The sequence below is a fragment of the Pseudomonas sp. TMW22089 genome (assembly GCF_022496645.1).
Lineage (GTDB): Bacteria > Pseudomonadota > Gammaproteobacteria > Pseudomonadales > Pseudomonadaceae > Aquipseudomonas > Aquipseudomonas paraversuta.
In genome coordinates, this window is record NZ_SCFG01000005.1 from 1 (window position 1) to 225,569 (window position 225,569).

The 225,569-nt window shown below is 58.5% G+C and carries 208 protein-coding genes, 13 tRNA genes, 7 pseudogenes and 1 riboswitch; of the genes and pseudogenes, 142 read left to right on the plus strand and 86 right to left on the minus strand.

The genetic code is table 11. The features are described from left to right. Positions 1–323: 323 nt before the first annotated feature. From EQV90_RS06600 to EQV90_RS06620, 5 genes are all read left to right on the plus strand, one after another. Positions 324–1,085 carry a KilA-N domain-containing protein gene (locus EQV90_RS06600; protein WP_240877916.1) on the plus strand — a complete coding sequence of 254 codons (762 nt, stop codon included), beginning with the start codon at positions 324–326 and terminating at the stop codon, positions 1,083–1,085. Beyond that, complete coding sequence (locus EQV90_RS06605) at positions 1,082–1,372, plus strand: hypothetical protein (RefSeq protein WP_240877917.1); 291 nt, start codon at positions 1,082–1,084, stop codon at positions 1,370–1,372. Before EQV90_RS06600 ends, EQV90_RS06605 begins: the two co-directional genes overlap by 4 nt. Before the next feature lie 161 nt (positions 1,373–1,533). Then, the gene (locus EQV90_RS06610) at positions 1,534–1,950 is read left to right on the plus strand and encodes a hypothetical protein (RefSeq protein ID WP_200582802.1); all 417 of its coding nucleotides are present in this window, start codon (positions 1,534–1,536) and stop codon (positions 1,948–1,950) included. Between the two features lie 103 nt (positions 1,951–2,053). Beyond that, a complete protein-coding gene (locus EQV90_RS06615; RefSeq protein WP_120266173.1) occupies positions 2,054–3,109 on the plus strand; it encodes a hypothetical protein in 1,056 nt (351 codons plus the stop codon). Positions 3,110–3,270: 161 nt separating this feature from the next. After that, a complete protein-coding gene (locus EQV90_RS06620; RefSeq protein ID WP_162939322.1) occupies positions 3,271–3,435 on the plus strand; it encodes a hypothetical protein in 165 nt (54 codons plus the stop codon). A 261-nt stretch (positions 3,436–3,696) separates the two neighbouring features. On the opposite strand, the pseudogene EQV90_RS06625 reads toward EQV90_RS06620, so the two are convergent. Both EQV90_RS06625 and EQV90_RS06630 read right to left on the minus strand, forming a co-directional pair. Then, positions 3,697–4,605, minus strand: a pseudogene (locus EQV90_RS06625) (TIGR00730 family Rossman fold protein); the annotation flags it as partial. 222 nt (positions 4,606–4,827) lie between these two features. Then, complete coding sequence (locus EQV90_RS06630; RefSeq protein ID WP_003443021.1) at positions 4,828–5,238, minus strand: PA3611 family quorum-sensing-regulated virulence factor; 411 nt, start codon at positions 5,236–5,238, stop codon at positions 4,828–4,830. 229 nt (positions 5,239–5,467) lie between these two features. On the opposite strand from EQV90_RS06630, the gene EQV90_RS06635 reads away from it, so the two are divergent. From EQV90_RS06635 to EQV90_RS06645, 3 genes are all read left to right on the plus strand, one after another. Then, a complete protein-coding gene (locus tag EQV90_RS06635) occupies positions 5,468–6,220 on the plus strand; it encodes a tRNA-uridine aminocarboxypropyltransferase (RefSeq protein ID WP_029612271.1) in 753 nt (250 codons plus the stop codon). Positions 6,221–6,516: 296 nt separating this feature from the next. Further along, complete coding sequence (erdR, locus tag EQV90_RS06640; RefSeq protein ID WP_003443017.1) at positions 6,517–7,167, plus strand: response regulator transcription factor ErdR; 651 nt, start codon at positions 6,517–6,519, stop codon at positions 7,165–7,167. A 76-nt stretch (positions 7,168–7,243) separates the two neighbouring features. Then, positions 7,244–7,606, plus strand: coding sequence for a diacylglycerol kinase (locus EQV90_RS06645; RefSeq protein WP_003443016.1), 363 nt, complete (start codon positions 7,244–7,246; stop codon positions 7,604–7,606). Here EQV90_RS06645 and EQV90_RS06650 read toward each other — a convergent pair. Further along, a complete protein-coding gene (locus EQV90_RS06650; protein ID WP_003443015.1) occupies positions 7,603–8,529 on the minus strand; it encodes a LysR family transcriptional regulator in 927 nt (308 codons plus the stop codon). The genes EQV90_RS06645 and EQV90_RS06650 overlap by 4 nt on opposite strands. A gap of 117 nt (positions 8,530–8,646) precedes the next feature. Here EQV90_RS06650 and fpr point away from each other — a divergent pair, with 117 nt between their 5' ends. Further along, positions 8,647–9,426: a ferredoxin-NADP reductase gene (gene fpr, locus EQV90_RS06655; protein ID WP_003443014.1), complete on the plus strand. Its 780-nt coding sequence runs from the start codon at positions 8,647–8,649 to the stop codon at positions 9,424–9,426. Positions 9,427–9,485: 59 nt separating this feature from the next. Here fpr and tsaA read toward each other — a convergent pair whose 3' ends face one another. From tsaA to rimO, 5 genes are all read right to left on the minus strand, one after another. Further along, positions 9,486–10,181: a tRNA (N6-threonylcarbamoyladenosine(37)-N6)-methyltransferase TrmO gene (tsaA, locus tag EQV90_RS06660; RefSeq protein ID WP_003443013.1), complete on the minus strand. Its 696-nt coding sequence runs from the start codon at positions 10,179–10,181 to the stop codon at positions 9,486–9,488. Between the two features lie 126 nt (positions 10,182–10,307). Then, positions 10,308–10,769, minus strand: a complete 462-nt coding sequence (locus EQV90_RS06665) for a DUF1456 family protein (RefSeq protein WP_003443012.1) — start codon at positions 10,767–10,769, stop codon at positions 10,308–10,310. Positions 10,770–10,845: 76 nt separating this feature from the next. After that, positions 10,846–11,556, minus strand: coding sequence for an rRNA pseudouridine synthase (locus tag EQV90_RS06670; RefSeq protein ID WP_003443011.1), 711 nt, complete (start codon positions 11,554–11,556; stop codon positions 10,846–10,848). Positions 11,557–11,627: 71 nt separating this feature from the next. Beyond that, complete coding sequence (locus EQV90_RS06675) at positions 11,628–12,092, minus strand: GNAT family N-acetyltransferase (RefSeq protein WP_010655688.1); 465 nt, start codon at positions 12,090–12,092, stop codon at positions 11,628–11,630. Positions 12,093–12,190: 98 nt separating this feature from the next. Further along, positions 12,191–13,528: a 30S ribosomal protein S12 methylthiotransferase RimO gene (rimO, locus tag EQV90_RS06680; protein ID WP_003443009.1), complete on the minus strand. Its 1,338-nt coding sequence runs from the start codon at positions 13,526–13,528 to the stop codon at positions 12,191–12,193. Between the two features lie 291 nt (positions 13,529–13,819). On the opposite strand from rimO, the gene EQV90_RS06685 reads away from it, so the two are divergent. Further along, the gene (locus EQV90_RS06685) at positions 13,820–15,721 is read left to right on the plus strand and encodes a potassium transporter Kup (protein WP_003443008.1); all 1,902 of its coding nucleotides are present in this window, start codon (positions 13,820–13,822) and stop codon (positions 15,719–15,721) included. 87 nt (positions 15,722–15,808) lie between these two features. Here EQV90_RS06685 and EQV90_RS06690 read toward each other — a convergent pair whose 3' ends face one another. From EQV90_RS06690 to EQV90_RS06710, 5 genes are all read right to left on the minus strand, one after another. After that, positions 15,809–17,089 (minus strand): AcvB/VirJ family lysyl-phosphatidylglycerol hydrolase, encoded by a 1,281-nt coding sequence (locus EQV90_RS06690; RefSeq protein ID WP_240877918.1) that lies wholly within the window; start codon positions 17,087–17,089, stop codon positions 15,809–15,811. Next, complete coding sequence (mprF, locus tag EQV90_RS06695; RefSeq protein ID WP_240877919.1) at positions 17,089–19,731, minus strand: bifunctional lysylphosphatidylglycerol flippase/synthetase MprF; 2,643 nt, start codon at positions 19,729–19,731, stop codon at positions 17,089–17,091. Before mprF ends, EQV90_RS06690 begins: the two co-directional genes overlap by 1 nt. Before the next feature lie 260 nt (positions 19,732–19,991). After that, a tRNA-Met gene (locus EQV90_RS06700) sits at positions 19,992–20,068 on the minus strand. Between the two features lie 160 nt (positions 20,069–20,228). After that, positions 20,229–20,305, minus strand: a tRNA-Met gene (locus tag EQV90_RS06705). Positions 20,306–20,566: 261 nt separating this feature from the next. After that, positions 20,567–20,643, minus strand: a tRNA-Met gene (locus EQV90_RS06710). A 288-nt stretch (positions 20,644–20,931) separates the two neighbouring features. Here EQV90_RS06710 and dinB point away from each other — a divergent pair. Further along, on the plus strand, positions 20,932–21,993 hold the full coding sequence (dinB, locus tag EQV90_RS06715) for a DNA polymerase IV (protein WP_003443002.1): 1,062 nt from the start codon (positions 20,932–20,934) through the stop codon (positions 21,991–21,993). Here dinB and EQV90_RS06720 read toward each other — a convergent pair. The 4 genes from EQV90_RS06720 to EQV90_RS06735 all read right to left on the minus strand — a co-directional run bounded on the left by EQV90_RS06720 (position 21,990) and on the right by EQV90_RS06735 (position 26,719). After that, complete coding sequence (locus EQV90_RS06720; RefSeq protein ID WP_160626881.1) at positions 21,990–22,943, minus strand: hypothetical protein; 954 nt, start codon at positions 22,941–22,943, stop codon at positions 21,990–21,992. The genes dinB and EQV90_RS06720 overlap by 4 nt on opposite strands. 17 nt (positions 22,944–22,960) lie before the next feature. Then, complete coding sequence (locus EQV90_RS06725) at positions 22,961–24,676, minus strand: proline--tRNA ligase (protein ID WP_003442995.1); 1,716 nt, start codon at positions 24,674–24,676, stop codon at positions 22,961–22,963. Positions 24,677–24,778: 102 nt separating this feature from the next. Then, the gene (locus tag EQV90_RS06730; protein WP_160626883.1) at positions 24,779–26,323 is read right to left on the minus strand and encodes an AmpG family muropeptide MFS transporter; all 1,545 of its coding nucleotides are present in this window, start codon (positions 26,321–26,323) and stop codon (positions 24,779–24,781) included. A gap of 42 nt (positions 26,324–26,365) precedes the next feature. After that, positions 26,366–26,719, minus strand: coding sequence for an MGMT family protein (locus tag EQV90_RS06735; protein ID WP_003442993.1), 354 nt, complete (start codon positions 26,717–26,719; stop codon positions 26,366–26,368). A gap of 166 nt (positions 26,720–26,885) precedes the next feature. Between EQV90_RS06735 and EQV90_RS06740 the strand changes: the two genes are divergently transcribed. After that, positions 26,886–27,899, plus strand: a complete 1,014-nt coding sequence (locus tag EQV90_RS06740; protein WP_003442992.1) for a DUF481 domain-containing protein — start codon at positions 26,886–26,888, stop codon at positions 27,897–27,899. Between the two features lie 111 nt (positions 27,900–28,010). Here EQV90_RS06740 and EQV90_RS06745 read toward each other — a convergent pair whose 3' ends face one another. Continuing rightward, positions 28,011–28,769, minus strand: a complete 759-nt coding sequence (locus tag EQV90_RS06745) for an SDR family oxidoreductase (RefSeq protein WP_240877920.1) — start codon at positions 28,767–28,769, stop codon at positions 28,011–28,013. Positions 28,770–28,869: 100 nt separating this feature from the next. On the opposite strand from EQV90_RS06745, the gene EQV90_RS06750 reads away from it, so the two are divergent. The 4 genes from EQV90_RS06750 (at position 28,870) to groL (ending at position 32,369) form a co-directional block, all read left to right on the plus strand. After that, positions 28,870–29,595 (plus strand): HugZ family protein, encoded by a 726-nt coding sequence (locus EQV90_RS06750; RefSeq protein ID WP_240877921.1) that lies wholly within the window; start codon positions 28,870–28,872, stop codon positions 29,593–29,595. 71 nt (positions 29,596–29,666) lie between these two features. Further along, positions 29,667–30,140, plus strand: coding sequence for an FxsA family protein (locus tag EQV90_RS06755; RefSeq protein ID WP_003442984.1), 474 nt, complete (start codon positions 29,667–29,669; stop codon positions 30,138–30,140). 242 nt (positions 30,141–30,382) lie between these two features. Next, entirely contained in the window at positions 30,383–30,676 is a 294-nt protein-coding gene (locus tag EQV90_RS06760) for a co-chaperone GroES (protein ID WP_003442977.1), read from the plus strand. A gap of 49 nt (positions 30,677–30,725) precedes the next feature. Next, positions 30,726–32,369 carry a chaperonin GroEL gene (groL, locus tag EQV90_RS06765; RefSeq protein ID WP_003442974.1) on the plus strand — a complete coding sequence of 548 codons (1,644 nt, stop codon included), beginning with the start codon at positions 30,726–30,728 and terminating at the stop codon, positions 32,367–32,369. A gap of 123 nt (positions 32,370–32,492) precedes the next feature. On the opposite strand, the gene EQV90_RS06770 is transcribed toward groL, so the two are convergent. Then, positions 32,493–34,442, minus strand: coding sequence for an LTA synthase family protein (locus EQV90_RS06770; RefSeq protein ID WP_003442971.1), 1,950 nt, complete (start codon positions 34,440–34,442; stop codon positions 32,493–32,495). A gap of 203 nt (positions 34,443–34,645) precedes the next feature. Here EQV90_RS06770 and colR point away from each other — a divergent pair, with 203 nt between their 5' ends. The 5 genes from colR (at position 34,646) to EQV90_RS06795 (ending at position 38,427) form a co-directional block, all read left to right on the plus strand. Continuing rightward, complete coding sequence (gene colR, locus EQV90_RS06775; RefSeq protein WP_003442961.1) at positions 34,646–35,329, plus strand: two-component system response regulator ColR; 684 nt, start codon at positions 34,646–34,648, stop codon at positions 35,327–35,329. Further along, positions 35,319–36,599, plus strand: a complete 1,281-nt coding sequence (locus EQV90_RS06780; RefSeq protein ID WP_003442958.1) for a HAMP domain-containing sensor histidine kinase — start codon at positions 35,319–35,321, stop codon at positions 36,597–36,599. The genes colR and EQV90_RS06780 overlap by 11 nt, the downstream gene beginning before the upstream one ends. 200 nt (positions 36,600–36,799) lie before the next feature. Further along, positions 36,800–37,480 (plus strand): class I SAM-dependent methyltransferase, encoded by a 681-nt coding sequence (locus EQV90_RS06785; protein ID WP_003442955.1) that lies wholly within the window; start codon positions 36,800–36,802, stop codon positions 37,478–37,480. Positions 37,481–37,483: 3 nt separating this feature from the next. Then, a complete protein-coding gene (locus tag EQV90_RS06790) occupies positions 37,484–38,200 on the plus strand; it encodes a lipopolysaccharide kinase InaA family protein (protein ID WP_003442953.1) in 717 nt (238 codons plus the stop codon). Beyond that, complete coding sequence (locus EQV90_RS06795) at positions 38,200–38,427, plus strand: hypothetical protein (RefSeq protein WP_003442952.1); 228 nt, start codon at positions 38,200–38,202, stop codon at positions 38,425–38,427. The genes EQV90_RS06790 and EQV90_RS06795 overlap by 1 nt, the downstream gene beginning before the upstream one ends. A gap of 52 nt (positions 38,428–38,479) precedes the next feature. Here EQV90_RS06795 and EQV90_RS06800 read toward each other — a convergent pair whose 3' ends face one another. The 8 genes from EQV90_RS06800 to EQV90_RS06835 form a co-directional block, all read right to left on the minus strand. After that, positions 38,480–39,577 carry a DUF1513 domain-containing protein gene (locus tag EQV90_RS06800; RefSeq protein WP_161718197.1) on the minus strand — a complete coding sequence of 366 codons (1,098 nt, stop codon included), beginning with the start codon at positions 39,575–39,577 and terminating at the stop codon, positions 38,480–38,482. Between the two features lie 14 nt (positions 39,578–39,591). After that, a complete protein-coding gene (locus tag EQV90_RS06805; RefSeq protein WP_161718195.1) occupies positions 39,592–40,656 on the minus strand; it encodes an imelysin family protein in 1,065 nt (354 codons plus the stop codon). A gap of 26 nt (positions 40,657–40,682) precedes the next feature. Next, positions 40,683–42,098 (minus strand): di-heme oxidoredictase family protein, encoded by a 1,416-nt coding sequence (locus tag EQV90_RS06810; protein WP_240877922.1) that lies wholly within the window; start codon positions 42,096–42,098, stop codon positions 40,683–40,685. 302 nt (positions 42,099–42,400) lie between these two features. Continuing rightward, positions 42,401–43,747: an imelysin family protein gene (locus EQV90_RS06815; RefSeq protein WP_003442937.1), complete on the minus strand. Its 1,347-nt coding sequence runs from the start codon at positions 43,745–43,747 to the stop codon at positions 42,401–42,403. 145 nt (positions 43,748–43,892) lie between these two features. Beyond that, positions 43,893–45,959: an EAL domain-containing protein gene (locus tag EQV90_RS06820; RefSeq protein WP_240877923.1), complete on the minus strand. Its 2,067-nt coding sequence runs from the start codon at positions 45,957–45,959 to the stop codon at positions 43,893–43,895. A gap of 232 nt (positions 45,960–46,191) precedes the next feature. Continuing rightward, positions 46,192–46,788, minus strand: a complete 597-nt coding sequence (locus EQV90_RS06825; RefSeq protein ID WP_003442934.1) for a Fe-Mn family superoxide dismutase — start codon at positions 46,786–46,788, stop codon at positions 46,192–46,194. A 186-nt stretch (positions 46,789–46,974) separates the two neighbouring features. Beyond that, complete coding sequence (locus EQV90_RS06830) at positions 46,975–47,577, minus strand: LysE/ArgO family amino acid transporter (protein ID WP_003442932.1); 603 nt, start codon at positions 47,575–47,577, stop codon at positions 46,975–46,977. Positions 47,578–47,582: 5 nt separating this feature from the next. Further along, positions 47,583–47,984 carry an ACT domain-containing protein gene (locus EQV90_RS06835; protein WP_003442927.1) on the minus strand — a complete coding sequence of 134 codons (402 nt, stop codon included), beginning with the start codon at positions 47,982–47,984 and terminating at the stop codon, positions 47,583–47,585. Positions 47,985–48,083: 99 nt separating this feature from the next. On the opposite strand from EQV90_RS06835, the gene EQV90_RS06840 reads away from it, so the two are divergent. The 3 genes from EQV90_RS06840 to EQV90_RS06850 all read left to right on the plus strand — a co-directional run bounded on the left by EQV90_RS06840 (position 48,084) and on the right by EQV90_RS06850 (position 50,911). Beyond that, positions 48,084–48,977 (plus strand): LysR family transcriptional regulator ArgP, encoded by an 894-nt coding sequence (locus EQV90_RS06840; RefSeq protein ID WP_003442925.1) that lies wholly within the window; start codon positions 48,084–48,086, stop codon positions 48,975–48,977. 52 nt (positions 48,978–49,029) lie between these two features. Then, entirely contained in the window at positions 49,030–50,028 is a 999-nt protein-coding gene (locus EQV90_RS06845; protein ID WP_003442923.1) for an NAD(P)-dependent oxidoreductase, read from the plus strand. Positions 50,029–50,089: 61 nt separating this feature from the next. After that, entirely contained in the window at positions 50,090–50,911 is an 822-nt protein-coding gene (locus EQV90_RS06850) for a hypothetical protein (protein ID WP_003442921.1), read from the plus strand. 81 nt (positions 50,912–50,992) lie between these two features. On the opposite strand, the gene EQV90_RS06855 is transcribed toward EQV90_RS06850, so the two are convergent. Together EQV90_RS06855 and pobA are read right to left on the minus strand one after the other, a co-directional pair. Further along, positions 50,993–52,510 carry an MDR family MFS transporter gene (locus EQV90_RS06855; RefSeq protein WP_003442909.1) on the minus strand — a complete coding sequence of 506 codons (1,518 nt, stop codon included), beginning with the start codon at positions 52,508–52,510 and terminating at the stop codon, positions 50,993–50,995. Positions 52,511–52,570: 60 nt separating this feature from the next. Continuing rightward, positions 52,571–53,755 carry a 4-hydroxybenzoate 3-monooxygenase gene (gene pobA / locus EQV90_RS06860; protein ID WP_240877924.1) on the minus strand — a complete coding sequence of 395 codons (1,185 nt, stop codon included), beginning with the start codon at positions 53,753–53,755 and terminating at the stop codon, positions 52,571–52,573. 174 nt (positions 53,756–53,929) lie between these two features. On the opposite strand from pobA, the gene EQV90_RS06865 reads away from it, so the two are divergent. After that, a complete protein-coding gene (locus tag EQV90_RS06865) occupies positions 53,930–54,823 on the plus strand; it encodes a helix-turn-helix domain-containing protein (protein WP_010655740.1) in 894 nt (297 codons plus the stop codon). 324 nt (positions 54,824–55,147) lie between these two features. Here EQV90_RS06865 and EQV90_RS06870 read toward each other — a convergent pair whose 3' ends face one another. Next, on the minus strand, positions 55,148–56,047 hold the full coding sequence (locus EQV90_RS06870) for a LysR family transcriptional regulator (protein ID WP_003442894.1): 900 nt from the start codon (positions 56,045–56,047) through the stop codon (positions 55,148–55,150). Positions 56,048–56,160: 113 nt separating this feature from the next. On the opposite strand from EQV90_RS06870, the gene EQV90_RS06875 reads away from it, so the two are divergent. Together EQV90_RS06875 and EQV90_RS06880 are read left to right on the plus strand one after the other, a co-directional pair. Beyond that, positions 56,161–57,045 carry an MBL fold metallo-hydrolase gene (locus EQV90_RS06875; RefSeq protein WP_010655741.1) on the plus strand — a complete coding sequence of 295 codons (885 nt, stop codon included), beginning with the start codon at positions 56,161–56,163 and terminating at the stop codon, positions 57,043–57,045. 43 nt (positions 57,046–57,088) lie between these two features. Further along, the gene (locus EQV90_RS06880) at positions 57,089–57,703 is read left to right on the plus strand and encodes an NAD(P)-dependent oxidoreductase (protein ID WP_003442887.1); all 615 of its coding nucleotides are present in this window, start codon (positions 57,089–57,091) and stop codon (positions 57,701–57,703) included. A gap of 62 nt (positions 57,704–57,765) precedes the next feature. Here EQV90_RS06880 and EQV90_RS06885 read toward each other — a convergent pair whose 3' ends face one another. Continuing rightward, a complete protein-coding gene (locus tag EQV90_RS06885) occupies positions 57,766–58,650 on the minus strand; it encodes a LysR substrate-binding domain-containing protein (RefSeq protein WP_240877925.1) in 885 nt (294 codons plus the stop codon). 111 nt (positions 58,651–58,761) lie between these two features. Here EQV90_RS06885 and EQV90_RS06890 point away from each other — a divergent pair, with 111 nt between their 5' ends. Beyond that, a complete protein-coding gene (locus EQV90_RS06890) occupies positions 58,762–60,393 on the plus strand; it encodes a 5-guanidino-2-oxopentanoate decarboxylase (protein WP_240877926.1) in 1,632 nt (543 codons plus the stop codon). Here the strand turns inward: EQV90_RS06890 and EQV90_RS06895 are convergent. Continuing rightward, positions 60,388–61,317 (minus strand): AraC family transcriptional regulator, encoded by a 930-nt coding sequence (locus EQV90_RS06895; RefSeq protein ID WP_003442880.1) that lies wholly within the window; start codon positions 61,315–61,317, stop codon positions 60,388–60,390. The genes EQV90_RS06890 and EQV90_RS06895 overlap by 6 nt on opposite strands. 318 nt (positions 61,318–61,635) lie before the next feature. Here EQV90_RS06895 and EQV90_RS06900 point away from each other — a divergent pair, with 318 nt between their 5' ends. Continuing rightward, a complete protein-coding gene (locus tag EQV90_RS06900) occupies positions 61,636–61,950 on the plus strand; it encodes an antibiotic biosynthesis monooxygenase family protein (protein ID WP_003442878.1) in 315 nt (104 codons plus the stop codon). A 32-nt stretch (positions 61,951–61,982) separates the two neighbouring features. Next, positions 61,983–62,216, plus strand: coding sequence for a hypothetical protein (locus EQV90_RS06905; protein WP_003442877.1), 234 nt, complete (start codon positions 61,983–61,985; stop codon positions 62,214–62,216). Positions 62,217–62,219: 3 nt separating this feature from the next. Here the strand turns inward: EQV90_RS06905 and EQV90_RS06910 are convergent, their stop codons facing one another. Together EQV90_RS06910 and EQV90_RS06915 are read right to left on the minus strand one after the other, a co-directional pair. Then, positions 62,220–62,840: a flavin reductase family protein gene (locus tag EQV90_RS06910; RefSeq protein ID WP_003442875.1), complete on the minus strand. Its 621-nt coding sequence runs from the start codon at positions 62,838–62,840 to the stop codon at positions 62,220–62,222. Between the two features lie 222 nt (positions 62,841–63,062). Further along, positions 63,063–63,320 (minus strand): hypothetical protein, encoded by a 258-nt coding sequence (locus EQV90_RS06915; RefSeq protein ID WP_003442858.1) that lies wholly within the window; start codon positions 63,318–63,320, stop codon positions 63,063–63,065. 392 nt (positions 63,321–63,712) lie between these two features. On the opposite strand from EQV90_RS06915, the gene EQV90_RS06920 reads away from it, so the two are divergent. Then, complete coding sequence (locus EQV90_RS06920; protein ID WP_240877927.1) at positions 63,713–64,468, plus strand: hypothetical protein; 756 nt, start codon at positions 63,713–63,715, stop codon at positions 64,466–64,468. A gap of 70 nt (positions 64,469–64,538) precedes the next feature. Here the strand turns inward: EQV90_RS06920 and EQV90_RS06925 are convergent, their stop codons facing one another. From EQV90_RS06925 to EQV90_RS06940, 4 genes are all read right to left on the minus strand, one after another. Next, entirely contained in the window at positions 64,539–65,858 is a 1,320-nt protein-coding gene (locus tag EQV90_RS06925; RefSeq protein ID WP_240877928.1) for an MFS transporter, read from the minus strand. Between the two features lie 212 nt (positions 65,859–66,070). Continuing rightward, positions 66,071–67,405, minus strand: a complete 1,335-nt coding sequence (locus EQV90_RS06930) for a sigma-54 dependent transcriptional regulator (protein WP_010655744.1) — start codon at positions 67,403–67,405, stop codon at positions 66,071–66,073. A 3-nt stretch (positions 67,406–67,408) separates the two neighbouring features. Beyond that, positions 67,409–69,163, minus strand: a complete 1,755-nt coding sequence (locus tag EQV90_RS06935) for an ATP-binding protein (protein WP_240877929.1) — start codon at positions 69,161–69,163, stop codon at positions 67,409–67,411. Next, positions 69,154–69,903 (minus strand): 4'-phosphopantetheinyl transferase superfamily protein, encoded by a 750-nt coding sequence (locus EQV90_RS06940; RefSeq protein WP_160626903.1) that lies wholly within the window; start codon positions 69,901–69,903, stop codon positions 69,154–69,156. The genes EQV90_RS06935 and EQV90_RS06940 overlap by 10 nt, the downstream gene beginning before the upstream one ends. Before the next feature lie 135 nt (positions 69,904–70,038). Here EQV90_RS06940 and EQV90_RS06945 point away from each other — a divergent pair. From EQV90_RS06945 to EQV90_RS06955, 3 genes and pseudogenes are all read left to right on the plus strand, one after another. After that, positions 70,039–70,715 (plus strand): annotated as a pseudogene (locus EQV90_RS06945) (response regulator). Next, positions 70,712–72,058, plus strand: a complete 1,347-nt coding sequence (locus EQV90_RS06950; protein WP_003442847.1) for an ATP-binding protein — start codon at positions 70,712–70,714, stop codon at positions 72,056–72,058. The pseudogene EQV90_RS06945 and the gene EQV90_RS06950 overlap by 4 nt, the downstream one beginning before the upstream one ends. A gap of 310 nt (positions 72,059–72,368) precedes the next feature. Further along, positions 72,369–73,703 carry a dicarboxylate/amino acid:cation symporter gene (locus tag EQV90_RS06955; RefSeq protein ID WP_003442846.1) on the plus strand — a complete coding sequence of 445 codons (1,335 nt, stop codon included), beginning with the start codon at positions 72,369–72,371 and terminating at the stop codon, positions 73,701–73,703. Between the two features lie 49 nt (positions 73,704–73,752). On the opposite strand, the gene EQV90_RS06960 is transcribed toward EQV90_RS06955, so the two are convergent. Next, positions 73,753–74,247, minus strand: coding sequence for a SprT family zinc-dependent metalloprotease (locus tag EQV90_RS06960; protein WP_010655746.1), 495 nt, complete (start codon positions 74,245–74,247; stop codon positions 73,753–73,755). A 155-nt stretch (positions 74,248–74,402) separates the two neighbouring features. Next, complete coding sequence (locus tag EQV90_RS06965; protein ID WP_240877930.1) at positions 74,403–75,005, minus strand: Yip1 family protein; 603 nt, start codon at positions 75,003–75,005, stop codon at positions 74,403–74,405. A gap of 267 nt (positions 75,006–75,272) precedes the next feature. Between EQV90_RS06965 and ttcA the strand changes: the two genes are divergently transcribed. Then, a complete protein-coding gene (gene ttcA / locus EQV90_RS06970) occupies positions 75,273–76,097 on the plus strand; it encodes a tRNA 2-thiocytidine(32) synthetase TtcA (protein WP_003442843.1) in 825 nt (274 codons plus the stop codon). A gap of 24 nt (positions 76,098–76,121) precedes the next feature. Then, positions 76,122–76,793 (plus strand): DNA-3-methyladenine glycosylase I, encoded by a 672-nt coding sequence (locus tag EQV90_RS06975; protein ID WP_240877931.1) that lies wholly within the window; start codon positions 76,122–76,124, stop codon positions 76,791–76,793. 321 nt (positions 76,794–77,114) lie between these two features. Here EQV90_RS06975 and EQV90_RS06980 read toward each other — a convergent pair. From EQV90_RS06980 to arsC, 7 genes and pseudogenes are all read right to left on the minus strand, one after another. Then, positions 77,115–77,201: pseudogene (locus tag EQV90_RS06980) on the minus strand (DUF2069 domain-containing protein); the annotation flags it as partial. Between the two features lie 59 nt (positions 77,202–77,260). Next, positions 77,261–77,347: pseudogene (locus tag EQV90_RS06985) on the minus strand (DUF2069 domain-containing protein); the annotation flags it as partial. Positions 77,348–77,406: 59 nt separating this feature from the next. Beyond that, a pseudogene (locus tag EQV90_RS06990) lies at positions 77,407–77,524 on the minus strand (DUF2069 domain-containing protein); the annotation flags it as partial. 28 nt (positions 77,525–77,552) lie between these two features. Further along, positions 77,553–77,639 (minus strand): annotated as a pseudogene (locus EQV90_RS06995) (DUF2069 domain-containing protein); the annotation flags it as partial. A gap of 205 nt (positions 77,640–77,844) precedes the next feature. Continuing rightward, positions 77,845–78,258 (minus strand): DUF2069 domain-containing protein, encoded by a 414-nt coding sequence (locus EQV90_RS07000; protein WP_003442841.1) that lies wholly within the window; start codon positions 78,256–78,258, stop codon positions 77,845–77,847. Beyond that, complete coding sequence (wrbA, locus tag EQV90_RS07005) at positions 78,251–78,856, minus strand: NAD(P)H:quinone oxidoreductase (RefSeq protein WP_010655748.1); 606 nt, start codon at positions 78,854–78,856, stop codon at positions 78,251–78,253. The genes EQV90_RS07000 and wrbA overlap by 8 nt, the downstream gene beginning before the upstream one ends. Then, positions 78,853–79,206, minus strand: a complete 354-nt coding sequence (gene arsC, locus EQV90_RS07010) for an arsenate reductase (glutaredoxin) (protein ID WP_003442835.1) — start codon at positions 79,204–79,206, stop codon at positions 78,853–78,855. The genes wrbA and arsC overlap by 4 nt, the downstream gene beginning before the upstream one ends. Before the next feature lie 126 nt (positions 79,207–79,332). On the opposite strand from arsC, the gene EQV90_RS07015 reads away from it, so the two are divergent. Next, a complete protein-coding gene (locus tag EQV90_RS07015; RefSeq protein ID WP_003442832.1) occupies positions 79,333–79,797 on the plus strand; it encodes a TlpA disulfide reductase family protein in 465 nt (154 codons plus the stop codon). Between the two features lie 87 nt (positions 79,798–79,884). Here the strand turns inward: EQV90_RS07015 and EQV90_RS07020 are convergent, their stop codons facing one another. Genes EQV90_RS07020 through EQV90_RS07035 form a run of 4 tightly spaced genes read right to left on the minus strand, consistent with a single transcriptional unit; the run spans position 79,885 to position 84,573 of the window. Beyond that, on the minus strand, positions 79,885–80,289 hold the full coding sequence (locus EQV90_RS07020; protein WP_003442829.1) for an META domain-containing protein: 405 nt from the start codon (positions 80,287–80,289) through the stop codon (positions 79,885–79,887). Next, positions 80,286–80,723, minus strand: a complete 438-nt coding sequence (locus tag EQV90_RS07025) for a hypothetical protein (RefSeq protein ID WP_003442826.1) — start codon at positions 80,721–80,723, stop codon at positions 80,286–80,288. The genes EQV90_RS07020 and EQV90_RS07025 overlap by 4 nt, the downstream gene beginning before the upstream one ends. Before the next feature lie 50 nt (positions 80,724–80,773). After that, positions 80,774–81,763: a 2-hydroxyacid dehydrogenase gene (locus EQV90_RS07030; RefSeq protein WP_003442823.1), complete on the minus strand. Its 990-nt coding sequence runs from the start codon at positions 81,761–81,763 to the stop codon at positions 80,774–80,776. A gap of 44 nt (positions 81,764–81,807) precedes the next feature. After that, the gene (locus EQV90_RS07035) at positions 81,808–84,573 is read right to left on the minus strand and encodes a response regulator (protein WP_003442820.1); all 2,766 of its coding nucleotides are present in this window, start codon (positions 84,571–84,573) and stop codon (positions 81,808–81,810) included. A 200-nt stretch (positions 84,574–84,773) separates the two neighbouring features. On the opposite strand from EQV90_RS07035, the gene EQV90_RS07040 reads away from it, so the two are divergent. From EQV90_RS07040 to EQV90_RS07070, 7 genes and pseudogenes are all read left to right on the plus strand, one after another. Beyond that, positions 84,774–85,502, plus strand: a complete 729-nt coding sequence (locus EQV90_RS07040; protein ID WP_010655749.1) for a response regulator transcription factor — start codon at positions 84,774–84,776, stop codon at positions 85,500–85,502. Continuing rightward, positions 85,492–86,856 (plus strand): sensor histidine kinase, encoded by a 1,365-nt coding sequence (locus EQV90_RS07045; RefSeq protein WP_240877932.1) that lies wholly within the window; start codon positions 85,492–85,494, stop codon positions 86,854–86,856. Before EQV90_RS07040 ends, EQV90_RS07045 begins: the two co-directional genes overlap by 11 nt. Before the next feature lie 201 nt (positions 86,857–87,057). Beyond that, positions 87,058–87,960: a cysteine synthase CysM gene (cysM, locus tag EQV90_RS07050; RefSeq protein ID WP_029612294.1), complete on the plus strand. Its 903-nt coding sequence runs from the start codon at positions 87,058–87,060 to the stop codon at positions 87,958–87,960. Next, positions 87,960–89,312 carry a 23S rRNA (uracil(1939)-C(5))-methyltransferase RlmD gene (gene rlmD, locus EQV90_RS07055; protein ID WP_010655751.1) on the plus strand — a complete coding sequence of 451 codons (1,353 nt, stop codon included), beginning with the start codon at positions 87,960–87,962 and terminating at the stop codon, positions 89,310–89,312. Before cysM ends, rlmD begins: the two co-directional genes overlap by 1 nt. Positions 89,313–89,431: 119 nt before the next feature. Further along, positions 89,432–91,683 (plus strand): annotated as a pseudogene (gene relA, locus EQV90_RS07060) (GTP diphosphokinase). 95 nt (positions 91,684–91,778) lie between these two features. Further along, complete coding sequence (gene mazG / locus EQV90_RS07065) at positions 91,779–92,612, plus strand: nucleoside triphosphate pyrophosphohydrolase (protein WP_003442803.1); 834 nt, start codon at positions 91,779–91,781, stop codon at positions 92,610–92,612. Between the two features lie 22 nt (positions 92,613–92,634). Next, a complete protein-coding gene (locus EQV90_RS07070; RefSeq protein WP_003442800.1) occupies positions 92,635–93,180 on the plus strand; it encodes a DUF2058 domain-containing protein in 546 nt (181 codons plus the stop codon). A gap of 102 nt (positions 93,181–93,282) precedes the next feature. On the opposite strand, the gene EQV90_RS07075 is transcribed toward EQV90_RS07070, so the two are convergent. The 4 genes from EQV90_RS07075 to purM form a co-directional block, all read right to left on the minus strand. Next, positions 93,283–93,465: a hypothetical protein gene (locus EQV90_RS07075; RefSeq protein WP_240877933.1), complete on the minus strand. Its 183-nt coding sequence runs from the start codon at positions 93,463–93,465 to the stop codon at positions 93,283–93,285. Positions 93,466–93,790: 325 nt separating this feature from the next. Next, positions 93,791–94,504 carry a DUF3108 domain-containing protein gene (locus tag EQV90_RS07080; protein ID WP_003442792.1) on the minus strand — a complete coding sequence of 238 codons (714 nt, stop codon included), beginning with the start codon at positions 94,502–94,504 and terminating at the stop codon, positions 93,791–93,793. An 8-nt stretch (positions 94,505–94,512) separates the two neighbouring features. Then, positions 94,513–95,163, minus strand: coding sequence for a phosphoribosylglycinamide formyltransferase (purN, locus tag EQV90_RS07085; RefSeq protein WP_003442790.1), 651 nt, complete (start codon positions 95,161–95,163; stop codon positions 94,513–94,515). Beyond that, a complete protein-coding gene (purM, locus tag EQV90_RS07090) occupies positions 95,163–96,221 on the minus strand; it encodes a phosphoribosylformylglycinamidine cyclo-ligase (protein ID WP_003442788.1) in 1,059 nt (352 codons plus the stop codon). The genes purN and purM overlap by 1 nt, the downstream gene beginning before the upstream one ends. Before the next feature lie 378 nt (positions 96,222–96,599). Here purM and EQV90_RS07095 point away from each other — a divergent pair, with 378 nt between their 5' ends. The 5 genes from EQV90_RS07095 (at position 96,600) to EQV90_RS07115 (ending at position 101,189) form a co-directional block, all read left to right on the plus strand. Further along, a complete protein-coding gene (locus tag EQV90_RS07095) occupies positions 96,600–97,607 on the plus strand; it encodes a DUF2066 domain-containing protein (protein WP_160626915.1) in 1,008 nt (335 codons plus the stop codon). 33 nt (positions 97,608–97,640) lie between these two features. Further along, positions 97,641–98,714, plus strand: a complete 1,074-nt coding sequence (locus EQV90_RS07100) for an AI-2E family transporter (RefSeq protein ID WP_003442784.1) — start codon at positions 97,641–97,643, stop codon at positions 98,712–98,714. A 227-nt stretch (positions 98,715–98,941) separates the two neighbouring features. Continuing rightward, positions 98,942–99,646: a DnaA regulatory inactivator Hda gene (gene hda / locus EQV90_RS07105; protein ID WP_003442781.1), complete on the plus strand. Its 705-nt coding sequence runs from the start codon at positions 98,942–98,944 to the stop codon at positions 99,644–99,646. 235 nt (positions 99,647–99,881) lie between these two features. Further along, positions 99,882–100,505: an NlpC/P60 family protein gene (locus EQV90_RS07110; RefSeq protein WP_010655754.1), complete on the plus strand. Its 624-nt coding sequence runs from the start codon at positions 99,882–99,884 to the stop codon at positions 100,503–100,505. Between the two features lie 144 nt (positions 100,506–100,649). Continuing rightward, positions 100,650–101,189: a C40 family peptidase gene (locus tag EQV90_RS07115; protein WP_003442777.1), complete on the plus strand. Its 540-nt coding sequence runs from the start codon at positions 100,650–100,652 to the stop codon at positions 101,187–101,189. Between the two features lie 51 nt (positions 101,190–101,240). Here the strand turns inward: EQV90_RS07115 and EQV90_RS07120 are convergent, their stop codons facing one another. Further along, on the minus strand, positions 101,241–102,548 hold the full coding sequence (locus EQV90_RS07120; protein ID WP_240877934.1) for a sorbosone dehydrogenase family protein: 1,308 nt from the start codon (positions 102,546–102,548) through the stop codon (positions 101,241–101,243). A gap of 109 nt (positions 102,549–102,657) precedes the next feature. Beyond that, positions 102,658–102,901: riboswitch (cobalamin riboswitch) on the plus strand. A 79-nt stretch (positions 102,902–102,980) separates the two neighbouring features. Here EQV90_RS07120 and cobO point away from each other — a divergent pair. The 14 genes from cobO to EQV90_RS07185 all read left to right on the plus strand — a co-directional run bounded on the left by cobO (position 102,981) and on the right by EQV90_RS07185 (position 114,379). Next, positions 102,981–103,592 carry a cob(I)yrinic acid a,c-diamide adenosyltransferase gene (gene cobO, locus EQV90_RS07125; protein ID WP_003442773.1) on the plus strand — a complete coding sequence of 204 codons (612 nt, stop codon included), beginning with the start codon at positions 102,981–102,983 and terminating at the stop codon, positions 103,590–103,592. 10 nt (positions 103,593–103,602) lie between these two features. After that, complete coding sequence (locus EQV90_RS07130; RefSeq protein WP_010655756.1) at positions 103,603–104,916, plus strand: cobyrinate a,c-diamide synthase; 1,314 nt, start codon at positions 103,603–103,605, stop codon at positions 104,914–104,916. Then, the gene (gene bluB / locus EQV90_RS07135) at positions 104,913–105,563 is read left to right on the plus strand and encodes a 5,6-dimethylbenzimidazole synthase (RefSeq protein WP_127196167.1); all 651 of its coding nucleotides are present in this window, start codon (positions 104,913–104,915) and stop codon (positions 105,561–105,563) included. Before EQV90_RS07130 ends, bluB begins: the two co-directional genes overlap by 4 nt. Then, a complete protein-coding gene (gene cbiB, locus EQV90_RS07140; RefSeq protein ID WP_003442764.1) occupies positions 105,560–106,468 on the plus strand; it encodes an adenosylcobinamide-phosphate synthase CbiB in 909 nt (302 codons plus the stop codon). The genes bluB and cbiB overlap by 4 nt, the downstream gene beginning before the upstream one ends. Next, the gene (gene cobD, locus EQV90_RS07145) at positions 106,461–107,453 is read left to right on the plus strand and encodes a threonine-phosphate decarboxylase CobD (protein ID WP_010655757.1); all 993 of its coding nucleotides are present in this window, start codon (positions 106,461–106,463) and stop codon (positions 107,451–107,453) included. The genes cbiB and cobD overlap by 8 nt, the downstream gene beginning before the upstream one ends. Next, positions 107,450–108,901: a cobyric acid synthase gene (locus tag EQV90_RS07150; protein WP_240877935.1), complete on the plus strand. Its 1,452-nt coding sequence runs from the start codon at positions 107,450–107,452 to the stop codon at positions 108,899–108,901. Before cobD ends, EQV90_RS07150 begins: the two co-directional genes overlap by 4 nt. Positions 108,902–108,977: 76 nt before the next feature. Then, entirely contained in the window at positions 108,978–109,499 is a 522-nt protein-coding gene (gene cobU / locus EQV90_RS07155) for a bifunctional adenosylcobinamide kinase/adenosylcobinamide-phosphate guanylyltransferase (RefSeq protein ID WP_240877936.1), read from the plus strand. Beyond that, positions 109,496–110,551, plus strand: coding sequence for a nicotinate-nucleotide--dimethylbenzimidazole phosphoribosyltransferase (gene cobT / locus EQV90_RS07160; protein WP_010655758.1), 1,056 nt, complete (start codon positions 109,496–109,498; stop codon positions 110,549–110,551). The genes cobU and cobT overlap by 4 nt, the downstream gene beginning before the upstream one ends. Beyond that, a complete protein-coding gene (cobC, locus tag EQV90_RS07165) occupies positions 110,548–111,123 on the plus strand; it encodes an alpha-ribazole phosphatase family protein (RefSeq protein ID WP_240877937.1) in 576 nt (191 codons plus the stop codon). Before cobT ends, cobC begins: the two co-directional genes overlap by 4 nt. Before the next feature lie 2 nt (positions 111,124–111,125). Next, positions 111,126–111,863 (plus strand): adenosylcobinamide-GDP ribazoletransferase, encoded by a 738-nt coding sequence (locus EQV90_RS07170; RefSeq protein WP_240877938.1) that lies wholly within the window; start codon positions 111,126–111,128, stop codon positions 111,861–111,863. A gap of 115 nt (positions 111,864–111,978) precedes the next feature. Next, entirely contained in the window at positions 111,979–112,392 is a 414-nt protein-coding gene (locus EQV90_RS07175; protein ID WP_003442752.1) for a MarR family transcriptional regulator, read from the plus strand. A 61-nt stretch (positions 112,393–112,453) separates the two neighbouring features. Then, positions 112,454–113,653, plus strand: coding sequence for an MFS transporter (locus EQV90_RS07180; RefSeq protein WP_165878354.1), 1,200 nt, complete (start codon positions 112,454–112,456; stop codon positions 113,651–113,653). After that, the gene (locus EQV90_RS21680; protein ID WP_003442738.1) at positions 113,650–113,772 is read left to right on the plus strand and encodes a hypothetical protein; all 123 of its coding nucleotides are present in this window, start codon (positions 113,650–113,652) and stop codon (positions 113,770–113,772) included. The genes EQV90_RS07180 and EQV90_RS21680 overlap by 4 nt, the downstream gene beginning before the upstream one ends. Before the next feature lie 55 nt (positions 113,773–113,827). Then, positions 113,828–114,379: a glutathione peroxidase gene (locus tag EQV90_RS07185; RefSeq protein ID WP_010655761.1), complete on the plus strand. Its 552-nt coding sequence runs from the start codon at positions 113,828–113,830 to the stop codon at positions 114,377–114,379. 85 nt (positions 114,380–114,464) lie between these two features. Here the strand turns inward: EQV90_RS07185 and EQV90_RS07190 are convergent, their stop codons facing one another. The 3 genes from EQV90_RS07190 to EQV90_RS07200 form a co-directional block, all read right to left on the minus strand. Next, positions 114,465–115,733, minus strand: a complete 1,269-nt coding sequence (locus EQV90_RS07190) for an outer membrane protein transport protein (protein ID WP_240877939.1) — start codon at positions 115,731–115,733, stop codon at positions 114,465–114,467. Between the two features lie 146 nt (positions 115,734–115,879). Continuing rightward, a complete protein-coding gene (locus tag EQV90_RS07195) occupies positions 115,880–116,359 on the minus strand; it encodes a hypothetical protein (RefSeq protein ID WP_003442713.1) in 480 nt (159 codons plus the stop codon). Between the two features lie 266 nt (positions 116,360–116,625). Then, a complete protein-coding gene (locus EQV90_RS07200; RefSeq protein ID WP_003442709.1) occupies positions 116,626–116,850 on the minus strand; it encodes a hypothetical protein in 225 nt (74 codons plus the stop codon). A gap of 971 nt (positions 116,851–117,821) precedes the next feature. On the opposite strand from EQV90_RS07200, the gene EQV90_RS07205 reads away from it, so the two are divergent. Beyond that, entirely contained in the window at positions 117,822–118,145 is a 324-nt protein-coding gene (locus tag EQV90_RS07205) for a hypothetical protein (RefSeq protein WP_039735148.1), read from the plus strand. Between the two features lie 173 nt (positions 118,146–118,318). Continuing rightward, positions 118,319–119,683 carry a DNA recombination protein RmuC gene (gene rmuC, locus EQV90_RS07210; RefSeq protein WP_177412972.1) on the plus strand — a complete coding sequence of 455 codons (1,365 nt, stop codon included), beginning with the start codon at positions 118,319–118,321 and terminating at the stop codon, positions 119,681–119,683. A 98-nt stretch (positions 119,684–119,781) separates the two neighbouring features. Here the strand turns inward: rmuC and EQV90_RS07215 are convergent, their stop codons facing one another. After that, complete coding sequence (locus EQV90_RS07215; protein ID WP_003442704.1) at positions 119,782–123,252, minus strand: PAS domain-containing hybrid sensor histidine kinase/response regulator; 3,471 nt, start codon at positions 123,250–123,252, stop codon at positions 119,782–119,784. 238 nt (positions 123,253–123,490) lie between these two features. Here EQV90_RS07215 and EQV90_RS07220 point away from each other — a divergent pair, with 238 nt between their 5' ends. Both EQV90_RS07220 and EQV90_RS07225 read left to right on the plus strand, forming a co-directional pair. Beyond that, complete coding sequence (locus EQV90_RS07220; protein WP_010655765.1) at positions 123,491–124,642, plus strand: TDT family transporter; 1,152 nt, start codon at positions 123,491–123,493, stop codon at positions 124,640–124,642. 133 nt (positions 124,643–124,775) lie between these two features. Next, a complete protein-coding gene (locus tag EQV90_RS07225; RefSeq protein WP_240877960.1) occupies positions 124,776–126,650 on the plus strand; it encodes an MFS transporter in 1,875 nt (624 codons plus the stop codon). Positions 126,651–126,721: 71 nt separating this feature from the next. On the opposite strand, the gene sugE is transcribed toward EQV90_RS07225, so the two are convergent. The 3 genes from sugE to rdgC all read right to left on the minus strand — a co-directional run bounded on the left by sugE (position 126,722) and on the right by rdgC (position 129,113). Continuing rightward, positions 126,722–127,036 carry a quaternary ammonium compound efflux SMR transporter SugE gene (gene sugE / locus EQV90_RS07230; RefSeq protein WP_003442696.1) on the minus strand — a complete coding sequence of 105 codons (315 nt, stop codon included), beginning with the start codon at positions 127,034–127,036 and terminating at the stop codon, positions 126,722–126,724. A gap of 118 nt (positions 127,037–127,154) precedes the next feature. Next, positions 127,155–128,120, minus strand: coding sequence for a bile acid:sodium symporter family protein (locus EQV90_RS07235; protein WP_010655767.1), 966 nt, complete (start codon positions 128,118–128,120; stop codon positions 127,155–127,157). A 72-nt stretch (positions 128,121–128,192) separates the two neighbouring features. Further along, entirely contained in the window at positions 128,193–129,113 is a 921-nt protein-coding gene (gene rdgC / locus EQV90_RS07240; protein WP_003442690.1) for a recombination-associated protein RdgC, read from the minus strand. Between the two features lie 160 nt (positions 129,114–129,273). Here rdgC and EQV90_RS07245 point away from each other — a divergent pair. From EQV90_RS07245 to EQV90_RS07260, 4 genes are all read left to right on the plus strand, one after another. Then, positions 129,274–129,349: transfer RNA gene (locus EQV90_RS07245), tRNA-Val, on the plus strand. A 19-nt stretch (positions 129,350–129,368) separates the two neighbouring features. Continuing rightward, positions 129,369–129,445: transfer RNA gene (locus tag EQV90_RS07250), tRNA-Asp, on the plus strand. A 219-nt stretch (positions 129,446–129,664) separates the two neighbouring features. Next, positions 129,665–129,740: transfer RNA gene (locus tag EQV90_RS07255), tRNA-Val, on the plus strand. A gap of 19 nt (positions 129,741–129,759) precedes the next feature. Beyond that, positions 129,760–129,836, plus strand: a tRNA-Asp gene (locus EQV90_RS07260). A 196-nt stretch (positions 129,837–130,032) separates the two neighbouring features. Here EQV90_RS07260 and EQV90_RS07265 read toward each other — a convergent pair. From EQV90_RS07265 to EQV90_RS07300, 8 genes are all read right to left on the minus strand, one after another. After that, positions 130,033–132,471: a TonB-dependent siderophore receptor gene (locus EQV90_RS07265; protein WP_240877940.1), complete on the minus strand. Its 2,439-nt coding sequence runs from the start codon at positions 132,469–132,471 to the stop codon at positions 130,033–130,035. Between the two features lie 76 nt (positions 132,472–132,547). After that, positions 132,548–133,534 (minus strand): FecR domain-containing protein, encoded by a 987-nt coding sequence (locus EQV90_RS07270; protein ID WP_240877941.1) that lies wholly within the window; start codon positions 133,532–133,534, stop codon positions 132,548–132,550. Positions 133,535–133,541: 7 nt separating this feature from the next. After that, positions 133,542–134,060: a sigma-70 family RNA polymerase sigma factor gene (locus EQV90_RS07275; protein ID WP_003442682.1), complete on the minus strand. Its 519-nt coding sequence runs from the start codon at positions 134,058–134,060 to the stop codon at positions 133,542–133,544. Positions 134,061–134,204: 144 nt separating this feature from the next. Then, positions 134,205–134,939, minus strand: coding sequence for a phosphoadenylyl-sulfate reductase (locus EQV90_RS07280; RefSeq protein WP_003442671.1), 735 nt, complete (start codon positions 134,937–134,939; stop codon positions 134,205–134,207). 68 nt (positions 134,940–135,007) lie between these two features. Next, complete coding sequence (gene pabB / locus EQV90_RS07285) at positions 135,008–136,351, minus strand: aminodeoxychorismate synthase component I (protein WP_240877942.1); 1,344 nt, start codon at positions 136,349–136,351, stop codon at positions 135,008–135,010. A gap of 204 nt (positions 136,352–136,555) precedes the next feature. Then, positions 136,556–137,539 carry an alpha-L-glutamate ligase-like protein gene (locus tag EQV90_RS07290; protein WP_003442658.1) on the minus strand — a complete coding sequence of 328 codons (984 nt, stop codon included), beginning with the start codon at positions 137,537–137,539 and terminating at the stop codon, positions 136,556–136,558. Continuing rightward, positions 137,539–139,071, minus strand: coding sequence for an inactive transglutaminase family protein (locus tag EQV90_RS07295; RefSeq protein ID WP_003442656.1), 1,533 nt, complete (start codon positions 139,069–139,071; stop codon positions 137,539–137,541). Before EQV90_RS07295 ends, EQV90_RS07290 begins: the two co-directional genes overlap by 1 nt. Positions 139,072–139,076: 5 nt before the next feature. Further along, a complete protein-coding gene (locus EQV90_RS07300; RefSeq protein ID WP_003442655.1) occupies positions 139,077–139,613 on the minus strand; it encodes an ATP-dependent zinc protease in 537 nt (178 codons plus the stop codon). A 279-nt stretch (positions 139,614–139,892) separates the two neighbouring features. On the opposite strand from EQV90_RS07300, the gene EQV90_RS07305 reads away from it, so the two are divergent. From EQV90_RS07305 to prpF, 5 genes are all read left to right on the plus strand, one after another. Then, positions 139,893–140,615 carry a GntR family transcriptional regulator gene (locus EQV90_RS07305; protein WP_003442652.1) on the plus strand — a complete coding sequence of 241 codons (723 nt, stop codon included), beginning with the start codon at positions 139,893–139,895 and terminating at the stop codon, positions 140,613–140,615. Next, the gene (prpB, locus tag EQV90_RS07310) at positions 140,612–141,499 is read left to right on the plus strand and encodes a methylisocitrate lyase (protein WP_003442649.1); all 888 of its coding nucleotides are present in this window, start codon (positions 140,612–140,614) and stop codon (positions 141,497–141,499) included. The genes EQV90_RS07305 and prpB overlap by 4 nt, the downstream gene beginning before the upstream one ends. A gap of 101 nt (positions 141,500–141,600) precedes the next feature. After that, positions 141,601–142,728, plus strand: coding sequence for a 2-methylcitrate synthase (prpC, locus tag EQV90_RS07315; RefSeq protein WP_010655772.1), 1,128 nt, complete (start codon positions 141,601–141,603; stop codon positions 142,726–142,728). Positions 142,729–142,862: 134 nt separating this feature from the next. Beyond that, on the plus strand, positions 142,863–145,454 hold the full coding sequence (gene acnD / locus EQV90_RS07320) for a Fe/S-dependent 2-methylisocitrate dehydratase AcnD (protein WP_003442643.1): 2,592 nt from the start codon (positions 142,863–142,865) through the stop codon (positions 145,452–145,454). Positions 145,455–145,501: 47 nt separating this feature from the next. Then, entirely contained in the window at positions 145,502–146,692 is a 1,191-nt protein-coding gene (gene prpF, locus EQV90_RS07325) for a 2-methylaconitate cis-trans isomerase PrpF (protein WP_003442640.1), read from the plus strand. Positions 146,693–146,944: 252 nt separating this feature from the next. Here prpF and pyk read toward each other — a convergent pair whose 3' ends face one another. Continuing rightward, entirely contained in the window at positions 146,945–148,396 is a 1,452-nt protein-coding gene (gene pyk, locus EQV90_RS07330; RefSeq protein WP_003442637.1) for a pyruvate kinase, read from the minus strand. Positions 148,397–148,549: 153 nt separating this feature from the next. Between pyk and EQV90_RS07335 the strand changes: the two genes are divergently transcribed. The 3 genes from EQV90_RS07335 to sbcB all read left to right on the plus strand — a co-directional run bounded on the left by EQV90_RS07335 (position 148,550) and on the right by sbcB (position 150,973). Next, on the plus strand, positions 148,550–148,930 hold the full coding sequence (locus EQV90_RS07335) for a hypothetical protein (RefSeq protein WP_003442634.1): 381 nt from the start codon (positions 148,550–148,552) through the stop codon (positions 148,928–148,930). A gap of 176 nt (positions 148,931–149,106) precedes the next feature. After that, positions 149,107–149,466: a PilZ domain-containing protein gene (locus EQV90_RS07340; protein ID WP_003442630.1), complete on the plus strand. Its 360-nt coding sequence runs from the start codon at positions 149,107–149,109 to the stop codon at positions 149,464–149,466. A gap of 61 nt (positions 149,467–149,527) precedes the next feature. Then, the gene (gene sbcB, locus EQV90_RS07345) at positions 149,528–150,973 is read left to right on the plus strand and encodes an exodeoxyribonuclease I (RefSeq protein ID WP_003442627.1); all 1,446 of its coding nucleotides are present in this window, start codon (positions 149,528–149,530) and stop codon (positions 150,971–150,973) included. Positions 150,974–151,053: 80 nt separating this feature from the next. Here sbcB and mvaT read toward each other — a convergent pair whose 3' ends face one another. Beyond that, complete coding sequence (gene mvaT / locus EQV90_RS07350; RefSeq protein WP_003442624.1) at positions 151,054–151,431, minus strand: histone-like nucleoid-structuring protein MvaT; 378 nt, start codon at positions 151,429–151,431, stop codon at positions 151,054–151,056. Positions 151,432–151,779: 348 nt separating this feature from the next. On the opposite strand from mvaT, the gene purU reads away from it, so the two are divergent. Then, entirely contained in the window at positions 151,780–152,628 is an 849-nt protein-coding gene (gene purU / locus EQV90_RS07355) for a formyltetrahydrofolate deformylase (RefSeq protein ID WP_003442621.1), read from the plus strand. Between the two features lie 115 nt (positions 152,629–152,743). Next, entirely contained in the window at positions 152,744–152,941 is a 198-nt protein-coding gene (locus tag EQV90_RS07360; protein WP_003442618.1) for a hypothetical protein, read from the plus strand. Between the two features lie 7 nt (positions 152,942–152,948). Here EQV90_RS07360 and EQV90_RS07365 read toward each other — a convergent pair whose 3' ends face one another. The 3 genes from EQV90_RS07365 to EQV90_RS07375 all read right to left on the minus strand — a co-directional run bounded on the left by EQV90_RS07365 (position 152,949) and on the right by EQV90_RS07375 (position 156,841). Continuing rightward, positions 152,949–153,716, minus strand: coding sequence for a polysaccharide deacetylase family protein (locus EQV90_RS07365; RefSeq protein ID WP_240877943.1), 768 nt, complete (start codon positions 153,714–153,716; stop codon positions 152,949–152,951). Beyond that, a complete protein-coding gene (locus EQV90_RS07370) occupies positions 153,709–154,821 on the minus strand; it encodes a glycosyltransferase family 1 protein (protein WP_010655776.1) in 1,113 nt (370 codons plus the stop codon). The genes EQV90_RS07365 and EQV90_RS07370 overlap by 8 nt, the downstream gene beginning before the upstream one ends. A gap of 130 nt (positions 154,822–154,951) precedes the next feature. Further along, the gene (locus EQV90_RS07375; RefSeq protein ID WP_240877944.1) at positions 154,952–156,841 is read right to left on the minus strand and encodes a methyl-accepting chemotaxis protein; all 1,890 of its coding nucleotides are present in this window, start codon (positions 156,839–156,841) and stop codon (positions 154,952–154,954) included. 196 nt (positions 156,842–157,037) lie between these two features. Between EQV90_RS07375 and EQV90_RS07380 the strand changes: the two genes are divergently transcribed. Next, positions 157,038–158,510 (plus strand): helicase HerA-like domain-containing protein, encoded by a 1,473-nt coding sequence (locus EQV90_RS07380; protein ID WP_003442606.1) that lies wholly within the window; start codon positions 157,038–157,040, stop codon positions 158,508–158,510. A gap of 96 nt (positions 158,511–158,606) precedes the next feature. Here EQV90_RS07380 and EQV90_RS07385 read toward each other — a convergent pair whose 3' ends face one another. Next, positions 158,607–159,065: a DciA family protein gene (locus EQV90_RS07385; protein WP_003442603.1), complete on the minus strand. Its 459-nt coding sequence runs from the start codon at positions 159,063–159,065 to the stop codon at positions 158,607–158,609. Positions 159,066–159,373: 308 nt separating this feature from the next. On the opposite strand from EQV90_RS07385, the gene secA reads away from it, so the two are divergent. The 4 genes from secA to EQV90_RS07405 all read left to right on the plus strand — a co-directional run bounded on the left by secA (position 159,374) and on the right by EQV90_RS07405 (position 165,084). After that, the gene (gene secA / locus EQV90_RS07390) at positions 159,374–162,127 is read left to right on the plus strand and encodes a preprotein translocase subunit SecA (RefSeq protein WP_240877945.1); all 2,754 of its coding nucleotides are present in this window, start codon (positions 159,374–159,376) and stop codon (positions 162,125–162,127) included. 116 nt (positions 162,128–162,243) lie between these two features. Then, entirely contained in the window at positions 162,244–163,461 is a 1,218-nt protein-coding gene (gene argJ / locus EQV90_RS07395; RefSeq protein WP_240877946.1) for a bifunctional glutamate N-acetyltransferase/amino-acid acetyltransferase ArgJ, read from the plus strand. Positions 163,462–163,510: 49 nt separating this feature from the next. Then, a complete protein-coding gene (locus EQV90_RS07400; RefSeq protein WP_003442582.1) occupies positions 163,511–164,143 on the plus strand; it encodes a glutathione S-transferase in 633 nt (210 codons plus the stop codon). Further along, the gene (locus EQV90_RS07405; protein WP_160626938.1) at positions 164,140–165,084 is read left to right on the plus strand and encodes a Nudix family hydrolase; all 945 of its coding nucleotides are present in this window, start codon (positions 164,140–164,142) and stop codon (positions 165,082–165,084) included. The genes EQV90_RS07400 and EQV90_RS07405 overlap by 4 nt, the downstream gene beginning before the upstream one ends. A 115-nt stretch (positions 165,085–165,199) precedes the next feature. Here the strand turns inward: EQV90_RS07405 and EQV90_RS07410 are convergent, their stop codons facing one another. Beyond that, positions 165,200–165,955 (minus strand): hypothetical protein, encoded by a 756-nt coding sequence (locus EQV90_RS07410; RefSeq protein WP_178092365.1) that lies wholly within the window; start codon positions 165,953–165,955, stop codon positions 165,200–165,202. A gap of 307 nt (positions 165,956–166,262) precedes the next feature. On the opposite strand from EQV90_RS07410, the gene EQV90_RS07415 reads away from it, so the two are divergent. The 12 genes from EQV90_RS07415 to EQV90_RS07470 all read left to right on the plus strand — a co-directional run bounded on the left by EQV90_RS07415 (position 166,263) and on the right by EQV90_RS07470 (position 172,331). Beyond that, a tRNA-Glu gene (locus EQV90_RS07415) sits at positions 166,263–166,338 on the plus strand. Positions 166,339–166,340: 2 nt separating this feature from the next. Further along, a tRNA-Gly gene (locus EQV90_RS07420) sits at positions 166,341–166,416 on the plus strand. A gap of 103 nt (positions 166,417–166,519) precedes the next feature. Further along, positions 166,520–166,595, plus strand: a tRNA-Glu gene (locus tag EQV90_RS07425). Positions 166,596–166,600: 5 nt separating this feature from the next. Beyond that, positions 166,601–166,676 (plus strand) — tRNA-Gly (locus EQV90_RS07430). Between the two features lie 173 nt (positions 166,677–166,849). Next, positions 166,850–166,925, plus strand: a tRNA-Glu gene (locus tag EQV90_RS07435). A 5-nt stretch (positions 166,926–166,930) separates the two neighbouring features. Further along, a tRNA-Gly gene (locus EQV90_RS07440) sits at positions 166,931–167,006 on the plus strand. Between the two features lie 188 nt (positions 167,007–167,194). Beyond that, a complete protein-coding gene (locus tag EQV90_RS07445; RefSeq protein ID WP_240877947.1) occupies positions 167,195–168,121 on the plus strand; it encodes a fatty acid desaturase in 927 nt (308 codons plus the stop codon). Between the two features lie 18 nt (positions 168,122–168,139). Further along, complete coding sequence (locus tag EQV90_RS07450) at positions 168,140–168,931, plus strand: PhnD/SsuA/transferrin family substrate-binding protein (protein WP_161718151.1); 792 nt, start codon at positions 168,140–168,142, stop codon at positions 168,929–168,931. Between the two features lie 124 nt (positions 168,932–169,055). Next, a complete protein-coding gene (locus tag EQV90_RS07455; RefSeq protein WP_003442573.1) occupies positions 169,056–169,604 on the plus strand; it encodes a sigma-70 family RNA polymerase sigma factor in 549 nt (182 codons plus the stop codon). Then, positions 169,601–170,623, plus strand: coding sequence for an ABC transporter substrate-binding protein (locus EQV90_RS07460; protein WP_003442572.1), 1,023 nt, complete (start codon positions 169,601–169,603; stop codon positions 170,621–170,623). The genes EQV90_RS07455 and EQV90_RS07460 overlap by 4 nt, the downstream gene beginning before the upstream one ends. A gap of 26 nt (positions 170,624–170,649) precedes the next feature. Continuing rightward, entirely contained in the window at positions 170,650–171,501 is an 852-nt protein-coding gene (locus EQV90_RS07465; protein WP_003442571.1) for a proline/glycine betaine ABC transporter permease, read from the plus strand. After that, positions 171,498–172,331, plus strand: coding sequence for a glycine betaine/L-proline ABC transporter ATP-binding protein (locus tag EQV90_RS07470; RefSeq protein ID WP_240877948.1), 834 nt, complete (start codon positions 171,498–171,500; stop codon positions 172,329–172,331). Before EQV90_RS07465 ends, EQV90_RS07470 begins: the two co-directional genes overlap by 4 nt. Here EQV90_RS07470 and EQV90_RS07475 read toward each other — a convergent pair. Then, on the minus strand, positions 172,324–172,950 hold the full coding sequence (locus tag EQV90_RS07475; protein WP_240877949.1) for an alanyl-tRNA editing protein: 627 nt from the start codon (positions 172,948–172,950) through the stop codon (positions 172,324–172,326). The two genes, EQV90_RS07470 and EQV90_RS07475, sit on opposite strands and share 8 nt — an antisense overlap. Positions 172,951–173,037: 87 nt before the next feature. Between EQV90_RS07475 and EQV90_RS07480 the strand changes: the two genes are divergently transcribed. Beyond that, complete coding sequence (locus tag EQV90_RS07480) at positions 173,038–173,964, plus strand: LysR family transcriptional regulator (RefSeq protein WP_003442568.1); 927 nt, start codon at positions 173,038–173,040, stop codon at positions 173,962–173,964. A 90-nt stretch (positions 173,965–174,054) separates the two neighbouring features. Here the strand turns inward: EQV90_RS07480 and EQV90_RS07485 are convergent, their stop codons facing one another. Together EQV90_RS07485 and EQV90_RS07490 are read right to left on the minus strand one after the other, a co-directional pair. Further along, positions 174,055–174,471: a PA2817 family protein gene (locus tag EQV90_RS07485; RefSeq protein ID WP_003442567.1), complete on the minus strand. Its 417-nt coding sequence runs from the start codon at positions 174,469–174,471 to the stop codon at positions 174,055–174,057. Between the two features lie 62 nt (positions 174,472–174,533). Next, positions 174,534–176,981: an acyl-CoA dehydrogenase gene (locus EQV90_RS07490; RefSeq protein WP_240877950.1), complete on the minus strand. Its 2,448-nt coding sequence runs from the start codon at positions 176,979–176,981 to the stop codon at positions 174,534–174,536. A 149-nt stretch (positions 176,982–177,130) separates the two neighbouring features. Here EQV90_RS07490 and EQV90_RS07495 point away from each other — a divergent pair, with 149 nt between their 5' ends. The 3 genes from EQV90_RS07495 to EQV90_RS07505 all read left to right on the plus strand — a co-directional run bounded on the left by EQV90_RS07495 (position 177,131) and on the right by EQV90_RS07505 (position 179,609). Continuing rightward, positions 177,131–177,754 carry a glutathione S-transferase gene (locus EQV90_RS07495; RefSeq protein ID WP_127196188.1) on the plus strand — a complete coding sequence of 208 codons (624 nt, stop codon included), beginning with the start codon at positions 177,131–177,133 and terminating at the stop codon, positions 177,752–177,754. 146 nt (positions 177,755–177,900) lie between these two features. Then, positions 177,901–178,833, plus strand: a complete 933-nt coding sequence (locus EQV90_RS07500; RefSeq protein ID WP_003442562.1) for an ABC transporter ATP-binding protein — start codon at positions 177,901–177,903, stop codon at positions 178,831–178,833. Beyond that, a complete protein-coding gene (locus EQV90_RS07505; protein WP_003442560.1) occupies positions 178,830–179,609 on the plus strand; it encodes an ABC transporter permease in 780 nt (259 codons plus the stop codon). The genes EQV90_RS07500 and EQV90_RS07505 overlap by 4 nt, the downstream gene beginning before the upstream one ends. 217 nt (positions 179,610–179,826) lie before the next feature. Here EQV90_RS07505 and EQV90_RS07510 read toward each other — a convergent pair whose 3' ends face one another. Then, positions 179,827–180,342: a DUF2062 domain-containing protein gene (locus EQV90_RS07510; RefSeq protein WP_003442559.1), complete on the minus strand. Its 516-nt coding sequence runs from the start codon at positions 180,340–180,342 to the stop codon at positions 179,827–179,829. A 133-nt stretch (positions 180,343–180,475) separates the two neighbouring features. Here EQV90_RS07510 and EQV90_RS07515 point away from each other — a divergent pair, with 133 nt between their 5' ends. The 9 genes from EQV90_RS07515 (at position 180,476) to EQV90_RS07555 (ending at position 187,971) form a co-directional block, all read left to right on the plus strand. Further along, complete coding sequence (locus EQV90_RS07515) at positions 180,476–182,692, plus strand: DNA internalization-related competence protein ComEC/Rec2 (protein WP_240877951.1); 2,217 nt, start codon at positions 180,476–180,478, stop codon at positions 182,690–182,692. 118 nt (positions 182,693–182,810) lie between these two features. Beyond that, entirely contained in the window at positions 182,811–183,446 is a 636-nt protein-coding gene (locus EQV90_RS07520; RefSeq protein ID WP_003442555.1) for a MotA/TolQ/ExbB proton channel family protein, read from the plus strand. Beyond that, the gene (locus EQV90_RS07525; protein ID WP_003442553.1) at positions 183,443–183,871 is read left to right on the plus strand and encodes a biopolymer transporter ExbD; all 429 of its coding nucleotides are present in this window, start codon (positions 183,443–183,445) and stop codon (positions 183,869–183,871) included. The genes EQV90_RS07520 and EQV90_RS07525 overlap by 4 nt, the downstream gene beginning before the upstream one ends. Continuing rightward, positions 183,871–184,881 (plus strand): tetraacyldisaccharide 4'-kinase, encoded by a 1,011-nt coding sequence (lpxK, locus tag EQV90_RS07530; protein WP_003442551.1) that lies wholly within the window; start codon positions 183,871–183,873, stop codon positions 184,879–184,881. Before EQV90_RS07525 ends, lpxK begins: the two co-directional genes overlap by 1 nt. Before the next feature lie 26 nt (positions 184,882–184,907). Next, positions 184,908–185,093: a Trm112 family protein gene (locus EQV90_RS07535; RefSeq protein WP_003442540.1), complete on the plus strand. Its 186-nt coding sequence runs from the start codon at positions 184,908–184,910 to the stop codon at positions 185,091–185,093. Further along, positions 185,090–185,854 (plus strand): 3-deoxy-manno-octulosonate cytidylyltransferase, encoded by a 765-nt coding sequence (gene kdsB / locus EQV90_RS07540; RefSeq protein WP_003442538.1) that lies wholly within the window; start codon positions 185,090–185,092, stop codon positions 185,852–185,854. The genes EQV90_RS07535 and kdsB overlap by 4 nt, the downstream gene beginning before the upstream one ends. Next, positions 185,854–186,318: a low molecular weight protein-tyrosine-phosphatase gene (locus EQV90_RS07545; protein WP_003442536.1), complete on the plus strand. Its 465-nt coding sequence runs from the start codon at positions 185,854–185,856 to the stop codon at positions 186,316–186,318. The genes kdsB and EQV90_RS07545 overlap by 1 nt, the downstream gene beginning before the upstream one ends. After that, a complete protein-coding gene (gene murB, locus EQV90_RS07550) occupies positions 186,315–187,334 on the plus strand; it encodes a UDP-N-acetylmuramate dehydrogenase (protein WP_003442534.1) in 1,020 nt (339 codons plus the stop codon). Before EQV90_RS07545 ends, murB begins: the two co-directional genes overlap by 4 nt. Positions 187,335–187,359: 25 nt before the next feature. Continuing rightward, positions 187,360–187,971: a hypothetical protein gene (locus EQV90_RS07555; RefSeq protein ID WP_240877952.1), complete on the plus strand. Its 612-nt coding sequence runs from the start codon at positions 187,360–187,362 to the stop codon at positions 187,969–187,971. Between the two features lie 117 nt (positions 187,972–188,088). Here the strand turns inward: EQV90_RS07555 and rne are convergent, their stop codons facing one another. Continuing rightward, complete coding sequence (rne, locus tag EQV90_RS07560; RefSeq protein WP_240877953.1) at positions 188,089–191,307, minus strand: ribonuclease E; 3,219 nt, start codon at positions 191,305–191,307, stop codon at positions 188,089–188,091. Positions 191,308–192,014: 707 nt separating this feature from the next. Between rne and rluC the strand changes: the two genes are divergently transcribed. Genes rluC through EQV90_RS07575 form a run of 3 tightly spaced genes read left to right on the plus strand, consistent with a single transcriptional unit; the run spans position 192,015 to position 194,633 of the window. Further along, on the plus strand, positions 192,015–192,974 hold the full coding sequence (gene rluC, locus EQV90_RS07565; RefSeq protein WP_003442528.1) for a 23S rRNA pseudouridine(955/2504/2580) synthase RluC: 960 nt from the start codon (positions 192,015–192,017) through the stop codon (positions 192,972–192,974). Further along, positions 192,964–193,626, plus strand: a complete 663-nt coding sequence (locus EQV90_RS07570) for an HAD-IA family hydrolase (protein WP_003442527.1) — start codon at positions 192,964–192,966, stop codon at positions 193,624–193,626. The genes rluC and EQV90_RS07570 overlap by 11 nt, the downstream gene beginning before the upstream one ends. Positions 193,627–193,646: 20 nt before the next feature. Next, positions 193,647–194,633, plus strand: coding sequence for a S49 family peptidase (locus EQV90_RS07575; RefSeq protein ID WP_003442525.1), 987 nt, complete (start codon positions 193,647–193,649; stop codon positions 194,631–194,633). Between the two features lie 48 nt (positions 194,634–194,681). Here the strand turns inward: EQV90_RS07575 and EQV90_RS07580 are convergent, their stop codons facing one another. Beyond that, a complete protein-coding gene (locus EQV90_RS07580; RefSeq protein ID WP_240877954.1) occupies positions 194,682–195,260 on the minus strand; it encodes a Maf family nucleotide pyrophosphatase in 579 nt (192 codons plus the stop codon). A 105-nt stretch (positions 195,261–195,365) separates the two neighbouring features. Between EQV90_RS07580 and EQV90_RS07585 the strand changes: the two genes are divergently transcribed. From EQV90_RS07585 to EQV90_RS07705, 25 genes are all read left to right on the plus strand, one after another. Continuing rightward, a complete protein-coding gene (locus EQV90_RS07585; RefSeq protein ID WP_003442521.1) occupies positions 195,366–195,893 on the plus strand; it encodes a YceD family protein in 528 nt (175 codons plus the stop codon). 13 nt (positions 195,894–195,906) lie between these two features. Continuing rightward, complete coding sequence (gene rpmF, locus EQV90_RS07590) at positions 195,907–196,089, plus strand: 50S ribosomal protein L32 (RefSeq protein ID WP_003442519.1); 183 nt, start codon at positions 195,907–195,909, stop codon at positions 196,087–196,089. Between the two features lie 4 nt (positions 196,090–196,093). Then, positions 196,094–197,104, plus strand: a complete 1,011-nt coding sequence (plsX, locus tag EQV90_RS07595) for a phosphate acyltransferase PlsX (RefSeq protein WP_127196192.1) — start codon at positions 196,094–196,096, stop codon at positions 197,102–197,104. Positions 197,105–197,230: 126 nt separating this feature from the next. Beyond that, a complete protein-coding gene (gene fabD, locus EQV90_RS07600) occupies positions 197,231–198,169 on the plus strand; it encodes an ACP S-malonyltransferase (RefSeq protein WP_029612305.1) in 939 nt (312 codons plus the stop codon). Positions 198,170–198,185: 16 nt separating this feature from the next. Then, positions 198,186–198,929: a 3-oxoacyl-ACP reductase FabG gene (gene fabG / locus EQV90_RS07605; protein ID WP_010655790.1), complete on the plus strand. Its 744-nt coding sequence runs from the start codon at positions 198,186–198,188 to the stop codon at positions 198,927–198,929. 191 nt (positions 198,930–199,120) lie between these two features. Beyond that, positions 199,121–199,357, plus strand: a complete 237-nt coding sequence (gene acpP / locus EQV90_RS07610; protein ID WP_003442511.1) for an acyl carrier protein — start codon at positions 199,121–199,123, stop codon at positions 199,355–199,357. A 111-nt stretch (positions 199,358–199,468) separates the two neighbouring features. Next, positions 199,469–200,713, plus strand: a complete 1,245-nt coding sequence (gene fabF, locus EQV90_RS07615) for a beta-ketoacyl-ACP synthase II (protein ID WP_010655791.1) — start codon at positions 199,469–199,471, stop codon at positions 200,711–200,713. Then, a complete protein-coding gene (gene pabC, locus EQV90_RS07620) occupies positions 200,713–201,531 on the plus strand; it encodes an aminodeoxychorismate lyase (RefSeq protein ID WP_010655792.1) in 819 nt (272 codons plus the stop codon). Before fabF ends, pabC begins: the two co-directional genes overlap by 1 nt. A gap of 3 nt (positions 201,532–201,534) precedes the next feature. After that, entirely contained in the window at positions 201,535–202,620 is a 1,086-nt protein-coding gene (gene mltG, locus EQV90_RS07625) for an endolytic transglycosylase MltG (RefSeq protein ID WP_240877955.1), read from the plus strand. Positions 202,621–202,642: 22 nt separating this feature from the next. Then, positions 202,643–203,275: a dTMP kinase gene (gene tmk, locus EQV90_RS07630; RefSeq protein ID WP_003442480.1), complete on the plus strand. Its 633-nt coding sequence runs from the start codon at positions 202,643–202,645 to the stop codon at positions 203,273–203,275. After that, positions 203,268–204,254: a DNA polymerase III subunit delta' gene (locus EQV90_RS07635; RefSeq protein ID WP_003442478.1), complete on the plus strand. Its 987-nt coding sequence runs from the start codon at positions 203,268–203,270 to the stop codon at positions 204,252–204,254. Before tmk ends, EQV90_RS07635 begins: the two co-directional genes overlap by 8 nt. A gap of 32 nt (positions 204,255–204,286) precedes the next feature. Further along, positions 204,287–205,072: a TatD family hydrolase gene (locus tag EQV90_RS07640; RefSeq protein ID WP_003442476.1), complete on the plus strand. Its 786-nt coding sequence runs from the start codon at positions 204,287–204,289 to the stop codon at positions 205,070–205,072. Positions 205,073–205,428: 356 nt separating this feature from the next. Beyond that, entirely contained in the window at positions 205,429–206,070 is a 642-nt protein-coding gene (locus EQV90_RS07645; RefSeq protein ID WP_003442473.1) for a TetR/AcrR family transcriptional regulator, read from the plus strand. Between the two features lie 95 nt (positions 206,071–206,165). Continuing rightward, positions 206,166–207,134 (plus strand): radical SAM protein, encoded by a 969-nt coding sequence (locus EQV90_RS07650; RefSeq protein ID WP_060781734.1) that lies wholly within the window; start codon positions 206,166–206,168, stop codon positions 207,132–207,134. Between the two features lie 297 nt (positions 207,135–207,431). Beyond that, on the plus strand, positions 207,432–208,250 hold the full coding sequence (locus EQV90_RS07655; RefSeq protein ID WP_161718127.1) for an SDR family oxidoreductase: 819 nt from the start codon (positions 207,432–207,434) through the stop codon (positions 208,248–208,250). Between the two features lie 60 nt (positions 208,251–208,310). Beyond that, positions 208,311–209,315: a substrate-binding domain-containing protein gene (locus EQV90_RS07660; protein ID WP_010655797.1), complete on the plus strand. Its 1,005-nt coding sequence runs from the start codon at positions 208,311–208,313 to the stop codon at positions 209,313–209,315. A 12-nt stretch (positions 209,316–209,327) separates the two neighbouring features. After that, complete coding sequence (araG, locus tag EQV90_RS07665) at positions 209,328–210,860, plus strand: L-arabinose ABC transporter ATP-binding protein AraG (RefSeq protein ID WP_003442459.1); 1,533 nt, start codon at positions 209,328–209,330, stop codon at positions 210,858–210,860. A 25-nt stretch (positions 210,861–210,885) separates the two neighbouring features. Continuing rightward, positions 210,886–211,854 carry an L-arabinose ABC transporter permease AraH gene (araH, locus tag EQV90_RS07670; protein WP_127196200.1) on the plus strand — a complete coding sequence of 323 codons (969 nt, stop codon included), beginning with the start codon at positions 210,886–210,888 and terminating at the stop codon, positions 211,852–211,854. 113 nt (positions 211,855–211,967) lie between these two features. Then, positions 211,968–212,573 carry a DUF4823 domain-containing protein gene (locus EQV90_RS07675; protein WP_240877956.1) on the plus strand — a complete coding sequence of 202 codons (606 nt, stop codon included), beginning with the start codon at positions 211,968–211,970 and terminating at the stop codon, positions 212,571–212,573. 15 nt (positions 212,574–212,588) lie between these two features. After that, complete coding sequence (locus tag EQV90_RS07680; protein ID WP_240877957.1) at positions 212,589–213,155, plus strand: DUF1285 domain-containing protein; 567 nt, start codon at positions 212,589–212,591, stop codon at positions 213,153–213,155. 244 nt (positions 213,156–213,399) lie between these two features. Continuing rightward, positions 213,400–214,389 (plus strand): 2-dehydro-3-deoxygalactonokinase, encoded by a 990-nt coding sequence (locus EQV90_RS07685; RefSeq protein WP_160626962.1) that lies wholly within the window; start codon positions 213,400–213,402, stop codon positions 214,387–214,389. Position 214,390: 1 nt separating this feature from the next. Then, on the plus strand, positions 214,391–215,020 hold the full coding sequence (locus tag EQV90_RS07690; protein ID WP_003442445.1) for a 2-dehydro-3-deoxy-6-phosphogalactonate aldolase: 630 nt from the start codon (positions 214,391–214,393) through the stop codon (positions 215,018–215,020). A gap of 38 nt (positions 215,021–215,058) precedes the next feature. After that, a complete protein-coding gene (dgoD, locus tag EQV90_RS07695; RefSeq protein ID WP_003442443.1) occupies positions 215,059–216,207 on the plus strand; it encodes a galactonate dehydratase in 1,149 nt (382 codons plus the stop codon). 108 nt (positions 216,208–216,315) lie between these two features. Next, complete coding sequence (locus EQV90_RS07700; RefSeq protein WP_003442438.1) at positions 216,316–217,626, plus strand: MFS transporter; 1,311 nt, start codon at positions 216,316–216,318, stop codon at positions 217,624–217,626. 97 nt (positions 217,627–217,723) lie between these two features. Next, positions 217,724–218,515: an IclR family transcriptional regulator gene (locus EQV90_RS07705; RefSeq protein WP_003442435.1), complete on the plus strand. Its 792-nt coding sequence runs from the start codon at positions 217,724–217,726 to the stop codon at positions 218,513–218,515. 70 nt (positions 218,516–218,585) lie between these two features. On the opposite strand, the gene calA is transcribed toward EQV90_RS07705, so the two are convergent. Continuing rightward, positions 218,586–219,638 (minus strand): vanillin reductase, encoded by a 1,053-nt coding sequence (gene calA / locus EQV90_RS07710; protein WP_003442432.1) that lies wholly within the window; start codon positions 219,636–219,638, stop codon positions 218,586–218,588. Between the two features lie 179 nt (positions 219,639–219,817). Between calA and EQV90_RS07715 the strand changes: the two genes are divergently transcribed. Then, on the plus strand, positions 219,818–220,711 hold the full coding sequence (locus EQV90_RS07715; protein WP_003442430.1) for an AraC family transcriptional regulator: 894 nt from the start codon (positions 219,818–219,820) through the stop codon (positions 220,709–220,711). A gap of 756 nt (positions 220,712–221,467) precedes the next feature. Here the strand turns inward: EQV90_RS07715 and EQV90_RS07720 are convergent. After that, complete coding sequence (locus tag EQV90_RS07720; protein ID WP_003442427.1) at positions 221,468–223,132, minus strand: electron transfer flavoprotein-ubiquinone oxidoreductase; 1,665 nt, start codon at positions 223,130–223,132, stop codon at positions 221,468–221,470. A gap of 617 nt (positions 223,133–223,749) precedes the next feature. Between EQV90_RS07720 and EQV90_RS07725 the strand changes: the two genes are divergently transcribed. Continuing rightward, a complete protein-coding gene (locus tag EQV90_RS07725; RefSeq protein WP_060781735.1) occupies positions 223,750–224,499 on the plus strand; it encodes an electron transfer flavoprotein subunit beta/FixA family protein in 750 nt (249 codons plus the stop codon). Positions 224,500–224,501: 2 nt separating this feature from the next. Next, positions 224,502–225,431 carry an FAD-binding protein gene (locus EQV90_RS07730; protein ID WP_003446494.1) on the plus strand — a complete coding sequence of 310 codons (930 nt, stop codon included), beginning with the start codon at positions 224,502–224,504 and terminating at the stop codon, positions 225,429–225,431. The last annotated feature ends 138 nt before the right edge of the window (positions 225,432–225,569 follow it).

Genomic DNA, 225,569 nt, shown 5'->3' on the forward strand with positions numbered 1-225,569 from the left:
TTCGAGCATTACAACGAGCAGCATCCGCACAGTGCTTTGAAATATAGGTCGCCGAGAGAGTTTAGGCGTTTGGCAGCAGCATCAATTTAACGGGGAGTTGGTGTCCGGTTTGGTAGGGGCAAGTCCAATGTTCAAAGAGTTACCTTAAGGTTGATCGTCAAGACCTTGGGTCTACCACTGGTCACACACACACACCCGTCGCTGGGCCAACAATCACGAAAGACTTTCTGTTTGCTCTCTGTGCCATCGGTGGACCCTTGTCGGGGACTTTCGGCTGCCCGTGGGAGCGAACTCAGAGAGCAAACAAAAAGGATGCGACAACTATGTTTACCAACAACCAAACCGACTTGCTACCCATTGTCATCGAGGGTCAAACCTTCATCGCAAACACGGAGGGGATGTGGAGCCTCAATGAGATCCATCAAACCTTGGGTCTGCCTGAGGCAAAACGTCCGGGCCAATGGAACAACGAGATTCGAACTGCGCTCGACCAAGGTGGAAATTTCCATCTTGCTTATGGTGGCGCCAATCCGGGGACGTGGGCTACAGAAGCTGGGACCATCGCCTACGCAATGTGGGTCTCGCCAGCCTTTTATCTTATGGTAGTCAACGCTTTCCTCGCCATGCGTAACAGTGCCGTCCGTGAACTGCGCCAGAAAGATGCTCTCTTGGACGCCAACATGCCCAAGGCATCGACCCTCGATATGAAAGCCCGTGGTGCGGGGCTGACATGGACCGAGGCGTGTCGGGTCGCTGGCATTCAGCAGCCTCGACTTGCTCTTGAGTTTCTCGCTAAGGGTCCGATGTTTGTCCACGTCTGTGATGACTTCGGTGGCCGTACTGGTCAGATTCGACCGAAGCAGCAAGGATTCTCATCTGGCGCCTTTGTGGCGGCCTCATCGAATTTCGGTAACCGTGAAGGCTGGCGGGTCAAGCCGAGTGGCCTCGATTGGCTGCGTGGGAAAACTGAGATCATCAACGGCGGCGTAGCTGAAGCCAAGGCCGCTCTGGTTAAAGCCAAGAAAGCGGCTCAAGCCTCCCGTGTGGATCGCTGGGGCCGTGCGGTTAAGGGAGTGACCCTGTGAGCTTCCTTGACCAGCTCAACGCATTCTTTGTGTCCCCAGCAAGTCGGACCAAACTGATCACGCTGCGCGCCATCTGGCGTGATCGGTACATCCGCGAACAGGTCACCTCCCGCAATCAGCATGGGGTGGATTACGAGAAACTTATGGGGCATCTGAAGGCTACCAGTCCTGCCTTGGTCGCAGTTGTTGAGTCAATCACCACCCAAACCAGCATGAGCCTCGATGCAGTCATGCGCGCCCCTGTGAGCATCCCACTGACCCGCCAACCGATCACCATCCCGCTTTAAATCACATCGCCGTCCGCCATCGGCAAACAACCCCACCTTTTAAATCCAGAAAACATCGACAAGCCTCGAAGGCCGCCGGGTGACGTACTCCTTCGTCTCTGGTCCCTGTGCGCCTATAACGGCAAGGCTTGATCAATGTTTCCGAATAGGAGACACACCCCATGCAACTGAATATCCAAAACGTAACCCCTGAAACTGCTGAAGTACAAGGTCAGACCGTGACCCGTGCTTTTGCTGAAGGTGTGATGCTGTCTGGTCTGATTGCCGGTGCAGGCAAGAACGATGCAAAGCAGGGCGCCATTATTGAGCAGTACCTAAACGCTGGTCTCGATACTTCGGCTTTTCCTGAAGCGACCTCCAAGGTCCTCAGGGCTCGTGCAGCCGCTGAACGTCATCGTCAAGAGCAGATTGCAGAGTCGCAACGTCACGCTGAGCGCTTTGCCTCCTACAGCATGCCAAGTGAGCTTGAGGTCGCCCGCCGCCGTGCTAAGCGCGAAGCCCTTGAAGCCAAGATGCGTGCCCAAGGCGCTGCCATCCGTGCTGCCAACGGTCGGTCAACTTGGTCCTCGTGGGATTGAGTCCACACCAGCTCGCTGATCCATACCTTCTTGCCTGTCGGGCGCTGGCACTTGCTGGTGTCTCGCTGACCTCATTCCGATAAATTTCAGGAGATACTTACTCATGACTACTCGCATACAGAACGCTTTTAAATCCACTGACCACCGTGAAGGCACTGACCGTCACATCACCCCGACTGCCTACGAGGCTGCCGTATGGGGTAATGGTGGCAGCCTTCAGTTCAACACTCTGGCTTCTACCTCAGCCCCGTTGAGCGATTCCAGTGTGGCCGCTGAGGGCATTACGGACACCCTTCAGGAATACTTCAATGGTGGCGAATGGCACGCCGCTGCAATGGATGCTATCCCCTGTGAGTTCCGCCCGAAAGGCACCGAGCCGACCCCTGTGCAATTGGTCAACATGGTCAATCGCAACATCGAATTCGATCCTCGCCGCTCTATCTATGACACCTCGACAATCACCAAGGGCGAGGCAGTTGCCGGTGACGTGATTTTTACGGAGCCAACCGATACTGCTGCGTTCTTTTCGCACCGTATGACCTTGATGGACGCTCACCTGATTGCAGGCTTCACGAGCAACTCTATTGGTCAAATGATGGACAAGGCCATGCAGGACTTCGAAAAGGCTTGCGGCTCCACCATCGTGGACATCCTCATTAAATCCCCGAGCGTTGAAGCCAAGGAGGTCACAATCACCAGTACCGGCCCCCGTGATCGTTCTGAGGATTGGATTGACCAACTGACCTTGAGCATTAACCACTCGGTTGGCAACTCCCTGAGTGACTTTGTGCTGCTCATGCACATGACCGAACAGGCGATTCTTGAGCGCGCAGCTCAGCGGGCAGGCGTAGCCGAGATTGAGGACCTCTTGGGCTGCCGTACTCAGTTCTACTCAGGCAGTAACCGTGGCGTCTTCATGCTCCCTAAAGGATTCGCCTCCCTGTCGTTTCGTGAGGGCAATGACGGTGAAGTGTGGTCGATCCTCGCCAGCCGTAACGCTTCTGTACAGGGCTGGGACATTGAGATCACAGGTATTGCTGACGTGATGGCTCAAGCCAAGGTCAAGCTGAAGCTGGCAAACCCAGCGGATCCTACCGAGAAACTTCAGGTTGAGACCGTAGCGTTCCCGTTGATTACCCGTGTGGTCGTCAAGCCGTAACATCCGCTGTATCCATGAGGTCCGTAATGGGCCTCGTGGGTTGATCTGAGCGTCTATCTAAATGGTGGACCTTCAGATGAACCCATGTGGAATGCGTTGCTATGCAAAATGTGCAGGGCAATGCCCCACATTCTTTATCAGACTTCACGTAGGAGCCCGCTATGGCCGCCAAGAAACAATGGTTGGCCGTCCTCAAGGCTATCGCTATGTCGAAAGCCACATGGAAGCTGTTCGGCATCGTAGCGGTTCTTTATGGCTGCGCTCATGGCGAGCTAATCGCTGGACTGGTCGGAGAGGTCATAGCGGATGTGTCTGGAGCCCTTTAAGGATCTGACAGAAATTTCTTAGTGACCACCTGTAACTACTAACCTGCGCGCTTACCCCCTTAGGCCCCCGCACGCTCGCTCAGGCGCACGATAGGGACCCCTGCGGGCAGGCGATAAGGACCCCAGCGTTGGGACAAATGTGCGCCAAAGCTGTTACAAAACGGGGTCCTATGGTGCTACGCTATTGGCTCCTAACGTGCCTCATCAGGTCGGTGTAAGGATCGTATCCTTCGCCTCTGGCAGTAACCCTGGATAGTCCAGCGTGTAGTGCAGACCCCGAGATTCCTTACGTTCCATGGCAGACCTGATCATCAGTTCCGCTACTTGAGCAAGGTTCCTCAACTCAATCAGGTCTCTGCTTACGCGATAGTTGCTGTAGAACTGATTGATCTCGGCCACGGCCTCCTCGGCTGTATGGACCAGGCGCATCAACTTCAAATCATTGGGCAGAATGTACTGGTGGGCCTCCAGTTGATTGCGAATGAAGTCCAGGGCGCTTTGCCAGAATGTTCCACCGGGCATATCCAGTAACACCACGGGTACCAGGGGTGTTTTGCCGGTTTGCATCAATGTCAGTACTTCCAACACTTCATCCAGGGTGCCAAAGCCGCCCGGGCACATGACCAGCGCATCTGCTTCTTTTATGAAAAACAGCTTGCGGGTAAAGAAGAAGTGAAATGCCAGCAGGTTGGCCGTGCCGTTGATGGTGGGGTTGGCCCGTTGCTCAAACGGCAGGGTGATATTGAAGCCCAGGCTGTGTTCCAGCCCTGCGCCTTCATGGGCCGCCGCCATGATGCCGGCACCGCCTCCGGTAATCACCATGAAATCTGACTTTGCCAGGGTTGCGCCCACCTGGCGGGCCAGTGCATACAGCGGGTGCTCAACGGGTGTGCGAGCCGAGCCGAAGACTGTCACTTTACGCTGGCCCTTGAACTGCTCCAGCACGCGGAAGGTTTTTTCGAGTTCGCGAATGGCTTGCAGGGTGATCTTGGCATTCCAGCGATCAAAGTCGTCGTGGGCCATGCGCAATATGGTCAGGATCATCTCGCGATAAAGCGGGCGATTCGGACTATTTGACGCAATCTGCTGCAATTGTTCATCGACCTGTCGCGCAAGGTCCAGGCCCTGGCTTTCGAGAAGCGCGAGTGGCTCATTGGGTTGATCAGGCATGTACTTCTCCTTGTGTACAACATCCAGGATGGCGCCGCAAACGGGGCTGGTGCGCAGACACTTAGTGTCCAGCTGATGGCTTGATCATGGTCTTGCCGCATCCTGACTGGCAATAGCTAATTGCCTGATGTGCATGAAGAATGGTCGCTGCAGTGCAAGGGGGAGGAGGCAGGGATCACACGCCGTATGGAGTTACGGCGTGTTGACGCAATGAAGAGAAAATCAGTTTTTCCGCTGGCAATTGTCAGCGCCGATGTCCTGGACCAAGACCGACTTGCCGGTTTTATATTCCGTGATAGCGAAGCGCATTGTGGCGCCCTTGGCCATCAGTTTGCGGAAGTTCGGGTTGCTGCACACGCTGCGGCCCAGTTGTGGCACTGCGGCTTCCGGGGCGGAACGCATTTGTGCAGCCAGGGTCGGGCTGGCTTCCAGATTATTGATCAATACCGTGCCATCGACGGTAAAACCTTTATCCAGAAGGTCGGCATTGATTGCGCGCGGCTTTCCTTCATTACTTTTTTCAGCCACCTGCTGCAGGTTTTTATTCAGATTGAATTCTGCAAGAGAGGCCGCTTGTGCGCCCAATGGCAGTGCAAGCAATAGAGCTACGGCTGGAATAATGGTGCGCAACATGAATCTCTCCTGATTGACGTGACGCAGGGTTTGACCCGTCATAGATCTGTGCGTTCAGTGGCGCAGGAGTATAAGGCCAGCATGAGCTGACAGGAAATGCCAAAGGTCATGGGGGCGAGTGCCGGCGCTCTGCCTCTGTTAGACTTCGCGCCTTTCTATTGTTTATCTGCTTGTGCGCCACTCATGGCGAATAAGCGGTTGGCGCCTTAAGTAAAAAACCATGACCCAGATGACCTTTTCCCCTAATGCAGTGGCCCGTTTACGAGACGAGCGTGAAGAGGAGAGCACCAAACCCTATTTGTCGCGGGGGTCACGGGCACCGCGTTGCCATACCTGTCGCGTGATAGAAAGCCATTGCCTGTGCAGTTGGCGGCCCAGGGTTAACGCGCGCTCGGGTGTGTGCCTGATCATGACCAAAAAGGAAGTGTTCAAGCCCAGCAATACAGGCTGGCTGATCGCTGATGTGGTGAGTGACAACTTCGCCTTTATCTGGTCGCGAACCGAGACCGATGAGGCGTTGCTCGCTTTGTTGTCTGATCCGCAGTGGCAACCCTATCTGGTATTCCCCGGAGAATATGTCGAGCCAGGACGTGTGACCCACACGGTGGATATCGACAGCAGCAAGCGCCCGCTGTTTATCTTGCTCGACGCTACCTGGACTGAAGCGCGCAAGATATTTCGCAAGAGTCCGTACTTCGATGCCTTGCCTATTTTAAGCCTGCTGCCGGAGAAACTCTCACGCTACCGTTTGCGCAGATCCACCCGCAGTGAGCACCTGTGTACCGCCGAAGTGGCCAGTTTGTGCCTCGATCTTGCGGGCGATAGCGACGCATCCACGGCGCTGGACGCGTATTTCGATGTCTTCAGCCAGCATTATCTGGATGCCCGGAATCAACTGCCGATGAATGAGTCCAGCGCGGCGCATCTGGAACTGGGTACTTTTTGTAAAAGACCTTCCCAGGAATCGGTCTCAATAGACTAAAGAAGTAGCGCTACAATTTTCGCGCAAATGCAGTTGAGTGCCCGAGAGGGTGAGGATGATAGCGTCGTGATGGCTTCAGTTTGGATCTGGACCTCAAGTTTTCAACTTGACCACCCCAGTCGTGCTGGGCATGCTTGGCGCCGATTCGGCTGCAACTGCTGCTAAAGCGCCCATATTTTCCGACGTTTAGCGTAAATCGCGCCCTTTGATGCACAGTATTTGCGCTGTTGCTCGAATTGCCTTAGCGAGTACTGGAATACATCAGGGCTCGCCTGAAAAACAGGATCATTTAAAAAATGGCCACATACGAAATCCTGATAGCCGACGACCATCCACTGTTTCGCAGTGCCTTGCATCAAGCCGTGACTATGGGGCTGGGTTCTGATGTTCGTCTGGTTGAAGTCGCCAGTATTGCCGAGCTTGAAACACAGCTGGCAGTAAAGGCCGATTGGGATCTGGTACTGCTCGACTTGAACATGCCCGGCGCCTATGGTTTTTCCGGGCTGGTATTGCTGCGTGGCCAGTACCCGCAAATTCCGGTGGTGATGGTTTCAGCCCAGGAGGAAGCCTCGATCATGGTGCGCTCCCGTGAGTTTGGAGCCAGTGGCTTTATCCCCAAGTCCAGCTCGCTGGAAGACATTCAGAAGTCGGTACGGGCTGTGCTGGATGGCGATGTGTGCTGGCCGCCCCAGGCGTTTGAGGATGTACAGGTGTCAGCCGAGGCCAAGGCTGCGAGTGAGGGCCTTGCCAGTCTCACGCCCCAGCAGTTCCGGGTGCTGACCATGGTCTGCGAGGGTCTGCTGAACAAGCAGATCGCCTATGAGCTGAGTGTTTCCGAAGCGACCATCAAGGCGCACGTAACCGCCATTTTCCGTAAACTGGGGGTTCGTACCCGGACCCAGGCCGCGTTACTCTTGCAGCAACTTGAATCAATTTCGAGCCATTAAACTTGCCGCTCTTCACGTTTTTTTGACAAAGCGTGAACTAGCGTTCCCCTCTCATTTTTTACGCAGTTGCCTCTCTATGTCGCCTTTTAAAGGTAAAACCGGATTTAAACGGATTTTGAATGCCGGCGGCTACTCGCTGGACGGTTTGCGCGCGGCCTTTACCGGTGAAGCCGCTTTTCGCCAGTTGGTACTGCTCAATGTCGTGTTGATCCCGCTGAGCTTCTTTCTGAATGTCAGCCGGGTAGAGCGCGCCTTGTTGATCGCGGTATGCCTGCTGGCACTGATCGTTGAATTGCTGAACTCGGCGATCGAAGCGGCCATCGACCGCATCTCGCTCGATCTGCACCCGCTGTCCAAAAACGCCAAGGACATGGGCAGCGCCGCCCAGTTTGTGGTGCTGACCATGATTGCCGTGGTGTGGGCAGTGATTCTGCTTTAAGCGATTGTCGGCAATACGATCTCGTCGCTGCGCTGCACCCCCGCGGTGAAAGCGCGGCACAGTTCCAGAAATTCGCGCATGGCCGAGGTCTGATACTTCTTCTTGTGCCAGATAAAGAAGAACTGCCGGGCCAGATCCAGGTCGGGGGTCTCTACAGCGACCAGACTGCCGCGTCGAAAGGCGTCACGTAATGCCAGGCGAGAGATGCAGCCTATCCCCAGGCCTGACTCCACGGCGCGTTTGATTGCTTCGGTATGTTCCAGTTCGAGACGGATATTGAGCGTGCTTTGGTGATGGCGCATCGCCTGATCAAATGTCAGACGGGTGCCGGAGCCTTGTTCGCGCAGAATCCAGGCTTCATGGGCCAGCTCTTGCAGGGAGGCATGGCCGCGCGCAGCCAGTGGATGTTGTGGGGCGCAAAACACCACCAGTTCATCTTCAACCCAACTCTGGACTTCGATGTCGGGGTGGCTGCAATCGCCTTCAATCAGACCCAGATCAATTTCATAATGCGCAACTTGCTGCACGATATGCGCAGTGTTTTGCACAATCAGTTTCACCTGGCTTTCCGGGTGAGCCTGCATGAAGCTGCCGATCAGCAAGGTGGCCAGGTAATTGCCAATGGTCAGGGTCGCGCCCACGGTCAATGAACCAAAGCCGGACTTGCCGTTGAGCAGGTCTTCGATTTCCTTGGCCTGATCCAGCAGGGCGACTGCCTGTGGCAGCAGTTGGCGGCCCAGCGCGTTGAGGCTTAAGCGTTTGCCTGCGCGATCGAACAACTGGCAGCTGGTCTGGCGCTCGAGTTCGGTGATTGAAGTACTGGCAGCAGATTGAGATAGGGCCAACAAGCCGGCAGCGCGAGACACGCTCTCCTGCTGGGCGACGGCAACGAATACCTGGAGTTGTCTGAGAGTAAATCGCATATCGATATAACCGATAACCCTTATCTTAATAATTCAGTTAACAGATATTGTCGTCGCCATTAGAATGTTATGCAATCGCGCCCATAGTCAGCGCTGGCGAATTTAGGAGCCCCGTACATGAGCAACATGAACCACGAACGTGTCCTCAGTGTTCATCACTGGAACGACACCCTGTTCAGCTTCAAGTGCACCCGTGACCCGGGCCTGCGCTTTGAGAACGGTCAGTTCGTGATGATCGGCCTGCAACAGCCCAATGGCCGTCCGCTTATGCGTGCCTATTCGATTGCCAGCCCGAACTGGGAAGAGCATCTGGAGTTCTTCAGCATCAAGGTGCCGGATGGCCCGCTGACTTCCCAGTTGCAGCACTTGAAGGAAGGCGACGAGATCATCATCAGCAAAAAACCGACAGGCACCCTGGTGCTTGACGATTTGAAGCCGGGCAAGCATTTGTATCTGCTGAGCACCGGTACGGGCCTGGCGCCATTCATGAGCGTCATCCAGGATCCGGAAACCTACGAGCGTTTCGAAAAAGTGATCCTGTGCCACGGTGTCCGTTACGTCAACGAAGTTGCTTATCGCGAGTTCATCACCGAGCACTTGCCACAGAACGAGTTCTTCGGCGAAGCGCTGCGTGACAAGTTGATCTACTACCCGACCGTGACCCGTGAGCCATTCGAAAACGAAGGCCGCCTGACCGATCTGATGCGCAGCGGCAAGCTGTTCAGCGATATTGGTTTGCCACCGATCAACCCGCAGGACGACCGCGCCATGTTGTGCGGCAGCCCGAGCATGCTTGATGAAACCAGCGAAGTGCTCAACAGCTTCGGGCTGAAAGTTTCGCCGCGTATGCGCGAGCCGGGTGACTACCTGATCGAGCGCGCCTTCGTCGAGAAGTAAGCGTCGCCGATTGAAAAATGTGGGAGCTGGTTTGCCAGACTCCCACATTTTGTTTGCGGCTACTGCTTCGGGATCACTTCCAGCACACGTATCACATCCGGCTGCGGGTAATGCCAGCGTACGTCCAGATCCCAAAAGCGGGCACCGTATTCGCGCTCTGGAGCAGGAATCTGGTAGGCCGGGCGTGGGTCCTGGGCCAGGCATTGCTCAATCAGCTCCACCAGCGGCTCTTGCAGGCGCAGGGCCTGGCTGTGTGCCTGTTGCAGGGCAGAGTCAGTCCAGTGCACGGGAATCAGCACCGGCGCGGCGCTGGCCATGCTGTTGCTGGCACTATCGATGATATCGGCGTAGGGCACGTACGGTTTGATGTCGAGAATCGGCGTCCCGTCCAGCAAGTCAATTCCCGAGATAAACAGCCGACCGGCTTCAACCCTGTCCAGCTTCACCACGGACTGGCCTATGCCATTGGGGCGATGGGTGGCGCGGGTGGCAAACACCCCCAGCGACTTGTTGCCCCCCAGGCGCGGCGGACGCACCTTGAGCCGGGGTTTGTCTTCCAGTGCCTGATGGAACACAAACAGCAGCCAGACATGGCTGACCTGCTCCAGGCCCTGCACGGCATCGCCTTGATCGAAGGGCGCGACCAGCTCCAGCACGCCACGGGCGGCCGGGGCCAGTTGCGGCTGGCGCGGAATGGCGAATTTCTCTTTGAAGCAAGAGCGCACAAAACCGATCGGGGAGACGCTGTAGGTCAAAAGTCATGCCTCTGTAGGAGCGAGCTTGCTCGCGATCGCATCACTGCGGTTATCCAGAACAATCGGGTTGTCTGCATTGCAGGCAAGCCAGTTCCTACAGGATTTATGGCGCCTGAAGGCCGAGTATCAGCCGCGAATGCGCAGGGTCAGACCCTTGAGGAAGTTGCGCAGCAACTGGTCGCCACAGGTGCGGTAGTTGGTGTGGCCGAATTTACGGAACAGGGCGCTCAGCTCGGGCTTGGAGACTGGAAACTCCGAAGCCTTGAGGATGGCGTGCATGTCGTCTTCCTTGAGTTCAAAAGCGACGCGCAGTTTTTTCAGGATCACGTTGTTGGTCACCGGCACTTCAATCTTGACCGCTGGACGGCTGTCATCCTTGCCGCGCTTGAAAATCACCAGACCATCAAGGAAGTGCGCCATCACTTCGTCAGGGCAGCGCACAAAACCTTCTTCTTCGTCTTTTTTCAGGTAGGTCAGGACGTCTTCTTTAGTGACGTCCAGGCCACCCAGTTTGATGATTTCCACGACCTTGTTGTCGCTGATGTCGAGCATGTAGCGCACGCTGCGCAGTACGTCGTTATGAATCATTTGGTCAATCCTGATATTCAGCAGTGAGCACCGCAGGCGTTGCTGCGGTGTCGAAATGTTCGGGGCGGTGCGCTATTTAGAACTTTTCTTTGGTCGTCATGTAGCGCCATTGGCCTGTAGGCAGCTTGCCCATCGAGACCCCGCCAATGCGAATCCGGCGCATGGAAATGACGGTAAGGCCTACAGCCTGACAGAACAGTGCAATAACGCCCGGCTGAGGGTTTTTCATTGCAAAGCGTAGGCGGTTTTCACTCTGCCAGCTGGCTTTAACCGCAGGCAGCTCGCGACCTTTGTAGGTCATGCCGTGATTGAGCCGGTTCAAACCGTGGGGAGCCATCTCGCCAGAGACTTCGACCACGTATTCCTGCTCGATTTTGTTGGCGTCGGCGGTCAGCTTGCGGACGATTTTCCAGTCCTGGGTAAACACCAGCAGGCCGCTGGCGTTGGCCTGGAGTTCGTTGCCAACGCTCAGGCGCAGAAAGTGGCCCTTGAGCGGACGCTTGCCGTAGCGGTGCTCTTCGCTCAGTGACTCGGGGCCGATCAGGGCCATGGCGCTGTCAGTATCAAGGCCTGGCGGAGCGTTCAGCAAAATGGTCACAGGCTCGGGGGCCGTGGCCTTGGCTTGCGGGTCCAGCTCGACTTTTTGGTTGTCGACCTTGAATTGCGGCTCGTCGATGACTTCGCCATCTACCGTGACCCAGCCACCTTCAATGAACAGTTCGGCCTCACGGCGGGAGCAGCCGACGAGTTCGATGAGGCGTTTGGAGAGACGTATCGGTTCAGACATGACAGGGGCCGTAAAGGAATTGGGCGGCTATTGTACCCGCCTGGCGCCGGTTAAGCCCGGCAACATTTGCCTTATGCGCGTGTTGGGCGCTTATACCGCAGGTGCAGTAGCGGATAAGGCTGGCCCATGCCGTCTTTTTCGCTGCGTCCGACCACCTCAAAGCCCTGCTTGAGGTAAAAGCCGATGGCTTGCGGGTTTTGCTGATTGACGTCCAGTGCCTGTGCATTCAGTTCGTCGATGGCGAATTTGAGCAGGCACTTGCCAATGCCCTGGCCCCGGAAGTGCGGGTGGATGAAGAGCATTTCAACCTTGCCCGCAGCTACTCCGGCAAAACCGCTGATGCGTTTGCTGACAGGATCCTTGCAGCAGATCAGCATCACGGCGTCCAGATACTGGTCTTTGACCAGTTGGCGCAGTTGTTGAATATAACTGTCGGGCAAAAAGTCATGGGTGGCGCGAACCGAGGCTTCCCACACGTCGGTCAATTCTTCGAAGTCCGTAAGGCGGGGTGTATGGATAGCCCATTTCTGTTGCATCGTGCATGTCTCCTGACGATGGAAGCGACAGGTTTACGATAGCCGTAAAAAAAGCCCTGACGCCAGGGCGGCAGGGCTTTTTGAGACGCGGTCGCTGTTTAGATGACTTCAGCCCACAAGTCATACTCGTCAGCATCGGTCACACGGCACATGATCTTGTCGCCGGGCTTGATGTCTTTTTCGGTGGCGATAAATACGTTGCCGTCGATTTCCGGAGCGTCGAAGAAGCAACGGCCAACAGCGCCTTGCTCGTCTACTTCGTCAATCAGGACTTCGATTTCCTTGCCGATTTTCATCTGCAGGCGGGCCGCGCTGATGGCCTGCTGGTGGGCCATGAAGCGGTCCCAGCGGTCCTGCTTGATGTCATCCGGCACGATGGCCGCGTCCAGCAAATTGGCCGGAGCACCTTCCACAGGGGAGTACTGGAAGCAGCCTACGCGATCCAGTTGTGCTTCTGTCAGCCAGTCGAGCAGGTACTGGAAGTCCTCTTCGGTCTCGCCCGGGAAGCCGACAATGAAGGTCGAGCGGATGATCAGGTCCGGGCAGATGACGCGCCAGTTCTTGATGCGGGCCAGGGTCTTGTCTTCAAATGCCGGGCGCTTCATGGCCTTGAGCACTTTCGGGCTGGCGTGCTGGAACGGGATGTCCAGGTACGGCAGGATCTTGCCGGCGGCCATCAGCGGAATCAGCTCGTCAACGTGCGGGTACGGGTAAACGTAGTGCAGGCGTACCCAGACACCCAGCGAGCTCAGCGCTTCGCAGAGTTCGGTCATGCGGGTCTTGACCGGCGCGCCGTTCCAGAAACCGGTACGGTATTTCACGTCTACGCCATAGGCGCTGGTGTCCTGGGAAATCACCAGCAGCTCTTTGACGCCGGCCTTGACCAGGCGCTGGGCTTCGTCGAGGACGTCGCCTACCGGGCGGCTGACCAGTTTGCCGCGCATCGACGGGATGATGCAGAAGCTGCAGCTGTGGTTGCAGCCTTCGGATATCTTCAGGTACGCGTAGTGCCGCGGCGTCAGTTTGACACCTTGAGGCGGCACCAGGTCGATCAGCGGGTTGTGGTTCAGGTTGGGCGGCACGGCGTCGTGCACGGCGTTGACCACTTGCTCGTACTGCTGCGGGCCGGTGACGGCCAGCACGCTCGGGTGAACATTGCGGATGGCGCTTTCTTCCACGCCCATGCAGCCGGTCACGATAACCTTGCCGTTTTCCTTGATGGCTTCACCAATCACTTCCAGTGATTCAGCCTTGGCGCTGTCGATGAAACCGCAGGTGTTGACCACCACGACATCGGCGTCCTGGTAGGTAGAGACGACATCGTAGCCTTCCATACGCAGCTGCGTGAGGATGCGTTCGGAGTCGACCAGGGCTTTGGGGCAACCCAGGGAGACGAAGCCGACCTTGGGGGCGGCTGGCGTGGTAACGGTGGACATGGCGAACCTCGGTATGTAGTGACGTTACATGCCCGTAAAGGCTGCACGACGAACGGGCGCTTGATGCGCCTCTGATCAAAAAAAGTGCGCAATTTTAGCTATGGTCAACGCAGTTGACCAGCGTTATACAGGGATTTACGACGAGTGCTGCGCTATGCTGCGCGCCGTTGCGAAAATAGGGTTTTTAAACAGCGCGATTTCGTCAATGTGAGTCGGAAAATCAGCGCATGCTGCTGATCAAAAGTGGCGCAAACCATTAAGAAGCACGGTCCGTGATCGTAGGAGTGGTTGATGGGGCAGGTAAGTAGTCAGGCTGCAGAAGACGGTCACGCAAAGGTAAAGCCCATCGGGATGCTGGTTGCTGCAGTTGGCGTGGTGTACGGCGATATCGGCACCAGTCCGCTGTACACCCTTAAAGAGGTGTTTTCGGGCGGCTACGGAGTACAGGTCAGCCACGATGGCGTGTTCGGCATTTTGGCGTTGATCCTGTGGTCGCTGATCTGGGTCGTGTCGATCAAGTACGTTCTGTTTATCCTGCGGGCCGACAACGAGGGCGAGGGCGGGATCATGGCCCTTACCGCGTTGGCGCGACGGGCTGCTGCGCCTTATCCCAGGCTGCGCTCGGTGCTGGTCATTCTGGGCTTGATCGGGGCTTCGCTGTTTTACGGCGACAGCATGATCACTCCGGCGATCTCGGTACTGTCTGCCGTCGAAGGGCTTGAGCTGGCGTTCACCGGGCTGGAGCGCTGGGTGGTGCCCCTGTCCCTGGTCATCCTGATTGCGCTGTTTTTGATCCAGCGCCGGGGTACCGCCATGCTGGGCAAGCTGTTTGGCCCGATCATGGTGCTGTGGTTTGTGGTGCTGGGCGGACTCGGGATACACGGTATCTTGCAGCATCCTGAAGTGTTGAACGCGCTGAACCCGGTATGGGGTGTACGTTTCTTTGTCTCTCACCCGGGCATGGGCGTTGCCATTCTGGGCGCCGTGGTGCTGGCTTTGACGGGGGCCGAAGCGCTGTATGCCGACATGGGGCACTTCGGGCGCAAGCCGATTGCCCGGGCCTGGTTCATTCTGGTATTGCCGGCGCTGGTGCTGAACTACTTCGGCCAGGGGGCTTTGTTGCTGGAAAACCCGGAGGCGGCCCGCAACCCTTTCTATCTGTTGGCACCCAGCTGGGCACTGATCCCGCTGGTGGGCCTGGCTACGCTGGCGACCGTGATTGCATCCCAGGCCGTGATTTCCGGTGCGTTCTCCTTGACCCATCAGGCCATTCAGCTGGGTTATGTACCGCGTATGCATATCCAGCACACCTCCAGTGCCGAGCAGGGGCAGATTTATATCGGAGCAGTGAACTGGTCCTTGATGGTCGGGGTTATTTTGCTGGTGCTGGGCTTTGAGTCCTCCGGCGCTCTGGCTTCGGCCTATGGTGTGGCCGTGACCGGGACCATGCTGATCACCAGTATTCTGGTATCGGCGGTGATGCTGCTGCTGTGGAAGTGGCCGCCAGTTCTGGCGGTCCCGGTGTTGATCGGCTTTCTCCTGGTGGACGGCCTGTTCTTTGCCGCCAACGTGCCGAAAATTGTCCAGGGCGGTGCATTCCCGGTACTGGCGGGGATTGTGCTGTTCATCCTGATGACCACCTGGCGGCGCGGTAAACAGCTATTGGTCGACCGTCTTGATGAAAGCGCGTTGCCGCTACCGCTGTTCATCAGCAGCATTCGGGTGCAGCCGCCGCATCGGGTACAGGGTACGGCCGTGTTTCTGACCGCCCGGCCAGATGCCGTGCCCCACGCGCTGCTGCACAACCTGTTGCACAATCAGGTGCTGCATGAGCAGGTGGTGTTGCTGACCGTGGTCAACGAAGATTCGCCGCGGGTACCTGCCCAGAGGCGTTTCGAGGTGGACTCCTATGGCGACGGCTTCTTCCGGGTGATCCTGCACTTCGGCTTTATGGATGAGCCGGATGTGCCTGAGGCGTTGAAACTGTGCCATCTCGACGAGCTGGATTTCAGTCCGATGCGCACCACCTACTTCCTGAGCCGGGAAACGGTGATTGCCTCCAAGATTGTGGGCATGGCGCGTTGGCGCGAGACGCTGTTTGCCTTCATGCTGAAGAACGCCAACGGCAACCTGCGATTCTTCAGGCTGCCCGTCAACCGGGTAATTGAGCTGGGAACCCAGGTCGAGATGTAGCCCTGTCGAGATGACCAAAAAAAGCCCCGGTTCGTGAGAACCGGGGCTTTTTTGTTGCTGACTGCTGCAGGGTTGCGGGGGGGGGGATTACGGTGCGGTTGCCTGATGCTTCTTGATGACGTCTACCAGGCGCTGGGCCAGAGCCGGGTAGTTCTCGTCAAAGTGATGGCCCCCTGGCAGCTTCATGCTTTCACCGACGGCGGTCTTGGCAGTGCAGCCGCTTTCATCGACTTCTTCCGCGCCATAAATGCACACCACTTTGGCGGCAGGCAGCCTGGACATCTCTTCGCCGGTATCGGCTTCAGCGCCGGCTTTGCCAAGCCAGCCGTCGACGTGGATTTCAAAGCTGCCGCTACGGGCAAAAGCCAGCAGGATGATGGCATCAACGCGCTTTTGCTCGGCTTCAGGCAGGCGGTTGAAGGTGGCAGGCAACACGTCGGCACCAAATGAATAGCCGACCAGTACAAAGCGCTGGGTACCCCACTTTTGCCGGTAGTGCTGCATCAGCTCGGTCAGATCGGTAGCGCTTTGCTCCGGGGTCTTGTGCTGCCAGTAGTAGCGCAGCATGTCGATGCCGACCACCGGGTAGCCGATCTTCGCCATCTCGCCGGCCACGTCGCGATCCAGGTCGCGCCAGCCGCCGTCACCGGACAGGAACAGGGTCACGGTGCTGTTTTGCTGGCCGGCCGGTACTTCGACCACAGGCATGTTCAGCCCGCCGTTTTCATCCCCCACCAGTATTTTGCGCAGCTCATTGCTGAGTACTTGGGGGTAGTGAATGTCGTAGTCGCTGATGCTGGTCTGAGCATTCGGCTGATCGCGTACGAAGGCGGCGCTCGGGTCGTCAGGGTTGTCGTTCCAGGCCACCAGCCAATTGCCGTGTGCCGCCGACTTGGGCAAGGGCAGGGTGCAGCCGGGTTGTTCGAGCATGAAACCGACTGACACGGCTTGTGCCTTGTCATCGGTTTGCCCGGCCAGCCAGCGCCAGGCCAGGGTTGCGCCAGGACCTATGCCACTGACCAGCGTGGCAGGGCCGTCAAGCTGTTGCAGTGCGTTCTGCAGGGCCTGTTGCTGCAGGGTGCAATCTTCCTTGGGCAGGATCACCTGCACCAGTTGTGCTTTGCCGCCACGGCTCAAGGCCATCAGCTGGGTGTCGCTCAGTGCTTCTTCGACCGGAGTGGCTATTACGATCCGGGCCCTGGCTTTCTGGCCGGGTATCACTTTGGTCAGGGTTGAGCCGTCGGTTTGGCTCAGGTGTTTTATCGTCGGTTCCGGGGCAGGACGATTCCAGAACCAGTAGCCGCCTGCTGCAAGCGCGACCAGAACTATCAAGGTAAGCAATAAAAACCGCCAGGAACGATGTTTCATTAACGTTTCACCAATCCAGTCAAGCCGCCTGCAATCAGGGCGGCGGTATCAGCCAGTGCCACCAGCGGATCAAGTCCTGCGGGCACGGCCATATAACGAGGTTCCCAGTCAGGCTGGAATTTGTCTTTAAAGCGACGCAAACCCTGGAAGTTGTACAGGTGTTCGCCGCGCTGGAACAACATCGACCCCAGACGCTGGGTCAAAGGCGCTCCGCGACGCGGTTGCAGACCGGACAGGGGTACCATTCCCAGGCTGAAACGTGCGTATCCATGCTTTTTATAATGTTGAATCAGGCCGACCATCATGAATTCCATGGTCAGTTTTGGGGCCTCCGGGTGGGCGCGCATCAGGTCGAGGCTCGACAGTTCATGACTGTGGGTCTCAAGCAGGTTGGCGAAAGCCACCGGTTTGCCTTCAAAGCGGATAATGGCCACGCGAAAGTGCTTGATGTACTCGGTGCTGAATCTTCCGAGGGAAAAGCCTTTTTCGCGCACGTTCTTGCCCGTCAGCCAGGCATCGGAAATCACCTTGAGCTCATCCATCGGCGCCTCTCCCGGCTCATGGATTTCCAGTGACAGGCCATCACGTGTGCCGCGATTCCAGGTGTAGCGCAGGTCTTTCATCTCTTTGCCTTTGGCTTCGAGATCAAAACGGTGCAAGTCGACCCGGGCTTCTTCGCCGAGTTTGATCGCGGTCAGGCCAATGTCCATATAGAACGGCAGGTTCTCGGCGCGCACTTGATAAAACACCGGCCGGGCGTGGTAGATATCGCACAGGTCACGGAACTGCCAGATCAGCTCGGCCCGGGGCTGGTTAGGCCCGATGGGGTCATACAGCGCTACCAGGCTGCGGCCTCGGCGGGCGTACATCAGGAAGGCGTTGTCGTCCGGATGGAACAGCAGGGCCTTGTCGCCGGTCAGGGCCAGGCCGCCATCGGGCTGGTCGGAGGCCAGGAGGATTTTCTCGGCCCTTTCCAGCTCCCCGGCGTCCGGCAAGTGGATTACCGGGCGCGCGGTGCGCAGCAGGCAGGTCAGCGAAACAATCACCAGCAGCACTGCCGCGCCCATCAGTGAGCGCAGGCCCCGCGGGGCGTCAGAATCAAGGGTGAACTGCCACCATAGCTGATGGCTATAAGGAACGTCTTGATAGGCGAACAGCAGCAGCCAGATAGAGGCACCCAGGACGCAAATGCTGGCCACCAGATACAGTGGCGAAAAGGGTAGTTCGGTCAGGCGGCTCGGGCGGTAGAACGAGCGGCGAAACAGTCCCAGCAGGCTGGCGGTGAGAACCAGAATGGAGGCTTCCTCCCAGTCAAAGCCTTTGAGCAGGGAAAGCACGGCGCCCACCAGCAGCAAAATGGTGGTCAGCATCCAGGCTGCCGACAAGCGCCGGCGCAGGCCCTGGGCCAGTAGCAGGCACAGAACCCCGATCAGGCTGGCGCCGAAGTGCGAGGCGTCAATCAGGCGATGGGGGATCAGGAAGCCGATGTGTTCCAGGCGGGTGTCGATCTCGGGAGTGGCGCCCGAGAACAGCAAAACCACCCCGGACATAAACACAAGCACAGCCAGGACCGGTGCCGCGAGGCCTGAGGCCACCCGCAGGCTTTGGCGGGTATGAATCAGTCGTTGGGCTTCGTTGATCAGCAGCATCAGGCATGCGACCAGCAGCGGCATGATCACATAGATCATGCGATACAGCAGCAGGGCCGCAGCCAGAGGTGCGGCACCCAGCTGGTTGGCAAAGGCGGCAAGCAGGATGGCTTCAAAGACCCCGACGCCGCCCGGCACATGGCTGAGTACGCCGGCAGCCAGCGCCAGCAGATAAACCAGCAGGAATGGACCAAAAGGCGGTGCTTCAGGCAGCAATAAATACAGGACTGTGGCCGCAGCGGCGACATCCAGTGCCGTAATGACCAGCTGCAACAGGGTCAGGCGCGGGCTTGGCAGACGCAGCGTGCGGCGTCCGGCCTTTACCAGCAGGTTGTCGGGGATCGGCTGCTCGGGCAGGCGACGTCGATAAATACCCAGCGCCAACAAGCCGAATAACGCCAGAACCGCAAAAGCGATCGCCCCCAATAGATAGGCGGGAATATGCAAGGCGGCGGAGGCCGCAGGCAGGTTGCTCAGGGTTGCCAGCGCCGCGAGGGGCGGTAGTGCGCAGCCCAGGGACAGGCTGGCAAACAGCGTCATATGGGCGACTTCGGAGGCGCCAACACCATGTCGTGCATACAGGCGATAACGCACAGAGCCGCCGGACAACAGTGACAGGCCGATGGCGTTGCCAATGGCAAAGGCGGTAAAGCCCCCTAGGGCCAGGGTTTTGGGGGGTAGCTTGACCCCTGCATAACGACTGGCGGACCACTCGTAGCCGAGCAAAATCACGAATCCTACGGCCGTCGCAGCCAGGGCGCCGAGGAGGGCGGGCTTGGGGACTTCCAGAATTGAGTCTTGCAGGGCATATAGATCAAGCTCGCTGAGCAGATGCCGGCACGCGATCAGCGCAATCGCAAACAACAGTAAAGTGAGTGCAAGGCCAATGGGTTGACGGTATTTGCTCAACAAATCCAGCCAGCGCAAACGGGTCGCGGCAATCGGGTGGGCTGCTGTAACGGCTTCTTTAAGTTCTGGCGAGTTATCGGGCATCAATCACCTCGTGGATCGTGCGCGACAGGATGGGGGCATAAACTCAAGTTACCAATCCTTTTGGCTAAAGTTTTTCAAAATATTGCCAGTTGTTTGTCTGAGGTTCAGGTTTGGCGTTTGAAAAAAAGGTAATTGCCGGCCCACAGCATAGTCGAACGGATTTTCAGAAATATGATGTTTATTTTTCGCTGGTCGTCTATTGCAGACTTTTCGAGCACGCACAAAAAAGGCCACTCTTTCGAGTAGCCTTTTTTGATATTTGGTTGCGGGAGCCGGATTTGAACCGACGACCTTCGGGTTATGAGCCCGACGAGCTACCAGACTGCTCCATCCCGCGTCTGTGGGGTGGATTCTACAGCGAATCGCCGGGCTGTCAACCCCTGAATCTCGTAAGCGATTGAAATGTCCGGATTTAATCCTGCTCCTCCGGTCGGGGAGGGGGAGCAAAAACACCCGGGCACAAAAAAGGCCACTCTTTCGAGCAGCCTTTTTATGTTTGGTTGCGGGAGCCGGATTTGAACCGACGACCTTCGGGTTATGAGCCCGACGAGCTACCAGACTGCTCCATCCCGCGTCTGTGGAGCGCACTCTACAGTGATGCGGTGGGGAGTCAACCTTTAATGCGAAAATGCACTAAATAAGATCAATGCAGCTGGTTTTCAGGCGACGGCCTGATCCTGGTCGGCTCGATCCTGCAGGAGAGCTCTCCGGTCTTCAAGATTGTTCCGCTGTGCAAGGGGAGAGGTTGTCGCGAGCAGATCGCTCTTTGTGCGGCGGGTCATAAAACAGGCGCGCACAAAAAAGGCCACTCTTTCGAGTAGCCTTCTTTGATGTTTGGTTGCGGGAGCCGGATTTGAACCGACGACCTTCGGGTTATGAGCCCGACGAGCTACCAGACTGCTCCATCCCGCGTCTGTGGGGTGGATTCTACAGCGATACGCTGGGCTGTCAAACCTTAATTTAGAAAAAAGTGTTCTGGTTCAATCGCTTAGATAAAAGTGCGGGTTATAAAAACGGCTACAGGGCAGGTAGCGTATGGGGTCCAGCTCTATTAGAGGGTGTAATTCGATTAGAAAAACAAATTCATGAGCGGTATTTTCCACGCCTGTCGGGGAGAATCCACACTACTGGTGCTATATACAGTTCCCGGTGACATACTGACCTTCTGTATTGCCTACCCTATAAAGAACACCGCCCTACATGACTCAGCGCAAAATCATCCATGTCGACTGTGACTGTTTCTACGCCGCTATTGAAATGCGTGATGATCCGAGTCTGGCGAACAAGCCCATGGCAGTCGGCGGCTCGGCTGACCATCGTGGGGTTATTTCTACCTGTAACTATGAAGCGCGGGCTTTTGGCGTGCGTTCGGCGATGGCGTCCAGACATGCACTGAAATTGTGTCCGGATCTGGTCATCGTCAATGGCAGGATGGATGCCTATAAAGAAGCCTCCAGAGAGATACACGGCATCCTGCGTGATTACACCGAGCTGATTGAGCCGCTGTCGCTGGATGAGGCCTATCTGGATGTGTCTGACAGTCCGCATTTTGCCGGCAGCGCTACGCGTATCGCCCAGGATATCCGGCGCCGTGTGTCCAACCAGTTGCACATCACCGTGTCTGCCGGTGTGGCGCCCAATAAATTCCTGGCCAAGATCGCCAGTGACTGGAAGAAACCCAACGGACTATTCGTGATCACTCCGGATCAGGTCGAGGATTTTGTCTCGGCGTTGCCGGTCAATAAGCTGCATGGGGTGGGCAAAGTCACGGCCGACAAGCTTGGACGGCTGGGGATTGAAACCTGCCTGCAATTGCGGGACTGGAACAAGCTGGCGCTGGTGCGTGAATTCGGTAGTTTCGGTGAGCGATTGTGGGGCTTGGCACGCGGGATAGATGAGCGTCTGGTGCAGAGCGACAGCCGACGTCAGTCGGTCAGTGTTGAAAATACCTACGATACGGATTTGCCTGATCTGGCCAGCTGTCTAAGCAAACTCCCCGAGCTGCTCGCGACCCTTAATGGACGCATTGCCCGCATCGACAGCAGTTATCGTCCCGGCAAGCCGTTCGTTAAAGTGAAATTTCACGATTTCACCCAGACCACACTGGAGCAGTCCGGTGCGGGGCTTGATCTTGAGAGTTACCAGGATTTATTGAGTCAGGCATTTGCACGCGGTTCCAAGCCCGTTCGATTGCTCGGGCTTGGTGTGCGTTTGCAGGACTTGAACAACGGGTTTGAACAGCTGGAGCTGTTCAGGCGTTAGCTGATCCCGGGATCAGCTACCAGCCGACCGGCATTTTTGGTCAAGGATTGAAGGAATTCACGTTGTAACTCGGGATCGTTACGGGTGAGTTCGATCAGGCTTTGTTCCAGTTCGCTGGCTTCTTCTTCCAGACCCAGTTCCGACAGGCGCTTGACCCGATGCACCCATTGGTTGACGTCGTCACCCTCAAGGTCGTCGTAGATCAAGTTGTGCGCTTCCAGCAGCTTTCCGCGCAGGCCACTGCTGATCGACAGGGTCGAGTCCGAGTGGGTCTCGTCCTGGGCATCCTCAACCATGATGGTCAATTTGCCGATGTGATTCAGGTCCTGCTCGGCAAAAGGGCTGTCCAGCAGGTTGAGGCGCAACACGCCATTGCGGTCGGTGGTGAGTTCGTGGGTCTGTTTGCCGGCTTTTACCACCACCGGACGCTCAGCCCATGGCAGGCTCGAATATTCCAGGCGCTTGTCGCGCTGATTATCCTCGATCCCTGCCAGGTTCTGCTCGGCGCGACCGTGGGACTGTACGTTCATCGCCGGGTTCACGCCGGCGAAACCGTAGTTGATCCAGTCTTTGGTCACGCTGTCAGGCAGTTGCCCAAACATGAACACGTTCAGCACATTGGCGCCCACCCCGGCGACAATCGCCACCGCACCCAGTGGCACTTCATAGATCTCGCGCCAGGGCTGATAGGGCGTGTAGCGGTCGTAATGACGGGTGACATCGAACTCAGTGACTTCAAAAGTCTTTTGTTCGTTGATGCGCACACGGCGTTGCGGCAGCTCCAGCACCGAAGGTGAACCGACATCAATCTGCAGGCTGTGGGCCAGTAGTTTGCGCTCGATGCGCTCCTCGTGTTCGCTGCGTTGCGACATGTGATTGGCACAGCCGCTCAGCAGCAGGGCGCCGCACATGGCGGCGCCCCCGAGGGTCAGGGTGTTTCGATTGAACATGACGTCTCTATCTGGAGTCAGCGGCTGATGCGCGCCTGAAGGAATGCAAGGACATCGGCAACGGGCAGGGCTTGCGCTTCTGCTTCGGTACGGCTCTTGTATTCCAGGTTGCCTTCGGCCAGGCCACGGTCACTGACGACGATCCGGTGCGGAATACCGATCAGTTCCATGTCGGCGAACTTGATGCCAGGGCTGGTTTTCTTGTCGCGGTCGTCCAGCAGAACTTCAAAACCGGCGGCCGTGAGTTGGGCGTAAAGGTTGTCAGTCGCTTCGCGAACGGCTTCGGTTTCATAGCGCAGTGGTACCAGTGCCACCTGGAAAGGTGCCAGGGCATCGCTCCAGATAATGCCGCGCTCGTCGTTGTTCTGCTCGATGGCAGCAGCGACCACACGGGAAACCCCAATGCCGTAGCAGCCCATTGCCAATGTCACGGGCTTGCCGTTCTCGCCCAGTACCTGGCACTTCATCGCTTCGCTGTACTTGGTGCCCAGCTGGAAGATGTGACCGACTTCGATACCGCGTTTGATTTCCAGCGTGCCTTTGCCGTCCGGGCTCGGGTCGCCAGCCACCACGTTGCGCAGGTCGGCAACGGTAGGTACAGGCAGATCGCGCTCCCAGTTCACGCCGAAGTAGTGCTTGTCATCGATGTTGGCACCGACGCCGAAGTCGCTCATCAGCTCGACCGAACGATCAATGATGCATGGCAGTGGCAGGTTCAACGGGCCCAGGGAGCCTGCGCCTGCGCCAATGGCGTCACGCAATTCTGCGTCCGAAGCCATGGTCAGCGGGCTGGCCACCAGCGGATGGTTACCGGCCTTGATTTCGTTCAGCTCGTGATCGCCGCGAATGACCAGTGCGATCAGTTTGCCTTCTTCGGCAGCGTGAACGATCAGGGTCTTGACGGTTTTCTCGATCGCCAGGTTGTAGCCTTCAACCAGTTGAGCAATGGTCTTGGCGTCAGGCGTGTCGACCAGGCGCAGTTCTTCGGTGGCTGCCGCGCGCGAGGTTTCAGTCGGGATGGCTTCGGCTTTTTCAATGTTGGCCGCGTAGTCCGAAGCATTGCTGAACACGATGTCATCTTCGCCAGACTCGGCCAGCACGTGGAATTCGTGGGAGCCGGCACCGCCGATGGAGCCGTTGTCAGCCTCGACCGGGCGGAAGTTCAGGCCCAGACGGGTGAATACATTGCAGTAGGCCTGGTGCATGCGGTCATAGGTGACCTGCAGCGAAGCGTTGTCGGCATGGAACGAGTAGGCGTCCTTCATGATGAATTCGCGGCCGCGCATCAAACCGAAGCGCGGACGGATTTCGTCACGGAACTTGGTCTGGATCTGGTACAGGTTGATCGGCAACTGTTTATAGCTGTTCAGCTCGTTGCGGCACAGATCGGTGATGACTTCTTCGTGGGTCGGGCCCACGCAGAATTCGCGGCCGTGGCGATCCTTGAGGCGCAGCAACTCGGGACCGTACTCTTCCCAGCGGCCGGATTCCTGCCACAACTCAGCCGGTTGAATGCTCGGCATCAGCACTTCGAGAGCGCCGGCTGCGTTCATTTCTTCGCGAACAATGGCTTCGGCCTTGCGCATGATCCGCAGGCCCATGGGCAGCCAGGTGTACAGGCCGGAAGCAAGTTTGCGAATCATGCCGGCGCGCAGCATCAGCTGATGGCTGATAACGACCGCGTCGGAAGGCGTTTCTTTCTGTGTGGCGAGCAAATATTGACTGGTGCGCATGGTTAGTCGTTGCCGTGCTGATGACTAGAAATGACTGGGCATTGTACGGCCGAGATGGGTTGGCGTACAGGGCGGACGGGGGAGCTGGAATCCCCCGGGCTGTTACGGGACTTTTTCGAGATTTACCGGGGGGTTGAGGCGTGCCCGGCGGCTTTCCTGATACCAGTGCAGACTGATCAGCAGCAGGGTGGGGACCCCCATGACGGCAGTGATGATGAAGAAGTTGTGATAACCGAACTTTTCCACCAGGACCCCTGAATAACCGCCCATCAGACGCGGTAGCAGCAGCATGATTGAGCTGAGCAGGGCGTATTGGGTGGCGGAAAACTTGAGGTTGGTCAGGCTCGACAGGTACGCCACGAATGCCGAAGTCGCCAGGCCGGAGCTGAAGTTGTCCAGTGAAATGGTGACAACCAGCATCTGCAGGTTGGGGCCCATGTCGGCCAGCAGCATAAACAGCAGGTTGGTGCCTGCCGAAGCCGCACCGCCAATCAGCAGGATCGGCAAGATGCCGAACCGCACGATCAGCAAGCCGCCCATGCCGGCGCCAACCAGGGTCATGATCAGGCCGAAAATCTTGCTCACGCCTGCGATCTGATCCTTGGTGAACCCTTGGTCGATGTAGAAAACGTTGGCCATGACCCCCATGACGGTGTCCGACATGCGATAGGTGGCGATCAGCCCAAGCAGCAGAAAGGCTTGCCAGCGATACCGCAGGATAAAGTCGTTGACCGGTGTCAGCACCGGCGCGAGTCCGCGCCGGCCTATGGACGACAGGCAGAGCACAGTGAGCAGGGTGTAGAGGATGGCACGCAGGAAAGCCCGGTCTTCGAGTACCAGGTTGATCGGGCTCACGCCTTCAAACAATACCCCGGCAAAGTCGGTGTTATAGAGCTGGGTGAACATCGCCGGAACCGAGACCAGGAGCACGATCAGGACAAAAACCGACGCCAGCTGGTGACCAAAGCTATAACGTCCTGCCTGCAGCTGGGTGCGTAGTGGTACCGGTGGTTCGCGCATGAAAAAGGTGGTCAGCAGCGCCGGAACCATCAGCAGGCCGAAGAGCACATAGGTGCCGGTCCAGGCGGAGTGCTTATAGTTGAAGCCCGTTGAACCGAAACCTTCGGCAAAAAACAGGGCGCCAGCAGTGGCCAGCAAGGCCGCCACCCGGTAACCGGACATGTAGCTGGCTGCCAGCGCGGCCTGACGGCTGTCGTCGGCAATTTCCAGGCGGTAGGCGTCCACGGCAATGTCTTGGGTGGCAGACGCGAACGACACGACAACAGCAATGGCAATCAGCCAGGAAAGATGTTTTTGCGGGTCGCAAAAGCCCATGCCGATCAGGCCGAGGATCACCAGGGTCTGGGACAACACCAGCCATGAGCGGCGTCGGCCAAGTTTTCCGAGGAGCGGCAGGCGCCATTGATCGAGCAGCGGCGACCACACCCATTTAAAGGCGTATGCCAGACCGATCAGGCTTGCATAGCCAATAGTTTCCCGAGCCACACCGGCTTCGCGCAACCAGACAGAAAGCGTTGAAAACACCAGCATGTACGGTAAACCGGCGGCAAAACCGAGCAGCAACAGTACAAGGGTTGAGGGGCTGGAATAGGCAGCTAGCGCTTCGCGCCAGGTTTTACGGGGCATGGACTCGAGTCTGCCTCTGATTGCGGAATCAAAGGGCGCACTCTAACCGTAGTGCTCTATCGGGCGCCAGCCATGGCGTTGTAAATCCACCCGACTATTCACAATCATCAGGCCTTCGCTGCGCAAACGCGCCCGCTGCTCATCACCTGAGGGGCTACCTGCTGGCAAACTGATGCGCCCCCCGGCGGCCAGTACCCGGTGCCAGGGCAGGCGGGAACCTTCGGGCAGCTGGCTGAGCGTGCGCCCCACCCAGCGTGCCGCCCGGCCCAGGCCCGCCAGTTCGGCGAGCTGGCCATAGGTCACCACATAACCCGGGGGAACCTGCATGAGTGTCGAATACAACGCCGTACGGCGGATTTCGGCGGGGGATGGCTGGTGGCTGGTGGCTGTACTCATAGGTGAACCGGATTCAGTGACAGGACCTTAAAAAATAAAGCAGATGCTTTGTTCATCGATCCCGGGAAATGAACTACAGGGGATACATCCGGTCTTTCTTTGCCTGGGGTGTGTCCATCAGGATAATGCCGGCACTTTTTCGCAAATCTGAGTTTCGCATCTGCTTATGTTGTCCAGAACCCTGTTATGCCTTGCTGTCTTGAATGTGTCTACGCCTTTGCTTGCCGATACAGTGTGGTTGAAAAATGGTGACCGCCTGAGCGGCAAGATCAAAGTGTTTGATGGTGGCAAGTTGCTCATTCAGACCGAATACGCAGGGACTATTCCCGTTGACTGGAAGCAAGTCAAAACCCTGGAAAGCGATCAGGAATTGCTGGTCAAGCAGGATGCTTATGTTGGCGAGAAGGCCAAGTCGCTAACGGCGGCAGGGGACGGCAAGGTCACCCTGGCCAACGGAGAAGCTCCGAAAACGGTAGAACTGTCCAGCATCGAGCAGATCATCAAGCCCAAGCCAGTGATTGAAGATCTGGTCTGGAAGGGTAACGTCGATGTCGCGCTGGACTACAAGCGTGCCGAGAAAAAGACCGACGACTACGACATCGACTTCAAGACCACTGCCCGCCATGGGGCCTGGCGTCACCATGCCGAAGGTGAGTACAACCGCGAGTTCCAGAACGACGTGGTGACCACCGATAACTGGAGCGCCGAATATGCCCTTGACCATTTCATTGACGAAAAATGGTACTGGCAAGGCCGGCTGACCTACAAAAGAGACAAAGTGGAAGACATTTCCCGCCAGCGCACTGTGGGTACTGGCCCGGGCTACCAGTTCTGGGATGACGAGCTGGGGTCTTTCTCCCTGGGTTCACTGTTGAACCGCACTGACTATGAATACTCCGACGGTCAAAAGGACAACTTCTACTCATTGGCCATGAAGTGGGACTACAACCGCTTTCTGTTGGGCAAAACGGTTTCGCTCTTCACCAACGGAGAGTTGGGCAAGCCTCTGGAAGGCGCTTCGGATTACAGCCTGGATGCCGAAATCGGCCTGCGTTACAAAGTCACCGAGTGGGCTTCGTTAAACCTCAAGGCTGAAAAAGATCTGATCGGTAGCGGTGGGGGCAATGACAATACGCTCAACAAAACCCGCTACAGCGCGGGTTTTGGCGTGACCTGGTGATTGTCTGAGCGCTGGGCCAGGCAGTGGGCGCCGGCTTGCCGGCGATACGGATAACCCGCTTGCTCTAATGCCTGAGCGAGCAAGCGGGCCTCCTGCAGCAGGCGGAGCAAGTTAGATGCGCAGACCGCCATCGAGCTCCAGAATCCGCCCGCTGTAATAGTCGTTCTCAAAGATGTAGGCCGCCGAATGGGCGATTTCTTCGACTTTGCCCATGCGCTTGAGGGGAATGCCGGCAGTCATTTTTTCCAGGGCTTCGGGTTTCATGCCCAGGGTCATTTCGGTTTCGATGAAGCCGGGGGCAATTCCGGCAACGCGAATGCCGTACCGCGCCAGTTCCTTGGCCCAGGTGACTGTCGCAGCCGCTACCCCGGCCTTGGCCGCAGAGTAGTTGGTTTGCCCGACGTTACCTGCGCGCGAGATCGACGAGATATTGATGATCACGCCCTGCTGGTTCAGCTCGATCATTTTTGCCGCCACCTCACGGGTGCACAGGAAAACCCCGGTCAGGTTGACGTCGATTACCGCCTGCCATTGCGCCAGACTCATCTTGGTCATGACGCCGTCCTTGACCTTCAGCAACAGGCCGTCGCGCAAGATCCCGGCGTTATTGATCAGGCCGTTGATCGCACCAAAGTCTTCTGCAATCTGGGTAACGGTCCGGGTAACCTGCTCTTCGTCCGCGACATTGCACAGGTAGGCCCGGGCCTCGACGCCCTGAGCCTGGCAAGCTGCCACGGCCAGTTCGAGTTTTTCCGGGTTCAGGTCAACCAGCGCCAGTCTGGCGCCCTTGGCCGCCAGATACTCGGCCATGGCACGACCAAGTCCTTGGCAACCGCCAGTGATAATGATTACTTTGTCTTTCAGTTGCATAACAGCCCTCGGCAGCAAATCAGAGTGAGTCCTCGCAGGCCTTTGAAATGCGCCCTGAACTCGTCCGTTTTCGGCGGATTTTTTATTAAGGAGTCACAAGTTGAGCGTTCAAGCTGCCAAGCATGCCCGAGAATTACTGCTCAAGGAATACCGTGGCGCCTTGTCCACCCTCTCCAAAGCCATGCCGGGATTTCCCTTCGGGTCAGTGGTGCCTTACTGCCTGGACGAACAGGGCCGGCCGCTGATCCTGATCAGCCGGATTGCCCAGCACACCCACAACTTGCGCAAGGATCCCAAGTGCTCGCTGATGGTGGGCGAGCGGGGCGCTGAAGACGTTCAGGCGGTCGGTCGACTGACCTGTTTGGCCGAAGCCGAGCAATTGACCGGGGCCGAGGCCATTGAAGCCGCCGCCGAGCGTTACTACCGCTACTTCCCCGAGTCGCGCAGCTATGACACCGCTCACGCTTTCGACTTTTGGGTGTTGAACCCGGTACGCCACCGTTATATCGGCGGTTTTGGCGCCATTCACTGGCTCGACCAGGTGACTTTGCCCAACCCCTTTGCCGGAGCCGCCGAGCAACGGATGATTGAGCATATGAACAGTGACCATGCCAGTGCCATTGCGCATTACGTCGAACTGGCAGGGCTGCCCCGCACCGAACCGGCGCAGATGGTCGGTATCGACAGCGAAGGCATGCACTTGCGTATTGGTGACGGCCTTTACTGGCTGGGCTTTGCAGAAACCTGCAATACTTCGACACAAGTACGCGAAGCCTTGGTTTTTCTGGCCCGCGCGCAGGAGTGGCCGAAAAAACAGACGGCATAGCCTTGAATTCAGGAAGGCGCGCCGTCATCTAAGCTGGGTTGGAAGATATTCTTCCGGAGAGGAATCATTCGATGCGCGCTTTTCTATTGCTCTTTCTGTTGTTTCCAGTGCTAGAGCTGTACGTCTTTTTCAAGGTCAGCACCGCTATAGGGTTTTTCCCGGCGTTGTTGCTGATCATTGCCGGCTCCATGCTGGGTGTTCTGGTGGTACGCGTTGCAGGTTTGGCCACAGCCCTGAGGGCCCGTGAAAGCCTGAGTCGTGGCGAGTTGCCGGCCCAGCAAATGCTGGAAGGCCTGATGCTGGCTCTGGGTGGCGGCCTGATGGTGCTCCCGGGCTTCATCAGTGACATCGCGGGTCTGTTGCTGCTGTTCCCGCCGGTGCGTCGTTTTCTGGTTAACCGTCTGCGCAAGCGTGCAGAGGAACAGGCCATCCGTCAGCGTGCATTTGCCGATGAATTTGCAGCGCAGAGCCGACCCGGTACACACCAGCCCCTGGGCCGTGAGCCGAACGTGATTGAAGGCGAGTTCGAACATCGCGACAAGTAAGGTTTTGACGTTTTCCACACGGCACCCTGGGTGCCGTGTTTGTTTTCAGGGATTACACAGGGCTAAAAATTTCATTGGCGTGCCCTTGTAATCAGTTGATACGCCCTTATGTAACGGACACCGCAGGGTTTTGCTGGCAACAGCAGGCACCTTTGAGCGAATCGCACCCGGCATTTCCGGACTTGCAAACCCCGCCGGTTTTAACATCGGCCGATGAACACCACAATTAGGAGAGATCGACAATGAAGCTTCGTCCTCTGCATGACCGCGTCGTAATCCGTCGCAGCGAAGAAGAAAAGAAAACCGCTGGCGGTATCGTTCTGCCGGGTTCAGCTGCCGAAAAAGCCAACAGCGGTGAAATCATTGCCGTGGGTACTGGTCGCGTTCTGGACAACGGTGAAGTACGTGCGCTGGCTGTGAAAGTGGGTGACAAGGTTGTGTTCGGCCCTTACTCCGGCAGCAACACTGTAAAAGTCGACGGCGAAGACCTGCTGGTTATGGCTGAGAACGAGATTCTCGCTGTAATCGAAGGCTGATCTCCCGCTCCTTTTCCCGTTACTACAAAGTATTTAAGGAAGAACGAACATGGCTGCTAAAGAAGTTAAATTTGGTGATTCCGCCCGCAAAAAAATGCTCGCCGGTGTAAACGTCCTGGCTGACGCAGTAAAAGCGACCCTGGGTCCTAAAGGCCGTAACGTGATCATCGAGAAGAGCTTCGGCGCTCCGACCATCACCAAGGACGGCGTTTCTGTTGCCAAAGAAATCGAACTCAAAGACCGTTTCGAAAACATGGGCGCGCAGCTGGTTAAAGACGTTGCTTCCCGTGCTAACGATGACGCAGGCGACGGTACTACCACTGCAACCGTTCTGGCTCAGTCGATCGTCAACGAAGGCCTGAAAGCCGTCGCTGCCGGCATGAACCCGATGGACCTGAAACGCGGCATCGACAAGGCGACCATCGCCATTGTCAAAGAGCTGAAAACCCTGGCCAAGCCATGCGCTGACAGCAAGGCAATCGCTCAGGTAGGTACCATCTCTGCCAACTCCGACAGCTCCATCGGCGACATCATTGCCGAAGCCATGGAAAAAGTCGGTAAAGAAGGCGTGATCACTGTTGAAGAAGGCTCGGGCCTGGAAAACGAACTGTCTGTAGTCGAAGGCATGCAGTTTGACCGTGGCTACCTGTCCCCGTACTTCGTCAACAAACCAGAAACCATGACTGCCGAGCTCGACGGTCCGCTGATCCTTCTGGTCGACAAAAAAATCTCCAACATCCGTGAACTGCTGCCAGTTCTGGAAGCTGTTGCCAAAGCCGGCCGTCCGCTGCTGATCGTTTCCGAAGACGTTGAAGGCGAAGCCCTGGCGACTCTGGTTGTGAACAACATGCGCGGTATCGTTAAAGTCGTTGCTGTTAAAGCACCTGGCTTTGGTGACCGTCGCAAGGCAATGCTGCAGGACATCGCTGTTCTGACTGGCGGTACCGTTATCTCCGAAGAGATCGGTCTGAGCCTGGAAAGCGCTACCCTGGAACACCTGGGTAATGCCAAGCGCGTAACCGTAACCAAAGAAAACACCACCGTTATCGACGGTGCTGGCGTTGAAGCAGACATCCAGGCTCGCGTGACTCAGATCCGTGCCCAGGTAGCTGACACTTCGTCCGACTACGACCGTGAAAAACTGCAAGAGCGTCTGGCCAAGCTGTCCGGCGGCGTTGCAGTGATCAAGGTTGGCGCTGGTTCCGAAGTAGAAATGAAAGAGAAGAAAGCCCGCGTTGAAGACGCCCTGCACGCTACCCGTGCAGCCGTTGAAGAAGGCGTGGTACCTGGCGGTGGCGTGGCACTGGTTCGCGCTCTGCAAGCAATCGCTGACCTGAAAGGCGACAACGCTGATCAGAACGTAGGTATCGCTCTGCTGCGTCGTGCTGTTGAAGCACCTCTGCGCCAGATCGTTGCCAACTCCGGCGACGAGCCAAGCGTAGTTGTCGACAAAGTGAAGCAGGGTTCGGGTAACTACGGTTACAACGCAGCCACTGGCGAATACGGCGACATGATCGAAATGGGTATCCTTGACCCGGCCAAAGTGACTCGTTCGGCTCTGCAGGCAGCTTCTTCGATTGCCAGCCTGATGATCACCACCGAGGCGATGATCGCTGAGATCCAGGACGACAAGGCAGCTGGCGGCGGTATGCCAGACATGGGCGGCATGGGTGGTATGGGCGGCATGATGTAAGCCGGCTTTACCCCGAAACGCAAAAGCCCCGCCTGAGTAATCAGGCGGGGCTTTTTTGTGTCTGAAGAAACAGTTGAACCTTGCAGGAGCGAGCCTTAAAAGCTCGCTCCTGCAGGGAAATGGTTACTTCTGCGAGATCTGCAGCGGTGCTGCGAACACCGGTTTCCAGCTCAGCAACTGCTGCTTGTAGCCGTAGCTGGCGACCTGGTAGTAGGTGATCGCACGCTCAATCAACGGATCGGTGGCCGGTACCCGGGATTCAATACTGGCAGTCAGTGCTTCGTCGTGACGGCGCAGGCCCTGGCGCGGGCTGAGAATCGCCAGGTCCTTGCCGTCGAACAAGCCCAGATGCTGGTAATTACCCACTACCACGCGGGGTGGCAGAGGGTTTTCCTGCAGCAGGTTGCGGCCAAAGAAGGTCGACTGATAGTCCATGTTCAGCAAGCCGAGCAAGGTCGGAGCCAGGTCGATCTGGCTGGCCAGTTGTGCGCTCTCGCGGGCTTCTATGAATTTTGGCCCATAGATAAACAGCGGGATCTGGTAGTTGGTAATGGGCAAGTCTTCCTTGCCGGCGCTGCCTGCCGTGTGGTCAGCCACGAAAATGAAGATCGTGTTGTCGAACCACGGCTTTTGGCGGGCATCCTTGAGGAACTGGCCGATGGCGTAGTCGGTGTATTTCACCGCACCGTCGCGACCGTTACCCGACTTGATGTCGATACGGCCTTCTGGATAGGTATAAGGACGATGGTTGGAGGTGGTCATCAACTGCAGTAAAAACGGCTTTTGCCGGGCGTAATCGGCATCGGCCAGCTTCAGGGTTTCGCGGTACAGGTCTTCGTCAGCCATGCCCCACGCATTTTTGAAGTGGATATCGGCTTCATTGACGCTGCTTTGGTCAACCACGCGGTAACCGTTGCCGCTGAAAAATGCGTTCATGTTGTCGAAATACCCGCGGCCGCCATAGACGAACACGCTGTCATAGCCCACGGCATTGAGTTGCTGGCCAAGGCTGGCAAAGCCGCTTTCACGACCGATACGCTTGACGATGGAGCGGCCCGGGGTAGGAGGAATGGCCAGGGTAATGGCTTCCAGGCCCCGATCGGTACGGGTACCGGTGGCATAGAAGTTATTGAAGTACAGGCTCTCTTTGCGCAACTGATCCAGGTTCGGGGTCAGGTTGCGGCCGTCACCATTGCTGCCCAGGTACTTGGCGCTCAGGCTTTCGATGGTCACCAGCACAATGTTTGGCTGGCGCGCAGTCCCCGGGTTGTCGATGTTGCGCCGGATATCCAGCGGGTCCTTGCCGACAAATGTGGCATTGGGTTCCGTGAGCTCGGTGCGCAGCTGTCTGGCGACCACGTCGGCAGGCAGGCTGGCGTAGAACTGCTGGTAGTCCAGTTCGTTGTTACGGAATGCGGCGAAGAACTGGTACGGGCCGTTGCTCGCCAGTTCGTGCTGATAGGCGTTGCCGCCCTGGCCGCGCGGGCCGTCCTGATCAAGCAACTGCAGGCTCAAGCCTGCCACCAGCAGCAAACCGGCGAAGGTTGCCAGGCGAGCGCGAAAGGTGGGCAGCGGGGCATTCATGGCGGCATTGAACGGTTTGCGCAAGGCAACACTCAGAACAATGGCCGCGACGCCGATGGCACTGAGCAGCAGGCCGATCGGATACGACTCCAGCACGTTATTCAGCACTTCATCGGAGTAAACCAGGTAATCCACGGCGATAAAGTTAAAGCGCACACCGAACTCGTCCCAGAACAGGAATTCGGCCACTGCGGTGAACAGCATGGCGAACAGGCTCACGGTCAGCAGGCCTTGCAGGAACCAGCGATGACCACGACGGCGCCACAGGGCGGGCGGGCACAGCAACAAATACAGACCCAGCGGCAAGGCGGCGTAGGTCAAAAATCCCAGATCGTAGAGCAGGCCAATGCCAAACACCGGCAACCAGCTATTACCAGCCTCGCCCAAATGGGTGAACAGCAAGACGCCTCGGGTGATTAAAAAGGTCGCCAGCCAACAGCCTGTCAACAGAAGCAGATAGCGCATTGGCGCGGTGGACAGCAGACGCATTAGTGTTTTTCCTTAAACCCGTTGGGGGCGTGAGTGTGCGGGCGCCACTGTATTGGCTTTGTGAACCGTGAGTAAAAAAAATGTCAGATTTGGGCGTTCTTCAACTAAATAGAGTGATGGTCTTGCAGCGCTGGCTCTCGGTCGTGCTAAGACTTAAGCTGCGCGGGCCAAGACGGTCGTAACTGCGTACGGAGAAAGTGCCCATGAGAGTTCTACTGGTTGAAGACAACCGCGATATCCTTGCCAATCTGGCGGACTACCTGGGGCTTAAGGGCTATACCGTTGACTGCGCGCAGGACGGTTTGTCAGGTCTGCATCTGGCGGCCACCGAGCATTACGACCTTATCGTGCTCGACATCATGTTGCCCGGGATCGACGGTTACACCTTGTGCAAGCGCTTGCGTGAAGATGCGCGACGCGATACTCCGGTGATCATGCTCACCGCCCGCGACCAGCTCGACGACCGCCTGCAGGGCTTCAAGTCCGGCGCCGATGACTACCTGCTCAAACCCTTTGCCTTGTCGGAACTGGCGGCACGCATTGAAGCAGTATTGCGCCGGGCTCAGGGGGGCGGGCGACGCGAGCTGCAAGTGGGCGATCTGAAATACGACCTCGATACCCTTGAAGTAACCCGCGAAGGGCGCCTGCTCAAGCTCAACCCGGTGGGGCTCAAGTTGCTGGCCGTATTAATGCAGAAAAGCCCCCACGTGTTGCGCCGTGAAGTGCTGGAAGAGGCCTTGTGGGGCGATGACTGCCCTGACAGCGACAGCCTGCGCAGCCATGTGCACCAGTTGCGTCAGGTGATCGACAAGCCGTTCGACAAGCCGTTATTGCAAACCGTACATGGTGTCGGCTACCGCCTCGCCGAGAGTCGTGATGGAGTTTAAGCAAAGCCTTGCCCAGCGGATCATCATTGCCTTCGCACTCATGAGTGCGCTGGTGGCAGGTACATTCGCCCTGGGCATTGTTGCCACCGTTCACCTGGTCGAAGAAAAACTCATTTCAGCGGGCCTGGGCGGCGACCTGCAACGCCTGTTGTTGATGGACAATATTGCCGACTGGAACCATCGACCGGAGCCTGACCAGCTGTTTTATTACAGTGGCGGGCGCGGCGATTTCGCTTTGCCCAAAGACCTGCGCCATCTTGATCCGGGTTTTCATGAAGTGTTTCGCGACCAGCTGTCGTACCACGCCATGGTCGAAGTGGTTGACGGTCGGCGCTATGTATTGCTGCAGGACCAAAGTGATTTCGAAGAACGTGAGCGCGTGTTGTTTGCCGTGGTCGTGGTCGGTTTTGTACTGGCATTGGCCCTGGCGGTCTTTTTAGGCTGGATTCTGGCCCGCAGGGTCATGGCCCCCGTGGTGCGCCTGGCGCGCCAGGTGCGTCATCGTGATCAGTTGCTGGGCCTGGCTCCGCCTTTGGCGCCGGACTATGCGGCCGATGAAGTGGGCGAGTTGGCGGTGGCGTTCGACGCTACCCTGGGGCGCCTGCGCGACACCCTGACCCGTGAGCGGCTGTTCACCAGCGATGTCAGCCATGAGTTGCGTACCCCGCTGATGGTACTGGCCAGTTCGTGCGAGCTTTTGCTGGAAAATCCGGCGCTGGACCCGCGCAGCCGCTCGCAAGTCGAGCGAATCTCGCGCGCCTGTGAAGAAATGCGCGAGCTGGTACAGACCTTCCTGATGCTGGCCAGGGCTCAGCACGAAGATGCCAGCATGTCGCCGAAAGTGACCCTCACTACCGTGGCCGAAGGCCTGATCAGTTTGTGGCGCGGCCCCATTGAAGCCAAGGGCCTGACCCTGATCTACGATCCGGGGCAGCCACTGGATACCCGTTATAACGCGACCTTCCTGCACGCCGTCATGGGCAACTTGCTACGAAATGCCCTGCATTACACCGACACCGGTTTCATCCGGTTGAGTCTCGAGCCCACCGGATTTGTGGTGGAAGACAGCGGTGTGGGGATTCCCGAAGAAAAACGCCAGGCCATGTTCCAGCCTTTTGTAAGGGGCAGCGAAAAACGCGGGGAAGGGCTGGGGTTGGGGCTGTCGCTGGTGCAACGGATCTGTGACAGCCAGGGCTGGCGGGTAACGCTGACCACCATGGAGCCCAACGGGTGCCGCTTTCACGTTGAATTGAACCCGGTTGATGTCTGATATGTCCTGCCATGGCCAGCGTCCTGCTGGCCATTCCCCTTTCAGGGTTTAGTTTTTGAAGTGGCCCAGAGCCATTATTGGTGGTCTGTAAAACCCTGTAACGTCTGATCGGGCCAAGGCACGAAATTTTCACCCGGTGATGACCTGATGCATACGTTCTCCTGATTAAGGTAGCGCTTACACGCTTCAGGAGAGCCGTCATGAGCTCCACAATCAAACTCAAGTTTTCTGAAAAGTACGATCAAAAGCACGCCGCCGAGTACCTGGAAAAACATCAGGACGGGCTCGCCCGACGGCTTTCGCACAAGCGTGATGAGCAGTTGGCGCGCAAGGCCCTGGCATTGGCCGGCGAGCCGGGCCTGGTACTGGATCTTCCTTGTGGCGCAGGGCGTTTCTGGCCGTTGCTGGCCGAAAAGACCAACCGCGAAATCATTGGTGCGGATTACTCTGCATCCATGCTGGAAGTGGCATCGAAGGCACAGCCTGCGCAAGTGGTCAAACGGGTACGGCGTTTGCAGACATCTGCATTTGATATCGATCTGCCAGATAACGCGGTCGACAGTATTTTCAGCATGCGCCTGCTGCACCACATTGGTGATGCAAGTCACCGGATGGCTCTGTTACGGGAGTTTCACCGTGTCAGCCGGGACAGTGTGATCATTTCGCTGTGGGTCGATGGCAATTTCAAAGCCTGGAAACGCAACCGCCTGCAACGTCAGCGTGAAGCCGATGGCGGGTCGGACGGGTATCAGAATCGTTTTGTGTTACCGGCGGTGACTGTTGAAGCCGAGTTTAAAAAAGCCGGGTTCGTTGTTCAGAATCATTTGGATTTTATCCCGCTGTATGCGATGTGGCGGGTTTACATATTACGCAAGAGGTAACCCATGGCCGTTGAATTTGTATCTCCACCCCAAGCTGCAACTGAAGACCGCTTCGAGTACTACTGGCAGCAGCAAGGCGAGTGGGTCGAGGAGCCGAATCAGCGTCGCGGCGGTGAGAGTGGTGTGCAGCGAATTCGCGATGCCGGTGGACGATTGCTTTATGCCAAACGCCAGGTCGGTCATACCTACCGTAGCTGGCGTTACCCGCTGGGCCGGCCGACGGTATTGCGTGAGCGTGATGCACTGCTGGCCATGCAGGGTTTGGCGGTGGGGGTACCCGAGTTGGTGTACTGCGGGGCAAAACAGGGTGCAGACCGTCAATGGCGCGCACTGCTGGTGACCGCAGCCCTTGACGGCTTTATCGAAATTGACAACTGGTACGCCGCCGGTGGGCGTGAACGCCATGGTGAAGCGATCCATGAGCGGGTGCTGGAAGCCATTGCCCATACCCTGGCGCGCATGCATCTGGGACGTTGGCAGCATGGTTGCCTGTACCCCAAGCACGTCTTCGTACGGGTCACCGCAGACGGTGAAAGTGCCGTGGTCGACATCGCCCTGCTGGACCTTGAAAAAAGCCGGCAACGCCTGACTCCGCACAAAGCTGCCTCCCACGATCTCAAGCAACTGCGTCGCCACTCGTCGTGGAATGCCGCCGACTGGAACAAATTGATCTACTTTTACGAGAAGGTGTTTGGCAGCGCCATCAAAGGTTTACGGTGATGAAGAGAGAAATAGCACGAGGTTTGTTTCTACTGGTCGCTCTGGCCATTGCTTCTGTGGCGCTGGCCGCCTGGGAGCAGCCCAAGCCCCAGGTATTCAGCGGTGCAGTCAGCGGGGCCAGTTGCCCGCTACCGCGAGTTGCGAAAGTGGCGAGCGTAGCGACGCCAGATCACGACCTGTTGCTGTTCATGTTTGGCATGGCCCAGGGCATGAAATCCCAGGGCTGAAGCCGCAGGCTGTGCCAGGGGCCCCGGGACCTTGAGTCATGGGGCTCTGGATTTACATCACATGCAAATGGTTGTCCCACAGCCCTGATGGCAAATCCAGCGGTTTGGCTGTCAGCTCACTCTGGCGGCAGTCATAGAAACGGCAACGACCCTGACCGGATGTAACCACAAAGCCATCCTCTACCGCAGCCACCCCGGCGCAATCGGGTAACGGCGCATCGAGGCGCAAGTCACCGCTGTCCAGATCCCAGACAAAGAACCGGTTGCCCCGCGGAGCGGTCAATGCAACCAGCCGCAACCCGCTGTGTACCGCCACACTGGCCGTGTAATGGCCCATGGCACGCAGTTGCTGCTCTGCCACCGGGAAGGGTTCGAAGGGCTGACCAGGACGCTTGATCGCCAGCAATTCGGACAATGTGTGGGCCTCGCCCATGAATTGCTGACACGCAACGATGGTGCCGTCAGTTGCAATTGCAAGATGGCGCACGCTGTTCATCTGCTGGCTCAAGGTCTCTTTGCTCAGCAACGTCCCGTCGCGCTGCATCAGGACCAGGCTGGGCTCCATCGCATTCAGATTCATCTCGATCCGGCTTTCGGCCTCGGTACGAATCCCGCCGTTGGCCACCACCAGCGTCTCGCCGTCGGGCATCCACGACACCTGATGCGGGCCAACGCCGTGGGTCGGGATTTCGCCACTGTGAACCAAGCGCCCGTCTGCAAAGCGATAAACCCCCAGCAAGCCACGTCCCGGGTCGGTGGTGTCATTTTCAGTGGTGTAGAGCCATTCGCCGTCTTTATGGATCACCGCATGGCCGTAAAAATGTCGATCGGGCAGCGATGTCAGGGTTTGTAGCAACTGCCCGTCTGCAAGGTTGATCAGGTAGCTCTCGGTGCCGGGGCGCCGCGCGACAAACAGCGCAATGGGCAGCGAAGGGTGATTGATGATGTCATGGCAGCGCTGGCCGACCCGGGTGCTGAACACCTGAGTGCCGTCCAGCCGATAGCCGACGGCAAAGTGATTGCCGTCCACATCGTCACGGGCACTCAACAGCAGCGGGCTCTGGCCTTTTTGTTTAAACAGTGACCAGCCGCCCAACGTGACGGCGCTCAGTAGTAAACCACCGAGCTTGAGAGCTTGCCTGCGCATCATCGACCCCTCTTTCATCAGTCGCCGTCGTTGGCGTTAAAGCCCAGCTGAATGCCCAGGGCCTTGGCCAGTTCGCCTTCGTGCAGGCGGTGAACCACGTTCAGGCTGTCGTAGATGGCGTCCAGCTGGGCGCGACCTGCGTCGTCAGCCAGCAATTCATTGAGCGAACGCTGGTTGTCATTGAACAGCTTGAGCGAAGCGGCATAGGCAGCGTCGATCTTGTCAGCCAACGGCTTTTGCTCAGCAGGCAACAAGCCACGCAAGCCTTGGTTGTCGACCCCGACCCAGACGGTCTGGGCGGCAGCGAGGCTGGCAGCCAGGCTTTGCAGCGATGACTGGCTGCGCCATGCGTCGGCCTGGAATGGCTGGGCGATGCCCTTGCTCTGGCGGCCCATCGGGGTGCCGAGCTTTTTCTTCAGGGTATCGAGTGCCGTGACCTGTACCCGCAACAGATCAGCAATGGCCTCGTGGGAGTCGGCATAGCGCTGGTTAGGGAACTTGGTCATTTGCGCGAGCATGCCGTCGGTGCTGTTCCAACTGGCCAGAATCTCTTCGGCCAGTTGTTTCTGGCGTTCGCCAATGGCACTCAACAACGGGCAGTAACGGGCTTTTTGTGCAGCATCAGCCAGGTCGATATTGCTGTCGAACAGAATGTATTCGTAGGCTGACAGGCCTTGCACCACAACGCTGGACTTGGCCAGGGCATCGGCATCGATCTGGGGCTGGGCTACCACCAGTTGCTCAACCTGACGTCCGACCAGGTTTTTCTTGTCCGGCCAGAACTGGACCTGCCACGAGCGATTACCTTCGGCCAGCGGACCGATCAGCAAGGGTTGCAGCTCGGCCCAGGCTTTTTGCGCGTGCAAGAAGTCAGCCCTGGCGGTTTCCAGTGTTTCTTTGCCCTGGCAGAAGGCCAGGGCACTGACGGCCAGTTGGCGGTCGGCATCGACCCAGCGGCTGTAGGTCGGCAAAATCACCTGTTTGGCAATCGCCGCCGAGGTGACGGCTTGCGGGTCTTGTGGCGAGCATGCGGCCAGAGCGATCGCGGCAAGGCTGGTGAACAAAAGCTTGGGTCGAAACATGTCGGGGTCCCCGATCTTGTAAGGCGTTAAAGAGAGTTCAGGAACGCCAGCAACGCTGCGCGCTGCCCGGCATCGAATTGCAGCACCTGCTGTCTGGCCGGTTCGGCCTCACCACCGTGCCAGAGCACGGCTTCGAGCAGGTTGCGTGCACGTCCATCGTGCAAAAACCGGGTGTGTCCACTGACTGTTCGGGTCAGACCTATACCCCACAGTGGCGCGGTGCGCCAGTCGCGCCCGGAGGCGGCGAACTCTGTGCGGTTGTCGGCCAGACCGTCGCCCATATCGTGGAGCAACAGGTCGCTGTAAGGGTGAATCACCTGGTTGGCCAGTTCGGGTTCAGCGGCGTTGGCCGAGGTGGTGAACGTCGGCGTATGGCACGACGCACAGCCTGCCTGGTAAAACAGGTTTTTGCCGGCCAGCACCTGGGGCGAGCCGACATCCCGTCGTGCAGGCACGGCGAGGTTGCGGGTATAGAACTCGACGAGCCGCAGAATGTTGTCACTGACCTCTGGCTCGCCATCCGGGCCATTGCCGTTGGGGGCTTGAAGACAGTCAGTTTGGGCCGGGGTGCAGTCATCAACGGGTCTCAGGGACGTGGTGAGCCCCATATCACCAGAAAAGGCGTGAACGTTTTGTTGATTGAGGTTCGGTTGACCGGCTTTCCAGCCAAAGCGCCCCAGAACAGTCTTTTGTTGCGCATCATCCCAGACCCGGTTCGGACGTCCGGCAACCCCGTCACCTGTGTTGGCATTGGCCAGAATCGCCTCTTCGGGGATGGCCTCAAGCAAACCCAGGCCAATCATCGGCGGTGCAACGCGTGCCGAGAAACGGGTGTCCGGGTGCATCGGGCCATAACCGAGCTGGGTGATTCTCAGTGTCGGTTTTTGCAGCTCGACTGCCGTGCCGTCCTTGAAATGTACCAGCACCGGCTGGTATTCGACCCGCACCTTGCCTTCGGGGGCAACGCCGGGCACGGCCATGTCCTGCAACTGAGCGCCATAAACCGGTTCCGGCACTACGCCGGTCTGCTCGATCAACCTGGCATAGGCGGGTTGATCGGGAATCGACAGGCGTACCAGCATGGACACCGAGTTGACGGCGTCCGGCGCAGGAGGGTGGCCGCGACCGTCCTTGATATGGCAGTTCTGACAGGCATTGGTATTGAACAGCGGGCCCAGGCCGTCACGGGCGGTGGTGGTGGAGGGGGCTATGACCCAGGGGCTGCGAAAGAAACTGTTGCCGACACTGAAATCCAGACGCCGGCTTGGCGAAAGGTTGGCGGAGGGCATGGAGAACGCATTTCGATCGGCTTTACCCACTGTCGTATCCCCGCCGGAGCGGGATTCACCGGGCTCGGGTTGGGTAAAACGCGGGGCATCATCACAGCCGCCAAGGCCCAGGGCCAATAGCAGCAGAGACAGGCGAAGAGGCAGCGAAGGCATCAAGCGTCCAGATCAGCGAGCAAAATCGAGGGCGCAAAGTTTATCAGGGAAGGTGAATTGAAATAAGAGGGATTAGCATTTGGTTTGATCAGGGGCAGGTTTTCGTTCCTGTGCACGGAGGGAATTGCTCCACCTTGCAAGCTGGTCCGACCCGGCACTGCAGGAGCGAGCTTCCCGGGAATGTCGCGTTCACTCGCCCATCAACATGGGCTCGATAAAAAGCTCGCTTGTGCAGAGGTCGGTGGCGTCGAATAAAAAAGGCGGCCCGAAGGCCGCCTCATCATTCACTCAAACCCTGCGGATCAAAACTCGTGGTCGGCAGTGTCGGGGTTCAGATCGTTGATGCCCAGCTTGCCGGCTGCCTGCTCGATGGCCGCGGTCTGTTTGACCAGGGCGGCGATGGCGTCACGTACAACCTGATTGCCCGCCTCATTACCCGCGGCGATCAGTTGGTCGTAGTGCTCGCCCTTGTTGGCAAGATCAACCATGACCTGGATCTTGGCTTCGGTGTCTGCCAGATCGGATTTCAGCGTGGCGTCTGTGGCCGGGTCAACCGCCACAACCAGCGACGACAGGCTCGGGCCGGTCATTTTAGTGCCGTCAGTACGCAGGTACTCACCCAGGTACACGTTACGAATGCCTTTGGCATCGTAGAAGTGCGAGTTGTGGGTGTTGTCGCTGAAGCAGTCTTGCTCGTCTTCCGGAGAGTTGGCTTCCAGCGACACTTTCATGCGTTCGCCTGCCAGTTCACCCAACGACAGGCTGCCCATGCCGAACAGCATTTTGCGCAGGCCGTTCTGCGGGGTATCAGCTTGCAGTGTGGCGCGGTAGTTGTCGGTTACATCCGGTGCCCAGTTGCCGACCATTTCGTCCAGGTCGTTGACCAGCAGTTGGGTAACCGCTTTGAGGTACGCGCGACGACGGTCATTGTGGCCCCCGGTGGCGCCTTCGCCTTCAAGGTAGTCGGACGCCGGACGGTTGCCCGCGCCAGGGCCGGTACCGTTGAGGTCCTGGCCCCAGAGCAGGAATTCGATTGCATGGTAGCCGGTCGCCACGTTGGCTTCGGAGCCGCCCAGTTCGTTCAGGCTGGCGAGGGTCTCGGGGGTGATTTCGGTCACGTCGACCTTGTCTTCGCCGACCTGGATCTGGGTGTTGGCAATAATGTTGGCGTTGGCACCCGGGTTGCCCAGTGCACCAGCGTAGCTGGTGTCAACGTAGTCGATCAGGCCTTCGTCCAGTGGCCAGGCATTAACCTGACCTTCCCAGTCATCAATGATGGTGTTGCCGAAACGGAATACTTCGCTTTGCAGGTAAGGTACGCGCGCCTCAACCCAGGCCGCGCGGGCGGCTTTGAGGGTGTCATCGTTGGGCTTGGCGAGGAAGGCGTCGATAGCCGTTTGCAGTTTTTTCGCACCCGACTCGGCATCGCTGAATACTGCGTGAACCATGTCGGCGTAATGCGCGACAACGGCTTTGGCGGCAGCTTCATCAATTTTCACCGCGCTGACATCGGTCGCTGGCGTTGCGGTGCTGGTGGCTGCTGCCGGCGTAGGGGCCGCCGCAGTTTTTTCCTTGTCCTTGTCGCCACAACCGGCGAGTGAGATAGCAATGGCCAGCAGACTGGCGGTAGCCAGGGGCATACGAATCATGGCGAAAATCCTGCTTCGAGAGGTGGGACAAGCGTGCGGCTGCACGCAAAACTGCGACATGATGCGAAAGATATGCATTTTGTGTAAAGGGTTAGCGTTGTAAATATTTCTTATTTACCTTCAGGCAACCCCGATTCAGGGGCAATCACGAAACACCGGGTTGCAGCTTCAGTAGCCGATTACGCCGGGCCTGCTTCAGGTAAGCGCTCAACTCCCGTGCTCCCAGGGGTTTGCTGTACAGATAGCCCTGGCCTTCGTGACACCCTTCCTTGATCACATAGGCTTCCTGTTCGGCGGTTTCGACGCCTTCGGCTATTACCTGCATGCCCAGGCTTTTGCCGAGCTGAATAATGGCCCGCACGATGGTCGCATCGTCGTCATCGTCAATCAGGTCCTGCACAAAACTTTTATCGATCTTGATTTTGTCCAGCGGCAGTCGCTTGAGGTAGCTCAGGGATGAGTAGCCGGTGCCAAAGTCATCAATCGCGATCAAGGCGCCGGAGCGACGCAGGCTCAGCAGGTGCTGGGCGGCAGTGCCGATGTCTTCCATGAGGCTGGTTTCTGTGACCTCCAGCTCAAGGCTGCGGGGCGCCAGGTGGTAGTTGTGAAACAGCTCGTTGACCATCCGTGGCAGTTCGGCGTGATGCAGTTGCACGGTCGAAAGGTTGACTGCCATGCGCAGCTCGCTGAAGCCCTGATCATGCCATTCGCGCAGTTGGCGGCAGGACTGGTGCAGTACCCACTCACCGATGGCAATGATGCTGCCGTTTTTTTCGGCCAGCGGAATAAACAGATCCGCAGGGACCAGGCCGTGCTCGGGGTGCTGCCATCGCAGCAACGCTTCGACCCCGACCACCCGATGGTCGCTGTAACGGATCTGCGGCTGATAGACCAGGTGCAACTGGTTATTGAGCAGTGCTTCGCGCAAGTCTTTTTCCAGCTGGCGCAGACGCCGCATCTCGCGGTCGACGCTGGCGATATAAAACTGATAACGGCCGCGCGACCGGCTTTTGGCCAGGGTCATGGTCTGCTCGGCTTTTTGCAGCAGTTGCTCAGATGTGTCGCCATCTTCGGGAAACAAGGTGATGCCAATGGTGGCGCGTAATCGGATGTTGTGCTGGTCCAGACTGAAAGGGGTTTCGAGATCATCAATGATCTTCTGGGCCAGCTCGGCGGCCTCGTAGGGCTGCTCGATATGGGCCTGGACCAGCGCGAACTGGTCGCCGCCCAGGCGTGCCAGAGTGCCCTGGCATGCGCTGTGGGCACGAATCCGGTCAGTCAGGGCTTGTAACAGCCGGTCACCGGTCTGATAGCCAAACTGTTCGTTGATGCCTTTGAAATCGTCCAGCCCCACACACAGCACCGCGACACGACGTTGCGAGCGGCCAGCCTCCACCAGGGTTTTGCCCAGTTGGGCCTGCAGTTGCTGTCGATTTGGTAAACCGGTCAAAAAGTCATACCGGGCCATGCGCAACAAGGAGTTTTCCGCTTCGCGGCGCAAATCGGTATTGCGCTCAATTGAGCTCAGCAGCTGATTGGCGGTGTTGACCCACATCCCCAGTTCATTGTTCTCATGCCCCTTGAGTGGGGGCATCCAGTGCTCGCCGGGGCGATCGGGGTTGATACTGGTCAAGTGGCGGAGGATTTTTGACAAGGGTTTGGTCAGTAGCCAGTGATACACCAGGTACAGCACCAGCCCCAACAGCAGCGCGCGCAGCACGCCGGAGATCAGAATGATCACGGCGTTGGTTAAGAAATCTTTGCCAAAAGGGGCGGTATCGAGGGTTATGTTCAGGTCGCCGTAATACTCGCGGTCCGGTTCACGGCCCGTCAGCGCAATGCTGTCGGTGTGTTGCCGGCCCAAAATAAGGTCGGTCAGCCAACGGCTTGAGGACGTGTGCAAGGGCCGTGACTTTTGCGCAAGGCTGGCTTCATCGGGGTGACCAATGGACGCCTGACGCACGGCATCATCCTGAAACAGGCCTTCGATGACCTGCATCGCCATATCGCGGTCCAGGCTATACAGCGCCTGAGTCGAGGGGTCGCGAAACATGCCGAGGATACGCCCCGCATCATTGTTGACGGCCTGCCGTGTTTCGTAGGCGTAGAACACAATTTGCCCGCAACCAAGCACTGCTCCAACGCCCAGTGCCGACAGCAACACGATCTGCAGCAACTTGAACGACAAGCTGTTTTTGAGTTCCGGCTTCAAAGCGCTATTCCTTGTTTCTGCCACTAATGCTTTTGGCCAGGTGCCTGAGTGCCGCTGCAGATATCCACGGCAGCTAATGTGTCGGTCTGCGGCTTCTTTAACTTGAGGGGCTGAATGAAAAATATCGGGTGTCTTGATACGGCTGGCCCGAAACCGGGCAGGGGCGGGGCAGACACTTTCAGGCAGACAAAAAAAACCCGGCATGCCGGGTTTTTTTTACCTGGAGTCAGGCTTAAGCAGTAAAGGTTTTGCCTTCGAACTGCTCAGCAACGAACTTCCAGTTAACGAGGTTCCAGAACGCTTCAACATACTTCGGACGCACGTTGCGGTAGTCGATGTAGTAAGCGTGTTCCCAAACGTCGCAGGTCAGCAGCGGGGTGTCGCCGCTGGTCAGCGGGTTGCCGGCGCCAATGGTGCTGGCCAGGGCCAGGGAACCGTCAGCTTTCTTCACCAGCCAGCCCCAGCCGGAGCCGAAGGTGCCGATGGAAGTCTTGCTGAACTCTTCCTTGAACTTGTCGAACGAACCGAAGGCTGCGTTGATGGCATCAGCCAGCGCGCCAGTAGGTGCGCCGCCGCCGTTTGGCGTCATGCAGTTCCAGTAAAAAGTGTGGTTCCAGACCTGAGCGGCGTTGTTGAAGATACCGCCCGAAGAGGTTTTAACGATCTCTTCCAGGGTTTTGCCTTCGAACTCGGTGCCTGGCACCAGGTTGTTCAGGTTCACGACGTAGGTGTTGTGGTGCTTGTCGTGGTGAAACTCCAGGGTTTCTTTGGAGATGTGCGGCTGCAGGGCATCGTGTGCGTAGGGCAGCGGCGGCAATTCGAAAGCCATGATGATTCTCCTAATCAGGTCAGTTGCGATGAGCGCAAGGCCGATCACGGGCGGCCAAACACGCGCCGATGAGTTTTTACTCTTCGCGGCGCAGGGGCTGGATCATAGCACCGGGGGTGCGGCAAAACCACGCAACAACTGTGTGGAATAGAGGTTCCAAAGATTTTGCAAACGCTCTGGCCCGCATCAGCCGGCACTTATTAATTGATACGCCACGCTGAACATCATCACCGCCACCAGCAGGTCCAGCCAGCGCCAGGTTGCCGGGCGTGCCAGCCACGGGGCCAACCAGGCGGCACCCAGGGCCAGGGCGGAAAACCACAGCAGCGAGGCACTGGCGGCACCTGCGACATAAGCGCCGGGTTCAGTTTGCTGGGCGCCCAGGGAGCCGATCAGCAACACGGTGTCCAGATACACATGGGGGTTGAGCAGGGTAACCGCCAGGGCACTGAGCATCACCGCGCGTAATGAACGCACCTTATGGTTTTCACCTTGCCCAAGGCTTTGTTTCGAACAGGCCCGGCGCAGGGCCAGGGTGCCGTACCACAGCAGGAAGGCTGCGCCGCCCCAGCGGGCGATGGCCAGCAACAAAGGGTTTTGCGCCAGCACTGTGGCCAGGCCAAACACACCGGCAGCCACCAGCAGGGCGTCACATACCACGCACAGGGCCGCCACCGGCAGGTGATGTTCCCGGCGCAGGCTTTGCGCCAGCACAAAGGCATTCTGGGTACCAATGGCCATGATCAAACCCAGGGCCACCAGCAAGCCGTTCACATAACTTTGCCACATCGTTCTTACTCCGCGCTGGCTGCCAATTGACTCAGTACTGTCATGGCGCGATCTGCATCGCTGCGGCCGACAAACAGATGGTCGTGGTAATAACCGGCAATCACGTTGCAACTGATTCCGGCCTGGCCCAGGGCAGTGGCGAAGGCTGCTGTCAGGCCGACTGCCTGCAGCGCCGAGTGCACATTGAGGGTGATCCAGGCGGCGATGTAGTCATAGGCAAGCCCGGCCTGTTCGGCCTGTTGGCGCTCGACAATCAGTGTCAGGCCTTCTTGTTCACGAAAGCTGCCGATCACCTCGCAACTGTCCGGGATGCGGTGGTCGGGCAGGGTGCAAAACACGTAGTCACCCTGGTTGAGGTGCGGGCTCATGCTGCGCAACAGAGTTGCCAGGGCGGTTTCGCCGGCCATGGAGTAAGTCCTTGAAGAGTGAAAAGTGATGCTGGCTATTCTCGGGGCTGAAGCTGTATAAGAAAAACCAATATTGCTGATCGCTCATTAGGAAAACTGATGTTCGACTATAAATTACTCTCTGCCCTTGCCGCAGTCGTAGAGCAGGCTGGTTTTGAACGGGCGGCCCAGGTCCTGGGCCTTTCGCAATCGGCCATCTCCCAGCGGATCAAGCTGCTGGAGGCACGCATCGGCCAGCCGGTGCTGATTCGCGCCACACCGCCGAGCCCGACCGAGATTGGTCGGCGTTTGCTCAACCACGTCCAGCAAGTGCGTCTGCTTGAGCGTGACTTGCAGAGTGCGGTCCCGGCCCTGGACGATGAAGGCCTGCCCGAACGGCTGCGCATTGCCTTGAACGCCGACAGTCTGGCCACCTGGTGGGCCGTGGCGGTGGGGGACTTTTGTGCCGACCAGCACCTGTTGCTGGACCTGGTGGTTGAAGATCAAACCGTGGGCCTCAAACGGATGCGGGCCGGTGAAGTGGCCGCCTGCCTGTGCGCCAGTGAGCGTCCGGTGGCCGGGGCCCGTAGCGTATTGCTGGGCGCCATGCGCTACCGCGCACTGGCCAGCCCGGCGTTCATTGCCCGGCATTTTCCCGAGGGGGTGAGTGCCGGGTTGTTGCCAAAAACCCCCGCGCTGGTATTCGGCCCGGATGACTTTTTGCAACATCGCTACCTGGCATCCCTTGGGGTCGACGGCGGCTTCGAGCACCATTTGTGTCCGTCCTCCGAAGGTTTTATTCGCCTCACCGAAGCCGGCCTGGGCTGGGGGCTGGTACCTGAATTGCAGGTGCGCGAGCAGCTTGCAAGCGGGGCTTTGGTGGAGCTTTTGGCAGATAAACCGATCGACGTGCCACTGTACTGGCATCATTGGCGCAACGGTGGGCAACTGCTGGGGCAACTGACCGAGCATTTAACGCGTTCGGCACCCCGCTGGTTAGTGCCTTTGGCCTGACAACCAGCGTTTAAACAGCAGGCAACAAGAATTACAGCATTTGGAGTGATTGATGAAGATTCTGGTCACCGGCGCGAGCGGCTTTATTGGCGGACGCTTTGCGCGTTCTGCCCTGGAGCAGGGCTTTGACGTACGGGTCAGCGGGCGACGGGCCGAAGGTGTTGAACACCTGGTGCGGCGCGGGGCTGAATTTATCCCGGGTGATTTGACCGATGGCTTGCTGGTGCGCGATTTGTGTGTCGATGTCGATGCCGTGGTGCATTGCGCCGGTCACGTGGGCGCCTGGGGTCGTTATCAGGACTTCCACCGCGACAACGTGCTGGTCACCGAGAATGTGGTGGAAGCCTGTCTGAAGCAGAGAGTACGGCGCCTGGTGCATTTGTCTTCGGCATCGCTGTACTTCGATGGCCGCTCCCATACCGATTTGACTGAAGAACAGTTGCCCCGGCGTTTCCGGCATCCCTGTGCCGCGACCAAAAACCTGGCGGAACAAAAAGTCTTCGGTGCCCAGGAGTTCGGCCTTGAGGTGATTGCCCTGCGTCCGCGATTCGTCACCGGGGCGGGGGACATGAGCCTGTTCCCGCGCCTGCTCAAGCTGCAACGCAAAGGTCGGCTGGCCATCGTCGGCAATGGCCTGAACAAGGTCGATTTCACCAGCATCCAGAATCTCAACGAAGCCTTGATGAGCAGCCTGCTGACCACGGGTTCGGCCCTGGGCAAGGCCTACAACATCAGTAATGGCGCACCCATTCCGCTGTGGGATGTGATCAATTACGTGATGCGCCAGATGAACGTGCCGCAAGTTACCCGCTACCGAGGCTATGGTCTGGCCTACAGCCAGGGAGCGCTCAACGAGGCCGCCTGCAAACTGTGGCCGGGTCAGCCTGAGCCGACCCTGTCGCGCCTGGGCGTGCAGATCATGGACAAGGATTTTACTCTCGACATCAGCCGCGCCCGGCACTATCTGGACTACGACCCTAAAGTCAGTCTGTGGGCGGCGCTTGACGAGTTTTGCGGCTGGTGGAAAGCCCAGGAATCGCCTTACCGTTAACCCTCTGGTGTCCGAAGCTTGTACCTTGACCCCATTTTCAGGATTCAAAAAAGGTTTAGCCATGCGTAATGATGCCCGCGACGACTTTCACGATGTACCGCTCCTGCGCGCCACGGCGGCTGATCAGGACCCGCTGGAGCCGGCTGGCGGTGCCCGTGAACGCACCACGGTGTACTCGCGCAACACGCCGGTGATCAAGGTCAAGGGGCCGAGTACCGGACCTTTGTGGGTGCTTGTCGGTGCATTGATGCTGGCGGTTGCGGGGCTGGGGTGGTGGAGCTTTCAGCAGATTTCGCTGATGGAGCAGCAACTGGTGGCGACCCAGGAAAGCTTTGCCCGTATCAGCGAGGATGCGGCGGGACGCTTGCAGGCCATATCGGGCAAGGTGGTGGCCAGCGAGTCGAACATCAATAACGGCAGCGAAGCCCTGAAGTTGCAGATCAAGCAGATTGAAGAGCAGCTGCAGGAGCAGAGCACGCGCCAGCAAGGCATGGTGGCGGGGCAGCAGGGCGAACTGGACAACCGTTTTGAGCAGATCAATGCTGCGATGTTGCTGCAGGTAACGGCCCAGAAAGAAAGCCAGACCAGACTCGAAGCCGATATCAAAAGCCTGGGCAGTGAACTGACCACACTCAAAGCCAGCGTCGCGCAACAAGCGGTGGACGTGGCGGCCCTGAAAAAACAGGGCAACCCGGGTGCAGCGGTAGAGCGTCTGGAGCAGGACTTGATGGTGCTCAAAAGTGAACTGGAGAACCGCCCGGCACCCGCCCAGGGCACCAATACCGCTGAGTTTGACGCCTTCCGTGGCCAGGTGACGCGCAACATCAACACCCTGCAAAGCCAGATTCAAAACTTGCAGAAGCAGATCAGCGCCCGGCCTTGATGGGGTGCAACCCCTCTAGCCGCGAGCTTGCTGGCGATGGCATCGGTGCAGTGTTCAAGACTGCACCGATGGCCCAATAATTTACTGCGCCTTGTCTTCGCGCCCGCGCAGTACCTGATTGGGCATGGCTATCGCCGCGCTCAACCCCAGCAGCGAGATTGCCGCACTGATCAGTAACAGGTGACGGAAGGTTTGCAGCAATTCTGCGCGAAGGCTCGCCAGTGCAGGGCCTTGCACTGTATTCAGGCTGTCGAGCAACAGGTTGCCCGAGCTGCCTTCAACCAGCATCCCTGTGCCGCCGGCAGGGGCCAGCAAGGAACCGTGCAGCAGCGCCAGCAACAAGGCCGACATCAACGCCACACCCACTGCGCCGCCCAGTGAGCGGAACAGATTGGTGGTGCTGGTGGCCACGCCAATGTCGTGCTGCTGTACCGAGTTTTGAGCACCCACCAGCGAGGTCGGAAACTGCAGCCCGGCGGCAATCCCGGCGAACAACATAAAGACGCCGCTCAATACCTCCGAACCTGGCGGGCTGAATGCCATGCCGGAAATGGCCAGGGGCATCAGCACCGCGCCCGCCAGAATCATCGGTTTGTAATAGCCGGTAACCGAGGTCATGCGTCCCGCAAAGTAAGCGCCCATCGGCAGGCCCATGGCCAGTGGCAACAGGTGCATGGCGGCGCTGTCAGCGCCCGCGCCGGTGATGCTCTGATAACGCAGCGGCATCAGCACGATCAGCGAAATTGCCTGAAAACTGGTGAAGAAAATCGTGCACCAGCACAGCACCGCGTTGCGGTTGGCAAACAGGTGCATTGGCAGCAACGGCTCCAGGGTGCGGCGCTCATGCCGTACGAACAGACCAAGGGCGATCAGCGCAGCCAGCAGCAGCCCCAGCACCTGAGTATCCCGCCAGCTATGGCCCTGACCGATAAAGGTGATGCTCAGCAGCAATGACGTGAGCCCGACAATCATCAATACCGTACCCAGGTAATCAATGATCGGTTTGCGTTGCGGCACGGGCAGCCCGACCAGTGTGCGGTACGAGATCCACCACGCTGCCAGGCCCAGGGGCAAATTGATCAAAAATACCCAGCGCCATGACAGGTATTGGGTCATATAGCCGCCCAGAACCGGCCCGGCAACGCTGGCAATGGCGTACATGCCGCTGAAATAGCCCTGATAACGCCCGCGCTCGCGGGGTGGCACGATGTCGCCAATGATTGCCTGGCTTACCGAAATCATCCCGCCCGCGCCGATCCCCTGAATGATGCGCGCCAGCACCAGTTGCTCCATGTTCTGCGCCAGCCCGCAAAACAGCGAGGCCAGGGTGAACAGGCCCATGCCGAACAGCATCAGGCGTCGGCGCCCGTACAGGTCGCCGAGTTTGCCGTAGATGGGAACGGCCACGGTCATGGCCACCATGTAGCCCGAAATCACCCAGGCCAGCTGGCTGACGTCCTTGAACTGGGCGGAGATGGCAGGAATGGAGACGGCTACGATGGTCTGGTCCAGCGCGCCGAGGAAAATCGCCAGCATCAGGGCAACCAGAATGCTGCGTATGGCGGGTCTGGATTGGGGGGGCTGATTCAGATTGGTCACTACAACACCTGTGCGCGGCATGCCTGTGGTGGAATGCCGCCCAGTCTACTCGATAGCTTGCTATTCGATAGCCTCGTAAGGAAGGCCCACGTAATTTTCTGCAATGGTCGTGCGCCCTGCCACAGAGTCGACGAAATATGCCAGCTCACTGTCGGTAATCCGCTGGCTAAAGCTGTCGCTGTCAGGGAAACGGTGCAGCATCGAGGTCATCCACCACGAAAAGCGTTCGGCCTTCCACACTCGCCGCAGGCACACCTCGGAGTAGCGCTCCAGCAAATCGGTGCGACCTTGTGTGTATACCTTGAGCAGAATATTGAACAGGGTGCTGACATCACTGGCGGCCAGGTTCAAGCCTTTGGCCCCGGTGGGCGGCACGATGTGTGCGGCGTCCCCCACCAGAAACATCCGCCCGTACTGCATGGGCTCGACCACGAAGCTGCGTAGCGGCGCGATGCTTTTCTCGATTGATGGCCCGGTCACCAGACGTTCGGCCAGGGGCTGCGGCAGGCGGGCCTTGAGTTCGTCCCAGAAGCGCTGGTCGGACCAGTCCTCGACCTGCTCATCGGCCGGCACTTGCAGGTAATAACGGCTACGGGTTGCCGAGCGCTGACTGCACAGGGCAAAACCGCGCTCATGTTTGGCGTAAACCAGTTCGTCGTTGACGGGCGGGGTATCTGAAAGCACCCCGAGCCAGCCGAAGGGGTAAACGCGCTCGAAGATTTTCAGTACGTCGCCGGGAATCGACTGGCGCGCCACTCCGTGAAAGCCATCGCAGCCGGCAATGTAGTCGCAATCCAGGCGCCAGCTTTCGCCGTCTTTCTCAAAGGTCAGGTAGGGCGCATCGGTTTTCATGTCGTGGGGCTGGACGTTGCTGGCGCTGTACAGGGTTTGCGCGCCTGCTTGCGTACGTGCAGCCATCAGGTCGCGGGTCACTTCGGTCTGGCCGTAGACCATCACCGTTTTTCCGCCGGTCAGACCCTTGAGATCGATATGGACCTGGCGGCCATCCAGTGCCAGTTCAAAACCGTCGTGCACCAGGCCTTTAGCGTCCATGCGCTGGCTGACTCCGGCCTGTCGCAGCAGGTCGACCATACCTTGCTCAAGCACCCCGGCGCGGATTCGCCCCAGGACGTAATCGGCAGTCTGGCGTTCGATAATGATGTTATCGATGCCCGCTCCATGCAGCAGTTGACCGAGCAACAGGCCTGAAGGGCCGGCACCGATAATGGCGACTTGAGTTCTCATCGTGGTGGTCTCTCGCAAGCCCCGGCCGTTAAGGGCGAGGTGGTTCTTATTAGTTTGTGCTTGTATTTTTCGCTTGCGAAGCGGGCAATAGAAGGTGATAACCACGTCATTACCGGTACTTTTCGCTAATCGGTGCGGTTATCGGCCCTTGACCCATCTTTAGACACTGGCGCTATGAATCTTTCCTCTTATCCGTCGATCCCGGTCTTCAAGCTTTATGGTGAGCAGCAGGACTGGCTCAGTCCCGACCTGCTGCACTGCGAAACCATTTCGTTGCGCAGCCGCGTCCACGACTGGGAGATTCGCCCCCATCGGCATGCAGATCTGTGCCAGTTGCTGTACGTGCACAAGGGGCGGGCGCAGGTTGAAATCGAAGGCCAGCAGCATGTGCTGGAGCAATCTGCGATTCAGGTAATCCCGCCGTTATGCGTCCACGGTTTTCAGTTTTCCCCTGACGTTGACGGCTATGTCCTGACGCTGGCCGCGCCGTTGGTGGCGCAGTTGCAAGCCCAGCTGGGCGGTTCGCTGAGTGCTTTGCAAAGGGCGGCCAGTTACCCGGCGGGCAAGGATCGGCATTACCTGAATAATCTGTTCAGCGTGCTGCAAAGCGAATATGCGGGCGCCCGGCCGGCCCGGGACATGCTCCTGCAATCGCTCATCAGCGTGCTGTTGGTGTGGGTCACGCGCCAAGTCATCGCACGGCGTGAAGCGCGGCAATTGCCACAACGTGGCCGGGAGTATTTGAGCCTGTTCAATCAACGGGTCGAGATCCTGTTTCGCCAACAACCCGCCGTGGAGCAGTTAGCGCATCAGGTAGGCATTTCGGTGGCGCATCTAAACAGCATCTGCCGTGAACTGGCGGGGCAGTCAGCGTTGCAGATCATTCATCAGCGCCTGTTGCTGGAGGCCAAACGGCATTTGATCTACACACCGATGACCATCAGCGAAGTGGCCGATAGCCTGGGTTTTGCCGACCCGGCGTATTTTGCGCGTTTTTTCCGGCGCCTGACCGGGACTTCGCCCAGCGCGTTTCGTACAGACCGGACTGACAACAGCAGTCCGGTCTGACTCCGGGGCATCCTTACCTCAGAGCGCTAAACGCAGAATTACAGTGCCCGCCATTGCAACTGACGGTATATCCGACTGCTTGCCGGGTTTGTTCGGCGCGGTAGCAAGCGCCAGCAAAGATGACAGCGGCAGCAAAAATGAGAAACAAGGTCATGCATCTGGTTTTTGTTTTAGTGGTCATGGCATTCATCTCCTAGACGTCACACCATTGAGGCTAGTTCAGACCTAAGGACTTGCCATGCTAGTTGTACGAGTGGAGTTGCAGCGCTTCATCCTCCAAATGGACTATTCGCAAGATTATGTGGCCGCGCTCTAGATGTTTTTTCAGGCATCCCACGCCGGTTTTTCGGTAAAGCGCCCGGCGAGAAAGTCGAGCATGCTGCGCAACGTGGCGGGCATGTGCTTGCGCGAGGCATACACCGCGTAAATGTTCATCACCCGGGGTTCGGCATCTGGCAGCAGACGGACCAGTGTGCCCTGGCGCACATGTATCCCGGCCTGATAGGTGGGCAGCAATGAAACTCCGGCCCCTGCCAGTGTGGCGCTCAACAGGGTGCTGGCTTCATTGGCGCTGATGTTGCCTTGCACCGGCACCGCTATTTCTTCGCCGCGCCGGGTGAAATGCCACAGGCTTTTGCCGTAGTAGGAGTGGGTCAGGCAGTTGTGCCGGCTGAGGTCATCGACCTGTTGCGGTGCCGGGTGCTCGCGCAGATAGGCCGGTGCTGCGCATAACACCGAACGACAGACCGTCAGCTTGCGGGCAATCAGGTTCGGGTCCAGGTCATTGCTGGTGCGAATTGCCAGATCAATCCGTTCATCCACCAGATTCACTGTGCGGTCGAGCATTTGCAGATCGACGCTGACCTGCGGGTTGAGCCGCACATAGTCAGCAACGGCAGCGGCCAGTTGGGCCTGGCCGAATGAGGTACTGACGCTGATCCGCAGCAAACCCCGCGGCGCATCACCGGGAACACTGACTGTGGCCTGCAGGTCATCTGCCAGTTCCAGTAGTTGCCGGCAGCGGGGCAGCGTTTCGAAACCGGCGGCGGTCAGGCTCAGTTTGCGGGTGGTGCGGTGCATCAAGCGGGCGCCCACCCACTCTTCGAGTTCAGCCAGGTACCGCGACACCACAGGCCGCGACAGGTCCAGATGATCGGCCGCCGCTGACTGGCTGCCAAGGTCGACGACGGTGGTGAACACCCGCATTGCAGTAAGACGATCCATGATTTGCCCGATATCCGAAACAGACTATGTTCAAGCATCGCATTTTTAGTTGGCTGGGTTGCTACTAAGCTCTGTCCATCACCTGCATCGTCCCACGACTCTGGATACCTCCCATGCCTGGATTTTCCACCCTGCGCCGTTTCATTCTCGGTGCTGCCGTACTGGGCTTTGCTGCCCACGCGGCAGCGGCCCCGGCCCCCTTGACCCTGGACGTCTACAACCCCGGTGCTGCGGCCATTTTCCCGGTGTCCTCAGTGCTGGTCAGCGGTGAAAAAGACGCGATTCTGATTGATGCCCAGTTTGCCGCCGCCCAGGCCCGGCAAGTGGTCGACAAGATCCGCGCCAGCGGCAAACACTTGACCACCATCTACATCAGCCATGGCGACCCGGATTACTACTTCGGCCTGGAAACCCTGACCCGGGCCTTCCCGGACGCCAAAGTGCTGGCCTCGGGGCCGACCGTCGAGCACATCAATAAAACCAAGGACGCCAAGCTGGCGTACTGGGGACCGCAGATGGGCCAGGATGTACCGGGCCGGTTGATCGTGCCGCAGGTGTTGAAGGGCAACACCCTGGAGCTTGAAGGGCGTGAGCTGGACATCGTAGGTCTGGGCGGCAGACAGCCGGATCGCACCTTCGTCTGGATTCCCTCGCTCAAGGCGGTGGTCGGCGGCGTGGTAGTGGCCGATAACCTGCACGTGTGGATGGCCGATACCCAGACCCCGCAGTCCCACCGGCAGTGGCTGGCCACTCTCAAACGTATCGACAGCCTGCAACCGCAAGTGGTCGTGCCCGGCCATTACCTGGGGCAGAACGACCGCTCCCTGAACGCCGTACATTTCACCCGCGACTACATCAAGGCCTTTGACGAAGAAGCCCTCAAGGCCCGCAATTCGGGAGAACTGATCGCCGCGATGAAAAAACGCTACCCGGATCTGGGCGAAGAATCTTCGCTGGAACTGAGCGCCAAAGTAGCCAAAGACGAAGTGCAGTGGTGAGGCAGGATTTACCTGCCACCCATCAATCCAGCTGGAGAATGTCATGAGCAAGATTGCAATTATCGGCGCTACCGGTCGTGCGGGTAGTCAATTGTTGGAAGAAGCCCTGCGTCGCGGTCACAGCGTTACGGCCATTGCCCGCCATGCTTCGAAAATCGGCGCCCGTGACGCAGTTGTGACCAAGGATGTGGACATCAACGACGCAGCCGCGCTGCAAGAGGCGGTGGCAGGCAACGATGTGGTGTTGAGTGCTGCGCACTTCTCGACCCTGCCGGCTGCGGCCATCATCGACCCGGTAAAAAAAGCCGGTGTCAGGCGCCTGCTGTTTGTCGGTGGTGCGGGTTCGCTGTTGCTGCCCGACAATACCAAGGTCATCGAAAGCCCGGGTTTCCCTGCCGAGTACAAGCCGGAAGCCACAGCCGGAGGCGTTTATCTGGATACCCTGCGCGCCGAGAAGGACCTGGACTGGACCTTTATTTCCCCGTCTGCCGAGTTTGTAGAAGGCCCGCGCACCGGTAAATTCCGTTTGGGCAAAGATCATTTGCTGGTCAGTGCCGAAGGCAAAAGCTGGATCACCTTCGCCGACTTCGCCATCGCCATGCTCGATGAAGTGGAGCACCCCAAGCATTCGCGTCAGCGGTTTACGGTCGGTTACTGATTACCGGCTGTGACAGGGGCGAGCAGGTCTGGTGACAGTATTGACGCGAGGCGAGCTCGCCCCTACGGCGTTGTTGTTGCCTGCTTGACCAGCCATTCCATTAATTCGCGCAGCGGCGCCGAAGCTTCTGCGCGCGGCGAGCAGACAAGCTGATACACCGCTCCGGTGCGTACTTTCAAATCAAATGGCAGGGCCAGGCGGCCACTCTTCAGGTCGTCGCCGATCAGTGACCAGTCACCGATCGCGACACCGTTGCCCTGGGCTGCCACCGTCATGGCCAGGTCCAGGGTGTCGAAGTACTGACTTTTGCAGATGCTCGCGACATCGCCTCCGGCAGCATTCAGCCAGTTGCTCCAGTCCCGTTGATCGCGGCTGGGGTGCAGTAGCGTGTGGTGCTTAAGGTCGTCCAGGCTATTGATGGCTTCGCTGCCCTCCAGCAACTGCGGGGCGCATACGGGGGTCAGTTGCTCTTCCAGCAGGTGTTGGCCCAGGCGCTTTGGTCCCGGGGTGGCGCTGTAAATCACCGCGGCATCGAAGCTCTCACGGCGAAAATCCACCCCGTGCTCCATGCTGCTGGTCAGTTCTACCGGCACGTCCGGGCGCAGCTTTTGCCATTCCATCAATTTGGGCAACAGCCAGCGCAACATGCAGGTCGGAGCTTTTATCTGCAGCGGGGTACGGCGCACGCTGGCCTGCTCGACCGCTTCACCGATCAGATCGAAGGCCTGCTCGATCCTCGGGTACAGCGCCTGGCCTTGCTCGGTCAGGCTCAAGCCCCGTGCCTGGCGGTGGAACAGGGCATAGCCCAGGTGATCTTCAAGCCCGGCAATCTGCCGGCTCACGGCACCCTGGGAGATATGCAACTGCTCTCCGGCCCGGGTGAAGTTGCAGCATTGGGCAGTGATTAAAAAAGTATGCAGCGCAGGGAGTGGCGGAAGGCGTTTCATCAGGAGTCAGCCATGAGCACAGGACATGGCTAGTATGAGCAGGTTTGCGTTGTGCGCGCCACACTCGCCCGCTTCAATGGTTCATTTAGAACAACAAGAGGGGCAGGACAGATGGCGACGTGCGGCGAAGTATTGGTCAAGTTGCTGGAGGCCTACGGGGTTGAGCAGGTATTCGGCATTCCCGGCGTGCATACCGTTGAGTTGTATCGCGGGCTGGCGGGCTCGTCGATCAATCACGTGACTCCGCGTCACGAACAGGGTGCCGGCTTCATGGCTGATGGCTATGCCCGTACCAGTGGCAAACCCGGGGTGTGCTTCATCATTACCGGCCCGGGCATGACCAATATCACCACGGCAATGGGCCAGGCCTATGGCGATTCGATTCCGATGCTGGTGATCTCCAGTGTACAGTCGCGCAGTCAGTTGGGCGGTGGCCGCGGCAAGCTGCACGAGTTGCCGAACCAGAGTGCGATGGTGGCTGGAGTGGCGGCGTTTTCCCACACCCTGATGTCGGCGGCTGAACTGCCGGCCGTACTGGCCCGCGCTTTTGCCGTGTTCCAGGCGGGACGTCCACGGCCGGTACACATCGAAATTCCGCTGGATGTGCTGGTGGAAAATGCTGATGCGCTGCTTGCCAGCCAACCGGTCAGCATTGCTCGTGCTGGCGCGGCGCCCGCTGCTATCGAACAGATGGGCCAGCGTCTGGCCCAGGCCAAACGGCCATTGATTCTGGCCGGTGGCGGTGCAATTGACGCGGCCCCGGCGCTGCAACAACTGGCCGAACGGCTGGGTGCGCCCGTGGCCTTGACCATCAACGCCAAGGGCATGCTGCCTACCGCCCATCCGCTGCTGATCGGCTCCACCCAGTCCCTGGTGGCCACCCGCGCTTTGGTCGCCGAAGCGGACGTAGTCCTGGCCATTGGCACCGAGCTGGCCGAAACCGATTACGACATCACCTTTGCCGGTGGCTTTGACATTCCCGGGGTCTTGCTGCGGATCGATATCGACCCGGATCAGACGGTTCGCAACTATGCACCCGCGCTGGCCCTGGTAGCAGACGCCAGAGTGGCGGCTGAAGCCTTGCTGGCTGAACTTGGCGCCTTGCCGGCACGCAGTGCCGAATGGGGCGCGGCGCGGGTCAGCCGCTTGCAGGCGCAACTGGCAAGTGACTGGGATGCGCCGACCCGGGCGCAAACGCACTTTTTGCAGACCCTGTTCGATGTATTGCCGGATGCAGTATGTGTCGGCGACTCGACCCAGCCGGTATACACCGGCAACCTGACCTTCAATCCCGATCAGCCGCGGCGCTGGTTCAACTCTTCCACCGGCTACGGCACCCTGGGGTATGCCTTGCCGGCGGCCGTTGGTGCCTGGCTGGGGCGTCGTAGTGGCGGCCAGGCGGGTGGTCCGGTGCTATGCCTGATCGGCGATGGCGGCTTGCAATTTACCCTGTCCGAACTGGCCAGCGCGGTTGAAGCTCGTACGCCGATTATCCTGTTGCTGTGGAACAACCAGGGTTACGGCGAAATCAAGAAGTACATGCTCAATCGTGCCATCGAGCCGGTGGGCGTCGATATCTACACTCCGGACTTTATCGGTGTGGCTAAAGCCATGGGCTGTGCCGCACTGGCGGTGGAGGGCGAAGGGCAGCTGCGCGCAGCGCTGGCCAGTGCCGCCGACCGTCAGGGGCCGACCCTGATCGAAATCGACGAGCTGCACTGGCAACAATCCCTGGCGCTATAGGCTCATTCGCAGGCGCGCCAGATCCCGTACCGGTGGCGCACCAAACAGGCGGCTGTACTCGCGGCTGAATTGCGAAGGGCTTTCGTAGCCCACACGGTAGCCGGCGGCCGATGCATCCAGCCCCTCGCTGAGCATCAACCGCCGCGCTTCGTTGAGGCGCAGCTGTTTTTGGTACTGCAACGGGCTCATGGCTGTCATCGCCTTGAAGCGGTGGTGCAAGGTCGACACGCTGAGATTGGCCTCCCGGGCCAGGCTGTCGATGCGCAGCGGCTGTTCGAAGTTACCGTTGAGCCAGGAAATCGCCCGGCTAACACGATGCGTCTGACTGTTCTCGCTGGCTATTTCATACAGCCGGTAGCCCTGCGGGCTGCGCAACAGGCGGTACAAAATCTCGCGGCGGATCAAGGGCGCAAGCATGGCGATATCTTTCGGCGTGTCGAGCAGGCGGGTCAGGCGCAGCAAGGCGTCGAGCATCGGCTGGTCGATGGGTTCGACATACAGGCCCCGCCCCGCAGGCCGTGACGGTACGCCCATGGGCCCGGCGTCGCTGATCAAGGTGGTGATGTCTACCGGATCAATATCCAGGCGCAGGGCCAGTACCGGCTGTTCGGGATCACTCTCCAGAACCCGGCCGCTGATGGGCATCGACACCGAAACCACCAGGTAATTGAGCGGATCGTAGGCAAAGTACTCATCGGCTAACCGCACCTCCTTGCGGCCCTGGGCCATGATGCACAGGGCCGGTTTGGGGTGGCTGGGGGAAAAGTCACTGGGCCGGCTGTAGCGCGAAACGAACAGCGCCTCGACGGGAGTAGTGAACGTGCCGTCTTCACGGGCGTGACGGTGGATCAGGTCAGCCAGTTCCACCCGCTGCTTTTCTAGCGCGGGGTCGAGCGCGGGGCGCGGCGGTTCCAGCAGTGACATGGGAGCATCCTCGTTAAAGCGGCAGAGTGGGCACAGCTTAAATTTGTGCAAGGCGCAGGGGTAGTCGATTCCTGTCGAAGGCTTGCCTGATTCTGTCGCTGTCCGGGGTTGGCTGTCCGGCGAGGCCGTGGCAGAGGTCGATGATTGCTTGAAAGCATAGCGCCCAGTCAGTCTGGTGAGTACCTGGGCAGAGGAGGGGGACGTGGGAGGTTTTGCAGAATTGTGCAAGCCAGGGGCAGGAATCGACTAACGGCCAGGAGCGCCGGGCTATAAGCTTTGAACCTCTCACCCATGCCACTTTCTTTTGTGGAGGCCACCATGCCCCAGTCCAGTGCCGTCAGTCATATGACCTTGGTCCGCGCTCGCGTAGGGTGCTCGGCCCAAGTGCAGACCTGCCTCAACCAACTGCTCGAGCCCACCCGTAAAGCCGCCGGTTGTATGCACTTTGCCTTGCAGCATTGCGACACCGACCCGCTGTTGTGGCACGTCGTGGGCCATTGGCAGGATGAACCCTCGATGCAAGCCTACTTCAACTCCCCGGTGATGGAGGTTTACAGCGTGCTGGTGCACCAACAGGTGGTTGAAAGCATCGATTTTAAAACCTTCAGCGATGCAGGCGGGTTGAACAGGTAGAATGCCGGTTTTTTGTGGCCGGAGTTTTCAGCATGGCGCGTAAAGAGTTTGCACATTTTGAAGCGGTATCAGCGGTTGTTCCGGTAGAACCCGGTACTTACCATGCGGCGATTGCAGTCAAAGCCTTGTACGAAGGCGGCGCGCCGCGCTTTCACAAAGTGTTGATCGATCAGACTTTTAAAACAGCGACCGAAGCCGATGCGGCCGCCGCTCAAAAGCTTGAAGACCTGCAGGGCGTTACTGAAGACGCCGAACTGGTCTGGTAACGACTAGCGGGGGCGGTGCATTTTGAACAGCGCCTCAGGCCCCAGCTGGAAGTAATCCGCCGGGCCGCCGCCGCGCAAAATAGGTTCAGCGGCGGCAGTGTCGTAAATCCCGTCTTTAAGCAGATGCCTGGCGATATGTACCGCCACCACTTCCCCCAGAATCAGCCAGCTTGGCACCAGTTCCTGGTCTGCCCTTTGCAGCTGAATGATCTGCGTCACCTTGCACTCGAACGACACCGGGGTTTCGGCCACCCGGGGCACGCTTACTACCCGTGAGGCCACGGTCGTCAGCCCGGCCAATTCGAATTCATTAATCTCTGGCGCGACCATCGCACAGCTCTGGTTCATCGCCTCGGCCAAAGGCCGGGTAGCCAGGTTCCAGACGAACTCGCCGGTTTGCTCGATGTTATTGAGGCTGTCTTTGCGGCCCACACTGCAAAACCCGATGATTGGCGGGATGTAGTTGAACGCATTGAAAAAGCTGTAGGGCGCAAGGTTCAGCCGGCCCTGGGCATCCTGCGACGAAATCCAGCCGATCGGCCGCGGCCCGACGATGGCGTTGAATGGATCATGGGGTAAACCGTGGCCCTTGGCGGGCTCATAGAAATGGATGTCGTCATGCATGGCAGGAGTCCGCAAACGGCTGGGATAGAGGGGCTATATAGTGCAAGCCATTTTGTTGAATGACAAAACAAGATTGGCTTTTTGAGATTTTGGGCGTGATTGAGCCCCCCTCCTACCTGCAGCAGCAAGCTCGCGCCTACAGGTAGAAGGCCATTGCCTTTTACCTTGCTCCAGAAACGACTAAGCCCGGCCGAAGCCGGGCTGGAGTGGCAACTTCAGGTGTTAGCTGAAGCGGGCGCCGTGGGTACGATCATAGCCATCGGCGGCGAAGGTGGCCGACTGGGTGCGGCTGTAACCGTCTTCGGCAAAGGTGGCAGAACCGGTGCGGTCATAACCGTCGGCAGCGACTGCGGCAGAACCTGTGCGGCTGTAGCCATCTTCAGCAAAGGTTGCTGATTGGGTGCGATCAAATCCGTCGCCTGCAAAAGCGTTGAAGGCCAGGACTGAGAGGGCGGCGGCGAGGATAAATTTGGTTTTCATGGTCGTGCTCCTTGTTGCGGACTCTTGTGAAGAGCGGGATGTTTCGTTGCTATGGGTTTAAGACTACGCCGATTAAATTGATTAAAAAGCGCAAAAATTAGCACTAAGTGATCAGTTTATTCGATGTATTGGCGCGCTCAATCATGTGATCTGCAGGCTGTTCAGCTTGTTGGCCGAGGGCGCTGCGAATCATCCATGAACTGATGTTTCGCTGAGATTGATAGTGGGCTATCAGTATTAACTGACTATTAATCTTGAAAAAAACTGCACCCGCGGACGGACTTTTCATTTTCGCGTTACCTATTTTTCACCGGGCGGGCAGCAGTCTTCAGCGGGCAAAAAAGCCGACAACTGCAACGGCTTTGCACCCTGCCACCTGGAGCCTTTACCCGATGAATAAACTTCCCCAAATCACCCTTGCGTTCTGGGTGATGAAAATCTGCGCCACGACCCTGGGAGAAACCGCCGGCGATTTGCTGTCCATGACCCTCAATGTGGGTTATGCCGTCAGCTCGATGATCCTTATCAGCGTGTTCGTTCTGACCTTGCTGACTCAGTTGTTCTCGAAAACCTACAACCCGGTGCTGTACTGGTTGGTGATTCTGTCCACCAGTACGGCCGGCACCACCATGTCGGACTTTATGGACCGCACATTGGGCCTGGGTTACGCCGCGGGCTCATTGATTCTGGTATCGATACTGGTGGCGATTTTTGCGCTGTGGAAATGGAGCGGCGAGTCACTCAACGTCAGCAAGGTGCAGACCCCGCGCGGCGAGATGTTCTATTGGATGGCGATTCTGTTTTCCAACACCCTGGGTACCGCCCTGGGCGATTACCTGGCGGATGATTCGGGGCTGGGTTTTGCGGGAGGTGCCTTGTTCATCGGGGCAACCATTGCCGTTGTGGTGCTGGCACGTTACTTGAGCAACATCTCGTCGGTGGTGTTGTTCTGGGTGGCGTTCGTGCTGACGCGACCCTTTGGCGCGACCCTGGGCGACTTCCTGACCAAGCCCCATGACAAGGGTGGACTGGATTTCGGCACTGTCGGCTCGTCGCTGGTACTGGCAGGGATACTGGTGGCGATGATCGCCGGCGCCGCCTATGTCAAAAACAAACAAACCCGGCCTGCGGTGGCCGGGTTGTCTTAAACGATGAACTTGCAGGAGCGAGCTTGTCTGGCGCTCTGTTAAAAGCTCGCTCCTGCAGAGCCCGGGACGTTTAGTCGGTCTCGATCCGCGAATGTTTGCGGGTGTCTTTCATCGTGATGTACACCAGCAGCGAACAGGCGATACACGCCGTCACGTACCAGTAATAGCCGGTTTCCATACCTGCACTTTTGAACCACAGGGCGATGTATTCAGCAGTGCCGCCGAAGATCGATACCGTCAGTGCGTAAGGCAGGCCTACACCCAGAGCGCGGATTTCGGTCGGGAACAGTTCGGCTTTCACCACGGCGTTGATCGAGGTGTAACCGCTGACAATGATCAGCGCCGCCATGATCAGGAAAAACGCACCCCACCAGGTGGTGATGGTATGCAGTGTGGTCAGGATCGGCACGGTGAACAGGGTACCCAGTACACCGAAGGCGATGAGGATCGGACGTCGTCCAACCTTGTCGGACAGCCCGCCCACCAGGGGCTGGATGCACATGAAGAGGAACAGCGTGGCGGCCGAAATGGTGGTGGAGTCGGAGATGCTCATCCCGACCGTGTTCACCAGGTATTTCTGCATATAGGTGGTGTAGGTATAGAACGCCAGTGTGCCGCCCATGGTCAGGCCGACTACGGTCATCAACTCTTTTGGATGACGCATCAGCGTGCGCATGGCGCTTTCTTTAGGCTCGGCTTTGACCTTCTTGAAGGACTCGGTCTCTTCCATTCCGCGACGCAGATACAGGGCAACCACTGCACACAGGGCACCGATCACGAACGGAATCCGCCAGCCCCAGCTATACAGCTGCTCTTCGGTCAGGGTCTGTTGCAGCACGATCAACACGCCCAGCGCGATGAGCTGGCCCGAGATCAGGGTGACGTACTGGAAGCTGGAGAAGAAACCGCGACGTTCTTTAGTCGCCATTTCGCTGAGATAGGTCGCCGAGGTACCGTACTCGCCACCCACCGACAAGCCTTGCAGCAAGCGAGCGAAGACCAGCAGGACCGGCGCCCATACGCCGATGGTTTCGTAACCTGGGGACAGGGCAATCAGCAGCGAGCCGAAGCACATCAGCAGTACCGAAGCCATGAGCGCGGCTTTACGGCCTTTGCGGTCAGCGTACAGGCCCATCAGCCAGCCGCCGATCGGGCGCATCAAAAAGCCGACGGCGAAGATCGCGGCAGTATTGAGTAATTGGGCAGTGGTGTCGCCTTTCGGGAAAAAGGCTTTGGCGAAGTACAGCGAGAACGCGGCATAAACATACCAGTCGTACCATTCGACCATGTTGCCGACGGAACCGCTGAAAATGGATTTGATGCGGCTGGAGGTGGTTTTTTCTTTCGGGGTTGCAGCAGACCCGGCAGACAGGGAGCTTGAGTTATCCATTAAATGGATCCTTCTTTTATTTGTTTTTTTATAGCGCGTCAAAACGCGAGCTTGCAGGGCTATAGCAGGAGTTGTGCCAAGGCTTGAACCCCGGGTTTATAAGGGGGAACGATAGGAAATGAGCGGGTATCCGCCGGGCGGGATGTTTGGATGAGCGGAAATCCGCCTATATGGCGCGCAAACTGTTCGCGGCCGCTCTGAAGAGCTCGGGCCTACAGAGGTTGTGTGAATGCCTCACGTACCAGTCCATGACGCTGCATTTTTTCATTCAGGGTGCGGCGCGGCAGTTGCAGCTCGTTGAGCACGGCCTTGATATCGCCTTTGTGCCGGCTAAGGGCGGCCCGCAGGCATTGCGCTTCAAAGGCTTCCTGTTGCGCCACGAGGGACTGGCCAGGATTGAGGTCTTCAAACTGGGGTTCGCTCAGGCCCAGGACGTCACGTTCTGCAACGTTGGCCAGTTCGCGTACGTTGCCGGGCCAGTCGTGGCTCAGCAGACGCGATAGCTGCGGCCCGCTGAGTGGCCGCGCGCTACGGCCCAGACGCTCGGCCGCGGTGTGGGAAAAGTACTGATACAACAACGGAATGTCTTCACGGCGTTCGCGCAGAGGTGCCAGGCGCAGTTCGGCCACCGTCAGGCGATAGGCCAGGTCTTCGCGAAAGCGTCCGGCGCGGGCTTCTTCGAGCAAGTCGGGTTTGGTTGCGGCGATCACCCGCAAATCTACCGCGATGCTCTGGTTCGAGCCCAGGCGCTCGAGTTTTTGCTCCTGCAGCACCCTCAGTAATTTGGCTTGCTGGGCCAGTGGCATGCTTTCGATTTCATCCAGAAACAAGGTGCCTCCATCGGCATATTCCAGTTTGCCTATGCGCTTGCCCTGGGCGCCGGTGAACGCGCCGCTTTCGTGACCGAACAATTCGGCTTCAAACAATTGTTCGGGGATCGCCGCGCAATTGAGCGCGACAAAAGGTTTGTCGGCCCGCGGGCCAAAGTCATGCAGGCTGCGGGCGACCAGTTCTTTGCCGCTGCCGGTTTCGCCGCGAATCAGCACATTGACCGGCAGCGGCGCCAGTTCCATCACCTGGCGGCGCAAGGTCTGCAAGCTGCGGGACATGCCGAGCAGGCGCCCGTCGATCTGCTGGCGCAGGTCTGCCTGTTCGTGCAAACGACGGTTCTCCAGTACCAGCCGGCGCTTTTCCAGCGCGCGCCGAAGGCTGCTCAGTAGCGCTTCGGGGCTAAAAGGCTTCTCCAGAAAGTCGTAAGCGCCATCGCGCATGGCTTCGACCGCCATCGGGACATCGCCATGGCCCGTCAGAAGAATGACCGGCAGATCCGGGTCCAGCTGCTGTAAGCGGTTCAGCAGGGCCAGGCCCCCCATCCCCGGCATGCGCACATCACTGACAATCACACCGGCGAAATGTGCGGGTAACTGGCTCAGGCAATCTTCAGCGCAACTGAACAACTGCACGTCAAAACCGCTGAGGCTCAGCCATTGCTCAACGGCATTGCGAATACTGGCCTCGTCATCGACCACGATAACCGAATTGAGCATGTTTCAAGATTCCTGTGCGATGGGCAACGTCAGCGTGAAGAGCGCGCCGTCAACCTGATTGCAGGCTGTCAGACGTCCACCGATTTCATGAACAATGGCGTAAGACACCGCCAGCCCCAAGCCTAAACCTTCACCCACGGGTTTGGTGGTGAAGAAAGGGTCGAACACTTTACCCAAGTGCTCCTCGGCGATTCCGCCACCGCTGTCGCTGACGCTCAATTTCCAGAGTTGCTGATCGGCTTCGATGCGGATTTGCAATTGCTTGCGCGGTTTGTCCGCCATGGCATCCAGCGCGTTGTGCAACAGGTTGATCAACACCTGTTCCAGGCGAATGGCATCGCCCCGTACCCATGCCGGGCGTACCAGTTCAACCTGCAGGTCTATCTCTTCTTCCTTCAGTCGTGGTTCGAGCAATTGCAGGGATTGATCCACAACGCTGGCCAGATCCAGTCGTTCGCGCAAGCCGCTCGGGCTTTGCCGGGCGTAGGTTTTGAGGTGGCCCGTGAGGGCCGCCATGCGCGTCAACATCTGCTCCAGTGGTACCAGGGCTTTATAGGCATCGTCGACCCGGCCGTGATCGAGCAACAGGCGCAAGGTTGCCAGTTGCATGCGCTGAGCCGTTAACGGTTGATTGATTTCATGGGCCAGCGCTGCCGACATTTGCCCCAGCGCCGCGAGCTTGGCCGATTGCACCAGGCCATCTTGAGCGGTACGCAGATCCCGGGTGCGGGCTTCTACCAGTTGCTCCAGTTCTTCACGATTACGCTGGCGCAAACGGCCCAGTCGCCAGCGCTGGATCAGAAACAATCCTGAAAAGACCAGCGTCAGCCACAGGCCGATCGCCGCCAATGCGGCATTGCGGCTGTCTTCGGCTGCGACCACGGGGTGGCGTAACAGATGCAAGGTCCAGCCTTCAGCCGTTAGCGGTAAAGATTCCCACAAATAATCTGCCGCTCCAGTGGGGGCGTCGACCCGGGTCAGAAAGCTGTTTTCGGCAAAGCTGCGCAAAGTATGGGTTTTGAGCAAGGTCAGAGGTTGGTTGTGATACTGGCGAGTGAGGGTGATTTCGCTGCGGTCACTGTCACTCAACGGCCGTAAAAGGCGGTAACGCCAGCCTGGCTGGTTGGCGATAAATACGATGCCCCGCGCATCGCTGACCAGCAGTATGTCGTTGCCATGATTCCATTCCCGCTCCAGCTGCGGAAACTCCAGTTTAACCACCATTGCCCCTGAAAATTGCCCCTGGGCATCGAGTACCGCGCTGGACAAAAAATACCCCGGAATGCCGCTGGTCACGCCCACTGCATAAAAACGCCCGGAGCCCTGGCTGCGGGTCTGGCTGAAGTAAGGCCGAAAGCCATAGTTATGGCCTACATAACTGTTGGAGGTGTTCCAGTTGCTGGCAGCTACCGCCAGCCCGGTTCTGTCCAGCAGCTCCAGGGTTGAGGACTGTGCCGCGCCATTGATGCGCTCAAGTTTTTGATTGAGTGACGCCTGGACCTCAGGGGTGATGGGAGCACTCAGGGCGGCGACCAGTTCAGAGTCCAGCGCCAGCACTGCGGGCAAAGCCCGATAACGCTCAATCAGGGTGTGCAGTGAGTTGGCATACAAACTCAGTTGCTCGGGACCACGGCGGGCACTTTCTTCCAGTGCATGCTGCTCGGCCTGGCGCACGGCCCAGCCGCCGGCAATCACTGCGCCGGCCAGAATCAACAGGCAATACAGCGCCAGTCGCAGGGCTCGGGAGGTTAGCGGCATGCGGGGAAGTCGCTTGCAGCGCTGATCGCTACCACGCTCAGCAATTGCCCGTGATACAGCGCAAATTGCGCGTCCAGCTCCTGGCCCTGCTGCCATTCAGGCGACAGGTCAGTGAGCAGGCGCAGGCGGACATGGCCTTCGCGGGACCAGCTCAGCACCTGCGCATGCTCAAAGTAAAAGCGTTTTTTCACCAGCGGGAAGAGGGCCTTGAACAGGCTTTCCTTGACGGAAAAGGTCAGCGTCACCAGCAGCGCAATGTCTTGGGCTGCACCGGCGGCCATGGCCCGCAGTTCATCGGGGGTGAGGATTTCCTTGGCCAGGCGTTCGGCCCGCTCGGTACTGAGCATGTTTTCGAGGTCCATGCCCAGCCCTTGCCACTGGCTTTTAAGGCCGACGATGGCCGCAGCGGTGCCATTGCTGTGGGTGATTGCCCCGCTGATGTGGGCGGGCCACACGGGCGCGCGATCTTCACCAATGGCCGGGATGGCCCGGGTGCCGTCCAGTTGCAGCATGGCGGCGCGAGCGCAGACCCGGCCGGCGAGAAATTCGGTTTGGCGTTTGGCCACAGAGCGTTGAATACTTGCAGGCATCTCAATGGCACTGCTCGCAAAATCGTCAGCCGTGAGCCGGGCAGGGGTGAAACCGGTGCTGAACCATACGCTGCCCGGCAACGCTTGGGGCAAGGGCCATTCGTCACGCAGCGGGGTGCAACAGGCAGGCAGTGCGGGGAGTCGATTCATGGCGGGCATTTTGCAGGCTGGCGGCCATGCTGTGCAATTGTTCAGAGTATGTTCAGGGCACACGACATACTGTGTGTGGCTAAGCTATATAGGACGCACGTCCTTCAAGACGCGGTTTTTGCCTGGGAGAGCGCAATGAAATTGCTGGTGGTTGAAGATGAGGCGTTATTGCGCCATCACTTGCAAACCCGTCTGACCGAAAATGGCCATGTGGTCGAGTCGGTGGCCAATGCCGAAGAGGCGTTGTACCAGACCGGGCAGTTCAATCATGATTTGGCGATGATTGATCTGGGATTGCCGGGTTTGGGCGGTCTCGAGCTGATTCGCGAACTGCGCAAGCGCGGCAAGACGTTCCCGATCCTGATCCTCACGGCTCGTGGCAACTGGCAGGACAAGTCGAAGGGCTGGCAGCAGGGGCCGACGATTATGTGGTCAAGCCGTTCCAGTTCGAAGAACTGGAAGCACGTCTGAATGCATTGCTGCGTCGTTCCAGTGGTTTCACCCATTCAACCATTGTCGCTGGCGAACTGGTGCTGGACATCAATCGCAAGCAGGCAGTACTTGAGGGCGAACCCCTGGCGCTGACCGCCTATGAATACCGGATACTTGAATACCTGATGCGCCATCACCAGCAGGTGGTGGCCAAGGACCGACTGATGGAACAGCTGTACCCGGATGACGAGGAACGTGATCCGAATGTGATCGAGGTGCTGGTCGGGCGCCTGCGACGCAAGCTTGAGGGGGCAAACGGCTTTAAGCCAATCGATACGGTACGCGGTTTGGGGTACCTGTTTACTGAGCGCTGTCGTTGATCCGTTCGCTGCGCGTTCGATTGATGCTGGCGGCCACACTGTTGGCCGTGCTCTTTATGCTTGCGCTGTTACCGGCGATGCAGGGGGCGTTCAGCCTGGCGCTCAAGGATGCGATCGAGCAACGCTTGGCATCCGATGTGAGTACGCTGATCTCGGCGGCCAGGGTTGAAAGAAATCATTTGAAAATGCCGGCATTGCTGCCGGACGAAGAGCTGAATCTGCCTGACAGCCGGATGCTCGGCTATATCTATGACCGCGAGGGGCGTCAGGTCTGGCGCTCGCGGGCGACTCAAGAAGAATCCATCAACTACAAACCGCGCTACGACGGGCGCGGTAACGAGTTTGCGAGTATTCGTGAAGACAATGGCGAAGAGTTCTTTGTCTACGATGTCGAGGTCAAACTGCTGGGCGGCAAAAGTGCAGCGTTCAGCTTTGTCGCCCTGCAACCAATGCGAGAGTACAACCTGACCCTCGAGGGGCTGCGTGAAAACCTCTATCTGGGGTTCGGTGCGGCCCTGGGTGTACTGCTGGCTTTGCTGTGGATCGGTTTGACTTGGGGGTTACGTGCCTTGCGACGTTTGAGCCAGGAGCTGGACCAGATTGAATCCGGTGAGCGCGAAAGCCTCAGCGAACAGCATCCTCGTGAGTTGCTGCGTTTGACCGGCTCATTGAACCGTCTGCTGCAAAGTGAGCGCGAGCAACGTACGCGTTATCGTGATTCCCTCGACGATCTGGCCCACAGCTTGAAAACCCCGTTGGCGGTGCTGCAAGGCGTCAGTGAAAGCATGGCCCAGCGTCCGCAAGATCGTGAACAGGCCTGGGTGCTGCAAAGTCAGATTGAACGCATGAATCAGCAAATCAGCTATCAGTTGCAGCGCGCCAGCTTGCGCAAGAGCGGTCTGGTACGCCACCAGGTGGAGCTGATTCCGGTGGTTGAAAGCCTGTGTAACACGCTGGACAAGGTCTACCGCGACAAACGGGTCAAGGTCAGTTGTGACATACCGCCATTGAGTCATGTGCCCATTGAACAAAATGCGTTGCTGGAGTTATTGGGCAACCTGCTGGAAAACGCCTATCGACTGTGTCTTGGACAAGTGCGCATCAGCTTGCATCGCAATGCTTATGGGGTTGAAGTCTGCGTGGAAGACGATGGTCCCGGCGTACCGGCTGATCAGCGCGCTCGGATCTTGCGCCGCGGCGAACGTCTGGATCGCCAGCACCCGGGGCAGGGTATCGGGCTGGCAGTGGTCAAGGACATCATTGAAAGTTATGACGCCAAACTCACCCTGGATGACTCATCCCTGGGCGGGGCGGCATTTCGAATTCATTTCCCGGCTTTGTAATCCCCAGCAGGGGGCGGTCTGTTTAAGGCGGATATCCGCCATCTGCGCCGCCACACCCCTTCGAAAAGGCGGAAACCCGCCAACTATTGTCCGACAAGATCCCTGCGCTATTTCCCTCCAGGCGAGTCGCCTGCGCTATTGCGAGGCTTTTGTTCAATGTGGCCCGCGCCTTGCAAAGTGTGTTGTGAGAGGTCTGCCGCTAGAGCAGCTCAACACAACAAATCCCTCCAAGTACAGGAGGGTTCGCGCTTTGGGTATCACCGGTCTCAGATGGAATGACGACTGAGTGATGCACTTGAGGAACTTTGCAATGACGACTCGTCAGCCACTGTACAAATCCCTGTATTTGCAAGTGATCGTAGCGATTGCTATCGGTATTTTGCTGGGCCATTACTACCCGGAAACCGGGGTTGCACTCAAACCCCTGGGTGATGGCTTTATCAAACTGATCAAGATGGTAATCGCGCCCATTATTTTCTGTACGGTGGTGAGCGGTATCGCCGGCATGCAAAGCATGAAGTCGGTCGGCAAGACCGGTGGTTATGCGTTGCTCTACTTTGAAGTAGTGTCGACCATCGCCCTGCTGATCGGGCTGGTTGTGGTGAACGTGGTTCAACCGGGCGCGGGCATGCACATTGATGTGGCCACCCTGGACGCCTCCAAAGTAGCGGCCTACGTGACTGCCGGTGCGGACCAGAGCATCGTTGGTTTCATCCTTAACGTGATCCCTTCGACCATCGTCGGCGCGTTTGCCAATGGCGACATCCTGCAAGTGCTGATGTTCTCGGTGATCTTCGGTTTCGCCCTGCATCGACTGGGTGCTTACGGCAAGCCGGTGCTGGACTTTATCGATCGCTTCGCCCACGTGATGTTCAACATCATCAACATGATCATGAAGCTGGCGCCACTGGGTGCGCTGGGTGCCATGGCGTTCACCATCGGTGCCTACGGTGTGGGTTCGCTGGTGCAACTGGGTCAGTTGATGATCTGCTTCTACATCACTTGCGTGTTGTTCGTACTGGTCGTACTGGGCGGCATCGCTCGCGCTCACGGCTTCAGCATCCTCAAGCTGATTCGCTACATCCGTGAAGAGCTGCTGATCGTTCTGGGCACCTCCTCGTCGGAATCGGCCCTGCCACGCATGCTGGTGAAGATGGAGCGTCTGGGGGCGAAGAAGTCGGTAGTGGGTCTGGTCATTCCGACCGGCTACTCGTTCAACCTCGATGGCACTTCGATCTACCTGACCATGGCTGCCGTGTTCATTGCGCAAGCGACTGACACCCACATGGACATCACTCACCAGATCACTCTGCTGCTGGTGCTGCTGCTGTCGTCCAAAGGTGCTGCAGGCGTGACCGGCAGTGGCTTTATCGTACTGGCCGCGACCTTGTCGGCTGTAGGCCACTTGCCGGTTGCCGGTCTGGCGCTGATTCTGGGTATCGACCGTTTCATGTCCGAAGCCCGTGCCCTGACCAACCTGATTGGTAACGCTGTCGCCACGCTGGTGGTTGCCAAGTGGGTCAAGGAACTGGACGAAGACAAGCTGCAGGTGGAGCTCAGCTCCGGTGGCAGCCCGTTGAATGACATGCGTCCTGTGGACGACCTGGGCGTAGCTGAAGGCGCGGCCCCGGTGCTGTCGAAGTAAGCTCAGGCGGATAAAAAACCCATCTTCGGATGGGTTTTTTTATGCCTGTTCATTCGACGCGGGTTTCACCACTGAACACCAGCGTGTTGCGGCAGCGCCGGCACAGGTAGCCACGACCTTGCTTGACCAGGCCGTGGCGCTGGGCGGAAAACGCAAAATCGCTGTCCGGGCAAGGACAGCGGTAGATATAGCGCGTGGCGCTGCGGCGTTTGATGGCGTAGGTGTGGCAGCGGTTGGGCGGCAGTTCATAGACCCCGCGCATGATCAACTGCCACTCTTCGCCATGGGGCGTGATGCGGTCGCCAAACAATTGGTGGGCAATCAGGTGAGCGACCTCGTGAGCGACTGTTTGCTTGATGAAGTCTTCACTGTTTTCGCGGTACAGCTGTGGATTGAAACGCAGCAGGTTTTCGTGCAAATGCGCGACACCGGCCTTTTGCCCACGTAGCTTGAGGCTGACCACGGGGCGTTTGAAAGGGCGTTTGAAAAATTTTTCGGCCTGTTGAAAACAGTCTTCGACGCGGGTATTGAGCAACTCGGGCATGCGGTTCGGTTCTCCAGAGCTGGCGATTATGCCGCAAGCGGCAGGAGTTCCGAAGCTGATCACGCCCAATGGTCATACAACCATTCTGTACCTGCAGGAGCGAGCGTGCTCGCGAGGTTTTTCAACCCCAACCCTCGCGCCTGCAGGGTTTGCGCTCAGTTGGTATAGACCGGACCTACCCCCAGGCCCCAGATGATCACGGTAAACGCCATGATCGCGACCAGCACCACCAGGCCGACTGCCAGCACTGAACTGGAAAACAAAAACCCTTCGTCCGGGTCGATGTTCATAAAGGTCGGCAGGCCGACATAAAGCAGGTACACGGTGTAACAAATGGCCGCGGTGCCGACCATCATGCCCAGCCACATGTGCGGATACAGAGCGGCCAGTCCCCCGATAAACAGGGGCGTAGCGGTGTAAGTGGCGAAGGCGATGCAACGGGCCATGCTTGGTTGCGCATCATAAGTACGCGCCATCCAGTGAATAAAGGCCCCCATCACGCCTACGCCCGCCAGCATCGCGATATAGGACATCAGGGTCATCCACAAGGCGCTGTCGATGGTCAGCATCACTGCTGCCCGGCTGCCGATGGACCAGCCGACCTGTGTGGTGCCGATAAACGCCGAAATGGCCGGTATGGCAGCCAAAATCAGGGTGTGGGTGAAGTACATGTGGCCGATGCTTTCCTCTGCATCGCCACGGATTTCGCGCCACTCTTGATCGGGATGGGTGAAAAGCCCCACTACGTGATGGATCATGGCTATCGCTCCTGTAAAAAACGCATCGCCCCAGAGGGACACGTGCCGGTCGCGCAGCCAGATGGTGGGTTCAGATACATGGGCATGCGGCCTTAGTCGCAGTATAGGGAAACTGATGCCCAATGAACCCGGGCCCTTAGAGCATATTGCGCTGTCAGGCGCCGGCTTATTGCGTTGCTGTCTTTAACCTTTGCAGGGGCTTCGTACAGCGGGTTTTTTTAAGTAAAATCCCCGGTTTTTGGTCTTAACTCGCGGATTTGAAGCGCTATGGGCACTCTTTCGGTCTCTCAAAATAAACTCCAGAAACGCTTGCGCCGACTGACCGGTGAGGCTGTGGCCGACTTCAACATGATTGAGCACGGCGACAAGGTGATGGTCTGCCTGTCGGGTGGAAAAGACAGCTACACGCTGCTGGATGTGCTGCTGCACCTGCAAAAGGTCGCGCCCATCCAGTTCGAAATCGTCGCCGTGAACATGGACCAGAAACAGCCGGGCTTTCCCGAGGACGTGTTGCCGGCCTATCTGAAGTCGTTGGGTGTGGAATATCACATCGTTGAAAAAGACACCTACTCGCTGGTCAAGGAACTGATTCCTGAAGGCAAAACCACCTGCTCGCTGTGCTCGCGCTTGCGGCGCGGCACGCTGTACACCTTTGCCGATGAGATAGGTGCGACCAAGATGGCCCTGGGGCATCATCGCGATGACATCGTTGAAACCTTCTTCCTCAACATGTTCTTCAATGGCAACCTCAAGGCGATGCCGCCCAAGCTGCGCTCCGATGACGGTCGCAACGTGGTCATCCGGCCGTTGGCCTACTGTAACGAGAAAGACATCCAGGCCTACTCCGATTGGCAGCAGTTCCCGATTATTCCGTGCAATTTGTGCGGCTCCCAGGAGAACCTGCAGCGTCAGGTGGTTAAAGACATGCTGGTGGAATGGGAGCGCAAGACGCCGGGCCGCACCGAGAGTATCTTTCGCAGCCTGCAAAACGTGATGCCGTCGCAACTGGCGGACCGTAACCTGTACGACTTCAAGAGCCTGAAGATTGACCAAAACGCCGCACCGCGGTTCGTCAATCTGCTCAATCTGTAAGTCTGATAGCCAAGAGGAGAGGGCATGCGCGACTACAAATGGCTGCATGAATATTGTTTGAATCGCTTTGGTTCGTCAGCCGCCCTGGAAGCCGAGTTGCCCGTCCCCAAAACTGCTGAGCAGTTGCGCCGGATCAGTGACGATCGCTACCTGTCGACCCTGGCCTTGCGGGTGTTTCGCGCGGGCCTCAAGCACAGTGTGGTGGATGCCAAGTGGCCGGTATTTGAACAGGTTTTTTTCGGTTTCGACCCTGAAAAAGTGGTGCTGATGGGGGCCGAGCATCTGGAGCGTCTGATGCAGGATGCACGGATCATCCGTCACCTGGGCAAGCTCAAAAGCGTGCCGCGCAACGCGCAGATGGTGCTCGACATTGCCCAGGAACACGGCAGTTTCGGCGCCTTTATTGCCGACTGGCCGGTGACCGATATTGTTGGACTGTGGAAATACCTGGCCAAGCACGGGCACCAGTTGGGCGGGCTGTCGGCGCCGCGCTTTTTACGCATGGTCGGCAAGGACACTTTTGTGCCGAGCTATGACGTGGTGGCGGCGCTGAATGCGCAGCAACTGGTGGACAAGGCACCGACCAGCTTGCGCGACCTGGCGATAGTGCAGAACGCTTTCAATCAATGGCATGCCGAAAGCGGCCGGCCCATGTGTCAGTTGTCACAGATGCTGGCGTTCACGGTTAATCACTGACATTAGGGCGTTTTTATCGCTGGCAAGCCAGCTCCCACAGAGTATGCATATAACTTATGGGAGCTGGCTTGCCAGCGATGAACTCAAGCGCCTTCACCCGCCAGTCGGCGGTCCAGTTGATAGCGCTAGCGCACATGCCGCATGCCGCATGGCGCTGCCAAACACTGCCACGCTGGCAAGCGCCTTCACCCGCCAGTCGGCGCTCAAGTTGATAGCGCCAGCGTACATGCTGCATGGCGCTGCCAATCGCTGCCACGCTGGCAAACCAGCTCCCACAGAGAGTGCATTTGTCTTGTGGGAGCTGGCTTGCCAGCGATGGATTCAAGCGCCTTCACCCGCCAGCCGGCGGTCCAGTTGATAGCGCCAGCGTACATGCTGCATGGCGCTGCCAAACACTGCCACGCTGGCAAATCAGCTCCCACAGAGAGTGTATTTAACTTGTGGGAGCTGGCTTGCCAGCGATGGATTCAAGCACCTTCACCCGCCAGCCGGCGGTCCAGTTGATAGCGCCAGCGCACATGCAGCATGGCGCTGCCAAACGCTGCCACGCTGGCAAGTCAGCTCCCACAGAGAGTGTATTTAACTTGTGGGCGCTGGCTTGCCAGCGATGGATTCAAGCGCCTTCGCCCGCCAGCCGGCGGTCCAGTTGATAGTGCCAGCGCACATGCAGCATGGCGCTGCCAAACGCTGCCACGCTGGCAAACCAGCTCCCACAGAGAGTGCATTTGTCTTGTGGGAGCTGGCTTGCCAGCGATGGAATCAAGCGCCTTCACCCGCCGGCCGGCGGTCCAGTTGATAGCGCCAGCGTACATACAGCATGGCACTGCAAAACACTGCCACGCTGGCGAGTCAGCTCCCACAAAGCGTGCATTTAGCTTGTGGGAGCTGGCTTGCCAGCGATGGATTCAAGCGCCTTCACCCGCCAGCCGGCGGTCCAGTTGATAGTGCCAGCGCACATGCCGCATGGCGCTGCCAAACACTGCCACGCTGGTAAGCCAGCTCCCACAGAGAGTGCATTTAGCTTGTGGGAGCTGGCTTGCCAGCGATGGATTCAAGCGCCTTCACCCGCCAGCCGGCGGTCCAGTTGATAGCGCCAGCGCACATACAGCATGGCACTGCAAAACACTGCCACGCTGGCTGCGATTTCCAGCAAACCGAACACCTGCCGGTTCGGGTCGAATGCGGCCAGTGCACCTTTGATCAAGTACAGGTTGACCACATAGCAGGTGAACGAGTGCCCGCGTGCGCTGCCCATCAGCATGCCCGGCACCAGAAACATCAGCGGCACCAGTTCGATCAGCAAGATCACCCAGGGGCGCGCGCCATGCAGGTTGGCGAACCCCAGGTAATAGACGCAGAGCAGGCCGACCAGCCCGAAGAAGCTCACCAGGCTCAGTACCCGCATCAGCTTTACCCGGGGTGCCAGCCACTCGATGGAGGGCAACACTTTTGGCTTTTTAGCCACGGGTGTTCTCCAGTCTCAGGGCGGTGGTCGCCAGGCGCTGCCCCAGTGCCCGGCACAGGGCTACTTCGTGCTCGTCCAGCTTGCGCTTGCCATCGGCTCCGGCATGGTGGCTGGGACCGTAGGGAGTGCCGCCGCCCGTGGTATTGAGCAGCGATGTCTCACTGTAAGGCAGGCCGGTGATCAGCATGCCGTGATGCAGCAAGGGCATCATCATCGACAGCAGGGTGGTTTCCTGGCCGCCGTGCAGGCTGGCGGTGGAGGTGAACACGCCGGCAGGCTTGCCGACCAGGGCACCGGTCAGCCACAGGTTGCTGGTGCCATCCAGAAAGTACTTGAGCGGGGCGGCCATGTTGCCGAAACGGGTCGGGCTGCCGAGCGCCAGACCGGCGCAGTTTTTCAGGTCGTCAAGGCTGGCATACAGCGCGCCCTCGGCCGGAATGTCCGCAGCCACGGCTTCGCATTCGCTGGAGACGGCCGGCACGGTGCGCAACCGCGCTTCAAGGCCGCCCTGCTCGATGCCCCTGGCGATTTGCCGGGCCATTTCATTGGTCGAGCCATTGCGGCTGTAATACAGCACCAGAATGTAGGGTGTGCTCACGGCAGGATCTCCAGGACTTTTTCAGGCGGACGGCCAATGACCGCTTTATCACCTGCCACCAGAATCGGACGTTCGATCAATTTAGGGTGTGCGGCCATCGCGGCGATCAAATCCTCGTCACTGAGGCCGGCATCGCCCAGGTTGAGGGTTTTGTATTCCTCTTCGCCGGTGCGCAGCAACTGGCGCGGGCTGATGTCGAGTTTGCCCAGCAGGCTGTGCAATTGCGCAGCGTCCAGAGGGGTATCGAGGTAGCGCACCACGGTAGGGGTGAGGCCGCGGGCTTCAAGGATTTCCAGCGCACCGCGGGATTTCGAGCAGCGCGGATTGTGATAAAGCGTCAGATCGGTCATGTGCGGGTCGCATCTTGCGTAAGGTGGCGGCTATTCTACCCGTCTGGCGAGCGTGTCTGAACCGCATGCGGTGATTGGCCGCCGTACAAAGATTTTTTGACTGTATTTACCCACAAGGATCAACACATGTTTAAGCGGCTTTTGGCGGTAGTTACCGTCGCCACCACGTTACTGCTGAGCGGTTGCGGTATTGATTACGGGGTCGATCAACATGGACAGAAGGTCGCATCCGAGCGTCTGGACAAGCAATGGAAGGTCATTAATTACTGGGCCGAGTGGTGTGGCCCGTGCCGCATTGAAATCCCGGAACTCAATGAGCTGGAGAAGCAGTTGCAGGGGCAGTCGGTGGGCGTGTTCGGGGTGAACTACGATGGCTTGCAGGGCAAGGAGCTGAGCGATGCCAGTTCTGCGATGGGCATCACCTTCACCGTGCTGGCGCAAGATCCGGCCGAGCATTTTGATCTGCCGCGCAGCGAAGCATTGCCGGTGACCTACATCATTGATGAGAAGGGCAAGGTCATGGCGCAGATGATGGGCGAGCAGACCGCCGCCGGGGTATTGGCCAAGATCAAGGAACTACGCGGTAATTAAGCCCGCTGCCCTGTAGAAGCGAGCGTGTTCGTGATCTTTTAATCTTCAAAGATCACGAACCGGCCCGCTGCTGCAGTGGCGCGGCAATCAGCCTTCTTCAGGCCACAGCCGCAACGGCTTGCCTTCGGCAGGCCAGAAACGCACCTGTTCGATCGGGGAGATGTCCCAGCGCTGTACGGTTTGCAGGGCTTCGAAGAATCGTTGCTCCTGCTCCATCAACGCCGGAGCACAGGCTTTGCGGGTGCTGCCGACGCCACCAAAGGTCAGTTTGTCGCCGTCCAGGGTGTAGGGCGCAAACCAATGATTACAACCACCGTTGCCATAGGCCCGGCCGCCTTCATCGAAGGTCACGGTCAGATGGCTGTAATCCATCAGTGGCCGCTCGCCAATCCATTCCACGACGTAGGCACGGTTGTGCTGCAATTGCACCGGATCGCCTGCGCAGCCTGCCAGGCTTGCGCCCAGCAATGCCAACAGGGTCAGGTGTTTCATAGCGCGGCCTTTTGGCATTGCGGGCACTGGTGCTTGCTGCCTTCAGTGCTCCAGCCCAGCTCGGCAATGCGCAGGCTGGCGGCAGGTTTCTGCGCTTTGGTACCGAGCTTGGCGTCTACCGCGAACTCGAACTTCAGTTCTTTGCCACAGGCATCGCAATTGACTTGCCATTGATGAATCGCCAACTCACCGAAAACCGGTCCTTTGGTGACGGCAACCCACTGGCCGCGCGGGTTGATCAGGTGGCGCACTTTGTCGACGGTCAGGCGCATGGACAAGTCCTTGCTGCCTTTGAGCGTCACGATCAGTACGTCACCGGTCTGGATCGAGCCACCGTTGCCGGTGACTTGATACAGGCCTGGCGCCAGGGCGCGGCATTCAATCAGGGTGTGCTGCGGGTTAAGCAGGCTGTAGCGAAAATCGTGTTCGACCATGGGTCCTCCAAATAGGCCGCTATGCTAGCACGCAGCCGAGGTCTGGCCTTTCAACCTTCGATCAGGTTTTGTGGCGTGCCGTTGCTCCAGGCCGCAATGTTGTCCAGTGTGGTGCCGGCAATCGCGCTGAGTGCCTCGCGGGTGAGAAAGGCCTGGTGCGCAGTAATGATCACGTTGGGGAAGGTCAGCAGCCGCGCCAGCACGTCATCCTGCAACGGTAAATCGGAGCGGTCCTCAAAGAACAGCTGGGCTTCCTCCTCGTACACATCCAGTCCCAGGTAGCCCAACTGACCACTTTTCAGCGCCTCGATCAGTGCCGGTGTGTTGACCAGTGCACCGCGCCCGGTATTGATCAGCATGGCGCCATGTTTGAGGGTCGCCAGCGACTGGCTGTTGATCAGGTGCTTGTTATCCGCAGTCAGCGGGCAGTGCAGGCTGATGATATGCGAGCCTGCCAGCAGCTCGGGCAAGCTTACATACTGCGCACCCAGTGCCAGCAGTTGTGCATTTGGATACGGGTCAAAGCACAGCAGCTTGCAGCCGAAGCCGGCCATGATTTTGCCGAAGGTCGCGCCGATCTGGCCGGTTCCGACCACGCCCACGGTCTTGCCGACCAGGTCAAAGCCGGTCAGCCCGTGCAGGGTGAAGTCGCCTTCGCGGGTTCGGTTGTAGGCGCGGTGCAGGCGGCGGTTAAGCGCCAGGATCAGGGCCACGGCATGTTCGGCCACAGCATGGGGCGAGTAGGCGGGAACCCGCACAACGCTCAAACCCAGGCGCTTGGCGGCGGCAAGATCGACATGGTTGTAGCCGGCCGAGCGCAGGGCGATCAGGCGGGTTCCGCCAGCGGCCAGTTGCTCCAGTACCGGGGCACTCAAATCGTCGTTGATAAACGGGCAGACCACCTCGTAATCATGGGCAATGGCCGCGGTATCGAGGCTCAGGCGCGCCGGTTGAAAGTGCAGTTCAAGACCCTCGGGTTGCGCGGCGGCAGTAAAACTGTCGCGGTCGTAGGTCTGGCTGCTGAACAGGATCGTGCGCATGAGATCTTCCTTGGGGTGTGTGGGGTGGTGACGGTCTTGCCTGGTTACGCGGTACTGCGTGCCTCTTTGGCCAGGCGGATAATGGCCTCGTCCAGTTCGTTGAGGGCGGCGTAGGCGTGAGGGCTTTCTTGCTTGAGCAGGGTTTCGCTGCGCTGGCAGGCGGCACGCAATTGCGGTACCCCGCAGTAACGTGTTGCACCGTGCAGACGGTGTACGCGTTCGATCAGTGCATTGTTGTCCTGGTCCTTGCGCGCCAACAGGATCGCTTCACGATCTGCCTCCAGCGAGGCCAGGAGCATGGCTAGCATGTCGATAGCCAGATCGGCTTTGCCAGCGGCCAGTCGCAGGCCTTCTTCGTGATCAAGAATCGGTAGTTTGGCGTTGGGGCGGGCAGGCTCGTAGCCGCTGTCCTGGACTTGATTGCGCAACGCCAGCCCGGTCCACTTCAGCACCACTTGCGCCAACTGCCGTTCGCTGATGGGTTTGGTCAGGTAGTCGTCCATGCCGCTCTGCAGCAGGGCGCGTTTTTCGTTGGCCATGGCGTGGGCCGTCAGCGCGACAATGGGCAGCGGCGCATTGTGCTGCCCGGTTTCCCACTGGCGCACCACTTCGGTGGTTTCCCGCCCGTCCATGCCGGGCATCTGGACGTCCATCAGCACCAGGTCGAAGGCTTCATTCTTGACCGCTTCAATGGCGGCATAGCCGCTGTCCACGGCCGTTACCTTGGACCCCATGTCTTCCAGAAGGGTTTGCACCAGCAACAGGTTGGCCGGGTTGTCATCGACGCACAAAATCCGCGGTGCACGGCTGGCCAGCAGTTCGCCGGGCTCGGTGCGGGCCTGTCGCGGGTTGATCAGGTCGGCCAGGGTGCGCCGCAGTTTTCGGGTGCAGGCAGGTTTGGATTGCAACTGGCTGTGGGGATTGGGCACCGCCGTATTGAACAGGACCTGCTCGGTGGTCGGGCACAGCACCAGGACTTTGCAGCCCATATGTTCGAGGTCCCAAATATGCTGGTTGAGGCGCTCGGGCGGCATGTCTTTGGCCGTGACCCCAAGGACCGCCAGATCAATGGCCTGAGGCGTCTGATGGGCACCGGTCACGCAATTGGTGAGCTTCTCCAGGGTGGTAAACGGCGTGACTTCAAGTCCGCAGTCTTCCAGTTGATGCTGCAATGCCTGGCGTGCCAGATCGTGTTTCTCCAGCAAGGCTACGCGACGGCCCGGCAGCGGGGCGGCGGGCAAATCTTCAGCATCGTCCCGGGCTTTGGGCAGCTTGACGCTGATCCAGAACACCGAGCCTTCGCCGGGGGTGCTCTCAACGCCAATTTCGCCGCCCATCTGTTCCACCAGACGCTTGGAAATGACCAGTCCCAGGCCAGTACCGCCGGGTTGGCGTGACAGGGAATTGTCGGCCTGGCTAAAGGCCTGGAACAGTGCCCGTACATCCTGGCTGGTCAGGCCGATACCTGTGTCTTGCACGCTGATGCGCAACTGCACGCAGCCGTCGGCATTATTGTCATCTTCATCTTCGAGCATGGCCCGCACCGCAATCGTGCCCTCGCGGGTGAACTTGATGGCGTTGTTGACCAGGTTGGTGAGGATTTGCTTGAGCCGTAACGGATCGCCAATCAGCGACAGGGGTGTGTCACGGTAGACCAGACTGACCAGCTCCAGGCTTTTTTCGTGGGCTGACGGGGCAAGGATGGTCAAGGTGTCCTGTAACAGGTCGCGCAGGTTGAACGGGGTACTGTCCAGTACCAGCTTGCCGGCTTCGATTTTCGAGAAGTCCAGAATCTCGTTGATGATGCCCAGCAGGCTGTCGGCAGATTTCTCTATGGTGCTCAGGTAATCGTACTGGCGGGGTGTCAGCTCGCTTTTTTGCAGCAAGTGGGTGAAGCCCAGGATGCCATTGAGCGGGGTGCGGATTTCGTGGCTCATGTTGGCCAGAAATTCGGACTTGATGCGGCTGGCCTCAAGCGCTTCCTTGCGGGCCAGATCGAGCTCCAGGTTCTGGATCTCGATGGTTTCGAGGTTTTGACGCACGTCCTCGGTGGCTTGGTCGACGCTGTGTTGCAGTTCTTCCTGGGCATTTTGCAGGGTTTCGGCCATGCGGTTGATGCCGGAGGCCAGTTCGTCCAGCTCGTGGCTGCCCAGGGGTGGCAAGCGGGTTTGCAACTTGCCGTCCTTGAGCTGGGACACGGCATGTTTGATCCGGTCCAGGGGAGCATTGATCGTGCGACTCAAACGCAATGCCAGCAGCGTGGTAAACACCAGTCCGCTGACAATCAGCATCAAGCTGGCAAACAGGCTGCGGTAGCCGCGCAGCAGCATGTTGTTATGGGACAGTTCAAGCTCGACCCAGCCCAGCAGGCGATGGGCTTCGTTAGGTATTACATCGCCCGCCAGGTTGCGATGACGACCAAATACGGGCAACAGATAGCGTGTGGCATCGTTGTCGGAGCGCTGCTGTAGTTGGGTGCCGTAACCCAGTGGCGGCTGGTTGATCATGGTGGGGCCGGCATGCACCAGAGGCTCGTGGTTGGCATCAAGGAATGCCACGGACCTTACATCTTGTTGTTCCAGGGCTTCGTTGGCGATGCGGGTCAGCAGGGCAATGTCATTGCGGCCCATTGCGGGGGCAGCCAGGGGGGCGAGCTGTTCGGCGATCATTTCGCCGCGTTGCAACAGTTGCGCTTGCAGCTCTGACTGCTGCAACCACGTGAAGTAGCCACCCAGTACCATCGCCATCAGCGTGACGGGCAATAACGTGAGCAACAACACACGACCTTTGATACCCAGGTTCTTAAGCACGCAACTCTCCAGCCCTACATTCTTATAAGTGTTTCCTGAGCGTCCGGCGCAGGCCAGGTGCCAGTGTAGCCATTTGAAGCATGGCAAATCCGTGAAAATTTGTCGTCAAGGCCTGGATCAGGCTTTGTAGACCCTGTGCCGGTTGCTCGTGGTGGCCCAATATTGAATAATCGATGATTGAGAATTACTTGCAGACGCTAATGAATCCCGTAGCTGTTAGCCCGTCCCGCCTGTTGGCGATAGAAGACGACCCTGTTCTGGGCGCCTACCTGCATGAGCAGTTGCTGCGCTGCGGGTTTGAGGTCGTTTGGTGTCAAAACGGTCAGGAGGGGCTGGCACGTGCCCGGCAAGAACCGTTTGACGTGGTGCTGATGGATATCCTGCTGCCGGGCATGAATGGCCTGCAGGTGCTCACGCAATTGCGCCAGACCCATGCACTGCCAGTGATTCTGATGTCTGCCCTGGGGGCCGAGGCGGATCGTATCAGCGGCTTTCAGCTGGGAGCCGATGACTACTTGCCCAAACCGTTCAGCATGGCCGAATTGCGGGTGCGGATTCAGGCCATCCTGCGCCGGGTCGCGCTGGATCGCATGCCGCGCCAGGCACCGGTGGCGGATGGGGCCCCGGGCGAGTGCGAGCTGTTTGTCGATGAAGAAACTGCCGATGTGCGCTATGGCCAGCAATGGGCCGGCCTGACCCGCAGTGAATACCGTTTGCTCGACACGCTGCAGCGCAATCCTGATGAAGTACTGAGCAAGGCATTCCTCTATCAACAGGTGCTGCAGCGCGGCTATGCGGCCCACGACCGCAGCCTGGACATGCATATCAGCCAGATCCGGCGAAAACTCAAAACCATCGGCTACCACACACGGGAAGTGCGTACGGTGTGGGGCAAGGGGTACGTCTTGAGTGCCAGCGATGCGCTGTAAGGTGCCCGGCAAGCATTCGGTGTTCTGGAAACTGGCGTGTTTGCTGGTGGCTTTTTGTTTGTTGATGATCTGGCTCAGTTGGTCCTGGGGCCGCTACATGGACAAGCGCACCGGCTATTTAACCGAGCTGGCACAGAGCACCCTGGTGCGCTATGCGGGGGAGGCCGAACGCGCCTGGGAGACCGGCCAGCAAGCGGGTGTCGACCAGTGGTTGCAGAAGATGGGGCGCAAGGAGCCGGGCTGGATCGGTGTGGTGGGGCAGGACCTGCAAGCACTCAGCAGTTATCCGTTGAGCGAGACCGAAAGTCAGCGAATGACCTTTCTGCGCGGTCTGGACTGGCCCATCAGCCACGTCAGAACGGCCCGGCCGTGGATCAAGGTGCCGTTCCCCAAGGATACTTCTGCGGGGTACCTGATTATTGAACTGCCCCAGCGCTTTATGCCGGGCCATTCGCAACTGATCTGGCGCATTCTCACCAACGGTGTGATTCCGGGCATGTTCACGTTGCTGCTATGTGTGGGGCTGTACCGCTTACTGATCGTGCCGCTGAACCATTTGCGCGAGCAGGCCAGCGCCTGGCGGGCCGATCAGCTGGGTACAAGGCTGTCGAGCCAGACCACCAGCCGTCAGGACGAGCTGGGGGACCTGGGGCGGGCATTCGATCAAATGTCCGAGCGCCTGCAAAGTACCGTCAACCAGCAGCAACAACTGCTGCGCGATTTGTCCCATGAGTTGCGAACGCCTTTGAGTCGGCTGCGGGTGGCCTGTGACAGCGAGCAGGACCTTGAGGCCCTGCGCGAACGTCTGGGCCGTGAAGTTGACGGCATGCAGCGGCTGGTCGAAGACACCCTGCAACTAGCCTGGCTGGATGCCGAACGCGGGCCGTTGCCGGTGGAAGACATTCAGATCCAGGCGCTGTGGGAGATGCTCACTGAAAATGCCGGCTTTGAAAGTGGCTGGCCGCAATCGCGTTTGCCCTGCTTTGTTGAAGCTGATTGTTGGGTGCGAGGGCATTTGAACAGCCTGGCCCAGGCCCTGGAGAACATCCTGCGTAATGCCATTCGTCACTCTCCGGCCGAAGGTACTGTCAGTCTGAACGGGCAGCGCGAGGGCGAGATGTGGCATTTGTGGCTCGATGATCAGGGCGGCGGGGTGGCGCCTGAAGAGCTGGAACGGATCTTCGCCCCCTTTACCCGGCTCGATGGTTCACGCCCGGGTGATGGTGGCTTTGGTCTGGGCCTGAGCATTGCGCGCAATGCGCTGCGGCTGCAGGGCGGCAGTTTGTGGGCGGAAAATGTCGGGCCGGGCTTGCGGGTGCATATCCGGTTACCGGCCAGTCCCGGGCAGCCCTGATTACTTGTGGGGGCTTGCCGGCGCTGGGTTTTTTTCACCCCGGGTTGTTCACCTCACAGGCAAGCCGTCTGCCACCGGGTTTGCAGTGTTTGCCCGGGAGGCTTATAGCCTTTCGCCATAAGCACCGTACTTTGCGTGATATGGGCTGTGGGCGTTTGTCGGTATGATGTGCGGCCCCGCGGTCTGGATTGCGAATACGCCATGATATTGCAGTACCCAACTATCGCCGATTGCGTCGGCAACACCCCGCTGGTGCGCTTGCAGCGCCTGGCGGGAGACACCACCAATACCTTGTTGCTCAAGCTCGAAGGGAATAACCCTGCGGGTTCGGTCAAGGATCGCCCGGCTCTGTCGATGATCAGCCGCGCCGAAAACCGCGGCCAGATCCAGGCCGGCGATACCTTGATTGAAGCCACCTCGGGCAATACCGGGATTGCGCTGGCCATGGCTGCCGCGATCAAGGGCTACAAGATGATCCTGATCATGCCCGACAATTCCAGTGCCGAGCGCAAGGCCGCCATGACCGCCTATGGCGCCGAGCTGATTCTGGTCAGCCAGGAAGAGGGCATGGAAGGGGCCCGCGACCTGGCCGACAAGATGCAGGCCGAAGGCCGTGGCAAGGTGCTCGATCAGTTCGCCAACGGTGATAACCCCGAGGCGCATTACACCAGCACCGGCCCGGAAATCTGGCGCCAGACCCAGGGTACGATCACCCACTTCATCAGTTCGATGGGTACCACCGGCACCATCATGGGCGTTTCGCGCTATCTCAAAGAGCAAAACCCGAACGTGCAGATCGTCGGTTTGCAGCCGATGGAGGGCGCCGCCATTCCGGGCATCCGTCGTTGGCCACATGAGTATCTGCCCAAGATTTATCAGGCCGACCGGGTTGACCGGATCGTCGACATGGCCCAGCGCGAAGCCGAAGACGTGACGCGTCGCCTGGCCCGGGAAGAAGGCATTTTCTGCGGTGTGTCTTCAGGCGGGGCAGTGGCAGCGATGCTGCGCTTGTCCCAGGAAGTCGAAAATGCGGTGATGGTCGCGATCATTTGCGACCGGGGCGATCGTTATCTGTCGACCGGCATTTACGATGAGCCGAACTGATGGCTAAGCAAGAAAGAGGGCTGCGCTTCCAGCCAGCTGGCGGTACCAAGGCTGCGCAAGTGCCTGTGGGCAAAAAACAGCGTTTGAACATCGAGCGTCTGGCCAACGATGGCCGTGGCATAGCCTTTGTAGAAGGGCGTACCTGGTTTGTCTCGGGCGCCCTGGCCGCAGAGGAAGTAGAAGCACGGGTTCTGGGGGCGCACGGTAAAGTCGTCGAAGCGCGTACCGAGCGCGTGTTCAAGGCCAGCGACGTACGGCGCGTGGCCCCTTGTGCCCATGCAGGTAAATGCGGTGGTTGCAGCCTGCAACACTTGCCCCATGAAGAGCAGCTTGCACTTAAACAGCGCATGCTCGCCGAGCAACTGTCCCGCGTGGCCGGTGTCGAACCTCAGGAGTGGGCGCCGCCGCTGACCGGCCCCGAGTTCGGCTATCGCCGCCGGGCACGCATTGCCGTGCGCTGGGATGCGCGGGCCAAGCACCTGGAGGTCGGTTTCCGCGCTGCCGGCAGTCAGGACATCGTGGCCATCGATCACTGTTTGGTGTTGGTACAGGCATTGCAACCTATCATGGCCGGGTTGCCTGCCATGTTGCGTCAACTGAGCAATCCCAAGGCCTTGGGGCATGTCGAACTGTTCAGCGGTTCGGCGATTGCCGTGTTGCTGCGTCATATGGCACCGCTTAACGATGCCGACATGCAGGTTTTACAAGCATTTTGCCGTACCCATGACGCCCAGCTGTGGCTGCATGGCGACGCCGGGCCACAGCCGGTCGATGTGAACCAGAACCTGGGCTACCGTTTGCAGACGTGGAATCTGGAGTTGGCCTATCGCCCGGGCGATTTTGTTCAGGTCAATGCCGGCGTCAACGAAGCGATGGTGTCTCAAGCATTAGCGTGGCTTGCTCCGCAAGCTGATGAACGGGTTCTTGACTTGTTCTGTGGGCTGGGTAACTTCGCATTACCGCTGGCGAGCCAGGTGCGCGAGGTGGTGGCTGTCGAAGGTGTTGCGACCATGGTCGAACGCGCCGCGCAAAACGCGGTCAGTAACAAGCTGAATAATGCAGCGTTTTTCCAGGCGGACTTGTCGCAGCCGCTGGACGACGCAGCCTGGGCCAAAGAGGGCTTTGCCGCCGTACTGCTCGACCCGCCGCGTGACGGGGCTTATGAAGTGGTGCGCAAACTGGCGGGGCTGGGTGCCAAACGTTTGGTGTATGTGTCGTGCAACCCGGCAACGCTGGCGCGCGACACCCTTGAGTTGATGAAGCAGGGTTATCGGTTAAAACGTGCCGCAATCCTCGATATGTTCCCGCAAACAGCGCATGTCGAGGCGATGGCGTTATTTGAAGCAGACTAGGACGTCTGTCTATTTCAACCGGCCCGCAACCCCGTGCTGCTGAGCCCTGCAGCGCGTGGTTGGTATTAGGGGCGGTGATTTTGACACATTGAATCTGTGTCGTAGGGAAGGTAAGCAAGATGGTACAGGTCAGAGCACACCAGCCGATCAACACCGACGGCAGTCTCAACCTCGAGGCATGGCTTGATCACGCGGTGAGTGTCGATGCGGCGCTGGACCGTGAAGCCTTGAAGGAAGCGTGCGAGTTTGCGCGTGAGGCGGAACAGCAGGCCAATGCGGCTAAAAACCTGTGGGCCGAAGGCATGTCGAGCTTTCGCACCGGTTTGGAAATCGCCGAGATTCTCGCTGATCTCAAGCTGGATCAAGACTCTCTGGTGGCAGCGATTCTTTACCGCTGTGTTCGCGAAGGGCAGGTGCAGTTGCCTGCCGTCAGTCAGCGCTTTGGTCCGGTGGTGGCCAAACTGATTGATGGCGTGCTGCGCATGGCGGCCATCAGCGCCAGTCTCAGTCCCCGTCAGTCCATGGTGCTGGGCACCCAGGGCCAGGTCGAAAACCTGCGTAAGATGCTGGTCGCCATGGTCGATGACGTGCGTGTGGCACTGATCAAGCTGGCCGAGCGCACCTGCGCCATTCGTGCGATCAAGAATGCGCCGGATGAAAAGCGTAACCGGGTTGCCCGCGAAGTGTTCGATATTTACGCGCCGCTGGCACACCGTCTGGGTATCGGCCATATCAAGTGGGAACTGGAGGACTTGTCCTTCCGCTACCTCGAGCCTGAACAGTACAAACAGATTGCCACTTTGCTGCATGAGCGCCGGCTTGATCGCGAGCGCTTTATCAGTGACGTGATGAACCAGTTGCGCACTGAACTGGTGGCCACCGGGGTTGACGCCGATATCAGCGGCCGGGCCAAACATATCTATTCCATCTGGCGCAAAATGCAGCGCAAGGGCCTGGCCTTCAGCCAGATCTATGACGTGCGTGCGGTCCGGGTTCTGGTCCCGGAGATGCGCGACTGCTATACCGCGCTGGGTATCGTCCACACGTTGTGGCGACACATTCCCAAAGAGTTCGACGATTACATCGCCAACCCCAAGGAAAACGGCTACCGCTCGCTGCACACTGCGGTGATCGGGCCTGAAGGCAAGGTGCTGGAAGTGCAGATCCGCACCCACGCCATGCACGAAGAAGCGGAGCTGGGGGTTTGCGCACACTGGCGTTACAAGGGCACCGACGTAAAAGCCGGGTCCAACCAGTACGAAGAGAAAATCTCGTGGTTGCGCCAGGTGCTGGAATGGCACGAAGAGCTGGGAGACATTGGCGGCCTTGCCGAGCAGCTGCGGGTCGATATCGAGCCGGACCGGGTTTATATCTTCACCCCTGACGGTCATGCGATCGACTTGCCCAAAGGCTCCACACCGCTGGACTTCGCTTATCGGGTGCATACCGAGATCGGCCACAACTGCCGTGGCGCCAAGATCAACGGGCGCATCGTGCCGCTCAACTACACCCTGCAAACGGGTGAGCAAGTCGAGATCATCACCAGCAAGCACGGCACGCCGAGCCGCGACTGGCTGAACCCGAACCTGGGCTACATCACCACGTCCCGGGCGCGGGCCAAGATCGTTCACTGGTACAAGTTGCAGGCCCGCGACCAGAACGTTGCCGCCGGTAAAACCTTGCTCGAGCGCGAGCTGAGCCGTTTGGGCTTGCCGGGTGTGGACTACGAGAAGCTCGCTGACAAAGCCAACATGCGAACCGCCGAGGACATGTACGCGGCCCTCGGTGCCGGCGATCTGCGGTTGGCGCAACTGATCAACCTGGCGCAACAGCTGGTGGAGCCGGAGCGCGGCAACGAGCAGATGGAGCTCATTCCCCGCAAGGCCACCGGCTACAAGCCGGGCAAGCGTGGAGATATCCAGATCGAGGGCGTGGGCAACCTGCTGACCCAAATGGCCGGATGCTGCCAGCCACTGCCGGGCGATGCGATTGTCGGCTACATCACCCAGGGTCGTGGTGTGAGCATCACCGTCAGGACTGCGCCTCGGTGCTGCAACTGGGCAGTCGTGAGCCAGAGCGGATCATTCAGGTCAATTGGGGGCCGATCCCGGTCTCGACCTATCCGGTCGATATCGAGATCCGTGCCTACGACCGTTCGGGATTGTTGCGTGACGTGTCCCAGGTGCTGCTCAATGAGCGGATCAACGTGCTGGCGGTCAATACCCGCTCGAACAAGGAGAACAACACGGCGTTGATGTCCTTGACCATCGAGATCCCGGGGCTGGATGCATTGGGGCGTTTGCTGGGGCGGATTTCGCAGCTGCCGAACATCATCGAAACCCGCCGCATAGGGCGCAGCGAGCCACGCTAGCGGCGAGCTTTGAGCAGCAAGCAGCAAGTTAAAGCCGGGCGCGGTCTGTCTTGGTTTTCTCTTGCAGCTTGCCGCTAAAAAACTGAAGGATCCTGATGCATACCTTGGACGATTTGCTGTTTTTGATGACCCGACTGCGGGATCCGCAGTACGGCTGCCCGTGGGATATCAAGCAAACCTACGCCACGATCGTGCCCTATACCCTCGAAGAAGCCTACGAAGTGGCTGATGCCATTGAGCGCAGCGACTTCGAGCATTTACAGGGCGAACTGGGCGATCTGCTGTTTCAGGTGGTGTATTACAGCCAGCTGGCCCGCGAAGAAGGGCGGTTTGAATTCGCCGGGGTGATCGACAGCATTACCCGCAAGCTGATTCGTCGTCATCCCCATGTATTCCCGACTGGCGATCTGTATGCGCCGCTGGATGTGCCGCGCCTGAGCGAAGAGCAGGTCAAGGTGCGCTGGGATGAGATCAAGGCCCAGGAGCGAGCAGAAAAGTCTGCGGCACCCGAGCAGTTGTCGTTGCTCGATGACGTGCCTGTGGCCTTGCCGGCCTTGTCCCGGGCCGCCAAGTTACAAAAGCGCGCGGCTCAGGTCGGGTTTGACTGGCCTGCTGCTTTGCCGGTACTGGACAAGGTTCGTGAAGAGCTGGACGAAGTGCTGGAGGCCATGGCGGATAACGATTCGGTGGCGATCCATGATGAGATTGGAGACCTGCTGTTTTCAGTGGTAAACCTCGCCCGGCACCTTAAAGTTGATCCCGAAACAGCCTTGCGCGGTGCCAATGCTAAATTTGACCGACGTTTCCGGTTTATTGAGCAGGCATTGCGCGATACCCTGCGTCCCATTGAAGATTGCACCCTTGAAGACCTGGACGCCCTGTGGGGCGAAGCCAAGCGTCAGGAAAAGAATTTACCCAGCTGCGGCTGAGTTTGCCTAAGTGAGTAAGTAGATGAGCATTTCCCTACGCGACCAGTTGCTCAAAGCCGGACTGGTCAACGAGAAGCAGGCCAAACAGGCCGGCAAAGAAAAGCAAAAGCAGCAACGCCTGGTACACAAAGGCCAGATTGAGCAGGACGATACTCAGCAGCGTCTGGCTGCCGAAGCCAAGGCCGAAAAGGTCAAGCGCGACCAGGAGCTCAATCGTCAGCAACAGGAAAAGGTCGAGCAAAAGGCCCGCGCGGCGCAGATCAAGCAACTGATCGAAGTATCGCGTCTGCCCAAGCTGACCACCGAGGACTATTACAACTTCGTTGACGACAAGAAGGTCAAGCGCCTGTCGGTCAACACCTTGATGCGCAACAAGCTGGCCAATGGTTCGCTGGCAATTGTGCAGCACCAGGGTGGTTACGAAGTTATTCCCCGTGAGGCCGCACTGAAGATCCAGGAGCGCGACCCGCGCCGTATTGTCCAGCTCAACATCCTGGTGGAGTCGAAGACGCCGGAAGAAGACGATCCGTACGCGGCTTATCAGATTCCGGACGACCTGATGTGGTAACCCTGCAGGAGCGAGCTCGCTCCTGCAGGTGTTGATTGCCCCGGATACGACAAACCCCGCTTCGGCGGGGTTTGTGTTTTTCAAGTCTGTGGTTTTAGTGACTCATGCCTGATGTTTCTGCGCTTCCAGCTTTTCCAGCTCAGCCTTGTAGCTTTGAGCGTCGCTTTCGCGGTGGAACATACCAACCAGTACGTCTTCCTGATGCACGTCCCACAGGTGAACACCGTGGGCCACAAGCTGGTGGAACATACGTGAATCGTCGCGTTCAGTTACTTTGATAGTCATCTGCTTGCTCCAAATTCTGATGGGGATCTGCGGCAAGGCGTCGCAGGTCTTCTTTATAGAATTTGTTAGCTTCCTAAGTAAATAGCCAATTGTCATGCTGTCATGTTGTTAAAAACGTCATATCGCTGCAGCCCTTTAACTACGGGGTGTTTACGAAATGATCCAATAGTTTTATGACAAATGTTTCATGTTTGAAGGCTTTCTGATGGCAGGAGAGGCCGCTCCTGCGGGGATAGCGCTTTGCGCTCAGATATGAGGTTCAGAAACGAAAAAACCTCGCCGAAGCGAGGTTTTGTCTTACAGCTTGCAGCTCAGGGCTTGCCGCTTAGTTGCCCTTGACTGTTTTGCCATTCACCGTGCCGTCCAGCAGCATGATGTTGTATTCCTTGCCGTCTTTTTCGACCTGACGCAGTTTTACCAGCAGACCATCCCAGTTCTTGGCGAACCACATTTCAGTGATGCGCTTGTTCTGGGACGGGTCGCGAACACGTTCGACCTTGATCGCGTCTACCTTGCCGGCTTTGGTCTCGACCACTTCCGGGCCGATGACGCGGAAGTCATAGGTATCCACATCGTTGCCATCGACCACCTGATAGCTCATCGACTTTTTGCCCGCAGCCACATCGCGCTGCAGGGCCAGTTGGTAGGTGGACTTGTCGAGCATGCCGGTCAGCAACTTCACGTTTACCGGCTCTTTATTGTCGGTGCCGGTGACGGTCATGTCGGACCAGTCGAAATTGAGATCGATGTTCTTGGCCTTGCCCAGACCGCCACGTTCGAAGTGGTAGGTCAGCGGAACCGGCTTGTCTTTTTCCAGCTTGAGGGTGCTTTCTTCGTTCAGGCTGGCCACCAGCATCGAGGCCTTGAAGTTCAAGGTCCAGTTGCCGTCGCTGTTTTTAGTCAGGCTACGCTCGGCAGAACCGCTCATCGGCAACTGTTTCCAGTCTGCGGTGTAGCTGGCGTTGAAAGGCTGAAGATCGGCCGCCTGCACTGCTGGAATAGTCAGCAGGCTGAGGGCGAGGAGCAGGGCACGACGCATAATGTCTCCTAGGTTCGTATCAAGTGGCCGCTGGCCGCAAGTAATTGACCGTCTAATAATGCGCCTTGCTCGTCAAGTGCCAAACGACCTTCGGCAAACCAGCGCACTGCAAGCGGATAAATCCGGTGTTCCTGGGTATGAACCCGTTGCGCCAGACTGTGTGGCGAGTCGTCGGACTTTACCGGCACTACTGCCTGTACGACCAGAGGCCCGCCATCGAGTTCCTCGGTTACAAAGTGCACGCTGCAGCCGTGCTCGCGATCACCCGCCTCCAGCGCGCGCTGATGGGTATGCAAGCCTTTGTATTTGGGCAGCAACGAGGGGTGGATATTGAGCAGGCGACCCTGATAGTGGCGTACGAAGTCTGCGCTGAGAATGCGCATGAATCCGGCCAGAACCACCAGTTGCGGTTTGAAAGTGTCAATGACTTCGATCAGTGCAGCATCGAAGGCCTCGCGGCCCTCGAATGCTTTGTGATCCAGTACGCAGGTATCGATACCTGCGTCTTTGGCGCGTTGCAGGCCGTAGGCATCTGCGCGGTTGGAAATCACCGCGCGAATTTTAGCCGGGCTGTCCTTGATGTCATTGCTGTCGATCAAGGCCTGCAAGTTGCTGCCGGTGCCGGAAAGCAGCACCACTACATCACAGGTGTCAGGCATTAGTGCGCCTTGAGGTTTTGCAGCTCAACTTGTGGCGCGCCTTCGGCGGCCGTTTCGATATGGCCGATCACCCATGGCTGCTCGCCAGCTTCACGCAGTACGTTCAGGGCGGTCTCTACGTCGGCCTGGGCTACGCAGATTACCATGCCTACGCCGCAGTTCAGCACGCGATGCATTTCGGTTTCGGCCACGTTGCCTTTTTCCTGCAACCAGTCGAATACCGCCGGGCGCTGCCAGCTGGCAACATCAACTACCGCCTGAGCGCCTTTTGGCAGAACGCGCGGGATGTTGTCGAGCAGGCCGCCACCGGTGATGTGGGCCATGGCTTTGACAACGCCGGTGTCTTTGATCAGCTTGAGCAGCGGCTTGACGTAGATGCGGGTCGGAGCCATCAGCAGATCGGTCAGCGGCTTGCCGTCGAGCTGGATGTTTTCGATGTCGGCACCGGACACTTCGATGATCTTGCGGATCAGCGAGTAACCGTTGGAGTGCGGGCCCGAAGATGGCAGGGCGAGCAGGGCATCACCGGCAGCAACCCGGGAACCGTCGATGATTTCGGACTTCTCTACAACGCCAACGCAGAAACCGGCCAGGTCGTAGTCTTCGCCTTCGTACATGCCCGGCATTTCAGCGGTTTCGCCGCCTACCAGCGAGCAGCCGGACAGTTCACAGCCAGCGCCGATACCGGTAACCACTTGGGTCGCGGTTTCTACGTTGAGCTTGCCGGTGGCGTAGTAATCGAGGAAGAACAGTGGCTCTGCGCCGCACACGATCAGGTCGTTAACGCACATTGCAACCAGGTCGATGCCGATGCTGTCGTGTTTGTTCAGGTTCAGTGCCAGGCGCAGCTTGGTACCTACACCGTCGGTGCCGGAAACCAGAACAGGCTGCTTGTAGCCAGCCGGAATTTCGCAGAGGGCGCCAAAACCGCCGAGGCCGCCCATCACTTCCGGGCGTGCAGTGCGCTTGGCCACGCTCTTGATGCGTTCGACCAATGCTTCACCGGCGTCGATGTCTACACCGGCGTCTTTGTAGCTCAGGGATGGTTGCTTGCTCATAATCCAGGCCTTTAGGGGGGATTCGGGGGTATCGACCGAGTTCAGAGGGCTGGCTTGCACGTGCTCAGGTATTGAACGGAGCATTTACATGGCGCCCGGCTGTTGCCGGTCTGCGAAGGCGCGCGATTTTATCAGGCTTGAAGGGCAGCGGCCATCCTCGGGCCGACAGGCAGGGTTATATCTGTCGAAAAAAACCTTTTTTAGTCGTATTAGGGTCTGTGCCCGGGCCTGTATAAGGTATAGATGTCTGGTTTCTATTTGTTATACCGAATGAAAACTGCTGGGTTGGGGTGAATGATTCGGCTGCGGCCCTGTCTGAAGCCTTGTCGAGTGTTTTTATACGGCTTTTATAGTGTCTTTTGCCGTCGGGAATTTTTCATGCGCTTTCATCAATTTTTAGCTGTGGGCTGTTTGTCATTTTTTAGCCTGGCCAGTCACGCCGAAATTCTGACCGGTCTGTATCAAGTTCGGGAACCGGTCTCCAGTCAAACGCCAGAAGAACGTACCCAAGCCACGCAAAAAGCCCTGGAAACCCTGGTTTTGCGCCTCACGGGCGATGCCAAGGCTGTACAGAACCCGGCGCTGGAAGCGATTCGCAAAGACCCGCAGCAAATCATCAGCCAATACGGTTATGACGCGGGCCCGCCCGAAAGCCTGCAAGTTGACTTCGATCCTGTGAGCACTGACCGGGCTCTGCGCCAGGCCGGATTGTCGCTGTGGGGCACCAACCGTCCGGCGCTGCTCGGCTGGTGGTTGAATGATTCGGTTGACGGATCGAGCCTGGTCGGTGATGGCCAGTCGGCTGCCGGACCTTTGCGGCTCGCGGCGCAACACCGCGGTCTGCCGCTGCGCCTGCCGTTGGCGGACTTGAGTGAGCAACTGGTCGGAACTGCGGAAAATCTCGAGGGCAGTAACCCGGCCCCCTTGAAGGATGCTTCCGAGCGTTACGGCGCAGATGCGTTGCTGGCCGTGCATGCCCGTGAGGATGACGGCAAGTGGAGCGCCAAGTGGCGTCTATGGGTTGGCGATCAGCAAGAACAAGGCACTGCTGAAGCGTCCGATCAGGCCGCTCTGGCTGATGCGGTGATGCTGGCCGTGAGTCAGCGGCTGGCCCCGCGCTATGCAGTCAAGCCCGGTATTTCCACTGAGCAGTTGCTGCAGGTGCAGGGCATGACGCTGGAGCGTTACGCGCAGTTGGGGCGTTTGCTCGAGCCGTTTGGTGGTCAGCTCAAAAGCGTCGAGGGTGACCGCATTGTTTATCAGGTCAACGGTAGTGCCGAACAGTTGCGCTCACAGCTGGGCCTGGCCCAGTTGCATGAAGTGACTGCTGATCAGGCGCAGGGCGCAACTGATGCGCCGGGCGTGCAGTTACGGTTTCGCTGGTAGGTTTTTTTCTTCTATATAAAGGATGGGTAGTTCATGGCAGATTCGCGGCGTTGGGTATGGTGGGGCGTAGCGTTTGCAGCGGCCTTGTTCGTGTATTTTTTGCATCCAATACTCACGCCGTTTCTGGTCGCGATCGTTCTGGCCTACATGTTCGACCCTGTGGTTGATCGTCTTGAAAAGTACGGTTTTTCAAGAACCTGGGGCGTCGTCACGGTTTTCGCGCTGTTCACCGTCATTTTCATGACTCTGCTCCTGGTGTTGGTGCCGTTGCTGGCCAAGCAGTTGCTGAAACTCTATCAATTGGCACCTCTGGTGCTGGATTGGCTGCAGCACACGGCCATGCCCTGGGTACAGGCCAAGTTCGGGTTGAGTGACGGTTTCTGGCAGTTTGACAAGATCAAGGCGGCGATCACCGAGCACGTGGGGCAGGCCGGCGACATCGTCGGGGTGGTGTTGTCCAAGGCGACCGCTTCAAGTCTGGCGCTGGTAGGCTTTCTGGCGAATCTGGTGCTGATTCCGGTGGTGGCGTTTTACCTGTTGCGGGACTGGAACATCTTGCTGGAAAAAATCCGCAATTTGCTGCCGCGTGACAGTGAAGAGCGGATTGTGTCCCTGGCCAAAGAATGTCACGACGTACTCGGTGCGTTTGTTCGCGGTCAGTTGCTGGTGATGCTGGCGCTGGGGGTTATCTACTCGGCCGGGCTGATGCTGGTCGGGCTTGAGCTGGGGCTGTTGATTGGACTGATGGCAGGTCTGGCGGCCATCGTGCCCTACATGGGCTTTATCATCGGGATCGGCGCGGCGTTGACCGCAGGCCTGTTCCAGTTCGGCGGTGACCTGTACCCGATGCTCGGCATCGTGGCGGTGTTCATGGTCGGGCAGGCGCTGGAAGGCATGGTGCTCACGCCATTGCTGGTGGGAGACCGGATCGGCCTGCACCCGGTAGCGGTGATCTTTGCCATTCTGGCCGGTGGCGAGCTGTTCGGTTTTACCGGGGTGTTGCTGGCGCTGCCGGTGGCGGCCGTGATCATGGTGCTGGTGCGCCATGTGCAGGATGCATACAAGGACTCCCAGGTATACAAAGGCGATGAGGACCCTCAGCTGTAACGGTGTGAGGGTTTGACGAAGGCCGGTTCATTCTGCAATGAACCGGCCTTTTTTCTTCCCCCGTGATTTTGCCTATCCATGAGATAAAGCTCATTCAATCCAAGACCTTAACGCAAACCTTTGATTTTGTTCGTGGTCTGTTACATTGTGCGCCCGGCTACACGGGTATAAACTTTGCAAACTTTACACAGAGGCCACTAACGGTTCGTTTGAACTGTTCAGTCAGCATGAAACCGATTCAGCTGCCCCTAGGTGTGCGTCTGCGTGATGACGCTACCTTCATAAACTACTATCCAGGCGCCAATGCCGCTGCACTAGGCTATGTCGAGCGTCTGTGCGAAGCCGACGCCGGCTGGACAGAAAGCCTGATCTATCTTTGGGGCAAGCAGGGCGTAGGTCGTACGCACTTGCTACAGGCTGCATGCCTGCGCTTTGAACAGATGGGGGAGCCGGCAGTCTATCTGCCGCTGGCCGAGTTGCAGGACCGCGGGATTGAAATCCTGGATAACCTTGAACAGTACGAGCTGGTCTGCCTGGACGACCTGCAGGCGGTGGCCGGGCGTGCTGATTGGGAAGAAGCGCTGTTTCACCTGTTCAATCGTCTGCGCGACAGCGGGCGCCGCCTGTTGATTGCAGCTTCGGCATCGCCCCGTGAGTTGCCGATCAAGCTGGCCGACCTCAAGTCACGCCTGACCATGGCTCTGGTTTTCCAGATGCGCCCCCTGTCCGATGAAGACAAATTGCGCGCCTTGCAATTGCGTGCATCCCGTCGCGGCCTGCACCTGACCGACGAGGTGGGGCATTTTATCCTCACCCGCGGTACCCGCAGCATGAGCGCGCTGTTTGATCTGCTGGAGCGGCTTGATCAGGCGTCCCTGCAAGCGCAGCGCAAGCTGACCATCCCCTTCCTGAAAGAAACCCTCGGCTGGTAACTCGCCCTCGTTCGTCCACGCCTTGTCATGTGTGCCTGCGGGGCTGCTGACAATATCCAGGCGTCAGAAAACCTGCGTGGCAGAGGGCTGCGCGCACAAAATCGATTGTCAGGGGTGTAAAGCCTTAGATGTCATGACAAAACGCTCAGGTCACATTTAGATCGATTGAATTTGCAAATGAGGATCATAGAAGGCATAGTCGCGGCTACTTTTCTTTCAAGCCACGGTCGTGCCCATGCTAAAGCGCTTCGCACCCCTCGTGCCCCTCGCACTCGTTACCCTGTTGTTCGGCTGCGCTGCACACACACCAGTGTCACAGCAAGTTGTGCAACAACAGGTTCAAAAGCCATCAGCGTCCCAGGCTTCCGCTGTTTATCAGGAAGAACTGGCGACTGAAAAAGAACTGGCCCAATTTTCCGCCAACAGCAAGCCTTATGAACTGCCAGCCCTGGCTGACAGCATTCTTGAGCGTGGCATGTCCTTGATCGGTACCCGTTACCGTTTTGGCGGCACCTCTGAGGCAGGCTTTGATTGCAGCGGGTTCATCGGCTACCTGTTCAAAGAAGAAGCGGGCATGCAACTGCCCCGTTCAACCCGGGAAATGATCAACGTAAAAGCACCGTTGGTCGCGCGAAACAACCTCAAGCCGGGTGACTTGCTGTTCTTCAGCACCAATGGTCGCGGCCGTGTCAGCCATGCCGGGATTTACCTGGGCGATGACCAGTTTATTCACTCCAGCAGCCGCCGTAGCGGTGGTGTGCGGATCGACAGCCTGGGCGATACCTACTGGAACAAGACCTTTATGGAAGCCAAGCGTGCATTGGCGATGGCGCCTACAAACGTTGTAGCGCGCAAGTAAAGTTAAAGTCTTACTTGAAGTTTGGCCTCTAAGGTCTAGAATTCAGTCGCATAGTTAATTCCTGAAGCCGCGAAGGTGCCCCCTGTCGCGGTTTCGGGTTTCGCGGCCCCAGTAGCCGTATCCAGAATCAGGAACATTCTGTTTATGTCGACCATGGCCCGCGTTGCCCTTCTGACTCTAGCAGCACTGCTCAGTGCCTGCGCCAGCCACCCCCCGCCAGCCCCCGTGGTGCAAAAGCAGGTGGTTTTTTCCAACTCCCCTGAAGACGCTTCGCCGATTGCTGCGGATGTGCTGTTCCGTGCCCTGGGGCTGGTCGGTACGCCTTATCGCTGGGGCGGTAATACCCCGGATTCCGGTTTTGATTGCAGTGGTTTGATCAAGTACGTCTACAACGATGCCGCAGGTATTTCCTTGCCCCGTACCACTCGCGAGATGATCGTGATGCGGGTGCAGAGTGTTGGCAAAGACAAGCTGCAAACCGGTGACTTGCTGTTTTTCGCTACCAGTGGTGGTTCCCGGGTCAGTCATGCCGGGATTTATGTCGGTGAGGGCCGCTTCGTGCATGCGCCTGCAACAGGTGGCACGGTCAAGCTGGACAGCCTGAACAAGGCCTACTGGCAGAAAGCCTATCTGGAGGCCAAGCGTGTACTGCCGACCGAGCAGCATCTGGCCCACAACCCGTAAGCCAAAGCCGAACCATTAGGAGCGAGCCCTTGAGCGGCTCGCTCCTGCAGTTTATTTCCCGGACACCCGCCAGATCTTGTTGCCAACATCATCGGCAACCAGCAGATCCCCCTGTTTATCAATCACTACCCCTACCGGGCGGCCCATGGCTTTCTCATCGGCATTGAGAAAACCGGTCAGTACGTCCACCGGCATGCCGGCAGGTTTGCCTTCAGTGAACGGCACGAAAATCACTTTATAGCCACTGTGGGGTTTGCGGTTCCAGGAGCCGTGCTGGCCAATAAATGCGCCCTCGGTCAAGTTGGGCAGCTTGCTGTTTGTCGCAAAACTGAGCCCCAGGGATGCCGTATGCGGGCCCACGGCATAGTCCGGCGCGATGGCTTTGGCCACCAGCTCCGGGTTTTGTGGATTAACCCGTGTATCCACGTGTTGCCCGTAGTAGCTGAAAGGCCAGCCATAGAAGCCGCCATCCTGTACCGAGGTGATGTAGTCAGGCACCAGATCGCTGCCGATTTCGTCGCGTTCGTTAACCGCAGTCCAGAGTTTTCCTGATTTTGGCTCCCAGTCCATGCCGTTGGGGTTGCGCAGGCCCGAAGCGAAAATACGGTGGCTGCCGGTAGCCGGGTCCACTTCCCAGATCGCTGCGCGGCCTTGCTCTTTGTCCAGGCCGTTTTCGCCCACGTTGCTGTTGGAACCCACGCTGACATAGAGTTTTTTGCCATCCGGGCTGGCGATGACGTTTTTGGTCCAGTGGTGGTTCAACGGGCCACCGGGCAGGTCGACGACCTTGGTCGGCGGGGCGCTGATGGATTGCTCGCCGGCCTGATAGGGGAAGCGCAGCAGTTTGTCGGCGTCTGCGACATACAGATCATTGCCCACCAGGGTCATGCCGAACGGGGAGTTGAGCTTGTCGATAAAAACCGTGCGGGTTTCTGCCACGCCGTCATGGTTGCTGTCGCGCAGCAGCGTGATCCTGTTGGCGCTGGGGACTGCGGCCCCGGCCCGGCCCATGACTTTCTCCATCACCCAGCCGCGGATACCCTTGCTGTCATCCGGCTTGGGCGGTGCATTGGTTTCTGCCACCAGCACATCACCATTGGGTAGCACGTAGAGCCAGCGGGGGTGGTCAAGACCTTCGGCGAAGGCTGCCACTTTCAGTCCCTGGGCGGCAGTCGGCGTAGTGCCCTCGGGCCAGCCTATGGCCGGTGCGATGTTGACTGTCGGAATCAGCGTCTTGTTCGGTTCCGGCAGCTTGGGTGATGGGCCGGTGCCATCCACCACTTGCAGGGTCGAACTCTCGCCACAGGCGGCCAACCCTGCTGCAAGTACGATGACAATGGCGTGCTGGCGCTTGAGCATGAAGATCTCCATCAGTTCTTGGGCTTGTCAGTCATAGAGGAGCGTAGCTGCTCAAAGGTTCAAGTCGTTGCTGCCGGCTTTAATTGACGCTCCACCCCCAACCCTCTAACCTTCGCGGCTTGTTTCAGGTGCTCTGTGGCCAAAGGTCGACAGGGTGAAACAGGGAAGCCGGTGAGGGCGTGTTTGATCCACACAACCGCTTTGATCCCGGCGCTGCCCCCGCAACGGTAAATGAGTAAAGGCTGCGCTCGATGTCACTGTGTTTTTGCACGGGAAGACGCGTGGTCAGGGTTGCTCCGTCTGGAGTATCCCGCTTGTGAGCCCGGAGACCGGCCTGATCCATCCAACACCTCGCGGCGGGCGATGGTGTGCTTTTTGTTGCAATGTCCCCCGCCTCCCGTTTGCATGATTGAGCCCCAACGGAGAGCTGCCATGAACGAATCCCCCGAACGCGACGAACGTCACCAGGCGCGCATGCTGCGCAAAAAAGCCGTAATGGATGAGCGCATTGCCAGCGCCCCTAACGAGTGCGGGCTGCTGCTGGTACTGACCGGCAACGGTAAAGGCAAAAGCAGTTCGGCCTTTGGCATGCTGGCACGGGCCATGGGCCACGGCATGCAGTGCGGTGTGGTGCAATTCATCAAGGGTCGCAACAGCACCGGCGAAGAGATTTTCTTCCGCCGTTTCCCGGAACAGGTGCGTTACCACGTGATGGGTGAAGGCTTTACCTGGGAAACCCAGGATCGCCAGCGTGATATCGCCGCGGCCGAGGCTGCGTGGGAAGTATCCCGCGAGATGCTGCGCGACCCCTCCATCGGTCTGGTGGTGCTGGATGAACTGAATATTGCGCTCAAGCACGGCTATCTCGACCTCGAGCAAGTGTTGAGCGACCTGCAAGCCCGTCCGCCGATGCAGCATGTATTGGTCACCGGACGCGGCGCTAAACCTGAACTGATAGACCTGGCCGATACCGTGACCGAAATGGGTGTGATCAAACATGCCTTCCAGTCCGGGATCAAAGCCCAGAAAGGCATCGAATTGTGAGTGTTCAAGCATGAGAGAGTCGCGTCATTGCCCGGCGGTATTGATCGCCGCACCGGCCTCGGGCCAGGGCAAGACCACCGTCACCGCCGCCCTGGCCCGATTGCATCGCAATCAAGGGCGCAAGGTGCGGGTATTCAAGTGTGGCCCGGATTTTCTCGATCCCATGATCCTCGAGCGCGCCAGCGGGGCGCCGGTGTATCAGGTGGATTTGTGGATGGTGGGCGCCGATGAAAGCCGCCGCCTGTTGTGGGAAGCCGCAGGTGAAGCGGACCTGATTCTGATTGAAGGGGTGATGGGCTTGTTCGACGGCACGCCGTCCAGCGCTGATCTGGCGCGTCATTTTGGCGTGCCGGTGTTGGGCGTGATTGATGGCACTGCCATGGCCCAGACCTTTGGTGCGCTGGCGTTGGGCCTGGCGCGGTATCAGCCGGACTTGCCGTTTGCCGGGGTGCTGGCCAACCGCGTCGGTACCGTGCGCCATGCGCAGTTGCTGGAGGGAAGCCTGACTGAAGGTCTGCGCTGGTATGGCGCGCTGTCCCGTGAAACCGCAATCGAACTGCCAAGCCGTCACCTGGGCCTGGTCCAGGCCAGCGAGTTGAATGATCTGGATGCACGCCTTGATGCGGCAGCCGCAGCCCTGGCCAGCACCTGTGAGGTAGCGCTGCCACCGGCGGTGGAGTTCGCTGCACCGCAGTTGGTACCTGCCGAGCCATTATTGGCCGGAGTGCGTATTGCCGTGGCCCGGGATGAAGCCTTCGCCTTCACCTATGGCGCGAGCCTGGCGCTGTTGCGGGACATGGGCGCCGAATTGCTGTTCTTCTCGCCGATTCACGATGCCCGCTTGCCCGAGGCTGACAGTCTGTATTTGCCGGGCGGTTATCCTGAACTGCATCACCTTGAGCTGTCGCGTAATACGCCGATGCTGCAGGCCATTCGCGCGCACCATGCTGCGGGCAAACCCTTGCTTGCGGAATGCGGTGGCATGCTCTATCTGCTGGATGCCCTGACCGACGTCGACGGCCAGCGTGCCGAGCTGGTGGGGCTGCTGGCCGGTGAAGCGACCATGCAAAAGCGCCTGGCGGCACTGGCGTTGCAGGCGGTCGAGATGCCCGAAGGGCTGCTGCGCGGTCACACCTACCATCACTCGTTGACCACTACTGAGCTTGAGCCCATTGCCCGGGGCCTGAGCCCCAATGGCGGGCGTGGTGCTGAAGCGGTGTATCGTGACGGGCGGATGACAGCGTCTTATGTGCACTTTTACTTTCCGTCCAATCCCCAGGCCATTGCTGCGTTGTTCGCGCCCTGTGCCGTGAAGGTGTCATGAGCGACAACGCATTCAGTCCTGACGAGCGAGCCGCTGTCTATCGCGCCATCGCCGAACGCCGCGACATGCGGCACTTCAGCGGTGGCACGGTGGCTCCTCAACTGTTATCACGGCTGCTTGAAGCCGCGCATCAGGCGCCCAGCGTGGGCCTGATGCAGCCGTGGCGGTTCATCCGCATCAGCGATCGCCAGTTGCGCAGCAAGGTGCAAGCCCTGGTGGAAGAAGAGCGGGTACGCACTGCTGAAGCGTTGGGTGAGCGCTCCGATGAGTTCATGACCCTCAAAGTAGAGGGGATCAACGATTGCGCCGAAGTATTGGTGGCCGCGTTGATGGATGACCGTGAGAAGCACATTTTCGGTCGCCGGACCTTGCCGGAGATGGACATGGCATCCTTGTCCTGTGCTATCCAGAACCTGTGGCTGGCCGCCCGGGTCGAGGGCTTGGGCATGGGCTGGGTGTCGCTCTTCGAACCCCGGGCGCTGGCCGAGCTGCTGGGTTTGCCTGCGGGCGCCAAGCCGTTGGCTGTACTGTGCCTGGGCCCGGTCGAGAGCTTTTATCCAGCACCTATGCTGATACTCGAAGGATGGGCCAAAGCGCGTCCCTTGAGTGAACTGGTCTATGAGAATTATTGGGGAGTGAGCCCATGAGTGTGGCGTTGCTGTGCGTCGCCGGAGTGGCACTGGACGCGCTGTTCGGTGAGCCCAAGCGCAGGCATCCACTGGTTGCGTTTGGCCGGATGGCTGAGCGTATCGAACAACGTTTCAATTCCGGTGGCCGGGGCTGGCGCAGCCATGGCGTGACAGCCTGGGTGCTGGCGGTTGTGCCATTTACGATCCTGGCCACAGCCTTGTCGTGGCTGCCTTACATCGGCTGGCTGGTGGACATTCTGGCGCTGTATTGCGCGCTGGGCATGCGCAGTCTGGGCGAGCACGTGCAGCCGGTGGCACAAGCCCTGCGCAGCAATGATCTGGACGAAGCCCGTACCCGGGTCGGCTACCTGGTCAGTCGCCAGACCAGCGAACTGGATGCGACTGAAGTGGCCCGCGCCGCCACTGAATCGGTACTGGAGAACGGCAGCGATGCAGTGTTCGCCGCCTTGTTCTGGTTTGCCGTGGCCGGTGCGCCGGGTGTAGTGCTCTATCGTTTGAGTAATACCCTGGATGCCATGTGGGGCTATCGCAACGAACGCTTCGAGCGTTTTGGCTGGGCGGCTGCGCGGATCGATGATGTGCTGAACTACATTCCTGCGCGTCTGGTTGCCTTGACCTACGCCGTACTGGGTAAAACCCGACTGGCCCTTAAGTGCTGGCGCAAACAGGCGCCGCAATGGGACAGCCCTAATGCGGGGCCGGTGATGGCGGCGGGCGCAGGTGCCCTGGAGGTCGAGTTGGGCGGCCCGGCGATTTACCACGGTGAACTGCACGAGCGCGGGCAATTGGGCGAAGGTGCGCCGGCGGATGCCGATTCGATCAATCGCGGCTGGCAGTTGGTGCAACGCGGGGTGTGGTTGTGGTTATTGATCCTGTGCGTGGGGAGTGAATTCTATGCTTGAGCACGGCGGACGTTTACGCCAGGCAGTCCTGCACTACGGCATTGCCGAGGCCGACTGGCTGGACCTGTCCAGTGGCCTGGCGCCCTGGCCATTCGCAATTCCCGAGATTGATCAGCGTGCCTGGGCGCGCTTGCCGGAAACCGACGACGGGCTTGAGCATGCGGCCTGTGCCTATTACGGCGCACCCAATGTGTTGCCGGTGCCGGGTTCGCAGTGCGCCATTCAGTTACTGCCGCGCCTGCGTCGGGGGGGCAAGGTCGGAGTGCTGTCGCCCTGTTATGCCGAGCACGCTGAGGCATGGCGGCGCAGCGGGCACATCGTGCGCGAAATCATGGAACAGGAAGTCGATTTCTACCTCGATACCCTGGATGTACTGGTGGTGGTTAACCCCAATAACCCCACAGGCTTGAGCCTGTCCGCCGAGCGCCTGCTGGAATGGCACGCCAGGCTGGCCCAGCGCGGAGGCTGGCTGGTGGTGGACGAGGCCTTTATGGACAACACGCCGGATTTGAGTCTGTCGGCCCAGAGCTGGCGTACCGGACTGATTGTGTTGCGCTCCTTCGGCAAGTTCTTTGGCCTGGCCGGCATACGCCTGGGCTTTGTTCTGGCGGAACTCAAATTGCTCAAATTGCTGGCCGAACAAGTCGGGCCATGGGCCGTCAGCGGGCCGACCCGGATTGTCGGTCAGGCCTGCCTGCTAGACACCGCAGCCCAGGCGCTGCAGCGCGAGCGCAGCGTACTGGCCAGCGGGCGTCTGGCGCGATTGCTTGGCGTACATGATTTGCCGCCCCAGGGCGGATGCGCGCTGTTTCAGTGGCTGATTACGCCCCATGCCGACCGTCTTTACGAATTCATGGCCCAGCGCGGCATTTTGCTGCGTCTGTTTGCCCATAACAGCAGCGTACGTTTCGGTCTGCCGGCCACCGAGGCTGACTGGTTGCGGCTGGAGCAGACGTTGCTGGCCTACACCAAGGAAGTTGCATGAGTACTTTGATGGTGCAGGGCACCACCTCCGATGCCGGTAAAAGTACCCTGGTCACGGCCTTGTGCCGCTGGCTGACCCGTGAGGGTGTGCGTGTGGTGCCGTTCAAGCCGCAGAACATGGCACTCAACAGTGCCGTAACCGCTGAGGGCGGCGAGATCGGCCGGGCTCAGGCAGTTCAGGCGCAGGCGGCCGGCCTGGCGCCGCACACGGATATGAATCCGGTGCTGCTCAAGCCCAACAGTGACACCGGCGCGCAAGTGATTATCCATGGTCGTGCGGTGACCAGCATGAACGCGGTGGCCTACCACGACTACAAGGCCATTGCCATGCAGGCGGTGCTGGCCTCGCATCGACGTTTGAGTGCCGAGTACCCGGTGGTGATGGTCGAGGGCGCGGGTTCGCCTGCCGAGATCAACCTGCGTGCCGGTGACATCGCCAACATGGGCTTTGCCGAAGCCGTGGATTGCCCGGTGATCCTGATCGCCGATATCAACCGCGGCGGGGTGTTCGCGCATCTGGTCGGCACTCTGGAGTTGCTCAGCGAAACCGAGCAGGCACGGGTCAAGGGCTTCATCATCAACCGTTTTCGTGGCGACATTGCCTTGCTCCAGCCCGGTCTTGACTGGCTCGAGCAGCGCACGGGCAAGCCGGTGATCGGGGTCTTGCCCTATGTGATGGATTTGCACCTCGAGGCCGAAGACGGCATTGATCAGCGTCAGACCGACAAGGCGGATCAAGTGCTCAGGGTGGTAGTGCCGGTGCTGCCGCGTATCAGTAACCACACCGACTTCGACCCGCTGCGTTTACACCCGCAGGTGGACTTGCAGTTTGTCGGGCCGGGCCAGCCCATCCCGGCTGCAGACTTGATCATTCTGCCGGGCTCCAAGAGCGTGCGCAGCGATCTGGCCTATTTGCGGGCCAATGGCTGGGACACTGCCATCAACCGTCACTTGCGCTATGGCGGCAAGTTGCTGGGGATTTGCGGCGGTTTACAGATGCTCGGCGAGCAGGTTCACGACCCGTTGGGCCTGGAAGGTACTGCGGGTTCAAGCGCGGGGCTGGGGTTGCTGACATTCAGCACCGAGCTCGCCGCCGAGAAGCAGCTGCGCAATGTGCGCGGGCATCTGGCTCTGGAAAACGCTGAAGTCTGTGGTTACGAAATCCATGCGGGGGTGACTACCGGCGTGGCGCTGGAGCGGCCGGCGGTGCAACTGGAAGATGGCCGCTGTGACGGCGCGCAAAGCGCCGACGGGCAAATTTTCGGCACCTATTTGCATGGCTTGTTCGAGTCGCCTGCGGCCTGCAGTGCCTTGCTGCGCTGGGCCGGCTTGCAGGACGTGCAATCGGTGGATTACCACGCCCTGCGTGAGCGGGATATCGAACGCCTGGCGGACCTGGTGCAAAACCATCTGGATACCGGGCTGCTTCGTCTGTTATGCGGGCTCTGATATCCCTGCGGGGGCCCGGCTTGCCTGCGTTAGCGTCAGTGGCCAGAGCGCCTTCTTCTGCTAGAGGTTCCAAAACATGCTGCAACTGATTCTGGGCGGAGCCCGCTCGGGGAAAAGTCGCCTGGCCGAGAAGCTCGCGGCCGGGTCCGGTCTGGCCGTCACCTATATTGCCACCAGCCAGCCGCTGGACGGTGAGATGAACGAGCGCGTGCGTCACCATCGTGAGCGCCGCCCCGGGCATTGGGCGCTGGTTGAAGAGCCGGTAGAGCTGGCCCGGGTACTGCGCTACAACGCCCGGGCAGATTCTTTTCTGCTGGTGGATTGCCTGACGCTATGGCTGACCAACCTGTTGCTGCTTGAAGATCCACAGCGCCTGAGCGCCGAGCGTGATGCGCTGCTGGAGTGCCTGGCTGAACTGCCGGGTGAAATCGTGTTAGTCAGCAACGAAACCGGAATGGGTGTCGTACCGCTGGGCGAATTGACTCGCCGCTATGTCGATGAAGCCGGTTGGTTGCATCAAGCCTTGGCCGAGCGCTGTCAGCGAGTAGTGCTGACGGTGGCGGGCCTGCCCCTGACGTTGAAAGGAACTGCACTATGAATACCCCGTGGTGGCTGACCCCGTGCAAGCCGGTTGATCATGCAATGTCGACGGCAGCGGCCGAGCGTCAGCAGCAATTGACCAAGCCGGCAGGTTCTTTGGGCCAGCTGGAAGCTTTGGCAGTGCAGCTGGCCGGGTTGCAGGGGCGGTTGAAACCCCGTGCCGATCAAATATGGGTTGCGATTTTTGCAGGTGATCACGGCGTGGTGGCGGAGGGTGTATCGGCCTATCCGCAAGCGGTCACCGGGCAAATGCTGCACAACTTTGTCAGCGGCGGCGCGGCAATCAGCGTGCTGGCTCGTCAGTTGGGCGCGCAACTGGATGTGGTGGATCTGGGCACTGTTACCCCGATGCTCAATCTGGCGGGGGTCCGGCATTTGCAGCTGGGGGCCGGCACGGCCAACTTTGCCACGGGCGCGGCGATGACCGACAGTCAGGGCTTGAAAGCTCTGCAGGCGGGTCGTGACAGCGTATTGCGTGCACTGGCAGCGGGCAGTGAGTTGTTTATCGGCGGTGAAATGGGTATCGGCAATACGGCGTCGGCCAGTGCCGTGGCCTGTGCGCTGCTCGATTGCCCGGCTGCGCATTTGACCGGGCCGGGTACCGGTCTGGATGCGGCGGGTGTGAGCCATAAAGCCCGGGTGATCGATCAGGCGCTGGCGTTTCACGACGGGCTGCTGGATGACCCGTTGCAGACTCTGTTTCGCTTGGGCGGCTTTGAAATTGCAGCCTTGGCCGGGGCCTATGTGGCGTGTGCGCAAGAAGGCCTGGTGGCGCTGGTTGATGGATTTATTTGTACGGTTGCGGCCATGGTCGCCGTACGCTTGAATCCCGAATGCCGAGAGTGGCTGATCTTCGCCCATCGCGGCGCCGAGCAGGGGCATCGCCATGTGCTGGAAAGCCTGCAGGCACAACCGTTGCTCGACCTCGGCTTGCGCCTGGGCGAGGGCAGCGGTGCTGCGCTGGCGGTCCCCTTGGTGCGTCTTGCCTGCGACCTGCACGGGCAGATGGCGACCTTTGCCGAGGCCTCCGTGGCGGACCGCCCGGCATGAGTGTGCAGCTGGATCTGTTGCGCCATGGTGAAACCGAACTGGGCGGCGGTCTGCGTGGCAGTCTCGATGACGCGCTGACGGCCCTGGGCTGGGAGCAGATGCGGGAGGCGGTCAAAGGCCGCGGGCCGTGGGATCGTATTGTCAGCTCGCCATTGCAGCGTTGTGCCTTGTTCGCGCAGGAATTGAGCCAGCAGCTGGCGTTACCGGTGTCTTTCGACAAGGACCTGCAGGAGCTGCATTTTGGTGCATGGGAGGGCTGTAGTCCTGCCGCGCTAATGGAGACCGATGCCGAGGCGCTGGGCTTGTTCTGGACAGACCCCTACGGCTTTACTCCGCCGCAAGGCGAGCCAGTGCTGGCGTTCTCGGCGCGGGTGCTGTCAGCGGTCAGCCGTTTGCAGCAACAGTTTGCCGGCGAGCGGGTGCTGGTGGTGTGCCACGGCGGGGTGATGAAACTGCTGCTGGCCCGGGCCCGGGGTCTGCCCCGTGAGCATTTGTTGCAGGTGCAGGTGGTCAATGGTGCGCTGTTCGGCCTGCGTGTCACAGCGAGCGGCGTATTGAGCGAAGAGGGTTGAGCATGCTGCCATTCTGGATCGCCCTGCAGTTTTTAAGCAGTTTGCCGATTCGCCTGCCCGGCATGCCTGCGCCGCAGGAGCTGGGGCGTTCGCTGCTGTTCTATCCGCTGGTGGGTTTGTTGTTCGGCCTGTTGCTGTGGGGGCTCAATGGCTTGCTGGCCGGTGCACCGTTGATGCTGCACGGGGCCTTGCTGCTGACGGCGTGGGTGCTGCTCAGCGGCGGGCTGCACCTGGACGGTCTGGCTGACAGTGCAGATGCCTGGCTGGGCGGTTTTGGTGATCGCGAGCGCACCCTGAGTATCATGAAAGACCCGCGCAGCGGACCGATTGCCGTGGTCACCCTGGTGTTGCTGTTATTGCTCAAGTTTTGCGCGCTGCTGGCACTGATAGAGCAACAACAGACGGCGGTCTTGCTGATTGTGCCGTTGATCGGCCGCAGCGCTTTGCTGGGAGTGTTCCTTACCACGCCCTATGTTCGTGCCGGTGGCCTGGGGCAGGCGCTGGCTGAACACTTGCCACGCAAGGCGGGATGGCAGGTGCTGGGGCTCAGTGCTGTGGCGTGTGTGGTGATAGCCGGTTATGCAGGGTTGTACGCGCTGGTGCTGGCTGCGCTTGGGTTTGTTTGGCTGCGCAAGGTGATGCTGCGTCGTTTGGCCGGCACCACGGGTGATACCGCCGGCGCCTTGCTTGAATTGCTTGAGGTTCTGCTGTTGGTGGGGCTGGCGCTTATTCAAGTGTGACCCTGCTATGCGTCAGCCTGGATATCCTGAGAAGCCGTGTCGCTGGCAAACCGGCTCCCTCAAGGTTGTGTTTATAAATCTTGATTCTGTTTAATTGCGGGTATATACATACAAAATGTTACCGACCCAGTGTTTATGCACCAATCTGCGTCGCGCTTCCCGCGGCATCAGCAGGCATTACGACGGCGCTCTTGATGGCTTCGGGATCAACGTTGCCCAGTATTCCTTGTTGTGCAATCTCAAGCGTCTCGATCAGCCGAGTATTTCCACTCTGGCCGAAGCCATGGGGCTGGATCGCAGTACCTTGGGCCGTAATTTGCGGGTGCTCGAAGCTGCAGGCCTGGTGAAGCTGGCCGAGGGCGAAGACCATCGCAATCGACTGGTGTGCCTGACCAAGGCCGGTGAAGAGCGGCTCGAGGCTGCCCTGCCTGCCTGGGAGGCTGCACAACAGCGTCTGATTGACCGTTTGGGTGAAGACCGGCGTGAACAACTGTTGCAGCTGCTGGATGAGTTGGCGGGCGCGGACTGAGCGCCTGTTTCACGAATAAAAATGGGTATATACCCGCATTAGGAGAATAATAATGACATCGGTGTGGCGTACCAGCGGCTGGGTGCTTTTGGGCAGTGCATTGATTCTGGCGCTGTCCCTGGGGGTAAGGCATGGTTTCGGGCTGTTTCTGCCGCCCATGAGTGCGCAGTTTGGCTGGGGCCGTGAGGTTTTTGCGTTTGCCATCGCCCTGCAAAACCTGATCTGGGGCCTGGCACAACCGTTCACCGGTGCTCTGGCTGACCGTTTCGGTGCAGCCAGGGTGGTGATCATTGGGGGCATTTTGTATGCCGCCGGTTTGATTCTGATGGGCATGTCGGACTCATTGATGACCTTGTCACTGAGTGCGGGGTTGTTGATCGGTATCGGTCTGTCCGGTACTTCTTTTTCGGTGATTCTGGGGGTGGTGGGGCGCGCCTTGCCCCCGGAAAAACGCAGCATGGGCATGGGGATTGCCAGTGCGGCGGGGTCGTTCGGTCAGTTCGCCATGCTGCCAGGCACCCTGGGTTTGATCGGCTGGCTCGGCTGGTCGTCGGCTTTGCTGGTTCTGGGCTTGCTGGTGGCGCTGATCGTGCCCCTGGTGAGCATGCTCAAGGATCGCCCGCTGCCGAGTCTGGGTGGCGAGCAAACCCTCAAGGAAGCCCTGGGTGAGGCCTGCTCGCACTCCGGCTTCTGGTTGTTGTCCTTCGGTTTTTTTGTCTGCGGGTTTCAGGTGGTGTTTATCGGCATCCACCTGCCGGCCTATCTGGTAGATCAGCATCTGCCAGCGACCGTTGGTACGACTGTGCTGGCGCTGATTGGGCTGTTCAATATTTTCGGCACCTACACGGCGGGCTGGCTCGGCGGACGCATGTCCAAGCCGCGTTTGCTGACCGCCCTGTATCTGGCGCGAGCGGTAGTGATTGTGCTGTTTTTGTGGGCACCGGTGACGCAATTCAGTGCCTATCTGTTTGGTATGACCATGGGTTTCTTGTGGCTGTCGACGGTGCCGTTGACCAATGGCACGGTCGCCACTCTGTTTGGTGTGCGTAACCTGTCAATGCTGGGAGGCATCGTGTTCCTGTTCCATCAGTTGGGCGCGTTCCTTGGCGGCTGGCTGGGCGGTGTGGTCTATGATCGAACCGGTAGTTACGATCTGATCTGGCAGGTCTCGATATTCTTGAGTCTATTGGCTGCAGCCTTGAACTGGCCGGTGCGTGAGCGTCCTGTTGCCCGTTTGCAGGCGCAGGGGAGTATGGCGTGAGCTCGATGTGGTTGTGGGTCGCGGGCCTGGGCGGCGGTTCATTGCTGCTGGCTCTGGCGTGGTGGGGCTGGCATCAAGGCGGGCTGGCGCTGATGCAGTTGGGCATGGGTGCTTGCTAGTATGTTGTCGGGGCGAGTAAGTTCAGGGTCTGCCTCTATTTAAAGGACTTTCATAATGCTCAAGCGCTGGATTGCGATGCCCGTACTGTTATTGGCGTGCGCCGGTTCGGTATGGGCGACAGATTGCCCACCGTTACTGGAGGGCTCGTTGCCCAAGTTGCGGGCCAAGGAGTCTATCGATCTGTGCCAGCGTTTTGCCGGTAAACCGCTGTTGATCGTCAATACCGCGAGCTTCTGTGGCTTTGCTCCACAGTTCAAAGGGCTTGAGGCGTTGAATCAGCGCTTTAAGGGGCAAGGGCTGGAGTTGATCGGGGTGCCGTCCGATGACTTTAAACAAGAAGCCAAGAGTGGCGAGGAAACAGCCAAGGTCTGCTACGTTAATTACGGCGTCACGTTCACCATGATTGATCCGCAACATGTACGTGGCCCTGACGCCGCACACGTGTTTAAAGTGCTGGCTGAACAGAGCAGTGCTCCGAAGTGGAATTTCTATAAGTACGTTGTTGATCGCAAAGGTAACGTAGTTGCCAACTTTTCGAGTCTGACCAAACCCGACAGTCCCGAGTTGATTGACGCGATAGAAAAAGCCATTGCTTCAAAACCCTGACTTCCGTTCATTAAAAATCCCCGCCTCGGTAACGAGAGCGGGGATTTTTTAATTCAGTTGGCGAGGGGTCAAGTCTCGCGCTGAATTAGAACTTGTAGGTTGCACCTACACCAAACCCGTTTGCACTGTTGTGGTAAGAGGATTTGTAGTTGCCTTTGGCTGGCAGGTTGACGCTAACCGACTCTTCCTTGAGGTAGGAATAAGCGGCATCAATAGTCAGATCATCAGTTGGGCTCCAGCCGACGCCAAAGCTGATTGCTTTACGGTCGCCAGTCGGGATGCGAACCGAACGGTCAGTATTGTTGGTAGGTGACTGATCAACTGACAAGCCGGTACGCACTGTCCATTGCTTGTTGATCTTATAGGCAGCACCAATGGCCGAAGCCCAGGTGTCATGCCAGTTCTGATCTTCTTTAATGGTACCGATCGGGCCGACACTGCCGCCTAGCGCAGGTGGAACACCATTGTTTTCAACGGTGATGTCTTTCAGGCGGCTCCAGCGAGTCCAGGTACTACCTGCATAGATGGTCCACTGGTCATTCAGCTCATGGGTAACCGAGAAGTCAACAGATTCGGGCGTAGTGATATCCAGGCCGGCATCGTATTTAGTGCCATTGAAAGGCCCGAAACCTATGCCCGAGATTTTGGTGTTTCCATCCAGGCTGTATTTGACTTTAGAGTGATAAGTCAGACCCAGGCGAGTCCTGTCAGTGGCCTGAACCAGGATGCCGGCGTTGAAACCAAGTGCAGTATCGTCACCCTTGATTTTAACTTCACCGTCGCTGGCGGGGCCGCGTGGACCAGGCGTAGCGGAAGTCAGGGTGCCGTCAATGCGGTTGATGGTAGGACCAAAACCGATCGAAACTACATCGTTGAAGGCGTAGCTGACAGTAGGCTGGAAGGTAATAACCTGAACCTTGCTCTCTTTACCAGCATAGCGACCGGCAAAGCTGCTTTCGTAGTCAGTGACCAGGCCGAAAGGAGCATACAGGCCTACACCAAATGCCCAGTGCTCATCAATTGGCTTCACGTAGAAGCCCATTGGCACGGCAGTGAAAGGAACCATGTCGCCTTTGTTGGTGCCGCCTGGAGCGCCGCCACTTGCGTGCTTGATATCGGTGCTTGCGTCGATTGCAGCAACACCACCGGTAACTTGTTCGCGCTTGATGCGGGACATGCCTGCCGGGTTGCCGAAAACGGTGCTCGCATCTTCAGCAGAAGACGAACGCCCTGCGAAGCCGGTCCCCATACCGCTAATGCTTTGTTCGTTGAGGGCGAAGCCACTTGCGAAAATATGGCTGGAAGCCAAAGTGACGGCGAGGCCAAGTGTGGTCTTGAGCATTACTTTTTTCATTATTAGAACTCCTTTTGATCACCGGACGAAAACTACCAACATTTTTGTTTAAGCGCTATAGGCTAAATCGCAGAAGTTAGCGTTGTTTTGTAGGACAATCCGACCGGTTTCCGATCATTTAAATATTATTGTAGGTGGGTGAAATCTCAGGCGACATGGCCAAGAGGAGAAACAAAGTTGTTCCATGCGTGAGTGAAATCACGCAAACGTCCTTGTGGTTCAAAGGCTTGGCGCCAAACTCTGGCCATACCGAGCAGGTCATCTGCAGCGGGTATGGTTAGTTGCTGCTGTTCTATCAGCAACCACGCTATGGCCGTTGCGTAACGTAAATTAACCGTGAGTTCCAAATGCGGGCTGCACAAGAATGCATGCTGACTGGCCAGTCCGCGAACCAGGCTCGCCAGTTCGGGGTCTTGCGCCAGGTACTGATCCCACAAGGCGGCGTGACGGGGTTCGCGAATGCAGTACAGGCCATGGCCGCGCCGATCATGCAGGGCTGAGCCCAAACTTGACTGGCTGGCTGCAATACCCAGCAACAATGCTTCTGCATCCGGGTTGTTCTGGCCCAGATACATCAGCGTTGGCCGAATTACATAAAGGCTCAACTCCCTGGCAGCGATACCCATATCGTCCTCGACGCCTAAAAATGGCCGGCGGTCCCAAGAGCTTGGCAGCAGTGGGTCGTAAGGGATCGCCGGAAGCGGATTATGCCGCTTGAGTTGAAGTGTAGTCTCATATCTTTGTTCTAATGTTCTGTTTTTAAAACATTTATAGCTTCGAGTTGTTAGCTATATATCCGCAAGTAATTAAACGATGCCGGATATTTCTTAAATTTTTAGCAACAAAAAGCCCTGCGGATCAGGCAGGGCTTGTTGGGTTACCGCTTATCAGATCAGGCAATAAGTGCCTGACGAGTACGCTCGATCACAGCTTGCAGAGGTGCTGCGCTGGAATATTGATCGGGGTACAGGCGTTCGCTGTGACGAGCGATGCCGTGTTCGTTGACCAGGGTGAAGCTGAAGCATCCTTTGCGAGCGGCCATAATCAGGCAGTTCATTGGAGCAAAGGCGTTGGTTAGGGTGCGAATGGCATCCTGAGTATGGATTTGAGTAGACATAGTTATTAGGTGTTCCTACAAATGACACGGATTAGAACCGTGCAACGTTAAAACGTTCCAGTGACGTCGAGCCATCTTTGGCTGGACGAAGAACCTGACTGGAACAAAGCCGCCAGTTGGAGCGCATTAAGTATGTGGCGCTTGGGCTGGCAGGTAGGTACTTAGGAGGGCAGGCAATCACAACAGGAGCTAAGGTTCCGTGCTCCGGGTGAAGATCCTGATCAATTTGCAGGTTGGTTCGGTCAGAGTAAGAGCTTCGCGATACCCTTTGCTTTTCAAAGGCAGTATCGTCGCAAGATTTACCTGGAAACCATCGAGGGGGTCGATCCCGTTTTATCAGCGTGTCTTCAATTTATTGAAGAGTGCTTGAGGGATTTGTTCGGCCCGAATTGACTTTCAGCTTGGTACTAACGCTGCGGATACTAACGGGTTGAAAAATTAAACGCAAGTGTGCTAGCGAAAAATACCTGATAAAGCCCTTGGGTATGGGCTTGTCGCGGCTGCCGATGGGCGCTTTTAGCCCATTTTTACCGGTGCGCCAGCCCGGTCCGGCAAGCAATGGCCGCTTGAACCTGCGTTGGAGGCTGCTCATTAGCAGTGCGCAGACCTACAGGTTCTGCCCTGCATTTGTCCTGTTTACTGGGGTGAGTGTGAACTTGTGCACATTTAAGGTGCTGCGTACAAAATGCCGGCAGGGGCTGGATTTACCCCGCTCATAGCCTGTTCGCCAAATTTAAGTCAATGAAAAACATCGTTTTTTTTAATTGGTGAAAAAATCGTCAGTTTGACCTGAGGCCCCGTAGGGTGGGCGTTTGCGGCGGTTAAATGCAGGTTGTCCACTGACTTATCCACAGGATCTGTGGATTGTCCCGTGGGCTTGCTCTAGATCGCGGGTGTAGTACTTTTTCGACTTTACCCAAACGAAAAAAGGAGTAGAGTTGCGCGCCTTCTGTTCTGCCCTACAGTGTCATATGAAGTTTCGCACAGCTACTTCCTCCGTTACCCGTCCTGCTACTCCAGCAGAAGCCCCAAAACGCTTTTCTCTGCGGGTGGCAATCTGGTTACTGGATAATCCTCGATTGGGCGCTAACCCCAGCGTCAAGCACGTTGCCGGGCATTTGCTGAAACAACCCGCACGACAAGGCGTAGTACTGGCCCAGAGTCGTCTGGGGCAATTGATGTGCCGTGATTGCGGGAGTGCCCGGGATCAACGAATCGGTCATGAACTCTTGCGCCAGGCAGCCCGTGCCGGTGACCGCGCCGCACAACAGGAACTGAGCAAAACCGAAGACTGAGCTGTCTTCAGGCCTGTTGCTTGGTTAACCTTGCTCTTTTATCTCGTGCGGAGGGGGCTATGGCCCTGGACTTGAGCAGCATTTTGCTGGGCCTAGCGTTGGCAGGTGTGCCGCTGCTGGCAGTTTTATGGCAGGTGCAGCGTCGCGCCAGTAGCCTTGATGCAGAGCTGGCGATGTTCAGCGAGCGCCTGAGTACGGCGCAGTTGGCCCAGGAAGGCCTGAGCGCCCAACTGGATGCCAGTCGCGATGAAATCAGTGATCTGGGCCAGGCCAATGCGGCCAAGCAGGCAGAGCTCGCGGCATTGCGGCGAGAGGTCGAGTTGTTGCAGCTGGAGCGTGACAATACCCGCGATGCAGCCCATGCCTGGAGCCTGGAGCGCAGCCAGAAAGAAACCGAGTTAAGGCGTCTGGACGCGCATGGGGCCGCCCTGGCCGCTGAACTGCGGGAGCAGCAAGACAGCCATCAACAACGATTGAACGATCTGCAAGGCTCCCGTGATGAGTTGCGGGCTCAATTTGCGGAACTGGCCGGCAAGATTTTCGATGAGCGCGAGCAGCGTTTCGCCGACACCAGCAGTGAACGCCTGGGGCAGTTGCTCGACCCCCTCAAAGAGCGCATCCAGTCGTTTGAAAAGCGGGTCGAAGAAAGCTATCAGCAAGAAGCCCGGGAACGATTTTCCTTGGGTAAAGAGCTGGAGCGTCTGCAGCAGCTCAACCTGCGCCTGAGTGATGAAGCCACCAACCTGACCCGGGCCCTGAAAGGTCAGAAAACCCAGGGCAACTGGGGGGAGCTGATTCTGGAACGGGTGCTTGAACATGCCGGGCTTGAGAAAGGCCGCGAGTACCAGACCCAGGTCAGCCTCAAGGGACCGGACGGCGAGCGTTTTCAGCCCGATGTCCTGATCATGCTGCCGGGTGACAAGCAGGTGGTGGTCGACTCCAAGGTCAGCCTCACGGCGTATCAGCAATATGTAGGGGCAGATGACGAGGTCATCGGCCAGGCGGCACTCAAACAGCATGTACTGTCGTTGCGCAATCATGTGAAGGGGCTGGCCGGTAAGGACTACAAGCGACTCGAGGGGCTGCACAGTCTGGACTTCGTGTTGCTGTTTGTACCGATCGAAGCGGCCTTTTCCGCCGCGTTGCAAGCCGAGCCCAATCTGTTTCAGGAAGCATTCGATCGCAATATCGTGATTGTCAGCCCGACCACCTTGCTCGCGACCTTGCGGGTCATTGACAGCCTGTGGAAGCAGGAGCGGCAAAGTCAGAACGCGCGGGAAATTGCCGAGCGGGCAGGCTGGCTATATGACAAATTCGTGCTGTTTATTCAGGATCTGGATGAGGTCGGCAATCGACTGCAGCAACTGGATAAAGCCTATGCCGCCGCGCGTAACAAGCTGACAGAAGGTCGGGGCAACCTCGTCAGTCGCAGCGAACAGCTCAAACTGCTGGGCGCAAGGGCCAGTAAAAGCCTGCCGGCAGACCTGCTGGAACGGGCGATGACCGATGTGGATGGCGTGGCGCACCCGGCTGAGTGAGCGGGGATGGTATCTCTGTAGTCGCTGCCTGGGCCCCGTTGCAAAACCCAAGGCCCTTCGGTCCTTTCGGCAGCGACTACAGATTTAATACGGCGTGATCACAGCGGCACATGCCGACTCAGCAGGGCCCGCAATACTGCGGGTTTTACCGGCTTGGGCAGATACTCCAGACCTGCGGCATGCACTTCGGCAATCATCTCCGGGCGTCCATCAGCGCTGATCACCACTCCAGGCACTGGCTCCCCCAGCTGGGCCCGCAGCCAGCGCATCAGGTCGGTTCCCACTTCGCCGTCATCCAGATGGTAATCAACCAGCACCAGCTGTGGACGTACGCCCTCATTGAGCAGGGCCGCGCATTCGTCACGATTGCGTGCGGTCCAGACCCGGCAGCCCCAGCGTGTCAGCAAGCTCTGCATGCCGATCAGAATGCTGTCTTCGTTATCGATGCACAGCACTTGGGCGCCATTGACCGGCTGACCATTTTGCTCCGCAGCCACGGGCTGTGGCGCAGCCTGGGTCCTGGCCAGCGGCACCCTGACACTGAACACGCTGCCTTTTCCCTGCCATGAACGCACTTGCAAACTGTGCCCCAGCACGTGGCACAAGCCGTCGGCAATCGCCAGGCCCAGGCCCAGGCCTTTTTCGGCGCGGGTCTGGTGGCTGTCCAGGCGTTTGAACTCTTCAAAAATGACTTGCAGCTTGTCGGCAGGAATACCCGGTCCGCGATCCCACACTTCAAGGCACAGCTCTCCCCCGCGGCGGCGTACGCCCAGCAACACCGGACCTTTGGCGTAGCGGAAGGCATTGGTCAGGAAGTTCTGCAAGATGCGCCGCAGCAGCTTGATATCGCTACTGACGCGCAAACGACTGCTGCGAACCCTGAAACTCAGGCCTTGTTCCTGCGCTTGGGCGGTGAATTCATTGCCCAGGGTCTCAAACAGGTCATTCAGTGCAAAAGGCTTGATGTCCGGAGTTATTTTTCCGTTTTCCAGGCGCGAAATATCCAGCAGGTCACTGATCAGGTCTTCGGCGGAACGCAAGGAACTGTCCAGATGCTGCACCAGTTTCTGCGCTTCCGGACTCAGCCCTTCATCCTGGTGGGACAGCGCGGAGGAGAACAGGCGTGCCGCATTCATGGGCTGCATCAGGTCATGGCTGACGGCTGCCAGAAAACGGGTCTTGGACTGGTTGGCCGCTTCGGCCACGCCTTTGGCGTCGGTCAGCTCCTGATTAAGCTGCGACAACTCATGGGTGCGCTCGGCCACCCGTTGCTCAAGACCTTCGTTGGCCTCGGTCAGCGCCTGCTCGGCTTCGCGGAACGCCGTAATGTCGGTGAAGCTCATGACAAAACCGCCGCCCGGCATGGGGTTGCCAATCAGTTCGATCACCCGGCCATTGGGGAACAGACGTTCGGATGTATGTGCCCGGCCTTGACGCATCCAGTGCAGGCGGCGGGCCACATGCACTTCGGCTTCACCGGGGCCGCACAGGCCGCGCTCAGCATTGTGGCGAATGATGTCGGCAATCGGCCGTCCTACGCTGATCAGCCCGTCCGGATAGTTGAACAATTCCAGATAGCGACGATTCCAGGCCACCAGCTTGAGCGACTGGTCGACCACGCTAATCCCCTGGGTGATGTTTTCAATGGCGCCCTGCAGTAATGCGCGGTTGAACTGCAGCACTTCCGATGCTTCGTCGGCAATGCGTACCACGTCTTCGAGCTGCATCTCCCGACCTTCAATGGCCGCTTTGACCACCGCCCGGGTAGAAGAGGCGCCGAGTACCCCGGCCAGCAGGCGCTCGGTGTGGGCGATCCATTCGCCATTGGCATTCTGGTTCGGATTAAAGCCTTTGCCCTGGCGATAGGCGAAACGGATGAAGCTCTGGTGGGCACGTTCCTCGCCGACAAAACGCGCCGCGAGGGCCAGCAAGTCGTTGATCTGCACCGCGAGCATGGAGCGTCCGCTAGGGTGACTGCTCAGCTCCTGGCCGATAAAGCGTCCGGCTTGCCAGTGCTCCGAAACCCGGGTGCGCGACAGCACCGAAACCCAGGCAAACAGAGTGAAGTTACCGGCCAGCGACAACACCACGCCTTGGGTCAATGGTGTGATCGACAGCCCCAGCGGGTTGCTGTGCAGCCAGGTCAGACCCGGGAAAAGGCTCAAAGGCCAGCCGGCACTGTGGGCGATGAGCGGCAGCACCAGGGTGTAGAACCAAATGAAGGTACCGGTGGCAAGGCCGGCAAATACGCCCCGGCGGTTGGCTTGCTTCCAGTACAGGGCGCCGAGCATGGCAGGGGCCAACTGGGTGACTGCGGCGAAGGCAATCTGGCCGATGGTGGCCAGGCTCGCCGTGGAGCCCAGCAGGCGGTAACTCACATACGCCAGCAGCAAGATCACCACAATCGTTACGCGGCGTACCGAAAGCATCCAGTGGCGGAACACCTCGAACGGGCGCTCGGCGTTTTTGTGGCGCAGCAGCCAGGGCAGCAGCATGTCGTTGGAGACCATGGTCGACAGTGCCACGCTGGCGACGATCACCATGCCGGTGGCCGCCGATGCGCCGCCAATAAATGCCAGCAATGCCAGTGCCGGGTGAGCCTGGGCCAGTGGCAGGCTGATCACGAACGAATCCGGCAGCACCGAGCTGGGCAGCAGCATTTGTCCGGCCAGTGCAATCGGCACCACGAACAGGCCGGCCAGAATCAAATAGGCCGGAAACACCCATTTGGCCAGTTGCAGGTCCTGCGGCTCGATATTCTCGACCACGGTTACGTGAAACTGTCGGGGCAGGCAGATGATTGCCATCATTGCCACGCCGGTTTGTACCACCATCGACGGCCAGTTGATGGTTTCCTTCCAGTACTGCTCAAGGCGCGGTGCAAGCATGGCCTGGTTGAAAAGATCGTCGAAACCGTCATACAGGCCGTAGGTCACAAAGGCACCTACGGCAAGAAAGGCGAACAGTTTGACCAGCGACTCGAAGGCAATCGCCAGCACCATGCCGCGGTGGTGTTCGGTGGCATCGAGGTTGCGCGTGCCGAATACGATAGTGAACAGCGCCAGAATCAGGGTCACAATCAGGGCCGTGTCCTGGGCGCGGGTCCCCGTGGCGTCTGCTCCGGCACCGATCAGCAGATTCACGCCGAGCACAATGCCCTTGAGCTGCAGGGCGATGTAGGGCAGCACGCCCACCAGACAGATCAGTGCCACCACAATCGCCAGAGATTGGGACTTCCCGTAGCGCGCGGCAATAAAGTCGGCAATCGAGGTGATGTTCTCCTGCTTGCTGATCAGCACCATCTTTTGCAGGACCCAGGGCGCGCACACCAGCAGCAGCACCGGCCCCAGGTAAATCGGCAAAAAGGCCCAAAGCTGCTCGGCGGCCTGGCCGACGGCGCCGAAGAATGTCCAGCTGGTGCAGTACACCGCCAGCGACAAGCTATACACCCACGCGCGGACCCGCGGCGGCAGCGGTTTGCTGCGCCGGTCACCATAAAAGGCAATGGCAAACATAATGGCCATATAGGCCAGGGCGACGGCGGCAATGAGCCCGCTGGACAGCGACATGGTGACTCCTGGAGGTGTAAGGCCACAGCAATCCGGCTGTGGCGGGCTAGTCTCGCATGATGTTTATGCGCCGTCAGTGTCGACCATGGTCTGATCGCGGCCAAGGGTCGCAGGGTTTGCAGCGGGATGCAGTGACGAATATCTGCAAAATAGATAAGTGTTAGAGAAATTACCCGTTATATAGATATTCGATTTGGTTCTACTCTAATTTCACCTCATGAGAGGAAAGGAGGAACCCATGACTTGCCCAAACAAAGCCCAGCCCGGATTTCGGCCATTCAGCCAGTTGCAGCACCCCCGTGAAGTGATTCGCCAGTTCACCCCGAACTGGTTTGCAGCCACCATGGGGACGGGGGTTCTGGCGTTGGCGTTGGCCCAGTTGCCGGTGCATATCCCCGGCATGCATGTCTTTGCCGAAGGGTTGTGGCTGTTCAATATCGGTTTGTTCATTCTGTTCAGCGTGCTCTATGGCGCGCGCTGGGTGCTGTACTTCGACGAAGCGCGGCGGATTTTCGGGCACTCCACCGTGTCGATGTTTTTCGGCACCATTCCCATGGGGCTGGCGACCATCATCAATGGTTTTCTGGTGTTTGGAGTCCCGCGTTGGGGCAGCGACATGGTGCAGGTGGCCGAGTTTTTGTGGTGGATAGATGTAGCCATGGCCCTGGGTTTCGGGGTGATCATCCCGTACCTGATGTTCACCCGGCAGGACCACAGCATTGATCAAATGACCGCGGTCTGGTTGCTGCCAGTGGTGGCGGCGGAGGTAGCCGCGGCCAGCGGCGGGCTGTTGGCACCGCATTTGAGCGACACTCTCGCGCAGTTTCATGTGTTGATTACCAGCTATGTACTGTGGGCGTTCTCGGTACCGGTGGCGTTCAGCATTCTGACTATTCTGATTTTGCGCATGGCACTGCATAAACTGCCCCACGAAAGCATGGCCGCTTCAAGCTGGCTGGCTTTGGGGCCGATCGGCACTGGCGCCCTGGGTTTGCTGCTGCTGGGTAGCGATGCTCCGGCGATTTTCGCGGCCAATGGCCTGGGCCGGGTCGGTGAAATTGTCGAGGGCCTGGGCCTTATCTCTGGCGTGATCCTGTGGGGCGTGGGCTTGTGGTGGATTGTGATGGCTTTGATGATCACGGTGCGCTACTTCCGGGCGGGTATCCCGTTCAATCTTGGCTGGTGGGGCTTTACCTTCCCGCTGGGCGTGTACTCATTGGCCACTTTGCGTCTGGGCAGCGTTCTGCATCTGGCATTTTTTGATATTGCCGGCTGCGTGCTGGTGGTGATGCTGGTGCTGATGTGGTTGATCGTTGGTACGCGAACCGTGAAGGGTGCCTACCGTGGCGAGTTGTTTGTGTCGCCCTGCATCGCCGGGTTGAAGAAGTAGATACGGCGCTCAGGTTCTGTGCGAAATGGCAGAACAGGCTGATTTAGTACAGAACCTGAGCAAGCTTGTGCCCTGAGTGATACAACGGCCCTCCAATGAGAAAGCCGTTCGGCGCAACGTGAGTACATGGATGATGAGTCACCCCTCGCAGTTCAGTTTGCTGAGGAAGCGCCGCTTCCTGCCCTTCTTCGTGACCCAGTCCCTGGGCGCACTCAATGACAACCTGTTTAAACAGTCGCTGATTCTGGCCATCCTTTACAAATTGAACATCGAAGGTGATCGCGGGATCTGGATCAACCTGTGTGCGCTGCTCTTTATAGTGCCGTTCTTTTTGTTTTCGGCACTGGCCGGGCAGTTTGGCGAAAAGTACCCGAAGGATCGTTTGATCCGTCTGATTAAACTGGGCGAGATTGCGATCATGGTTGTGGGTGCCATCGGCTTTGCCTTCGATCACCTGGCGTTGATGCTGGTGGCGCTGTTCGCGATGGGGACCCACTCGGCACTGTTTGGGCCGGTGAAGTATTCGATACTGCCGCAGACCTTGCATGAAGACGAGTTGGTGGGCGGCAATGGCCTGGTCGAGATGGGCACTTTTCTGTCGATTCTGGCCGGCACCATTGGTGCCGGGATCATGCTCTCATCCAGCAACTACACGGCGATTGTGTCCGTGGTGATAGTGTCGGTCGCAGTGCTCGGCTATCTGGCCAGTCGCGCAATTCCGCGGGCGGCGGCGGACACCCCGGACCTGAAGTTGAACTGGAATATCTTCAGCGAGTCCTGGGCCACCTTACGGATGGGGTTGAACCAGACGCCTGCGGTGTCGCGTTCTGTAGTCGGAAACTCATGGTTCTGGTTTGTCGGCGCGATTTACCTGACGCAGATCCCGGCCTACGCCAAAGAGTGGCTGTATGGCGATGAAACCGTGGTCACCCTGATTCTTACGGTGTTTTCGGTGGGGATTGCGCTGGGCTCGATGCTCTGTGAAAAGCTCTCGGGACATAAGGTCGAGATTGGCCTGGTGCCCTTTGGCTCGTTTGGTCTGACCCTGTTTGGCTTGTTGCTGTGGTGGCATTCGGGGCACATGCCACAAAACATTCAAGCCAATGACTGGCTGGGCGTGCTGGGCTTCAGTCAGGCCTGGTGGGTACTGTTGGATATTCTCGGCCTAGGCGTGTTCGGCGGCTTCTACATTGTGCCGCTGTATGCGCTGATTCAGTCGCGCACGGCCGAAAACGAGCGGGCCCGGGTGATTGCGGCCAACAACATCCTCAATGCGCTATTCATGGTGGTGTCGGCAATTGTCACCATCCTGCTGCTGAGCGTGGCCAGGCTGACGATTCCCGAGCTGTTCCTCGTGGTCTCGTTGATGAATATCGCGGTCAACACTTATATCTTCAAAATCGTCCCTGAATTCAGCATGCGTTTCATGATCTGGCTGCTCGGCCATTCCATGTACCGGGTGGAGCACAAGAATCTGCAGCTGATTCCGGATGAAGGCGCCGCGTTGCTGGTGTGTAACCACGTTTCGTTTGTCGATGCGCTCTTGATTGGTGGTGCTGTACGTCGGCCGATTCGCTTTGTGATGTATTACAAAATCTACAACTTGCCGGTACTCAACTTTATCTTTCGCACTGCGGGCACGATTCTGATTGCCGGGCGGGCTGAAGATGAAGCGATTTATGAGAAAGCCTTCAGCCGCATTGCCAGATATCTGGAAGATGGCGAATTAGTGTGCATCTTTCCCGAGGGCAAGTTGACCACCGATGGCGAGATTGGTGAGTTCAAGGCCGGGGTGACGCGGATTCTGGAGCACACGCCGGTGCCGGTGATTCCGCTGGCGCTGCAGGGGTTGTGGGGCAGCTTCTTCAGCCGGGATCCGCACAAGGGTTTTTTCCATCGACTCTGGTCGCGGGTGACATTGGTTGCAGGTGCACCGATACCGGCCAGTGAGGCCAGTCAAAAGCTGTTGCGCGAAAGGGTCTGTGAGCTGCGGGCGCAGAAGAGGTAGATAGTGCTGGCGGGGCGGGAAGCGGTTTGCCGGCGATGGCGTCGATGCCATCGCCGGCAAATTGTGCCGGATCAAGTGCTTATTTTGAGACCGACCAGGCCGGCAATGATCAGCGCAACACTGGCCAGTCGGAACAGCGCCATGGATTCGCCAAACAGGATGATCCCGGCGATCACGGTACCGACTGCACCTACCCCGGTCCATATGGCGTAGGCAGTGCCCAGCGGCAGGTCTTTCATGGCCAGCCCGAGCAAGCCGAGGCTGATAATCATGGCGCCGACCGTCAGGGCCGTCGGCAGCGGGCGACTGAAGCCGTCGGTGTATTTGAGGCCTACGGCCCAGCCAACTTCAAACAGGCCGGCGAAAAACAGAATAATCCAGGGCATTGCAATCTCCATCAACGGATGGGGCCGTCCCCAGAAAAATCACTCGATGAGTCGCGAGGTCGTCCTCGCAGTGCGCAGTATATTGCACATGATTGATCTGATAGACAACCCCGAAGCGTTAGTTGGTAACAGTTTTTTCTGCCGCGAGGCGGTCTTCTTTCTCGCTCATGCGTCGGAAGTACGTCGAAAGCAGTGCCCCTGAGATGTTGTGCCAAACGCTGAACAGCGCACTGGGTACCGCCGCCAGAGGCGAAAAGTGCGCGCTGGCCAGGGCGGCTCCCAGGCCGGAGTTCTGCATGCCGACTTCCAGAGCCAGGGATTTACGCTGGGCCAGGGGCAGTTTGAACAGGCGGCCGGTAAAGTAGCCAAGCAAATAGCCGAAGCTGTTGTGCAGTATGACCACGGCCATGATCAGCAAACCGGACTTGGCGATCTGGGCCTGACTGGCCGCCACCACGGCCGCCACGATAATCACGATGCTGATCACCGAAACCAGCGGTAGTACGTCCACCGCGAAGCGTACGCGGGCGCCAAGCAGTCGCTGGGCCACAACCCCCAGTACGATCGGCAGCAAAACCACCTGCAGAATCGACCAGAACAGTTCCATGAACGAAACCGGAAGCCATGCCGAAGCCAGCAACCAGATCAGCGCCGGCGTCAGTAGCGGAGCGAGCAGGGTGGTGACGGCAGCAATGGCAACAGACAGGGCCAGGTCGCCCCGGGCCAGCCAGGTCATGACATTGGACGAGGTGCCGCTCGGGCAGCAGCCGACGAGAATCACGCCAACGGCAATTTCGGGCGGCAGGTGGAAAACCTGGCACAGCAACCACGCCACACCGGGCATGATCACGAAATGAGCAACCACGCCCAGTGCCACGCGCCACGGGTGGCGGGCAACTTCGGCGAAGTCTTCGAGTTTGAGGGTCAGGCCCATGCCGAACATCACCAGGCCCAGCAGCGGCACGATGAAGCCTTTAAGGCCGACAAACCAGGCGGGTTCAAGAAACGCCAGTACGGCGAATATCAGTACCCAATAAGCAAAGGTATTACCGACAAAGCGGCTTAAAGCAGCAAGTGCGCGCATGGTGTTCCTTTATTGTGATTATGGGATATCCCCTGCAGTAGCACGCTCGCTCCAGCAGGGGATATGGGTGAGTCAGATTCCCTGGGGAATCTCTTCGCCACCCAGTGCTTCAAACAGCTGCGGCAAGAACTCGCCGAATGTCAGCATCATCAGGGTGAAACTGGCGTCCTGCTGGCCCAGGTCGTCGTCACCGCCGTCCTGTTCAGCCTGGTCTTGCAGCAGGTCTTCAAACTTGAGGCGTTTGACCACCAGTTTGTCGTCCAGTACGAATGACAGCTTGTCCTGCCAGGCCAGTGACAGTTGAGTCACGACTTTTCCGGTGCTCAGATGCAGCTGGATTTCGTCGCTGGTCAGGTCCTGACGTTTGCAGCGAATGATGCCGCCGTCTTCGTGGGTATCGCGCAACTCGCATTCATCAAGGACAAAGAAGTTGTCGGCAGCTTTTTGGGTTTTGACCCATTCGGTCATGACCGCGCTTGGAGCCATTTTCACCGCCAGCGGGCGAACCGGTAATGAACCGATGACTTCCCGCAGGGTGGAGAGCAAGTCTTCGGCACGTTTAGGGCTCGAAGCATTAACCAGGATCAGGCCCTGTTTAGGGGCAATGGCAGCAAAGGTTGCCGAGCGACGAATAAAGGCGCGGGGCAAGAAGGCCTGGATGATTTCATCCTTGAGCTGATCGCGCTCCTTCTTATAGACCTTGCGCATTTGTTCGGCTTCGATCTCTTCGACCTTGTCCTTTAATGCATCACGAACAACGCTGCCCGGCAGGATGCGTTCTTCTTTACGGGCCGCGATCAGCAGGAAGTCCTGGCTGACGTGAACCAGCGGTGCGTCCTCACCTTTACCGAAAGGGGCAACGAAACCGTAGGTGGCTAATTCCTGGCTTGAACACGAGCGGGCCGGTTTGGTGGCCAGTGCAGTTTCCAGCACCTGCGCATCAAAAGGCAGATCTTGGGTCAGGCGATAGATAAGCAGGTTTTTGAACCACATGGGGTGAATCACTCCTATATACAAAGCAGGCATTATTCGCTTCATGGAGCCATAGGCCAACCCTGCGCTAACCCTTTGGCAGGCTTAGAAAAATTATTTTAAAAAGTGCTTGCCAGACTATAGGTCGCTCCGTAGAATGCGCGCCACACCGAGAGTGAAAGGGTGATTAGCTCAGCTGGGAGAGCATCTGCCTTACAAGCAGAGGGTCGGCGGTTCGATCCCGTCATCACCCACCATTCGCTCACAGTGTTACGCGCAGCGGTAGTTCAGTCGGTTAGAATACCGGCCTGTCACGCCGGGGGTCGCGGGTTCGAGTCCCGTCCGCTGCGCCATATTTTTACCACAAGCCCCTTGAACGCTTGTGGTTGGGGAAAGCCCGCTGAATGCGGGTTTTTTCTTGAAAGTCTTCGGTTCTGCAGTTCGCTGCCGGATCAAAGTGCAGGACGCAGGAAACGGAAGTTTTTACCGGGTTTTGAAAAAAACTTGAATAAAAACAACCACTTACACGAAAAGTGTGAGAGAATGCGCCCCGCAACGAGAGTGAAGTGAAAGGGTGATTAGCTCAGCTGGGAGAGCATCTGCCTTACAAGCAGAGGGTCGGCGGTTCGATCCCGTCATCACCCACCATTCGCTTTCAGTGTTACGCGCAGCGGTAGTTCAGTCGGTTAGAATACCGGCCTGTCACGCCGGGGGTCGCGGGTTCGAGTCCCGTCCGCTGCGCCATATTAGAGTCACAAGCCCCTTGAACGCTTGTGACACGCGAAAAAGCCTGCCTTGTGCAGGCTTTTTTGTGCGCCCGGGTTTTGTAGATCCTGTAGGAGCGAGCTTGCTCGCGAGCATTTCAACGCAGCAACGAAGAGCTCGCGAGCAAGCTCGCTCCTACAGGGGGTTTATTGCAAAAAATTCAGTTCAGCCTGTTTTAGAAATCCCAGCGGGTACTGACCATCACATTGCGCGGGTCACCGTAGTACGACGAGTTATAGAAACCGATGTTGGTGTAGTACGACTTGTCGAACAGGTTGTTCAGGTTGACGCTGGCCGAGAGGTTTTTCGTAAACTGGTAGCGAGCCATCAGGTCAACCAGCCAGTACGGATCCTGTGAAAACTTCTCCTCGACCCCGCCTTTATTCCAGTTGGTCAGCATTTGCCAGCCCGTACCCTGCCAGCGAACCCCGCCACCCAGGGTCAGTTTGTCGAGGTCGCCGGTCAGCTTGTAGCTGGTGTACAGATTGATTTGATCCTCGGGCTCCCAGGTCGATACCTTTTTACCGCTCTGATCACGGCTGATCTTGTGCGTATAACCCGCCTGCAACTGCCAGCCGGGCATGAGCTCGCCAGAAATTTCCGCTTCGTAGCCTCTGGTTTTGGCTTTGATGCCTTTATAGGCGTATTCAATGTCCGGATTGGTCGGATGGGCGTTGTAGGCAGTGTCTGCTTCAGGCCGGTTGTCCTGATGGACCTCGAAGTAGGCCAGACTTGAATTGAGGCGACCATCAAAGAACTCGCCCTTCAAACCCAGTTCATAGTTGGTGCCTTCATCGGGCTCAAGCATCTTGTTGTCGCGATCGCGGTAATACGACTGCGGCAAAAAGATTTCGGTATAGCTGGCATAGGCAGAAATATTTTCGTTGAGGTCGTAAATCACCCCGGCGTAGGGCAGTACCTTGCCGGTGTCTTTTGCATGGCTGGTGCCCGTCAGGGTGTAATCGGCCACCCGTGTACCGAGCATTAGCGTCAGATCATCGGTGAGGCTCAAGCGTGCGGTCATGTAAGTGCCGGTCTGGCGCGTTGTTTCATCGTTGTAGGAGGTTACGTTGCCCCAGTCCGGTTCCAGGCTGTCGCCATCCCAGTTGTAGTAGTCATAGGCGTTGTCGACCATTTTGGCGTTGGTGTAGTCCTTGCCGGTCCAGTGCGATTTAGCTACCGAGCCGCCGACCACCAATTGATGTTCGCGCCCCAGCAAGCTGAATGGACCGCTGGCAAACAGGTCGCCACTGTCGCTGACGTATTCGCCGGTGTACTTGCGGGCCAGCATTGGCGCCAGTCCGGTGCTTGCGTCCGGGTCCAGCAATGCGCCGAGCGGTGCGTTGTAGCCGTTGACCTGGTGGTTGTACTGGCCTTTGACTACCCAGCCGTTATCAAAGCTGTGCTCCAGGGTCGAAAAAACCGTGCGTGTGTATTGCTCCCAACTGCTCCATTTGGCGCCGTTGTTGAACGAACGAGGGGTGCTGATGCGCTCGCCGGCGGAGTTGAACAGCGAGGCACTGCCCGACCAGCTGGAGCCTTTTGGATGGTTGTTCTGATAATCGGCGCCGAGAGTCAGCAGGGTGTCCGGGGTCAGGTCCACTTCCAAAATGCCGTAGTAAACCTCGCTGTCGCGCTGGTAGTGGTCCATGAACGAGTGCTTGTCCTGATAGGCCGCAACGGCCCGGCCACGCACATTGCCGCTTTCGGTCAGCGGGCCGCTGACGTCGATCTCGGAACGGTAGTTGTCCCAGGACCCTGCGCCCACATCCACGTGGGCCTTGAACTCGCTTGTCGGTTTTTTGCGCACCATATTGATGGTGCCGCCGGGGCCGCCTGCGCCGGTGAGCAACCCGGTTGCACCCTTGAGAACTTCGACCCGGTCGTAAATTGCCGTGTCGGTAAGGGTGTGCCCGGCAGAGTACTGCGGGTCTTGCAGGATCGGGATGCCGTCGTACTGAAAGTTCTTGATCGCAAAACCGCGGGAATAGTAGCTGGTGCGGTCACTGTCATAGGTCGCAACGGTGATGCCGGGGGTGTGGCGCATCACGTCATCGATCGAGTTGAGACCGAAATCGTCCATCGCCTGGCGTGTTACCACAGAGATCGACTGTGGGGTTTCGCGCGGTGTCAGCACCATGCGCGTAGCAGTCGCAATGCTGCCGGGGGTGTAGGAGCCCGAACCTTCAGTGATGGTGCCCAATTGGTTGGCGCTGACTTGGGTGGCGCCCAGTTCCAGGCTGCCGCCCGCCGCAGGCAGTGCCTCGAGCATGTAGCCATTGGCACTTTTTACTGCGGTATAGCCACTGCCACGCAACAAGGCTTCGAATCCGGAAGGCTCGTTGTAGGTGCCGTGCAGGCCGGGAGTCGTCAGCCCCTCAAGGTTGGCGGGCTGAAAAATAATCGCTACCCCGGCCTGTTGTGCAAAACGGTTCAGGGCACTGCTCAGCGGGCCGGATGGAATGTCATAGGTCTGTATCGATGCCGACTGCGCCTGGGCGACGGTGCTGCACAGCACGCCAGTCGCCGAAGCGACAATCAAGTGAATGGCCAGGGCCAGCGGGGTGCAGGCCCGCGGGCTAAAACGCCCGCGAGGGTGGGAGGAAGTCAGCATGGAGAGCGCAGTCCTTTAGGGTTCTATGTATCTACCTTGACGGCTGGCTAGAAAAAAGCGGAACTAATGCGAATAATTATTCTTTAGATTGTTGCGCCTGGCTGATCACCACCAGCCACGGGGTATAGGTTTTTATCGTCAGCGGCAGGGTTTCAGCGATCAATTGCAGCGCCCGATCGGTGTTATCCAGCGGCAATACAGCCGATACGCGCAAATTGGCCAGGGCCTGACGGTCAAACTGGATATGGCCGCGCCGATGTCGGGAAATTTCATCGAGCACCCGGGTCAGGGGCTGGTTATCCACCACCAGTTGGTGATCTCGCCATGCCTGATCAATGCTGGCGGGGTCGAGCGTACCGGACAGTTCGACCGAGTCGCGGCGGATCAGCGCCCGGGAGCCAGTGTCGACCTCCAGGGTCTGTCGTTCGTCAGCGCTCTGTGCGGCGACGCGCGACTGCAGCATGCTCAAAACAGTGGTGTCGTGCAGATGTTTGACCACGAAGCGGGTGCCCAGCGCGCGCATGCTGCCCTCGTCGGTCTGCACAATAAAGGGCCGGGCGCTGTCGTGAGCAACCTCCACCAGGACTTCGCCTAGCAGTACCTCGATACGCCGTTCCTGGCCGTTGAAGTGCACATTCACTGCACTGGTACCGCTAAGAGTGAGCGTTGAGTTGTCGGCCAGACGCAGGGTTTTCCAGTCATTGGGGCCGGTCCTGATGTCGGCCATCCATTGCTTTGGATACTGGCTTTGCAATAGCAGTGCGCCGGGCAGGCCCAGGCAGCCGGCAATCAGTAATGTGCGTAATACCCGCTTGCCTCGGGCTGCAGGTTTGCGCCCGCCAAAGGCGGCAGTGAGTGCGGCCTTGGCCGGGGCGGATTGCCCACGCAACGCTTGCAGGCGGCTGATCACCTCTTGCATGCGCAGGGCGGCGGCTGCGTGTTGCGCACTTTGTTGTTTCCAGCACTCGAACTGCAGGCGCAGCGCATCGTTGGCGGCCTCTTCATGCAGTTGAAGAATCCACTCGGCGGCTTGCTCGTCAATGGTCGGGTGGGGCTCGGGCATGGCTTTATCAGGTATCCAGGCTATGGCTGCAGTGCAGCAAGGCCTGGATCAGGTACTTGCGCACCGTGCGATCAGACAGTGCCAGTTGCCGGGCGATCTCGCTCTGTTTCAGGCCATCGAGGTAGTACAGGACAAAGGCCTGGCGAACCTTGTCCTGCATGCCTTCCAGAATGAACGCGATGTGTTCGAGAGCTTCCAGTGTGGTGAGGATCTGCTCGGGGGATTGAAAGCCTTCAAGGGCTTGTGCGGTAAGCGCAAGTTCTTGCAGATAGGCGTTTTCGATTTGTTTGCGGCGCACCTGATCAATGATCAGGCGTCGTGCCGTGGTGCTCAAAAACGCCCGGGGCTCACGCAGGGTGGCTACCGACTCGCGGGCGTTGAGGATTCGGGTAAAGGTGTCTTGTGCCAGGTCTGCGGCATTCTGGGCGCAGCCGAGTTTTCTGCGCAGCCAGCCAAACAGCCAGCCGTGATGCTCGCTGTACAGATTGGAAATCGCGGCCTGGAACGCGGGTTCACCCGTTGACATAGGTCGTGGCTCAGACGTTATTGAGAATTATTACTAATTCTGAATGCAAGTCCGGGGTAAACGCAACTGAGAATGAATGCAGGAGCAAGCTTGTTTGCAGGCGCGAGCTGTTCAAGAGCTCGCACCTACAGGGGGAGGGGGGGATCAGTTTTTGGCGATCAGGTTGCCGGCATGCAGGCCGCACTCTTTTTGCGTGGCTTCTTCCCACCACCAGCGACCTTCGCGCTCGTGCTGATTTGGCAGCACCGGGCGGGTGCAGGGTTCGCAGCCGATGCTGATAAAACCGCGTTCGTGCAGGCTGTTGTACGGCAACTCCAGCATGCGGATGTAGCCCCAGACTTCCTCGCTGGTCATTTGTGCCAGCGGGTTGAATTTGTACAACGCACGTTCGGGGGTGGAGAACGCACCATCAATTTCCAGTGCTGCCACCTGGCTGCGGGTGCCCGGGCTCTGATCGCGACGCTGGCCGGTGGCCCAGGCCTTTACGGTCGACAGTTTGCGGCGTAGCGGCTCGATTTTGCGCACGCCACAGCACTCGCCGTGGCCGTCCTTATAGAAGCTGAACAGGCCTTTTTCTTTAACGAACGGCTCAAGTTTGCTTTGATCCGGCGAAATCAGCTCGATCTGGATCTGGTAGTGCTCGCGCACCTGCTCGATAAACCTGTAGGTCTCGGGGTGCAGCCGGCCGGTGTCGAGGCTGAAGACTTTGACGTTCTTGTTCAGCTTCCAGGCCATGTCCACCAGCACCACATCTTCGGCGCCGCTGAAGGAAATCCAGAGCTCGTCGCCAAAATGTTCAAAGGCGAGTTTGAGAATGTCCTGGGGGGACTTGCTGGCGTATGTCGCGGCGAGTTCGGCGACGTTGAACGTATGGCTCATCAGGCGGCTTCCTACAGTGAATGGCGCTTGGCGCTCTCTAGTGCGGCGATGTTAGCAAAAACCGCGGGCTACAGGGTTTGCAGCGTATCGAGCAGCACTTTGACCTTGGTGATCGATTCCTGGTATTCGTCCTGCCAGTGCGAGTCGGCGACGATACCGCCGCCGCCCCAGCAGCTCACTTGCCCGTCCTTGATCAGCAGGCTGCGAATCGCAATGGAACTGTCCATCTCGCCGCGTACGTCCAGATACATGAGCGAACCGCAGTAAATGCTGCGTCTTGTCGGTTCCAGCTGATCAATGATTTGCATCGCGCGGATTTTCGGGGCGCCGGTAATCGAGCCGCCAGGGAAGCTGTCGCCGATCAGGTCGAGGGCGTCTTTGCCTTCAGCCAGTTGCCCGGTCACGCTGCTCACCAGGTGGTGAACATTGGGATAGCTTTCGAGGCTAAACAGCTGCGGGACGCTGACCGAGCCAGTACGGCAGGTACGCCCCAGGTCATTGCGCAGCAAATCGACAATCATCAGGTTTTCAGCGCGGTCCTTGGGGCTGGCCAGCAGTTCGGCGGCGTTCGCCGCATCTTCGCTGCTGTCTTTGCCCCGCGGGCGGGTGCCTTTGATCGGGCGGGTTTCCACTTGATTGTTGCTGACCCGCACAAAGCGCTCCGGTGACAGGCTCAAAATCGCGTTGCTGTCCGTCAGGCGCATAAATCCTGAAAAGGGTGTCGGGCAGGCGGCCCGCAGTGCGCAATAGGCGGTCCAGCTATCGCCCTGGCAAGGGGCGCTGAAGCGCTGGGTGTAGTTGACCTGGTAGCAGTCGCCGGCCTGGATGTAGCGCTGAATCTGCTCCAGTGCCTGCTCATACTGGCTGGCGCTGATATCCGGCTGCATGGGCCGCTTGAGCGAGAACCCCGGGTTCGCCGCCGGCGCCGGCTGGCTGAACAGCGCAATCAGGCGTTCGCGTTCGCCGCCAGCCAGGCGCGGGTGAAACACCAGTTGGCTGGTGAGTTGCTGGTGATCGCTGATCAATGCCCAGGCGTACAGGCCCAGTTGCGCGTCGGGCAATTGCAGGTCATCCCGTGACCGGGCAGGGAGCTGCTCAAGCCGACGGCCGAAGTCGTAGCTCAGGTAGCCGATCAGGCCGCCGGCAAACGGCAGTTCATAGTTGGCCGGAAGGCTGGCGTTGCCGAGCTGGTTCAGGTTTTCCCGCAGGCGCTGTAAAAATTCGCGCCCCGACTCGCTTGGCCCCACAGTCAGCTCTTGCAGTGGCCAGGCGCTCAGCAGGTCATAACGGCCGCGCTCGGCTGCAGGGCGGCCGCTGTCGAGCAGTACGGCACCGGGCGCATGGCGTATCGCCGCAAAATACTCGGCGGGATTGGCGTGGTAGGGCAGGGGGTGTACAGAGCAGGTCAACATGCGAAGCCAATCAGCCATCGGAGCGGGGTGGCGATTGTAATCCTGTGCAGTGCAGCAACCAAGCCTTGAGAGAGCGGTGGCAAGAGTCTGTGGGAGCCGGCTTGCCAGCGATGCCTGTAATGCGGTTGTCTGTCGGGCCGCATTGAGGCCATCGCCGGCAAGCCGGCTCCCGCCGGGCTTGTCAGCGTCTTGTGGGGGCCGGCTTTATTCGGCGGAGTGAATATGCCCGAACAATTCCTGGGCAAAGCGCATGCGCTCTTCCGGGGTTTCCTTGATGCCTTTGGCGGCCAGCTCTTCGAGGTGTGCTTCTACTGCGTGGGTACGCAGCGTCAGGCCACAGTCGTTGGCAATCTGGATATTCAGGCCCGGGCGGGCATTGAGCTCCAGAATCAGCGGGCCTTTTTCCTGGTCGAGCACCATGTCGACCCCGATATAGCCCAGCCCGCACAACTCATAGCAGCCGGCAGCCAGCTTCATGAAGCCGTCCCAGTTGGGCAGTTGCACGCCGTCCACCGCATTGGTGGTGTCGGGGTGTTTGCTGATGATGTTGTTCAGCCAGGTGCCCCGCAGGGTCAGGCCGGTCGCCAGATCGACACCGACCCCGATCGCGCCCTGGTGCAGGTTGGCCTTGCCCCCCGATTGTCGGGTTGGCAGGCGCAACATGGCCATCACCGGGTAGCCCATCAAGACAATGATGCGAATATCCGGCACGCCTTCGTAGCTGATGCTTTTGAATATCTGGTCCGGGATCACCCGGTACTCGATCAGTGCCCGGTCGCGGTGGCCGCCCAGCGAGTAAAGGCCGGTCAGAATGCTCGAAACCTGATGCTCGATTTCTTCGTGGCTGATGATCTTGCCCGAGACCGTGCGAAAACGGTCTTCGAAACGGTCGGCTATCACCAGAATGCCGTCGCCGCCCGCACCCTGGGCGGGCTTGATCACAAAGTCGTTACGGCCACCGATGATCTCGTCGAGTTTTTCGATTTCTTTTTCGGTGGAAATCACGCCATACATTTCCGGTACGTGAATGCCGGCTGCAATGGCGCGTTCCTTGGTGATGATCTTGTCATCCACAATCGGATACAGGCTGCGCTTGTTGTACTTGAGTACATAGTCCGCGTTGCGCCGATTGATGCCCATGATGCCTCGGGCTTCCAGGGCCTTCCAGGTTTTCCAGAAGCCAAACATCAGGAGTCAGCCTTCAGGAAGGCCTTGAAACGCACCAGTTCGGTCAGGCGGTAGCCGCGATAGCGACCCATGGCCAGCATGAAGCCCACCAGAATCAGCAGCACTGCCGGGAAGGTGAAGATGAAGTACACCAGCTCCGGAATGCTCATGATCAGGTACGCCAGCGTAGCGGCGAACAGGGTTCCGACTGCGACTTTCATCGCATGGCCGCCGCCACGTTCTTCCCAGGTAATCGACAGGCGCTCGATGGTCATGGTCAGAATCACCATCGGGAACAGTGCCACCGACAGTCCGCGTTCCAGGCCCAGTTTGTGACTGAACAGACTGATGGCAGCGATCAGTATCACCACGAAGGTCAGTACCACGGACAGTCGCGGCAGCATTTGCAGCTTCAGGTGCTCCAGATAGGAGCGCAACATTAATCCGAGTGCCGTTATCACCGTAAACAGGATGATGCCGAACTCCAGCTGGGTTTCGCGGAACGCCAGGGCTATCAGTACCGGGGTGAAGGTACCCAGGGTTTGCAGGCCGATCAGGTTGCGCAGTACCAGAATCACCAGCACGCCAATCGGGATCATCACCATGATCATGAAGGTTTGCTGGGTTTGCAGTGGCAAGCCGTACAGCGAGTACTCAAGGAAGTTGGCGTCGGTGTTCTCGTCCGTCAGCTTGGCCAGGCGAATGGCGTTCATTTCGCTGTTGTTCAGGCTGAAGGTCACGTTGGGCTTCTTGCCGCCATCGACGGTGACCATTGGCTCATCGCCGATCCACCACAGCAGGCGATCGGAGGGCAGGCCCTGCTCACCGGTTTCCGGGTTGAAATACAGCCAGTCGTTACCGTTGAAGCTGCGCAGCCACAGTTCAGGGTTCTGTGGTTGATCGGCCACAAGGCGGATGGTGTGGACTTTTTCCATCGGCACGTGGGCAATCGACAACAGCAGCTCGATGACCTGGGCTTTGTGCGGGGTGGAGGGGTCACCCGCCAGCAGCAGTTTCACGTTGTCATCGTTAGGGTTGTTCACCCGTTTGATGGTTTCGCTGATAAAGGTTTCGACGTCGGCAGAGTGCTGGCGAATGGGCGCCAGCAGTGCTTCGGCGGCGATTTTTTCCGGGCCTTCAACGGCAATGCTGTCACGGAAGACCGGGCCTTTGAGCTTGGTCTTGTCACCCGAATAGCGCTTGGTCAGCACCAGGCGGTAATAAAGGGTCTGCTTGCCGCTGACCCGGCGTGCGGACCAGGTGACCTTGCGGTTGCCATCCACCCGGTTGACGCTGACACCGTAGTTATTGGAGATAAAGCTCTCGTTCAGGCTGACGTAGTCGCGGTTGAGCGGCGGTACGAACATCTGGATCTTGACCGGGTCTTTAGAGCTGGCGACGAACTCGACTTTGGCATCGATGTTCCACAGGTCGTCGGTCGCGTCTTCGGTCACAGGAATGCCGAGAGCAAAAATCTGATAGGCAGTAATCGAAATGCCCAGCACCACGAGGACGGTGATCAGGATTTTCAGGTGAAGGGTAAGCGCGCGCATTTCAATTACTCTGCGGTTTGAGCGTTAGCGACGCAGGCAGGTTTGCCAGCAGCGTATTTAAGACTTGGGTCGACCAGCGCATCAAAGCGCTTGAGTGCTTCGGAGCCGATCAGCAGCGGGTATTGGAACGCACTTCTATCAGTCAAGTTCACTTCGATTGTGCGTAAAGCTTTGCCCATGCAGATTTCCAGGGCAATGACCGGGCGCGAGGTGTAGTTCTTGTCGGACTGGGGATCATAGTCACCGGAGCGGCGTTTGATCTTGCTGACCCGGGCCAGCGGGCGTTCGATGGGGTGCGAGTGGGCGTCATCGATGGCCAGATAAAAGCGGACCCAGCTCTCTCCATCGCGTTTGAAACGCTTTATGTCGCGTGCGCTGAGGGATGCGGTTTTGGCTCCGGTATCGAGTTTGGCGGCTACTTGCAGATCGATGCCGGCCAGTTCGGCATATTCATTGAGGCCGTACACGGTTTTCTCGGCACCAAGGCTCAAGCCCGGTACGCACAGCAGACAAAGAAGGGTGTAGAGGGGGAAAAATTTCATAAATCGGGGCACGTCTCTTGCAATCTTCAGTTCAAGGCACTGGCAGTACAGAGCAAGTTTCCTCGTGCGGCTGCCCGTGGACGGGGCAGGGCGGATGCGGCCGGCATTCTAACATGAAGGTTTTATGGCGCCAGCGTTGCGGCGCTTTTATGGGGGGGAACTGGCTGTCGATTAAACTAAGGTCGTATCGGGATATTGTCGACAATACCTATTTATACTTTGACTATTTGGCGTTGAATCGCTAGTTTTGGCGTCATTGATTTGAAAGGTGTCGACAATATGCTGCAAGCACTAGAGCCCGCCGCTATCGCCCAGGACGATTCTGAAACCCTGTCGGAGAACGTGTTTCGGCGTATTCAGGCGGCTATTGTCAAAGGTGAAATCGCCCCCGGCAGCAAGATCTCCGAGCCCGAACTGGCCCGCACCTACGGCATCAGCCGTGGGCCATTGCGTGAAGCCATTCACCGTCTCGAAGGTCAGCGCCTGCTGGTGCGCATCCCCCATGTCGGGGCCCGGGTGGTGTCGCTGAATCACGCCGAACTGATCGAACTCTACGAAATTCGCGAGTCCCTCGAAGGTATGGCCTGCCGCCTGGCCGCCGAGCGCATGAGTGATGAAGACATCGCCGAGTTGCGTCGGGTGCTCGAAACCCATGAGCGCGATGAGGCGTTCCAGGCGGGTGTCGGTTACTACCAGCAGGAAGGCGACTTCGATTTTCATTACAAGATCATTCAAGGCAGCGGTAATCGCACCCTGACCCAGATGCTGTGCGGCGAGCTGTACCAGCTGGTGCGTATGTACCGCATCCAGTTTTCCACCACCCCCAATCGCCCGCACCAGGCATTCGCCGAGCACCACCGGATTCTTGATGCCATTGCCGATCGCGACGGCGAACTGGCCGAGTTATTGATGCGCCGGCATATCGGCGCGTCGAAACGCAATATTGCGCGTCACTACCAAGACAGCGCCCAGCAGACAGCCACTCCACGAGGTGAGTCATGAGCAATAAAAACAGTCCAGGCCAGCGTTTCCGTGACGCAGTCGCCAGTGAACATCCGCTGCAGGTTGTGGGTGCGATCAACGCCAACCATGCACTGCTGGCCAAGCGTGCCGGCTTCAAGGCAATTTATCTGTCGGGTGGCGGTGTTGCAGCGGGATCTTTGGGGGTGCCGGACCTGGGCATTACCGGCCTGGACGATGTGCTGACCGACGTCCGTCGCATTACCGACGTCTGCGACCTGCCGCTGCTGGTGGACGTGGATACCGGCTTTGGCTCCTCGTTCTTCAACGTGTCGCGCACCGTCAAGTCGATGATCAAGTTTGGCGCGGCGGCGATTCATATCGAAGACCAGGTCGGTGCCAAGCGTTGCGGTCATCGCCCGAACAAGGAAATCGTCTCGCTGCAAGAGATGGTCGACCGCATCAAAGCAGCAGTTGACGCCCGTACCGATGACAGCTTCGTGATCATGGCACGCACCGATGCGCTGGCGGTCGAGGGCCTGGAGTCGGCGCTGGAACGTGCAGCAGCCTGTGTTGAAGCCGGTGCCGACATGGTCTTCCCGGAAGCCATTACCGAACTCGAGATGTACAAACTGTTCGCCAATCGGGTGAAGGCGCCGATTCTGGCCAACATCACCGAGTTTGGCTCGACACCGCTGTACACCACCGAGCAACTGGCCGGTGCCGATGTATCGCTGGTGCTGTACCCGCTCTCGGCTTTCCGGGCGATGAACAAGGCTGCTGAAAACGTCTACGGCGCCATCCGCCGTGACGGCACCCAGCAGAACGTGATCGACACCATGCAAACCCGCATGGAACTGTACGACGCCATCAACTACCACAGCTTCGAGCAAAAGCTCGACGCCGTGTTTGCCGCCAAGAAGTAACACAATTCCATGATCCTGCAGGAGCGAGCTTGCTCCTGCAGGGATAGGTATAGAACCCTGTAGTTGCCGAATCCCTAACAAATTCAAGATTGGAGAGCGCAATGGCCGAAGCAAAAGTATTGAGTGGCGCCGGATTACGCGGCCAGGTGGCCGGGCAAACAGCCTTGTCGACCGTTGGCCAGGAAGGCGCAGGTCTCACTTATCGTGGTTATGACGTCCGTGAGCTGGCCGCCGAAGCCCGCTTTGAAGAAGTAGCCTATCTGCTGCTGTACGGTGAACTGCCGAACAAAACCGAGCTGGCGGCCTATATGGCCAAACTCAAAACCCTGCGTGATTTGCCGCAGGCCCTCAAGGAAGTGCTGGAGCGCATCCCCGCCGACGCCCATCCGATGGATGTGATGCGTACCGGCTGCTCGTTCCTGGGCAACCTTGAGCCCGAGCTGGATTTTACCCGTGAGCGCGATGTAACCGATCGCCTGCTGGCCGCTTTCCCGGCAATCATGTGCTACTGGTATCGCTTCAGCCATGACGGTCTGCGCATCAATTGCGTGACCGATGAAGAGTCCATTGGCGGGCACTTCCTGCACCTGCTGCACGACAAGAAGCCGAGCGAACTGCACGTCAAAGTGATGAACGTGTCGCTGATTCTGTATGCCGAGCACGAATTCAACGCCTCGACATTCACCGCCCGGGTCTGTGCTTCGACCCTGTCCGACCTGTACTCGTGCGTCACGGCCGCCATCGGCACGTTGCGCGGGCCACTGCACGGTGGCGCCAACGAAGCGGCAATGGAAATGATCGAGCGTTTCGGCTCGGCAGAAGAGGCGGTCAAGGGAACCCTCGAGATGCTGGCGCGCAAAGACAAGATCATGGGCTTTGGCCACGCGATCTATAAAGACAGCGATCCGCGTAACGAAGTGATCAAGGGCTGGTCGAAAAAACTCGCTGACGAAGTGGGTGACACCACGTTGTTCCCGGTTTCCGAAGCCATCGACCAAACCATGTGGGAGCAAAAGAAGCTGTTCCCCAACGCCGACTTCTACCATGCCTCGGCGTATCACTTCATGGGCATTCCAACCAAGCTGTTCACCCCGATCTTTGTCTGCTCACGCCTGACCGGCTGGGCTGCGCACGTGTTCGAACAGCGCGCCAACAACCGCATCATCCGCCCGAGTGCCGAGTACATCGGCGTCGAACAGCGCAAGTTCGTGCCAATCGAGCGCCGCTGACCAGCAGGCGGCTTGAACCTGTCCACCCTGCAGGAGCGAGCTTGCCCGTGAGCTCTTTGAAAAGCTCGCGAGCAAGCCCGCTTCTGCAGGAGGGGTGAGCCGCCTCAGACCTAACCGTGATCGAGTCCCACGCCATGAATACTGAATTTCGCAAAACACTACCGGGCACCCGGCTGGATTATTTCGACACCCGCGCGGCAGTCGATGCGATCAAACCCGGTGCTTATGACACCCTGCCATACACCTCCCGGGTACTGGCCGAAAACCTGGTGCGTCGCTGTGATCCTGCGACCCTGAACGCCTCATTGAGCCAGTTGATTGAACGCAAACGCGATCTCGACTTTCCGTGGTTCCCGGCGCGAGTGGTGTGCCACGACATTCTCGGGCAGACCGCGCTGGTCGACCTCGCCGGTTTGCGCGACGCCATTGCCCTGCAAGGGGGCGACCCGGCGCAAGTGAACCCGGTGGTCCCGACCCAGCTGATTGTCGATCACTCGTTGGCGGTTGAGCGTGACGGCACCGATCCCGAGGCGTTTGAAAAGAACCGCGCCATCGAGGATCGCCGTAACGAAGACCGGTTCCACTTTATTGAGTGGACCAAAAAAGCCTTCAAAAACGTCGATGTGATCCCGCCAGGCAACGGCATCATGCACCAGATCAACCTGGAGAAAATGTCTCCGGTGATTCAGGTGCGTGACGGTGTGGCATTCCCCGATACCTGCGTCGGCACCGACAGCCACACCCCCCACGTTGATTCGCTGGGCGTCATTGCCATTGGCGTCGGCGGTCTTGAAGCCGAGAGCGTGATGCTCGGTCGTGCCTCCTGGATGCGCCTGCCGGAAATCGTCGGCGTCGAGCTGACCGGCAAGCTGCAGCCGGGCATTACCGCTACCGATATGGTGCTGGCGCTGACCGAGTATCTGCGCAAGCAAAAAGTCGTCGGTGCCTGGCTGGAGTTCTTCGGCGAAGGTGCTGCGGCGCTGACCCTGGGGGACCGCGCCACCATCTCCAACATGGCCCCGGAATACGGCGCCACGGCTGCGATGTTCTACATCGACCAACAAACCATCGACTACCTCAAGCTGACCGGTCGTGAAGACCAGCAAGTGCAGTTGGTCGAAAACTACGCCAGGCTCACCGGGCTGTGGGGCGACAGTCTCAAGCATGCTGAGTATGAGCGTGGCTTGAGCTTTGACCTGTCCAGTGTCGTGCGCAACATGGCCGGCCCGAGCAACCCCCACGCCCGCGTCGCCACCAGCGACCTCGCGGCCAAGGGCATTGCCGGTCAGTGGGACGACGTGCCGGGGCAAATGCCTGACGGCGCGGTAATTATTGCGGCCATCACCAGCTGCACCAACACGAGCAACCCGCGTAACGTGATTGCGGCAGGCCTGATCGCCCGCAACGCCAACAAACTGGGGCTGACCCGCAAGCCTTGGGTCAAGTCGTCGTTGGCACCGGGTTCGAAAACCGTCGCGCTGTATCTGGACGAAGCCGGTCTGACCGATGAACTTGAGCAACTGGGCTTCGGTGTGGTCGCTTTTGCCTGTACCACCTGCAATGGCATGTCCGGTGCGCTGGATCCGCAAGTGCAGCAGGAGATCATCGATCGCGATCTCTACGCGACGGCCGTGCTCTCGGGTAACCGCAACTTTGACGGGCGGATTCACCCGTACGCCAAGCAGGCATTTCTGGCTTCGCCGCCTTTGGTAGTGGCCTATGCAATTGCCGGGACCATCCGTTTCGATATCGAAAAAGATGTGTTGGGCCTGGATGCCAGCGGCAACGAAGTGCGTCTGAAAGATATCTGGCCAAGCGACGAAGAAATCGACGCCGTGGTCAAGCGTTCGGTCAAGCCGGAGCAGTTCCGCCAGGTTTATATTCCGATGTTCGCCATTCACGAAGACACCGGCCCGAAAGTCGAGCCGCTCTACGACTGGCGCCCGCAAAGCACTTACATTCGTCGTCCGCCGTATTGGGAAGGGGCACTGGCCGGTGCACGTCCGCTCAAGGGCATGCGCCCGCTGGCAGTGCTGCCGGACAACATCACCACCGATCACCTGTCGCCGTCCAACGCGATCATGCTCGACAGTGCCGCAGGTGAGTATCTGGCGAAAATGGGCCTGCCGGAAGTCGACTTCAACTCCTATGCAACCCACCGTGGCGACCACCTGACCGCGCAACGTGCCACCTTTGCCAACCCCAAACTGTTCAACGAAATGGTGATCGAGGACGGCAAGGTCAAGCAGGGCTCATTGACCCGTCTTGAGCCTGAAGGCCAGGTGATGCGCATGTGGGAAGCGATTGAAACCTACATGGATCGCAAGCAGCCGTTGATCATCATTGCCGGCGCCGACTACGGTCAGGGCTCGTCCCGTGACTGGGCGGCCAAGGGCGTGCGTCTGGCCGGGGTCGAAGCCATTGCGGCAGAGGGCTTTGAGCGAATTCACCGTACCAACCTGGTCGGCATGGGCGTGTTGCCGCTGGAGTTCATGCCGGGCACCAATCGTAAAACCCTGCAGATTGACGGCAGCGAGACTTACGACGTGATCGGCGAGCGCACCCCGCGTGCCACGCTGACCCTGGTGATTACCCGCAACAACGGCGAGCGCGTCGAGGTGCCGGTGATGTGCCGTCTGGACACCGCTGAAGAAGTCTCGATCTACGAAGCGGGCGGCGTGTTGCAGCGCTTTGCCCAGGACTTCCTGGAATCGGCCACGGCTTAATAGCAGTGCCGGGGCCTGGTGCCCCGGCCCTAACAGGAATCAGTTTTATGGCCTATGCAGCGCAAATCAAAATCCCTGCGACTTATATGCGCGGCGGTACCAGTAAAGGGGTGTTTTTCAGTCTGCTTGACTTGCCCGCCGTGGCCCAGGTTCCGGGCGCGGCCCGTGATGCCCTGTTGTTGCGGGTAATCGGCAGCCCGGACCCGTACGAAAAGCAAATTGACGGCATGGGCGCGGCGACCTCCAGTACCAGCAAAACCGTGATCGTCAGCCAAAGCCTGCAAGCCGATCATGATGTCGACTATCTGTTTGGCCAGGTGTCGATCGACAAGCCGTTCGTGGACTGGAGCGGCAACTGCGGCAACCTGTCGGCGGCCGTCGGTTCGTTTGCCATCAGCAGCGGCCTGGTGGATGCGGCCCGTATCCCGCAAAACGGCACGGCCGTGGTGCGTATCTGGCAAGCCAATATTGGCAAAACCATTATTGCCCATGTACCGATCACCGATGGCGCAGTCCAGGAAACCGGTGATTTTGAGCTCGACGGGGTGACCTTTCCTGCCGCCGAGGTGCAGCTGGAGTTCATTAATCCGGCGGCTGACGAGGAGGGTGCAGGGGGTTCGATGTTCCCTACCGGCAACCTGGTTGACGACCTTGAAGTACCAGGGCTCGGCACCTTGAAAGTCACCATGATCAACGCCGGTATCCCGACCATTTTCGTCAATGCCCAAGCCATCGGTTACACCGGTGCCGAGCTGCAAAACGACATCAACGGCGATCCGAAAGCCCTGGCCATGTTCGAAACCATTCGTGCCCATGGTGCGTTGCGCATGGGCCTGATTGAAAGGCTCGAAGATGCGGCCAAGCGTCAGCACACGCCCAAGGTGGCCTTTGTTGCCGGGCCGACCGATTACCTGTCATCCAGCGGCAAGCCGGTGCCTGCACAGAGTGTGGACTTGCTGGTGCGGGCATTGTCGATGGGCAAGTTGCACCACGCGATGATGGGGACGGCGGCGGTGGCGATTGGCACTGCGGCAGCGATTCCGGGCACCCTGGTCAACCTTGCCGCGGGCGGCGAGTTGCGCAGCGCCGTGCGTTTTGGTCATCCCTCGGGCACCTTGCGGGTGGGCGCGCAGGCGCAGCAGGTTGATGGCGAATGGACAGTTACCAAAGCCATCATGAGCCGCAGCGCGCGGGTTTTGATGGAAGGTTGGGTGCGGGTACCGGGCGATGCCTTTTAACCCTGATTGCTGAACCCGACGCATAAAAAAGCCCCGCATCGCTGCGCAATGCTGTTCGCCTAAACGACTGCTATCTCAACTGTAGGAGCGAGCTTGCCTCGCGATGGTCTCGAAATGCCGTGTTTAATCTGTAAACACGGCGTTTCGTTAACAATCATCGCGAGACAAGCTCGCTCCTACAACGGCAGGGTTTAGTTCTGTGAACAGCTTTGCGCATCGTTGCGGGGCTTTTTAGTTCAAGTCCTGTGGGACTTAAACCATTTTGTCGCCGACATGCAGAATCTTCATGCCGTTGGTGCCACCGATGGTGTGGTAGCTGTCGCCCTTGGTCAGGATGACCCAGTCGCCATTTTCTACGACGCCACGCTTGAGCAGTTCGTCGATGGCAGCCTGGCTGACTTGTTCTGGCGGCAGCGATGCCGGGTCGAACGGCACGGTGTAAACGCCACGGAACATGGCAGCACGGGCCTGGGTTTCACGGTGCGGGGAGAACGCGTAGATCGGCACCGAAGAACGGATGCGCGACATGATCAACGGCGTGTAACCACTTTCGGTCAGCGCGATGATCGCTTTGACGCCAGGGAAATGGTTGGCGGTGTACATGGCCGCCAGCGCAATGCTCTGGTCGCAGCTTTCGAAAACCTTGCCGATACGGTGGCTGGAGGTTTTGCTGGTCGGATGCTTTTCAGCGCCGACACAGATCCGCGCCATGGCCTGTACCGCTTCCAGCGGGTAAGCGCCGGCAGCACTTTCAGCCGAGAGCATCACGGCGTCGGTGTAGTCGAGAACGGCGTTGGCAACGTCGGACACTTCGGCGCGAGTCGGCATCGGGTTCTGGATCATCGACTCCATCATCTGGGTCGCAACGATCACCGCTTTATTGTGGCGGCGTGCATGCAGAATGATTTTCTTCTGAATGCCCACCAGCTCGGCATCGCCGATTTCCACGCCCAGGTCGCCACGGGCAACCATTACTGCGTCACTGGCCTTGATCAGCCCGTCGAGGGTTTCGTCATCCGCTACGGCTTCAGCGCGTTCAATCTTCGCGACCAGCCAGGCAGTACCGCCGGCTTCGTCACGCAGTTGACGGGCGTATTCCATGTCGGCGGCGTCCCGCGGGAACGACACGGCCAGGTAGTCGACTTGCATTTCGGCAGCCAGCTTGATGTCAGCCTTGTCTTTTTCAGTCAGGGCCGGCGCGGTCAGACCACCGCCGCGACGGTTGATGCCCTTGTGGTCAGACAGTGGGCCGCCGATCAGCACGGTGCAGTGCAGGGCGTCATCGGTGGCGGTGTCTACACGCATTACGACACGGCCGTCATCGAGCAGCAGCTCGTCGCCGACGCCGCAGTCCTTGACCAGATCCGGGTAGTCGATGCCGACTACTTGCTGGGTGCCTTCGGTCAACGGATGGCTGGTGGAGAAGGTGAATTGATCACCGACCTTCAGCTCGATCTTCTTGTTGGCGAATTTGGCGATACGAATTTTCGGGCCTTGCAGGTCACCCAAGAGGGCAACGAAACGGCCATGTTTGGCAGCGATTTCACGCACCAGCTTGGCACGAGCCTTATGCTCATCCGGGGTTCCGTGGGAAAAGTTCAGACGGGCGACGTCCAGGCCAGCGAGGATCAGCTGTTCCAGCATCTCCGGTGAATTGCTGGCAGGGCCAAGTGTGGCAACGATTTTAGTTCGACGAACGGACATGCAAAGACTCCTGAGTTCAAGCGCAGCCAAAGGCTACTATGGTCTTTGGCTGTAGTCATTGTTCCTCTGCACTACTTTCGACTTAAGTTGTGGTGCCGCAGCTTGAAGAATTTTCCCGTGGGGTCGATACAGTGTTAAGAACAGGAGATCCCCATGCGTTTTTTGCTCATTCTATTGATGGCCGGCAGTGTCGTCGGTTGTACCCGCTGGTCGATGAATCATCACCTGAACAGTGCCTACCGTGCCTATGACCGGGGTAATTGCGAAGCGGTGATGCTGGAGTTGTCCGAGGTGGATCGCGAGAGCCGCAGTCGCCCGTATATCTGGCCGCAGACTGCAATGTTGCGCGGACTATGCCTGGAACGAACCAAGTTCTATCTGGACGCTGCCCAGACCTATCAATACATCATCAATGAGTTCCCGAAGAGCGAGTATGCCTATCGCGCCAAGGCGAGGATCGAGACGTTGAGAATTCTTAAATTCATTCCGGGGCCCGGTGCAGGGGCGACTCCGGCACTGCCTGCTACCATTTGATGAAGTATCAACTGGCTGGTGGCTATATGATATCGCTGTGCTGCTGTTAGAGTATTCCGGGCTTTTTATGGATTAATGAAGGTATCGATGTCTGCTGGTTGGCCTTAGAGCGAGCTGCGGAACATTTCAGGCAGTAGCGCGGTCATGCTTAATGGCCTTTCAAAGTGATATTCGCCATGGTTATAGATCGCCGTATCCAGCGTCATCAACTGACAGGCTTCCTGGGCGTGCTCAACCGGTTTACAGGCAAACCTATCGGGTATCTGGGCAATGTGTCCGAGGGTGGGCTGATGCTGATCAGCCAGTTGCCGCTGCTGGTGGGGGCTGATTTTGAACTCAGGCTGCAAGTGCCAGGGCCTGACGGGGAGCTGCAGCTGGTGGATCTGACGGCACGATGCCTGTGGTGCATTGAAGACGTCAGCCCACAGTGCTACGACTCCGGTTTTATGCTGTATCAGCCTCCTGCGCAATACCTCGTGCTGATCGACAGCTTGCGCGAGTATTTCAGTTTCCTGCCGTTACAGGCCTCGGCTTAGGTCTGGCCTTGCACCGGTTTGAGCGCCTAGACTGACGGGGTCTACAGCTCAGGAACACCCCGTGACCTCTATTTTTTGGTACGACTATGAAACCACCGGCATCAACCCGCGCTGCGATCGGGCTGTGCAGGTTGCCGGTATCCGCACCGATGTCGACCTCAATGAGATTGATCAGCCGCTCAATCTGTATTGCCAGCCCAGTGACGATATTCTTCCTCACCCCATGGCTTGCCTGATCACCGGTATTACCCCCGGGCGCCTGGAAGACAAAGGTCTGGGGGAGGCCGAGTTCATGACCCGCACCCACGCGCAACTGGCATTGCCCGGCACTTGTGGCGCAGGCTACAACTCCTTGCGTTTCGATGACGAAGTCACGCGCTACAGCCTGTACCGCAATTTCTTCGATCCTTATGCCCGCGAGTGGCAGGGCGGCAACAGTCGCTGGGATTTGATTGATGTAGTGCGAACCGCGTATGCCCTGCGTCCGGAAGGAATTGTCTGGCCTGAAGACGAAGGGCGAGTGACCCTCAAGCTCGAGCGTTTGACGGCTGCCAACGGGATTGATCATGGCCAGGCCCATGATGCCTTGTCCGATGTGAGGGCCACCATCGCGTTGGCGCGGCTGATTCGTGACAAGCAACCCAAGTTGTATGAGTGGTTATTCAAGCTGCGCACGAAACAGCGGGTGCTTGATCAAGTTCGGTTATTGCAACCCATGCTGCATATTTCGGGGCGCTTCTCTGCGGCCAGGCATTATGCGGGGGTGGTATTGCCGCTGGCCTGGCATCCGAAAAACCGTAATGCACTGATTGTGTACGATCTGCATTTTGATCCTCAGCCATTACTGGACATGGATGCAGAGTCCTTGCGCCAGATGCTCTATACCCGGCGCGAAGACTTGGCTGAAGGCCAGCAGCCGGTTGCGCTGAAGCTGATACATGTTAACCGTTGTCCGGTGGTGGCCCCCTTGAATGTAGTGCGGGCCCAGGATCAACAGCGTTTGCAACTGGACATGGCGCTTTATCAAGCGCGTGCGGCGACGCTTATTGAGGCTCAGCAAGTTTGGCAGGACAAGTTATCGGCTATTTATGCCAGCGAAGATTTCGTCCCCGCTGCCGATCCCGAGCAACAGTTGTATGACGGTTTTCTCGGTGAGCGTGATCGTCGATTGTGTGAGCAAGTCAGGCTCAGTGATCCGGAGCAATTAGCAGGTACTACTTGGCCTTTTGATGACGAGCGTTTACCTGAATTATTGTTTCGCTACCGTGCGCGAAACTTCCCCCATACCTTGAGCGCGGAAGAACTTGAGCGTTGGCAATTGTTCTGTCGGCAGCGCTTGACCGACCCGGCCATGGGCGCGCCCCTGACCCTGGATGATTTCACCCGCGCAGCGCTGGAGTTGTCACGCAGTGCCAAGCCCGCCCAACTGAAGCTGTTGAGTGAATGGCAGCGCTATGCGCAAGGTCTTGGCCGCCGTCTGGGGATGAACTCGCAGGCGCAGGACTGACACTAAAAGGCAGGCAATAAAAAACGCCAGCAAGCTGGCGTTTTTTATTAGCGGTGCATAACGCAGCGCGAAGGGGGCACTTAGTCCAGCAGAGTTGCCCAGCCTTCAACTACGTCGCCGCCCCACTTGGCTTTCCACTCTTTCAGGGTCTTGTGGTTGCCACCTTTGGTTTCAATCACTTCACCGTTATGCGGGTTTTTGTATTGTTTAACCTTGCGGGCACGTTTGGTGCCGGTGGTTTTAACAACACCGCGTGGTGCTTTGCTTACTTTGGCTTCCGGATCCAGAAGGGCGATAATATCGCGCAGCGATTTTTGGTATTCGCCCATCAGCGTGCGCAGTTTGCCTTCGAATTCCAGCTCGGTTTGAAGTTTGTCGTCTTCCGACAGGTTTTTCAGGCGAGCTTGCAGTTCTTTGATCGCTTCTTCAGTTGCACGGTATTCGTTGATCAGGGACATGAGGATAACCTTATGTTGGAAAGGGTTTACAGGGAGACAGTGATGCAATAATAGTCAGACAGTTACTGCAAGTAAATATGCAAGGCTCGATTAATTTTAAAATTTAATTATTAACATTTTCCCATTCCTATATCAGCGCTATTAAATAAGCCGTTGTCAGGTGAATGTTAAGAAAGATTAATAAATGTCCTGGTTCACCAATAAAAACCCTGAAGGCCCCGCTCCCGAAGGCGTAGCAGGTGGGTGATGCGACCCTGGGGCGCACGCAATAAGCCTCAAGGAAGACTGTAGTTTTGCTGCGCACTCGCTAGAATGGCGGCCTTAGTAAAGTTTTGGAGTTTTTCCCTGATGCGCACTTTTCGGTTGGTGATCGCCTGCCCCGACGGCGTTGGTATTGTTGCCAAGGTCAGTAATTTCCTGGCCTCACACAATGGCTGGATCACTGAAGCGAGCCACCACTCGGATGATCAAAGCGGCTGGTTCTTTATGCGTCACGAGATTCGTGCCGACTCCCTGCCATTTGGACTTGACGCTTTTCGCGAGGCGTTTGCCCCGATCGCCGAAGAGTTTTCGATGGAGTGGCGCATTACCGATACCGCACAAAAAAAACGCGTGGTCTTGATGGCCAGCCGCGAATCCCACTGTCTGGCAGATTTGTTGCACCGCTGGCACAGCGATGAACTGGACTGTGATATCTCGTGCGTGATTTCCAACCACAATGATTTGCGCAGCATGGTCGAGTGGCACGGCATTCCTTTTTACCATGTGCCGGTTGACCCGAAAGACAAAGAGCCGGCCTTCGCCGAGGTCTCGCGTCTGGTTAAGCATCATGCTGCCGAGGTCGTGGTTCTGGCGCGCTACATGCAAATTCTGCCGCCGGATCTGTGTCGCGAATATGCCGGCCAGGTCATCAACATTCACCACAGCTTCCTGCCGTCATTTGTCGGGGCCAAGCCTTATCACCAGGCTTCGATGCGCGGTGTAAAGTTGATTGGTGCAACCTGCCACTATGTGACCGAAGAACTGGACGCCGGTCCCATCATAGAGCAGGACGTCGTACGCGTCAGCCATAGCGACAGTATTGAAGACATGGTGCGTTTCGGTCGTGATGTCGAGAAGATGGTGCTGGCCCGTGGCCTGCGCTATCACCTCGAAGACCGTGTACTGGTGCACGGCAATAAAACCGTAGTGTTCTGATGCCGCAATCGATTACAGGGGCCGGCTGACCGGCTCCTGTATCGCCGCCTTCGTTGCTCTGCAGCGACTACAGCCAGGGTTAGTGCAACATAAAATCTTTCAAAGGATTTGTGTCATGACCGATCCGTTCGATAAAGCCACCTCCACGGCACCGGCAACCCTGGGTGAGGGCTGTCTAAGCCGTTACGACCCGCAAGCGTTAAGCCCGCAGGACGGCACAGAGTTTTCAGATGCCCGGGCCTTGTGGCTGGCGTTACACCCGCAACTTCCCGACGATCAACCCCCGGATACGCTCTCACCGGCTGCTGACTGAGATGAACTCATGCTGGCGACGAGCCTGTGGGCGCACTTAAAGAGTCGAGCCATGCGCTTTTGGTGACGGGCCTGCGGCCGCTGCCGATCAGACGCTTGAGGGTTTCAAGCCAGTAATCGCGGGAGAATCCATGGCGCATATCCACAGGATGCAGGCCCAGTCGTATCAAGGGCGCATTTTGCCACTGGCGTTCACGCAGATCGCACACCACTTTTGACACCCCTCGACGCCATGCACTGCCAGCACTCCAGACCAGCCCCGGCGCATCAATGGCTGAAAAATCGGGCAGACGATAAAGGTGCTGTTGATCGCTGGTATAACTCAAGGGCAGTTGGCGCAAGGCCAGGCGTGTGCCTTCGCTCATCAACCACGCCGGGGCAACAAAGCCGCGGACTGGCCATTGATAGCGCTCAAATACTTCAAGCCCACGCTCCAGCCGGCTCAGTGCCTGGGTTTCGGACAACTTGTAGAACTCCCCCTCCCAGGTATACACCCGGCGCATGAACCAATCGCGCGGGGTGCGCGGTGCAGGCATGTCATCGGCATGGAAGTAACCATGCAGTACCAGTTCGTCGCCCCTGGCCACGCGGCTGTCGAGCATGTTGCGCAATTGGTCGGCACCGGCCAAAGAGCCGCCATGGTGAAAGTCCGGAACCACCAGCCAGGTGATCGGGATTGCGCCCATGGCATCGACAGCTTCGACAAACGGTTGATAATCGGCCCAGGTTTGCGGGGCGACATCGTGCAGCACCAGCGCCACCACCGGATCAGACATGGACAGGTACCGCCTGATGGGTGCCGGTCAATGCGTGATAATGAACCAGCAGGTCCTGCACCACGCGATCCCAGGAGTAATGCAGTTCGGCCCGTTGGCGGGCCTGCCGGCCAAGTTGCGCCGGATTGTTGGCGAACAGCTCACGGACGGCGTTGGCCATCGCCTCAGGGTTGTTCGGTTGGCACAGCAGACCCACCTCATCGTGCACGATTTCCCTGAAGGCCCCGGCGTCAACGGCCACCACCGGAATGCCGCTGGCCATGGCCTCGAGAATGACCAGGCCAAAGGTTTCCTGGTCTCCGGCATGTACCAGAGCATCGGCACTGGCCATGAGGCGGGCCAGTTGAGCGGGGGGGCAGAAGTCGTCAATGACTGTCACGTTATCCGGCACCAGGGATGGCATCTGTGAGCCCACCAGCAGCAGGTGCCAGTTCTGGCCCAAGTCGCGCATGCAGTCGAGCAGAACCGGGAGATTTTTTTCCTTGGCGCCGCGCCCGGCAAAAATCAGCAAATGGGCGTCAGGACTTATCTGCAGCTCTGCACGCAGATCGGGGTCGCGGTGCTGAGGATTGAATGTCTGCAAGTCGACGCCCAGGGGTTGCACGAACACATTGTCGACCCCCAGGCCGATCAGTTTGTTGGCCATGACCTGGCTCGGGGCCAGGACCCGGTCGAAATGCCGGTACAGCCGGCTGACATAGGCTTCTACATTGGGTGTCAGCCAGTTGCCCATGCGGTTGCGCACCAGCAGCGGCAGATCCGAGTGATAAAAGCCAATGACCGGTACGTCCAGCTGCCGCCGGGCATCGAGTGCGGCCCAGGCGGTGAGGTAGGGGTCGCCGACTTCGATCAGGTCCGGTTGCAGGTCTTGCAAAATGTTGCACCAGGGCGCCAGGCGGATCGGGAACCGAAAACCGTTGCCAAATGGCAGGGCCGGGGAGGGGACCTGGTATATGCCGTCGTGCACTGTCCGGTTGCTGCCCGGCACCAGCAGGCTGTGACGGGTGCCCGGCAAACGGCTCAGGCGTCGGTGCTTGGCGTCCAGATAAGTGCGCACGCCGCCACTGGCGGGCGCATAGAACATGGTGATGTCAGCAATATGCACGGCCTTGAGCCCTTTAAATGTCTATCGTCCATGGGGTTGACCTTAATGGATGATAGATGTTCGCAGGAATTGAGCCGGGTAAAAAACGCGTAACCGCCAAGTGTGGGGTTACGCGTTGAGTGCAGGGCGATCAGATGCGGAAACTGCCCACCAGTTGCTTGAGGCGTGCGGCCTGTTGCTCAAGGTCCGTACAGGCTCGCAGGGTGGATTGCAGGTTCTCGACGCCCTCCTGGTTCAGGGTGTTGATCTCGGTGATGTCCATATTGATCGACTCAACCACCGAGGTTTGCTCTTCCGTGGCGGTAGCGACCGACTGGTTCATGCCGTCAATTTCGCCAATGCGCTCGGTGACGCTGACCAGACGTTCGCCTGCACGGTTGGCGATTTCCACACTGTCCTGACTGTGGCGCTGACTTTCCTCCATGGTGCTCACCGATGCGCGCGCGCTGACTTGCAGCTCCTCGATCATGGTTTGTACTTGCTGCGCCGACTCCTGGGTGCGGTGCGCCAGGTTGCGCACCTCGTCAGCGACCACGGCAAAGCCGCGTCCGGCTTCACCGGCACGGGCGGCTTCAATCGCGGCATTGAGCGCCAACAGGTTGGTTTGCCGGGAAATGCTGGTAATCACTTCAAGGATCTGGCCGATGTTCACTGTCTTGTCATTCAGTGATTCGATGTGGCTACTGGAGGTGCCCAGCATTTGCGACAGTTGCTGCATCGAACCGATGCTGCGCTCGACCACTTGCTGACCTTCTTCTGCCAGGCCGCGGGCGTCGCTGGCTTGATGCGAGGCCAGGGCAGCGTTGCGGGCGATTTCCTGGGCAGCTGCGCCCAGCTCGTTGATCGCTGCTGCAACACTGTTAGTGCGGCTTGCCTGTTCGTCAGAGTTGAGCATCGATGAGTTGGAAGCACTGACCACCCGCAGGGCGACTTCGTTTACCTGTTCGGTAGCCGATGATACTTCGCTCATGGAGGTATGAATGCGCTCGACAAAGCGGTTGAAAGCGCTGCCCAGGGTGCCGAACTCGTCGTTGGATTCAACCACCAGGCGCCGGGTCAAATCACCTTCACCTTCAGCGATGTCTTGCATCGCGCGGGTCATCACATGCAAAGGTTGCAACAACAGGCGAATCAACAGGCCGAGCAGGGCGATGATCGAGACCAGGGCAATGCTGGTGGCAATGATCGCTGATGTGCGAAATGTGCTGAGCATTGCGAAGGCATGTTCTTTATCTATAGACAGCCCGACATACCAGTTGACCGAACCCAGCCCTTTGACCGGGCTAAAGGTCACGATCCGTGTTTTGCCATTGGCCTCGGTTTCGCTGATAACCGGACTGATCGATGGTGTGTTTTGCGGGTAAATATCCTTCAGGTTCTTCGACACCAGATCCTTGTCCGGGTGAACCAGGATTTTGCCGTCGGCACTCACCAGGAAGGCAAAGCCCATGCCATCGAAATCCAGGGTGTTGATACTGTCAGCGATGGTTTTCAGGGTCAGGTCCGAGCCGACCACGCCCAGGGTTTGCCCGGCCTTTTTCACCGCGGTACCGATGGAGATAATCATCTGCCCGGTTACAGCATCTATATAAGGTTCGGTCAGGCTTGCGCTGCTGCTGTTGAGCGCGTCCTTGTACCAGGGCCGCGTGCGGGCGTCGAAGCCCTCGGGCATCTTGCTGTTGGGGCGAATGGTAAAGTCGCCCTGGCTGTCGCCAAAGTAGACTGCCATAAAGGTGCTGCCCAGGGCTTTTTGTTCCAGCAGGCTGGCCACTTGCGCTGGGTCTGAAGCAATGGCTATGGATTCTGCAAGATTTTCCGTGAGCAGAATCCGCCCTCCCATCCAGGTTTGAATGTTATTGGCTGTTATGTTGCCCATCTCGTGCAGATAGTTATCCAGATCATTGCGAATGGCATTGCGTTGCAGGTAATCGTTGTACAGCGTAAATAGCGAGAAGGCGGCTATTACGATCAGGGACGCGGCAAGCAGGATTTTATGGCTGAAACGCAGGTTTTTATTCATGGCTTGAAGGGTCCGCTAAGGTCTAAAAGTTTGAGGCCTACTCTGTGGAAACATGCCCATGCGACAAATCACTGTCAGAACCTGAATGGGCTCTATATTTGTCAGTACTGTTTCCTACGCTAAATCCGGTTTTATCTGATCTAGCATTAAGGATGTATCGACTCGCGATCGCGAAAGATTAATCAAAGGTGGAAAAATGCCGGACTTATCTGCTCTTGTTCTTGGTGCTGACCTTGCGGGTCAGCCCGTGGCCCAGTCTTTGCGCCTGGCAAACCGTCATGGCCTGGTGGCGGGCGCCACGGGGACAGGTAAAACCGTGACCCTTCAGCGCCTGGCTGAACAGTTCAGCGATGCTGGCGTGGCTGTATTTGCCGCTGACATCAAGGGCGATCTTTGTGGGCTGGGTGCGGCCGGCAACCCTCAGGGCAAAATTGCCGAGCGGATTGCCGGCATGCCATGGCTCGATTATCAGCCGAAGGCGTATCCGGTTACGTTGTGGGACATACAAGGCAAGACCGGTCATCCATTACGCACAACATTGAGTGAAATGGGACCGCTGCTACTGGGCAGTCTGCTGGAGTTGACGGACAGCCAGCAGTCGGCCCTGTATGCCGCGTTCAAAGTGGCAGATCGCGAGGGTTTGCTGCTGCTTGATCTAAAAGACCTGAAAGCCTTGCTTAATCATCTGCGCGACAACCCCCAGGTGCTGGGCGATGACGCGGCTTTGATGACCACCGGTTCCAGCCAGGCCCTGCTGCGGCGCCTGGCAACACTTGAACAGCAGGGCGCCGAGGCCTTGTTCGGCGAGCCGGCGCTGCAACTGGAAGACATTCTGCAGCCGACCAGTGACGGTCGCGGCCGGATTCACCTGCTCGATGCCAGTCGCCTGGTGCATGAAGCGCCCAAGGTTTACGCCACGTTCCTGTTGTGGCTGTTGGCGGAGCTTTTTGAACAGTTGCCGGAGCGCGGGGATGCCGACAAGCCTTTGCTGGCGCTGTTTTTCGATGAGGCCCATTTGCTGTTTGCCGGGACGCCCAAAGCATTGCAGGACCGCCTTGAGCAAGTGGTACGTCTGATTCGTTCCAAAGGTGTTGGTGTGTACTTTGTAACGCAATCGCCAGCGGACTTGCCGGACACTGTGCTCGCGCAACTGGGTTTGCGGATTCAGCATGGACTGCGGGCTTTTACCTCTAAAGAGCAGAGATCGTTACGGGCTGTAGCCGACGGATTTCGGCCTAACCCGGCTTTCGATGCGCTGGCGGTGCTGACCGAGTTGGGCACCGGCGAAGCGTTGGTGGGCATGCTTGAAGAAAAAGGCACGCCGGCCATGGTTCAGCGAGTATTGATTGCACCGCCGCAATCGCGGATCGGCCCGCTGACCGAGGCTGAGCGGGCGGCCTTGATTGTCGGTTCGCCGTTGCAAGGGCGCTATGACAAACCGATTGACCGGGAGTCGGCCTACGAAGTGTTGCTGGCCCGCAAGGGCGTAGCACCGCAGGAGCAAGTCAAGCCACAGGAACCGGGTCTTCTGGATCAGGCCGGGGACTTCCTGGGCTCAACGGCTGGCAAAGCATTGCAATCCATGGCGCGTCAGGCGGCGGGCCAGATGGGGCGGCAGTTGGTTCGCGGGTTGCTGGGCTCATTGCTGGGTGGCAGCAAACGCAAGTAGTGGCTGGCGTCGGCTGGGAAGGGTTGCGCAGCAGCCCGACTCAGCTGATGGGCCGGGCATTTTCATCGCTGGCAAGCCAGCTCCCGCACGTATCGGTTACTGAGGCTTGGGCTTGGCGTGACTGGCCAGCCGCTCAAGGGCGGCGCGCAGGGCCGGGTCGCTGATACCATCGGCCGTTGCCTGGATGGTCTGGGCGGCATTGACCGAAAGGTCGAGCGTATGTCCGGCAACTTTGGCCTGCACCGTCGGTGGCTGCACTTTAAACAGGATCCGGGTCAGGCTGGCGAACTCGTCAAATGCCTGCAACTGGCGCTGCAGGCGCTTTTGCTGATAACGCAGGCGAGTGGCCCAGTGGCCATCGGTCACAATCAGCAACAGGCTGCCTTCACGCCATGAAGCGACGTGGCAATGTTCGCGGGCGGCCGGCTGGAGCTGGCTTTCAAGAAGGCGTTGCAAGTGTGCCAGACGTTTGGCGTGGCCAAAAATGGCCTTCAGGGGCTTGGCCTCGCGGAGCAGAACGGAGGGTGCCCGTGCTGGGTGTGGGCGAAATGCCATGTTCAGACACCTGAGGAAACAGAGCCGCAATCTTAGCAGAAACCGCCTGTTTCACTCGATATGATCCTGATTTCAAAAACTTTATTTGTGGAATCAATGAGTAACTTCTGCTCTCCATGGGTTGAAGTTCAGCAAAAAGCCCTTATTTTAGTGAGGCCCCGTCACAACGCTGCACCAGTATCGTGGAATAACGCCACTTTCCTCACCGACGTTTCCGGGTAGAATGCTCGCTCGCATGCGGCCATCAGGGCTGCTCGGGCGACTCTCGGGGCCGCCCTCCATCCCTATGTGTGGAAGATCCTGCCGATATGTTTGCGCCTTTGTTAAAGAAACTTTTTGGAAGCAAGAACGAGCGCGAAGTCAAACGCATGCTCAAGACAGTACAGGTCGTCAATTCCTTCGAAGAGCAGATGGTTGCCCTGACCGATGAGCAATTGCGCGCCAAGACCGAAGAGTTCAAGGCCCGCATAGCCAAAGGTGAGACCCTCGACCAGTTGTTGCCAGAAGCCTTTGCGGTGTGCCGCGAAGCGGGTAAGCGGGTCATGGGCATGCGCCACTTTGATGTCCAGCTGATCGGCGGCATGACCTTGCACGAAGGCATGATCGCAGAAATGCGCACCGGTGAAGGCAAGACCCTTGTAGCAACCCTGGGTGTTTATCTCAACGCATTGTCGGACAAGGGCGTACACGTTGTAACCGTGAACGACTACCTGGCTCGTCGAGATGCCAACTGGATGCGTCCGCTCTATGAATTCCTGGGCCTGACGGTCGGTGTTGTCACGCCGTTCCAGCCGCCTCAGGAAAAGCGTGAAGCCTATGCTGCCGACATCACTTACGGCACCAACAACGAATTCGGTTTCGATTACCTGCGCGACAACATGGCTTTCAGCATGGAAGAGAAATTCCAGCGCGAGCTCAATTTTGCCGTAATCGACGAAGTCGACTCGATCCTGATCGACGAAGCCCGTACTCCGCTGATCATCTCCGGCCAGGCCGAAGACAGCTCCAAGCTGTACACCGAAATCAACAAGCTGATCCCGCGCCTTGAGTTGCATGTCGAGGAAGTCGAGGGCGAAGTGACCAAAGCCGGTCATTTCACTATCGATGAAAAGACCCGTCAGGTTGAGTTGAACGAAGCCGGTCACCAGTTCGTTGAAGACATGCTGACCCAGATCGGTCTGCTGGCAGAGGGCGAGAGCCTGTACTCCGCACACAATCTGGGCCTGCTGACCCACGTCTATGCCGCATTGCGCGCCCACAAGCTGTTCAACCGCAACGTTGAATACATTGTTGAAGACGGTCAGGTATTGCTGGTCGACGAACACACCGGCCGTACCATGCCGGGCCGTCGTCTGTCCGAAGGCTTGCACCAGGCTATCGAGGCCAAAGAGGGCCTGAACATTCAGGCTGAAAGCCAGACCCTGGCATCGACCACCTTCCAGAACTACTTCCGTCTGTACAACAAGCTGTCCGGCATGACCGGTACGGCTGATACCGAAGCGTTCGAATTCCACCAGATCTACGGTCTGTCGGTGATGGTCATTCCGCCGAACAAGCCCCTGGCACGTAAAGACTTCAACGACCTGGTGTTCCTCACCGCTGACGAGAAGTACGCGGCGATTGTGGCTGACATCAAGGACTGCATGGCCAAGGGCCGTCCGGTGCTGGTAGGTACGGCCACCATCGAAACCTCCGAGCACATGTCCAACCTGTTGAAGCAGGAAGGTATCGAGCACAAGGTTCTGAACGCCAAGTTCCACGAAAAAGAAGCTGAAATCATTGCCCAGGCCGGTAGTCCTGGGGCACTGACCATCGCTACCAACATGGCCGGTCGTGGTACTGACATCCTGTTGGGCGGCAACTGGGAAGTGGAAGTGGCTTCCCTTGAGAACCCGACTCCGGAGCAGATCGCACAGATCAAGGCCGACTGGCAAAAACGTCACCAGCAAGTGCTGGAATCGGGCGGCCTGCATGTGATCGCTTCCGAGCGTCATGAGTCGCGCCGTATCGACAACCAATTGCGCGGTCGTGCCGGTCGTCAGGGTGATGCGGGTTCCAGCCGTTTCTACCTGTCCCTTGAAGACAGCCTGATGCGCATCTTCGCCTCTGACCGGGTGAAGAACTTCATGAAGGCCCTGGGCATGCAGTCCGGCGAAGCGATTGAGCACCGTATGGTGACCAACGCGATCGAAAAGGCGCAGCGCAAGGTTGAGGGCCGCAACTTCGACATCCGCAAGCAATTGCTGGAGTTCGATGACGTCAACAACGAACAGCGTAAAGTGATTTATCACATGCGTAACACGTTGCTTGCTGCGGACAATATCGGTGAAACCATCGCCGACTTCCGCAAGGACGTTCTTGAAAGCACTGTCAGCGCGCATATTCCACCGCAGTCGTTGCCGGAGCAGTGGGACGTCAAAGGTCTGGAGTCGGCTATCGAAACCGGTTTCGGGGTGAAGCTGCCGATCCAGCAATGGCTCGATGAAGACGACCACCTGTACGAAGAAACCCTGCGTGAGAAGCTGCTGAACGAGTTGCTGGCGGCTTATAACGAGAAAGAAGAGCAGGCGAGCCCGGAAGCGCTGCGCACCTTCGAGAAACAAATTGTGCTGCGTGTACTGGATGACTTGTGGAAAGACCACCTGTCGACCATGGATCACCTGCGCCACGGCATCCATTTGCGCGGCTATGCGCAGAAGAACCCGAAGCAGGAGTACAAACGCGAGTCGTTCAACCTGTTCTCCGAGCTGCTTGATTCGATCAAGCGCGATTCGATCCGTGTGCTGTCCCATGTACAGGTTCGTCGCGAAGACCCGGAAGCAGAAGAGGCTCGTCTGCGTCAGGAAGCGGAAGACCTGGCTTCGCGCATGCAGTTCCAGCATGCCGAAGCACCGGGCCTTGATCAGCCCGAAGCGCTGGCTGAAGTGCTGCAGGGGGCCGATGTTGAAGACGTCGTACCGGCTACCGAGCCTGTTCGTAATGAGCCGAAGCTGGGTCGCAATGAGCTGTGCTACTGCGGCTCGGGCAAGAAATACAAGCATTGCCACGGGCAAATCAATTAAAACCCGTTCCAACTGCTGAAGTACCTGCGCCGCGACCGGCATTAGCCGTCGCGGCGTTTTACCATTGAATTTGCGTGCTTTCGCGGCGGCGCACAGAACTTATTTAGGAGCGCGTCATGGCTGTTGGTCTTGGTCCTTTGCCTACTTTGCACCCGGTTGCCGGTTTTGAACTGGGTATTGCTTCTGCCGGTATCAAGCGTGTGGGGCGCAAGGATGTCGTGGTAATGCGCTGCGCCGAAGGCTCCAGCGTTGCGGGCGTATTCACTTTGAATGCGTTTTGCGCTGCGCCGGTGATCCTGGCCAAGCAACGTTTTCAGGGCGCGATCCGCTACCTGCTGACCAACACCGGCAATGCCAATGCGGGCACCGGTACCCCGGGTCTGATCGCGGCTGCCCGTACCTGCGACAAGCTCGCTGAACTGGCAGGGGTTGATGCCAATTCGGTTCTGCCGTATTCCACGGGGGTAATCGGTGAGCCGCTGCCGGTCGAGAAAATCGAAGGCGCAATGCAAGCCGCGCTGGACGACCTTTCCGAGGACAACTGGGCACAAGCGGCCACCGGTATCATGACTACTGACACTTTGCCCAAAGGTGCCAGCCGCCAGTTCGAGCACGAGGGTGTAACCATCACCGTGACCGGTATCAGCAAAGGCGCGGGGATGATTCGTCCCAACATGGCCACCATGCTCGGTTACATCGCGACCGACGCCAAGGTTTCCCGTGAAGTGTTGCAAAACCTGCTGCTTGACGGTGCCAACAAGTCGTTCAACCGCATCACCATCGATGGTGATACGTCGACCAACGATTGCTGCATGTTGATTGCTACCGGCAAAGCCGACCTGCCTGAGATCACCGAAGCCAACGGCCCGCTGTTCGCTGCCCTGAAGCAGGCAGTGTTAGAGGTCTGCATGGAAGTGGCGCAAGCCATTGTGCGTGACGGTGAGGGTGCAACCAAGTTCGTCACTGTTGAAGTGAATGGCGGCGCTAACCATCAGGAATGCCTGGACGTGGGTTACACCGTTGCCCATTCGCCACTGATCAAAACGGCACTCTTTGCATCTGATCCGAACTGGGGTCGCATCCTGGCCGCTGTAGGCCGTGCTGGCGTACCTGATCTGGACGTGAGCAAAATCGATGTGTACCTGGGTGAAGTATGTATCGCCAGCGGTGGTGCGCGTTCGGTCAGTTATACCGAAGAGCAGGGCTCGGCAGTGATGGCCCGGGAAGAAATCACCATTCGTATCGAACTGGGCCGCGGTGTGTGCAGTGAAACCATCTGGACCACTGACCTGTCCCACGAGTACGTGAAAATCAACGCCGAATACCGCACTTAAATCCGGTTCTGCAACAAGTACCCTGTATTCGTCAAAAGGACGGCCCACCATGAGCTTGCATCTGATCATTGGCGACAAGTTGTACTCATCCTGGTCCTTGCGTGCCGCTCTGGCGCTGGAACTTGCAGGTGTTTCGTATAGCGAACAGATGATCAAGCTGGGTCAGCCCGATACCCGGGCTTTGATCCTGCAGTACTCGGCAACGGGCAAAGTACCCTTGTTGCAGACCGAACACGGCACCATTGCCGATTCTCTGGCAATTGCCGAATACCTGAATGAGCAATTCCCGGCTGCTCAATTGTGGCCGGCAGATATCGCCGCGCGGGCCCAGGCCCGATCGGCATGTGCGCAAATGCACAGCGGCTTTTTTGGCTTGCGGGCAAACTTGCCCTTTGATTTGAGCCACGATCAGGCGTTGGCGTCCATGCCTGCCGAAGCTCGGGCCGATATCGAAAGAATCAGTGCGTTGTGGGCAGAGTGCCGCGCACTGGCAATCGAAAGCGGGCCGTATCTGTTCGGGCCTCCGAGCCTGGTGGACGCTTTTTTCGCACCGGTGGCAGTCCGTCTTCATACCTATCGTGTAGCTCTGTCGGCTGAAGATGCCGCCTATGTTGAAGCCATTTACCAATGGCCCGCGTTCAAAGCCTGGCAACAGGCCGGATTAGAGGAAGTACAAGGGTGAAACGAGTTCATGTGGCTGCGGCCGTTATTCGAGGTACAGACGGTAAAATCCTGATCGCACGTCGTGCAGATTCCCAGCATCAAGGCGGGCTTTGGGAGTTTCCTGGCGGCAAGGTTGAGGCTGGTGAGTCGGTTGAGGCTGCTCTGGGTCGTGAACTGCAAGAAGAGTTGGGGATCAGGGTTGAATCGGCTCGACCCTTGATCAAGGTGCAGCATGATTACCCTGACAAACAGGTCTTGCTGGATGTCTGGGAAGTCTCGGCCTTTGCAGGTGAGCCACATGGGGTAGAAGGCCAGCCAGTGGCCTGGGTCTCTGCGCGCGAATTGGCTGATTACCAGTTTCCGGCGGCTAACGAGCCGATCGTGGCCGCTGCCCGTTTGTCTGATCAGTACCTGATTACTCCGGACGGGCTGGAAACGCCGGAACTGCTACGGGGGCTGAAGAAGGCCATTGCTGGCGGCATCAAACTGGTTCAGCTGCGAGCCCCCAATGGTTATGACCCCAAGTACCGTGATCTGGCTGTAGATGCTACGGGGTTGTGTGCGGGCAAGGCGCAACTGATGCTCAAGGGGCCACTGGAGTGGCTGGGTGACTTTCCTTCGGCGGGCTGGCATTTAACTGCTGCGCAACTGCGTAAGTACGCGTCCAAGGGGCGGCCTCTGGCGAAAGATCGCTGGCTGGCAGCCTCATGTCACAACGCAGAAGAGTTGGCGTTGGCTGAGCAAATGGATGTGGATTTCGTGACCCTGTCACCGGTTCTGCCCACTCAGACCCACCCTGATGCGCAACCTTTGGGTTGGGAGCAGGCTCAGCAACTGGTTGCCGGCTTCAGCAAGCCGGTATTTTTGCTGGGCGGCCTGGGGCCGGATGATCTTCAACAGGCATGGGCGATTGGTGCGCAAGGTGTTGCCGGGATTCGCGCACTCTGGCCTGAGGCTTGATACGCAATCTGCAGGGGTTCTGGCAGTCGAGTGATTGCGCCCTGATTTAAAACGCTGTGCCTGAATAACCAAACCCGGCGCCTGCCGGGTTTTGCTATGCAGGGCGCGTCGGCCTTCAGTCGTAAATGGCTTTTTTCTTCCAGTCGCCGTCGGTCTCATCTGTTCTGAGTCCCTCGGTCAGTTCATTGACCTCGTCCGTGGACGGCTCAAGCCCGTTCTGCAACATTGCGTTGGCGCGGGCCAGCTGAGCTTCAAACGCCTTGAGCTGGGCGCTGTACTGCGCGTCAGGCTGTTTACGCAGGTATTGCACGCCACGCTCAAAGGCCAGGCGCGCCTGGCCCGGCTGATTCTGCTGCAGGGCCAGCTGGCCAAGGTTGTTGAAAAATTCGATATGCAAGATCACCAGCAGGTGACGGATTTCTTTGAGCCACTGCTTGGCTTCGTTGGTCGCCAGCACTCGATCCTTGGTGGCGCGGGTGATCTGGCCGTGCAGTGTTTCTAGCTGGAAACGCACATCCTTGGCTTTGGCTTCGGTGAGAATCGGGCGCGGAGGGTTGTTGACCGGTATCGACTCGCCTTGCGCGAGCAGGGCATTGAGCTCGGCAACCCGGGCTTTCAATGCAGCACTGGATTTGTTCAGGAGTAACAGTCGCTGGGTGGCGTTGAGCTCGAGCCGAGTCAGTAGAAGTTTCAGGGCAGGGGACATCATTTGCCCTGGAAACGTTTCGTTCACTTCACTCAGGCGACGGATGCGGTCGTTGAGCTCGACCTTGAGGCGGGCTTTTTCCAGGTTTTTGTTTTCCACCACATGGTTCATGTAACCGATGGCGATCAGAAGTGCGATCCCGCCTATGACAAGCAGGGCGATCATGGAAGGAGTCAACGTTAGAACCTCTTCAGGGTGGTCTGCCGGCTCTATAAAAAGAAGCTGGGAATCGATAGGTACAAATTGCCATCACCTAATGCTGTCAATCATAACGCCTTGGGAGATGACGGAATATAGACGTCAGGAGTTCGGCGACATACTGCGCATGAAAAAGCCTAAAGGAGAGGGAAGTCATTGATTTCAATATATTTTAAGAATGGGGTTGACGACTTCCCAATCCATCCCTAGAATGCGCGCCAATTGCAGCGTAAAGCGAACAGCCAAACGCATGTAACCAGTGAAGTTGTAGCGTGTCCCCTTCGTCTAGTGGCCTAGGACACCGCCCTTTCACGGCGGTAACAGGGGTTCGAGTCCCCTAGGGGACGCCATTGCGGGAATAGCTCAGTTGGTAGAGCACGACCTTGCCAAGGTCGGGGTCGCGAGTTCGAGTCTCGTTTCCCGCTCCATTTTTAAGCAATCACGCTCTCGGGCGGGGTTGAGTGAAAGCCAAAGCATTAACTTCGGTAAATGCGGTTGGCACTGAAATATACAGTGTATGTTTCGGGCAACGTCCCCTTCGTCTAGTGGCCTAGGACACCGCCCTTTCACGGCGGTAACAGGGGTTCGAGTCCCCTAGGGGACGCCATTATTGCGGGAATAGCTCAGTTGGTAGAGCACGACCTTGCCAAGGTCGGGGTCGCGAGTTCGAGTCTCGTTTCCCGCTCCAAATTTTGTTTTTTGGAGCTACGCATAGTCCAGGAAACATGAAAAATCAGCCATTGGCTGTTTTTTTTTGCTTCACCCAGCAACTTTGTTTCGACAAGGTTGAGTGAAAAGTCAGAGCGTTAACTGCGGTTAATGCGGCTGACACTGAAATGTACAGTGTACGTTTCGGGCAACGTCCCCTTCGTCTAGTGGCCTAGGACACCGCCCTTTCACGGCGGTAACAGGGGTTCGAGTCCCCTAGGGGACGCCATTATTGCGGGAATAGCTCAGTTGGTAGAGCACGACCTTGCCAAGGTCGGGGTCGCGAGTTCGAGTCTCGTTTCCCGCTCCAAATTTTGTTTTTTGGAGCTACGCAGTTGCAAAAAACACCAGAAAGCAGCCTTAGGGCTGCTTTTTGCGTTTCAGCGTTTTAATCCCACCGGTACCCCCGCCAAACGCTCTAAGCCCATAACCAAACGATCTGCAAGAAAAGTACGACTCGCGCCACAGATGGATTCAAACCTGTGTTGAGTTCCGCAGATGTCGCATTATTTCGATAGCGCCCAGCGCCGGGACATCCTGGCCTTGTCCCGCACATTCACCGGCCGGACCCAATGGCCCACATGGTTATTGTTGATTGCCGTGCCCGGCGCATGGTTTGCCTTGCTGCTCGGCAGTTGGTGGGCCAGCGGATTACTGATTCCGGTTGTAGTGTTGTGGATGTCGCTGCAGCACGAGTTGCTGCACGGTCATCCCACCCGCTTTGAGTGGTTCAACAAGCTGCTGGGCTATGCCCCTTTTGCCGTGTGGTATCCATACACCCTGTACCGCGACAGCCATTTGTTGCATCACCGCGACCATGACCTGACTGTGCCGGGGGTTGATCCGGAAAGCCGCTATTTGAGCCAGGCGCGCTGGCAAGGCAGCTCTGAAATGCTGCGCGGCGTGCACTGGTTGAACAAAACCGTGCTGGGACGACTGCTGCTGGGGGCGCCTCTGTCGTTGGCCGGCCTGGCTGGACAAGAACTGCAGCGCTTGCTCAGTGGTGATGCCCGAGCCTGGCGCATGTGGCTGACCCACGGTTGTCTGACGCTGCTGATGTTTGCTTTTATTGCCCGCTACAGTGAAGTGACAGTTTGCCAGTATGTATTTTTTGTCAGCGTGCCGGCGCTGTCGGTGGGCGCCATTCGCTCCTTTTATGAACATCGGCCCGCTGTACGTCCCGAGCAGCGCACGGTGCTTAACGAAGCGGGCTGGCCCTGGACCTGGCTGTTCCTGAATCTGAACCTGCATCTGGTGCACCATGATCTGCCTGGTGTGCCATGGTTCTACTTGCCCGCAATCTATCAGGCGCGGCGTGCCCAATGGCAACAGCGCAGTGGCGGCTTTCTGGTACGGGGGTATGGCGAATTGATTCGTGGTCACGGCCTGCAGCCGATTGATAGCCCGCAGCACCCGTTCAATTGAACCCACAGGGAGCACCCGATGCCGGGACGTTATGCAGAACTCGTGATGTACGTTGCGCCGCAACCGGTGAAGGTTGCCAGTGAGCAGTGGCTGACTCGAATTGTGGAGCTACTGGATGTACCTCGTCGTGATGGCCGGGGGCTGGAGTTGCTTGAGTTGTTCAGGTCCCCGGATCTGTTGCTGACCCAGACCTGTGGTTACCCGCTGATGACCCTGTTGCGCGGTCAGGTGCAGCTGGTGGGTCGCCCGCGCTATGAACTGAATGACAGCAGCGCGGGCAACCACTGCAGTTTGATCGTCAGCCGCGCCACCGACCCGCGTACCGATCTGGCTGACTTCAAGGGCAGTCGCGGGGTGATCAACGACCTGCACTCCAACAGCGGCATGAACCTGTTTCGTCACCGTCTGGCGCCGTTGCAGCAGGGTGGACGATTCTTTGCCAGCGTGGCCATCAGCGGTGCCCATCAACAAAGCCTGCGCCATGTGCGTGAAGGATGGGCTGACCTGGCTTGCATCGACAGTGTCACCTTTGACTGTCTGGCCCGTTACGCCCCAGCAGAGGTCGCGGGCTTACGCACTGTGGCACGTACCGAAAACAGCCCCACCTTGCCTTACATCACCGCGCTCGGCACCGGGCGCGGTGGTGCAGAGCAGATTCGCCGGGCAATGAATCAGGCTTTGCAGCAATTGCCGCAGGTCAGGGCTGTATTGGGTGTGCAGGAAGTATTGCCGGTCAGCGAAGTGGATTATCAACCTGTGCTCGATCTTCAGCGAGTCGCCACCGAATGTGGGTATGCAGTACTGGCTTAGATGTTTTTTAGTCAAATAACGAATAACTAAATGTGTTTTTAGTATTTAAATTGAATAAAGGCCTTTGATAGGATCGCCGCACCGGATCACCGGACATACCGTTTTTACTTCTTTTGGAGCCTTTATGTCCGGCGCCGACACCTCTCACCGAGACTATGTGGGACTGCTTTATCGCACCCATCATGGCTGGCTGCAGGCGCGTTTGCGCCGCTACCCCGGTTCCAGCAGCTACGCTGAAGACATTGCGGCCGAAACCTTTACCCAGCTTTTGAGCGTCGGGCAGGGGATGTCGATCCGCGAACCCCGTGCCCTTTTGACCACCATTGCCCGACGCTTGATTTACCAGCGCTGGCGCCGCCGAGACGTGGAGCAGGCGTATCTGATGAAGATGCAGCATGAACTTGCGCTTTGTTCGCCATCACCCGAGGCGCTGGCCCAGGCTCATCAAGCCTTGCAGATGATTGACGCGCTGCTCGACGGTTTGCCGCAAAAGGTTCGGAACACTTTTCTGCTCTCAAGGGTCAATGGTCTTACGTATCCAGAAATAGCGGCGCAGTTGGGTATTTCCCGGCGCTCTGTCAGCGATTACATGAGCCTTGCCCTTGGCCGCTGCTTGATAAGCGACGCTGCACTGCCGAAACAAAGCCCCTTCATAACAAGAGACTCGCTATGAACAACCTTAAACAATGGCTCGGCGGCACGCTGCTGGCACTGGGGATCGCAACGCAACCGGTATTGGCCGCGCCTGCAGCTGCACCCGTGCACTTCGGTGATATCACTTGGGAAAGCGGCAGCCTGATCACTGAAGTACTGCGTTTAATTACCGAAAAAGGCTACGGCGTTGCGACGGATACCTTGCCCGGCAGTACCGTCAGCCTCGAAGCGGCGCTGGCCAAAAATGACATCCAGGTGATTGGCGAAGAATGGGCAGGGCGCAGCCCGGTGTGGGTCAAGGCCGAGGCTGAAGGCAAGGTGTTCGGTCTGGGTGACATCGTCAAAAACGCCAGTGAGGGTTGGTGGGTGCCGGAGTACGTGGTCAAGGGCGACCCTGAAAAAGGCATCAAGGCCGTGGCCCCCGACTTGAAGTCGGTAAAGGATCTGGCGCGCTATAAAGAAGTATTCCGCGATCAGGAAGACCCGAGCCGCGGGCGTTTTCTCAATAGTCCGACCGGCTGGACCTCTGAAATTGTAAACAGTCAAAAGCTCAAGGCTTATGGCCTGGACAAGGATTTTGTAAATTTCCGCACCGGCTCGGGCGCTGCGCTGGACGCAGAAGTCAGTTCTTCGATTCGCCGTGGCAAGCCCGTGTTGTTTTACTACTGGTCGCCAACCCCGCTGATCGGGCGCTATAAGCTGATCAAGCTGGAAGAACCGGCGTTTGATGCCGAGGCCTGGAAAACCCTGGCTGATGCCAGCAACCCCAACCCCAAAGGTACGAGCTCATTACCGGCAAAACTGGCCATTGGCGTATCGGCCCCCTTTAAAGCTCAATACCCGCAGTTAGTGGAGTTCTATGAAAAAGTCGATTTCCCTATCGACCTGTTGAACACCACCCTGGCCCGGATGAGCGAAAAACGTACCGAGCCACGCAAGGCGGCAGAAGCCTTTTTACGTGAACAGCCGCAGATCTGGCATGCCTGGGTCACCCCCGATGCCGCGGCCAAGGTCGATGCGGCCCTCAAAGCCGATTAACGCTTTCAATCAAGCAAGAGCACGGCATGTTCCCTGAAAATTTGACGTTTTCCATCGCCGGTTGGGTCAATGATGGAGTTGATGCACTGGTGAGCAATTACGGGGATGTGTTCCGGCACATCTCCGACACTTTGCTTTGGGCCATTATCAACCTCGAAACCCTGCTGCGCCTGACACCCTGGTGGTTGATGCTGGCCATTGTCGGTGCCATAGGCTGGCACGCCACACGTAAAATCCTCAGTACCCTGTTGATTGTCGGCCTGTTGTTTTTAGTGGGGGCGGTCGGCCTGTGGGACAAACTCATGCAAACCCTGGCATTGATGATGGTGGCCACGGTTATTTCGGTGTTGCTGGGGATTCCGCTGGGGATTCTGGCGGCCCGCAGCAATCGCTTGCGTGCGGTGATGATGCCGTTGCTGGACATCATGCAAACCATGCCCAGTTTTGTGTACCTGATTCCGGTGCTGATGCTGTTCGGCCTGGGCAAGGTTCCGGCGATCTTTGCCACGGTGATCTATGCCGTGCCGCCACTGATCCGTCTGACTGATCTGGGCTTGCGCCAGGTTGACCGGGAAGTGATGGAAGCGATCAACGCTTTTGGTGCCAATCCATGGCAGCAACTGTTCGGTGTGCAATTGCCGCTGGCCATGCCCAGCATCATGGCCGGGATTAACCAGACCACCATGATGGCGCTGTCGATGGTAGTCATCGCCTCAATGATCGGTGCCCGGGGGCTGGGTGAGGATGTGCTGGTGGGCATTCAGACACTCAACGTCGGCAAAGGCCTTGAAGCGGGGCTGGCGATTGTGATTCTGGCCGTGGTTATCGACCGGATCACCCAGGCCTATGGCCGGACTCGGCACGGGGAGCAAAAATGACCTCGGTGGCCCTCGACAAGATCGAAGTACGCAACGTTTTCAAGGTGTTTGGCAGCCGCGAAAAAGAAGTCATGACCCTGCTGCGGGAGGGCCTGAAAAAGGAACAGGTACTGGCGCAAACCGGTTGTGTGGTGGGGGTCAATGATCTGTCCTTGTCGATTCGCGCGGGTGAGGTGTTCGTCATCATGGGGTTGTCCGGCTCGGGCAAGTCGACGCTGGTGCGCCACCTCAACCGTCTGATCGACCCCACCAGCGGCCAGATCCTGGTGGATGGTGAAAACATCCTGGATTACGACATGCCTGCCTTGCGCCAGTTTCGACGGCACAAAATCAGCATGGTGTTTCAGGGCTTTGGCTTGCTGCCCCATCGCAACGTGCTGGAAAACGTGGCCTACGGCCTCAAGGTGCGCGGCGAGAGTAAAGGTCAGTGCAATGAGCGGGCGCGGCACTGGATATCGATGGTAGGGCTGCAGGGCTATGAACAGGCTTACGTGCAGCAACTGTCGGGAGGCATGCGCCAGCGAGTAGGGCTGGCGCGGGCTCTGGCGACTGACACCGACATTATTCTGATGGATGAAGCCTTCAGCGCGCTGGACCCGTTAATCCGTGCAGAAATGCAGGATCAGCTGCTGGAGCTACAGCGAACCCTGGAAAAAACCATTGTTTTTATCACCCACGACCTGGATGAAGCGCTGCGTATTGGTAATCGCATCGCCATGCTCAAGGACGGGCAGCTGATTCAGGTGGGGACGCCGCAGGAAATCCTGCTGAGCCCCGCGGACGATTACGTGGAGCGTTTTGTACAACGTCATCGGGCCAGGCTTATTTGACCTCATAGCGCACGGACAGCACGCCCTTTTTCTGGCCAACCGACAGCACGCTGACGGCATGTAACGCGGCCAATGAGCGGACATGGGTGCCGCCACAGGGATAACCCGGCAAGTCGCCAAAGCGGATAACCCGTTGCCCGGAGTCGTGCTGCATGTGCCTTGGCAAGTCGGCTCTGATCCATTGCTCAAGATGCTGTTCGATGGTTTCGGGCTCCAGCACTTGCGGATTATCGCCGGGGGTGAAGCTTACCCGGCATTCGCCCGGCCAGTGGTGGGCCTTGGCGGGAATCCAGCCTGCCTGCTCACCCAGCACGCCAATCAAGTGCCCGGCCGAGTGCAGGCGCGCATTTAGATGGCGGCGTGTCGCGTCAACTTCTGCCCGTGTCGGGCCTGGCAAAACCGGCTGTTTGAGGTAATGCACGATGGCGTCCTGTTCTTGCAGTACTTTCACCACTTCACTGTCTGCAATCCAGCCAGTATCAGATGGCTGCCCGCCGCCCTGAGGGTGGAAGGGCGTGGCATTGAGGACCACTGCAAAGCCGTCTTCGTGGGGCGTACAGCGCAGAACCTCGACCTCTGCGGTCAGTGCGTCATCGGTAAAAAACAGGCGTTGGGTCATGGTTCTATCCTGGAGGGTTTCTTTTTCCAGTATAGGGGCGGCCCTTGAGTGTGATAATCCATCCAAATTTCAATGGACCTGTGCGTTGTGAGCATAAATCTCCCGCTGTCGTTATTGGCTGAAATGGTGATTTTCGTAAAGGTGGTCGAGGCCGGGAGTTTTTCCGCAGCTTCGCGTCAGCTTTCAATGTCGCCTTCAGCGGTCAGTCGCAGTATTTCGCGGCTGGAAAAAGCTCTGGCCATCCGTTTGCTGCAACGGACTACGCGCAAGTTGCGCCTCAGCGATGCCGGAGAAGAGGTTTTCAAGCGCTGCCTTGAGGTAACGGGCGCGGCGCAGTCAGTGATGGATTTAAGCGGGCGCTTTACCCTGGAGGCCGAAGGGCTGATCCGGGTCAGCGTGCCCAAAGCCGTGGGTCGCTATGTGATACACCCGCATATGCCCGAGTTCTTGCGGCGCTATCCCGGGGTTGATGTGCAATTAATTCTTGAAGATCGCTATGTCGACCTGATCGATGACAACGTTGACCTGAGCATCCGCATTACCGATCAGCCGCCACCGGGCCTGGTGGGACGCCAGCTGTTTGTGATTGAGCATTTGCTGTGTGCCACGCCGGGTTATCTGGCAGAGCACGGGGTGCCGCAACAGCCTGAGGACCTGCGTGATCACAGCTGTATTTATCTGGGGGAGACCCCGGCGGATGCGCGCTGGAAGTTCAGGCAGGGCGCCAAGTCAGTGACAGTCGGGGTACGTGGCCGTTATGCGGCCAACCATACGGGCGTAAGGCTGGACGCGGTGTTGCAGCATATCGGGATTGGCAGTCTGCCGTACTTCACGGCGTGTCAGGCGCTGGAGCAGGGGCTGATTGTACAAGTGCTGCCGGCGTGGAATTTTATCGCCTCCTACCACGGAGCTGCGTGGTTGTTGCATGCCCCTTCGCGCTATATGCCACCCAAATTGCGGGTGTTTATCGATTATCTGGTGGAGCGCCTGGGGCAAGAGCCGCTGCGGCCCTGACAGTGGCATGGGGGCATCAGTACTGGAGGCACAAAAAAGCCCGCCAGGTAAACCGGGCGGGCTTTTAGAATCGGGCGCCTGGCGCGTCAATCAGTGCTGCGGGCTGTCTTCGTTGGTCGGCAGCGCCATAAATTGCTTTTCCTGGTTCCAGTCGAATGGTTCGCCGTTTTGTTCGGCTTCAAAGCGACGTTCTTCCAGGGCTTCGTACATGTCCAGCTCTTCATCGGACAAGAAGTTAAAGCACGCGCCGCCGAAGAACCACAGCAAATCGCGAGGTACCAGGTGGGCGATTTGCGGATAGCGTTCGATCACCTGACACAGGATGTCCTGGCCCAGATACTGGCTGCTGTCAAAGTCGGTCAGCAGGCCGCTTTTCATTTCATCGAAGCGTTCCAGGAACAGGGCATGGCTTTCTTCCGGGATCTGTTCGGCATCACCGACAGCAACCAGGATACTGCGCAACATATCGAGCAGGGCTAGGTTATGGTTGAGATCGTTGGTGGCCATTGCGGTGTCCTCTAGAGCAAAACGGGCGCCGGAGTATAAAGCCCCCGGCGCCTGCTGTCCTGCTAGCGAATCTTTCCTTCGCTGTGGGTGAGCTGCTCTTTGCTGAAGTCATCCACGTCGATCACCTTGCGCCGGGCGGCTTCTGCGGTGCGTAAAGTCTCGGCTTCGGCCGGTTGCAGTACACCTGCCTGCAATGCCGAATCGATAGGCGGTTCGCCCGCAGCCGGTTTGACCTGGCCGCTTTTCAATCCGTCGTGGAGTTTTTTGTGCAGTGGATGTGCGGCTTTGAGCAGGTCGCAGGCGTGTTGCAGGGCGCCTACCGCATCGTCCGGTGACTGCGGGCGATAGCAGCCGGCAAGCACGGCTTCCAGGGCCGGATCGCCTTTGGTGCGACCCAGTACGGCGGCCACTTCAGCATCCAGTGCATCCGACGGCCCGGTATGGCGACGGCCGAACGGGAACACCACGACCCGCAACGCACAGCTCAGCGCACGGCTCGGGAAGTTTTTCAGCAGTTCGTCCAGGGCACGTTCGGCGTGGCCCAGGCTTTCTTCCATGGCCCATCGGAACAGCGGGTTGAGGTACTCGGGGGAGTCCAGATCGTGATAGCGCTTCAGGGCGGCCGAGGCCAGATACATGTGGCTGAGCACATCACCCAGGCGCGCCGACAAGCGCTCGCGACGTTTAAGTTCACCACCGAGCAGCATCATGCTCAAGTCTGCGAGCATCGCAAAGGCCGCTGCCTGACGGTTCAGGGCGCGGAAGTAACCCTGGCTCAGGGCATTGCCGGGGGCGTGTTCGAAACGGCCAAGGCCCAGGTTCAGCACCAGGGTGCTGGCCGCATTACTCACGGCAAAGCCGATGTGCTTGAGCAGTAGGCCATCAAACTCCAGCAGGGCCTGGTCTTTGTCTTCACGCCCGGCCAGGGCCATTTCCTTGAGTACAAAAGGATGGCAACGAATCGCGCCCTGACCAAAGATCATCAGGTTGCGCGACAGAATGTTCGCACCTTCCACGGTGATGAAAATCGGCGCCCCTTGCCAGTTGCGCCCCAGGTAATTGTTGGGCCCCATGATGATGCCCTTGCCGCCATGCACGTCCATGGCGTGGCCGATGCATTCACGGCCGCGCTCGGTGAGGTGGTACTTGAGGATGGCCGACAGCACTGAAGGTTTTTCGCCCAGGTCCACGGCATTGGCAGTCAGCATGCGCGCGCTGTCCATCAACCAGGCATTGCCGCCAATCCGTGCCAGTGCTTCCTGGATGCCTTCAAAAGCGGCCAGGGGCACGTTGAACTGTTCTCGTACTTGCGCGTACTGGCCGGTCACCAGGCTGGTGAACTTGGCAGCCCCGGTGCCGACCGCGGGCAGTGATATGGAGCGCCCGACCGACAGGCAGTTCATCAACATCATCCAGCCTTTGCCGAGCATTTCCTGGCCACCGATCAGGTAGTCCAGCGGGATAAACACGTCTTTGCCCGAGTTCGGGCCATTCATGAAGGCCGCGCCCAGCGGCAAGTGCCGGCGCCCGATCTCAACCCCCGGGGTATCTGTGGGGATCAGTGCCAGGCTGATGCCCAGGTCTTCTTTGTCGCCCAGCAGGTGGTCCGGGTCGTGGGCCTTGAACGCCAGGCCCAGCAGGGTGGCAACGGGGCCGAGGGTGATATAGCGCTTTTCCCAGTTCAGGCGCAGGCCGAGTACTTCTTCGCCTTGCCACTGGCCTTTGCAAATGATCCCGGTGTCGGGCATGGCACCCGCATCGGAGCCCGCCAGTGGACCGGTCAGGGCAAAACAGGGGATATCATCGCCGCGGGCCAGTCGTGGCAGATAATGGTTGCGCTGCTCGTCGGTGCCGTAATGCAGCAGCAGTTCCGCCGGGCCCAGGGAGTTGGGGACCATTACCGTAGAGGCCAGATCACCGCTGCGGGTAGCCAGTTTCATGGCGACCTGGGAGTGGGCGTAGGCCGAGAAACCCTTACCGCCGAACTCCTTGGGAATGATCAGGGCAAAAAAACCGTGGGTTTTGATATGGGCCCAGGCCTCGGGTGGCAAATCCATGGCCTGACCGATTTCCCAGTCGCTGACCATTGCACACAGTTCTTCGGTCGGGCCATCGATGAAGGCTTGCTCTTCTTCGGTCAACTGCACCTTGGGGTAGGCCAGCAACTGTTCCCAGTCGGGACGGCCACTGAACAGCTGGCCATCCCACCATACGGTCCCGGCATCGATGGCATCGCGTTCGGTTTGCGACATGGGCGGCAGGGTTTTCTGAAACCAGCTGAACAGGGGCGCGGTGAACAGTTTGCGGCGCAGGTCGGGCAGCAGAAGCAGGGCAGCGGGAACCGCCAGTAATACCCACAAAATAACCAGTAGCCAGCCTGGTACATGGCCGATGATGCCCATGGCCAGCAGATAAACCGCCACCACGGCCATGGACGTCAGGGGCGCGATGCGGCGGTGGGCCAACCAGGCTACACCCACGATCAAAACCAGAATCCACAACAACAGCATATTCAATCCTCCGTGAGGCCATTCAGGCACCCTTGTGAGCTTAGTCGCAAGTCCATATCAAGGTAGTTGCAATAGTGACCTCATGCGGGAGACGGAGTTCGACGTCCCGGCGTAGACTCCTGTGGCGTCTATCAATCAGGAGTTGAGTCATGCTGAAAGTGTGGGGTCGCAAGAATTCGTCAAATGTCAGAAAGGCCTTGTGGTGTATTGAAGAGCTGGCACTGCCCTACAGTCGGGAAGAGGCAGGTGGTGCGTTCGGCGTGGTAAACAGCCCGCAATACCGGGCGTTGAACCCGAATGGACAAGTGCCGACGATCGAGGATGACGGCTTCGTGCTGTGGGAATCCAACGTCATCGTGCGTTATCTGACCGCCCAATATGGCGCGGACACGTCCTGGTATCCCACCGATCCCAAGGTGCGGGCCCAGGCGGACAAATGGATGGACTGGACCAGCACTTCCTTTGCGGCAGCCTTCCGCCCGCTATTTTGGGGTGTCTTGCGTACTCCGGCCGAGCAGCAGGACTGGGTGGCGATCAATGCCGCCATCCAGGCTTGCGGGCAGTTGCTGGAAATCGTGGATCAGGCCCTGTCTGAAAAACCTTACTTGTCGGGTGATGAAATCGGTATGGGTGACATCCCGCTTGGCTCGTTCATCTACGCCTGGTTTGAAATGCCCATCGAACGTCCGTCCCTGCCGCATCTCAGTGCCTGGTATGAGCGTTTGAAACTGCGTCCGGCCTACCGCAGTGCGGTCATGACTGCGTTGACTTAATACCTACTATTAATACGGGCGACTGTACTTGTGCGGCCGGGCCAAGCACCATACGAGGTGTTTAAAGGCCTTGCCGGACTTGTCATGCAGACAGTTCGTCCTTACTTGGGTCTCTCCCTTTCCTTCATCTTGGTGCGTAATCCGATATGAGTTCCGCTCTGTCCATACGGCAGCTAACCAAAACCTACGGCAACGGTTTCCAGGCCCTGAGTGGTATCGATCTGGATGTTGCTGAAGGTGACTTTTTTGCCTTGCTGGGCCCCAACGGCGCCGGCAAATCCACCACCATCGGCATTCTCTCTACCCTGGTCAACAAGACCAGCGGTACAGTGAATATCTTCGGCCATGATCTCGATCGTGACCCTGCGGCACTCAAACGCTGTATTGGCGTGGTGCCGCAGGAGTTCAATTTCAATCAGTTTGAAAAGACCTTCGATATCGTGGTGACCCAGGCCGGGTATTACGGTATCCCGCCGAAAATCGCCAAGGAACGCGCCGAGAAGTACCTGACGCAACTGGGGCTCTGGGACAAACGCGAAACCCCTTCGCGTTCGTTGTCGGGCGGCATGAAGCGGCGCCTGATGATTGCCCGGGCACTGGTGCACGAGCCGCGGCTGTTGATTCTCGACGAGCCCACTGCAGGCGTGGACATTGAGCTGCGTCGTTCTATGTGGACCTTCCTCACCGAATTGAATGAGCAGGGCACCACCATCATCCTCACCACGCATTACCTGGAAGAGGCTGAGCAGCTGTGCCGCAACATCGGGATCATCGATCACGGCACCATTGTCGAGAACACCAGCATGCGTCAATTGCTGGGCCAGCTGCATGTCGAGACCTTCTTGCTTGACCTGAAGAAGCCGCAGGCGGTGCCGGTGCAACTGATCGGTTATCCGAGCCAGTTGCTCGACGATCACACCCTGGAAGTGCAGGTGGATAAAGCGGTGGGCATTACCGGTCTGTTCACTCAGTTGGCCGCTCAAAACGTTGAAGTGGTCAGCCTGCGTAATAAAACCAATCGTCTTGAGGAGTTATTCGTGTCGCTGGTCGAGAAAAACCTGGCAAAGGTGGCGATATGAGCTCGGAGCTGCGCCCCAACCTGATTGCGTTGAACACCATTATTTATCGTGAAGTGCGGCGTTTTACCCGCATCTGGCCGCAAACCCTGCTGCCGCCTGCGATTACCATGGTTTTGTATTTTGTAATTTTCGGCAACCTGATCGGTCGGCAAATCGGTGATATGGGTGGCTTCACCTATATGGAGTACATCGTACCGGGCCTGATCATGATGTCGGTGATCACCAACTCCTACGGCAACGTGGTGTCGAGCTTCTTTGGCGCCAAGTTCCAGCGCTCGATTGAAGAGCTGATGGTATCGCCGGTATCGCCCCACACTATTTTGATCGGCTTCACGGTCGGCGGGATTCTGCGCGGGTTGATGGTGGGCGTGATCGTGACCCTGCTGTCACTGTTCTTCACCCATTTGCAGGTGCATCACCTGGGCCTGACCATAGTTGTGGTGGTGCTGACGGCAACGATCTTCTCTCTGCTGGGGTTTATCAACGCCGTATTTGCGCGCAACTTCGACGATATCTCGATCATCCCGACGTTCGTGCTGACGCCGCTGACGTACCTGGGCGGGGTGTTTTATTCAATTACCCTGCTGCCGCCGTTCTGGCAGACCGTATCGCTGGCCAACCCGGTGCTGCACATGGTCAACGCCTTCCGCTACGGCATTCTTGGGGTTTCGGACATCAAGATCAGCGTGGCCCTGACCTTTATGGTGGTGGCAACGATCGTGCTGTACATCGCTTGCGCACGCTTGCTGGTCAGTGGTCGCGGGATGCGCCAGTAGTCTTTCATCATCATGCAAAAGGCCCCGTAGCGGCTAATGCTGTTCACATGAATAAACCCTGCCTTGGCAGGAGCGAGCTTGTCTCGCGATGATTGTTAACAAGAATGCGTGTTTACAGGTTGAACACGGCGCTCTGGAGACCATCGCGAAACAAGCTTGCTCCTGCAGTTGAGACCGCAGGCGTTAAGTGAGCAGCATTACCCTTACGGGGCCTTTTTTATGGGCGCTTGTTATGTCGGCGTTTCCATTGGCGGCTGACCCACCAGCGCCAGTACAACTGGGTCAGGCAATAGGCCAGCGCCCCGAGTACGACGCCACACACCACTGACCCAAGCAAAAATGGCTGCCACAGGGTGGACAACTGGCTGCTGATCCATTCCCAGGTCAGTTCGTCGGGCAGTGAGCGGGCCGGGACATTCATCAGCCATGCCCCCATTTGGTAAGTGCAATAGAACACGGGGGGCATGGTGATCGGGTTGGTCAGCCAGACCAGACTCACCGAAATGGGCATGTTGCTGCGCACCGTGATCGCCAGAAAGGCGGCCAGCAGCATCTGGAAAGGCATGGGAATAAACGCGGCGAAGATCCCCACCGCCATTGCACGGGAAACGGAGTGCCGATTGAGGTGCCAGAGGTTGGGATCATGCAGCAAGGTGCCCAGGAAACGTAAGGACTTGTGTTCCCTGATGCTGGCCGGATCCGGCATGTAGCGTTTGAAAATCCGCCGTGGCATAGGCTTCTCGCTCGGAGTAAGAGTGCAGTATGCCTAAGTTAAGCTAGCCGCTTGTTCAGACTTTGTGACAATTCTTAAAACCTGGAGCGCAGCTTCCGACTAATCCGATAAAACGGCTTTATTGGATCGGGTTATGCATACGGGAATGTTGGCACTGGCGTCGGGTTTGATGGCGTTGCGGTTTTTACCCGGGTTGCCACCGGGCGGGTGGTTGTTGTCAATGCTGGTTGCGGGACTGTTGCTGCTCATCTTTCGTTTCTATCCGTTTGGGCTGTTCCTGATCGGGCTGACATGGGCCTGTTTTCAGGGGCAGAGTGCACTGGATGATCGATTGCCCGGCGCGCTGGATGGTCGAACGCTGTGGGTTGAAGGGCGTGTAGTCGGGTTGCCCCGGCAGACTGATAGCACCGTGCGCTTTGAATTGCGCGATGCCCGCTCGCGGCACACTGCTTTGCCCGGGACTATCCGGCTGGGCTGGTACGGCGGGCCGCCGGTCAACAGTGGCGAGCGCTGGCGGCTGGCGGTGAAACTCAAGCAGCCCCGGGGTCTGCTTAACCCCCAGGGCTTTGATTATCAGGCCTGGTTGCTGGCGCAGCGGATTGGCGCGACTGGAACTGTCAAGGCGGGTCAACTGCTCGAACCGGCCAGTCATGCCTGGCGCGACGATTTGCGCAAGCGTGTGCTGCACACCGATGCCAATGGGCGAGCGCCGTGGCTCGCCGCGCTGGTCATGGGCGACAGCTCGGGCCTGAGCGGTGACGACTGGAGGCTGCTGCAGGCAACCGGAACCGTGCACTTGCTGGTGATCTCGGGTCAGCACATTGGGCTGTGTGCCGGACTGATTTACGGCCTGGTCGCCTGGTTGGCACGCCGTGGCTGGTGGCCGCGGCGTCTGCCATGGCTGCCATGGGCCTGTGGCCTGGGGTTTGCCGGCGCGCTGGGTTACGGCTTGCTGGCAGGCTTTGAAGTACCGATTCAGCGGGCATGCGTCATGCTGGGGCTGGTGCTGATATGGCGTCTGCGGTTTCGTCATCTGGGGGTTTGGCTACCGTTTTTGCTGGCGCTCAACGGGGTGTTGATCATTGAGCCGCTGGCCAGTCTGATGCCGGGATTCTGGCTGTCCTTCGCCGCCGTGGCGGTGCTGATTTTCACCTTCAGTGGACGCCTGGGGCCCTGGGACTGGCACGTGGCATGGGCCCGGCCCCAAGCAATGATTGCCCTGGGGCTGTTTCCGATGCTCTGGATCCTGGGCTTGCCCATCAGCCTGAGCGGCCCGCTGGCCAATCTGGTGGCTGTGCCGTGGATCAGTCTGCTGGTATTGCCCACGGCACTTCTGGGCACGTTGCTGTTACCGGTGCCCTGGCTTGGCGAAACCCTGCTTTGGGTGTCAGGCGGTTTGCTTGATGGGTTGATCAGGGGGCTGACCTTGCTGGCCGGGTATTTTTCCCCCTGGTTGCCTGTAACAGTTCCCTTGGCAGTGTGGCTGTTGAGTGCTTTCGGGGCGCTGCTGTTGATGCTGCCGGCAGGCGTGATACTGCGGCCGCTGGGGTGGCCGCTGGTGCTGCTCGCAGTTTTCAGCCCGCGTGAGCAAATCCCTCGCGGTCAGGTTGAAGTGTGGCAGCTGGATGTGGGGCAGGGGCTGGCCATTGTGCTGCGCACCCGCAATCACGCCGTGCTTTATGACGCGGGACCGAAAGTCAGGGATTTTGACCAGGGCGAGCGGGTGGTGGTTCCGGTGTTGCGCTCCCTGGGGATAGCCAGGCTGGACCTGATGCTGATCAGTCACGCGCACGCCGATCACGCCGGCGGGGCCCTGGCGGTACAGCAGGAAGTCGGTGCCCTGCGGGTCATCGGCGGTGAGTTGCCGGGGTTGGCGGAGCCATTGCGGGCGCAGCCTTGTACCAGCGGCGAGAGTTGGGAGTGGGATGGCGTGAAGTTTTCGCTCTGGCAGTGGTCAGGGGCGAGTGACAGCAATCAGAGGTCCTGTGTGATGCAGGTTGAAGCCGGCGGCGAGCGGCTTCTGCTGACGGGGGATATTGACGCCCGGGCCGAACGGGCCTTGTTGCAAACTTCGTTGGGCGTCCCTACCCGCTGGCTGCAAGCCCCGCACCACGGCAGTCGCACATCATCCTCGGTGGATTTGCTCAAGGCCCTGGCACCCGGGGTGGTGCTGATCTCCCGGGGCCACGGCAACAGCTTTGGCCATCCGCACCCTCAAGTGCTGGCGCGCTATCAGGGGTTGGGGGTGCAGATACTGGACAGTGCCGAGCAGGGAGCGCTGCGGTTTCGCTTGGGCACCTTCGGCAAGGCTGAGAGTCTGCGCGATCAACCCCGTTTCTGGCGTGACTGATGCTTGAAGCCGGCTGCTGTGCGTTGCATGCCCAAGCGGCGAGACAGGCATGGCTGCTACAAGAGGGGGAGTTCAATCATGTGGTAAAGTGGCGCACTTTTTCGAGGGGATTTTCACTGTGTGGGAACTGGTCAAATCCGGCGGCTGGATGATGCTGCCGATCATTCTGAGCTCTGTTGCCGCGCTGGGCATTATTGTCGAGCGCCTGTGGACCCTGCGTGCCAGCCGCGTGACTCCGCCCCATCTGCTCGGGCAGGTCTGGGTCTGGATCAAGGACAAGCAGCTGGACAAGGAAAAACTCAAGCAATTGCGCGCCGATTCGCCATTGGGTGAAATCCTGGCTGCCGGCCTGGCCAACTCCAAGCATGGTCGCGAGATCATGAAAGAATGCATCGAAGAGGCCGCCGCCCGGGTCATTCACGAGCTTGAACGTTACCTCAATGCATTGGGCACCATTGCCGCCATGGCGCCGTTGCTGGGACTGCTGGGCACGGTTCTGGGCATGATCGATATTTTCAGTTCGTTCATGGGCTCGGGCATGACCACCAACGCTGCGATACTCGCGGGCGGTATTTCCAAAGCGCTGATTACCACTGCTGCGGGACTGATGGTCGGTATTCCGGCGGTGTTCTTCCATCGCTTCCTGCAGCGCCGGGTCGATGAACTGGTGGTTGGCATGGAGCAGGAAGCGATCAAACTGGTCGAAGTGGTGCAAGGCGACCGCGAAGTCGACATGGTCGGGAGCAAAGTGTGAAGTTTCGCCGCAAGCCACGGGAAACGGTCGATATCAACCTCGCGTCGTTGATTGACGTGGTGTTTATCCTGTTGCTGTTCTTTGTCGTAACCACCACCTTTACCCGCGAAACTCAGTTGCGGGTGGATCTGCCGGAAGCCGTCACCGGCTCGCCCAGTGACGAGCAGAACACCAGGCAGCTGGATATCGCCATCAGCGCAGACGGGGTGTTTTCGGTGAACGACCAATTGCTGCCAAAAAACGATCTGGCGAGCCTGATCGAGGCCCTGCAGAGGGAGTCCGGTGGCGATACCAGCTTGCCATTGTCGATCAGCGCCGATGGCAAGACCCAGCATCAGGCGGTCATTATTGCGATGGATGCGGCCGGCAAGCTCGGCTTCAGCCATTTGCGCATGACCACCGTTGAGGCGCAGGCGCCTCACTGATGGCCATGTCCGATCGTTTGCTGCGTGCCTGGTATGCCGGGCATCCGCTGCTCAAGCTGTTGAGCCCGCTGGAATGCCTGTACCGCAAAGTGGTAGAGCGCAAGCGCGCGCGTTTTATCGCGGGAGAGGGCGAGATCTATCGTGCGCCCGTACCGTTGGTGGTGGTAGGCAATATCACCGTCGGCGGTACCGGTAAAACACCGCTGATTTTGTGGCTGATCGAGCATTGCCAGCGCAATGGTCTGCGGGTTGGGGTGGTGAGCCGTGGTTATGGCGCCAGGCCGCCTCAATTGCCGTGGCGTGTCAGCGCCGAACACAGCGCCAGAATAGCGGGGGACGAGCCCTTGCTGATCGTGCAGCGAACCGGCGTACCATTGATGATCGACCCCGATCGCAGTCGTGCGGTTCAAGCCTTGCTGGCCAGCGAGCCACTGGACCTGATTCTTTCGGACGACGGTTTGCAGCATTACCGCTTGGCCCGGGACCTGGAGTTGGTGCTGATCGATAACGCCCGGGGCCTGGGCAATGGTCATTGCCTGCCGGCGGGGCCGTTGCGGGAACCGGCGGAGCGATTACTGAGTGTGGATGCGGTGCTGTATAACGGCGCTGCCAGCGACCCGCAAGGTGGATTTGCGTTTCAGTTGCAGCCGACTGCGCTGATCAACCTGCTCAGTGGCGAGCGCAAGGCGCTGGACTTTTTCCCGCCTGAACAGGCCTTGCATGCCGTGGCCGGGATCGGTAATCCGCAGCGTTTCTTCACCACCCTCGAAACGCTACACTGGCGGCCAATCGCCCATGCTTTTGCAGACCATGCGCCCTATAGTGCCGAGGTCTTGAATTTCATGCCGCCATTGCCTCTGGTCATGACCGAAAAGGACGCGGTGAAGTGCCGCGACTTTGCGTCACCTGACTGGTGGTACCTGGCGGTTGACGCTGTTCCGTCCGAAGCCTTCGTGCTGTGGTTTGACCGGCAGTTATTGCGTCTTTTACCCAATCGTCTTTTGCCCTAACCGATCTTTATTCAGGGGAACATTTTATGGACACCAAGCTGCTCGATATCCTCGCGTGCCCTGTTTGCAAAGGCCCGCTCAAGCTCAGCGCCGATAAAACCGAGCTGATCAGCAAGGGTGCAGGCCTGGCTTACCCGATCCGCGACGGGATTCCGGTGATGCTTGAAACCGAAGCCCGCACCCTCAGCACTGATGAGCGTCTGGATAAATGATTCCGGTTTTTACCGTCGTAATTCCCTCGCGCTTCGCGTCGACCCGTTTGCCCGGCAAACCGCTGCTGACGATTGCCGGCAAGCCGATGGTTCAACACGTCTGGGAACAGGCCTGTAAAAGCAGTGCGCAGCGGGTGGTAGTGGCCACTGACGATGCTCGCATTGTCGAGGCTTGCAAGGGGTTTGGTGCCGAAGTATTGCTGACCCGTGCCGATCACGAGTCCGGTACCGATCGCCTGGCCGAAGTGGCCACCCAGCTGGGGCTGGCCAGCGATGCCATAGTGGTCAATGTGCAGGGCGACGAGCCGCTGATTCCACCGCAACTGATTGATCAGGTCGCGATCAACCTGGCGGCCCACAGCGAAGCAAGCATGGCGACGCTGGCCGAGCCGATCACAGACGTCGAGACCCTGTTCAACCCGAATGTGGTCAAGGTGGTCAGTGATATCAACGGGCTGGCGCTGACATTCAGCCGGGCTACCTTGCCCTGGGCCCGTGATGATTTCGCTTCGCACCCGGAGCAGTTGCCTGCCGGCGTGCCCTATCGTCGCCATATCGGGATCTACGCCTATCGCGCCGGTTTCCTGCATGACTTCGTCAGCTGGGGCCCTTGCTGGCTCGAAAACACCGAGCGTCTGGAGCAGCTGCGGGCACTTTGGCATGGTGTACGAATCCATGTGGCCGACGTGCTCGAGTCGCCTGCGGCCGGTGTCGATACCATTGAAGACCTCGAGCGCGTTCGGCGTTTGCTGGAGGCTTGATGCGCGTCCTGTTCGTTTGTCTGGGTAATATCTGTCGCTCTCCTACGGCCGAAGGCGTACTGCGCCACAAGTTGCAGGTAGCGGGTCTGGCCGGGCGTGTTGAAGTGGCTTCTGCAGGAACGGGCAACTGGCACGTAGGCGGGGCACCGGACAAGCGTACCCAGCGCGCAGCCATGCGGCGGGGTTACGATTTGTCGGCGCAGCGTGCGCAACAGGTGGTCGCGGCCGACTTCAATCACTATGACCTGATTCTGGCCATGGACCTGAGCAACCTGCGCGACCTTAAAGCCTTGCAGCCTGCCAACGGCAAGGCCGGGCTTGACCTGTTCCTGCGTCGTTTCGATGGCGTTAAAGACGAGGTGCCCGACCCTTATTACGACGGTGAGGCAGGCTTTGAAGAGGTGCTGGATCTGGTTGAGTCTGCATGCGATTTGCTGGTGATTGAACTGAAGGGGCGTTTATGAGTTTGCTGTTGCAGGTTGATGAGTCGCTCAAGCCGTTCAATAGCTTTGGTGTGGATGTGCGCGCGAGCCTGTATGCCGAGGCCTGTAGCGATGACGACGTGCGCGAGGCATTGCAGTGCTCGGCGCAGCGCAATTTGCCTTTGCTGGTGATCGGCGGCGGTAGCAACTTGCTGCTGACCAGGGATGTCCCTGCGCTGGTGCTGCGCATGGCTAGCCGTGGCATTCGCCAGGTTGAAGACGATGGTCGGGAAGTGGTGGTCGAGGCCGAAGCGGGCGAGGTGTGGCATGCCTTTGTGTTGTGGACCCTGGAGCAAGGCCTGTCGGGGCTGGAAAACCTCAGTTTGATTCCTGGAACCGTGGGTGCCGCGCCGGTACAGAACATCGGCGCTTACGGCGTTGAGATCAAGGACGTTTTTGCGGGGCTGACCGCACTTGACCGGCAAACCGGCGAGCTGCGCGATTTCACCCTGGCGGACTGCGACTTTGGCTACCGTGACAGCGTGTTCAAACAACAGCCGGGGCGCTGGGTGATTCTGCGGGTCCGGTTTACCCTGAGCCGTGCCGCAAGGCTGCATCTGGAGTACGGACCTGTACGCCAGCGCCTGAGTGAGCAGGGTATCGAACAGCCGACGGCGACCGACGTGAGCCGTGCCATCAGCAGTATCCGCAGTGAGAAGCTGCCGGACCCGGCGGTACTGGGTAACGCAGGCAGCTTCTTTAAAAATCCGCTGGTGTCAGCTGCGCTGGCCGCTGAGCTGAAACTGGCGCATCCCGGCATTATCGGTTACCCACAAGCTGATGGCCGAGTGAAGCTGGCCGCCGGCTGGTTGATCGAAGCCGCGGGGTGGAAAGGCTTTCGTGAGGCTGACGCCGGAGTGCATCGTTTGCAGTCGCTGGTATTGGTCAACTATGGCTCGGCCAGCGGTTTGCAGTTGCTGGCCCTGGCCCGACGCATTCAGGAAGATATCGAGCGGCGCTTTGCGGTGCAGCTGGAGATGGAACCGAACCTGTATTAATGGCTTCTCCCGATCTGGATATTAAATGAAGCAAATACCGGCATGGGCGTTAGCGCTGACCCTGGTGACATTAACCGGGTGTACGACAGCTCCGCCCAAAGACCAGGGCAATCTATGCAGTATCTATCGTCAGTATCCTGCCTGGTACAAGGACTCGGTCGCGATGCAGAGCCGCTGGGGAACGCCTCCCCATGTGGCGATGGCGATCATGAAACAGGAAAGCAGTTTTGTCGCTGATGCGCTTCCTCCCCGCGCTTATCTGTTGTGGATAATCCCGTGGGGCAGGGTCAGCCCGTCATACGGCTACGCGCAAGCTCAACCGCCGGCCTGGAAGGATTTCGAGCGAAGCATGGGCAGTGGCGGTTCTCGCGATAACTTTGCCGATGCCATCATGTTTATCGGATGGTATGCCGCAGGTACCCAGCAGCAGTTGGGGATTTCCAAATGGGATACCTACAACCAGTATCTGGCGTATCACGAGGGCAGGGGCGGTTACAGTCGCAATACATACCGTGCCAAACCCTGGCTGATGCAGGTGGCCCGTAAAGTTGAGCAGCAGTCGAAAACCTATGGTGCGCAGCTTAACCAGTGCCGCGGCGAGCTGGAGCGTAACAGGCGTTCGTTCTGGTTCTTCTAGCTCCCCCGCAATTCATTGTAGGAGCAAGCTCGCTCCTGCAGTTGATGCGGTAGACAACGGAAATAAAAAAAGCCCCGCCAGTTCAGAACTGGCGGGGCTTTTTAGTGGCCTGCAGGTTTAGACGAGTGGTTTAGACTCGTGTTCCTTGCCTTCGGCTACGGTTTCGCCAGCAGCTGCCTGAGCGGCAGCAGCGGCGGCTGCTTCACGCTTGCGGCGACGTACTTCGCGCGGGTCGTTAGGAGCGCGACCGTTGCTTGGTGCGGTGCTGGCAACCGGAGCTGTAACCACTACTTCAGTCACTTCAGTCGCGACAACAACTTCTGCCGGAGCAGGTTGTTCAACTACAGCTGTCTCGATCACGGCGGCTTCAGCCACTACGACTTCGACAGCCACAGGTTCAGCCACAGGAGCCGGAGCTGCCTCGACAATAGCCGGCTCGGCAATCGGCTCGCGAACAAAACGGGCTTCCTTGACGTGCTCTGGCGCTTTTTCGATGGCTGGTGCCTCAACAACCGGTGCTTCCACGCTTGGCGCTTCTACTGCCGGTGCTTCGACTACCGCTTCAACCACTGGCTCTGGCGCAGCTACAACAGGCGCTTCGACTGCCGGGGCAGGCTCGGCAACTACCTGAGCTTCAGGCTGTGCTTGCGGTGCTGCAGGCACTTCAACTTCTGGTGCCTTGACTGCTTCGACCGGGGTGACCGCTTCAACAGCTGGCGCTTCAACTACGGGGGCTTCAACCACAGGGGCTTCTACAACCGGTGTTGGCACAATGGCTACTTCAGTTGTTTGAACCTTTTCAGCAACCACGGTTTCTGCCGGAGCCGATTCCTGGACGGTCTGGGTCGCACGCTCGGCCTGTTGATTGGCCTGGGCTTCAGCAGGAGCGCTGATGACCGAGCTGGCAACGGCTTCAGTGACGGCCAGACCGGCAGCCAGTTCAGTGGTGGAAGGAGCGTTTTCGGCAGTGCCTTCTTCGCTGTTTTCTTCCGAGCCTTCAATCACGTTGCCATTGGCATCGCGTTGACGCTCACGACGGTTGCTGCGACGACGCTGGCCACGGGAGCGGCGGCGTGGACGATCGCCTTCGGCGTTGTCCTGCGACTCGTCCTGGGATTGCTCTTCGTTCGACAGAGCTTCTTCGTCTTCTGCGGCTACTGGCTGTACTTCGCGTGGTGCACGTTCTTCGCGGGGAGCACGCGGCTGGCGTTCTTCCCGTGGAGGGCGCGGTGCGCGCTCTTCTTCGACGACGACGGCTGCAACGGCTGCGGCAGGAACGGCATCCAGAGGCTCGCGCAATTCGCGAACGCGCTCTTCACGGGCTTCGCCGCGCGGTTTGCGTTCTTCACGAGGTGCGCGTGGAGCACGTTCTTCACGAGGTGGACGCGGTGCGCGTTCTTCACGGGCAACAGCAGCTACCGGAGTTTCTTCGCGCGGCTCGCGGACTTCGCGTGGTGCGCGTTCTTCTCGCGGTGCACGCTCTTCGCGTGGCTTGCGCTCTTCATCGCGACGGCCATTGCGATTGCGGCTTTGCTGGCGACCATTGCGGCGCTCTTCATTGCGCGCAGGACGCTCTGTCGTTGCCGGCTTCTCAACCACGGTCGGAGCAGCAGGCTCTTCCTTGGAGGCGAACAGGCTTACCAGCGATTTGACCAGGCCTTTGAACAGGCTTGGCTCGGCGATGGTAGCGGCAGGTGCAGCAGCAGGAGCCGGTGCAGCAGCTTCGGTCGGAACCGGTGCCGAGGTGCGCGGCGGTGCTGTTTTGACTGCAGCTTCCTGGCGAACCAGAGTGCGAGTGGCGGCAGCCGGCTGAACTTCTTCCACTTCCGCAGCAGCGGCAGCGATTTCGTAGCTGGACTGGTTGGTGTGGGCTTCCGGGCTGTCATCACGCAGGCGCTGAACTTCGAAGTGCGGCGTCTCGAGGTGATCGTTCGGCAGAATGATGATGCGTGCACGGGTCCGCAGTTCGATTTTGGTAATCGAGTTGCGCTTCTCGTTGAGCAGGAATGCAGCAACCGGGATTGGCACCTGGGCGCGCACTTCGGCAGTGCGGTCTTTCAGGGCTTCTTCTTCGATCAGGCGCAGAATGGCCAGCGACAGCGATTCAACGTCACGGATGATGCCGGTGCCATTGCAGCGTGGGCAAACGATGCCGCTGCTTTCGCCCAGGGATGGACGCAGGCGCTGACGGGACATTTCCAGCAAGCCAAAGCGCGAGATACGGCCCACTTGTACGCGGGCACGGTCTGCTTCCAGGCACTCGCGGACTTTTTCTTCCACGGCGCGCTGGTTTTTGGCAGGGGTCATGTCGATGAAGTCGATGACGATCAGGCCGCCGATGTCGCGCAGGCGCAACTGACGGGCGATTTCTTCAGCCGCTTCAAGGTTGGTTTGCAGTGCGGTTTCTTCGATATCGCTGCCTTTGGTGGCGCGCGCCGAGTTGATGTCGATGGACACCAGGGCTTCGGTCGGGTCGATAACGATGGAGCCGCCGGAAGGCAGTTCAACGACGCGCTGGAAGGCGGTCTCGATCTGGCTTTCGATCTGGAAACGATTGAACAGCGGAACGCTGTCTTCGTAGAGTTTGATTTTGCTGGCGTACTGCGGCATCACCTGGCGGATGAAGGTCAGGGCTTCGTCCTGTGCTTCAACGCTGTCGATCAGTACTTCGCCGATGTCCTGGCGCAAGTAGTCGCGGATGGCGCGGATGATCACGTTGCTTTCCTGATAGATCAGGAATGGCGCGGAGCGGTCCAGGGAGGCTTCTTTAATGGCGGTCCAGAGTTGCAGCAGGTAATCGAGGTCCCACTGCATTTCTTCGCTGCTGCGGCCCAGGCCTGCAGTGCGCACGATCAGACCCATGTCGGCCGGAGCGATCAGGCCGTTCAGGGCTTCGCGCAGCTCGTTGCGTTCTTCACCTTCGATGCGACGGGAGATACCGCCGGCACGCGGGTTATTAGGCATCAGAACCAGATAACGGCCAGCGAGGCTGATGAAGGTGGTCAGGGCTGCGCCCTTGTTGCCACGCTCTTCTTTCTCGACCTGCACGATAACTTCCTGGCCTTCGCTCAGGACGTCCTTGATGTTGACGCGGCCTTCAGGAGCTTTCTTGAAGTACTCGCGGGAGATTTCCTTAAGTGGCAGGAAGCCGTGGCGCTCAGAGCCAAAATCGACAAAGGCAGCCTCAAGGCTTGGTTCGATGCGAGTAATACGGCCTTTATAGATATTGGCTTTCTTCTGCTCGCGCGCGCCTGACTCGATGTCCAGGTCGTAGAGGCGTTGGCCATCTACCAGTGCAACACGCAACTCTTCAGGTTGAGTTGCGTTAATCAGCATTCTTTTCATGTTGTACCGTCGGTTTCCGGGCTACCGGAAACGGCGTTCGGCACACACGACTTCTCATGGTCGGTGTCAGGTGCGTCAGGAGCAGTTGGCCACTCCTGTGTCCAGCGAGGTTCGACCAATGGGGGCGAAGTCGCGACTTACGCTTCCTGCTTGCTGTGGTGACTTAAGCACTCAGTCAGGAGGAGGAATCAACCAGCGGCTGTGGACGAGATGAAGCGTCTTGATAAAGCCTATTGCTACACAGTCCGGCGGTTGTGCATCTCCACCCTACACGTATCCCTGATAATTCGGGTGCTGCCGCGCGCAGAATCCGCAGCGGGTTGGCATTTACCGTGTTCTCCAAAAGGGGAGTTCACGCATCATGGCTAATAAAGGCGATGTTTCCGAAGCATTCGCTTGATATGCCCGAAGCTGACTGCACTTTGTGAACTGGCCGTGAATATCGGCGTAAAAGGCGAGTTTGCACTCTGCTTTCCAGGCTCGCTTCAGGCCTCATGTCACCTGCGCTTGTTACAACTCCAGGTGTTCCGTATCCAGCAAAAGCCCCGTAGGACGGCCTCGCGTCCTGATTAAGAGCGTTGGGCAGGGCCGGTTATTCACCGTTAATCCGCTGTCCAGGCCGCTTTTGGCGGCGTTCGCGACTATAGCAGCAATGATTAAGTGCTTCAATTCCATAAAAAATTGTTATCATTCGCGGCATGACGACCACTACCCCCCCGACCCCCAGCGTCCAGCTGCTTGAGGTCTCGCCGGAATATGCCGGCCAACGCATCGACAACTTTTTACTTGCACGGCTCAAGGGCGTTCCCAAGACCTTGATTTACCGCATTTTGCGTAAAGGCGAAGTGCGTGTGAACAAGGGGCGGATCAAGCCCGAGTACAAGCTGCAGGCGGGCGATATCGTGCGCGTGCCGCCGGTTCGCGTGCCTGAACGCGATGAGCCGGTGCCGGTGGCTCAAGGTTTGTTGCAGCGACTCGAAGCCGCCATTGTCTACGAAGACAAGGCGCTGATAGTGCTGAACAAACCGGCCGGTATCGCTGTACATGGCGGTAGCGGTCTGACTTTTGGCGTAATTGAAGCCTTTCGTCAGATGCGCCCCGATGCCAAGGAACTGGAACTGGTGCATCGCCTGGATCGGGACACTTCCGGCCTGTTGATGATTGCCAAAAAGCGCAGCATGTTGCGTCACTTGCATGCCGCATTGCGCGGTGATGGTGTCGACAAGCGCTACATGGCGTTGGTGCGCGGTAACTGGGCGGCGTCCATCAAGCAGGTGCGAGCACCGCTGATGAAGAGCAACCTGCGTTCCGGCGAGCGTATGGTTGAAGTCAACGAAGAGGGCAAGGAGTCGGTCACCGTGTTCAAGGTGCTGCGTCGCTTCGGTGATTTTGCAACCATGATCGAGGCCAAGCCGATTACCGGCCGTACTCACCAGATTCGAGTGCACACATTGCATGCCGGTCACTGTATTGCCGGTGACACCAAGTATGGCGATGAAGGGTTTTCTAAAGAAATTCGCGATCTGGGTGGCAAGCGGCTGTTCTTGCACGCTTACATGCTGACGGTGCCTCTGCCTGAAGGTGGCGAGTTGAAGCTGCAGGCTCCGGTTGACGAAATGTGGGCCAAGACCGTGGAGCGCCTGCTGAGTGCGCCATGAGTACAAGCTGCTGATCTTCGACTGGGACGGTACGCTGGCCGACTCCATCGGTCGGATTGTCGCCGCGATGAAGGTCGCGGCACATCGCGCAGGCCGTCCTGAGCGTGATGAAGAGGCGATCAAGGGAATTATCGGCCTTGGTTTGCCTGAGGCCATCCTGTCGCTTTATCCCGATATGTCGGACGCCCAGGTGATTGCCTTTCGCCAGCACTATGCGGATGTCTACATGGCTATGGATACCGAGCCGTCACCGTTGTTTGCGGGGGTGGCTGAGTCGCTCGAGGCCTTTCGTGCCGAGGGTTACCGTTTGGCAGTTGCTACGGGCAAGGCGCGCCGGGGGCTTGACCGGGTGCTCAGGGCTCATGGCTGGGAAGATTTTTTCGATATCACCCGCGCTGCCGATGAGACCGCCAGCAAGCCTGATCCATTGATGCTGAATCAAATCCTGGCCCATTGCGACATGCAGCCCGGACAGGCCTTGATGGTGGGGGATGCGTCGTTTGATTTGCTGATGGCCCGCAACGCCGGTATTGATTCAGTTGCAGTGAGCTATGGTGCTCAGTCAATGGAGCGCTTGCTTGCATTTGAGCCGCGGTTGGCGATCGACAGTTTTCCCGAATTGCGTACCTGGCTCAATTGTCAGGTTAATTAAAGTCTTTGCTGGGGTAGAGCATGGTTGATCAATGGAAGGCGCCTTCAGAGTCTGAGCCGGCTGCCGGCGATGACAAAAGCTGGAAGCTGCTGGAAAAAACCCTGTTGGCAGGTATTCAGGAGCAGCGTCGGGCGCGTCGCTGGGGCATTTTTTTCAAGGTGCTGACCTTTTGTTATCTGATTACGGTGCTGATCCTGTTTTCTCCGTTGGTGGATATGGAACGCAGTGCCACCAGCAGCGGGTATACCGCTTTGATCGATGTGCGCGGCGTGATTGCGGACAAAGAGGCTGCCAGTGCTGACAATATTGTCACCAGCCTGCAGGCTGCGTTCGCCGATCCCAAGGTCAAGGGTGTGGTGTTGCGTATCAACAGTCCGGGCGGCAGTCCGGTGCAGTCGGGCTATGTCTACGATGAGATTCGCCGTCTGCGCGGCTTGCACCCTGATATCAAGGTGTATGCGGTGATTTCCGATCTGGGTGCCTCGGGTGCCTATTACATTGCCAGTGCGGCAGATGAAATTTACGCCGATAAAGCCAGTCTGGTGGGCTCGATCGGGGTGACGGCAGCAGGCTTTGGTTTTGTCGGTGCAATGGACAAGCTGGGCATTCAGCGCCGCGCTTACACCTCTGGCGAACACAAGGCCTTTCTTGATCCGTTCGAGCCTGAAAAACCGGACGAGACCAAGTTCTGGCAGGGCGTGTTGAATGTCACCCATGAGCAGTTCATTGCCAGCGTCAAGCAGGGGCGCGGTGATCGCCTTAAAGACAAGGATCATCCCGAGCTGTTTTCGGGGCTGGTCTGGACCGGGCAGCAGGCATTGCCTCTCGGCTTGATCGACGGGTTGGGTAATGCCAGTTCGGTTGCCCGTGATGTGATCGGTGAAAAAGAACTGATCGACTTCACTGTGCAAGAGTCGGCGTTTGACCGCTTCTCGAAAAAGCTGGGCGCCAGTGTGGCTGAACAGTTGGCGATGTGGATGGGGTTCCAGGGGCCGACCCTGCGCTGATCCATGGATGATTTAAAAAACCGGCCTTTTCAGGCCGGTTTTTTTGTTTTACGGAATCGCCACGCCTTGCGCGAGCAGCATGTCGACCAGGCGGATAAGTGGCAGGCCGACCAGGCTGGTGGCGTCATCGCCTTCGGTGCGCCTGAACAGGCTCACACCCAGACCTTCCGCTTTGAAGCTGCCTGCGCAGTCATAGGGTTCTTCGGCAAGCAGGTAGCGTTCGACCTGTTCCGGGGTGAGGGTGCGCATGTGCACGGTGAAGGGCACGCAGTCGGTTTGATAGTGGCCTGTCTGGCTGTTGAGCAGGGTCAGTCCGGTGAGGAAGGTTACGCTGGCGCCGCTGGCGTCCAAAAGTTGCTGGCGGGCCTTGTCAAACGTGTGGGGTTTGCCGATGATTCGTCCGTTGAGCGCTGCAACCTGGTCGGAGCCGATAATCAAGTGGTCGGGGTGACGGGTGGCAAGTGCTTCGGCTTTTTGCCGGGACAGGCGTTTCACCAGTTCAATGGCTGATTCGCCGGGGCGGTGGCTTTCGTCTATATCGGGGGAGCTGCAGCTGAAAGGCAGGCGCAGGCGAGTCAGCAGATCACGGCGATAAGCCGAGCTTGAAGCGAGTAATAAAGGCAGCATGCGCGTCTCCTGTGGGCGGTCAGGGATTCTAACGATCGTACAGGATGTCGCACAGGCACAATTTCCTTTGACAGGTGAAGGGGTCGTCCCTAGAATGCTGCGCCTATGTTGAATGACCCGATTCCACCTCACGTTGACCCGCGCAAATTAGCTGATCGTGGCACTACCCTCCAAGGTGAAGTGTTGCTGGCTGATTTGGAGAGACTCTGCGACCCGCTTTCCGATACTCTCGGAACGGTCCAGGCGAAATTTGTTTTTGAACGAGATGAACGTAGGTCTGTGGTCATCCACAGCTCTATCGACGCCGAAGTCAAAATGGTTTGCCAGCGTTGTCTTGAGCTGGTCACCCTGCCGATCCACAGCGAGTGCAGTTATGCTGTGGTGAAAGAGGGTGCGAACACCCAGTCGTTACCGCAAGGTTATGACGTGCTGGAGCTGGGCGAGGATCCTTTGGATCTGCTGGCACTGATCGAGGAAGAGCTTCTGCTCGCCTTGCCCATTGTGCCTGCTCATCATCCGGAAGAATGCCAGCAGCCGGCGGGTCTCGATGAGCCCGATCCAGGCGAGGACGAGGTAACGCGGTCCAACCCGTTCAGTGTATTGGCGCAGTTAAAGCGTGACCCAAACGTTTAGGAGTTAATTAATTATGGCTGTTCAGCAGAACAAAAAATCCCGCTCTGCCCGTGACATGCGTCGTTCGCACGATGCTCTTTCGGCTAGCACTCTGTCTGTAGAAAAAACCACCGGTGAAATTCACCTGCGTCACCACGTATCGCCAGAAGGCGTATACCGTGGTCGTAAAGTGATCGACAAGGGCGCTGACGAGTAATCACTTGTCCGTTCAGGTCATCGCGATCGACGCAATGGGCGGGGACTTCGGTCCCCGCAGCATTGTTCAGGCCAGTATTGCTTGCCTGTCTGCTACTCCCTCGTTACACCTGACCCTCGTCGGTCAACCCTCCGAACTTGAAAATCTGATTGCCAGCTATCCGGCTGTGGATCGCACGCGCCTGACTATTACCCCTGCTTCAGAAGTGATCGCCATGAATGAGCGGCCTTCGCTAGCTTTGCGCAGCAAGCCAGACTCTTCTATGCGTGTGGCGCTGGAGTTGTTGCGTGACGGCAAGGTGCAGGCATGCGTGAGCTCAGGTAATACCGGGGCGCTGATGGCGCTGTCGCGGCATGTGCTTAAAACCTTGCCGGGGATTGATCGTCCGGCAATGGTGGCGGCGGTGCCGACCCAAACCGGCTACTGTCAGTTGCTGGATCTGGGGGCCAATGTTGATTGCACTGCCGGGCAGTTGTTTCAGTTTGCCGTGATGGGCTCGGTGGCGGCGCAGGCGCTGGGTATTCTGCGTCCGCGGGTCGCCTTGCTCAATATAGGCACCGAGGACGTCAAGGGTAATCAGCAGGTCAAGGAAGCGGCGGTATTGTTGCAGTCGGCGCCTGGCCTCAATTACATCGGCTTTATTGAGGGTGACGGGGTGTACCGGGGTGAGGCCGATGTGGTGGTGTGCGATGGATTTGTCGGCAATATCTTGCTCAAATCCAGCGAAGGTCTGGCGACGATGATTTCGAGCAGGATCCGGGCGGTATTCAAGCGTACGCTGTTCGGCCGGTTTGTCGGTGCGCTGGCGTTACCGTTAATGCGGCGTTTGCAGGCTGATCTGGCGCCCGCCCGGCATAATGGTGCGAGTTTTCTCGGTTTGCAGGGCATTGTTATCAAGAGTCACGGTTCGGCAGGTGCTCAGGGCTTTCAGAGTGCAATAGAGCGCGCACTGATTGAAATCCATGAAGACCTGCCAAAGCGTTTGTATGGACGCCTTGAAGGGTTGTTGCCGTAGGCGTTTTGCCGGCCGGGTACTGAAATGTGACCGCCCGGTCTAATCAGCCATCCAACTGTCAGTTTCTTGCGTCCGCCACGGCAGGACGTCAATTCTCCGACGACAAGATCATTAGGGGCTTGTTACATGTCTACATCCCTCGCATTCGTCTTTCCAGGGCAGGGTTCGCAGTCCCTCGGCATGTTGGCCGAGCTGGGCGCGGCTCATCCGCTGGTCATTGATACCTTCAAAGAAGCTTCTGATGCTCTGGGTTACGACCTGTGGGCCGTGACCCAGGAAGGGCCGGCAGAAAAACTCAATCAAACTGATGTTACCCAGCCAGCCATTCTGACTGCCTCGATTGCCCTTTGGCGTCTGTGGCTGGCCGAAGGCGGCAAGCGTCCGGATTATGTTGCCGGTCACAGCCTGGGTGAATACAGCGCTCTGGTGGCTGCCGGCTGTCTGAGCCTGGCGGATGCGGTCAGGCTGGTTGAGCGTCGCGGGCAACTGATGCAGGAAGCTGTTCCGGCCGGTCAGGGCGCCATGGCGGCGATTCTGGGGCTCGAAGACGCCGTTGTGCTGCAAGCCTGTGCTGAAGCTGCCCAGGGTGAAGTGGTCAGCGCGGTTAACTTCAACTCGCCGGGTCAGGTTGTAATTGCCGGTTCCAAGGCTGCCGTCGAGCGTGCCATGGAGCTGTGCAAGGCCGCCGGAGCCAAGCGTGCGCTGCCATTGCCGGTCAGCGTACCTTCGCATTGTGAGTTGATGCGTCCTGCCGCAGAGCGCTTCGCCGAGTCGATTCAAGCGATTGATTGGCAGGCGCCACAGATTCCTCTGGTGCAGAACGTCAGTGCGGCCATTGTGCAAGATCTGGAAACCCTCAAGCGCGATCTGCTCGAGCAGCTGTACAAGCCGGTGCGCTGGGTTGAATCGGTACAGGCGCTTGCAGCCAGCGGTCCGGTTGACTTGGTTGAGTGCGGTCCGGGCAAAGTCCTGGTAGGCATCAGCAAACGTTGCGCAGAAGGCGTAACCACTCACAACTTGAATACCCCAGATGCCTTCGCCGCTGCGCGTACGGCACTGGCTTGAATTAGGAGAAGCCTGCATGAGCTTGCAAGGTAAAGTTGCACTGGTAACCGGCGCCAGCCGTGGTATTGGCCAGGCTATTGCCCTGGAATTGGGTCGTCAGGGCGCCGTTGTAATCGGCACTGCTACGTCGCAAGCCGGTGCCGAGCGCATCGCTGCCACCCTGAAAGAACACGGTGTTCAGGGTACCGGCATGGAACTTAATGTTACCAGCGATGAATCAGTTGCCGCGGTGCTGAACAGCATTCAGGAACAGTTCGGTGCGCCGGCGATCCTGGTCAATAATGCCGGCATCACCCGCGATAACCTGATGATGCGGATGAAAAATGACGAATGGCATGACGTCGTCGATACCAACTTGAACAGTCTGTTTCGCCTGTCCAAGGGTGTTTTGCGCGGCATGACCAAGGCCCGTTGGGGACGAATTATCAGTATTGGCTCTGTTGTGGGTGCCATGGGCAACGCAGGCCAAGTAAACTATGCCGCCGCCAAGGCTGGCCTGGAAGGTTTCAGCCGTGCGCTGGCACGTGAAGTGGGCTCGCGCTCGATCACTGTGAACTCGGTAGCGCCAGGGTTTATCGATACCGATATGACCCGCGAGTTACCGCAGGCACAGCGTGAAGCCTTGCTGACACAGATTCCGCTGGGCCGTTTGGGTCAGGCACAAGAGATCGCAAACGTGGTTTCTTTTCTGGCCTCTGACGGTGCAGCCTACGTGACCGGAGCTACAATCCCGGTCAACGGCGGGATGTACATGAGTTAAATGTGACGGATTGCTTCAAAAAAATGTCATACGAGCTGTCTAAAATCCGTTATAAAGCTGCAATCTATTTATAGGCAGAGGGCCGTTGAGGGATGAGTGCAAAGCTTTCAGTTGAAAAACTGAAAAGTCTTTCGATACACTTGCCCGCTGGCCAGCTGCCTGAATTTGTCCATTAGGAGTGAAAACAAGGTATGAGCACCATCGAAGAGCGCGTCAAGAAAATCGTAGCCGAGCAACTGGGCGTTAAAGAAGAAGAAGTAGTAAACACTGCTTCCTTCGTTGAAGACCTGGGTGCCGACTCCCTTGACACCGTTGAGCTTGTGATGGCTCTTGAAGAGGAATTCGAGACTGAAATTCCTGACGAAGAAGCTGAAAAGATCACGACCGTACAAGCTGCTATCGATTACGTGACTAACCACCAGGCTTAATTGCTTGTAATCGTTGCTCGCTGTTATGGAAAAACCGCACTGCCGCTCTGGCGTGCGGTTTTTTCTTTAGGTGTGATGCAAAGTGTCGTCAATAGAATAAAGGAGAGTGCTGTGTCGCGTAGACGCGTCGTAGTCACCGGTATGGGGATGTTGTCGCCGCTGGGTGCAGATGTACCAAGCTCCTGGCAAGGCATTCTGGCAGGCCGAAGTGGCATTGGTCTGATCGAACACACGGATCTTTCTGCCTATTCCACCCGTTTTGGCGGCTCGGTACAGGGTTTTAACGTTGAGGATTACCTCTCCGTCAAAGAGTCCCGAAAACTTGACCTGTTTATTCAATACGGATTGGCAGCCGGATTTCAAGCTGTGCGTAATTCCGGCCTTGAAGTCACAGATGCCAATCGTGAGCGCATCGGTGTAGCAATGGGCTCCGGTATTGGTGGTCTGACCAATATCGAAGAAACCAGCCGTACCCTGCATGAGCAAGGCCCGCGACGGATCTCTCCGTTTTTCGTGCCTGGCTCGATCATCAATATGATTTCCGGCTTTCTGTCTATCCACCTGGGTACGCAGGGTCCGAACTACGCCATTGCCACAGCCTGTACCACGGGTACGCACTGCATCGGCATGGCGGCACGCAACATTGCTTACGGCGAAGCCGACGTAATGATTGCCGGCGGCGCCGAGATGGCCGCGTGCGGTCTGGGCATGGGCGGCTTTGGTGCCTCGCGTGCGTTGTCGACCCGTAACGACGACCCGACGCGTGCCAGCCGTCCCTGGGACAAAGGCCGTGACGGTTTTGTGCTTTCTGATGGTGCCGGTGCGCTGGTGCTTGAAGAGCTTGAGCATGCCAAGGCCCGTGGTGCGACCATCTATGCCGAACTGATAGGTTTTGGCATGAGCGGTGATGCTTATCATATGACCTCGCCTCCGGCTGACGGTGCGGGCGCTGCACGCTGCATCACCAACGCCTTGCGCGACGCCAGAATTAACGGCGATCAAGTGCAGTACATCAACGCCCATGGCACGTCGACACCTGCGGGTGACCTGGCGGAAGTGTCGGCGATCAAGTCGGTGTTTGGCGAACACGCCTACAACCTGGCGGTGAGCTCGACCAAATCCATGACCGGTCACTTGCTGGGTGCTGCAGGCGCGGTAGAGGCAATCTTCAGCGTGCTGGCGATCAACAGCCAGATAGCTCCGCCGACCATCAACCTCGATGAGCCGGATGAAGGCTGCGACCTCGATTTCGTGCCGCACAAGGCGCGGGAAATGCCGATCGATGTAGTGCTGTCCAACTCATTCGGTTTTGGCGGCACCAACGGCTCGTTGGTGTTCCGTCGGTTCACCGACTGATGCAAAGCTGGGTCGACGGCCAGCCAGCGAACGCCTTGGCGTCGCTTAAAGACCGTGGGCTGGCCTACGGTGATGGTCTGTTCGAGACCATTGCCGTCAAGGCCGGCAAACCGCAGCTGCTGGACCTGCACTTGCAGCGTCTGGCACTCGGTTGTACCCGACTGGCGATTGTTGCGGATCAGGCATTGATCCGCAGCGAATTGCTGGCGTATGCGCAGGCCATGGGGGAGGGCGTTCTCAAGCTCATCCTGACCCGTGGCGACAGTCTGCGCGGTTACAGCGCCAACCCCGAGGCGCAACCTCGAAGAATTCTTCAAGCCGGTCCGGCTGCTACTTACCCGCAGGCCCATGCCGAGCAGGGCATCCAGCTGTTTGACTGCGCCACCCGTCTGGCCGAGCAGCCGCTGTTGGCGGGGCTCAAGCACCTTAATCGCCTGGAACAGGTGATCGCCCGTTCTGAATGGCAAGACCCGGCCTACGCCGAGGGCTTGATGCGCGACACCTCGGGCCGGATCATCGAAGGCGTGTTCAGCAATCTGTTTCTGGTCCGCGACGGTGCCTTGCTCACCCCCGACCTGCAGCGTTGCGGTGTGGCCGGCGTGATGCGCGCAGCGCTACTGGCCGAGGCCGGACAGCTGGGCATCCCTTGTCATGTTTCTGACATCAGCCTGAAGCAATTGCAGCAGGCCGATGAACTCTTTCTCTGCAACAGCGTATATGGCATCTGGCCTGTTCGCGGGTTTGCAGAGCTGAGCTGGCCGGTGGGGCCGCTCACCCGTAAACTGCAAGGCATTGCTCGCACCCTATTGGATGTTTGATTCGTGAAACGTAAATTCTTGGTGCTGCTGGAGACAGGTCTGGTGCTGGCGGGATTGTTGCTGGGCGCTAGCGCCTGGAAGCTCAACTCGGCGCTGGAACAACCGCTTAACCTGACACAAGAGCAACTGCTCGACGTACCGGCTGGCGCCACGCCGACCGGCACCTTCAATCGGCTAGAGGCCGACGGCACGCTGGATGACGCTTTCTGGCTGCGCCTGTACTGGCGTTTCAATCTCGAGGGCCAGCCCCTGCACAGCGGTGAGTACCGCATGACTCCCGGCATGAGCGCCCAGGACCTGATTGGCCTGTGGAAGCGTGGTGAAGTGGTGCAGTACAGCTTGACCCTGGTCGAAGGCTGGAACTTCCGGCAGGTACGCAGCGCCCTGGCAAAACACGAAAAAATCGAGCAGACCCTAGACGGTTTGAGCGACAGCGAAGTCATGGCCAAACTCGGTCATCCCGGAGAATTCCCGGAAGGCCGGTTCTTTCCGGACACCTATCGCTTCGTGCGGGGCATGACTGACGCTCAATTGCTCGAAAAATCCTACAACCGTCTGGAGAAAGTGCTGGCCGAAGAATGGGAGCAACGAGACCCGGACGTACCCTATGCCGACCCTTACCAGGCGCTGATCATGGCCTCTCTGGTAGAGAAAGAAACCGGTGTGCCCCAGGAACGCGGGCAGATTGCCGGGGTATTCGTGCGCCGCATGAAAATCGGTATGCCGCTGCAAACCGATCCCACCGTGATCTACGGGCTGGGCGAGCGCTACAACGGCAAGCTCACCCGTAGCCATCTGCGTGAACCCACGCCGTACAACACCTACACCATTCCGGGTTTACCGCCGACACCGATTGCCATGGTCGGGCGTGAAGCGATTCATGCCGCCTTGCACCCGGTCAGTGGCAGCAGCCTGTATTTTGTTGCCAAGGGCGATGGCAGCCACACCTTTTCCGATGATCTGGATGCGCACAACAATGCCGTGCGCGAGTTCCAGATCAAGCGTCGTGCCGACTACCGTTCAAGTCCGGCGCCGACCCCGGCAGCGGAGCCGGTGAGCCCTGCGGCCGAGCCGCAAAGCCCGCAATGACATTGATTAAGGATTGCTGCCTGTGACTGGCTTGTTTATTACCCTGGAAGGCCCCGAAGGCGCGGGCAAAAGCACCAATCGCGAATACTTGGCCGAGCGCCTGCGCAGCGCCGGTATCGACGTGGTTCTGACCCGCGAGCCCGGCGGCACGCCATTGGCCGAGCGAATTCGCGAGCTGTTGCTGGCACCCAGCGATGAAGCCATGTGCGCCGACACCGAGCTGCTGCTGGTGTTTGCCGCCCGTGCCCAGCATCTGGCCGAGGTGATTCGTCCGGCACTGGCCCGTGGCGCCGTGGTGTTGTGCGATCGCTTCACCGACGCCACTTATGCCTATCAAGGTGGCGGCCGCGGTTTGTCGCAAGAGCGTATCGCCAGCCTTGAAACCTTCGTGCAAGGTTCATTGCGCCCGGACCTGACCTTGGTGTTTGATCTGCCGATTGAAGTCGGCATGGCCCGGGCCAGCGCCCGTGGGCGGCTTGACCGCTTCGAGCAGGAAGGCCGGACATTCTTTGATGCGGTGCGCAGCACCTACCTCAAGCGTGCCGGGGCTGAGCCCGGGCGTTATCGTCTGGTGGATGCCGCCCAGTCACTGGAAAACGTACAAGTGCAGCTGGATGCCTTGTTGCCAGAACTGCTGGAACTGCACCGTGGCTGAGGCTTATCCGTGGCAGGACGGCCTGTGGCAGCAAATGGCCGGGCGTGCCCAGCATGCTCACGCCTATCTGTTGCACGGGCCGGCGGGCATCGGCAAGCGCGCGCTGGCCGAACGCCTGATGGCCAGCCTGTTGTGCAGGCAGCCGGTCGGGCTGGAGGCCTGCGGGGCGTGCAAGTCCTGCTCGTTACTGGCTGCGGGCAGTCATCCCGACAACTACATCCTGGAACCCGAAGAAGCCGACAAGGCGATCAAGGTTGACCAGGTACGGGATCTGGTCAGCTTTGTGGTGCAAACCGCGCAGCTGGGCGGGCGCAAGGTGGTGCTGGTCGAGCCGGTTGAGTCGATGAACATCAACGCTGCCAACGCCCTGCTCAAAAGCCTTGAAGAACCGTCCGGCAATACCATTTTGTTGTTGGTCAGCCACCAGTCCAGTCGCCTGCTGCCGACCATCCGCAGTCGTTGCGTGCAACAAGCCTGCCCACTGCCGGGCGAGGCCCTGAGCCTGGAGTGGCTGGCCGGGGCATTGCCCGAGTGCAGCAGCGAAGAGCGGGCTGAATTGCTGACGCTGGCAGCGGGCTCGCCCCTGGCCGCGGTCAAGCTGCAGGCCCAGGGTGTGCGTGAACAGCGGGCTGCGGTAGTGGCCGGGGTAAAAAAACTGTTGAAGCGCGAGCTGTCAGCGACGCAACTGGCGGAAAGCTGGAATGCCATACCATTGCTGCTGCTGTTTGACTGGTTTTGCGACTGGTCGAGTTTGATCCTGCGATATCAGTTGACCCAGGACGAGTCCGGTCTTGGTCTGGAAGACATGCGCAAAGTACTGCAGTACCTGGCGCAGAAAACCCCGCAGGACAAAGTCCTGAATATTCAGGACTGGATTCTCGCCCAACGGCAAAAAGTGCTGAGCAAAGCCAACCTCAACCGGGTGTTGTTGCTTGAGGCACTCTTGGTGCAGTGGGCGGGTCTGCCCGGCCAGCGCTGATTTGATTGAATTGTGAAACAGGTGATTTTTGTATGCTCGTAGATTCCCATTGCCACCTCGATCGCCTTGATCTGAGTGCCCATGACGGTTCGCTGGACGCCGCCCTTGAAGCGGCACGCCAGCGCGGTGTCGGGCACTTTCTGTGCATTGGCGTGAGTGCCGACAATGCGGGCGATGTCAAAGCCCTGGCGGATCGCTATGCCGATGTCGATTGCTCGGTGGGTGTCCACCCGCTGGATGTTCAGCCAGGGGCCGCGCCAGCGCTGGACTGGTTGCTGAACGAGTTGAATCACCCGCGGGTGGTGGCCATTGGCGAGACGGGTCTGGACTATCACTACGAGCCGGAAGCCGCCGAGTTACAGCAACTGTCGTTTCGGGTTCACCTGGAGGCGGCGCAGCAGACCGGCAAACCTGTGGTGATCCATACCCGTGGAGCTCGCGCCGATACCCTGGCCATGCTGCGTGAAGCGGCGCTGCCCAATGCCGGCGTGTTGCATTGCTTCACCGAAGACTGGGACATGGCCAGGGCTGCGCTGGACATGGGCTATTACATTTCGTTGTCGGGCATTGTCACCTTCCGTAATGCCGACGCCCTGCGCGATGTGGCCAGCAAAGTCCCGGCGGATCGCCTGCTGGTTGAGACCGACTCGCCGTATCTGGCGCCGATTCCCTATCGTGGCAAGCCGAACCTGCCGCAATACGTGCGCGAAGTCGCCGAATTTCTGGCCATGTTGCGCGGCGAGTCCTACGAGCGTTTTGCCGAGCAGACCACCGAAAACTTCAAGCGCCTGTTCCCCCTGGCCCGGGTTCAGGGCTAGCCCCCAACGCCTTGCGGGAGCGAGTGGGTGAGTGGCAAAAAAAACCCGGACTCTGGGGAATCCGGGTTAAGACCATTAGGAGTAAAACAAAGGCCTACATTCCATTGTCGCCTTGATCGGCGAAACACTTGGGGGGGATGCTGCGCCGACTCCTTAAGTATTGGTCAGCTTTGTTGAACGTCCAGTCTCTGTTGGTCATTTTTTAAACAGATTTGGAATACGCGTGATTCGTTTGAGTGCTCATAGTGTTTATATGAAATTCTCGGTAAACGTCTATACGCAGGATGGTCCGTGCAATTTAGCGTGACTAATGCATAATACTCCGCTTCGATTTTGACCCGAACAGACCTTTTCTTATGCACAAAGAACCCCGTAAGGTCCGTGAGTTTCGTCGCCGCGAGCAAGAAATTCTCGATACCGCGCTCAAGCTGTTCCTCGAACTTGGTGAAGACAGCGTCACCGTCGAGATGATTGCTGATGCCGTAGGTATCGGCAAAGGCACGATTTACAAGCACTTCAAGTCCAAGGCCGAGATCTATTTGCGCCTGATGCTCGACTACGAGCGCGATTTGAATGAATTGCTGCAATCCGCTGACGTTGATAAAGACAAAGAGGCGCTGTCGCGCGCCTATTTTGAATTTCGCATGCGTGATCCCCAGCGCTACCGCTTGTTTGACCGCCTCGAAGAAAAGGTCGTCAAAGGTAATCAGGTGCCTGAACTGGTTGAAGAGCTGCACAAGATCCGTGCTTCCAACTTCGAACGCCTGACCCTGCTGATCAAGGGTCGCATCAGCGAAGGCAAGCTCGAAGACGTGCCACCTTACTTCCACTATTGCGCGGCCTGGGCGCTGGTGCACGGCGCCGTGGCGCTGTACCACTCGCCGTTCTGGAGCAACGTGCTGGAAGACCAGGAAGGGTTCTTCCAGTTCCTGATGGACATCGGCGTGCGCATGGGCAACAAGCGCAAGCGTGATACGGACACCCCGGCTGTCGAGTAAGGCTGCAAGGCATATACTTGGATCTGGGTCTTGCCAAAACTTGATTTCTAAGTCAAGTTTTGGCGCGCTCTATATTCCCCGTGCCGGAGTCATCCATGATTGTTGATCGCCAAGGCAGACGTTTTCGCAATTTGCGTATCAGTCTGACCTCTGCCTGCAACTACGCCTGTACCTACTGCGTGCCCAACGGCAAGCGACTGGTCGCAGCGCAGGATGAACTGTCGGCCGAGGCCATGGTGCGCGGGGTGGCCTACCTGATCGAAGCCGCAGGCATCGAGCGCTTGCGTATTACCGGCGGCGAACCACTGGTCAGTCCCAAGCTCGAAACCTTTATGCGTGAAGTTGGCCAGTTGGGCCTGGGTGATATCAGCCTGACCACCAACGGCCAACTGCTTGCGCGAAAATTGCCGCTGCTGGTGGACGCCGGTATTCGCCGCCTCAACGTATCCCTCGATACCCTTGATCCTGTTGCGTTTCGCACCATTGCCCGGGGCGGCGATCTGCCGACCGTCCTCGACGGCATGCAACAGGCCAGCGCCGCAGGGATGAAAATCAAGGTCAACATGGTGCCGTTGCGCGGGCAGAACCTGGATCAGGTCATGCCGCTGCTGGAGTACTGCCTTGAGCGCGGCTACGAGCTGCGCTTTATCGAACTGATGCGCATGGGGCATCTGGCCAGTGATGGCAACGCCTTCCTGCAACAGTTCGTCAGCCTGCAACAACTGTTGTCGCTGATTGGCGAGCGCTATGAATACCTGCAGGCCGATGCACCGGTGGATGCCACTGCGGTGCGCTACCAGATCCCGGGGTTTGGTCACTTCGGTGTGATCGCCAACGAAAGCGTCCCGTTCTGCCGTACCTGCTCGCGGTTGCGGCTGTCGTCCACGGGCTGGCTGCATGGCTGTCTTTCGTCGAGCAATCGCCACTATGTCGGCGACCTCCTGAACAAACCCCGCCACCAGGCCCTGCCAGCCCTGCAAAGCTTGTTGATGAAAGCCCTGGGCGACAAGCAGGACGTTGCCTTCTCGGGCGGCGCCACTGTGATGAAAATCATCGGCGGCTAAGCCCCCTGTGTATCAATGCCCGCAGGAGCGAGCCCTTGACCGGCCCGTGAGCCAGCTTTTACATCTGATCCCTGTATATGGGATGCAAAATTATATATTGAGACTTTTCCGTTTCCGGGTTTATAGTCGGCAGCAGCTCCACGCACTCACACTAAAAAAATAAAACAGGTGAAGTGATGCCCAGATATCCCAGGATTCCCCTGCGCGCCCGTGCGACTCCCCCATTCCCCAGATTTCTCGGCCGGCCATCGACAGATGTCCGGTTTTCGTCGTGCTTTCTTTTTGGAGTCCTGATCCATGGCTGAAGCCCTTTCACTGCCGCCGGCAGTCGAGCCGCCCCGTGGCGAGCGCCTTAAAAACAAGGTGGTGCTACTGACCGGCGCCGCTCAGGGTATCGGCGAGGCCATCGTTGCCAGCTTCGTCTCGCAACAGGCGAAAATGGTCATCAGCGATATCCAGGCCGAGAAGGTCGAGAAAGTCGCAGCCCATTGGCGTGAGCAAGGGGGCGACGTGCAGGCCATCAAGGCCGACGTGTCCTGCCAGGCCGACCTGTATGCCATGGTCGCGCTGGCCATGGAACTGCATGGCCGGGTCGATGTGCTGGTCAATTGCGCCGGGGTCAACGTGTTCCGCGATCCGCTGGAAATGACCGAGGAAGACTGGCGTCGCTGTTTCGCCATCGATCTGGACGGCGCCTGGTATGGCTGCAAGGCGGTATTGCCGCAAATGATTGCGCAGGGCATCGGTAGCATCATCAACATTGCCTCCACCCATTCGAGCCATATTATTCCGGGCTGCTTTCCGTACCCCGTGGCCAAGCATGGCCTGCTGGGGCTTACCCGCGCGCTGGGCATCGAGTACGCCGCCAAAGGCATCCGCGTCAATGCCATCGCCCCCGGTTACATCGAGACCCAGTTGAACGTCGATTACTGGAACGGTTTCGCCGACCCCCATGCCGAGCGCCAGCGCGCCCTTGATCTGCATCCGCCGCGGCGTATCGGCCAGCCGCTGGAAGTGGCAATGACGGCTGTATTCCTGGCCAGCGATGAGGCGCCGTTCATCAACGCCTCCTGCATCACCATCGATGGCGGGCGCTCGGTGCTTTACCACGACTGATCCCGCATCCGGACCTGTCAGGCTTTCAAACACCTCAAAAATAACAACAAGGAGTTTGCCATGTACCGTCGTCCCTTCATTCGTACCCTGTGCTGCGCGGCCCTGGCGGCCAGCGCATTGAGTCTGAGCAGTGCCTTGCTGGCTGGCGATCCGGTAAAGATCGGTTTTCTGGTCAAACAGGCGGAAGAACCCTGGTTCCAGACCGAATGGGTGTTCGCAGAAAAGGCCGCCAAGGACAAAGGCTTCGAGCTGATCAAAATTGCTGTGCCGGATGGTGAAAAGACCCTGTCGGCCATCGACAGCCTGGCAGCCAACGGCGCCCAGGGCTTTGTCATCTGCCCGCCGGATGTCGGTCTGGGCCCGGCGATCATGGCCAAGGCCAAGGCCAACGGTTTGAAAGTCATCGCTGTCGATGACCGCTTTGTCGATGCCAACGGCAAGTTTATGGAAGAGGTGCCGTACCTGGGAATGGCAGCCTTCGAAGTCGGCCAGAAACAGGGCAATGCGATGGTCGCCGAAGCAAAAAAACGCAACTGGGACTGGAACGACACCTACGCCGTAATCAACACCTTCAATGAACTGGACACCGGTAAGAAACGCACCGACGGCTCGGTCAAATCCCTCAAGGACGCGGGCCTTGCCGATGATCATATCCTGTACTCGGCGCTTAAAACCCTCGATGTTCCCGGCAGCATGGATGCCACCAACTCGGCACTGGTCAAACTGCCCGGCGGCGCGAAAAACCTGATTATTGGCGGCATGAACGACAGCACCGTGCTCGGCGGGGTACGGGCCACGGAAAGCGCCGGTTTCGCCGCCGCCAACGTCATCGGGATCGGCATCAACGGTACCGACGCCATTGGCGAACTGAAAAAGGCCAACAGCGGTTTCTACGGCTCCATGCTGCCGAGCCCGCATATCGAAGGCTACAAGACCGCAACCATGATGTTTGAGTGGATCACCGAAGGCAAAGAGCCGCCTCTGTACACCGCCATGGACGAAGTAACGCTGATCACCCGGGACAACTTCCAGGAAGAGCTGACCAAGATCGGTTTGTGGAATTGAGTCGAGGTCACTATGCCGCAGCCATTAGCCACTCAAGCACTGACAAGCAATACCGACAGCCTGCGCTTCAACGGCATCGGCAAGCATTTCCCCGGGGTCCAGGCGCTGGCCAATATCAGCTTTGTCGCCCATCCCGGCCAGGTGCATGCACTGATGGGCGAGAACGGTGCCGGTAAATCCACCCTGCTGAAAATCCTTGGCGGTGCCTACGCGCCCAGCAGCGGCAACCTGCAGATCGGTGAGCAGTCGCTGGTCTTCAGATCCACCGCTGAAAGCATCGCCAACCGGGTCGCCGTGATCCATCAGGAACTGCATCTGGTACCGGAAATGAGCGTGGCCGAGAACCTGTTTCTCGGCCATCTGCCGGCGCGCTTTGGTCTGATCAAGCGCGGCGAATTGCGGCACCAGGCCCTGCAGTTGCTCAAGGGGCTGGCCGATGAAATCGATCCGCAAGAGAAGGTTGCCCGCTTGTCCCTGGGCCAGCGGCAACTGGTGGAAATCGCCAAGGCGCTGTCCCGCGGGGCTCATGTCATTGCCTTCGATGAGCCCACCAGCAGCCTCTCGGCGCGGGAAATCGACCGCCTGATGACCATCATCGGGCGCCTGCGGGATGAGGGCAAAGTGGTGCTCTACGTGTCCCACCGCATGGAAGAAGTATTCCGCATCTGCAACGCGGTCACGGTGTTCAAGGATGGCCGCTATGTTCGCACCTTCGAGCAGATGAGCGAGCTGAGCCACGACCAGCTGGTGACCTGCATGGTCGGCCGTGACATTCAGGACATCTATGACTACCGCCCCCGTGAGTGTGGCGAAGTGGTGCTCAAGGTCGACCGCCTGCTCGGGCCGGGGTTGCGCGAGCCGGTGAGTTTTGCAGTGCGCAAGGGCGAGATTCTAGGCCTGTTCGGGCTGGTGGGCGCCGGGCGTACCGAGCTGTTGCGCCTGCTCGGCGGGCTGGCCCGTCACAGTGGCGGCCAGGTAGAACTGCAAGGCGTTGCGCTCAAGCTGCGCTCGCCCCGGGATGCGATTGCTGCCGGGGTGCTGCTGTGCCCGGAGGATCGGAAAAAGGAAGGCATCATTCCTTTGGCCAGCGTCGCGGAGAACATCAACATCAGTGCCCGCGGCGCCCATTCCACCCTGGGTTGCCTGTTGCGCGGGGTATGGGAGCGCGACAACGCCGACCGGCAGATCCATGCCCTGAATGTGAAGACTCCGACGGCGTCGCAGAAAATCATGTTCCTGTCCGGCGGCAATCAGCAAAAAGCCATTCTCGGGCGCTGGCTGTCGATGCCGATGAAAGTGCTGCTGCTTGACGAGCCGACCCGGGGCATCGATATCGGCGCCAAGGCCGAGATCTACCAGATCATCCATCGTCTGGCCGCCAGCGGAATTGCGGTGATAGTGGTGTCCAGCGACCTGATGGAAGTGCTGGGGATCAGCGACCGCATTCTGGTTTTGTGCGAAGGCGTGGTCAGCGGTGAGCTGCCAAGAGCCCAGGCCAATGAATCGAACCTGTTGCAAATGGCCTTGCCCCGCCAGCGCGGCTAACGGCGTGACCCACTGAGAGGTTTGTATGACAACCCAAGATTCGACACTGGCGACACCCCGTAAAAAACTCGACATGCGCCGCTTCCTCGACGATTGGGTCATGTTGCTGGCAGCGTTTGCGATTTTCCTCCTCTGCACCTTGCTGATCGACAACTTCCTGTCGCCGCTCAACATGCGCGGCCTGGGCCTGGCCATCTCCACCACCGGGATTGCTGCCTGCACCATGCTCTATTGCCTGGCGTCGGGGCATTTCGATCTGTCCGTGGGATCGGTGATTGCCTGCTCCGGAGTCGTTGCCGCGGTGGTCATGCGTGACACCGACAGTGTGTTCCTGGGTGTCTGCGCGGCGCTGGGCATGGGCCTGATTGTCGGTCTGATCAACGGCATCGTTATCGCCAAGTTGCGGGTCAACGCGCTGATTACCACCCTGGCCACCATGCAGATCGTGCGCGGACTGGCGTATATCTTTGCCAATGGCAAGGCGGTGGGGGTGTCCCAGGAAGCGTTTTACGTCTTTGGTAACGGCCAGGTGTTCGGCGTGCCGGTGCCGATCCTGATCACCATCGTCTGCTTCCTGTTCTTTGGCTGGCTGCTCAACTACACCACCTATGGCCGCAACACCATGGCCATAGGCGGCAATCAGGAAGCGGCGCTGCTGGCCGGGGTCAATGTCGACCGCACCAAAATCATCATCTTCGCCGTACACGGGCTGATTGGCGCGCTGGCCGGGGTGATCCTGGCTTCGCGCATGACCTCGGGCCAGCCCATGATCGGGCAGGGCTTCGAGCTGACCGTGATCTCGGCCTGTGTACTGGGCGGGGTGTCGTTGAGCGGCGGGGTGGGGATGATCCGGCATGTGATCGCCGGGGTGCTGATTCTGGCGATTATCGAGAATGCGATGAACCTGAAGAACATCGACACGTTCTACCAGTACGTGATTCGCGGTTCGATCCTGTTGCTGGCGGTGGTGATCGACCGCTTGAAGCAGCGCTGACTCTGAATACCGGCTGCCACAGGTTTTGCGCCAAGGCATGCAGCAAACTGGCGCGCAAACTGCATTACGCGACTATTCGCCGGTTTTCTGTCACCGGCCATCGGGAGATCAGGATGCGTAGTCTGTTTGTGGTGCTGTCGGCGCTGGCGCTGGGTGGCTGTATGACGGTCAGCGATCTGGGGGAGGGTGCACGTTATCAAATGAGCGACGCCGGTCTGCTCGATCACAGCAATACCCGGCGCAGCAATTCACTGCGCATCCAGCCGGACTCCTATATCTACATTGCCCAGGGGCCATTCGCCCCCGTAGGCGATCCTTATGTACGGCCCAATGTGGTGGCTGAAGAAGCCTATAACGGCTTTATCGAATACTTCCCCATGGTGCGCCGCGCCAAAGCGCCGCTGGGGCTTGACCAGGCCATGACTGAAGCCCGTGGCTATGGAGCGCATTACTTGCTCTACACTCGCTTTGCACGGGCCGACGACCGTATCGGCAACAGTGACGAATGGCTGGATCAGGAAGAAATCAGCCGCCTGGGGGTTGATGGCGGCGTGATCCAGGTGATGTTGATCGAGACCAGCACCCAGTACCTGATCGATACCGCGACCATTCGCAGCTGTGGCGGCTTGCTGACGTTCCATGAGCAAAAGCCGGCGGACCTGATCGGGCCGCCGCTCGCCAAGTACGCGCGCAGCTTGATAGGCTTGAGCGACCAATAAGACCAGGAGAGCAGCATGAGTGAGCCGGTAGACGTCAGTAACCTGTTGGCGCAAATTCCCAAAGCCGACAAAGGCCTGCCTCCGGTTCATCTATGGGATACGGCATTCTGCGCTGATATCGACATGCGTATCGCCCGTGACGGCACCTGGTACTACATGGGCACGCCGATTGGCCGCAAGCCCATGGTCAAACTGTTCTCGACCATCATTCGCCGCGACGGCGATGATTATTTCCTGATCACCCCGGTGGAAAAGGTCGGGATCAAGGTCGATGACGCGCCGTTTGTGGCGGTCACGCTTGAGGTTCAAGGGCAGGGCGAGCAGCAGGTACTGCGCTTTACCACCAATGTTGAAGAACAGATCACCGCCGGCAGCGAACATCCGCTGCGCATCGTGATTGACCCCGACACCCAGGAACCCGCGCCCTACCTGCTGGTGCGGCGCAACCTTGAAGCGCTGATCCACCGCAATGTGTTCTACCAACTGATCGAGCTGGCGGTTGCCCGGCCCATCGACGGCCAGAGCTGGCTGGGGGTCTGGAGCAGCGGCGTGTTCTTCCCTATAGGCCCCGAGCCGGTCTGAATCCCTGCGCCACACCTGTAACAACCTGTGGGAGCCGGCTTGCCGGCGATTGCCTGTGCGCGGTGAACCAGACCTGCGCACTGTTGCATCGCCGGCAAGCCGGCTCCCACAAGGACTTTACGGATACATTGTCATCCCTATATATGGGAGCGCAACTTATATATTGAGATTTGGCCGCCCCAAGGTTTATAGTCGCCTGCACTGATTCACAGCATTCACTGCTAAAAACAAAACAGGTGAAGCGATGCAGGCGCAATTGATCGCCCTCGATTGGGGGACAACTTCCCTTCGTGCGTATTTACTCGGATCCACCGGCCAGGTGCTGAAAGTGCGCACCCTGGCCTGCGGCATCATGCAGTTGCCCGGCACTGCCCGGCTGGTCGCAGGCCAGTGGTGCGCTGACGGCTTTGAGCTGGCGTTCGACGATGCCTGCGGCGACTGGCTGGATGCCAACCCGGGAGTGCCGGTGATTGCCTGTGGCATGGTCGGCAGTGCCCAGGGCTGGTGCGAAGCGCCTTACCGGGAAACCCCGGCCAGCCTCAATGCCCTGGGCACGGCCTTGCAGAGAGTACGCAGCGTGCGCGGTGTCGACCTGCATATCGTGCCGGGTGTCATCCAGCGTTCAGCCTTGCCCAATGTGATGCGCGGCGAAGAAACCCAGGTGCTGGGGGTATTGCAAAGTTTCCCGCAACTCAACGACTGCTTGATCGGCTTGCCCGGCAGCCACTCCAAATGGGTGCAGGTGCAGGACGGCAATCTTGTGCACTTCGATACCTTCATGACCGGCGAGCTTTACGCCGCCGTCTGTGAACACACAATTCTGGGGCGCACCCAACAGCGCTCCGAGCAGTTTGATCCAGCAGCCTTTGATCGCGGCGTACAGGTGGCCTTGTCACCCGACGGCAGGCTCGGGCCGCTGTCGACCCTGTTCAGCGCCCGTACTCTGGGGCTGACCGGGCAGTTGAGCCCCACCCAGCAACCCGACTATGTGTCCGGCCTGTTGATTGGCCACGAGCTGTCAGCGTTGGGCGGCGCAGTACGTGAGCGCCGAGGCGCAGCGCCGATGCCCGCGATCATCCTGATTGGCAATTCCCGACTCTGTGAACGCTACCAGCGGGCCCTGGCCGCCTGCGGGTTCGCGGATGTGCGCCTGGCTGAACAGGCCACCGAGCAAGGTTTATGGCACCTGGCCCAAGCCGCCGGGTTACTCCGTCACACGCAACTGGAGGGCTGAGATGCTCAAGCAAGCACTGGCAAAAAACGGACTGATCGCCATTCTTCGTGGGCTGCGTCCACAAGAGGCGCAGGCCATCGGCAAGGTGCTGTATGACGCGGGTTTTCGTACCCTCGAAGTGCCACTTAATTCCCCCGAGCCGTACGAAAGTATCCGCATTTTGCGCAGTACCCTGCCTGCCGACTGCCTGGTCGGTGCCGGCACGGTGCTGACCCCGGCCCAGGTCGAGCTGGTCAAGGCGGCGGGCGGGCAGGTGATTGTGATGCCCCACAGTGACCCGCAAGTGTTGCGTGCGGCCAAGGCGGCCGGTCTGTACCTGTCACCGGGAGTTGCGACACCGACCGAAGCCTTTGCTGCACTGGCCGAAGGTGCCGATGTACTGAAAATGTTCCCGGCCGAGCAAATGGGCCCGGCCGTGGTCAAGGCCTGGCTGGCGGTGTTGCCTGCAGGAACTTTGCTGATCCCGGTCGGCGGGATTACCCCGGACAACATGCAGGTATTCCTTGATGCCGGGGTGTCCGGTTTCGGGCTGGGTTCGGGGCTGTTCAAGCCCGGCATGAGTGCCGAGGACGTGGCGGTTACCGCCAAAGCTTATGTGCAGGCCTGGAATGCCCGGCGCAAGGCTGACTGAAAGGCGCTTGCGCCCCATCGAACAAGAGAGACAAGACGATGAAAATTACCAAACTGACTACCTATCTGGTCCCGCCGCGCTGGCTGTTCCTGAAAATCGAGACCGACGAAGGCGTCACCGGCTGGGGCGAGCCCGTAGTCGAAGGCCGGGCCCACACCGTGGCGACTGCGGTGGATGAGTTGTCGGATTACCTGATCGGCAAAGACCCGCGCAATATCGAAGACATCTGGACCGTGCTCTATCGCGGCGGTTTTTACCGTGGCGGCGCGGTGCACATGAGCGCACTGGCCGGTATCGACCAGGCGCTGTGGGACATCAAGGGCAAGGCGCTGGGGGTGTCGGTCAGCGACCTGCTGGGCGGCCAGGTGCGGGACAAGATCCGTGTGTATTCGTGGATCGGCGGCGACCGTCCGGCCGACACGGCCAGGGCCGCCAAAGAAGCGGTCAGCCGCGGCTTTACGGCGATAAAGATGAACGGTACCGAAGAGCTGCAGTTTGTCGACAGCTTTGAAAAGGTCGATCTGGCGCTGGCCAACGTGGCCGCGGTGCGGGATGCCGTGGGCCCTAACGTGGGGATCGGCGTGGACTTCCATGGCCGGGTGCACAAGCCCATGGCCAAGGTGCTGATGAAGGAACTGGACCCGTACAAGCTGATGTTTATCGAAGAGCCGGTGCTCAGCGAAAATTACGAGGCCCTCAAAGAGCTGGCGCCGTTGACCAGCACCCCGATTGCCCTGGGCGAGCGGCTGTTCTCGCGCTGGGACTTCAAGCGCGTGCTCAGTGAAGGCTATGTCGACATCATTCAGCCCGATGCTTCCCACGCCGGCGGTATTACCGAAACCCGCAAAATCGCCAACATGGCGGAAGCCTACGATGTAGCGCTGGCCTTGCACTGCCCGCTGGGGCCGATTGCGCTGGCCGCGTGCCTGCAGCTGGATGCGGTTTGCTACAACGCGTTTATCCAGGAGCAAAGCCTGGGCATCCACTACAACGAAAGCAACGACCTGCTGGATTACGTCAAGGATCCGGCGGTGTTCGACTACGACAAAGGCTTCGTCAAAATCCCCAATGGGCCGGGCCTGGGTATCGAGATCAACGAAGAATACGTGCGCGAGCGCGCGCTGGTTGGCCACCGCTGGCGCAACCCGATCTGGCGCCATGCCGATGGCAGCTTTGCCGAGTGGTAAGTCCCTGATCTGATGCAATACCTGTGGGAGCTGGCAAGCCAGCTCCCACAGGGGTGTCGGACCCTGTATTTGAAACGACCTCAATAACCATAAAAAAGAGGCATGCCCATGTCATCTTCAAGCACTGTCGCGCCTGCGTCTTTGGTGACGCCGAGCCGCAAGCGTTTTTTCATCATGGTCCTGCTGTTCATTACCGTGGTGATCAACTATCTGGACCGCAGCAACCTGTCGATTGCCGCGCCGGCACTGACCACCGATCTGGGGCTGGATCCGGTACATGTCGGGCTGATTTTTTCGGCCTTCGGCTGGACCTATGCGGCCATGCAAATCCCCGGTGGCTGGCTGGTAGACCGGGTGCCGCCGCGCATCCTGTACAGCGTGGCGCTGCTGCTGTGGTCGGTGGCCACGGTGATGCTCGGTTTCGCTGCCAGTTTTATCGCACTGTTTGTATTGCGCATGGCGGTGGGCGCCCTGGAAGCGCCGGCGTATCCGATCAACAGCCGGGTGGTGACCACCTGGTTCCCCGAGCGCGAGCGCGCCACGGCCATCGGTTTCTACACCTCGGGGCAGTTTGTCGGGCTGGCGTTCCTGACTCCGGTACTGGCCTGGCTGCAGCATCAGTGGGGTTGGCACATGGTGTTTGTCAGCACCGGTGTGGTGGGGATTATCTGGGCCGTGATCTGGTACGCGGTGTACCGCGAGCCGCGGGATTTCAAGGGTGTCAATCAGGCTGAGATCGAGCTGATCAGTGAGGGTGGCGGGCTGGTGGATATCCAGAGCCAGACCGCCAAGCGCAAGGCACCGTTCAGTTGGCTGGACCTGGGCATCGTGCTCAGCAAGCGCAAGCTGTGGGGGATTTATCTGGGGCAGTTTTGCCTGAACTCGACGCTGTGGTTTTTCCTGACCTGGTTTCCCACTTACCTGGTGAAATATCGCGGCATGGACTTTATCAAGTCCGGCTTGCTGGCTTCCTTGCCGTTTCTGGCAGCGTTTGTGGGCGTGCTGTGTTCAGGGTTCTTCTCCGACTGGCTGATTCGTCGCGGCTACTCCGTGGGCTTTGCCCGCAAGCTGCCGATCATTGGCGGGCTGTTGATTTCAACGTCAATCATCGGCGCCAACTTTGTCGACTCGACGCCGCTGGTGATTGCGTTTCTGGCGCTGGCGTTTTTCGGTAACGGCCTGGCATCGATTACCTGGTCGCTGGTTTCGACCCTGGCCCCGGCCCGCCTGCTGGGACTGACCGGCGGGGTGTTCAATTTCATCGGCAACCTGTCGGCCATCACCACCCCGATCGTGATCGGTTTTCTGGCCACCGGCGACTCGTTTGCCCCGGCCATCACCTACATTTCGGTGCTGGCGTTGCTGGGTGCGCTGTCCTACATCCTGCTGGTAGGCAAAGTCGAGCGGATCGAACTGTAGGGGCGGGGCCACAGGCAAACCTCAACAGACCCTAGCCGTCAGACAACCGGGCGACCATAATGCCGCCCGGTTCTTCTCCTTAAAGCAAAGGCTGGCTATGCAGGACGACTCCCCGAAAGTTGCACCCACCGGCACGCAAACCCTACTTCGCGGTCTGGCGGTGGTACACGCCGTGGCCAATGGTGCGCGCGACCTCAAAGACATCGCCCGGGCGATAGGCACGACGCGCAGCACGACCCATCGCCTGGCCAGTTGCCTGGTGGACGAGCGTTACCTGCGGGTGTTGCCGCAAGTGGGTTATCTGCTCGGGCCCAAGTTGATCGAACTGGGGTTTCAGGCCCGGGAAGAGGTGCCGCTGGTGACGCTGGCCGGGCCGTACCTGGATGAGTTGTCGTTGCTGACCGGCGATACCATCCATTTGGCGGTGCGCGAAGGCGACGAGGTGCTGTACCTGCATAAAAATCCGGGGCGCAATGGCCCGGAGATGCGCTCGCGGGTAGGGCACCGCATGCCGCTGGCACGTACCGGGATCGGCAAGGCGATGTTGCTGGATGCGCCGTTGGGAGAGTGGCGACGCCTGTACGAAGCCAGCCATCCTGCCGATGGCAAAAACCCGTTGTGGCCGGAACATCAGGAAGTGTCGTGGGAACAGTTTGAACAGCGCATGCGCAGTTATGTGGCGGGGGGCTATGCGTTTGACCTGGAAGACAACGAGCCTTCGATCCGTTGTGTAGCTGCACCGATACGCGATGCCAGCCGCAAAATCGTGGCTGCCATCAGTATCGCCAGCACCGTGCCGTATATGTCACTGGAGAAAATGACCGGCTTGATCCCGGTCGTTACCCAGGCCGCGCAGCAGATATCGGCGGAGCTCGGGGCTGTCGGCTGACCCGATCCCCACTGCAGCAACCGGCTTGCCAGCGATGGCAAGCCGGTTTTCTACAGACAGAAGGTGAGTCTTAAGCCTTCAGGGTTTTCATGTCGATCACGAAACGGTATTTCACGTCGCCTTTAACCACGCGTTCAAAGGCTTCGTTGATGTTTTTGATATCGAGCATTTCGATGTCGCAGGTGATGCCGTGTTCGGCACTGAAATCGAGCATTTCCTGGGTTTCAGCAATGCCGCCGATCAGGGAGCCGGCCAGTACGCGGCGCTTGAACACCAGGTTGAACGCATTCAGGGCTGGCTCAACAGGTTCGATCAGACCGACCAGAATGTGTACCCCGTCAAAGCGCAGGGTTTCCAGGTACGGGTTCAGATCGTGTGGCACCGGAATGGTGTCCAGCAGGAAGTCGAAGCTGTCAGCCGCCGCTTTCATCTGCTGCGGGTCGGTGGACACGATCACGTGGTCGGCACCTTGACGGTAGGCCTCTGCAGCCTTGGCTTCAGAACGGGTGAACAGGGTGACTTCGGCGCCCATGGCTTTGGCGAACTTGATGCCCATGTGGCCCAGGCCGCCCATGCCCAGAATGCCGACTTTATCGCCAGCTTCGACACCGTAGTGCTGCAGCGGCGAATAGGTGGTGATACCGGCGCACAACAGTGGGGCCGCGCTGGCCAGGTCGAGTTTTTCCGGGATGCGCACCACGAAGTGTTCGCTGACCACGATGCTGTCGGAGTAGCCGCCCATGGTGTTGCTGCCATCCACCCGATCGGGGGTGCAGTAGGTCATGGTCGCGCCTTCAAGGCAGTATTGTTCCAGGTCTTCTTTGCACGCGGAACACTCGCGGCACGAATCAACCATGCAGCCCACGCCGACCAGATCGCCGACCTTGTGTTTGGTGACCTTGTCGCCGACAGCCGTAACTTTGCCGACAATTTCATGGCCCGGCATTACCGGGTAAACAGCAAAGCCCCAGTCGTTGCGTGCCTGGTGAATGTCGGAGTGACAAACACCGCAATACAGGATTTCGATGGCCACATCATCCGGCCGCGGATCGCGGCGGGTGAACTTCATGGGGGTCAGGGGAGCGGTAGGTGTCTGTGTGGCATAACCGATGGCGTTGTACATGGGGAACCTCGAAAAGCGTTAACGGTGAACAGGGGGCAATTTTGCGCTTACAAATCTTGCAGGACTATGACGATTCCTCCGTCTGTCATGCCTATTCCTCCGGCGACGCGGATGAACTGTCGCTTTAATGACCAGTTCTGCGAAGATGCGGCTGTCTATTCCTCTTGTGAACTTATTTCATGTTTCTGACTCGTCACCGCGATGAGAACGCCGTGCTGGTATCGCTTATCAAGCCTCTGGCGACCCGGCTGGGTTTTGTCCATACCTTGATGCCTGAGGTGAGGGTGGTCTCGGCGTGTAATACCGTGGCCCGGATGCCGCAGATCTATGAGCCTAGTCTAATGGTGATCGCCCAAGGCAGTAAGTTGGCCTATCTGGGGCAACGCACCCTGGAGTACGGTGCCGGCCACTACCTGGTACAGGCGCTGTCGGTGCCTTTCGAGTGTGAAACCTTCGCCTCCGAGGACATGCCATTGCTGGGGGTGGCGATCAGTATTGATCGTGCGGTATTGGGCGAACTGGTGCTGGCCATGGGCCTGGACCCTGAGCGCAGTTCGGTGGCGCAGACTCCGGAGTCCATGACCTCGGCAGTGCTGGATGAGGAAATGCGCCAGGCTGTGGAGCGCTTGTTGCGGTGTCTGCATGACCCGCTTGAGTGCCGGATCATGGGTCGTGCGCGATTGCGCGAGGTGCTGTTTGCCGCCTTGCGCGGTCCCCAGGCCGGAGTGTTGCGGGCGCTGGTCGAGCAACAGGGGCAATTCGCCCGGGTGGCCGCCTCGCTGAGTCACTTGCACGAGCACTTTGCCGAACCGTTGAATGTCGAGACGCTGGCCCGCTGCGCCAATATGAGCGCGTCCACCTTTCATGAGCATTTCAAGCGCAGTACCTTGCTGTCGCCGGTGCAGTACCTCAAACGCCTGCGCCTGTTGCGGGCCCAGCAGTTGCTGCTGAGCGAAGGGCTGGGAGTGGCACAGGTAGCAGAGAGGGTTGGCTATCAAAGCACCTCGCAGTTCAGTCGCGAGTACAAACGCTACTTCGAGCGCAGCCCGGGGCATGAAGGCGCGGGCTGCTGACGCGCAACTGCACATTCCTCTGTAGGAGCGAGCTTGCTCGCGAGCTCTTCCACGCCTTCAAAGCTCGCGAGACAAGCTGTTGTGTCGGTTTTGATTTGTATGGTGCTGCAGGTGGTCGAGCGGGCACGAAGATGTGGGGAGCTAAAGCGCATCTGCACATTCCTCTGTAGGAGCGAGCTTGTCTCGCGAGCTCTTCCACGCCTTCAAAGCTCGCGAGACAAGCTCGCTCCTACAGGGGTTGTGTCGATTTTGATTTGTGTGGTGCTGCAGGTGGTCGAGCGGGCATGAAGATGCGGGGAGCTAAAGCGCATCTGCACATTCCTCTGTAGGAGCGAGCTTGTCTCGCGAGCTCTTCAGCGCCTTCAAAGCTCGCGAGACAAGCTCGCTCCTACAGGGGGGGGGGGCGATTTTGATTTGTGTGGTTTTGCAGGTGGTCGAGCGGGCATGAAGATGTGGGGAGCTAGCACATTCCTCTGTAGGAGCGAGCTTGCTCGCGAGCTCTTCCACGCCTTCAAAGCTCGCGAGACAAGCTCGCTCCTACAGGGGGGGGAGTCGGTTTTGATTTGTATGGTGTTGCAGGTGGTCGAGCGGGCATGAAGATGGGGGGAGCTAAAGCGCATCTGCACATTCCTCTGTAGGAGCGAGCTTGCTCGCGAGCTCTTCGGCGCCCTCAAAGCTCGCTCCTGCAGGGTTTTTGCTGTTTATCGCCCACTAAAAAGGCTCCCGGGGGAGCCTTTTTAGTGGGCGATAAACGACTTACATGTTCGGGTAAGTCGGGCCGCCGCCACCTTCCGGGGTGACCCAGGTGATGTTCTGCGACGGGTCTTTGATGTCGCAGGTTTTACAGTGCACACAGTTTTGCGCGTTGATCTGAAAACGCTTCTCGCCGCTTTCCTGAGTGATCACTTCATACACCCCGGCCGGGCAGTAACGCTGGGCAGGCTCGTCGTAGAGCGGCAGGTTGACGTTGATCGGAATGCTCGCATCGCGCAACTTGAGGTGGCACGGCTGCTCTTCCTCATGGTTGGTGCTGGAGATAAACACCGAGCTGAGTTTGTCGAAGCTGAGTTTGCCGTCCGGTTTCGGGTATGCGATCTGCTTGCAGTCTTTGGCCAGCTTCAGGCAGGCATAGTCCGGCTTGGTGTCGTGCAGGGTAAACGGCAGTTTGCCGCCGAAGATGTTCTGGTCGAGCCAGTTGAAACCACCCCCCACAATAGGGCCGAACTTGTGCAGTGCCGGGCCAAAGTTACGGCTGGCGAACAGTTCGTCGAACAACCAGCTGGCTTTGAAGGCTTCAACATAAGTGTTGAGTGCATCACCGCCCTCGGAGCCACCGAGCAGGGAGTCAGCCACCGCCTCGGCTGCGAGCATGCCGGACTTCATTGCGGTGTGGCTGCCCTTGATCTTGGAGAAGTTCAGGGTGCCCAGATCGCAACCAATCAGTGCGCCACCGTCAAAGACCATTTTTGGCAGCGAGTTCAGGCCGCCCTTGCAGATGGCGCGGGCGCCGTAGCTGATGCGCTTGCCGCCTTCCAGATACTGCTTGAGTACCGGGTGATGCTTGAGGCGCTGGAACTCATCGAACGGCGACAGGAAGGTGTTGCTGTAGGACAGGTCTACGATCAGACCCACCACTACCTGGTTGTTTTCCAGGTGGTACAGGAACGAACCCCCGGTGTTTTCGCTGCTGATGATGTCCAGCGGCCAGCCGGCAGTGTGAACCACCAGGCCTGGCTGGTGCTTGGCCGGGTCGATTTCCCAGATTTCCTTGAGGCCGATGCCGTAGTGCTGGGTATCGGCTTCGCTGTCGAGCTTGTAGCGCTCGATCAGTTGCTTGCCCAGGTGGCCGCGGCAGCCTTCCGCGAATAGGGTGTACTTGCCGCGCAGTTCCATGCCGGGGGTGTACAGGCCTTCTTTCGGGTTGCCTTCACGGTCAACACCCAGGTCACCGGTGATAATCCCGCGAACTACGTTGTTCTCATCGAACAGGACTTCCTGGGCAGCGAAGCCCGGGTAGATTTCCACACCCAGGTTCTCGGCTTGTTGTGCCATCCAGCGGCACAGGTTGCCCAGGGAAATAATGTAGTTGCCTTCGTTGTGCATGGTTTTAGGCACAAACAGGTCAGGCACCTTGGTTGCGGTGCTGTCACTGCGCAGTACATAAATATCGTCGCGGGTGACCGCGGTGTTGAGAGGAGCACCCAGTTCTTTCCAGTCCGGGAACAATTCGTTCAGGGCACGGGGTTCGAACACTGCACCGGACAGAATGTGAGCACCGACTTCGGAGCCTTTTTCAACCACGCAGACGCTTATTTCTTTACCGGCTTCGGCGGCCTTCTGCTTTAAACGGCAGGCGGCGGACAAACCGGCAGGGCCGGCGCCGACGATGACCACGTCGAATTCCATGTATTCGCGTTCCACAGGTTCTCTCCTACTCAAGGCTCAACGGTATTTTTCTAATTGGAGGTTTGGCACTTCATCCATTATTCCCTGCGCCGCGTGCGGAAGAAGCAATGGATGACGCGCCGCTCTCTCTAGGGGCGGCATTATATCTACACCACTAGCAGGGTCCAATACAAACGTTTGTTTGAATCTGCTGCAGGCCAGACAAATCAAAGAAGCACGGCTCAAAAGTGGCGGATTTGCTGTATTGACCGCAAAAGGCGTTCCGGTCAAGATACGGTCGGTTTTGCGCTCGCCGTAGGCTGATTATTGGTTTCAAGAGCACCTCTAAAGACAGGGCCAGGCACGAGCCTGTAGGAGCCTGCCATTTTTTGAGCGGAGTTTACACGTCCTTTTGGTGGATGACTTGCTAGTCACCCCGCAGAGACGCTCGCAAGGGAAGAATTTGGCGCTCGTCATTCTTTCTATAAGAAGGGCACAGCAACGATCTTTGGAGGTGCCCCAGGGTCTGTTGACGCTTCGTTGTGAACTATCGTCGTGGCCACAACGAAGCTTCAGCAGAACCTATGCGATGAGCATCAACCGCCAGGTTCGCCTAGGCGACTTTCTTTTCACCGGAGAGTAACGAGGAATCCATGAAGGTTCTTGTAGCTGTCAAACGAGTGGTCGATTACAACGTCAAGGTTCGCGTCAAAGCGGACAACTCCGGCGTTGACCTCGCCAACGTCAAGATGTCGATGAACCCCTTCTGCGAAATCGCTGTGGAAGAAGCCGTACGCCTGAAAGAGAAAGGTGTTGCGACTGAAATCGTCGTCGTCTCCATCGGCCCGACCACGGCTCAGGAACAGCTGCGTACCGCGCTGGCTCTGGGTGCCGATCGCGCCATCCTCGTCGAATCTGCCGAAGACCTGACCTCGCTGGCCGTGGCCAAGTTGCTCAAGGCCGTGGTCGACAAGGAACAGCCGCAACTGGTGATCCTGGGCAAACAGGCCATCGACAGCGACAACAACCAGACCGGCCAGATGCTGGCTGCGTTGACCGGCTACGGTCAGGGCACCTTCGCTTCCAAAGTTGAAGTGGCGGGCGACAAGGTTGCCGTTACCCGTGAAGTTGACGGCGGCGCGCAAACTGTTTCGCTGAGCTTGCCGGCCATCGTCACCACCGACCTGCGTTTGAACGAGCCGCGTTATGCGTCCCTGCCAAACATCATGAAGGCCAAGAAGAAGCCGCTTGAAGTGCTGACGCCAGAGGCGTTGGGCGTTTCGACCGCTTCGACCAACAAGACCCTGAAAGTTGAAGCGCCGGCGGCACGCAGCGCCGGCATCAAGGTCAAGTCGGTGGCTGAACTGGTCGAGAAACTGAAAAACGAAGCGAAGGTAATCTAATCATGACTATCTTGGTAATCGCAGAACATGATGGCAAGGCGCTGGCTCCGGCCACGCTGAACACCGTAGCCGCTGCCGCAAAAATCGGTGGCGAGATCAACGTTCTGGTTGCAGGCCAGGGCATTGGTGCTGTGGCTGAAGCTGCTGCGCAAATTGCCGGTGTGGCTAAAGTGCTGGTGGCTGACAACGCGGCTTACGCCCATCAGTTGCCGGAAAACGTTGCTCCGCTGGTAGCCGAGCTGGGCAAGGGCTACAGCCACATCCTGGCTGCCGCTACTTCCAACGGTAAAAACATCCTGCCGCGTGTTGCTGCGCAGCTGGACGTTGACCAGATCTCCGAGATCATCTCGGTTGTAAGCGCTGATACCTTCACCCGTCCGATCTATGCCGGTAACGCCATTGCCACCGTGCAGTCCACTGCGCCAGTCAAGGTGATCACCGTGCGTGCCACCGGTTTCGACCCGGTTGCGGCCCAGGGTGGTTCGGCAGCCGTTGAAGCGGTTGCAGCAGTGCACGATGCAGGCATTTCGTCGTTCGTTGGTGAAGAGCTTGCCAAGTCGGATCGTCCGGAACTGACAGCTGCCAAAATCGTCGTTTCCGGCGGTCGTGGCATGCAGAACGGCGACAACTTCAAACTGCTGTACACCCTGGCTGACAAGCTGGGCGCTGCAGTGGGCGCTTCCCGCGCGGCAGTTGACGCAGGTTTCGTACCGAACGACATGCAGGTCGGCCAGACCGGCAAAATCGTTGCGCCACAGCTGTACATCGCGGTCGGTATCTCCGGCGCGATCCAGCATCTGGCCGGTATGAAAGACTCCAAAGTGATCGTTGCGATCAACAAGGACGAAGAAGCGCCGATCTTCCAGGTGGCCGATTACGGTCTGGTTGCGGACTTGTTCGAAGCAGTACCTGAGCTGGAGAAGCTGGTTTAATCCAGTTGCTTCACTTATAAAGAGCCCGGTCACGCGGGCTGCGGGGAAGGGCCAAGCACGCTGTGTTTGCCTGTTCTTTGCAGTCCGTGTGATCGGGTTTTTTTATGCGTCAGAATTGAGTGCGTGGAGTGCAGGGTT

Excerpts from the sequence above, each read along its gene's own strand:
- EQV90_RS06600 (WP_240877916.1), top strand. The coding sequence starts at position 324 with ATGTTTACCAACAACCAAACCGACTTGCTACCCATTGTCATCGAGGGT.
- EQV90_RS06610 (WP_200582802.1), top strand. The coding sequence starts at position 1,534 with ATGCAACTGAATATCCAAAACGTAACCCCTGAAACTGCTGAAGTACAA.
- EQV90_RS06615 (WP_120266173.1), top strand. The coding sequence starts at position 2,054 with ATGACTACTCGCATACAGAACGCTTTTAAATCCACTGACCACCGTGAA.
- EQV90_RS06620 (WP_162939322.1), top strand. The coding sequence starts at position 3,271 with ATGGCCGCCAAGAAACAATGGTTGGCCGTCCTCAAGGCTATCGCTATG.
- EQV90_RS06630 (WP_003443021.1), bottom strand. The coding sequence starts at position 5,238 with ATGTTGCGCACCATTATTCCAGCCGTAGCTCTATTGCTTGCACTGCCA.
- EQV90_RS06635 (WP_029612271.1), top strand. The coding sequence starts at position 5,468 with ATGACCTTTTCCCCTAATGCAGTGGCCCGTTTACGAGACGAGCGTGAA.
- erdR (WP_003443017.1), top strand. The coding sequence starts at position 6,517 with ATGGCCACATACGAAATCCTGATAGCCGACGACCATCCACTGTTTCGC.
- EQV90_RS06645 (WP_003443016.1), top strand. The coding sequence starts at position 7,244 with ATGTCGCCTTTTAAAGGTAAAACCGGATTTAAACGGATTTTGAATGCC.
- EQV90_RS06650 (WP_003443015.1), bottom strand. The coding sequence starts at position 8,529 with ATGCGATTTACTCTCAGACAACTCCAGGTATTCGTTGCCGTCGCCCAG.
- fpr (WP_003443014.1), top strand. The coding sequence starts at position 8,647 with ATGAGCAACATGAACCACGAACGTGTCCTCAGTGTTCATCACTGGAAC.
- EQV90_RS06665 (WP_003443012.1), bottom strand. The coding sequence starts at position 10,769 with ATGATTCATAACGACGTACTGCGCAGCGTGCGCTACATGCTCGACATC.
- EQV90_RS06670 (WP_003443011.1), bottom strand. The coding sequence starts at position 11,556 with ATGTCTGAACCGATACGTCTCTCCAAACGCCTCATCGAACTCGTCGGC.
- EQV90_RS06675 (WP_010655688.1), bottom strand. The coding sequence starts at position 12,092 with ATGCAACAGAAATGGGCTATCCATACACCCCGCCTTACGGACTTCGAA.
- rimO (WP_003443009.1), bottom strand. The coding sequence starts at position 13,528 with ATGTCCACCGTTACCACGCCAGCCGCCCCCAAGGTCGGCTTCGTCTCC.
- EQV90_RS06685 (WP_003443008.1), top strand. The coding sequence starts at position 13,820 with ATGGGGCAGGTAAGTAGTCAGGCTGCAGAAGACGGTCACGCAAAGGTA.
- EQV90_RS06690 (WP_240877918.1), bottom strand. The coding sequence starts at position 17,089 with ATGAAACATCGTTCCTGGCGGTTTTTATTGCTTACCTTGATAGTTCTG.
- mprF (WP_240877919.1), bottom strand. The coding sequence starts at position 19,731 with ATGCCCGATAACTCGCCAGAACTTAAAGAAGCCGTTACAGCAGCCCAC.
- dinB (WP_003443002.1), top strand. The coding sequence starts at position 20,932 with ATGACTCAGCGCAAAATCATCCATGTCGACTGTGACTGTTTCTACGCC.
- EQV90_RS06720 (WP_160626881.1), bottom strand. The coding sequence starts at position 22,943 with ATGTTCAATCGAAACACCCTGACCCTCGGGGGCGCCGCCATGTGCGGC.
- EQV90_RS06725 (WP_003442995.1), bottom strand. The coding sequence starts at position 24,676 with ATGCGCACCAGTCAATATTTGCTCGCCACACAGAAAGAAACGCCTTCC.
- EQV90_RS06730 (WP_160626883.1), bottom strand. The coding sequence starts at position 26,323 with ATGCCCCGTAAAACCTGGCGCGAAGCGCTAGCTGCCTATTCCAGCCCC.
- EQV90_RS06735 (WP_003442993.1), bottom strand. The coding sequence starts at position 26,719 with ATGAGTACAGCCACCAGCCACCAGCCATCCCCCGCCGAAATCCGCCGT.
- EQV90_RS06740 (WP_003442992.1), top strand. The coding sequence starts at position 26,886 with ATGTTGTCCAGAACCCTGTTATGCCTTGCTGTCTTGAATGTGTCTACG.
- EQV90_RS06745 (WP_240877920.1), bottom strand. The coding sequence starts at position 28,769 with ATGCAACTGAAAGACAAAGTAATCATTATCACTGGCGGTTGCCAAGGA.
- EQV90_RS06755 (WP_003442984.1), top strand. The coding sequence starts at position 29,667 with ATGCGCGCTTTTCTATTGCTCTTTCTGTTGTTTCCAGTGCTAGAGCTG.
- EQV90_RS06760 (WP_003442977.1), top strand. The coding sequence starts at position 30,383 with ATGAAGCTTCGTCCTCTGCATGACCGCGTCGTAATCCGTCGCAGCGAA.
- groL (WP_003442974.1), top strand. The coding sequence starts at position 30,726 with ATGGCTGCTAAAGAAGTTAAATTTGGTGATTCCGCCCGCAAAAAAATG.
- EQV90_RS06770 (WP_003442971.1), bottom strand. The coding sequence starts at position 34,442 with ATGCGTCTGCTGTCCACCGCGCCAATGCGCTATCTGCTTCTGTTGACA.
- colR (WP_003442961.1), top strand. The coding sequence starts at position 34,646 with ATGAGAGTTCTACTGGTTGAAGACAACCGCGATATCCTTGCCAATCTG.
- EQV90_RS06780 (WP_003442958.1), top strand. The coding sequence starts at position 35,319 with ATGGAGTTTAAGCAAAGCCTTGCCCAGCGGATCATCATTGCCTTCGCA.
- EQV90_RS06785 (WP_003442955.1), top strand. The coding sequence starts at position 36,800 with ATGAGCTCCACAATCAAACTCAAGTTTTCTGAAAAGTACGATCAAAAG.
- EQV90_RS06790 (WP_003442953.1), top strand. The coding sequence starts at position 37,484 with ATGGCCGTTGAATTTGTATCTCCACCCCAAGCTGCAACTGAAGACCGC.
- EQV90_RS06795 (WP_003442952.1), top strand. The coding sequence starts at position 38,200 with ATGAAGAGAGAAATAGCACGAGGTTTGTTTCTACTGGTCGCTCTGGCC.
- EQV90_RS06800 (WP_161718197.1), bottom strand. The coding sequence starts at position 39,577 with ATGATGCGCAGGCAAGCTCTCAAGCTCGGTGGTTTACTACTGAGCGCC.
- EQV90_RS06805 (WP_161718195.1), bottom strand. The coding sequence starts at position 40,656 with ATGTTTCGACCCAAGCTTTTGTTCACCAGCCTTGCCGCGATCGCTCTG.
- EQV90_RS06810 (WP_240877922.1), bottom strand. The coding sequence starts at position 42,098 with ATGCCTTCGCTGCCTCTTCGCCTGTCTCTGCTGCTATTGGCCCTGGGC.
- EQV90_RS06815 (WP_003442937.1), bottom strand. The coding sequence starts at position 43,747 with ATGATTCGTATGCCCCTGGCTACCGCCAGTCTGCTGGCCATTGCTATC.
- EQV90_RS06825 (WP_003442934.1), bottom strand. The coding sequence starts at position 46,788 with ATGGCTTTCGAATTGCCGCCGCTGCCCTACGCACACGATGCCCTGCAG.
- EQV90_RS06830 (WP_003442932.1), bottom strand. The coding sequence starts at position 47,577 with ATGTGGCAAAGTTATGTGAACGGCTTGCTGGTGGCCCTGGGTTTGATC.
- EQV90_RS06835 (WP_003442927.1), bottom strand. The coding sequence starts at position 47,984 with ATGGCCGGCGAAACCGCCCTGGCAACTCTGTTGCGCAGCATGAGCCCG.
- EQV90_RS06840 (WP_003442925.1), top strand. The coding sequence starts at position 48,084 with ATGTTCGACTATAAATTACTCTCTGCCCTTGCCGCAGTCGTAGAGCAG.
- EQV90_RS06845 (WP_003442923.1), top strand. The coding sequence starts at position 49,030 with ATGAAGATTCTGGTCACCGGCGCGAGCGGCTTTATTGGCGGACGCTTT.
- EQV90_RS06850 (WP_003442921.1), top strand. The coding sequence starts at position 50,090 with ATGCGTAATGATGCCCGCGACGACTTTCACGATGTACCGCTCCTGCGC.
- pobA (WP_240877924.1), bottom strand. The coding sequence starts at position 53,755 with ATGAGAACTCAAGTCGCCATTATCGGTGCCGGCCCTTCAGGCCTGTTG.
- EQV90_RS06865 (WP_010655740.1), top strand. The coding sequence starts at position 53,930 with ATGAATCTTTCCTCTTATCCGTCGATCCCGGTCTTCAAGCTTTATGGT.
- EQV90_RS06870 (WP_003442894.1), bottom strand. The coding sequence starts at position 56,047 with ATGGATCGTCTTACTGCAATGCGGGTGTTCACCACCGTCGTCGACCTT.
- EQV90_RS06875 (WP_010655741.1), top strand. The coding sequence starts at position 56,161 with ATGCCTGGATTTTCCACCCTGCGCCGTTTCATTCTCGGTGCTGCCGTA.
- EQV90_RS06880 (WP_003442887.1), top strand. The coding sequence starts at position 57,089 with ATGAGCAAGATTGCAATTATCGGCGCTACCGGTCGTGCGGGTAGTCAA.
- EQV90_RS06885 (WP_240877925.1), bottom strand. The coding sequence starts at position 58,650 with ATGAAACGCCTTCCGCCACTCCCTGCGCTGCATACTTTTTTAATCACT.
- EQV90_RS06890 (WP_240877926.1), top strand. The coding sequence starts at position 58,762 with ATGGCGACGTGCGGCGAAGTATTGGTCAAGTTGCTGGAGGCCTACGGG.
- EQV90_RS06895 (WP_003442880.1), bottom strand. The coding sequence starts at position 61,317 with ATGTCACTGCTGGAACCGCCGCGCCCCGCGCTCGACCCCGCGCTAGAA.
- EQV90_RS06900 (WP_003442878.1), top strand. The coding sequence starts at position 61,636 with ATGCCCCAGTCCAGTGCCGTCAGTCATATGACCTTGGTCCGCGCTCGC.
- EQV90_RS06905 (WP_003442877.1), top strand. The coding sequence starts at position 61,983 with ATGGCGCGTAAAGAGTTTGCACATTTTGAAGCGGTATCAGCGGTTGTT.
- EQV90_RS06910 (WP_003442875.1), bottom strand. The coding sequence starts at position 62,840 with ATGCATGACGACATCCATTTCTATGAGCCCGCCAAGGGCCACGGTTTA.
- EQV90_RS06915 (WP_003442858.1), bottom strand. The coding sequence starts at position 63,320 with ATGAAAACCAAATTTATCCTCGCCGCCGCCCTCTCAGTCCTGGCCTTC.
- EQV90_RS06920 (WP_240877927.1), top strand. The coding sequence starts at position 63,713 with ATGAATAAACTTCCCCAAATCACCCTTGCGTTCTGGGTGATGAAAATC.
- EQV90_RS06925 (WP_240877928.1), bottom strand. The coding sequence starts at position 65,858 with ATGGATAACTCAAGCTCCCTGTCTGCCGGGTCTGCTGCAACCCCGAAA.
- EQV90_RS06930 (WP_010655744.1), bottom strand. The coding sequence starts at position 67,405 with ATGCTCAATTCGGTTATCGTGGTCGATGACGAGGCCAGTATTCGCAAT.
- EQV90_RS06935 (WP_240877929.1), bottom strand. The coding sequence starts at position 69,163 with ATGCCGCTAACCTCCCGAGCCCTGCGACTGGCGCTGTATTGCCTGTTG.
- EQV90_RS06940 (WP_160626903.1), bottom strand. The coding sequence starts at position 69,903 with ATGAATCGACTCCCCGCACTGCCTGCCTGTTGCACCCCGCTGCGTGAC.
- EQV90_RS06955 (WP_003442846.1), top strand. The coding sequence starts at position 72,369 with ATGACGACTCGTCAGCCACTGTACAAATCCCTGTATTTGCAAGTGATC.
- EQV90_RS06960 (WP_010655746.1), bottom strand. The coding sequence starts at position 74,247 with ATGCCCGAGTTGCTCAATACCCGCGTCGAAGACTGTTTTCAACAGGCC.
- EQV90_RS06965 (WP_240877930.1), bottom strand. The coding sequence starts at position 75,005 with ATGATCCATCACGTAGTGGGGCTTTTCACCCATCCCGATCAAGAGTGG.
- ttcA (WP_003442843.1), top strand. The coding sequence starts at position 75,273 with ATGGGCACTCTTTCGGTCTCTCAAAATAAACTCCAGAAACGCTTGCGC.
- EQV90_RS06975 (WP_240877931.1), top strand. The coding sequence starts at position 76,122 with ATGCGCGACTACAAATGGCTGCATGAATATTGTTTGAATCGCTTTGGT.
- arsC (WP_003442835.1), bottom strand. The coding sequence starts at position 79,206 with ATGACCGATCTGACGCTTTATCACAATCCGCGCTGCTCGAAATCCCGC.
- EQV90_RS07015 (WP_003442832.1), top strand. The coding sequence starts at position 79,333 with ATGTTTAAGCGGCTTTTGGCGGTAGTTACCGTCGCCACCACGTTACTG.
- EQV90_RS07020 (WP_003442829.1), bottom strand. The coding sequence starts at position 80,289 with ATGAAACACCTGACCCTGTTGGCATTGCTGGGCGCAAGCCTGGCAGGC.
- EQV90_RS07025 (WP_003442826.1), bottom strand. The coding sequence starts at position 80,723 with ATGGTCGAACACGATTTTCGCTACAGCCTGCTTAACCCGCAGCACACC.
- EQV90_RS07030 (WP_003442823.1), bottom strand. The coding sequence starts at position 81,763 with ATGCGCACGATCCTGTTCAGCAGCCAGACCTACGACCGCGACAGTTTT.
- EQV90_RS07040 (WP_010655749.1), top strand. The coding sequence starts at position 84,774 with ATGAATCCCGTAGCTGTTAGCCCGTCCCGCCTGTTGGCGATAGAAGAC.
- EQV90_RS07045 (WP_240877932.1), top strand. The coding sequence starts at position 85,492 with ATGCGCTGTAAGGTGCCCGGCAAGCATTCGGTGTTCTGGAAACTGGCG.
- cysM (WP_029612294.1), top strand. The coding sequence starts at position 87,058 with ATGATATTGCAGTACCCAACTATCGCCGATTGCGTCGGCAACACCCCG.
- rlmD (WP_010655751.1), top strand. The coding sequence starts at position 87,960 with ATGGCTAAGCAAGAAAGAGGGCTGCGCTTCCAGCCAGCTGGCGGTACC.
- mazG (WP_003442803.1), top strand. The coding sequence starts at position 91,779 with ATGCATACCTTGGACGATTTGCTGTTTTTGATGACCCGACTGCGGGAT.
- EQV90_RS07070 (WP_003442800.1), top strand. The coding sequence starts at position 92,635 with ATGAGCATTTCCCTACGCGACCAGTTGCTCAAAGCCGGACTGGTCAAC.
- EQV90_RS07075 (WP_240877933.1), bottom strand. The coding sequence starts at position 93,465 with ATGACTATCAAAGTAACTGAACGCGACGATTCACGTATGTTCCACCAG.
- EQV90_RS07080 (WP_003442792.1), bottom strand. The coding sequence starts at position 94,504 with ATGCGTCGTGCCCTGCTCCTCGCCCTCAGCCTGCTGACTATTCCAGCA.
- purN (WP_003442790.1), bottom strand. The coding sequence starts at position 95,163 with ATGCCTGACACCTGTGATGTAGTGGTGCTGCTTTCCGGCACCGGCAGC.
- purM (WP_003442788.1), bottom strand. The coding sequence starts at position 96,221 with ATGAGCAAGCAACCATCCCTGAGCTACAAAGACGCCGGTGTAGACATC.
- EQV90_RS07095 (WP_160626915.1), top strand. The coding sequence starts at position 96,600 with ATGCGCTTTCATCAATTTTTAGCTGTGGGCTGTTTGTCATTTTTTAGC.
- EQV90_RS07100 (WP_003442784.1), top strand. The coding sequence starts at position 97,641 with ATGGCAGATTCGCGGCGTTGGGTATGGTGGGGCGTAGCGTTTGCAGCG.
- hda (WP_003442781.1), top strand. The coding sequence starts at position 98,942 with ATGAAACCGATTCAGCTGCCCCTAGGTGTGCGTCTGCGTGATGACGCT.
- EQV90_RS07110 (WP_010655754.1), top strand. The coding sequence starts at position 99,882 with ATGCTAAAGCGCTTCGCACCCCTCGTGCCCCTCGCACTCGTTACCCTG.
- EQV90_RS07115 (WP_003442777.1), top strand. The coding sequence starts at position 100,650 with ATGTCGACCATGGCCCGCGTTGCCCTTCTGACTCTAGCAGCACTGCTC.
- EQV90_RS07120 (WP_240877934.1), bottom strand. The coding sequence starts at position 102,548 with ATGCTCAAGCGCCAGCACGCCATTGTCATCGTACTTGCAGCAGGGTTG.
- cobO (WP_003442773.1), top strand. The coding sequence starts at position 102,981 with ATGAACGAATCCCCCGAACGCGACGAACGTCACCAGGCGCGCATGCTG.
- EQV90_RS07130 (WP_010655756.1), top strand. The coding sequence starts at position 103,603 with ATGAGAGAGTCGCGTCATTGCCCGGCGGTATTGATCGCCGCACCGGCC.
- bluB (WP_127196167.1), top strand. The coding sequence starts at position 104,913 with ATGAGCGACAACGCATTCAGTCCTGACGAGCGAGCCGCTGTCTATCGC.
- cbiB (WP_003442764.1), top strand. The coding sequence starts at position 105,560 with ATGAGTGTGGCGTTGCTGTGCGTCGCCGGAGTGGCACTGGACGCGCTG.
- cobD (WP_010655757.1), top strand. The coding sequence starts at position 106,461 with ATGCTTGAGCACGGCGGACGTTTACGCCAGGCAGTCCTGCACTACGGC.
- EQV90_RS07150 (WP_240877935.1), top strand. The coding sequence starts at position 107,450 with ATGAGTACTTTGATGGTGCAGGGCACCACCTCCGATGCCGGTAAAAGT.
- cobU (WP_240877936.1), top strand. The coding sequence starts at position 108,978 with ATGCTGCAACTGATTCTGGGCGGAGCCCGCTCGGGGAAAAGTCGCCTG.
- cobT (WP_010655758.1), top strand. The coding sequence starts at position 109,496 with ATGAATACCCCGTGGTGGCTGACCCCGTGCAAGCCGGTTGATCATGCA.
- cobC (WP_240877937.1), top strand. The coding sequence starts at position 110,548 with ATGAGTGTGCAGCTGGATCTGTTGCGCCATGGTGAAACCGAACTGGGC.
- EQV90_RS07170 (WP_240877938.1), top strand. The coding sequence starts at position 111,126 with ATGCTGCCATTCTGGATCGCCCTGCAGTTTTTAAGCAGTTTGCCGATT.
- EQV90_RS07175 (WP_003442752.1), top strand. The coding sequence starts at position 111,979 with ATGTTACCGACCCAGTGTTTATGCACCAATCTGCGTCGCGCTTCCCGC.
- EQV90_RS07185 (WP_010655761.1), top strand. The coding sequence starts at position 113,828 with ATGCTCAAGCGCTGGATTGCGATGCCCGTACTGTTATTGGCGTGCGCC.
- EQV90_RS07190 (WP_240877939.1), bottom strand. The coding sequence starts at position 115,733 with ATGAAAAAAGTAATGCTCAAGACCACACTTGGCCTCGCCGTCACTTTG.
- EQV90_RS07195 (WP_003442713.1), bottom strand. The coding sequence starts at position 116,359 with ATGGGTATCGCTGCCAGGGAGTTGAGCCTTTATGTAATTCGGCCAACG.
- EQV90_RS07200 (WP_003442709.1), bottom strand. The coding sequence starts at position 116,850 with ATGTCTACTCAAATCCATACTCAGGATGCCATTCGCACCCTAACCAAC.
- EQV90_RS07205 (WP_039735148.1), top strand. The coding sequence starts at position 117,822 with ATGAAGTTTCGCACAGCTACTTCCTCCGTTACCCGTCCTGCTACTCCA.
- rmuC (WP_177412972.1), top strand. The coding sequence starts at position 118,319 with ATGTTCAGCGAGCGCCTGAGTACGGCGCAGTTGGCCCAGGAAGGCCTG.
- EQV90_RS07215 (WP_003442704.1), bottom strand. The coding sequence starts at position 123,252 with ATGTCGCTGTCCAGCGGGCTCATTGCCGCCGTCGCCCTGGCCTATATG.
- EQV90_RS07220 (WP_010655765.1), top strand. The coding sequence starts at position 123,491 with ATGACTTGCCCAAACAAAGCCCAGCCCGGATTTCGGCCATTCAGCCAG.
- EQV90_RS07225 (WP_240877960.1), top strand. The coding sequence starts at position 124,776 with ATGAGTCACCCCTCGCAGTTCAGTTTGCTGAGGAAGCGCCGCTTCCTG.
- sugE (WP_003442696.1), bottom strand. The coding sequence starts at position 127,036 with ATGCCCTGGATTATTCTGTTTTTCGCCGGCCTGTTTGAAGTTGGCTGG.
- EQV90_RS07235 (WP_010655767.1), bottom strand. The coding sequence starts at position 128,120 with ATGCGCGCACTTGCTGCTTTAAGCCGCTTTGTCGGTAATACCTTTGCT.
- rdgC (WP_003442690.1), bottom strand. The coding sequence starts at position 129,113 with ATGTGGTTCAAAAACCTGCTTATCTATCGCCTGACCCAAGATCTGCCT.
- EQV90_RS07265 (WP_240877940.1), bottom strand. The coding sequence starts at position 132,471 with ATGCTGACTTCCTCCCACCCTCGCGGGCGTTTTAGCCCGCGGGCCTGC.
- EQV90_RS07270 (WP_240877941.1), bottom strand. The coding sequence starts at position 133,534 with ATGCCCGAGCCCCACCCGACCATTGACGAGCAAGCCGCCGAGTGGATT.
- EQV90_RS07275 (WP_003442682.1), bottom strand. The coding sequence starts at position 134,060 with ATGTCAACGGGTGAACCCGCGTTCCAGGCCGCGATTTCCAATCTGTAC.
- EQV90_RS07280 (WP_003442671.1), bottom strand. The coding sequence starts at position 134,939 with ATGAGCCATACGTTCAACGTCGCCGAACTCGCCGCGACATACGCCAGC.
- pabB (WP_240877942.1), bottom strand. The coding sequence starts at position 136,351 with ATGTTGACCTGCTCTGTACACCCCCTGCCCTACCACGCCAATCCCGCC.
- EQV90_RS07290 (WP_003442658.1), bottom strand. The coding sequence starts at position 137,539 with ATGTTTGGCTTCTGGAAAACCTGGAAGGCCCTGGAAGCCCGAGGCATC.
- EQV90_RS07295 (WP_003442656.1), bottom strand. The coding sequence starts at position 139,071 with ATGCGCGCGCTTACCCTTCACCTGAAAATCCTGATCACCGTCCTCGTG.
- EQV90_RS07300 (WP_003442655.1), bottom strand. The coding sequence starts at position 139,613 with ATGAAATTTTTCCCCCTCTACACCCTTCTTTGTCTGCTGTGCGTACCG.
- EQV90_RS07305 (WP_003442652.1), top strand. The coding sequence starts at position 139,893 with ATGCTGCAAGCACTAGAGCCCGCCGCTATCGCCCAGGACGATTCTGAA.
- prpB (WP_003442649.1), top strand. The coding sequence starts at position 140,612 with ATGAGCAATAAAAACAGTCCAGGCCAGCGTTTCCGTGACGCAGTCGCC.
- prpC (WP_010655772.1), top strand. The coding sequence starts at position 141,601 with ATGGCCGAAGCAAAAGTATTGAGTGGCGCCGGATTACGCGGCCAGGTG.
- acnD (WP_003442643.1), top strand. The coding sequence starts at position 142,863 with ATGAATACTGAATTTCGCAAAACACTACCGGGCACCCGGCTGGATTAT.
- prpF (WP_003442640.1), top strand. The coding sequence starts at position 145,502 with ATGGCCTATGCAGCGCAAATCAAAATCCCTGCGACTTATATGCGCGGC.
- pyk (WP_003442637.1), bottom strand. The coding sequence starts at position 148,396 with ATGTCCGTTCGTCGAACTAAAATCGTTGCCACACTTGGCCCTGCCAGC.
- EQV90_RS07335 (WP_003442634.1), top strand. The coding sequence starts at position 148,550 with ATGCGTTTTTTGCTCATTCTATTGATGGCCGGCAGTGTCGTCGGTTGT.
- EQV90_RS07340 (WP_003442630.1), top strand. The coding sequence starts at position 149,107 with ATGGTTATAGATCGCCGTATCCAGCGTCATCAACTGACAGGCTTCCTG.
- mvaT (WP_003442624.1), bottom strand. The coding sequence starts at position 151,431 with ATGTCCCTGATCAACGAATACCGTGCAACTGAAGAAGCGATCAAAGAA.
- purU (WP_003442621.1), top strand. The coding sequence starts at position 151,780 with ATGCGCACTTTTCGGTTGGTGATCGCCTGCCCCGACGGCGTTGGTATT.
- EQV90_RS07360 (WP_003442618.1), top strand. The coding sequence starts at position 152,744 with ATGACCGATCCGTTCGATAAAGCCACCTCCACGGCACCGGCAACCCTG.
- EQV90_RS07365 (WP_240877943.1), bottom strand. The coding sequence starts at position 153,716 with ATGTCTGATCCGGTGGTGGCGCTGGTGCTGCACGATGTCGCCCCGCAA.
- EQV90_RS07375 (WP_240877944.1), bottom strand. The coding sequence starts at position 156,841 with ATGAATAAAAACCTGCGTTTCAGCCATAAAATCCTGCTTGCCGCGTCC.
- EQV90_RS07380 (WP_003442606.1), top strand. The coding sequence starts at position 157,038 with ATGCCGGACTTATCTGCTCTTGTTCTTGGTGCTGACCTTGCGGGTCAG.
- EQV90_RS07385 (WP_003442603.1), bottom strand. The coding sequence starts at position 159,065 with ATGGCATTTCGCCCACACCCAGCACGGGCACCCTCCGTTCTGCTCCGC.
- secA (WP_240877945.1), top strand. The coding sequence starts at position 159,374 with ATGTTTGCGCCTTTGTTAAAGAAACTTTTTGGAAGCAAGAACGAGCGC.
- argJ (WP_240877946.1), top strand. The coding sequence starts at position 162,244 with ATGGCTGTTGGTCTTGGTCCTTTGCCTACTTTGCACCCGGTTGCCGGT.
- EQV90_RS07400 (WP_003442582.1), top strand. The coding sequence starts at position 163,511 with ATGAGCTTGCATCTGATCATTGGCGACAAGTTGTACTCATCCTGGTCC.
- EQV90_RS07410 (WP_178092365.1), bottom strand. The coding sequence starts at position 165,955 with ATGATCGCCCTGCTTGTCATAGGCGGGATCGCACTTCTGATCGCCATC.
- EQV90_RS07445 (WP_240877947.1), top strand. The coding sequence starts at position 167,195 with ATGTCGCATTATTTCGATAGCGCCCAGCGCCGGGACATCCTGGCCTTG.
- EQV90_RS07450 (WP_161718151.1), top strand. The coding sequence starts at position 168,140 with ATGCCGGGACGTTATGCAGAACTCGTGATGTACGTTGCGCCGCAACCG.
- EQV90_RS07455 (WP_003442573.1), top strand. The coding sequence starts at position 169,056 with ATGTCCGGCGCCGACACCTCTCACCGAGACTATGTGGGACTGCTTTAT.
- EQV90_RS07460 (WP_003442572.1), top strand. The coding sequence starts at position 169,601 with ATGAACAACCTTAAACAATGGCTCGGCGGCACGCTGCTGGCACTGGGG.
- EQV90_RS07465 (WP_003442571.1), top strand. The coding sequence starts at position 170,650 with ATGTTCCCTGAAAATTTGACGTTTTCCATCGCCGGTTGGGTCAATGAT.
- EQV90_RS07470 (WP_240877948.1), top strand. The coding sequence starts at position 171,498 with ATGACCTCGGTGGCCCTCGACAAGATCGAAGTACGCAACGTTTTCAAG.
- EQV90_RS07475 (WP_240877949.1), bottom strand. The coding sequence starts at position 172,950 with ATGACCCAACGCCTGTTTTTTACCGATGACGCACTGACCGCAGAGGTC.
- EQV90_RS07485 (WP_003442567.1), bottom strand. The coding sequence starts at position 174,471 with ATGGCCACCAACGATCTCAACCATAACCTAGCCCTGCTCGATATGTTG.
- EQV90_RS07490 (WP_240877950.1), bottom strand. The coding sequence starts at position 176,981 with ATGCTGTTGTTGTGGATTCTGGTTTTGATCGTGGGTGTAGCCTGGTTG.
- EQV90_RS07495 (WP_127196188.1), top strand. The coding sequence starts at position 177,131 with ATGCTGAAAGTGTGGGGTCGCAAGAATTCGTCAAATGTCAGAAAGGCC.
- EQV90_RS07500 (WP_003442562.1), top strand. The coding sequence starts at position 177,901 with ATGAGTTCCGCTCTGTCCATACGGCAGCTAACCAAAACCTACGGCAAC.
- EQV90_RS07505 (WP_003442560.1), top strand. The coding sequence starts at position 178,830 with ATGAGCTCGGAGCTGCGCCCCAACCTGATTGCGTTGAACACCATTATT.
- EQV90_RS07510 (WP_003442559.1), bottom strand. The coding sequence starts at position 180,342 with ATGCCACGGCGGATTTTCAAACGCTACATGCCGGATCCGGCCAGCATC.
- EQV90_RS07515 (WP_240877951.1), top strand. The coding sequence starts at position 180,476 with ATGCATACGGGAATGTTGGCACTGGCGTCGGGTTTGATGGCGTTGCGG.
- lpxK (WP_003442551.1), top strand. The coding sequence starts at position 183,871 with ATGGCCATGTCCGATCGTTTGCTGCGTGCCTGGTATGCCGGGCATCCG.
- EQV90_RS07535 (WP_003442540.1), top strand. The coding sequence starts at position 184,908 with ATGGACACCAAGCTGCTCGATATCCTCGCGTGCCCTGTTTGCAAAGGC.
- kdsB (WP_003442538.1), top strand. The coding sequence starts at position 185,090 with ATGATTCCGGTTTTTACCGTCGTAATTCCCTCGCGCTTCGCGTCGACC.
- EQV90_RS07545 (WP_003442536.1), top strand. The coding sequence starts at position 185,854 with ATGCGCGTCCTGTTCGTTTGTCTGGGTAATATCTGTCGCTCTCCTACG.
- murB (WP_003442534.1), top strand. The coding sequence starts at position 186,315 with ATGAGTTTGCTGTTGCAGGTTGATGAGTCGCTCAAGCCGTTCAATAGC.
- EQV90_RS07555 (WP_240877952.1), top strand. The coding sequence starts at position 187,360 with ATGAAGCAAATACCGGCATGGGCGTTAGCGCTGACCCTGGTGACATTA.
- rne (WP_240877953.1), bottom strand. The coding sequence starts at position 191,307 with ATGCTGATTAACGCAACTCAACCTGAAGAGTTGCGTGTTGCACTGGTA.
- rluC (WP_003442528.1), top strand. The coding sequence starts at position 192,015 with ATGACGACCACTACCCCCCCGACCCCCAGCGTCCAGCTGCTTGAGGTC.
- EQV90_RS07575 (WP_003442525.1), top strand. The coding sequence starts at position 193,647 with ATGGTTGATCAATGGAAGGCGCCTTCAGAGTCTGAGCCGGCTGCCGGC.
- EQV90_RS07580 (WP_240877954.1), bottom strand. The coding sequence starts at position 195,260 with ATGCTGCCTTTATTACTCGCTTCAAGCTCGGCTTATCGCCGTGATCTG.
- EQV90_RS07585 (WP_003442521.1), top strand. The coding sequence starts at position 195,366 with ATGTTGAATGACCCGATTCCACCTCACGTTGACCCGCGCAAATTAGCT.
- rpmF (WP_003442519.1), top strand. The coding sequence starts at position 195,907 with ATGGCTGTTCAGCAGAACAAAAAATCCCGCTCTGCCCGTGACATGCGT.
- fabD (WP_029612305.1), top strand. The coding sequence starts at position 197,231 with ATGTCTACATCCCTCGCATTCGTCTTTCCAGGGCAGGGTTCGCAGTCC.
- fabG (WP_010655790.1), top strand. The coding sequence starts at position 198,186 with ATGAGCTTGCAAGGTAAAGTTGCACTGGTAACCGGCGCCAGCCGTGGT.
- acpP (WP_003442511.1), top strand. The coding sequence starts at position 199,121 with ATGAGCACCATCGAAGAGCGCGTCAAGAAAATCGTAGCCGAGCAACTG.
- pabC (WP_010655792.1), top strand. The coding sequence starts at position 200,713 with ATGCAAAGCTGGGTCGACGGCCAGCCAGCGAACGCCTTGGCGTCGCTT.
- EQV90_RS07640 (WP_003442476.1), top strand. The coding sequence starts at position 204,287 with ATGCTCGTAGATTCCCATTGCCACCTCGATCGCCTTGATCTGAGTGCC.
- EQV90_RS07645 (WP_003442473.1), top strand. The coding sequence starts at position 205,429 with ATGCACAAAGAACCCCGTAAGGTCCGTGAGTTTCGTCGCCGCGAGCAA.
- EQV90_RS07650 (WP_060781734.1), top strand. The coding sequence starts at position 206,166 with ATGATTGTTGATCGCCAAGGCAGACGTTTTCGCAATTTGCGTATCAGT.
- EQV90_RS07655 (WP_161718127.1), top strand. The coding sequence starts at position 207,432 with ATGGCTGAAGCCCTTTCACTGCCGCCGGCAGTCGAGCCGCCCCGTGGC.
- EQV90_RS07660 (WP_010655797.1), top strand. The coding sequence starts at position 208,311 with ATGTACCGTCGTCCCTTCATTCGTACCCTGTGCTGCGCGGCCCTGGCG.
- araG (WP_003442459.1), top strand. The coding sequence starts at position 209,328 with ATGCCGCAGCCATTAGCCACTCAAGCACTGACAAGCAATACCGACAGC.
- araH (WP_127196200.1), top strand. The coding sequence starts at position 210,886 with ATGACAACCCAAGATTCGACACTGGCGACACCCCGTAAAAAACTCGAC.
- EQV90_RS07675 (WP_240877956.1), top strand. The coding sequence starts at position 211,968 with ATGCGTAGTCTGTTTGTGGTGCTGTCGGCGCTGGCGCTGGGTGGCTGT.
- EQV90_RS07680 (WP_240877957.1), top strand. The coding sequence starts at position 212,589 with ATGAGTGAGCCGGTAGACGTCAGTAACCTGTTGGCGCAAATTCCCAAA.
- EQV90_RS07685 (WP_160626962.1), top strand. The coding sequence starts at position 213,400 with ATGCAGGCGCAATTGATCGCCCTCGATTGGGGGACAACTTCCCTTCGT.
- EQV90_RS07690 (WP_003442445.1), top strand. The coding sequence starts at position 214,391 with ATGCTCAAGCAAGCACTGGCAAAAAACGGACTGATCGCCATTCTTCGT.
- dgoD (WP_003442443.1), top strand. The coding sequence starts at position 215,059 with ATGAAAATTACCAAACTGACTACCTATCTGGTCCCGCCGCGCTGGCTG.
- EQV90_RS07700 (WP_003442438.1), top strand. The coding sequence starts at position 216,316 with ATGTCATCTTCAAGCACTGTCGCGCCTGCGTCTTTGGTGACGCCGAGC.
- EQV90_RS07705 (WP_003442435.1), top strand. The coding sequence starts at position 217,724 with ATGCAGGACGACTCCCCGAAAGTTGCACCCACCGGCACGCAAACCCTA.
- calA (WP_003442432.1), bottom strand. The coding sequence starts at position 219,638 with ATGTACAACGCCATCGGTTATGCCACACAGACACCTACCGCTCCCCTG.
- EQV90_RS07715 (WP_003442430.1), top strand. The coding sequence starts at position 219,818 with ATGTTTCTGACTCGTCACCGCGATGAGAACGCCGTGCTGGTATCGCTT.
- EQV90_RS07725 (WP_060781735.1), top strand. The coding sequence starts at position 223,750 with ATGAAGGTTCTTGTAGCTGTCAAACGAGTGGTCGATTACAACGTCAAG.
- EQV90_RS07730 (WP_003446494.1), top strand. The coding sequence starts at position 224,502 with ATGACTATCTTGGTAATCGCAGAACATGATGGCAAGGCGCTGGCTCCG.